The organism is Streptomyces roseirectus (genome assembly GCF_014489635.1).
Lineage (GTDB): Bacteria > Actinomycetota > Actinomycetes > Streptomycetales > Streptomycetaceae > Streptomyces > Streptomyces roseirectus.
On the sequence record NZ_CP060828.1, the window covers coordinates 7,606,478 to 7,795,000 of the forward strand.

The following is a 188,523-nucleotide window of genomic DNA, read 5'->3' on the forward strand; positions in this document are numbered from 1 at the left end:
CGGCCTCATCTCGGTCCTCAACGCCTACGCCACCACCCCCGAGTTGATGATCGCCGCCCGCGCCCTCCTCGGCGTCGCGGGTGCCACCCTCATGCCGGCCACCCTCGCGTTGATCCGTAACCTCTTCCCCGACCCCCGCGAACGCAGCCTCGCCGTCGGCCTCTGGGGCGCCACCGCCTCCGCCGGTACAGCCGTCGGGCCCATCGTCGGCGGCTTCCTCCTGGAACACTTCTGGTGGGGCTCGGTCTTCCTCATCAACCTCCCGGTGATGGCGATCCTGGTCCTGATCGGCGCCAAACTCCTCCCAGAATCCCGCAACCCCGCCCCGGGCCCCTGGGACCTCCCCAGCGTCCTCCTCTCCCTGGTCGGCATGATCGCGGTCGTCTACGCGATCAAAGAAGCGGCAACCCACGGCATAACCCCGACCACCGCCACCGCGGCCCTCCTCGGCGCGCTGGCCCTCTACATCTTCGTCCGCCGCCAACTCGCCCTGCCGACCCCGCTGTTGGACATGCACCTGTTCCGCAACCGAGCCTTCAGCGGCGCGGTACTGGCCGACCTCCTGACCATCCTCGGCCTCTCGGGCTTGGTCTTCTTCCTCTCCCAATACCTCCAACTGGTCCAGGACCGCCGCCCGTTGGAAGCGGGCCTGGCCGAACTCCCAGCAGCAATAGGCGCCATAGCCGCAGGCTTGCTGGCGGGCAAGGCGGCCCGCCGCTTCTCGGTGAGAGCAGTGGTCTCCGGCGGCCTGGCAGCCATAGGCACAGCCCTGGCGGCATTGACCCAACTCCACACCACCACGGGCTACCCCCTACTAGGCACCGCCCTCTTGATAGTCGGCCTAGGCGCAGGCTTCTCCTTCACGGTGACAGCCGACGTAATCCTCTCCTCAGTCCCCAAGGAACGAGCAGGCTCAGCGTCAGCGGTATCGGAAACGGCCTACGAGCTAGGCGCAGCCCTGGGCATCGCGGCTCTAGGCTCCATAGTCACCGGCGTCTACAGAGGCTTCGAAGGCCCCCCAGGCACCCCCCAGTCCGCCCACGAATCCCTGGGCGGCGCAGTAGAAGCAGCAGCGGGCCTCCCCACCACCACAGCAGAACCCCTCCTGGCCTCCGCAAGGGAAGCCTTCATAGACGGCCTCTCCACAGCCGCAGGAGTAGGCGCAGCAGTACTCCTAGCAGCATCGGTGGCGTCCTGGTTCCTACTAAAGGGCCGCAACTTGGAAGAAGGATGAGCCGACGCCACTAGGGGCGCGGGGCTGTATCTGATATGCGGCTACCGCCGCGCGAGCGCGACAAGCCACACCGGACCCGCACCCGCCCACAAGCCCCCCGCGTCCCACAACCTTCAGTGGCTGACGGCGCTCAGCCACGTCTTTCAGGGGCGCGGGGAACTGCGCGAACAACCACAACGGACCCGCACCGGCCCTCAAAGCTCTCCGCGCCTCAATGACCCTCAGTGGCCGAACGGCGTTCAGTCGTGATCGCCAGGGGCGCGGGGAACTGCGCGAACGGCCACAGCGGACCCGCACCCGGCGGACAACCCTTACGCGGCCTTCGCCTTGGTCGCGTAGATGTCCACGTACTCCTGCCCGGACAACCGCATGACCTCGGCCATGACGGAGTCGGTCACGGCACGCAGGACGTACCGGTCGCGGTCCATGCCGTCGTAGCGGGAGAACTCCATGGGCTCGCCGAAACGGACGGTCACCTTGCCGGGCCGGGGAATCCCCGCACCGCCCGGCTGCAACTTGTCCGTGCCGATCATGGCGAAGGGAACGACGGGCGCCCCGGTCATGAGGGTGAGCCGGGCGATACCGGTGCGCCCCCGGTACAGGCGGCCGTCGGGGGAGCGGGTCCCCTCGGGGTAGATCCCGAACACCTTGCCCTCTTCGAGCACACGCCGCCCGGTCATGAGCGCGGCAACCCCACCCCGCCCCCCGTCCCGATCGACGGGAATCATGCCGACCCCGGTGAAGAACCAGGCCATGAGCCGCCCCTTGAGCGACGTCCCGGTCACGTACTCGTCCTTGCCGATGAAGAACACCTGCCGGTCGCACACCAGCGGAAGGATCATCGAGTCGATGAACGTGAGGTGATTCCCCGCGAGGATCACCGGCCCGTCCCCGGGAATGTTCTCGACTCCCTCGACCTGAGGCCGGAACCACAGGCGCATGACCGGTCCGAGGACTGCCTTAAGGAGCGCGAAGCGGGACAACGGGCCCTCCGATGTCAAGGGAATGTGGATAAGTCCGTGCAGGTAGGCACGTTACTCTCGGCTACCCGGGTGACGCACATCGGGACACCGAGCCCTTACGTACTGTTGACACGGGTTTACCTGCGCCCCCGCCCCGAAACCTCCCGCGCGGCCCCCGCTCTCCTGTGATCGACGCCTCAACTCCCGTTCTCCGCAAGCCATCACGCGTTCTTCTGGCGTCCATGTCCAGGCCCCTACGATCAGCCCGCACACACGAGCCGACCACATAGAGGAGAGTCCATGGCGACGCAGGAGCAGGGGACGGCCCGCAGAGCACTGCTGGGCGCGGCGGTACTGGGCGCGACGGCCACGGCGGTGGGACTGCCGGCCACGGCCCACGCGGCGACGGGCCCCCGCACCCACACCGGCGGCCTGAAGTCCCTCCCGGTCCCCACGATCATCGGCCACCGCGGCGCCAGCGGCTACCGCCCCGAACACACCCTCGGCTCCTACCAGCTCGCCCTCGACATGGGCGCCGACATCGTCGAGGCCGGCGACCTCGTCCCCACCAAGGACGGCCACATCGTCTGCCGCCACGAACCGGAGATCGGCGGCACCACGGACGTCGCCCAGCACCCGGAGTTCAAGGACCGCAAGCGCACCAAGGTCCTCGACGGCGTCACCGTCACCGGCTGGTTCACCGAGGACTTCACGCTCGCGGAGCTGAAGCGGCTGCGCGCCGTCGAACGCATCCCCGCGAACCGCCCGCACAACACCCTCTACGACGGCCGCTGGGAGATCCCCACCTTCGAGGAGGTCCTGAAGTGGCAGGACGAGCAGACCCGTAAGCGCGGCAAGCAGGTGTGGATCTACCCGGAGACCAAGCACCCCACCTACTTCCGCAAGCTGGGCCTCGGCCTGGAGGAACGCGTCGCGAAGCTCCTGCGCAAGCACGGCAAGGACCGCAAGGACTCCCCGGTCATCCTCCAGTCCTTCGAGCCGAGCAGCATCCAGCGCCTGGACAAGCTCGTCGGCAACCCCCTCGTCGTCCTCCTGGACGCCGCCGACTCCCGCCCCTGGGACTTCGTCGAGTCCGGCGACCCGCGCACCGTCGCCGACCTGATCACCCCCAAGGGCCTCAAGGAGATCGCCGGCTACGCGCAGGGCATCGGCCCGACCCTCAACCTGATCATCCCGAGGGACGCGGACGGCAGGCTCACCAAGCCGACGACCCTCGTCCGCGACGCCCACAAGGCCGGCCTGATCCTGCACCCCTACACGATGCGCAACGAGAACCCCTTCCTCCCGGCCGACTACCGCAAGGGCACGGACGCGGACGGCTACGGCGACGTCTTCGGCGCCTACCGCACGTACTTCGCGACCGGCATCGACGGCGTCTTCACCGACAACCCCGACACCGGCGTCCTGGCCCGCGAGGACTTCCGCCGAAACCGGTGACGTCGGGTATGTCACAGGACCACTGGGTGTCCGGGAGGTTGCGACCCGGCGAGTACGGGGATAGGAGTGGAGAACCACCGACGATCAGATGAGCGGGAGGCGTGCGCACATGGGCATGAGCGTGACCATCTCGGGCGCGACCGAGCAGGATGCCGAGCAGATCTTCAGGCTTCAGTACCTGTGTTTCCAGAGTGAGGCCGCCCTGTACGGCAACTACCGGATCGACCCGCTCGTCCAGTCCCTGGACTCCGTCCGCGAGGAGCTGACCACCGACTGCGTCTTCGTCGCCCGCCTGGGCGAAGAGGTGGTCGGCTCCGTCCGCGGCCACATCACCGACGACGGCGCCGCCTCCATCGGCAAACTCTGCGTCCACCCCCGCCTCCAGGGCCACGGCATCGGCGCGAGGCTCCTACGAGCAGCAGAAGCGGCCCTGGCAGAAGAGCGAGGCGCCAAGCGCTTCCGCCTCCACACAGGCCACCGCAGCGAGGGCCGCCTCTACAAGAAGGTCGGCTACGAAACGGTAGGCACGTCGGAGGGAGCGGACGGCGTCCCGATGATCGTCCTGGAAAAACAGGCGGGGGAATACGCGACTACTGCTTGACAGCAGGCGCTTTCCTCAACCAATACAGCGCCGACAACGGCAACAGCACCGGGATGAACACGTACCCCATCCCGTAGTCCGACCACACGGTCGAGTCGGGGAACGCCGACGGCTCCACCAGCGTCCACGTCCCCACGATCAGCACGCCCGCAAGCTCCGCGGCGCAGCACACCTGCGCCGCCTTGCGCGCCGTCTCCCCACCCCGCACGAGCGAGTACGTGATGAACCCGTACACGACCCCGGCGAGCGCGGACAACGAGTACGCCAGTGGCGCCCGGTCGAACTCGGTGGCGATCTGGTAGACGGACCGCGACACGGCCCCCACGACCATCACCCCGTAGAACCAGACGAGCAGCATCCCCGGCCCACTGATGAGCCGCCGCCCGGCACGCGCGGAGCCCACCTCAGCCTCCCCAGATGTCATAGAGCCGCACCTCCAGCACCGCCAGCACGACGCCACTCGCCGCGACCGTCACCGACCCCCACCGCGTCCGCTCGGCCAGCGACATGAACGCCGCGGCCGGCACACACGCGAAGGCCCCCAGCAGATAGGCGACGAAGATCGTCGTCCCCTGATCCGGCTTCTCGCCCCGCGCGAGCTGGACGATCCCGACGACGAGCTGGACCAGCGCCAGCCCCGTCACCACGGCCATCCCGATGAAGTGCCAGTCCTTGGTCGACTGGTCACGGTAGGCCGCCCAGCCGCACCACGCGGCGAGCAGCAGCGCGGTGACAGACGTCACCACGGTGAGGGCAACAAGCATGGGCCGACCTTATTACGCCGGTATAGGCCCCCAGCGGCCGGGCTCACCCCCGAGGTGTCCACGCCTGTCCAGCATACGGACACCGCACTCCCGGCCGACCGTATACGTCTGCTTTACTGACCACATGACCACGACGAGCAGCCGCACCCTTGCGACCGAGGCGACCATGACGCCCGGTGCTCGTTGTCTGTGTCGAATGTGCGCCTTCTAGAGGGCCCCCGCACCACCCCCTGCGCTCGCGCCCCCGAAGCGAGCCGCGCCGCCGCGCCCCCCACCCGTACGGAAACAGCCGTACACAACCGGTCGAGCGCGCCCCGCCCCCCTCTCGTACCAGGGCACACCCACGCCCCGTACTCGACAGTGACGGAACCCCAGAGTGATCACCACAACGGGCCTGACCAAGGTCTACCGCACCCGCGGCCGCGAGGTCACCGCCCTCGACGGCGTCGATCTCCACGTCCGCGAAGGCGAGGTGTACGGCGTCATCGGCCAGTCCGGCGCCGGCAAGTCCTCCCTGATCCGCTGCGTCAACCTCCTGGAGCGCCCCACCGCCGGGACGGTCACCGTCGACGGCCAGGACCTCACCGCCCTCGCAGGACGCGGCCCCCGCGCCGGCAAGGAACTGCGCCGGGCCCGCAGCCGCATCGGCATGGTGTTCCAGCACTTCAACCTCCTCTCCTCCCGGACCGTCCAGGACAACGTCGAACTCCCCCTGGAGATCCTGGGCGTGAACGGCAAGGCCCGTGAGGCCAAGGCCCTCGAACTCCTCGACCTCGTCGGCCTCGCCGACAAGGCGAAGGCGTACCCCGCCCAGCTCTCCGGCGGCCAGAAGCAGCGCGTCGGCATCGCCCGCGCCCTCGCCGGCGACCCCAAGGTCCTCCTCTCCGACGAGGCCACCAGCGCCCTCGACCCCGAGACGACCCGCTCGATCCTCCAGCTCCTGCGCGACCTCAACCGCCAGCTCGGCCTGACGGTCCTGCTCATCACGCACGAGATGGACGTCGTCAAGTCGGTCTGCGACTCCGCCGCGCTCATGGAGAGGGGCCGCATCGTCGAGTCCGGCACGGTCGGCGAACTCCTCGCCACCCCGGGCTCCCAGCTCGCCGCCGCGCTCTTCCCGGTCAGCGGCGAACGGACCGGCGCCGAGCGGACCGTCGTCGACGTCACCTTCCACGGCGAGGCCGCGACGCAGCCCGTCATCTCGCAGCTCTCGCGGACCTACAACATCGACATCTCGATCCTCGGCGCGGCCATCGACACCGTCGGCGGCCTCCAGGTCGGCCGGATGCGCATCGAACTGCCCGGCCGCTACGAGGACAACGTGGTGCCCATCGGGTTCCTGCGCGAGCAGGGCCTCCAGATCGACGTAGTGGGCCAGGAGCCCGTGCTGGTGAAGGACGGTGCCCAGTGACCTGGTCCGAGATGCAGCCCCTGCTGTCCCAGGCGTGTTGGGACACCCTCTACATGGTCGGCTGGTCCACCCTCATCGCCGTCGTCGGCGGCCTCCCGCTCGGCATCCTCCTCGTCCTCACCGACCGGGGCGGGCTCCTCCAGAACGTCGTCGCGAACAAAGTCATCGGCCAGGTCGTGAACATCGCACGCTCGATGCCGTTCATCATCCTGATGGTCGCGCTGATGAACTTCACCCGCACCATCACCGGCACGACCATCGGCCGCGAGGCCGCCATCGTCCCCCTCGCGATCGGCGCGATCCCGTTCTTCGCCCGCCTCGTCGAGACGGCCGTCCGCGAGGTGGACGGCGGGCTCGTGGAGGCCGTCCAGTCGATGGGCGGCAACACCTGGACGATCGTCCGCAAGGTCCTCGTCCCCGAGTCGCTGCCCTCGCTCATCGCGTCGACGACGACCACGATCGTCGCCCTCATCGGGTACTCGGCGATGGCCGGGACGGTCGGCGCGGGCGGGCTCGGCGACATCGCCATCCGCTACGGCTACCAGCGGTTCGAGACCGAGCTGATGTGGATCACCGTCCTCGTCCTCGCCGTCGTCATCTCCGTCATCCAGTTCGCCGGCGACTACGCGGCCCGCTCGCTGCACCGCCGGGGCGGACGCTCCGGCCCGGCGCCGAAGCTGCGGCTGCTGAAGGCGAAGGAGACGGGCGCGGCGGAGGTCGGCAAGGCCGCGTAACACCCCCCTCGGCATCCCCGGGGCACCCCCCCCAGTTTTTCCCGCACCACCCTCGCGGGTTCGTCACACCCTCAGGAAAGGCACTTTTCGTGCGTAACACCGCCAAACTCACCACCGCTGTCCTCACCGCCGGAGCGCTCACCCTCGCGCTCAGCGCCTGCGGTTCGGACAAGAGCGACGCCGCCGCCGACTACAGCGGCCCCCTCGTCGTCGCCGCGAGCCCCGTCCCGCACGCCGAGATCCTGAACTTCGTCAAGGACAACCTCGCGAAGAAGGCCGGACTCGACCTGGAGGTCAAGGAGTTCCAGGACTACATCGTCCCGAACACCGCGACCGAGGACGGCTCGGTGGGTGCCAACTACTTCCAGAACCAGCCCTACCTCGACGACTTCAACAAGAAGCGCGGCACCCACATCGTGCCCGTCGTCACGGTCCACCTGGAACCGCTCGGCCTCTACTCCAAGAAGGCCAAGAAGGTTGACGAGTTGAAGAGCGGTGCGACGATCGCCGTCCCCAACGACGCGGTCAACGAGGCGCGTTCCCTGAAGCTCCTCGCCGCCAACGGCCTCATCACCCTCAAGGACGGCGCCGGCAGCGAGGCGACCCCGCAGGACATCACCAAGAACCCCAAGAACCTCAAGTTCAAGGAGGTCGAGGCCGCCCAGACCGCCCGCTCCCTGGACGACGTCGACGCCGCCGTCATCAACGGCAACTACGCCATCGCCGCCGACCTGAAGCCCGCCACGCAGGCGATCGTCCTGGAGTCCGCCAAGGACAGCCCCTACGGCAACTTCCTCGCGGTGAAGGAAGGCAACGAGAAGGACCCGCGCGTGGTGAAGCTCGCCAAGCTGCTGACCTCGCCCGAGGTGAAGAAGTTCATCCAGGACAAGTACCAGGGCTCGGTCATCCCGTCCTTCTGAGCCGCCCGAGCGGGGGAGAACAGACATGCTGCGCAAGGCAGTTGTGACGGCGGCGGTGCTGGCCCTGGGACTGACGGCGTGCGGGTCCGGTGGCGGCGCGAAGAAGGACGACGGCACCCTCGTCGTCGGCGCCACCGCCGTCCCCGCCGGGGAAGTCCTCACCTACATCAAGGACAACCTCGCCGCGAAGGCCGGACTCAAGCTGGAGATAAGGGAGTTCACAGACTACGTCCTGCCGAACACCGCGCTCCAGGAAGGCTCGCTGGACGCCAACCTGTACCAGAACCAGCCGTTCCTCGACGAGTTCAACAAGACCAAGGGCACCGACCTCGTCTCCGTGGTCAAGGCGTACCTGCCACCCATGGGCGTCTACTCGAAGAAGCTCAAGGACCTCGCCAAGCTCGCCGACGGCGCCACCGTCGCCGTCCCCAACGAGACCACCAACGAGGGCCGCGCCCTCAAACTCCTCGCCTCGGCGGGGCTGATCACCCTCAAGCCCGGAGCGGGGACGACGGCCTCCCCGGCCGACATCACCGCCAACCCGAGGAAACTCGTCATCAAGGAACTGGAGCCCGCCCAACTGCCCCGCTCCCTCGACGACGTCACCATCGCCGTCATCAACAACAACTACGCCCAGGACGCGGGCCTCAGCCCCACGAAGAACGCGATCTACCTGGAGAGCGCGCGCAACAACCCGTACGCCAACCTCCTCGCGGTGAAGAAGGGCAACGAGAAGGACCCCCGGGTCGTCAAGCTCGCCAAGCTCCTCACCTCACCCGAGGTGCACACGTTCATCGAGGACAAGTACCAGGGCTCCGTCCTGCCGGTGACCTCCGGCTGACCCCCTGCTGTGCCGCCCGGCCCGCATACTGCATGCTGGGCAGTTCAGCAGGGAGCCCACAAGGCTTTCGACGAAGGTTACGGAGCGGCGCAATGACGAGCACCTTCCCCAACATCTCCATCAGCACGGAGCGGTTGGTGCTGCGCCCCCTCGACGAGGACGACGTCCCGGCGCTGACCGAGATGGCCGGCGACGAACAGGTCACCGCCTGGACGTCCGTCCCCCACCCCTTCACCGAGGCCGACGCCCTCCACTGGATCACGGACCACGCCCCCGCCGAACGCGCCGCCGGCCGCGGCCTGAACCTCGCGATCACGGAATTCCTCACCCAACGCCTGGTGGGCGTCCTCCAGTTGACCAAAACCAACTGGCACGTCCGCTCCACCGAGATGTCCTACATCATCGCCCCCTGGGCCCGCGGCGAGGGTTACGCCTCCGAAGCCGCCCTCGCCACCGCCCAGTGGCTCTTCACCGCCCAGCACCTCGAACGCATCGAACTCCGCACCGCCGCCGACAACACCGCCTCCCAACAAGTCGCCCAGAAAATCGGCTGCATCAGCGAAGGCGTCCTCCGCAACGCCTCCATAGTCAGAGTCCGCGCCGAATCCGGCACCTGGACCGAGGCCCGCACCGACTACATCATCTGGAGCCTCCTCCCCGAAGACCTCGACACCCCGGACACCCCCCTGACCGAAACCGGCGACTACCCGTCCTACGCAGACTGGAACTGACCTTCGCTGGAGGCGGGGAGGCGGGGAGGCGGGGAGGGCGGGGAGGCGGGGAGGCGGGGAGGCGGGGAGGGCGGGGAGGCGGGGAGGCGAGGAGGGCGGGAGGCGAGGAGGCGGGGAGGCGGGGAGGCGGGGAGGCGGGGAGGCCGGGAGGCGGGGAGGCGGGGAGGCCGGGAGGCGAGGAGGGCGGGAGGCGAGGAGGCGGGGAGGCCGGGAGGCGAGGAGGGCGGGAGGTGGGAAGGCGAGGAGGCCGGGGAGGTGGAGAGGCCGGGAGCCGGGGAGGCGGGGAGGCCGGGAGGCGAGGAGGGCGGGAGGCGAGGAGGCGGGGAGGCCGGGAGGCGAGGAGGGCGGGAGGTGGGAAGGCGAGGAGGCCGGGGAGGTGGAGAGGCAGGGAGCCGGGGAGGCGGGGAGGCCGGGGAGGTGGAGAGGCCGGGAGGCGGGAAGGCGAGGGAGAGCGGGGGAGCCCGGGTAGCGGCGGCGTCCCGGAGGCACCCCGGCGGCGTCCGCCGAGCGATCGGCCGACGACCGGACACCACGACCCCGCACGCTCACCGCCGGGCCCCGCACAACCGACACCCCGCCTCGCGTGGCCTGTCCCGCGCGTCCGGCGCTCCGCCTTGCACGGCGTGCGACAAGCCCCGCGAGGCCGACGCCCTGCCCCGCTCAGCCGGACGCCGCCGTAGCCCGCGCGCCCCACACCACCGGCCGACGGCTTCGCACCGTCCCTGCCCGCGCTCTCGTCTCGGTCCGCCCCTGTGGCTGGCGGCCGTCATGCCCCGCGCCCCGCAGGTCGCTTCACACTGTCCCTGCCCGCGCTCTCGTCTCGGTCCGCCCCTGTGGCTGGCGGCCGTCATGCCCCGCGCCCCGCAGGTCGCTTCGCGTCGTCCCGTCCGGAACGTCCTCCCTGCGGGCGTCCCCGGCAGGGGGACCAGGTAGTCTCACGGAGCCCGCTGCCTGCGTGAATTCCCGGGAGACTGACGACGATGGCCGACCGCGTGACGGTGATCGGCTGGGACGGTTCGCCGTTGAACGCCGCCGCGCGCTCAGCGCTAGGCGCGGCCACGCTGGTCGCCGGCGCCGCACACCACCTGGCGCTCCCCGAGGTGCCGCCCGGCGCCGAACGCATCCGCCTGGGCAGCGTCGCCCTCGCCGCGAGGCGGATCGCCGGCCACCACCGGGGCACGGCCGTCGTCCTGGCGGACGGCGACCCCGGCTTCTTCGGCGTCGTCCGCACCCTGCGCGCCCCGGAGTTCGGCCTGGAGGTCGAGGTCGTACCGGCGGTCTCCTCGGTCGCCGCCGCGTTCGCACGGGCGGGCATGCCGTGGGACGACGCACAGGTGGTCGTCGCCCACCGCCGCACACTGCGCCGGGCGGTGAACGTCTGCCGGGCCCACACCAAGGTCGCCGTCCTCACCTCCCCGGGCGCGGGCCCCGCCGAACTCGGCCTGCTCCTGGAGGGCGTGCACCGCACGTTCGTCGTCTGCGAAGAACTCGGCACCGAACGGGAGCGCGTGAGCGTCCTGTCGTCCGACAAGGCCGCCGACCGCACCTGGCGGGACCCCAACGTCGTCATCGCCATCGGCGGCCCGGCCACGACCGGCGCACAGGGCGAGTGGACGATGGGCCGCGACCCGTCGACCGGCCCACGGGGCCACGCGTACGGCGACGGCAGGGGCGAGGGCGAGTCCCAGCTCCTGCGCACGGCCCAACTCGCCCGCCTGGGCCCGCGCCTGGGCGACCTCGTGTGGGACATCGGCTGCGGCACCGGCGCCTTCGCGACGGAAGCCGCCCGCACCGGCGCCGCCGTCCTCGCCGTCGACCGGGACATCGACGCCTGCGCCCGCACCGACGCGACGGCCCGTCAACTCGGCGTCCAGCTCCAGATCGTGCGCGGCACCGCCCCCCACGTCCTGGAGAACCTGCCCGAACCGGACGTCGTCCGCGTCGGCGGGGGAGGGCCGGCCGTCGTCACCGCCGTCGCCGACCGCCGCCCCGAACGCATCGTCACCCACGCCCTCACCCGCGACGCCGCCGAACGCGTCGGCCGCGACCTCACCGAGCACGGCTACCACGTCGAGTGCTCCCTCCTCCAGTCCGTCCAACTCGACACCCGCGCCTGGACGGAGCGCCGCCGCAGCGTCGCCTTCCTGCTCAGCGGGGTCCTGCCGGATCGCGGGCAGTGATCCTGTTGTCGTACTGCGCGCGGTAGGCTGGCCGATCGTCGTACCGCTTTCCGGCACCCGGCGGTTCATCAGCCAATGTCCGGAAAGCGGGTCCGCTTTGGGCACGTGCGGTACGACACGAACCGGAGGGCCGCGCAACGTGGCGCAGTCCACAGCGGGGCGTCGCGGGGCTACCTGTCGCGGCACGGCCATGACCGGGACAATGCCACTGAATGGCTTTGTCGCTTTTTCGGGCGGGCCGTTCGTGCCGCTGGGCGGGCAGGCTCGTTCTCCATGCGGAGCGGTCGGTGCGCCGCTCCGGGTGAGCTGGTCGTAGGAGCACTAACCGATGGGCGAGGGGTACGCATGACCGACACCGGCCAGGTCCCGGGCGAGGGGCTGCCGGAGAACGCAGGCACGGTGCAGCAGCCGGGCGTCCCCACGCCCCCCGCGTACCCCTACCTCTCCGAGACCCCCACCGAGGACGAAGACCTCCTCCTGCTCCCCGGCGCCCAGAGCGCCTGGGGCAACGAGCTCGCCCCCCCGACCCCGGAACCGGTCGTCGAAGCCCTCCACGAAAACGGCGCGTACGCAGCGAGTGCACAAGGAGCGGGTGTTCAGGACGTGGTCGCACAGGGAGAGGGCGTGCCAGGGGGCGGGGAGTTCGGTGCGAACGCTGCTGAGGGCACCGGTGTGCCGGGCGTGGATGCGCAGGGTGTAGGAGTGCAGGGTGCCGAGAGCTTGGGTGCGGACACGCAGGGCGTGAGCGTGCAGGGTGGCGAGGGCCTGGCCGTGGGTGTGCCGGGCGTGGAGGCGCAGGGTGCGGGGGTGCGGGGCGTGAGCGTGCAGGGTGGCGAGAGCCTGGCCGCGGGTGTTCAGGGGGCTGAGGGCATGGGCGCGGGGATGCCGGGCGCCGGGGTTCCGGTCGCGGGTACGCCGGGTGCCGAGAACTTGGGTGTGGACGCGCAGGGTGCAGGTGTGCGGGGCGTGCACACGCCGGGTGCTGACGGCTTGGCCGCAGGCGTCCCCGGCGTCGAGGGCATGAACGCCGGGATCCCCGGCACGGACCTCCCGATCGCCGACGGCGTGCACGCGCCGGGCGCGGGGGAGCAGGCAGCCGACGCGCAGACCGCCCCGGACGGGTACGGAGCCGTCGCCCCCGAAGCCACGGCCACCGAGGACACGGCGACGGGGAACACCGGCGAGCAGCCGGCCGTCCACGAACCCGGCCCCCACGAGACCTCCGGACGGGACACCGGCTCCGTCGACCTCGGTGCCGTCCGCATGCCGGACATCATGAGCAACCGCCCCCGCCCGACGGCCCCCACGACCCCGATCCCCCCGATCACCCCCCGTCGCCCCCTCCACCTGGGCCCCCCGATCCCGGACGCCTCCGCCAGCCCGGTCCGCTCCCTGGCCGACCGAGGCCCCGCCGACGCCCCCCTCCGCACCCCCACCCCCACCGGCCCCGAATACCTGGACGTCCACTCCCTCCACGAGACATCCCCCCAAACCGCGACCCCCTGGGGAGCAGCCACCCCCCAAGGCACCCTCCAGACCCAGGTAATGCCGGAAACAGCAACAACCCCCGAGCCGGACACGACCCCCGAGCCCCAGCCCGAACCGACGCCCCAGCCCGAAGCACAGCCCGAGGCCGCACCGCAGCCCGAAACAGCACCCGAGGCCGAGGCCGCGCCTGAGGCGGAGACCGCGCCCCAGCCCGAGCCGTCGCCCCAGACGGAGGCCGTGCCCCAGACCGAAGCACAACCGCAGCCGGACGCCGTTCAGCCGGATACCCAGGCCCAGTTGGAGCCGCAGCCCGAGTCCCTGGCCCCCTCGGACGAGCCGCAGCCCGTCGAGCAGCCGCACCTGGACGCCGTTGAGCCGGATGCGCAGGCGCAGTTGGAGCCCCAGCCCGAGACCCCGGCCCACCCGGGCGAGCCCGAGCCCGCCGAGCAGCCGCACCCGGACGCGGTCCAGCCCGACGCGCAGGCCCAGTCGGAGCCGCAGCCCGAGTCCCCGGCCCACCCGGGCGAGCCCGAGCCCGCCGAACAGCCGCACCCGGACGCGGTCCAGCCGGACGCCCAGGCCCAGTTGGAGCCCCAGCCCGAGTCCCCGGCCCAGCTCGCCGAGCAGCCGGACGCCGTTCAGCCTGACGTGCAGGCGCAGTTGGAGGCGCACCCCGAGTCCCTGGCCCCCTCGGACGAGTCTCAGCTTGCCGAGCAGCCGCACCCGGAGGCGGTCCAGCCGGACGTGCAGGCCCAGTCGGAGCCCCAGCCCGAGCCCCCGGCTCACGTGGACGAGTCTCAGCTTGCCGAGCAGCCGCACCCGGAGGCGGTCCAGCCGGACGTGCAGGCCCAGTCGGAGCCCCAGCCCGAGCCCCCGGCCCCCTCGGACGAGCCCCAGCCCGCCGAGCAGCCGCACCCGGACGCCGTCCAGCCCGACGCCCAGGCCCAGCCGGAGGACCAGCCCGAGCCGTCGGCCCAGCCCGCCCCGACCGAGCCCCAGGCCCAGCCCGAACTCGTGCCCCAGGAACACCTGGAAACGCAGGGACAGCCGGAAGCACAGGCCCAGCCCGAGGCCGCGCCCCAGCCCGAAGCACAACCACAGCCGGACGCCGTTCAGCCGGACGCGCAGGCGCAGCCGGAGGAGCAGCAGCCCGAGCCCCCGCAGGCCGCGCAGCCGGAGCCCGAGGCATCCCCCCAGCCGACCGAGCCCCAGGCCGCCGAGCAGCACCCGGACGCGCAGCCCCAGCCGGACCCCGAGCCCCAGCCCGAGGCATCGGCCCAGCCCGAGAACGCGCCCCAGGAGCACCCGGAGCCCCCGGCCCAGCCAGTAGAGCCCCCGTCCGCCGAGCAGCCGCACCCGGACACACCCACCCCCGACGCATCCCCCGAACCGGACCCCACCGAGGCCACCGCGCAGCCGACCGAGCCCCAGGCAGCCACCGCACAGCCCGACGCGCAGCCCCAGCCGGAGCCCGAGGCGTCCCCCCGGCCGACCGAGCCCCCGTCCGCCGAGCAGCACCCGGACACGGTCCACCCCGAACCCCTCGCCGCCGACGCACACCCCGACACCCCCACCCCCCCTGCCGAAACGGTTGTCCCCCCGACGCTCCCCACCCAACGGGAAGCCGACGAGAACGACATCACCCAGAACCCGGACGACCTGCCGACCACGGACGAACCGGCGCCCACGGCCCCCGCGGCCCCCGCGTACGACGACGTGGAACGCGAGGCCGTCCTGAAGGTGATGAGGGAACGCCGGGACATCCGCAACGGCTTCCGCCCGGACCCCATCCCGCACGAGGTCCTGCTGAGAGTGCTGGAGGCCGCCCACACGGCCCCCTCGGTGGGCCACTCCCAGCCGTGGGACTTCGTCGTCATCAGGTCCCAGGAGACCCGCCAGACGATGCACGACCTGGCGATGCGCCAGCGCGACGCGTACGCGCAGTCCCTCCCGAAGGGCCGCGCGAAGCAGTTCAAGGAACTGAAGATCGAGGCGATCCTCGAAACCCCCGTGAACATCGTCGTCACGGCCGACCCCACCCGAGGCGGCAGGCACACCCTCGGCAGGCACACGCAGCCGCAGATGGCCCCGTACTCCTCCGCGCTGGCGGTCGAGAACCTGTGGCTGGCGGCCCGCGCGGAGGGCCTGGGCGTCGGCTGGGTCAGCTTCTTCGACGAGCGCGAGATGGTCCGGGCCCTGGGCCTGCCCGAACACCTGGAGGTCGTCGCCTACCTGTGCGTCGGCTACGTCGACGAGTTCCCGCCCGAGCCCGAGCTGATGCAGGCGGGCTGGGCCAAGCGCCGCCCGCTGTCGTGGGTCGTCCACGAGGAGACGTACGGCCGCCGCGCCCTCCCCGGCGAGGACCCGCACGACCTCCTCGCGGAGACGGTCGCGAGCATCCGCCCGCTGGACGCGAAGGCGCTCGGCGAGGCGTGGGAACGCCAGAAGCGGATGACGAAACCGGCGGGCGCCCTCGGCATGCTGGAGATCATCTCCGCCCAGCTCGCCGGCCTGTCCCGCCAGTGCCCGCCGCCGATCCCGGAGCCCGCCGCCGTCGCCGTCTTCGCGGGCGACCACGGCGTCCACGCGCAGGGCGTCACCCCGTGGCCCCAGGAGGTGACGGCCCAGATGGTCGCCAACTTCCTCGGCGGCGGCGCGGTCTGCAACGCCTTCGCGAACCAGGTCGGCGCCGAGGTCTGCGTCGTCGACGTCGGCGTGGCCACCGACCTCCCCGCGACCCCCGGCCTGCTGCCCCGCAAGATCCGCGCGGGCACCTCCGACATGACCACCGGCCCCGCGATGACCCGCGAGGAGGCCAAGCAGGCCATCGAGGTCGGCATCGAGACGGCCCGCGACCTGGTCGCCGCCGGCAACAAGGCCCTCCTGACGGGCGAGATGGGCATCGCCAACACCACGGCGTCCGCCGCCCTGATCTCCGTCTTCACCGGCGCCGACCCCGCCGAGGTCACAGGCCGGGGCACCGGCATCAACGACGAAACCCTGGCTCGCAAAACAGAGGTCGTCCGCCGAGCCCTGGACTTCCACCAGCCCGACCCCGCCGACCCCATCGGCGTCCTCGCGGCCCTCGGCGGCTTCGAACACGCGGCCATGGTCGGCCTCCTCCTCGGCGGCGCCTCCCTCCGCACCCCGGTCATCCTCGACGGCGTCAGCGCCGGCGCGGCGGCCCTGGTCGCCCGAGCCATCGCCCCCGAGGTCCTGGCCGCCTGCATCGCCGGCCACCGAAGCGCCGAACCGGGCCACGTAGCAGCCCTCAACAAACTGGGCCTCCGCCCCCTGGTCGACCTCGACCTGAGGCTGGGCGAAGGCACCGGAGCCCTCCTGGCCCTCCCACTGGTCCAGAGCACAGCCAGGGCCATGCACGAGGTAGCAACGTTCGACTCAGCGGGCGTGACAGAGAAGTAGTGGGAACAGAGGAACGGGGGGCTTGCTAAAAACGCAGGCCCCCTTTCCGCACCTCAGGGGCGCGGGGCTGTATCAATTTGCGGCTACCGCCGCGTGGGCGCGATCAACCACACTCAACCCGCACCAGCCCACCAGTTGAACCTCCCACCCCCCAAAACCACCCACCCCGTAAAATCCGCACGTCAGAGCCCCACCACCCACCCAGGAGCCCACCCATGGCCGAACACCCCGCCTACCCCGTGGGCCTCCGCCTCACCGGCCGCCGTGTGGTGGTCCTCGGCGGTGGCCAGGTAGCCCAACGCCGCCTCCCGGCCCTGATCGCGGCCGGCGCGGACATCACGCTGATCTCCCCGACCGCAACCCCGTCCGTAGAGGCGATGGAATCGGCGGGCGAGATCACCTGGGAACGCCGCCCCTACGAACCCGGCGACCTGACCACCGCCTGGTACGCCCTGATCGCCACGAACGACGACGCGGCCAACACCCGAGCCTCCGCCGAAGCGGAAGCGAACCGCGTCTGGTGCGTCCGCTCCGACGACGCCGACCAGGCCACCGCCTGGACCCCGGCGACCGGCACGAGCGAGGGCGTCACGATCGCCGTCCTGACGACGGACGCGAAGAACAGGGACCCCCGCCACACGGCGAGGATCAGGGACGCGGTCCTGGCGGGCCTGCGCGACGGCACCCTCGTCGCCCCCCACCACCGCACCCGCACCCCCGGCGTCTCCCTGGTCGGCGGCGGCCCCGGCGACCCGGACCTGATCACGGTGCGGGGCCGCCGCCTCCTCGCCGAGGCGGACGTCGTCATCGCCGACCACCTCGGCCCGAGGGACCTCCTCGCGGAACTCCCCCCGCACGTGGAGGTCATCGACGCCGCGAAGCTCCCGTACGGCCGTTACATGGCCCAGGAGGCCATCAACAACGCGCTGATCGAACACGCGAAGGCGGGCAGGTCGGTCGTCCGGCTCAAGGGCGGCGACCCCTTCGTGTACGGCCGGGGCATGGAGGAGGTCCAGGCACTCGCGGAGGCCGGCATCCCCTGCACGGTCGTCCCCGGCATCTCCAGCTCCATCTCGGTCCCCGGCGCGGCGGGCATCCCCGTCACGCACCGGGGTGTGGCCCAGGAGTTCACGGTCGTCAGCGGCCACGTCGCCCCCGACGACGACCGCTCCCGCATCGACTGGTCCGCCCTCGCGAAGCTCACCGGCACCCTCGTCGTCCTCATGGGCGTCGACAAGATCGGCAAGATCGCCGAGACCCTGATCGCCCACGGCAAGTCCCCGGACACCCCGGTCGCCCTGGTCCAGGAGGGCACGACGGCCGCTCAGCGCAGGGTCGACGCCACCCTCGCGACGGTCGGCGAGACGGCCCGCACGCAGGAGGTCCGTCCCCCGGCGGTGATCGTCATCGGCGAGGTCGTCACCGTCGGCCCCCGTACCGTGGCGTAACCCCCGGTAACACAACCCGTTCCGCGCCGTTGGCACCGCACCCAGGACAAGGCAGTATCACCTCTGTGGCCGATCTCATCACCGTCGAGGACCCCGACGACCCCCGCCTGCGCGACTACACCGGCCTGACCGATGTGGAACTGCGCCGCAGACGCGAGCCCGCCGAGGGCCTGTTCATCGCCGAGGGCGAGAAGGTCATCCGGCGCGCGAAGGAGGCGGGCTACGAGATGCGCTCCATGCTCCTGTCCGCCAAGTGGATCGACGTCATGCGCGACGTCATCGACGAACTCCCCGCCCCCGTCTACGCGGTCAGCCCCGAACTCGCCGAACGCGTGACGGGCTACCACGTCCACCGAGGCGCCCTCGCCTCCATGCAACGCAAGCCCCTCCCGACGGCGGAGGACCTACTCCGCACAACCCGCCGAGTGGTCATCATGGAAGCCGTAAACGACCACACAAACATCGGCGCAATTTTCAGATCCGCAGCAGCCCTGGGCATGGACGCGGTCCTCCTGTCCCCCGACTGCGCGGACCCCCTCTACCGCCGCAGCGTCAAGGTCTCCATGGGCGCCGTCTTCTCCGTCCCCTACGCCCGCCTCGACTCCTGGCCAAGGGACTTGGACACGGTGAGGGAGGCCGGCTTCACCCTCCTAGCCCTGACCCCGGACGAAAAAGCCCGCCCCCTGGACGAAGCAGCCCCCCACAAAATGGACCGCGTATCCCTGATGCTCGGCGCCGAGGGCGACGGCCTCTCCACCCAGGCCCTGATGGCAGCCGACGAATGGGTCCGCATCCCCATGTCCCACGGCGTGGACTCCCTGAACGTAGGAGCAGCGGCAGCAGTGGCGTTCTACGCGGTAGCAACGGGCCGCCCGCAAAACTGACCGGACCCGGGGCGACGGGCGGCGGGCGGCGGGCGGCGGAAAAGCCTGACGGGCGGCGGTGAGATGCGGGGACGGCTGACGGGCGGCGGTGAGTTGCGGGGACGGCTGACGGGCGGCGATGGGGCGGGGGAAAGCTGATCCGGTGGCGATGGAGCGGGGGAAGGCCGACGGTGGCGGCGGGGCGCTGATCGGCGTCTCTGGAAAACGCGGGGGAACCGCATCGCCGATAGGGGCGCGGGGCTGTGTCTGATATGCGGCTACCGCCGCGTGGGCGCGAACAACCACAACGAACCCGCACCCGCCCCACAACCCTCAGTCCCCCGACGAAGCCCCCCGCCCCCGCTCCTGCTGCACAACACTCTCCCCGCCGCCCCCCAGCCCCCGAGCCGGCCCCTGACAAGCCTGAACCAGCCCGATCCCCAGCGCCACCAACAACGTCACCACCACGAACACGAACAACCGCTGCCGAAGCAACCGGGGATTGGCGGGCCGCCGCCCGGTCCCGGTCGGCCGAGGCCGAGTCCCCGGCGCCCCCGCCCGCCCGGCCCCACTACGCGGCGCGGGCCGACTCCCACTGGGCCGGGGCCCCCGCCCGGACGGCACCCCACCGGAAGCCCGGGAAGACACCCCCCGCCCACCCCGAGGCGGCGGCGTCACCCCGGAGGGCCGAGCACTCCGCTCGGTATAACTCGCGGTATCGGCAACCCGCCCACTGACCCGATCCCCCTCAGCGGACCGCGCAGCGGGAGGCCGCCCCTCGACGACAACCCCCTGAGCCTCCCGCGCGGCGATCTCCTTGAGCCGCAGGGACAACTCCAGCGTGCTGGGCCGTTCCTCGGGATCCTTGGCGAGACAGGCCCGGATCAGCGGAGCCAACGCGTCCGGCACCCCGTGCAACTGAGGCTCCTCGTGCACGACCCGGTACAGCATCACCTCCGAACTCCCGTGCCCGAAGGGCGAGTCCGCGGTGGACGCGTACGCCAGCGTCGCCCCGAGCGAGAACACGTCCGTGGCCGGCGTGACAGCGGCCCCCCGCACCTGCTCCGGCGCGAGAAACCCCGGCGACCCCACGGCCGTCCCGACATGCGTGAGCGTGGACGCACCGGTCGCCCAGGCGATCCCGAAGTCGATGATCCTCGGGCCCTTGGGCGACAGGAGAATGTTGGACGGCTTGAGGTCCCGGTGGACGACCCCGGCCTCGTGGACCGCGACGAGCCCTTCCGACAGCGCCGCGCCGATCGAGGCCAGCTCGGCGGCCCCTATCGGACCCTCGTCGTTGACCTTGTCGTGCAGCGAGGGACCGGGCACGTACTGCGTGGCGAACCAGGGCCGGTCGGCGTCGAGATCCGCCGCGACGAGCCGCGCCGTGCACCCGCCCCGGATCCGCCGCGCCGCGGACACCTCACGCGCGAACCGCGAACGGAACTCCTGGTCCTCGGCCAGATCGGGCCGGATCACCTTCAGCGCGACGCGCTGCCCCTTCTTGTCGGAGCCCAGATAGACGACGCCCATCCCGCCCGCGCCGAGCCGTCTGTGAAGCCTGAACGAGCCGACGACGCGCGGGTCCTCGCGCCTCAGGCGCATCATCGCCATGTTCATCCCCGCTGCCGGTCCGTGTGACGTGCCACAGCTTACGTTTCCACGGCCGCCCGCGTGCAGGAGCCGCGCCCTCTCGCGCCGATCGATTGTCAGTGCCGGGTGGGAGACTTGAGAGGTGGTCAGGAAGGCGGCCCGGCAGTCGATTTCGGCCGTGGCCGGTCTTCAACCAGCCGTCACAGAAGGGGGATTGGCACGGTGAAGGGTGACCGAGTGGAGATAGTCGTGGACGCGGGGGACACGACGCGGACGTACGAGGTGGTGGCCAGCAGGGCGGGCCGCAGGGTGGAGACGGCGGTCCGCAGGGGGGTGGTCGAAGTGAGCGAAGTCACGCGCAGCGGGACGGTCGTCAGGACGGCCCGCTTCATGGCGACGAGGGTCCTCGCGCTCGTCGAACAGCCGGTACCCCGGGAAGCGGAATCGGAGAAAACGGCCCGTAGTGGACACCCCTTCCGGGAAGACCCTGAGACCTAGGACCGCGTCTCCACCCAGGGGAGTACACCGCAGGTCGAGGCTCATCCTCCGGGAGGCCCGGCAATCGGTACGAGGGCATGACGCCCGGAAGCCACCGCCCGCCTAAGTTAGAGGTCAAGCGGCGGGTGCAGCACTCGTCCCCCGAGGTCAGACACCCGCCGCTGCCAACGACACCGATCGGCCAGGAAGGAGGAAACCATGGCCTACACGGCACCGCGGAGCACCTACCGCGACAAGTCCGAGCCCGGCCGTCGCCACCCCCTCACGGCGACCTTGATGGTCCTCCCCCTGGCGGCCCTGCTCTTCGTCGTCTTCGGCGGCTGGGAGACGGTGGCCACACAGGCGTCGTCCGTGGGCGTGATGCTGGGGCGCTGAGCGGCGACCCCAGGCCCGGAAGAGCGGTCCGGGCGGGGACATCCCACCCATGAAACCCCGTGGGGACGGGGGTGCGGCGGACGGCAACAATGCCGGCGCAGCTGGGGAGCTGCGCCGGCATTACCTTTGTCCGGCCCCGGTCCGCACGCGACGAAGGAACCCCGTGACGCTCCTCGCCGACCTCACCTTCAGCGTCCGCACCCGCGCCCACACCGGCGCCCCCGTCTGCGCCTGCCCCACGGGCACCCTCGCCGACCGCCCCGACGCCACCGTCGTCCGGCACGCGGACACGGTCGCCAAGGCCCACGCCCCCGGCACACCCCCCGAAACCCTCACCCCCCGCCTGGAGACGGCCGCCCGCCTGCCCGGCGTCCTCCTCGCCCCCCTCACCCGCACCCCCGTCCCGCTGCGCGGCCGCCTCGTCACCTACTGGCCCTACGGCACCCCCGTGGACCCGGATGCCCCCGACGAGGCCCCCTGGGAGGCCGCCGGCACCCTCCTGGCCCGCCTCCACCGCAGCACCCCGCCGCCCGGCCTCCCCCCGATGCGCGGCCCCGCGAAGGCCGCCCGCGCCGTCGCCCGCCTCGCCGCCCACACGCACCCCGCGATCACCTCCGTCCGCCGCGCCTGGCACCTCCTGCCCGCCTGGGCGCGCGACGAGGCCCCCATGCCGGACGGCGGCCTGTGTCACGGCGACCTCCACCTCGGCCAGCTCGTCCGCGCCCCCGATGGCGACTGGCGCCTCATCGACGTCGACGACCTCGGCACCGGCGTCCAGACCTGGGACCTCGCCCGCCCCGCAGCCTGGTACGCCTGCGGCCTCCTCCCGCCCGACGAGTGGCACCGCTTCCTCACCGCCTACCGCACCGCGGGCGGCCCCGCCCTCGACGCCTCAGCCGACCCCTGGCCCGCCCTCGACGTCGCCGCCCGCGCCCTCACCGTCCAGACCGCCGCCCGCGCGATCACCAAAGCGGCGGCCGGACAGCGGCCGTTGGACGAGGTCGAGACGGCGGTGGTCGACGCCTGCGCGCGCATGTCCACGCCGTAGGGTGCAACCGACCGGGCGCGGACGGAGTCTGTGCTGGGGAAACCCGAAACAGGAACGAACAGTGAGGAGTTGGGGCCGATGATGCAGTGTCCGAAATGTCACGCGGCGATGCACACCTACAACCGCAACGGCGTCCAGATCGAGCAGTGCGGCAACTGCCGGGGGATCTTCCTGGACTACGGCGAACTGGAAGCCCTGACCCGCCTCGAGGGCCAGTGGGGGCAGCCCGGCCCGCAGGCGTACCCGCCGGTGCCGCCGGTTCCTCCGCCGGGCCCGGCCTGGGGCGCCCCGCAGCACCACGGCGGTCATCACGGGGGTCACCACGGCGGACACCACCGTCACCGGAGCTTCGGCCACATGCTGTTCTCCAGCTAGCACGCCACGAAGCCCCCGGTCGAGACCGGGGGCTTCGGCATGTGTGGACGATACTGGGATTGAACCAGTGACCTCTTCCGTGTCAGGGAAGCGCTCTCCCGCTGAGCTAATCGTCCGGGAGAAACCACGATCCGAGGATCATGGCCAGTGCGCGATACTGGGATTGAACCAGTGACCTCTTCCGTGTCAGGGAAGCGCTCTCCCGCTGAGCTAATCGCGCGGGGAAGCCTTGCGGCTTCAGTGGACGATACTGGGATTGAACCAGTGACCTCTTCCGTGTCAGGGAAGCGCTCTCCCGCTGAGCTAATCGTCCTTGGAGGTGGAGACGGGATTTGAACCCGTGTAGACGGCTTTGCAGGCCGTTGCCTCGCCTCTCGGCCACTCCACCAGGAGTGCAGGGGTTCGGGAAGATCCCCTGACTTTCCTGAGCGGACGACGAGGCTCGAACTCGCGACCTCAACCTTGGCAAGGTTGCGCTCTACCAACTGAGCTACGTCCGCTTGTCTTTCCCGGCCCGCTTGCGCGTCCCGGCGACGTGTTGAACTCTAGCGGATTCCCGGGCCAGCACAAAAACGCGTTTGCGCAGCGTGCTGCCGCCCGTAGCCGAACCGCCCAGCTCAGGCCCCCTTGCGGCCACCCGACCTAGACTCGACGCGTGTCCCACCTGCCTCCCCTCGCCCGCTTCGGCACCCGAGTCGCGACCGGGCTCCTGGACGTCACGAGCGACCCCGCCGCCCTGGAGTCCACCGGCTTCTGGGCCGTCGTCGCCGACTTCGAGGGCCGTCTGACCTGCGCCCGCTTCGCCGACGTCCGCCGCGCCCCGGTGCCCGCCCCGGTGTCGGGTGCCTGGCACGGCCCCGCCGAGGGCGACTGGACGTCGTCCCTCGACCGCGCCGCGTACACGGCGGGCGTCCGGCGCATCCGCGAGCACATCGCCGCCGGGGAGGTCTACCAGGCCAACCTCTGCCGGGTCCTGTCCGCGACGGTCCCCGACGGCGCCGACGTCGACGCCCTCACCGCGCTGCTCGCGCGCGGCAACCCGGCGCCCTACGCGGGCACGGTCCGCCTGCCCGAGCACGGCGTCCAGATAGCCACCGCGTCCCCGGAACTCTTCCTGCGGCGCGACGGCCGCACGGTCCTCTCCGGCCCCATCAAGGGCACCGGCCGCACCGAGGCGGACCTCCTGGAGAAGGACTACGCCGAGAACGTCATGATCGTGGACCTCGTCCGCAACGACATCGGCCAGGTCTGCGCGACGGGCAGCGTCACCGTCCCCGACCTGTGCGCCGTCGAGAAGCACCCCGGCCTCGTGCACCTCGTCTCGACCGTCAGCGGCGAACTGCGCCCCGACGCCGGCTGGCCCGAACTCCTCACGGCCGCCTTCCCGCCCGGCTCCGTCACCGGCGCCCCCAAATCCAGCGCGCTCAGGATCATCGACGCCCTGGAGACCTCACCCCGCGGCCCCTACTGCGGCGGCGTCGGCTGGGTCGACGCCGACCGGGGGACCGGTGAACTCGCCGTCGGCATACGGACGTTCTGGATCGACGGCGGCCACCTCAAGTTCGGCACCGGCGCCGGCATCACCTGGGGCTCCGACCCCGAGGGGGAGTGGCGGGAGACCGAACTGAAGGCGTCCCGGCTGCTCGCGGTAGCGTCGGGGGAGTACCACGACTGACGATCCCGCGAGGTGGGCACCAGTGAAGCTTTGGCTCGACGGCGGACTGAAGGACATCGACGACGCGCGCGTCTCCGTCCTCGACCACGGACTGACCGTGGGCGACGGCATCTTCGAGACGGTCAAGGCGACCGACGGACGGCCCTTCGCCCTCACCCGCCACCTCGACCGCCTCACCCGCTCCGCCCGCGGCCTCGGCCTCCCCGACCCCGACCACGACGAGATCCGCGCCGCCTGCGCCGCCGTCCTCGCCGCGAACCCCATGCCGCTGGGCCGCCTGCGCATCACCTACACCGGCGGCCAGGGCCCCCTCGGCTCCGACCGCGGCGCCCACGGCACGACGCTCGTCGTGGCCCTCGGCGAGACGGCCCGCCGCGCCGACACGACGGTCGCGGTCACGGTCCCCTGGACCCGCAACGAGCGAGGCGCCCTGACCGGCCTGAAGACCACCTCGTACGCCGAGAACGTCGTAGCCCTCGCCCGCGCGCACGAACACGGCGCCACGGAAGCCCTGTTCGCCAACACGGTCGGCGCCCTCTGCGAAGGCACCGGCTCCAACGTCTTCGTCGTCCTCGACGGCGAGATCCACACCCCGCCCCTCGCCTCCGGCTGCCTCGCGGGCATCACCCGCGACCTGACGATCGAGTGGACCGGCGCCCACGAAACCGACCTCCCCCTCGACGTCCTGCTCCGCGCCGACGAGATCTTCCTGACCTCCACCCTCCGCGACGTCCAGGCCGTCCACCGCGTGGACGCCCGCGAGCTGCCCGGGACGCCGGGGCCGGTGACGGCGAAGGCGATGCGGGTGTTCGCGGAGCGCGCGGGGGATGACCTGGACCCGTGAGGACGGGGTCCTGTGAGAGGACGGGGTCCTGTGAGACGGGGCGAGGGTAGACCGGGCGTGGGCTTTATTGGGCTGACCGCGTCGGCCGCAGCGGGTAGAAAACCGGCATGACCACGACCTTGCGGCCCACCGAGCCGCTTCAGCGGGAAGCCGGCCCCGCCGGGCGGATGTCGCGCCGCTACCAGGTGTGCGTGAACAGCCGCCCCGTCGGCACGCTCCACCTCGGCACGCACCCCGGGTTCGGCCCGACGATCGCCCGCATCGAGGACCTTCGCATCGACGAGGCCGACCGCCGCAGAGGCCGCGCGACGGTCGCCGCGCTCGCGGCGGAGGAGGTGGCGCGGGGCTGGGGCTGCCGGATGATCGAGGTCTACGTCCCCGTCGAACGCGGCACCGCCCCCGAGACGGTCCCCGGCATCCGCCTCGCCACCGCCCTCGGGTACGTCCTGCGCAACCGGGGCATGGAGAAAACCCTGGGCACGACCCCGCACCCCCTCCCACCCGGCCTCGTCGCCCGCCCCCTCACGGACGCCGAGTACCGCCCCTTCCTGGAGCGCAGCTACCGCGCCTTCGCGCAGGACTGCGTCGACCGCGGCATCACCCAGGCCGAGGCCGACGCCCGCATAGCCCGCGAACTCCCCGCCCACCTCGCGGCGAACCCCACCCCCGGCCACTACACCGTCCTCGAACAGGACGGCCACCAACTGGGCATCCTCTGGCTGGCCTTCGACGCCACCAAGTCCTACGTCTACGACATCGAGGTCGCCGAACCCTTCCGAGGCCGCGGCCACGGCCGCACCCTCATGCTCCTCGCCGAATCCCAGTCGATCACCGCCTCCAAGCCCACCCTCGCCCTCAACGTCTTCGCGAACAACACCCCAGCGGAACGCCTCTACGAGTCCCTGGGCTACGAGGTCGTAGGACACGGGATGTATAAGAACCTGCTCTGACCTGGGGGAGTGGGGGCACCGGTGGACAGGGTGGGGCCGCCGATGACGGGGGCGAGGGCGCCGAGGGTCGCGGGCCGGCGGGGCAGGGGCTGCCGGACGGCCGGGGTGCCGGGGCGGGGCCGTCGGGAGTGGGGAGGCTGGAGACGCCGGTCCCTGGGTTGCTGGGGCGGGGGTAGGAGTCGGGCCAGGGCGCCGGGGCGAGGGTACAGAGGGCTGCAGGCCGTCGGGGGCAGGGCTGCCGGACGGCTGGGATGCCGGGCGGGCCCGTCGGGAGTGGGGAGGCCGGAGATGCCGTTCCCTGCGGGTCGTTGGGGCGCGGGTGCCGAGGGCAGGAGGTGGGTCTAGGGTCGGGCCGGTGCCAGTGGCCCGAGGGCCTGAGCGGGAGCCGGAGGCCCTGGGGCCGGTGTCGCCGGGGGTGGGGATGCCGATGGCAGTGGATCGTCGAAGGTGGGGAGGCCGGAGACGTCGCTTCTTGCGGGGCCGTTGGGGGACGGGGTGTTGGGGCGCGGGTGCTGAGGGGGAATCGGGTGCGAGGGCGGGGCCAGGGGCACCCGAGGGGAGGGGTGTCGGGGTTCTCGGAGGGGCGGAGCCTCTGGGGGGCAGGGACGCCGAGGGCTGCGGGCCGTCGGAGAGGGGAACCTGCGAGGCTCGGGGCGGGGCTATGCCTACGGGGTCGTCAGGAGTCCGTCGATGATGGCTTCGATTCGCTCGCGGAGTCCTTCCTGGCTCTTGCCGCCGTCGAGGCGTTCGTCGGCGATGACGTAGGTCGGGGTTCCGGTGACGCCGATGGCCTTGCCTTCGGCCTGGTCCGCGTCGACGATGAGGATGTGCCGGCCGTCGATGAGGGCCGTGTCGAACTCCTCGGCGTCCAGGGAGAGTTCACGGGCGACGTCGATGAGGAACGCCTCTCCGCGCCGGTCCAGTTCCTCGACCCGGCCGAGGACCGCCTCGACGTAGGCCCAGCCCTGCCCCTGCTCCAACGCCTCCTCCGCGGCCTGCGCGGCGGCGAACGCGTGCTTGTGCTTCTCCAGCGGGAAGTGCCGAAGCCGCACGTCCAGCCGGTCCCCGTACCGCTCCCGCAGCAGCCGCAGATCGTCCAGCGCGGACCGGCAGTCGGGACACTGCAACTCGCACCAGACGTCGAGGACGACGGGGAGGGCGGGGACGGAAGAGGAGTCACTCATGGGGGCAGTCTCCCAGGCCGGGGTGGGGGAGCCCAATCGACCTTCCTCCCCGGCCCCCCGCCTCCGGATCCCGGGGCATCTCGGGGTGCTCGTCAGGGGTGACCCGGAGATGTCCCTGATGTCCGGGGCAGGGCATGGCCGGAGAGGGTGGGGGAGGTGCACGATGGAGGGGAGGACGGGCGAGCGACCCGGGAGGCCGGGGCGCACCGGCCCGTGCGCGTACCGCACAGCACCGCTCAGCGAGCCTGGAGGCCCGGATGATTGCCGAGACCGTCTGTTCCGCCGTAGCCGCGGCCGGCCTGGGCATCGCGGCGGTCACGGCATACCGCAGACGTTTCCTGTCGGCGGCCCGCATAGCGGCGTACGCGCTCGTGCCCCTCGGCCTGGTGATGACGGGCGTCGTCGAGTGGGCGGCGGACACGGCGTTCAGCCCCGTCGCCTGGGCCGGCTTCGGCGTGCTCGGCGGCGCGTGGGGGCTGTTCACGCTGACCCGCTCGGTGGAGCGCCGCAGGGGCGGCACCCGCAAGCAGCGCAGGGCCACCGGTTCCGCGAGCCGCGAGGCCGTCGCGCCGGGCGCCTCGACCCCGACGCTCGGCGCGGGAGCACGCCAGTCCAGGCCGACGGCACCGCGCCGCGCCGAACCGGCGTCCTCCGGCGAGGACTTCAGTGACATCGAGGCGATCCTGAAGAAGCACGGCATATGAGACACCCGACCCACCTCGCCTGAAACGACACAAGTGGCATCTCCGGCGCGCGGAAATGATCACGCCCTGAAACCGACTTCAACGGTTTCGGCGAACTCCCGCTCAATCCGCGCGTATTGATCGCAACAGGGGTCCCACCTGCGCCATCATCGCCCGCGAGATGCTGGACACGACACAGAGCGATGCCGCGCCCCCTCAGGACGAGCCGCGCGGATGCCTCTTCGCCCTATCCCAGCCACCGCTCATGATCTTCCTAGCGGTGATCGGGTCCCTCCTCCTCATGGCAGCGCTGCACGACCTGCTGCTGCTGTGACCGTCCCGCGAACCCCGGCGCCACCCGCCGGGGGCCGCGCAGAACCACGAAACGAAGGACCGGTTCGAAACCGAGGGCAAGCACGGACGGCCGACATCACGTCACCCACTCCGACCGGACCGCAGCCACCCAAACCCACACCACCCGACAAGACACCGCCCCCGGCGCCCCGCCTCACCCCGCACCCCTCCCGCCCTCCACCCCGCCACGCGGCGGCCCTCACGCCCGCGAAACCCCCGCCCTCGCTCTCCCGTCTCGACCCTCGGCACGCGGCGAGCCGCGAGAGACGAACCACCGACCCACCCCGCCACGCGGCGGCCCTCACACCCCCAACACCCTCGCCCCCGCTCAGCCGCGAGCCCGAGCCGGCAGGCCAACCCAGAATCCCCGCCGAGAAGCCCCGCCCCTTACCCCCGTCCACCCGGCATCCCCACCCCTTCCCCCGTCCACCCGGCACCCCGCCCCTCACCCGGCAGCCCCCGCCCCCTCCCCCTTCCTCCGTGCCCGGTACGCCGCCACGTGCAGCCGGTTGCCGCAGGTCCGGCTGTCGCAGTAGCGGCGGGAACGATTGCGGGAGAGGTCGACGAAAGCACGACGGCAGTCGGGCGCCTCGCAGCGCCGCAGCCGTTCCTGCTCCCCGGCGACGACGAAGAAGGCGAGGGCCATGCCGCAGTCGGCGGCGAGATGGTCCGCGAGAGAGGCCCCGGGCGCGAAGTAGTGGACGTGCCAGTCGTACCCGTCGTGATCGGTCAGCTGCGGAGTGGTCCCCGCGCCTGCGACGAGCTTGTTGATCAGCCCCGCCGCCACCCGCGGATCCCGCGCCGCGAAGATCTCGGCGAACCGCCCCCGCAGCGCCCGCACGGCCGCGAGATCGAACTCCGTGAGCGCCCCGACTCCGCTGACCTTGTACGTTCGCACGAACTCGGCGAGCGTCCCGACGTCCGGCAGCCCGTCGGCGTCCGCCTCGTCCTCCGGCGCGGTGTTGACCAGGCCCACCACCGTGTCCAGCGCGCACCGGGTGTCGTGGGGGATCAGCACGTTTCGCTCCCTGCCCTGAGGACGGGCCCCACGCCCGCCGATGCTGGCCGATGGTAGCGGCCCGCCGTGCAAAAGCACGGCCCTCGGTCCCGGCGGCACACAACACCGACGCCACCCCCGGAAACCCGGTGGGTGGCGTCGGTGACAGCCGTGACGCGGCTGGGGCCGTGCTGGTCCGAGCCGTCTCCCCGAGTCGGACGGCGTCGGGTGGAGGTGGCGCGCTAGCTCTCCGCCAGGATGTGCGACAGCTCCTGATCGAGGTCGAAGTGCCGATGCTCCGTGCCCGGGGGCACGGCCGCGTCGGTGCGCTTCAGGAAGGATTCCAGTGCCCGCGCGGGCGCCTCCAGGAGGGCTTCGCCCTCGGGGGAGCTGAGGGCGATGCAGACGACCCCCTGACCGTGGCTGCGCGACGGCCATACGCGGACGTCACCGGTGCCGGTGGGCCGGTGGAGGCCCTCCGCGAGGAGGTCGCGGGCGAACACCCACTCGACGGTCTCCTCGGCTCCGGTGTGGAAGGTGGCGTGCACGGCGTAGGGATCGGCCGTGTCGTACCGCAGACCTGCGGGAACAGGCAGGGAGGACTCGCTCGACACAACGAGGCGCAGGTGCAGCTCGCAGCTGACCGTGGTGTTCATAAGCGCCAGGGCCTTTCGCTCAGTGTGCGCTCGGGGATTCGCACGTCGGCGAAATCGACATGCCACCTACGGTGCCGTTGTAAACCCCTCTGAGGGTTTTGTGCGTGTTTACGTAACTCTTCCGGCCGAGACCCCCTTCGTCCGGTACCACCATTCCGGTGATCGGATTCTCTCCGGTAAGGTTCAGTTATGAATACGGGGAGTGACGAGCCCGGCGAGGCGACCGTGACGACGGACGACAGACAAGCGGACGGGGACCGTCCCGGCAAGGGGGACGCGGGCCTCGGTTCGAAGGCGCCGGCGTTCATCAAGAAGAGCAGAACCCTCCACCTGAGCTGGCAGGTCGGCGTCTTCGTCGTCGGCCTCGCGGTGGTCGTGCTCGGCATCATCATGCTGCCGCTGCCCGGCCCCGGCTGGGTCGTGATCTTCGCCGGCATGGCGATCTGGGCCACCGAGTTCGTCTGGGCCCAGCTGGTCCTGCGCTGGACGAAACGCAAGGTCACCGAGGCCGCTCAGCGAGCCCTCGATCCGAAGGCGCGCCGCCGCAACATCATCCTGACGTCGGTCGCGCTGGTGATCATCGGCGTCCTCGCGGGCGTCTACCTGTGGAAGTACGGCCTGGAGATGCCCTGGAACATCAAGAACCAGTGATCCGAACCGCTCGCCGTACCCGCTGACCGGCAGCCCCACCGGTCAGGCGCCGACCGGACTCCCCGCCGGTCACAGCCACCCTCTGACATGCGGTAATGTTCTCCGTGCTCGGGCGATTAGCTCAGTGGGAGAGCGCTTCGTTCACACCGAAGAGGTCACTGGTTCGAACCCAGTATCGCCCACCTGATTCAGGGGCCGTTCCGGCAGTCGGAACGGCCCCTGACGCATGTCGAGGGGGCACCCGTGAGCAGCCTGATATCGATCATCACGCCGGTCTACGACCCGCGCCCCGCGTTCCTCTCCGCCGCCTATGACTCCCTCGCGGAACAAGTCCTTCCGCCCGGTTGGGCCTGGGAGTGGATCGTCCAGGAGGACGGCGAGAGCGGCATCGCCGAGCGTCTGCTCCCCGGCGACGATCCCCGGATCCGCTTCGCCCGGGGCCGTCGGGGCGGCGTCGCCATCACCCGCAACCTCGGCCTCTCCCGTGCCGCGGGCGCGCTGGTCAAGAACCTCGACCAGGACGACGTCCTCACCCCTGGCGTCCTGGCCAGGGACGTCGAGGCGCTGGCCGACCCGGCGATCGGCTGGGTCACCTCCCGGGCCCTGGACCTCCTGCCCGACGGCACCACGGCCGGCGTCGGCGGCGAGCCCGGACCCGGGCCGATCCCGAGGCGCACGGTCGTCGAGCGGTGGCGGGCGAACGGCCACCACCTGCCCGTGCACCCCGCGACCCTCTGCCTCAGGCGCTCCCTCGCCGTCGCGCTCGGCGGCTGGATGGCCGTCCCCGGCTCCGACGACACCGGCCTGCTCATCGCCGCGAGCACCGTCGTGACCGGCTGGTTCACCGGCGAGCCGGGGCTGCTGTACCGCAGGTGGCCGGGGCAGGTCTCGGCGGGCGAGGCCCACAGTGAGCCCGTCGAACGCGCCCTGCGCATGCGCCTGATCAGCGAACGGGCCGACGAACTCGCCGCGCTGTTCGACTAGGCCGGCGACGGACAAAGGCCGCCCCGCCGCCGTACCCGTACCAGATCCCCGCAACTCCCCTTTCAAACCCGCGCGGCGAATTTCGGCCCATGTCCGTCGGCGCGCGACGGCGGAACCGGTGTTCGACCTCTCGAACCGTCGGCGCTCACCTGCGGATATGTCAGCCTCTTTGGCGTGAAGGGGACTTGGGGGGAGGGGTTGCCCCCAAGCCGTCCCGGAAGAAAATCCTGTCCGAATCATTGACGGTCTCTCACCCCCCTCGTACCTTGTGCCAGCAAGCGCTTTCTTGAAACGATTCATGCAAGCGGCAACGACGCTGCGGGGAGGGCCCGACTGTGGGAACCACCAGGAATGTTGAGAGGCGAACGATCCTGAAGGCGGCTGGGGCGACGGCTGCCACGCTCGGGCTGGCGGCCACGACCGGGTGCGGCGGGGACAGCGGTTCGTCCTCCGACGGTACGGTGACGATCCGTTACGCCTGGTGGGGTGCGGACGACCGCGCGAAGAGAATCAACCAGACCATCGCGCTCTTCGAGAAGAAGTACCCGAAGATCAAGGTGAAAACGGACTTCCAGCCGTACACCGACTTCTGGAAGAAGTTCAATACGCAGGCCTCGGGCGGAAATCCGCCGGACGTCTTCCAGAACGCCATCGGATTCCTGCGGAAATACGACTCGAAGAACGTTCTCCTCGACCTCAGCGCCCAGGTCAAGGCCGGAAACCTCTCCATGGACGGATTCCGCGCCGGACTCGACAAGTTCGGTGAGGTCGACGGCAAGCTCCTCGGCGTCCCCGTCGGCTCCAACTCGATGGCCCTCGTCATCGACCAGCCCGTCTACACCCGCTCCGGCGTCACCCCCAAGCAGGGCTGGACCTGGAACGACTTCCACGCCGCGATGCTGAAGATCCACCAGAAGACCGGCCGCGCGGGCGACTCCGGCATGTACGGCGTCATGTACCTGTACGACCTCTACCTGCGTCAGAACGGCAAGGCGTTCTTCACCACCGACGGACTCGGATTCACCGAGGCCGACCTCAAGGACTGGTGGACCAAGGCCGAACAGGGCCTGGAACAGGGCGAGTTCGCCGACGCCAAGAAGGTCGCCCAGGTCAAGCCGAAGTCCGCCGTCGCCGCCGAACTCGCCGCCGGTGAATTCACCTGGGACAACTTCACCATCCGCTACACCTCCGAGGGCAAGAGCCAGTACCGCCTCGCTCCCATCCCCACCACCGACGGCAAGAAGACCGGCCAGTACCTCGGCTCCCTGATGCTCAGCGCCTCCAAGCGGACCAAGCACCCCAAGGAAGTCGCCCAGTTCATCAACTTCATGGTCCACGACCCCGAGGTCGCCAAGATCATGGGCTACGACCGCGGCATCCCCGCCACCCAGGCCCAGTACGACGCGTTCAAGCCGACCGACGAGGTCAACAAGTCGATCGCCGCCTACGAGGAGTCCCTGGTCGCCTCCGGCGTCCTGGAGCCCATCACCCCGCACCCCAGCGGCGCCGACATCTGCGAGTCCGCGTTCCTGCGCATCGCCGAAGAACTCGCCCTCGGCACCCGGTCGGTCGACGACGCCGTCAAGCAGTTCTTCACCGAGTCGAAGACGGCCCTGACGGCCTGATGGGAACCACCGTGACACACGCCCCCGCGCTGGAGGGCCTGACCGAGGACTCCGGGCCGCCCAGCGGCCCGGCCCGGCTGGTCAAACCCCCCGAGCTCAAGCGCCGCCTGCGCCGGGAGAACCTGGCCGGCTACCTCTTCATGTCGCCGTGGATCGCCGGGTTCCTGCTGCTCACCGCGGGCCCGATGGTCGCCTCGCTCTACTTCGCCTTCACCGACTACAACCTCTTCGACCCGCCCAAGTGGATCGGCCTCGACAACTTCTCCGAGATGTTCGGTGACCCCCGCTGGCGCCACTCGGTCAAGGTCACCCTCTGGTACGTCGTCGTCGGCACCCCCCTCAAGCTGCTCGCCGCCCTCGGCGTCGCCCTGCTCCTCGCCCAGAAGCGGCGCGGCCAGGCGTTCTACCGGGCCGCGTTCTACGCGCCCTCCCTGATCGGCGCCAGCGTCTCCATCGCGATCGTCTGGAAGGCGATCTTCTCGGACGACGCCGTCGTCGACCAGACACAGCAGTTCTTCGGCATCGACGCCGGCGGCTGGACCGGCGACCCGGAGCTGATCATCTACAGCCTCGTCGCCCTCACCGTCTGGCAGTTCGGCGCCCCGATGGTCATCTTCCTCGCCGGCCTCAAGCAGGTCCCGCGCGAGCTGTACGAGGCCGCCGAGATGGACGGCGCCGGAACCTGGCGCAGGTTCTGGAACATCACCCTGCCGATGATCTCCCCCGTCCTCTTCTTCAACGTCCTGCTGGAGACCATCCACTCCTTCCAGATCTTCAGCTCGGCGTACATCGTCGGCGGCGGCGCGGGCGGCAACGCCTGCGGACCGGCCGACGGATCGATGGTCTACACCTGCTATCTGTACGTCCAGGGCTTCGAGAACAGCCGGATGGGCCTCGCCTCCGCCATGGCCTGGCTGCTGCTCATCGCCGTCGCGCTGGTCACGGCGGTCCTCTTCTGGTCGCAGAAGAAGTGGGTGCACTACGAGGAGGGCGCCCGATGAGCACCACCAGCGTTCACCAGGCCGGTACCGGCACCGGCCGCAGACGGGCCGGCTCCCTCGCCTGGCACCTCGGCTCCCTCGCGATCCTCGCCGTCATCCTCTACCCGGTCATCTGGGTCATCGGCGGCTCGTTCAAGAAGAGCGAGGACATCGTCGGCAGCCTCGACCTCTTCCCCAGCGACCCCATCGTCAGCAACTACCAGCGGCTCAGCGACGGCATCGCGGACATCTCCATCTCCACGTTCTTCGTCAACTCCCTGACGCTGGCGATCGGTTCGGTCGTCGGGATCCTGATCTCGTGCTCGCTGACCGCGTACGCGTTCGCGCGGATCAGGTTCGCCGGGCGCAACCTGCTCTTCACGCTGATGATCGGCACCCTCCTGCTGCCGTACCACGTCCTGCTCATCCCGCAGTACGTGCTCTTCCGCAACATGGACATGATCAACACGTACACCCCACTGCTGCTGGGCAAGTACCTCGCCACGGAAGCCTTCTTCGTCTTCCTCATGGTCCAGTTCATGCGCAACCTGCCCAAGGAACTCGACGAGGCCGCCCGCCTCGACGGCTGCGGACACCTGCGCATCTACTGGTCGATCGTGCTCCCGCTGTGCCGCCCCGCCCTCATCACCAGCGCCATCTTCACGTTCATCAACTCGTGGAACGACTTCATGGGCCCGCTGATCTACCTCAACGAACCCGACAAGTACACCGTCTCCCTGGGCCTGAAGATGTTCGTCGACCAGGAGGGCGTGGCCGACTACGGCGGCATGATCGCCATGTCGCTCGTCGCCCTGCTCCCCGTCCTCGCCTTCTTCCTCGCCTTCCAGCGCTACCTCATCGACGGTATGGCGACCTCCGGACTCAAGGGCTGACACCATGACCGCCGAGGCACGCGTCAAGACACGCAAGGAGTCCGTGTTCGCGGAGAGGTTCGCCGTCTTCGCCGAATGCCTGCTGACCGGGGTGTGGATCGCCGTCGCCTGCCTCGGCGTCGTCACCTACCCCGCCGCGCTCGCCGCCGGCAGCCGCCACCTCGGCCGCCGCACCGCCCATGTCGACGGCGGGATACGGGAGTTCGTCGCCGACTTCCGCAGCGCGCTGCGCGGCGGGTGGGCCGTCGGGGTCGCCGGGTGGGCGGTGCTCGCGGCCGTCTGGATCGACGTCTGGGCCGTCCGCGCCGGTCTCCCCGGTGGGCCACTCATCGGCGCGATCGGTGTGTTCGCGCTGATCGGGGCGGCCGTCGCCCTGCTGCGGGCGGCGGCAGTGTGGAGCCCCGGCGACTCCTGGCGGACGCTGCTCGCCGACGCCGGACGCCGTACCGTCCTCGACCCCGCCGGGTCCTTCCTCGTCGTCGCCGGGCTCGCCGTCGTCGTCATGTCGGCCTGGTTCATCGCACCCCTCGGCGCCCCCGTCCTGGGCGCCGTCACCGCGGCGGCACTCGCGGTGGAAGAGCGTTACCGGCGCCGCTGAGCCGCACCCCTCCTCAAGGCCGGCCCCGCCGCGCCTCCCTCTGTCATGCCCGAAGCTTCCCCGCACGGAAAGGAACGGCCATGTCCCCCCTTCCCCGCAGATCCCTCCTCAAGGCCGCCGCGGTCGCCGGCGCCGCCGCCCAGTTCAGCTGGGCCCTCGGCGCCACCAACGCCTCCGCCGCCCCCCGCGCCGAGAGCGGCCCCGCCGACCCGGTCACCCTGGACTGGCTGGAGGACGGCGGCCTCGGTGCCGCCCCCGGCTCCACGCTCGGCGTGCCCTGGCCCATGGGCGCGCTCCAGGAGGACCAGACCTTCGCGCTCACCGACGCCGCCGGCAAGGACGTCCCCGTCCAGTCCTGGCCCCTCGCCTACTGGCCCGACGGCTCCCTCAAGTGGACCGCGCACGCGGTGAGTTCGGGCGACGGCAAGCTGACCCTGGCCCCCGGCACCCCCGCCGCGCCGGGCAAGAAGGTCACCGTCGACAAGAGCGGCGGCACCATCGACGTCTCCACCGGCGTCGTCGACGTCAAGATCGGCAAGTCCGGCGCCACCCTCATCAAGTCCGTCCGGCGCGGCTCCACCGAGATCGCCAAGAACGGGCGCCTCGTCCTCATCCGGCAGCCCGAGATCGAGGACGAGGACCAGGGCACCGTCAAGACCGAACGCTTCGAGGGCGCCGTCTCCGAGGTGACCGTCGAACAGGAGGGCCCCGTCCGCGCGGTGGTCCGCATCGACGGCAAGCACCGCAAGGGCAACCGGAGTTGGATCCCCTTCTCGATCCGCCTGTACTTCTACGCCGGCGCCGACTCCTTCCGCATGGTCCACACCATCACCTACGACGGCACCCAGGAACCCGGCAAGGCCAGCGGCGACTTCATCCGCGGCCTCGGCGTCCGCTTCACCGTGCCCATGCGCGACCAGTCCTACGACCGGCACATCCGCATCGGCGGCGAGGGCACCGGCCTGCTCCGCGAAGCCGTCAAGGGCATCACCGGACTGCGCCGCGACCCCGGAATCGCCGTCCAGGAAGCCCAGTTCGCCGGCAAGAAGCTGCCCGACCCCGCCACCTGGGACCAGCGTGTCACCACCCGGCTCCAGTACATCCCCGAGTGGGGCGACTACACCCTCTCCCAGCTCTCCGCCGACGGCTTCACCGTCCGCAAGCGCACCAAGAAGGGCCACGGCTGGATCGGCGCCGGCGGCGGCAGGCGGGCCTCCGGCTTCGGGTACGTCGGCGGCGCGAGCGGCGGATTCTCCTTCGGCCTGCGGGACTTCTGGGAACGCCACCCCTGCCAGCTCGACATCCGCGACGCCCAGACCGACGAGGCCGAGGTCACCCTCTGGCTCTGGTCGCCCGAGGCCCAGCCCATGGACCTGCGCTTCTACCACGACGGCATGGGCCAGGACACCTTCCCCGAACAGCTCGAAGGCCTCAACATCACCTACGAGGACTACGAGCCCGAGTTCGGCACCCCCTACGGCATCGCCCGCACCTCCGAACTCGTCTTCTGGGCCAACGAGTCCACACCGACGCCGGAAGCCCTCGCCCAACAGGTCGACGCCGTCCGGGTGTTGCCGCAACTCGCCGCCCCGCCCAAGCAGTTGATCAAGGCAGGCGTCTTCGGACCCGGCCTCTACTCCGAGCCCGACCGCTCCACCCCCGCCAAGGCGAAGATCGAGGACCACCTCGACTTCCTCTTCACCTACTACAAGGACCAGGTGGAGCAACGCCGTTGGTACGGCTTCTGGGACTACGGCGACATCATGCACACCTACGACACCGTCCGCCACCAGTGGCGGTACGACATCGGCGGGTACGCCTGGGACAACTCCGAACTCTCGCCGGACCTCTGGCTCTGGTACGCGTACCTGCGCTCCGGCCGCTCCGACATCTTCCGCTTCGCCGAGGCCATGACCCGGCACACCGGCGAGGTCGACGTCTACCACCTCGGCAAGTGGGCCGGCCTCGGCACCCGCCACGGCGTCCAGCACTACGCCGACAGCGCCAAACAGCAGCGCATCGCCAACACCACCTACCGGCGCTACTACTACTTCCTCACCGCCGACGAACGCGTCGGCGACCTCATGCACGCCAACGTCGACTCCGACGAGACGTTCCTCGTCCTCGACCCCATCCGCAAGATCCGCACCGAGCCCTACACCCCCGACCGCCACGCCCTCTCCATCGGCTTCGGCACCGACTGGAGCGGGCTCGTCTCAGCCTGGCTCACCGAGTGGGAACGGCGCGGACCCAAGTGGGAGAAGGCCAAGGCGCGCGTCCTGTCCACCATGGAGACCATCGCCGCCCAGCCCAACGGATTCGTCCAGGGCAGCGGGCTCTACGACCTCGACACGGGCAAGTTCGCGGTCGCGCCCGCGCCGGTCGTCGGCGTCTCGCACCTCTCCGCCGTCTTCGGACTCAACGAACTGTGCGCCGAACTCATCCACCTCGTCGACATGCCGCGCTTCAACGAGGCGTACTTCGACTACTGCCGCTACTTCAACGCCACCAAGGCCGAACAAGCGGCCCGCTACGGATCCAACTTCGGGACGCTGCTCCTCTTCCAGGGGCACTCCCGGCTCGACGCCTACGCCGCGGTGAAGACCGGCGACGAGAAACTGGCCAAGCGCGCCTGGGACAAGTTCTACAACTCCGACGGCTACAAGGAGTCGGCGCCGTGGCGGACGGAGAAGGTGACCGGACCGACCGCACTGGTCGCCGGTAGCGAGGCCACGTGGGTGTCCACCAACGACACCGCGCTCTACGGACTCGCCGCGATCGAGAACCTGGCACTGCTGGGGAACAAGATGCCGTAACACCGGTCAACACTGGTCCCATGAACTGGACGCACTACCGCTTCCACACCCTGTGGCACCTGCCCGCTCCGGTCGCCGCCGTCTACACGGCACTGGAGCGGGCCGAGGAGTACCCCCGCTGGTGGCCGCAGGTCCGCTCCGTCACCCGGACCGACGACACCAGCGGGGTCGTCCGCATCCGCGCCACCCTGCCCTACGGGCTCACCTTCACCGCGCGCGAAGTGCGGCGGGACCCGGCGGCGAGGGTGCTGGAGATCGCCATGAGCGGGGATCTCGACGGCTGGGCGCGGTGGACCCTGGAGGCCCGCGGCAGCGGCACGCTCGCCCGGTACGAGCAAGTCGTCGACGTGCACAAGCCGTTGCTGCGGGCGCTCGCCGTCCCCGGCAGACCCCTGTTCCGGGCCAACCACCGGCTGATGATGCGGGCCGGGCGGCGCGGACTGGCCGGGTATCTGGGAACGGTTTGAAGGAAAGGCGCGCGGGCCTGTATTGTTCAGTGCGTTCCCGGGCGATTAGCTCAGTGGGAGAGCGCTTCGTTCACACCGAAGAGGTCACTGGTTCGAACCCAGTATCGCCCACCGGGAAAAGGCCGGTCAGCCTTCAGCTGACCGGCCTTTCACATGCCCTCACGCCGCCGCCGGCAGACTCGGCGGACGCACCGGCCACGCCGGATCCACCGTCTCCTCCTGACCGCTGCGCGCGAACCACGCCTGCAACCCGCGCGCCTGCGCCGCGTGCCAGCCCGTCTGGAGGCCGTGCAGCTCACCGGGCGACAGCCGCTCAAGCCGCGCCGAGAAACGCCGCCCGACCGCCCGGACGACCTCCAGCGCGGCCAGCGCGTCCGACCCCGCGTCGTGCGCCTCCGCCAGCGTCACCTCGTAGTGCGCGCACAGGTCCGTCAACGTGCGACGGCCCTTGCGGTAGCGGTCCAGGTGCTTGTCCAGCACCCGCGGGTCCAGCACCCGCAACGGCGTCTGCTCCAGCCACTCGTCCAGCGACGACGCCCGGTGCCGGCGCAGCTCGCGATCCAGCAGCGTCAGGTCGAACGGCGCGTTCATCACCACCAACGGCCGCCCCACCGCCGCCTGTTCGGCCAGCAGCTCGGCTATCTCGTACATCACCGGCGCCGGCCAGCGGCCGTTGCGCTGCAAGTGCTCCTCCGTCAGCCCGTGCACCGCCGTCGCCGAACTCGGCACCGGCACGCCCGGGTTGACCAGCCAGCGGGTCACCCGAGGCCGGGTACCGGTGGCGTCCTGCACGACGAGCGCCGCCGACACGATCCGGTCGGTCTCGACGTCCACTCCTGTCGTCTCCGTGTCGAAGGCCGCGAGAGGGCCCTCGTACCAGCACGTCATAAATCCACAACCCCTCGTTCACGCACGGCCGATGACATGCCGTCTTCTGCCTGTTTGGTGATACCCGGGCTGTTTGCGCCGTACGCCGGAAGGACACAACAGGAGTGCGGGACCAGGGAATTCACCGGCCCGCATCAAGAACTCACAAAACGGGGAAGGCTGTTGGCCATGGCGATAGCGCGGCCCGAACGGGGCGGGCTGCTGCCCGAACGCACGGGCCCCCATCGCGGCACACTCGCCACCACCGCCTGCATGGAGACCCTGCAGGTCGGCTACCTGCACGCCGTCGCCGCCGCGGCCGGCTGCTCCCTCTCCCAGCCCTTCCCCGACAACGGCATCGACTGGCACGTCAGCCACGGCTCACCCGGCCACACCGTCGACGACGAGGTCACCATCAAGGTCCAGCTCAAGGCGACCTACCAGCTCCCGCCCCACCCGCCCGGCCGCACCTTCCCCTTCACCCTCGAAAACGACCACCTGCGCAAACTCGCCCGCACCCCCGTCTCGGTGCACAAGATCCTCGTCGTCATGATCGTCCCCCGCGCCCAGGACGACTGGCTGCGCGCCGGCCACGACCGCCTCGACCTGCGCCACTGCTGCTACTGGACCAACCTCGCCGGCCACCCCGTCACCGGCCGCACCCGCACCACCGTACGCATACCGACCGCACGCATCTTCGACGACCGGGCGCTGTGCGAGATCATGACGCGGGTCGGGACGGGAGGACGACCATGAGCCACTTCGGGGACCCGCACCCCACCCCCCACCCCACCGACGTCGACCCCGCCGTCCTCGCCGCCCTCCTGCGCCGGCACGGCTGGCAGCGACGCGGCGGCGCACCCGGCCGCTACGGACGCTGGACCCCGCCGGGCCCCGGCGCCACCGCCACCAGCCTCCTCGTCCCCGAGAGCCGCGCCTACCCCGACAGCGACGACCTCCTCACCGAAGCCGTCACCGCCCTCACCCGCGCCGCCACCCCCGCCGCCCGCGAGGTCCTGCTCGGCCTCGCCGTCCCCAGCGACGAGATCCGCTGGACCCGCGACACCCCCGAGGGCCCCGCTTCCTTCAACGCCGACGACGCACTGCGCGCCGCCGCCCGCCGCACCCTCCTCGCCGGCGCCCTCGCCACCCGCGCCCGCACCGGCTACCACGGCGCCCGCCACCGCCGCGCCGCCGCCGCCCTCCTCGACGACGTCCTCGTCGGCACCACCGAAGGCGGCCGGCACCTCACCGCGTTCCTCCCCGTCGCCACCGCCCGCCCCCTCGCCGTCCGCCTCCACCAAGCCCTCTACGCCGCCCGCGAGGCCGTCGACTACCAGCGCGCCACCGGCGGCATGGACGCCTTCGACGGCGCCGTCGAGGCCGGCGTCAGCCGGGAGCTGACCGAGGCCCTGATCGCCCTCGTGCGCGGGACGGAAGGGGCGCGGATCGGCGTCGCCTGGGCACCGGGCGCCGGGGTGCCCGAAGGGTGCGCCACCGCCGTCGAACCCGTCGAGTTCTCGGCCGGCGACATCCCCGTCCTGCGGGAGGCGGGCGCCCGCTACCTGCGCGAGGAACCCTCCGTGGCCGTCACCGTCACCGCCGCCGTCGTCCGGCTGCGGCGGTCGGGGCCGCGCGGGGAGGGCAGCGTGCGGCTGCGGGTGCTGGGCGGCGCCGAGGTCACCCAGGTACGGACCCGGCTCGACGAGGAGGACTACCGCATCGCCGGACAGGCCCACCTGCTGGGGCTGCCGGTACGGGTGCGCGGACGGCTGGAGAGCAGGGGCGGCTTCCGCAGGCTCGCCGGCGCCTACGGCGTCGTCCCCGTCGAGGTCGAAGAGGTCGAGCGGGACCGGCTGCTCAAGGCGCTCCAGGAGAATCTGGACTTCTTCGAGGAGGCGTGCGGAGGAGACCTCGACGGGGAGTGACGTCACCCGGGGCCGGTACGATCGGCTTTTGCGCGCGCTCCTCGTATGGCGCCGCATTTCACCTTCAGGCAGGAGAGACCGGTGTCAGACGTCCGTGTGACCATCCAACGCGATTCCGAGCGGGAAGAGCGCGTGGTGACGACGGGGACCACTGCCGCCGACCTCTTCGCCGGCGAGCGCACGATCATCGCCGCGCGCGTGGGCGGCGAGCTGAAGGACCTGACGTACGTGGTGTCCGACGGCGAGACCGTCGAAGGCGTCGAGATCTCGTCCGAGGACGGGCTGAACATCCTGCGGCACTCCACCGCCCACGTCATGGCGCAGGCCGTCCAGGAGATCTTCCCCGAGGCCAAGCTCGGCATCGGACCGCCGGTCAAGGACGGCTTCTACTACGACTTCGACGTCGAGAAGCCGTTCACGCCCGAGGATCTCAAGGCCATCGAGAAGAAGATGCAGGAGATCCAGCGCAGGGGGCAGAAGTTCGCCCGGCGCGTGGTGACCGACGAGGCCGCCCGCGAGGAGCTGGCGGACGAGCCGTACAAGCTGGAGCTGATCGGGCTCAAGGGGTCGGCGTCCTCGGACGACGGCGCGGACGTCGAGGTCGGCGCCGGTGAGCTGACGATCTACGACAACCTGGACGCCAAGACCGGCGAGCTGTGCTGGAAGGACCTCTGCCGGGGCCCGCACCTGCCGTCGACCCGGCTCATCCCGGCGTTCAAGCTGATGCGCAACGCCGCCGCGTACTGGCGGGGCAGCGAGCGCAACCCGATGCTCCAGCGCATCTACGGGACCGCCTGGCCGTCCAAGGACGAGCTGAAGGCGTACCTCGACTTCCTCGCCGAGGCCGAGAAGCGCGACCACCGCAAGCTCGGCAACGAGCTGGACCTCTTCTCCATCCCCGAGCAGATCGGCTCCGGGCTCGCCGTCTTCCACCCCAAGGGCGGCATCATCCGCCGGGTCATGGAGGACTACTCGCGGCGCCGCCACGAGGAGGAGGGCTACGAGTTCGTCTACACGCCCCACGCGACCAAGGGCCGCCTTTTCGAGCAGTCCGGACACCTCGACTGGTACGCCGACGGCATGTACCCGCCCATGCAGCTCGACGAGGGCGTGGACTACTACCTCAAGCCGATGAACTGCCCGATGCACAACCTGATCTTCGACGCGCGGGGGCGGTCTTACCGCGAGTTGCCTTTGAGGTTGTTTGAGTTCGGGACCGTGTACCGGTACGAGAAGTCCGGTGTCGTGCACGGGCTCACCCGCGCGCGGGGGTTCACGCAGGACGACGCGCACATCTACTGCACGCGCGAGCAGATGGCCGAGGAGCTGGACCGGACGCTGACGTTCGTGCTGGGGCTGCTGCGGGACTACGGGCTGGATGACTTCTACCTGGAGCTGTCGACCAAGGACGAGGAGAAGTTCGTCGGGTCGGACGAGGTCTGGGAAGAGGCCACGGAGACGCTGCGTCAGGTCGCCGAGAAGCAGGGGCTGCCGCTCGTGCCGGACCCCGGTGGCGCCGCGTTCTACGGGCCGAAGATCTCCGTCCAGGCGCGCGACGCGATCGGGCGGACCTGGCAGATGTCGACCGTGCAGCTCGACTTCAACCTGCCGGAGCGGTTCAACCTGGAGTACACGTCGGCGGACGGTACGAAGCAGCGGCCGGTGATGATCCACCGGGCGTTGTTCGGCAGCATCGAGAGGTTCTTCGCCGTGCTGCTTGAGCACTACGCGGGGGCGTTCCCGGCGTGGCTGGCGCCGGTGCAGGCCGTGGGTATCCCGATCGGGGACGCGCACATCGACTACCTGACGGAGTTCGCGGCGGAGGCGAAGCGCAAGGGGCTGCGGGTCGAGGTGGACTCGTCGTCGGACCGGATGCAGAAGAAGATCCGGAACGCGCAGCGCTCCAAGGTGCCGTTCATGATCATCGTCGGGGACGAGGACATGAACGCCGGGACGGTCTCCTTCCGCTACCGGGACGGGTCGCAGGAGAACGGCATCCCGCGCGAGGAAGCCCTCGCGAAGCTCGTCGACGTCGTGGAGCGTCGCGTCCAGGTGTGACGTACGGCGGTGAGGGCCCCCGGAGTTCGCTCCGGGGGCCTTTCCCCTGCCCCCGGCCGTACGCCATATGCTGCTCACCATGACGAGTGAGCCGGAGCAGCAGATCGGAGTGGGCGTGCCGGACGCGTTCCAGCGCCTGTGGACGCCTCATCGGATGGCCTACATCCAGGGCGAGAGCAAGCCGACCGGCCCGGGGGCCGACGACGGCTGCCCGTTCTGCTCGATCCCGGCGAAGTCCGACGAGGACGGCCTGATCGTCAAGCGGGGTGAGCTGGCGTACGTCGTGCTGAACCTGTACCCGTACACCGGCGGCCACGCGATGGCCGTGCCCTACCGGCACGTCGCCGACTACACGGACCTCACGGAGCCGGAGACGGCGGAGGTCGCCAAGCTGACCAAGCAGGCGATGACCGCGCTGCGGCGGGCCTCCGGCGCGCACGGCTTCAACCTCGGCATGAACCAGGGGACGGTCGCGGGCGCCGGCATCGCGGCCCACCTCCACCAGCACATCGTGCCCCGGTGGGGCGGGGACACGAACTTCATGCCGGTGGTGGGGCACACGCGGGTGCTGCCGCAACTGCTGGCGGACACACGGAAGATGCTGGCGGAGGCGTGGCCGGAGGAGGGCTGACGCCGGTCTCCCGGGCGGCTCACGCGTTGTAGGTGTCCGCCTTCCCGGGGCTGGGGTCCTGGACGCCGCCGCTGAGGACTCCGGCGCGGGCCGTGAACTTGTCGACGTTGACGTCGTGTTCCTTGAGGACCTTGATCGTCGCGGCGTGGACGACGCGCAGGACGGGGGCGGCGGCGCGCAGGGCGTCGTCGGCCATGAAGCGGTGTTTCCAGGGCTGGTCGGCCCAGGCGTGGCGCAGGCCGAAGGGCTCGGGGAGACCTATGGAGCCGCCGAGCCACTGCAGGAGCGGGGGGTACCAGCTGATCGTCGCGCGGGCGGCGAGGCGTACGACCTCGTCGGTGGTGACGAGCGGCAGGTTTATCTTGCGGGTCTCCCAGAAGCGGACGGTCTTGGCGACCTCCTTCGTGGGGGCCTCCGGCTTGGACAGGAACAGGCCGTTGACGGGGCCGAGGGCGTGGCCGGTGACTTCTATGCGCAGCGTCTCGTGCAGGACCGTGACGGTGATCATCATGGTGATGATGAGCTGGCCGTCCCAGGTGGTCCACTGGACGCCGAGGTAGTGCCGGTTGCCGCTGCCGAACTGCTGGTTGTTGCAGATGTCCTCGATGGCCTTGGGCTTGAACTGGTACGCCTCGACGTCGGTGCCCTCGGGGCGGGAGACGGCCTTGGCGCCCTCGCCGACGTGGGTGACGACCCAGTGCCGTACGGACGGGGCGGGGAAGCCGCCGGTCTTGAGGCTCTGGCGTTGCAGGAGGTTCAGCTGGTCGCTGATCGCGCGGGCGACGGTCCAGCTGCGGAACTCGTGGACGCCCTTGACCGGGTCGAGGGGGACGAGTTCTTCGGCGAGGTGCCAGGAGCCCCAGCGGGTGCCCATGCCGAGGATCCCCTTGGGGCCCGCGTAGAAGACGCCGTTGGACTGCTGTTCGGCGGAGAGGCGGGCCAGGGACTGGCGGAGCTGTTCGGCGGCGGCCTGGTCGGGGCTGGTGGGGACGGCCTCGGGGATCTTGGCGCCGACGCTGCCGCCGGACAGGAGGCTGCTCCAGCGCTCGCGCAGGTCCTTCGCGGTGGACTCGCACAGGCGGCGGGCGAGGAACCAGCCGGCGACGGGGGCGACGACCGCCCCGCGCGCGTACCAGCCGGCGAGGCCGCCGAAGGGCATCCGGATCAGGAAGATCACGGCGAGCACGCCGACGCCGACGAGGAGGGCGGTGGCCAGGCCCGAGGCGCGTTTGTTGGTGCTCTTGCCCGTCATCGCGCGCAGTTGGAACACCAGCAGCCACACCAGGAGGCCGGGCAGGAAGAGGACGCCGCACAGGAGCATCACGGCGGCGAGCTTACGGTCGCGGTCGCGGCGGATGTTGTTCGCGGCGAGGCAGTGCTCGACGACGACGGCGGGTTCCGCGCCGAACGACTGGATCAGGGGCTTGCGGCCGACGCCGAGCATGCGGTCGATGACAGCCTGCGAGAACGCCTCGCCGAGGTTGGGCCGAAAGATCTTCGCCCAGGGGCGGCCCTTGCTGACCGACGACTGGTGCCACTCGTTGTCGGCCTTCTTTATCTCCTCCACCGGGCTGTCCCGGTACGCGGCCGAGGCCAGCGCGAACGTCGCCGTCTGCCCTCCGTCGCCCATCAGCGGCACCTGTGGGCCGAAGATGTCACCGTACGCACTGTCAACGGTCATGTAACCGCCCCCATCGCCGCCCGGACCCGCTCCTGCGGCTTTCCCGACTTCCGTGCTCCGCACACCTGTTGATCAGGTCATCAGCGTATCCGCCTCCACTGACATCCGGACCCGTTGCGGGGGAGCGGACCGGCGGAACGGAGGGGGAGATTCAGTGAACTCGCCGCCCCTGGGCGCATGTTCGGCTCGCGGGGGCGCGTGGAGGCGCACGGGGAAGGTGAGCCGGGGGCGAGTGCCGCGCCCGCCCCCGCCTGTGCCGCTTACGCCTTCTCCTCCTGCGCCCTCACCTTCTCCGCCACATGCGCCGGCATCGCCTCGTGCCGTGCGTACACGCGGTTGAATCGGGCCGTGCCGTGGGACAGGGAGCGCAGGTCGACCGCGTACCGGCCGATCTCGATCTCGGGCACCTCGGCGCGCACCAGCGTGCGGCCGGAGCTGGCCTGCTCCGTGCCGAGGACGCGGCCCCGGCGGCCGGAGAGGTCGCTCATGACGGCGCCCACGTAGTCGTCGCCGACCAGGACGGACACCTCGGCCACCGGTTCCAGCAGGTGGATCGTGGCGTCGGCGGCGGCCTCGCGCAGGGCCAGCGCGCCGGCCGTCTGGAACGCGGCGTCGGAGGAATCGACGGAGTGGGCCTTGCCGTCGAGGAGGGTGACGCGGACGTCGACCAGGGGGTACCCGGCGGCCACCCCGCGCGCGGCCTGCGCGCGGACGCCCTTCTCGACGGACGGGATGAACTGGCGGGGTACGGCCCCGCCGACGACCTTGTCGACGAACTCGATGCCCGAGCCCCCGGGCAGCGGCTCGACCTCGATCTCGCAGATGGCGTACTGCCCGTGCCCCCCGGACTGCTTGACGTGCCGCCCGCGCCCGCCGGAGCGCCCGGCGAACGTCTCCCGCAGCGACACCTTGTGCGGCACGACGTCCACCTGCACCCCGTACCGGCTGCGCAGCCGCTCCAGCGCGACGGCCGCGTGGGCCTCGCCGAGCGTCCACAGGACGACCTGGTGGGTGTGCGGGTTGTGTTCCAGCCGCATGGTCGGGTCCTCGGCGACGAGGCGCGCGAGCCCCTGGGAGAGCTTGTCCTCGTCGGCCTTGCTGTGCGCCTCGATGGCGAGCGGCAGCAGCGGGTCCGGCATCTGCCAGGCGGCCATCAGCAGCGGATCGTCCTTCGCGGACAGCGTGTCCCCGGTCTCGGCCCGCCCGAGCTTCGCCACGCACGCGAGGTCCCCGGCGATGCAGTGGGTGAGCGCTCGCTGCTGCTTCCCGAACGGCGCCGACAGCGCGCCCACGCGCTCGTCGACGTCATGATCCTCGTGTCCCCGGTCCGCGAGCCCGTGCCCGGACACGTGGACGGTCTCGTCGGGGCGCAGGGTGCCGGAGAAGACGCGGACGAGGGAGACGCGGCCGACGTACGGGTCGGAGGACGTCTTGACGACCTCGGCGACGAGCGGCCCGTCCGGATCGCAGGGCTTCAGTACGCGCGCGTGCCCGTCGACCGTCGTCACCCGTGGCGCCTCGCGCTCCAGGGGCGTCGGGAAGCCCCGGGTGACCAGTTCGAGGAGTTCGACGGTGCCGATGCCCTGCCGGGCGCCGTCGGCGGCGGGCGCGGCGGCGAGGACGGGGAAGAACGTCCCGCGCGCGACGGCCCGCTCCAGGTCCTCGATCAGGGTCGGGACGTCGATCGGTTCGCCGTCCAGATAGCGGTCCATCAGGGTCTCGTCCTCGCTCTCCGAGATGATCCCCTCGATGAGCCGGTTGCGGGCCTCCTCGATCGCCGGGAGCTGTGCCTCGTCCGGATCGGACTCCTTGCGCTCGCCGGACGCGTAGTCGAACAGCGTGCGCGTCAGGAGGCCGGTGAGGCCGGTCACGGGCGCGTGTCCGTCCGCGCCCGCGGGCCCGTGCAGCGGCAGGTACAGCGGGAGCACCGCGTCGGGGTCGTCGCCGCCGAACGTCTCCGCGCACGTGCGGACCATCTCCGCGAAGTCCGCGCGCGCCGCCTCCAGGTGCGTGACGACGATCGCGCGCGGCATGCCGACGGCCGCGCACTCGTCCCACACCATGCGCGTCGCGCCGTCCACGCCGTCCGCCGCCGAGACGACGAAGAGGGCCGCGTCCGCAGCCCGCAGACCGGCCCTCAGCTCCCCGACGAAGTCGGCGTACCCGGGGGTGTCGAGGAGGTTGACCTTGACCCCGCCCCATTCGACGGGGACCAGCGACAGCTGTACGGAACGCTGCTGCCGGTGTTCGATCTCGTCGTAGTCGGAGACGGTCGCGCCGTCCTCGACCCGGCCCGCCCTGTTCACCGCGCCCGCGGTCAGTGCGAGCGCTTCCACCAGCGTCGTCTTGCCCGCCCCGCAGTGGCCGACCAGCACCACATTCCGTACGGACGAGGGATGGTCGGCCGCCGTGGCCCTGCCGGCGGCTCCGAGGTGTGCGTGTGCCTTGTCGCCCATGTCCTTGCCTCCCGAGCAACGGTGAGGTCCCTGGGACGCGAGCACACGCGAGATCCGCGACCAGCGGCGGCTGCGATGGCGCCCGCGGTGCTTCGAGCTTTCCACTCCCGTCACGGGGCGTCCATACGGCGGACGCGAACCCTTCGTACGCGCGCGGGTACGGCTGATTCGCGACCGCCTCGTGACCCGGGGGCGCGGGTGCCCGACCGTCGTACACGCGCGCGCGTGGCTACGATGGGCCAGCCGGTGGCCAGCAAGGGCCCCCGGCGCCTTCGACTGTCGGGAAAGCCATGCTGAACAAGTACGCGCGTGCGTTCTTCACGCGTGTCCTCACACCGTTCGCCGCGTTTCTGATCAGGCGGGGCGTCAGCCCCGACACGGTCACGCTGATCGGCACGGCGGGTGTGATCGCGGGCGCGCTGGTCTTCTTCCCCCGTGGCGAGTTCTTCTGGGGCACGATCGTCATCACCCTGTTCGTGTTCTCCGACCTGGTCGACGGGAACATGGCCCGCCAGCTCGGCCGCTCCAGCCGCTGGGGCGCCTTCCTGGACTCCACGCTCGACCGCGTCGCCGACGGCGCGATCTTCGGCGGGTTCGCCCTCTGGTACGCGGGCAACGGCGACGACAACGTCCTGTGCGCGGTGTCGATCTTCTGCCTGGCGAGCGGCCAGGTCGTGTCGTACACGAAGGCGCGGGGCGAGTCCATCGGCCTCCCGGTGGCCGTCAACGGCCTCGTGGAGCGCGCGGAGCGCCTGGTGGTCTCCCTGGTCGCCGCCGGCCTTGCCGGGCTCCACGCGTTCGGCGTGCCCGGCATCCAGTACCTGCTGCCGGTCGCCCTGTGGATCGTCGCCGTCGGCAGCCTCGTCACCCTCGTCCAGCGGGTCGTCACGGTCCGCCGCGAGTCCGCCGAGGCGGACGCCGCCGCCCAGCACGCGGGCGCCGGGGAGACGCAGGGGACCGAGGCCGCGAAGTGAGCGCCCGCGACAGGCTCACCGACGCGCTGTACGGCGCCGGCTGGGCCGGCGTCAGGAAACTCCCCGAGCCCGTCGCCGTCCGGCTGGGGCAGGCCATCGCCGACCTCGCCTGGCGCAGGCGCGGCAAGGGCGTCCTGCGGCTGGAGAGCAACTACGCGCGCGTGGTGCCAGACGCGAGCCCCGAGCGGCTTCGGGAGCTGTCGCGCGCGGGCATGCGCTCGTACCTGCGCTACTGGATGGAGTCCTTCCGTCTGCCCGCGTGGAGCGAGGAGCGCGTCAAGGGCGGCTTCGACCCCAAGGACCTCCACCACCTCACCGACGGCCTCGCCTCCGGCAAGGGCGTCGTCCTCGCGCTGCCCCACATGGCGAACTGGGACCTCGCGGGCGCCTGGGTCACCACGAAACTCGGGACCCGGTTCACCACGGTGGCCGAACGCCTCAAGCCCGAGACCCTGTACGACCGGTTCGTCGTCTACCGCGAAGGGCTCGGCATGGAGGTCCTGCCGCACAGCGGCGGCACCGCCTTCGGCACCCTCGCCCGGCGCCTGCGCGACGGCGGCCTCGTCTGCCTCGTCGCCGAACGCGACCTGTCCAAGTCCGGCGTCGAGGTGACGTTCTTCGGCGAGCGGACCCGCATCCCGGCCGGGCCCGCGCTGCTCGCCCAGCAGACCGGCGCGCTGCTGCTGCCGGTGACGCTCTGGTACGACGACACGGCCGTCATGCGAGGACAGGTACATCCCCCGATCGAGGTACCCGAGTCAGGTACGCGGGACGAGAAGACGTCTGTCATGGCACAGGCGCTGGCAGACGTCTTCGCCTCGGGTATCGCCGACCATCCGGAGGACTGGCACATGCTGCAACGGCTGTGGCTCACCGACCTGGACCCCGCGAGGGGGCCCGCGTGAGGATCGGGATCGTCTGCCCGTACTCCTGGGACGTGCCGGGCGGCGTCCAGTTCCACATCCGCGACCTCGCGGAGTACTTCATCCGCCAGGGACACGAGGTCTCCGTACTGGCCCCGGCCGACGACGACACCCCCCTCCCGCCGTACGTCGTCTCCGCCGGCCGCGCGGTGCCCGTCCCGTACAACGGCTCGGTGGCCCGCCTCAACTTCGGCTTCCTGAGCGCCGCGCGCGTACGCCGCTGGCTGCACGACGGCGCGTTCGACGTCGTCCACATCCACGAGCCGACGTCCCCGTCGCTGGGGCTGCTGACGTGCTGGGCGGCGCAGGGGCCGATGGTCGCCACGTTCCACACGTCCAACCCGCGCTCGCGCGCCATGATCGCCGCGTACTCGATCCTCCAGGCCGCGCTGGAGAAGATCAGCGCGCGGATCGCCGTCAGCGAGTACGCGCGGCGCACGCTGGTGGAACACCTCGGCGGTGACGCGGTCGTCATCCCCAACGGGGTCGACGTCGACTTCTTCGCCCGTGCCGAGCCGCGGGCCGAGTGGCAGGGGGAGACGCTGGGCTTCATCGGCCGCATCGACGAACCCCGCAAGGGGCTGCCGGTGCTGGTGAAGGCGCTCCCGCGGATCTTCGCTGAGCGGCCCGGCGCGCGCCTGCTGATCGCTGGGCGCGGTGACGAGGAGGAGGCCGTCGCCGACCTCCCCGCCGAGCTGCGATCCCGGGTCGAATTCCTCGGCATGGTCTCCGACGAGGACAAGGCACGCCTGCTGCGCAGCATCGACCTCTACATCGCGCCCAACACCGGCGGCGAGAGCTTCGGCATCATCCTCGTCGAGGCGATGTCCGCCGGCGCGCCCGTCCTCGCCTCCGACCTCGACGCGTTCGCGCAGGTGCTGGACCAGGGCGGCGCCGGGGAGCTGTTCACCAACGAGAACCCCGACGCCCTCGCCGACGCCGCGATCCGCCTCCTCGGCGACCCCGACAGACGCGCCGAACTCCGCGAACGGGGCAGCACCCACGTCCGCCGCTTCGACTGGTCCACGGTCGGCGCGGACATCCTGTCGGTCTACGAGACGGTGACCGCGGGAGCGGCGGCTGTGGCGGCGGACGAGAGAACGGGGGGCGGGCTGAGGGCACGGTTGGGGTTGGCGCGGGACTGAGGGGGCGGGGGCTTGGCCGGTGTGTGGGCGGGGGCGCGCGCCGGGTGAGTTGCGGGGCTGGCCGGCACGGGGGCGAGCCGGGTGAGGTTGCGGGGCTGGCCGGAGCGGGGGCGAAGGCCGGGTGGGGGATTGGGGGCGATCGTTGGGCGGGTTGTGAGTGCGGCCGTACAGGGCCGGGGAGGGGGCGCGGTTGTGGGCGGGCTGGCCTGGCGAGGGGGTGAGGTGCGGGCGTGACCGGTGCTGGGCTGAGCGGCGAGGAGAGGGGGCGGGACTGCGGGAACCGGAGCTGATGGCCCGGCGATGTTCTCCCGGCGCGCGACCCTGCGGCTGACCCACGTCCGCCCCCGCGCCCCCACGCCCAGCCCTCACGCCTCCGTCACCAGCTCTTGAGCCTCCGCGACCAACTACCGCGCCTCCGTGGCCAACCACCACGCCCCCGCGACCCGCCTCCGCACCGGCCCCACGCCCCCCGGCCCGCTACCCTTGCCGCCCGTGACCGCAACCCTGATCTGGACCCTCGCGATCCTCGCGGCGATCGGCCTCTACCTGAGCTGGACGGCGGGCAGACTCGACCGCCTCCACGCCCGTATCGACGCGGCCCGCGCCGCCCTCGACGCCCAGTTGCTGCGCCGGGCCTCGGTCACCCAGGAACTGGCCACCTCCGGCGTCCTGGACCCGGCGGCCTCGATCGTCCTGTACGAGGCCGCGCACGCGGCGAGGCAGGCGGAGGAAGAGCAGCGCGAGGTGGCCGAGAGCGAACTCACCCAGGCCCTGCGCGCGGTCTTCGCGGACCCCGACCAACTGGACGAGGTCAAGGACGCCCCCGGCGGCGAGGCAGCCGCCCACGAACTCACCGAAGCCGTCCGCCGAGTCCCCCTGGCCCGCCGCTTCCACAACGACGCCGTAGGCGCCGCCCGCCGCCTCCGCCAACACCGCAAGGTCCGCTGGTTCCACCTCGCCGGCCACGCCCCCTTCCCGATGGCCTTCGAAATGGACGACGAGCCCCCGGCGGTCCTGGCAGAACGGTGACGGACACACGCCACCGCATCCCCCTGGACCCCGAGGGCTCCGACACCGGCTGGGTCTGCGTGATCGTCGCGGCCCCCACCGGCGTCGTCTACGAAGCACAGGGCGGCGGCCACGCGTGCGTGCCGTACGAGCAGGAGGGCTACTTGATCCCCCTGTTCGTCTCCGACGCCGACAGCGACCTGAGGACCCTCTTCGCCCGCGCCCCGAAGGGCCGGGGAGCGCCCGGCCGGATCTGGCAGCCCGCCCTCCTGGACCGCCTGAGGACGGCTGTGTCCGACCTGTACCTCTACGCCTCGGCGAACCGCGACGACACCTGGCCCGCGCAGCTGGTCCTGGACGAGGCCAGGCTGGCGGAAGCGGACGAGGCATGGGTCCCCGTCCTCACCCCGGACGGCCCCGGCACCCTTGTGTGGGCCAACTCCGACTGACCCGAAAAGATCCACCGCGTCACTATTGGCCCTTGCTGTGGACCGGTCGGTGGGAGTTTCCTCGTGGCTGAAGAACCACCCTCTGAGAACCCCCTTTCACTTCAGTGAGGTCCCCGTGTCCAGCAGTGAGAAGCAGGCCCCCGAGATCGGCACCGCGCGCGTGAAGCGCGGGATGGCTGAGCAGCTCAAGGGCGGCGTGATCATGGACGTCGTGACGCCGGAGCAGGCGAAGATCGCGGAGGACGCGGGGGCCGTCGCCGTGATGGCGTTGGAGAGGGTGCCGGCTGACATCCGCAAGGACGGCGGTGTGGCTCGGATGTCCGATCCGGACATGATCGAGGGCATCATCGAGGCCGTGTCGATCCCGGTCATGGCGAAGTCGCGGATCGGGCACTTCGTCGAGGCCCAGGTGCTCCAGTCCCTCGGCGTCGACTACATCGACGAGTCCGAGGTCCTGACCCCGGCCGACGAGGTCAACCACAGCGACAAGTGGGCGTTCACGACCCCCTTCGTCTGCGGCGCCACCAACCTCGGCGAGGCCCTGCGCCGCATCGCCGAGGGCGCCGCGATGATCCGATCGAAGGGCGAGGCCGGCACCGGCAACGTCGTCGAGGCGGTCCGCCACCTGCGTCAGATCAAGAACGAGATAGCCCGCCTGCGCGGCTACGACAACAACGAGCTGTACGCCGCCGCGAAGGACCTGCGCGCCCCCTACGAGCTGGTCAAGGAGGTCGCCGAACTCGGCAAGCTCCCGGTCGTCCTGTTCTCCGCGGGCGGCGTCGCCACCCCCGCCGACGCCGCGCTCATGCGCCAGCTCGGCGCCGAGGGCGTCTTCGTCGGCTCCGGCATCTTCAAGTCCGGCGACCCCGCCAAGCGCGCCGCCGCCATCGTCAAGGCGACCACCTTCTACGACGACCCGAAGATCGTCGCGGACGCCTCCCGCAACCTCGGCGAGGCCATGGTCGGCATCAACTGCGACACCCTCCCCGAGACCGAGCGCTACGCCAACCGCGGCTGGTAACCACCGATGACCACTCCCGTGATCGGGGTCCTCGCGCTCCAGGGCGACGTACGGGAACACCTCGTCGCCCTGGCCGCGGCCGACGCCGTGGCCAGACCGGTCCGCCGCCCGGACGAACTCGCCGGGGTCGACGGCCTCGTCCTGCCCGGCGGCGAGTCCACGACCATCTCGAAACTCGCCGTCCTGTTCGGCCTGATGGAGCCCCTGCGCGCACGCGTACGCGCGGGGATGCCGGTCTACGGCACCTGCGCGGGCCTCATCCTCCTCGCCGACAAGATCCTCGACCCGCGCTCGGGCCAGGAGACCGTCGGCGGCATCGACATGATCGTCCGCCGTAACGCCTTCGGCCGGCAGAACGAGTCCTTCGAGGCGTCCGTCGACGTCAAGGGCGTGGCCGGCGGCCCCGTGGACGGCGTCTTCATCCGCGCCCCCTGGGTCGAGTCCGTCGGCGCCCGCGCGGAAGTCCTCGCCGGGCACGACGGCCACATCGTCGCCGTCCGCCAGGACAACGCGCTCGCCACGTCCTTCCACCCGGAGCTGACCGGCGACCACCGCGTGCACGCGCTCTTTGTCGACATGGTGCGCGTGAACGGGGTGACGGAGTCCTTGTAGGATCGCTGGCGATCGTTGTTCGGATGGGTTACGCGAAGGAGACAGGCAGATGTCCGGCCACTCTAAATGGGCTACGACGAAGCACAAGAAGGCCGTGATCGACGCCAAGCGCGGCAAGCTCTTCGCGAAGCTGATCAAGAACATCGAGGTCGCGGCGCGCATGGGCGGCGTCGACATCGAGGGCAACCCGACGCTCTACGACGCCATCCAGAAGGCGAAGAAGCAGTCGGTCCCGAACAAGAACATCGACTCCGCGGTCAAGCGCGGCGGCGGCCTCGAGGCCGGCGGCGCCGATTACGAGACGATCATGTACGAGGGTTACGGCCCCAACGGTGTCGCGGTGCTCATCGAGTGCCTGACCGACAACCGCAACCGCGCCGCCTCCGACGTCCGCGTCGCCATGACCCGCAACGGCGGCAGCATGGCCGACCCCGGTTCGGTGTCGTACCTCTTCAACCGCAAGGGCGTCATCATCGTCCCCAAGGGGGAGCTGACCGAGGACGACGTCCTCGGGGCCGTCCTCGACGCCGGTGCCGAAGAAGTCAACGACCTGGGCGAGTCCTTCGAGGTCCTCAGCGAGGCCACCGACCTGGTCGCCGTCCGCACGGCCCTCCAGGACGCCGGCATCGACTACGACTCCGCCGACTCCAACTTCGTCCCGACCATGCAGGTCGAACTCGACGAAGAGGGCGCCCGCAAGATCTTCAAGCTGATCGACGCGCTGGAGGACAGCGACGACGTGCAGAACGTCTTCGCGAATTTTGATGTGAGCGACGAGGTCATGGAGAAGGTCGACGCCTGAGCCGACCCCGGTACGTGAACGGGCCGACGGGACACACCCCGTCGGCCCGTCGTCATGTCGGCCGTTGTCAGTGGCAGCGGATAGCCTGCACAAACAGGTGAGCGAAGGGAGGGCGTGGTGAGGGTACTTGGGGTCGACCCCGGGCTCACGCGATGCGGCGTCGGCGTCGTCGAGGGCGTCGCCGGGCGGCCGTTGACCATGGTCGGGGTCGGTGTCGTCCGTACGCCCGCCGACGCCGAGCTGAGCCACCGCCTGCTCGCCGTCGAGGAGGGCATCGAGCAGTGGCTCGACGAGCACCGCCCCGAATTCGTCGCCGTGGAGCGCGTGTTCAGCCAGCACAACGTCCGTACGGTGATGGGCACGGCCCAGGCCAGCGCCGTCGCGATGCTGTGCGCGGCCCGCCGGGGCATCCCCGTCGCCCTGCACACGCCGAGCGAGGTCAAGGCCGCCGTCACCGGCAGCGGGCGCGCGGACAAGGCGCAGGTCGGCGCGATGGTGACCCGCCTGCTGAGGCTCGCCGCACCCCCCAAGCCCGCCGACGCGGCCGACGCCCTCGCCCTCGCCATCTGCCACATCTGGCGTGCCCCCGCGCAGAACCGCCTGCGACAGGCCGTCGCCCAGAACCGTCTCCAGCAGGCCGTCGCCCTGCACGCCTCGAAAGGCCGTACGACATGATCGCCTTCGTCACCGGCACGGTGGCCGCCCTCGCTCCCGACGCGGCCGTGGTCGAGGTCGGCGGCGTCGGCATGGCCGTCCAGTGCGCCCCTAACACCCTCGCGGGCCTGCGCGTCGGCCAGCAGGCCCGACTCGCGACCTCCCTGGTCGTGCGCGAGGACTCCCTCACGCTCTACGGCTTCGCGGACGACGACGAGCGCCAGGTCTTCGAACTCCTCCAGACCGCCAGCGGCGTAGGCCCGCGCCTCGCCCAGTCGATGCTGGCCGTCCACACCCCCGACGCCCTGCGCCGGGCGGTCGCCACCGCCGACGAGAAGGCCCTCGTCGCCGTCCCCGGCATCGGCAAGAAGGGCGCCCAGAAACTCCTGATCGAGCTGAAGGACCGCCTGGGCGAACCGGTGGGCTCCCCGGCGATCGGCGCCCCGGTCAGCCAGAGCTGGCGCGACCAACTCCACGCCGCCCTCCTGGGCCTGGGCTACGCGACGAGGGAGGCGGACGAGGCGGTGGCCGCGGTCACGCCGCAGGCGGAGGCGGCAGAGGGTACCCCGCAGGTAGGACAGTTGCTGAAGGCGGCGCTGCAATCTCTGAACAGGGCCAGGTAGTGGTCTTTTAGGGGCGCGGGGAACTGCGCGATCAACCACGACGAACCCGCACTCGCCACCGAACACCAACCCCCCAACCCCTGAGGCGCACCAATGAACTGGGACGAAACGACCGACGAGGACCGACTGGTCGCCGCGTCGGCGGACCGCGAGGACCAAGCCGTCGAAGCCGCCCTCCGCCCCAAGGACCTGGGCGAGTTCATCGGCCAGGAGAAGGTCAGGGAACAGCTCGACCTCGTCCTCAAGGCAGCCCGCGCCCGGGGCGCGACCGCCGACCACGTCCTCCTCTCCGGCGCACCCGGCCTCGGCAAGACCACCCTCTCGATGATCATCGCCGCCGAGATGGGCGCCCCGATCCGCATCACCAGCGGCCCGGCGATCCAGCACGCGGGCGACCTGGCCGCGATCCTCTCCTCGCTCCAGGAGGGCGAGGTCCTGTTCCTCGACGAGATCCACCGCATGTCGAGGCCGGCCGAGGAGATGCTGTACATGGCGATGGAGGACTTCCGGGTCGACGTGATCGTCGGCAAGGGCCCCGGCGCGACCGCGATCCCGCTGGAACTCCCCCCGTTCACCCTGGTCGGCGCGACGACGAGGGCCGGCCTGCTCCCGCCGCCCCTCAGGGACCGCTTCGGCTTCACCGCGCACATGGAGTTCTACGAACCGGCCGAACTCCAGCGGGTGGTGCACCGTTCGGCCAACCTCCTGGACGTCGAGATCGACGCGGCCGGCGCCGCGGAGATCGCCGGCCGCTCCCGCGGCACCCCGCGCATCGCGAACCGCCTGCTGCGCCGCGTCCGCGACTACGCGCAGGTCAAGGCGGACGGCGTGATCACGAGGGACATCGCGGGCGCGGCCCTGAAGGTGTACGAGGTGGACGGCCGGGGCCTGGACCGGCTGGACCGCGCGGTCCTGGAGGCGTTGCTGAAACTGTTCGGCGGCGGACCGGTGGGCCTGTCGACGCTGGCGGTCGCGGTGGGGGAGGAGCGGGAGACGGTGGAGGAGGTCGCCGAGCCGTTCCTGGTGCGGGAGGGCCTGCTGGCCCGCACCCCCAGGGGCCGGGTCGCGACGCCGGCGGCCTGGGTGCACCTGGGTCTGACCCCGCCCCGGCAGGCGGCGGGCGGCGGCCAGCAGGAGATGTTCGGCGCATGACAATATCCTGACCGTTCCTCACCGCCGCATCACAGCCGAGACACGGCTCGATCACCGGCGAAGGTATTGGCCGGGTAAGGAACCCAGGTGCCATGCTGAACGTTGTTCCCTGTACGCGGACTCGCTTAGACTCCGCCGATGCCGCCCTCGTCGGCGGCATCCGAAATCCCCCATCCATCAGGCCGCTCACCAACGCGGTCGTGTGAAGGAAGTTCCGACCCGTGAGTCTCGTGACCCTCCTCCCGTTCATCGTGCTCATCGGGGCCATGTTCCTGATGACCCGGTCGGCCAAGAAGAAGCAGCAGCAGGCAGCCGACATGCGGAACCAGATGCAGCCCGGCAGTGGCGTCCGCACGATCGGGGGGATGTACGCGACGGTCAAGGAGGCCAACGAGGACACGGTCCTCCTGGACGCCGGCCCGGGTGTCGAACTGCTCTTCGCGAAGAACGCCATCGGCGCGGTGCTGTCGGACGAGGAGTACAACCGCATCGTCCACGGCATCGAGGCCGACCTGAAGTCCGACTCCGACATCGTTCCGGACGACGCCTCCTCCCTCACCGAGACCGCCGAGGCCGACGAGCCTTCCGACGCTGCCGCCGCCTCCGACGACAAGCCCGTCGACCTCGGCAAGAAGGACGAGACCGAGACCGGCGAGGAGCCGAAGAAGACCGACGACGGCGAGTCCGACGCGAAGAAGTAGTCACACCCCCGGCGCGCGCGGGCCCGACCCGCGTGTCCCGGGGTGTGCGCATCTCGCGGGGGATTCCCGACACCATGTCAGTGGCAGCCGCCCCGCGCCGACCAGGGCGCGCGGCGGCCCGAGAGGGAGTACGAGAAGGTGGCAGCACCTAAAAAGGGCAGGAGCGCGAGTGCCCAGAGCAAGCCGGGGCGCTCGCTGGCCCTGATCCTGATCGCCATCGTGGGGCTCACGGCGGGCATGTTCGCCACCGGAGACACCACGCCGCGCCTCGGTATCGACCTGGCCGGCGGCACGAGCATCACGCTCGAGGCCAAGGCGGACCAGGGTTCGGCGATCAACAAGTCGAACATGGACACCGCGGTCGAGATCATGAACCGCCGTGTCAACGGCCTGGGCGTGTCCGAGGCGGAGGTGCAGACTCAGGGCGAGACGAACATCATCGTCAACATCCCCAAGGGCACCAACTCCGAGGAGGCCCGGGCCCAGGTCGGTACGACCGCCAAGCTGTACTTCCGTCCGGTCCTCGCCCAGGAGGCCACCGGCGTCGCGGCGACCAGCCCGTCCCCGTCCCCCTCGGGCTCGCCCAGCGGCAGCCCGAGCCCGTCGGCGTCCCCCTCCGGCTCGTCCGGGTCGTCCGAGTCCGCCGGCACCGGCGAGAAGGCCAGCTCCTCGGCCTCCCCCTCCGCCACGACCCAGGGCCGCGCGGTCACCGACTCCCTGCGCGCCGACGGCACCCCGTCGCCGTCCCCCTCCGCGAGCGAGCCCGCGGCCCCTGCGGCCACCCCGAGCCCCGCCCCCGCGACCGGCGGCGACGCCAAGCTCCAGGCCGAGTACGCCGCGCTCGACTGCTCCAAGCCCGAGCAGCGCGCCAAGGCCGGCGAGGGCGCCAAGCCCACCGACTCGATCGTGGCCTGCGGCGAGATCAACAAGGTCTGGTACAAGTACCTGCTCGGCCCGGCCGGCGTCGACGGCACCGAGGTGAAGAAGGCCGACGCGGTCTTCGACACCCAGACCGCCGCCGGCTGGCAGGTCACCATGAACTTCACCAGCAAGGGCGCCAAGAAGTTCGCGGACATCACCGGCAAGCTCGCGCAGAACCAGCAGCCGCAGAACGAGTTCGGCATCGTCCTCGACGGCCAGGTCGTCTCCAGCCCGTACGTCCAGTCCGCCATCACCGGCGGCCAGGCCCAGATCTCCGGGTCCTTCACGGCGGACGAGGCACAGGGCCTCGCCAACATGCTGTCGTACGGCGCGCTCCCGCTCTCCTTCAAGGAGCAGAGCGTGACGACCGTGACCGCCGCGCTCGGCGGTGAGCAGCTGCACGCCGGTCTGCTCGCCGGCGCGATCGGCCTCGCGCTCGTCGTGATCTACCTGATCGCCTTCTACCGGGGCCTCTCCCTCATCGCGATCGCCTCGCTGCTGGTCTCGGCGGCGCTGACGTACCTGCTGATGTCGCTGCTCGGCCCGGCCATCGGCTTCGCGCTGAACCTGCCGGCCGTCTGCGGCGCGATCGTCGCCATCGGTATCACCGCCGACTCGTTCATCGTGTACTTCGAACGCATCCGGGACGAGGTCCGTGAGGGCCGCTCGCTGCGTCCCGCCGTCGAGCGGGCCTGGCCGCGCGCCCGGCGCACCATCCTGGTCTCCGACTTCGTGTCGTTCCTCGCCGCCGCGGTGCTGTTCGTCGTCACCGTCGGCAAGGTCCAGGGCTTCGCGTTCACGCTGGGCCTGACCACCGTCCTCGACGTCGTCGTGGTGTTCTTCTTCACCAAGCCGCTGATGACGCTGGTCGCGCGCACCAAGTTCTACGGCGGCGGCCACAAGTGGTCCGGCCTCGACCCGAAGGGGCTCGGTGCGAAGGCGCCGCTGCGCCGCACCCGCCGTCCCGCCGGCCCGCTCGCCGGCCCCGTCGACCCGAAGGAGGCGTGAGATGTCGAAACTCGGGAACATCGGCGCCCGGCTGCACCGAGGCGAGATCTCCTACGACTTCATCGGCCACCGCAAGCTCTGGTACGGCATCTCGATCCTGATCACCATCACGGCGATCGTCGGCCTCGCGGTGCGCGGGCTGAACATGGGCATCGACTTCCAGGGCGGCGCCGTCTTCACCACCCCGAAGACGAGCGTGTCCGTCTCCCAGGCGGAGGACTACGCCAAGGAGGCGTCCGGCCACGAGGCGGTCGTGCAGAAGCTCGGCAACGGCTCGCTGCGCATCCAGATCGCCGGCATGGACACCAAGCAGTCCGACCAGATCAAGAACAAGCTGGCCGAGGACTTCAAGGTCGACACCGAGAAGATCGCCGCGGACCTGGTCGGCCCGAGCTGGGGTGACCAGATCGCCAACAAGGCGTGGCAGGGCCTCGCGATCTTCATGGTGCTCGTCGTGATCTACCTGGCGATCGCCTTCGAGTGGCGGATGGCCATCGCGGCGCTCGTCGCGCTGATCCACGACATCACCATCACCGTCGGTGTGTACGCGCTCGTCGGGTTCGAGGTCACGCCCGGTACGGTCATCGGTCTGCTGACGATCCTCGGGTACTCGCTGTACGACACGGTCGTCGTCTTCGACTCGCTCAAGGAGCAGACGAAGGACATCACCAAGCAGACCAGGTCGACGTACAGCGACATCGCGAACCACTCCATCAACGGCACGCTGGTCCGCTCGGTCAACACGACCGTCGTGGCGCTGCTGCCGGTCGCCGGTCTGCTGTTCATCGGCGGCGGCTTCCTCGGGGCGGGCACGCTCAACGACATCTCCCTGTCGCTGTTCGTCGGCCTCGCGGCCGGCGCGTACTCGTCGATCTTCATCGCGACGCCGCTCGTCGCCGACCTCAAGGAGCGCGAGCCGCAGATCAAGGCACTGCGCAAGCGGGTCCTCGCGAAGCGGGCACAGGCGGGCACGGAGACCGAGCCGAGGCCCGAGCCGCTGGACGAGCCCGAGGACGACGACGCCGCCCACGCGGTCGTCGGTCCGCGCAGCCAGCCCGCCGCCCGTAACCGGGGCCGCGGCCGACCCTCGGGGAAGCGCCGGTGACCGACATCAAGGAACTGCTGCTCAGCCGGATCCGTGACGTCGCGGACTACCCCGAGCCCGGGGTGATGTTCAAGGACATCACGCCGCTGCTCGCGGACCCGGCGGCGTTCACCGCGCTCACCGACGCGTTCGCCGAGATCGCCGAGCGGACCGGGGCCACGAAGGTCGTCGGCCTCGAAGCGCGCGGCTTCATCCTCGGCGCCCCCGTCGCCGTCCGTGCGGGCCTCGGCTTCATCCCCGTCCGCAAGGCCGGCAAGCTTCCCGGCGCCACCCTCTCCCAGTCCTACGACCTGGAGTACGGCTCGGCGGAGATCGAGATCCACGCGGAAGACCTCTCGGCCGACGACCGCGTCCTCATCGTCGACGACGTCCTCGCGACCGGCGGCACGGCGGAGGCGGCGATCCAGCTGATCCACCGCGCCGGAGCGGAGGTCTCCGGCGTCGCGATCCTCATGGAACTGACCTTCCTGAGCGGCCGCCCCCGCCTGGACTCCGCCCTCCGCGGCGCCCCGGTGGAATCCCTGCTGACGATCTGACCACACCCCCGAAAGGCGGGCCCCGGACCCTTCCGGCGCCCGCCTTTCGGCATGCCGGGCGCCATCGAGAAGCGACGGAACACGGAGGCCGGTGAGGCCGAGGGGCGGCGAAGCAGGGGGCCGACGAGGCAGCGGGGTCGCCTGGGCACGTACGCCGGTGAACTGAGCGGCGTGCCGGTGGACCGGGCAGCACACCGAGCACCGTCTGCCGCGACCAGCTCGCGGGCCGGCCCCGCCGCCTTGCCCGCCCGCCGGTTCCTTCTCGTCCCGGCGGCGTCTCACCACCGTCCCGCCGGTCGGCACCCCGCCCGGTCGACGCGTCGTCCCCACCCGCCGTTCCTCGTCCGTACCCCCGGAGGGAATCTCCCCGTCCACCCCCGGTGTTTCGGGGGTGGACGGGGTTCGGTGGCGGCTGGAGGGGATGCGGGGGCGTGGGATCGCTACGATGGGGGCTCCGGAGCCTGACCGGGGACCCGGATCGCGCACGAGGAGTCCTCTTGCCAGACGAGGCCCAGCACCTGACCGCCGCCAAGCCCGAGAGCGAATCGGCGCAGGCGGCGCGCCCCGCGTCGCGTGGACACGGGGTCGGCGGACCGGTGGAGCACGACCGCACCGCTCCCGCCGACCGCCAGCCCGAAGAGCCGCGCCCCAAGCCGGCCCCGCCCGAGCGCCCGGCGTCCACACCCTCCTCGCCGACGCCCGCGTCCGGTGCCTCCGCGCCCGAGCGCCCGGCGTCCGCGCCCTCCTCGCCGGCGTCCACGTCCGGTGCCTCCGTGGCCCGCTCCGTGACCCCCGCCGGCGCCTCCGCCTCGCGTCCCGCGCCCGCGCCCCAGCCCGCCCGTACCGGTTCCTCGAACCGGGTCCGCGCGCGGCTGGCCAGGCTCGGTGTTCAGCGGGCGAACCCGTACAACCCGGTCCTTGAGCCGCTGCTGCGGATCGTGCGGAGCAACGACCCGAAGATCGAGACGGCGACGCTGCGCCAGATCGAGCGGGCGTACCAGGTGGCCGAGCGCTGGCACCGGGGCCAGAAGCGCAAGAGCGGCGACCCGTACATCACGCACCCCCTCGCCGTCACGACGATCCTCGCCGAACTCGGCATGGATCCGGCCACGCTGATGGCGGGCCTGCTGCACGACACCGTCGAGGACACCGAGTACGGCCTCGACGACCTGCGCCGCGACTTCGGCGACGTCGTGGCGCTGCTGGTCGACGGCGTGACCAAGCTGGACAAGGTCAAGTTCGGCGAGGCGGCGCAGGCCGAGACCGTGCGCAAGATGGTCGTCGCGATGGCCAAGGACCCCCGCGTCCTGGTCATCAAGCTCGCCGACCGCCTGCACAACATGCGCACGATGCGCTATCTCAAGCGCGAGAAGCAGGAGAAGAAGGCGCGCGAGACGCTGGAGATCTACGCGCCGCTCGCCCATCGCCTGGGCATGAACACCATCAAGTGGGAACTGGAGGATCTGGCGTTCGCGATCCTCTACCCCAAGATGTACGACGAGATCGTCCGCCTGGTCGCCGAGCGCGCGCCGAAGCGTGACGAGTACCTGGCCATAGTGACCGACGAGGTCCAGTCCGACCTGCGCGCCGCCCGCATCAAGGCGACGGTCACCGGCCGCCCCAAGCACTACTACTCCGTCTACCAGAAGATGATCGTCCGAGGCCGCGACTTCGCGGAGATCTACGACCTGGTGGGCATCCGCGTCCTCGTGGACACCGTCCGCGACTGCTACGCCGCCCTCGGCACCGTCCACGCGCGATGGAACCCGGTCCCCGGCCGGTTCAAGGACTACATCGCGATGCCCAAGTTCAACATGTACCAGTCGCTGCACACGACGGTCATCGGCCCCAACGGCAAGCCGGTCGAACTCCAGATCCGCACGTTCGACATGCACCGCCGCGCCGAGTACGGCATCGCCGCGCACTGGAAGTACAAGCAGGAGGCGGTGGCGGGCGCCTCCAAGGTCCGCACGGACGTCCCCAAGGCCGGCAAGGGCAAGGACGACCACCTCAACGACATGGCGTGGCTGCGCCAGCTCCTCGACTGGCAGAAGGAGACCGAGGACCCCAGCGAGTTCCTGGAGTCCCTGCGCTTCGACCTGTCCCGCAACGAGGTCTTCGTCTTCACCCCCAAGGGCGACGTCATAGCGCTCCCGGCCGGCGCGACCCCCGTCGACTTCTCCTACGCCGTGCACACCGAGGTCGGCCACCGCACGATAGGGGCCCGCGTCAACGGCCGGCTCGTCCCGCTGGAGTCGACCCTCGACAACGGCGACCTCGTCGAGGTCTTCACCTCCAAGGCGGCCGGCGCCGGCCCCTCCCGGGACTGGCTGAACTTCGTCAAGTCGCCCCGCGCCCGCAACAAGATCCGCGCCTGGTTCTCCAAGGAGCGCCGCGACGAGGCGATCGAGCAGGGCAAGGACGCCATCGCCCGCGCGATGCGCAAGCAGAACCTGCCGATCCAGCGCATCCTCACCGGCGACTCCCTGGTCACCCTGGCGCACGAGATGCGCTACCCCGACATCTCCTCCCTGTACGCGGCGATCGGCGAGGGCCATGTCGCGGCGCAGGGCGTCGTCCAGAAGCTCGTCCAGGCGCTCGGCGGCGAGGAGGCGGCCACCGAGGAGATCGACGAGGCCGTACCGCCGTCCCGGACGCGCGGGCGCAAGCGGCGCAGCAACAACGACCCCGGTGTGGTCGTCAAGGGCGTCGACGACGTGTGGGTCAAGCTGGCCCGCTGCTGCACGCCCGTGCCCGGCGATCCGATCATCGGGTTCGTCACCCGGGGTAGTGGCGTATCGGTTCACCGCAGCGACTGCGTCAACGTGGAGTCACTGTCCCGCGAGCCCGAGCGCATCCTGGACGTCGAGTGGGCGCCCACCCAGTCCTCGGTGTTCCTGGTCGCGATCCAGGTCGAGGCGCTGGACCGCTCCCGGCTGCTGTCGGACGTCACCCGCGTCCTGTCCGACCAGCACGTCAACATCCTCTCGGCGGCCGTCCAGACCTCCCGCGACCGCGTCGCCACCTCCCGCTTCACCTTCGAGATGGGCGACCCGAAACACCTCGGGCACGTCCTGAAGGCGGTGCGGGGCGTGGAGGGCGTGTACGACGTGTACCGGGTGACGTCGGCGCGACGGCCGTAGACGTCAGACGACAACGAGAAGGGGCCGGGCTGAATGCCCGGCCCCTTCTCACATACAGCTGACTCAGCCGCCGAACTCCTGCAGCCCCTTCAGCGCCTGGTCCAGCAGCGCCTGACGCCCCTCCAGCTCACGCTCCAGCTTGTCCGCGCGGGAGTTGTTGCCCTGCGCGCGAGCCGTCTCGATCTGGCCCTTCAGCTTGTCGACGGCGGCCTGGAGCTGACCCGTCAGACCGGCCGCGCGGGCACGCGCCTCGGGGTTGGTGCGCCGCCACTCGGTCTCCTCGGCGTCCTGGAGGGCCCGCTCGACCGCGTGCATCCGGCCCTCGACCTTCGGCCGGGCGTCACGCGGGACGTGCCCGATGGCCTCCCAGCGCTCGTTGATCGAGCGGAAGGCCGCGCGCGCCGACTTCAGATCGCCGATCGGCAGCAGCTTCTCGGCCTCCCCGGCCAGCTCCTCCTTCAGCTTCAGGTTCTCCGTCTGCTCCGCGTCCCGCTCGGCGAAGACCCCGCTGCGGGCCGCGAAGAACACGTCCTGCGCGCCCCGGAAGCGGTTCCACAGGTCGTCCTCGTGCTCGCGCTGGGCGCGGCCCGCGGCCTTCCAGTCCGCCATCAGCTCGCGGTAACGGGCCGCCGTCGGACCCCAGTCCTGGGACGACGACAGCGACTCGGCCTCCGCGACCAGCCGCTCCTTGATCCGGCGGGCGTCCTCGCGCTGCGCGTCGAGCTGCGCGAAGTGCGCCTTGCGCCGCTTGGAGAACGCCGAGCGGGCGTGCGAGAAGCGGTGCCACAGCTCGTCGTCCGACTTGCGGTCCAGGCGCGGCAGGCCCTTCCAGGTGTCCACCAGGGCCCGCAGCCGTTCGCCGGCCGCCCGCCACTGGTCGGACTGGGCCAGCTGCTCGGCCTCCGCGACCAGCTCCTCCTTGGCCTTGCGGGCCTCCTCGGACTGCTTGGCCCGCTGCTGCTTGCGCTCCTCGCGCCGGGACTCGACCGTCGCCACCAGCGCGTCCAGCCGCTCCTTCAGCGACGCCAGGTCACCGACCGCGTGGTGCGCGTCGACCTGCTCGCGGAGGTGGTCGATCGCCACCTGCGCGTCCTTGGCGGACAGGTCGGTCGTGCGCACGCGCTTCTCCAGGAGGCCGATCTCGACCACCAGGCCCTCGTACTTGCGCTCGAAGTAGGCCAGCGCCTCCTCGGGAGAGCCGGCCTGCCAGGAACCGACGACCTGCTCGCCGTCGGCCGTACGCACGTACACGGTCCCCGTCTCGTCGACGCGGCCCCACGGGTCGCTGCTCACAGCGCCTCCTCCACATGATGCCTGCGCGAGGTTTTCGCACCCCCGGGCATCGTCCACAGTTTCGTCTTGGCCAACATAGGCGAACGGCGGCGTGCCTGTCCGCATCCAGCGCGACCGAAATTACGCCGCCCGCCGCCGGGGATTCGTCAGGACTTCGCGACCGTCGCCTTGTCGATCACGACCGTCGCGTTCGGGGCGGTGTTGCCGGTCGTCGGGTCGGCGGGCTGCGCGCCCGCGTCCGCGATCTTCTTGAGGACCTTCATGCCCTCGGCCGACACCGTGCCGAACGGGGTGTACTGGGGCGGCAGTTGGCTGTCCTGGTAGACCAGGAAGAACTGGCTGCCGCCGGTGTGCGGCTGGCCGGTGTTGGCCATCGCGACCGTGCCCGCTGGGTAGATGTTGTTCTTGAGGGAGGCGTCCTTCAGGTTCTCGTCCGGGATCGTGTAGCCGGGACCGCCGGTGCCCTTGCCGGTCGGGTCGCCGCACTGCAGGACGTAGATGCCCTCGGTGGTGAGCCGGTGGCACTTCGAGTGGTCGAAGTAGCCCTTGCCGGCCAGGAAGTCGAACGAGTTGACCGTCTGCGGGGCGGCCGACGCCTTCAGCGCGATGCCGATCTCGCCGCACGTCGTGTCCAGCGTCATCGTGTACTTCGCCGACTTGTCGATCGCGAGCTTCGGCGCGGTCTTCCACGTCTCGGTCTTCACCGCGCCCGCGGCCGGCTTCGCGCACGGGTCGGGACCCTTGCTCGGCCCGGCCGACGGGGACGCCGCGACGTCGTCCGACTTCTTCTTGCCGTCGTCCTTGAAGGCGCCCGTCGCGTACAGCGTCACCCCGCCGACGACGGCCACCGCGAGCACCGACGCGATCACCGAGTTGCGCACACGGGCCTTGCGCCGGGCGGCGGTGCGCCGTTGCTGCTGCCGCAAGAACTTCTCCCGCGCGAGCTGCCGCTTCCGCTGTTCCTGGGTGACCACCGGTCTTCTCCTCGTGCGTCTCGTGCGTCGGTTCGCTCCTGTGTGTGCCCCGTACCGTATATGGGTTCGCTGAGGAAACGGCAGCGCCGGTAGGCTCTGACGTGGGTCGCGCTGTGCGCAAGCCCCCCGTATCGAGACAAACGAAGGACGATCGTGCTCATTGCCGGGTTCCCCGCCGGGGCCTGGGGGACGAACTGTTATCTCGTCGCCCCGGCCGCCGGTGAGGAGTGCGTGATCATCGACCCGGGCCACGAGGCGGCCCCCGGAGTCGAGGAAGCGCTCGCGAAACATCGGCTCAAGCCCGTCGCCGTCGTCCTCACCCACGGCCACCTCGACCACGTGGCCTCGGTCGTCCCGGTGTGCGGCGCGCACGACGTGCCCGCCTGGATCCACCCCGAGGACCGCTACATGATGAGCGACCCCGAGAAGGCCCTCGGCCGGTCCATCGGGATGCCACTGCTCGGCGAACTCACCATCGGGGAGCCGGACGACGTCCGCGAACTCACCGACGGCGCCCGCCTCGAACTGGCCGGTCTGGAACTCACCGTCGCGCACGCGCCGGGCCATACGCGGGGGTCGGTGACGTTCCGGCTGCCCGAGTCCGCCGACATCCCGTCGGTGTTCTTCTCCGGGGACCTGCTCTTCGCCGGCTCCATCGGCCGCACCGACCTGCCGGGCGGCTCCATGGACGACATGCTCGCCTCCCTGGCCCGTGTCTGCCTGCCGCTCGACGATTCCACCGTGGTCCTCTCCGGACACGGCCCCCAGACCACCATCGGCCGCGAACGCGCCACCAACGCCTATCTGCGACAGGTGGCCGACGGCCGGGGAGCGTCCGACGCTCCCCGCCGAGGAATATGACGAGAGATCTTCCGTGAGCACCTTCCAGGCCCCCAAGGGCACCTACGACCTCCTGCCGCCCGAATCCGCCGCATTCCTGGCGGTCCGTGACGCGCTCGCCGCACCCCTGCGCACCTCCGGCTACGGCTACATCGAGACGCCCGGCTTCGAGAACGTCGAACTCTTCGCGCGCGGCGTCGGCGAGTCCACCGACATCGTCACCAAGGAGATGTACGCCTTCGAGACCAAGGGCGGCGACCGGATCGCCCTGCGCCCCGAAGGCACCGCCGGCACCCTGCGCGCCACGCTGGAGGCGAACCTGCACCGGCAGGGCAACCTCCCCGTCAAGCTCTGGTACTCCGGCTCCTACTACCGCTACGAAGCCCCCCAGAAGGGCCGCTACCGCCACTTCTCCCAGATCGGCGCCGAGGCCATCGGCACCGAGGACCCCGCCCTCGACGCCGAGCTGATCCTCCTCGCCGACCGGGCGTACCGCTCACTCGGCCTGCGCGGCTTCCGCATCCTCCTCAACAGCCTCGGCGACCAGGAGTGCCGCCCCCTCTACCGCGAGGCCCTGCAGACCTTCCTGCGCGGCCTCGACCTCGACGAGGAGACCCTGCGCCGCGCCGAGATCAACCCCCTGCGCGTCCTCGACGACAAGCGCGCCGACGTCCGCAGGCAGCTCACCGGCGCCCCCCTGCTCCAGGACTACCTCTGCGCCGCCTGCAAGACGTACCACGAGGAGGTCCGCGCCCTCCTGACCGCCGAGGACGTCGCCTTCGAGGACGACCCCAAGCTGGTCCGCGGCCTCGACTACTACACCCGCACGACCTTCGAGTTCGTCCACGACGGCCTCGGCGCCCAGTCCGCCGTCGGCGGCGGCGGACGCTACGACGGCCTCTCCGAGATGATCGGCGGCCCATCCCTCCCGTCCGTCGGCTGGGCCCTCGGCGTCGACCGCACGGTCCTCGCCCTGGAGGCGGAGGGCATCACCCTCGACCTCCCGCCGGCCACCTCCGTCTTCGCCGTCCCCCTCGGCGACGAGGCCCGCCGCGTCCTGTTCACCAAGGTCAACGAGTTGCGCCGGGCCGGCGTCGCCGCCGACTTCTCCTACGGCGGCAAGGGACTCAAGGGCGCCATGAAGAACGCCCACCGCTCGGGCGCCCGCTACGCGCTCGTCGCCGGCGAGCGGGACCTCGTCGAGGGCGTCGTCCAGCTCAAGGACATGGAGTCGGGCGAGCAGACGGCCGTCGCGCTCGACCGGATCACGGCGGAAGTGACGTCCCGGCTGTAGTTCACACCGTCTTCTCAACCGTCAACGCGACGAGGCGGAAATCCTCCGCGCGGGCGATTCCCGACCGCGTTCTCCCGGGCCGGAAGCCTGTCCTGAACAGGCTTCCGGCCGCCCGTCCTTATGTCCATCGAACGGTGGGCGCAAGCCCGGGTGCGGCACAATGAGCGCTGCCAGAAGCAGGCCCCTCTCGATTTGACGGATCGGCGTGATGAGCAAGACGACAGTCAAAGAGGTCTCCATGGACCGCGACCCGGAGCACGCCACCGCCGACGTGCCCGGCGCGGCGGGCGGCAGCCGGGCGTTCGCGCTGATGCTGGTGATCACCGGCGCGGCGGGGCTGCTCGCCGCCTGGGTGATCACGATCGACAAGTTCAAGCTGCTCGAAGCCAAGGTCGAGGGCAAGACCTTCGTCCCCGGCTGCAGCCTCAACCCGGTCGTCTCCTGCGGCAGCGTCATGGAGTCCAAGCAGGCCGCCGTCTTCGGGTTCCCCAACCCCATGCTCGGCCTCGTCTGCTACGGCATCGTCATCGCCGTCGGCATGACCCTGCTGGGCCGCGCCCGCTTCCCCCGCTGGTACTGGCTCACCTTCAACTTCGGCACGCTGTTCGGGGTCGGGTTCTGCACGTGGCTCCAGTTCCAGTCCCTGTACCGGATCAACGCGCTGTGCCTGTGGTGCTCGCTGGCCTGGGTCGCGACGATCATCATGTTCTGGTACGTGACCTCGTTCAACGTCCGGCACGGCTTCCTGCCCGCGCCGGGCTGGCTGAAGAGCTTCTTCGGCGAGTTCACGTGGGTGCTGCCGGCCGTGCACATCGGGATCATCGGCATGCTGATCCTGACGCGCTGGTGGGACTTCTGGACGAGCTGACACCCTGAGGGGATTGTCAGTGGCGTCGCTTAGGGTTTCCGTGTGGAGCCCGACCTGTTCACCGCAGCCGCCGAAGACCGCCAGGAGAAGGACCCGACCAAAAGCCCCCTGGCGGTCCGGATGCGCCCGCGCACGCTCGACGAGGTCGCGGGCCAGCAGCATCTCCTGAAACCCGGCTCGCCCCTGCGCCGCCTGGTCGGCGAGGGCGCGGGCGGGCCCGCCGGAGCCTCCTCGGTGATCCTCTGGGGCCCGCCGGGCACGGGCAAGACCACCCTCGCGTACGTCGTCTCCAAGGCCACCAACAAGCGGTTCGTGGAGCTGTCCGCGATCACCGCGGGCGTCAAGGAGGTCCGCGCGGTCATCGACGGCGCGCGCCGGGCCAGCGGCGGCTACGGCAAGGAGACCGTCCTCTTCCTCGACGAGATCCACCGCTTCAGCAAGGCCCAGCAGGACTCCCTCCTCCCGGCCGTCGAGAACCGCTGGGTCACCCTCATCGCCGCGACCACCGAGAACCCCTACTTCTCGGTCATCTCCCCCCTCCTGTCCCGCTCCCTCCTCCTCACCCTCGAACCCCTCACGGACGACGACCTGCGCGGCCTGCTCCGCAGGGCCGTCACCGACGACCGCGGCCTCAAGAACGCCGTCACCCTCCCCGAGGACACCGAGGACCACCTCCTGCGCATCGCCGGCGGCGACGCCCGCCGCGCCCTCACCGCCCTCGAAGCCGCCGCCGGCGCCGCCCTCGACCAGGGCGAGACCGAGATCACCCTCGCCACCCTGGAACAGACCGTCGACCGCGCGGCCGTCAAGTACGACCGCGACGGCGACCAGCACTACGACGTCGCCAGCGCCCTCATCAAGTCCATCCGGGGCTCCGACGTCGACGCCGCCCTGCACTACCTCGCCCGCATGATCGAGGCCGGCGAGGACCCCCGCTTCATCGCCCGCCGTCTGATGATCTCCGCCAGCGAGGACATCGGCCTCGCGGACCCGGGCGCCCTGCCCATAGCCGTCGCCGCCGCGCAGGCCGTCGCCATGATCGGCTTCCCCGAGGCCGCCCTCACCCTCAGCCACGCCACCATCGCCCTCGCGCTCGCCCCCAAGTCCAACGCGGCGACGACCGCGATCGGCGCCGCCCTGGAGGACGTCCGCAAGGGCCTGGCCGGACCGGTGCCGACGCATCTGCGCGACGGGCACTACAAGGGCGCCGCCAAGCTGGGGCACGCGCAGGGGTACGTCTACCCGCACGACCTCCCCGAGGGCATCGCCGAGCAGCAGTACGCCCCGGACCAGATCAAGGACCGCGAGTACTACACCCCGACGAGACACGGCGCGGAGGCGCGGTACGCGGACGCCGTCGAGTGGACCAGGAAGCACCTCGGTCGCAAGCGGTCCTGAGCGCCCTGTAGACTCGCCCGAAGTGCCGTGTCCCGCGCTGTCAGAGCGGGACGACCGGCCGGAACCCCCGCGAGGGGGATCCAGGAGCGTCGCGCACCGTCGAACGGTGTCGCGGGCAGCCCACCACCATCCGCCCCAGGGCGGGAACCGGTCGGTGGGCCACTCGCGTGCTGCACGTATGTGCCCAGATCAGGGGAGCGGCTGCCCGAACCGCCTCGGCGGAGAGGGTTTCCCCGGCTGCGGATTGCGACCTCCCGTTGCTGCTGACAAGCCGAAGAAACATTACGGAGAGAACGAAGTGGCGAACCAGTCCCGCCCCAAGGTCAAGAAGTCGCGTGCCCTCGGCATCGCGCTGACGCCGAAGGCCGTCAAGTACTTCGAGGCCCGCCCCTACCCGCCGGGCGAGCACGGCCGTGGCCGCAAGCAGAACTCGGACTACAAGGTCCGTCTGCTCGAGAAGCAGCGGCTGCGCGCGCAGTACGACATCTCCGAGCGTCAGCTCGTCCGCGCCTACGAGCGCGCCTCCAAGGTCCAGGGCAAGACCGGTGAGGCCCTGATCGTGGAGCTGGAGCGCCGTCTCGACGCCCTGGTCCTGCGTTCGGGCATCGCCCGCACGATCTACCAGGCCCGCCAGATGGTCGTCCACGGCCACATCGAGGTCAACGGTCAGAAGACCGACAAGCCCTCGTTCCGTGTCCGTCCCGACGACGTCGTCCAGGTGCGCGAGCGCTCCAAGGAGAAGACGCTCTTCACGATCGCCCGTGAGGGTGGCTTCGCCGCGGACGGCGAGACCCCGCGCTACCTCCAGGTGAACCTCAAGGCCCTGGCGTTCCGCCTGGACCGCGAGCCGAACCGCAAGGAAGTTCCGGTCATCTGCGACGAGCAGCTGGTCGTCGAGTACTACGCCCGCTGATTTTTCGGCGGTTGTAGTACCACTCGGAGCCCGCTGTCCCCTTGGGGGCGGCGGGCTTTCGCGTGCCCGTAATGCGGTACAGAGCGCTGCGCTGGGCGCGATAGGCTCCCGGGAGGCAAGTTTTACGCGTCAGGGAGTGGGTGCGGCGGTGTCCGGAGGAGAGGTAGCCGGGATCATCGTGGCCGTCTTCTGGGCGATCCTGGTCTCCTTCCTCGCCGTCGCGCTGGTGAGGCTGGCCCAGACGCTCAGGGCGACCACGAAGCTCGTGGCGGACGTGACCGACCAGGCCGTCCCGCTGCTCGCGGACGCCTCAACGGCCGTGCGTTCCGCGCAGACGCAGATCGAGCGGGTCGACGCGATCGCGTCGGACGTCCAGGAGGTCACCTCCAACGCCTCCGCGCTGTCGACGACGGTCGCCTCGACGTTCGGCGGCCCCCTGGTGAAGGTGGCCGCGTTCGGGTACGGCGTACGCCGCGCGCTCGGCGGCCGTAAAGAGGACGACCCCCGCCGTACCGTGATCGTGGGCCGGACGGTCTCCCGGCGGGAGAAGCGCGCCCGTGGGAAGAGGGACTGAGAGCAGCGATGTTCCGCCGTACGTTCTGGTTCACGACTGGCGTCGCAGCCGGTGTCTGGGCCACCACCAAGGTCAACCGCAAGCTGAGGCAGCTCACCCCCGAGAGCCTGGCCGCCACCGCGGCGAACAAGGCGATCGAGACGGGCGCCCGCCTCAAGGACCGCGCGATCGACTTCGCGCACGACGTCCGCGAGGGCATGGCCCAGCGGGAGGCCGAGCTGGAGGACGCGCTCGGCATCGAGTCGGCACCCGGACTTCCCGCACCCCGGCGCATCGTCGCCATCGAGAACAAGACCCACCCCCACACGACGTATACGTACAACCGGAATGAGGACCACTGATGGAGTCGGCTGAAATCCGCCGCCGCTGGCTGAGCTTCTACGAGGAGCGCGGGCACACCGTCGTGCCTTCGGCGTCGCTCATCGCGGACGACCCGACTCTGCTCCTCGTTCCGGCCGGCATGGTCCCCTTCAAGCCGTACTTCCTCGGTGAGGTCAAGCCGCCGTGGGCGCGCGCCACCAGCGTGCAGAAGTGCGTGCGCACCCCCGACATCGAAGAGGTCGGCAAGACCACCCGCCACGGCACGTTCTTCCAGATGTGCGGCAACTTCTCCTTCGGCGACTACTTCAAGGAAGGCGCCATCAAGTACGCCTGGGAGCTGCTGACCAGCCCCCAGGACAAGGGCGGTTACGGCCTCGACCCCGAGCGTCTGTGGATCACCGTCTACCTGGAGGACGACGAGGCCGAGCGCATCTGGCACGAGGTCGTCGGCGTGCCGAAGGAGCGCATCCAGCGCCTGGGCATGAAGGACAACTACTGGTCGATGGGCGTCCCCGGACCCTGCGGCCCGTGTTCCGAGATCAACTACGACCGCGGCCCGGAGTTCGGCGTCGAGGGCGGCCCGGCCGTCAACGACGAGCGGTACGTCGAGATCTGGAACCTCGTCTTCATGCAGTACGAGCGCGGCCAGGGCATCGGCAAGGACAACTTCGAGATCCTGGGCGAACTCCCCAGCAAGAACATCGACACCGGCCTCGGCCTGGAACGCCTCGCCATGATTCTGCAGGGCGTGCAGAACATGTACGAGATCGACACCTCCATGGCCGTCATCAAGAAGGCGACCGAGCTGACCGGCGTGGCCTACGGCGACGCCCACGACTCGGACGTCTCCCTGCGCGTGGTCACCGACCACATGCGGACGTCCGTGATGCTGATCGGCGACGGCGTGACCCCCGGCAACGAGGGGCGCGGCTACGTCCTGCGCCGGATCATGCGCCGCGCCATCCGCAACATGCGCCTCCTCGGTGCCACCGGCCCGGTCGTCCTGGACCTCGTCGACACCGTGATCGGCATGATGGGCCAGCAGTACCCGGAGCTGGTCACCGACCGCGAGCGGATCGAGAAGGTCGCCCTCGCCGAGGAGAACGCCTTCCTCAAGACGCTGAAGGCCGGCACGAACATCCTCGACACGGCCGTCACCGAGACCAAGCAGGCCGGCGGCACCGTCCTCGCCGGCGACAAGGCGTTCCTGCTCCACGACACCTGGGGCTTCCCGATCGACCTCACCCTGGAGATGGCCGCCGAACAGGGCCTGACCGTGGACGAGGACGGCTTCCGGCGCCTGATGAAGGAGCAGCGGGAGCGCGCCAAGGCCGACGCCCAGGCCAAGAAGACCGGCCACGCTGGCGCCGGCGCCTACCGGGAGATCGCCGACCGGACCGGTGAGACCGACTTCATCGGCTACACCGACACCGAGGGCGAGACCACGGTCGTCGGCATCCTCGTCGACGGCGTCTCCTCGCCGGCCGCCACCGAGGGCGACGAGGTCGAGATCGTCCTCGACCGCACCCCCTTCTACGCCGAGGGCGGTGGCCAGATCGGCGACACCGGGCGGATCCGCGTCGACACGGGTGCCGTGATCGAGGTCCGCGACTGCCAGAAGCCGGTGCCGGGCGTGTACGTCCACAAGGGCGTCGTCCAGGTCGGCGAGGTGACCGTCGGGGCCAAGGCCCACGCCTCGATCGACGCCCGCCGTCGCACGGCGATCGCCCGCGCCCACTCGGCCACCCACCTCACGCACCAGGCCCTGCGCGACGCGCTCGGCCCGACGGCCGCCCAGGCCGGTTCCGAGAACCAGCCGGGCCGCTTCCGCTTCGACTTCGGCTCGCCGTCCGCCGTCCCGACGGCCGTGATGACCGACGTCGAGCAGAAGATCAACGAGGTGCTGTCCCACGACCTCGACGTGCGCGCCGAGGTCATGGGCATCGACGAGGCCAAGAAGCAGGGCGCCATCGCCGAGTTCGGCGAGAAGTACGGCGAGCGGGTGCGCGTCGTGACCATCGGCGACTTCTCGAAGGAGCTGTGCGGCGGCACGCACGTCCACAACACCTCGCAGCTCGGCCTGGTCAAGCTGCTCGGCGAGTCGTCGATCGGCTCGGGCGTGCGCCGGATCGAGGCCCTGGTCGGCGTCGACGCCTACAGCTTCCTGGCCCGTGAGCACACGGTCGTCAACCAGCTCACCGAGCTGCTGAAGGGGCGTCCGGAGGAACTGCCGGAGAAGGTCTCGACGATGCTCGGCAAGCTGAAGGACGCCGAGAAGGAGATCGAGAAGTTCCGCGCGGAGAAGGTCCTCCAGGCCGCCGCCGGGCTCGCCGAGTCCGCCAAGGACGTCCGTGGCGTCGCCCTGGTCACCGGCCAGGTCCCGGACGGCACGACGCCGGACGACCTGCGCAAGCTGGTCCTCGACGTGCGCGGGCGCATCCAGGGCGGGCGCGCCGCCGTCGTCGCCCTGTTCACCGTCAACAACGGCAAGCCGCTCACCGTGATCGCCACCAACGAGGCCGCCCGCGAGCGCGGGCTGAAGGCCGGTGACCTGGTGCGGACGGCCGCCAAGACGCTCGGCGGCGGTGGCGGCGGCAAGCCGGACGTCGCCCAGGGCGGCGGCCAGAACCCGGCCGCGGTCGGCGAGGCCGTGGACGCGGTCGAGCGCCTGGTCGGGGAGACGGCGAAGTAATGCGACGTGGACGTCGGCTCGCGATCGACGTCGGGGACGCCCGGATCGGGGTCGCCTCGTGCGACCCCGACGGGATCCTCGCGACCCCGGTCGAGACCGTTCCCGGCAGGGACGTGCCCGCGGCACAGCGCCGGCTCAGGCAGCTCGTCGAGGAGTACGAGCCGATCGAGATCGTGGTCGGGCTCCCGCGTTCCCTCAAGGGGGGCGAGGGCCCGGCGGCGGTGAAGGTGCGGGGCTTCGCCGAGGCGTTGGCCAAGGCGGTAGACCCGATTCCGGTTCGGCTCGTGGACGAACGGATGACGACCGTGACGGCGAGTCAGGGGCTGCGCGCCTCGGGCGTGAAGTCGAAGAAGGGACGCTCCGTCATCGACCAGGCCGCCGCTGTGATCATCCTTCAGCAGGCCCTGGAATCCGAACGGGTGTCAGGGAAAGCACCCGGAGAGGGCGTCTAAGTGGTCATCTGATCGCGATACGGTAACGTTCCGCGCGATGCGGAGGTGTTCGAACAGCCTCCGCACAGCAAGAGGCGGAACCGCAGCCGGACCCCCCAGCCGCGACCGCCGCCTCGCGGCTCTAGGGGATCGATGACTGAGTATGGCCGGGGCCCAGGCCCCGCACCGTGGCATCCGGAGGACCCGTTGTACGGGGACGGCGGATGGGAAGGGCAGCAGGCGCCCATGGGGCACCAGCCTGCCTACGGGGGCCAGCAGCAGTACCCGCAGGAGCCGCAGCACCAGCAGGCGGCCTACCACGGCTGGTCGGACGGCGGCCAGCAGGCCGGCTACGGCCAGCAGCCCTCGTACGGTCAACAGCCGTCGTACGACCAGCAGTTCGACCAGTACGGGAACCCCGTCCACCCCCAGTACGACCAGCAGCAGTACGCCCACCACAACCAGCCGCAGGGCTACCACCAGGGCGGCTGGGACGGCAGCGGCAGCGCCGCGCAGATGCCCTACGCGGCCGACCCCGGCGACCCCTACGGCCAGCAGCCCGCCGCGTACGGCGCCGAACAGCCCGACTTCTACGGCACCCAGGACGCCTACCCGCCCCCGGAGCCCCCGGCCCGCCGCCGCGAACCCGACCCGGAACCGGAGTACGAGCCCGAACCGGAGCCGGCCGGCGGGGTACTGCCCGAGCCGGACGCCGAGGAAGCCGTCGCCGCGACCGCCGCCGAGGAGCGCGGGCGGCGCGGCGGCAAAGGGGACTCCGGCAAGAAGAAGCGGCGCAACGGCTTCGCCTGCCTCGTCGTCGTCCTCGTCTTCGGCGGCGGTCTCGCCGGGGTCACCTACTTCGGCATGCAGTTCTACGAGGACCGCTACGGCTCGGCCCCCGACTACGCGGGCGACGGCACGAGCGAGACCGTGTCCATCACCGTTCCCAAAGGGGCGGGCGGCGCGCAGATCGGGCGGCTGCTCAAGGCCGAGGGCGTGGTCAAGAGCGTCGACGCGTTCGTCTCCGCGTTCACGCAGAACGCCAAGTCGGGCACCATCCAGGCCGGTTCGTACGTGCTCAACAAGGAGATGTCCGCCAAGGCGGCCGTCGCGATGATGCTCGACCCCAAGAGCCAGAACAACCTGATCATCGCCGAGGGCACCCGCAACGTCGCGGTCTACGCGCAGATCGACAAGCGGCTCGACCTCTCCGCGGGCACCACCGCGAACGTCGCCAAGGAGAAGTACAAGGACCTCGGGCTGCCCGACTGGGCGCTCGACCACCCCGAGGTCAAGGACCCGCTCGAAGGGTTCCTCTACCCCTCCCGGTACGCGATCGCCAAGAACGACAAGCCCGAGACGCTGCTCAAGGAGATGGTCACCCGGGCCTCGCAGAAGTACGCGCAGCTCGGCCTGGAGAAGGAGGCCGACCGGCTCGGCCTCGACGGGCCCTGGCAGTTGCTGACCGTCGCGAGCCTCGTGCAGGCCGAGGGCATCAGCCACGACGACTTCCGCAAGATGGCCGAGGTCGTCTACAACCGCCTCAAGCCCGGCAACCCCCAGACGTACGGCTCGGTGGAGTTCGACTCCAGCTACAACTACATCAAGAACCAGAGCAAGATCGACCTCACGATCGCCGAGCTCAAGCGGTTCAAGAACCCGTACAACACGTACTACGTCAAGGGCCTGCCGCCCGGCCCCATCGACAACCCGGGCGACGATGCACTGCGCGGCGCGCTCAACCCGACCAAGGACGGCTGGTACTACTTCATCTCGATGGACGGCAAGACCAGCCAGTTCACCAAGACGCTCGCCGAACACGAGGAACTGGTCCGGGAGTTCAACAAGACGCGGCAGGGCTGACCTGACGGAGTGCGGGCCCTGGGGACACACCGGTCACGGTGTGGAGGACAATACGGTTCACAGAGCCCGTCCGACAACGGGTCCGACAGGTTTCAAGGACAGGTGCCATGACAGCTCGGGCCGCCGCAGCCCGCCGGGCCGCCGTGCTCGGTTCCCCCATCGAGCACTCCCTCTCCCCGGTGCTGCACCGCGCCGCGTACGACGCGCTGGGGCTCACGGAGTGGTCCTACGACCGGTTCGACGTCGACGAGGAGGCCCTGGCGGGCTTCGTCGCCGGGCTCGACGGGACGTGGGCGGGGCTGTCGCTGACGATGCCGCTGAAACGCGCCGTCATCCCGCTGCTGGACGAGATCAGCGAGGCGGCGGCGTCCGTGGAGGCCGTCAACACGGTGGTCTTCCACGAGGACGGGCGGAAAGTCGGCGACAACACCGACATCCCCGGCATGGTCGCGGCGCTGCGCGAGTGCGGGGTCGAGCAGGTCGAGTCCGCGGCGATCCTCGGCGCCGGCGCCACCGCGTCCTCCGCCCTCGCCGCGCTCTCCCGCGTCTGCTCCGGTGAGGTCGTCGCCTACGTCCGCAGCGAGGCACGGGCCGCCGAGATGAGGCAGTGGGGGGAACGCCTCGACGTCGACGTCCGCACGGCCGACTGGAGCGACGCCGCCGAGGCGCTGCGGGCGCCGCTCGTCATCGCGACGACGCCGGCCGGGACGACGGACGCGCTGGCCCACGCCGTCCCGGAACGCCCGGCGACCCTCTTCGACGTCCTCTACGACCCCTGGCCCACCGAACTCGCCGCGCGCTGGTCGATGTACGGGGGCGCGGTCGTCAGCGGGCTCGACCTCCTCGTCCACCAGGCGGTCCTCCAGGTCGAGCAGATGACCGGCGTGCACCCCGCGCCGCTCACCGTCATGCGAAAAGCGGGCGAACACGCGCTCGCCGCCCGCTAGGGTTCGCGGGGGCGCTGCGCAGGGGGCGGGGCGCGTTCGGGGGGAGAGCATCACCATGTTTCTGGCGTCCGGTTCCTTGGCGTCTGGCAAGAGCGAGATCTTCGAGTTCGTTCTCCAGTTCCTGCCCGACTGGATCCAGATGCCGGCCCTGGGCCTGTTCGTCCTCGTCGTCCTCGTCTCCTGGGGGATCAAACTGCGCCGCGAGCGGATACTCCGCCGGGCGGTCCGCGGGGCGGTGGCGGCGCACGGGGAGCTGCGGCAGCAGGGCGACGGCACCCGGGGCGCGGACTTCCTGGGCTCCTACGCCCCGCAGAACCAGCCCGAGCGGCGCTGACGCGGTTCCGGGCCACTCCGTGAGTCCGGTTGGTGGACCGGAGGGTGGGTTTGGTGAGGGGACGTGGGAGGATCGGGGTGGCGGGCCAGGGACGCGCCTCTGGGGCCGCCGAGGCCGTCCGCGTGGATGCGCGGACGGTGAGCGGTACCAGGCGCGAGCACCGAGGAGCATCGTTGAGCAGGCTGCGTTGGCTGACCGCGGGGGAGTCCCACGGCCCCGCACTCGTCGCCACGCTGGAGGGTCTTCCCGCCGGCGTGCCGATCACCACGGAGATGGTCGCCGACCATCTCGCGCGGCGTCGGCTCGGCTATGGCCGGGGTGCGCGGATGAAGTTCGAGCAGGACGAGGTCACCTTCCTGGGCGGCGTCCGGCACGGCCTGACGATGGGCTCGCCGGTCGCGGTCATGGTGGGCAACACCGAGTGGCCGAAGTGGGAGAAGGTCATGGCGGCCGACCCCGTCGACCCCGCCGAGCTGGCCGACTCCGCCCGCAACGCCCCGCTGACCCGCCCCCGCCCCGGCCACGCCGACCTCGCCGGCATGCAGAAGTACGGCTTCGACGAGGCCCGCCCGATCCTGGAGCGCGCCTCCGCCCGCGAGACCGCCGCCCGCGTCGCGCTCGGCGCCGTCGCCCGCTCCTACCTCAAGGAGACGGCCGGCATCGAGATCGTCAGCCACGTCGTCGAACTGGCCGCCGCGAAGGCCCCCTACGGCGTCTACCCGACCCCGGCGGACGTCGAGAAGCTGGACGCCGACCCGGTGCGCTGCCTGGACGCCGACGCGTCGAAGGCGATGGTCGCCGAGATCGACCAGGCCCACAAGGACGGCGACACCCTCGGCGGCGTCGTCGAGGTCCTGGCGTACGACGTCCCGGTCGGCCTCGGCTCGCACGTCCACTGGGACCGCCGGCTCGACGCGCGCCTCGCCGCCGCGCTCATGGGCATCCAGGCCATCAAGGGCGTCGAGGTCGGCGACGGCTTCGACCTCGCCCGCGTCCCGGGCTCGAAGGCCCACGACGAGATCGTCTCCACCCCCGAGGGCATCCGCCGCGTCACCGGCCGCTCCGGCGGCACCGAGGGCGGTCTGACGACCGGCGAACTGCTGCGCGTCCGCGCCGCGATGAAGCCGATCGCGACCGTGCCCCGGGCCCTGCGTACCGTCGACGTCGTGACCGGCGAGGCCACGCAGGCCCACCACCAGCGCTCCGACGTCTGTGCCGTCCCGGCCGCCGGGATCGTCGCCGAGGCGATGGTCGCGCTGGTTCTCGCGGACGCGGTCGCGGAGAAGTTCGGCGGGGACAACGTCGTCGAGACGCGTCGCAACGTCCGCTCGTACCTCGACAGCCTGACGATCCGATGAGCGGACCGCTGGTCGTCCTGGTCGGCCCGATGGGCGTCGGCAAGTCGACCGTCGGACAGCTCCTGGCCGCCCACCTGGGCGTGCCGTACCGGGACACCGACGACGACATCGTCGCCGCCCAGGGCCGGACCATCGCCGACATCTTCGTCGAGGAGGGCGAGGCCGCCTTCCGCGCGATCGAGAAGGCGGCCGTCGAGACCGCGCTCGCCGGGCACGAGGGCGTCCTCGCGCTCGGCGGCGGCTCGATCCTGGACGCCGGCACCCGCGCGCTGCTCGCCGGGCGCCGGGTCGTGTACCTGTCGATGGACGTCGAGGAGGCCGTCAAGCGCACCGGCCTCAACACCGCCCGCCCCCTCCTCGCGGTCAACCCCCGCAAGCAGTGGCGCGAGTTGATGGAGTCCCGGCGCGCGCTGTACGAGTCCGTTGCGACGACCGTCGTCGCGACCGACAATCGGACGCCGGAAGAAGTCGCCCGAGTCGCCCTGGATTCACTGGAGTTGAAGGACGTATGACGACACGGATCCACGTCGGCGGCGAGACCCCCTACGACGTGCTGGTGGGCCACCAGCTCCTCGGTGAACTCGCCGGGCTGATCGGCACCAGGGCCAAGCGGGTCGCCGTCATCCACCCCGAGGCGCTGGCCGAGACCGGGGACGCGCTGCGCGCCGACCTCGCCGGGCAGGGGTACGAGGCGGTCGCCATCCAGGTGCCGAACGCCGAGGAGGCCAAGACCGCCGAGGTCGCCGCGTACTGCTGGAAGGCGCTCGGCCAGTCCGGGTTCACGCGGACCGACGTCGTCGTCGGCGTCGGCGGCGGGGCCACCACCGACCTCGCCGGGTTCGTCGCGGCGACCTGGCTGCGCGGGGTGCGCTGGATCGCGATCCCGACGACCGTGCTGGCCATGGTCGACGCGGCCGTCGGCGGCAAGACCGGCATCAACACCGCCGAGGGCAAGAACCTGGTGGGCGCGTTCCATCCGCCGGCCGGGGTGCTCTGCGACCTCGCCGCGCTGGAGTCGCTGCCGGTCAACGACTACGTGTCGGGGCTCGCGGAGATCATCAAGGCCGGGTTCATCGCGGACCCGGTGATCCTCGACCTGATCGAGTCCGACCCCGAGGCCGCGCGCACGCCCGCCGGGCCGCACACCGCCGAGCTGATCGAGCGGTCCATCCGGGTCAAGGCGGACGTCGTGTCGTCCGACCTCAAGGAGTCGGGCCTGCGCGAGATCCTGAACTACGGCCACACCCTCGCGCACGCCATCGAGAAGAACGAGCGCTACAAGTGGCGGCACGGCGCCGCCGTCGCCGTCGGCATGCACTTCGCGGCCGAACTCGGGCGCCTCGCGGGCCGGCTGGACGACGCGACCGCCGACCGGCACCGGACGGTCCTGGAGGCCGTCGGGCTGCCCCTGCACTACCGCTACGACCAGTGGCCCAAGCTGCTGGAGACGATGAAGGTCGACAAGAAGTCGCGCGGCGACCTGTTGCGGTTCATCGTCCTGGACGGGCTCGCCAAGCCGACGGTCATGGAGGGCCCCGACCCGGCGGTTCTGCTGGCCGCGTACGGCGAGGTGGGGCAGTAGGCCCCGAGGATCACCTTCGCCCGATTCGCTTCGCACGACGGGCACTTCGGACCGCCCCCGGTCGTTCACCAAACGACGGCCGGGGGCGGTACCGTTCGGTGGGGGAGCGGGGTCGGCCCGATCACCCGCACGCCCTGGAGGCGGCCCGAGCCCGCACAGAACGAGACGGAGTGGCACCGGATGCAGCACGCAGTGGGTTCTCCGCTGCCGCAGCCCCCTCAGTGGGGGCACGGTCCGGCCGGCGGGGCGCCGGCCGCACAGCATTCGGGGGCGCCGCAGCCGCAGCATCATCCGGGGCAGGGGTTCGGGGTGCCGGTGCCTCAGCCGGGGATGCCGGGGGCGCCGGGGGTGCCTCAGCCGCAGGTTCCGCAGCCCCAGGTGCACCAAGTGCCCCAGCAGGCGCCTCAGGTACCCCAGCAGGTGTCCCAGCCTCAGGTCCCGCCGATCCCCCCGGCGCCGCCGGTCTCCCCGCCTCCGGCGCAGCCCGTCGCGCACCCCGCGGCCCAGCCGCCGGTGCCGCCGTTCACCCCGCCGCCTGCTGACGTCACCGGGCATGTCCCGCTGCCGTCCGGTGAGCCCGTCGTGGCCCCGGTTCCGGCCGCCCCGGATCCGGCGACCACCATGCTCGCGGTGCTGCTCATCGGCCCGGCGGGCGCGGGGAAGACCAGCGTGGCCAAGTACTGGGCGGACCACCGCCGGGTCCCCACGGCCCACATCAGCCTCGACGACGTCCGCGAATGGGTCCGCTCCGGCTTCGCCGACCCGCAGCGCGGCTGGAACGACAACTCCGAGGCCCAGTACCGCCTGGCCCGCCGCACCTGCGGCTTCGCCGCGCGCAACTACCTCGCCAACGGCATCTCCTGCATCCTCGACGACGCGATCTTCCCGGACCGCCCGGCGGTGGGCCTGGGCGGCTGGAAGCGGCACGTGGGCCCCGGCCTGCTGCCGGTCGTCCTCCTGCCCGGCCTCGAAGTCGTCCTGGAGCGCAACGCGGAACGCTCCGGCAACCGCCGCCTCACGGACGAGGAGGTCGCCCGCATCCACGGCCGCATGGCCGGCTGGTACGGCTCGGGCCTGCCGATCATCGACAACTCCCAGATGGACGTCCCCCAGACGGCGAGGGTCCTGGACGAGGTCCTGGCGAGGGCGATCGCCAGCCCGCCCAAATGGTGAGAGGTTTCGAACCGGCGTAGAGGGCAACCGACGTAGGGGCGCGGGGAACTGCGCGAAGCACCACGACGAGCCAGCACCCGGCAACGGTCTGGAGCCCCCCTTGGTCCCCCGAACGGCACTCTCCCAACCGGCACATTCCGGCACGAACTCCTACGCTCGACACATGTCAGACGCTCACGCGATCCGCCGGGCCCGCCTCAAAGATCGTTGCACCGCAGCGGGCAGCGCCACCGCGCTCGTCACCCGCCCGGCCAACGTGAGATACCTCTCCGGCGCGGCCCCCGCGAACGCCGTCCTCCTGGTCGGCACGGACGAGGACGTCCTCATCTGCCCCCACCCCCCGGAGGACCGCCCGGACGACACCCTGCGCGTCCACGTCCTCCCGACCGAGGCCGGGGACCCGGCCGTCGCGGCGGCGGACTTCCTGCTGGCCCAGGGCATCGACACCCTGGCCGTCGAGGAGCACCACCTCACGGTCGCCCGCCACCGGGCGATCCACTCGGTCGCCCCCCACCTCTACCTCAACGACCTGGCCTGCACGGTCGAGCAGCTGAGGATCGTCAAGGACGAGGAGGAGATCGCCGCCCTGCGGACCGCCGCCGAGATCGCCGACCAGGCGCTGGGCGAACTCCTGGAGTCGATCCTGGTCGGCCGCACGGAACGCCACCTCGCCCTGGAACTGGAACGCCGTCTGGTGGACCACGGCGCGGACGGCGCCGCCTTCCCGACGTCCGTCGCGACGGGCCCGCACGCGGGCGCGCGGGGCCACCGCCCCACCGACCGGCGCGTGGAGGAGGGCGACTTCCTCTCCGTCTGCCTCGGCGCGACCTACCGCGGCTACCGCTGCGAGATCGGCCGCACCTTCGTCATCGGGACGGCGCCGGCGGACTGGCAGATCGACCTGTACGACGCCGTCTTCGCCGCTCAGCGGGCCGGCCGGGAGGCCCTGGCGCCCGGCGTCGCCTACCGCGACGTCGACCGCGCGGCACGGCAGGCGCTGGAGGCCGCGGGGTGGTCCGAGGGGCTGCCGGCGCTCATGGGGCACGGGGTCGGACTGGAAATCGAAGAGGACCCGCAGCTCGCCCCCGCGGCCATGGGTAAACTGGACGCTTGCGTGCCGGTCACCGTCGAACCCGGGGTACACCTCCCGGGCCGGGGCGGCGTCCGGATCGATGACACGCTCGTCGTGCGCCCCGAGGCGGACGGCGGACCCGAGCTACTCACCATCACGACCAAGGAACTGCTCGCCCTGTAGGCAGGCGCCGGGGTCGTCCACGTCAGTCCAGGAGATTCCGCAACCGTGGCTTCCACGAACGACCTCAAGAACGGCCTGGTGCTCAAGCTCGACGGCGGCCAGCTGTGGTCCGTCGTCGAGTTCCAGCACGTCAAGCCCGGCAAGGGCCCGGCTTTTGTGCGCACCAAGCTCAAGAACGTGCTGTCCGGCAAGGTGGTCGACAAGACCTTCAACGCCGGCGTCAAGGTCGAGACGGCCACTGTCGACAAGAGCGACATGCAGTTCTCGTACATGGACGGCGACTACTTCGTCTTCATGGACATGGAGACCTACGACCAGCTGCACATCGACCGCAAGACCGTCGGTGACGCCGCGAACTTCCTCATCGAGGGCTTCGAGGCGACCGTCGCGCGGCACGAGGGCGAGGTGCTGTTCGTCGAGCTGCCCGCGGCCGTCGAGCTGACCGTCGCCGAGACGGAGCCGGGGCTCCAGGGTGACCGCTCCACCGGTGGCACCAAGCCGGCGAAGCTGGAGACCGGGCACCAGATCCAGGTCCCGCTCTTCATCACCACCGGCGAGAAGATCAAGGTCGACACCCGTACGAGCGACTACCTCGGCCGGGTGAACAGCTAACCGTGGCTGCTCGCAACACGGCCCGCAAGCGCGCCTTCCAGATCCTCTTCGAGGGTGACCAGCGTGGTGCCGATGTCCTGACGGTTCTCGCGGACTGGGTGCGGTTGTCCCGGTCCGACGACCGGCAGCCGCCGGTCAGCGAGTACACGATGCAGTTGGTCGAGGGGTATGCGGAGCATGCCGCCCGGATCGACTCGCTGATCTCCCAGTACTCGGTCGGGTGGACGCTCGACCGGATGCCGGTGGTGGACCGGAACATCCTGCGGCTCGGCGCGTATGAGCTGATCTGGGTCGACGGGACGCCGGACGCGGTCGTGCTGGACGAGATGGTCCAGCTCGCGAAGGAGTTCTCCACGGATGAGTCTCCGGCGTTCGTGAACGGGCTTCTGGGGCGGTTCAAGGAGCTGAAGGGTTCGTTGCGCCGGTAGTCGTGGGGGGTTTCGCTGCGCGGGCGGCTGCGGCTGCGTCGTGGCTTGTCGCGCAGTTCCCCGCGCCCCTAGGGGGTTGCTGAGCCCTGCGTTTCCCAGCGCCGTAGCTTCATAAAAACGTGCCGCCGGGTGGCTGGAACCGAATCGTTCGGTTCTGGCCAACCCGGCGGCACGTTTCTGCTTGGGCGGGGCAAGCGTGGTGGCCTGCTCAGCCTTCCTCGTGCGCGACCGCTCTGCGCGCGTCCGCGTCCAGGACGCCCCAGCTGATCAGCTGTTCGGTGAGGACCGAGGGGGACTGGTCGTAGATGACGGCGAGGGTGCGCAGGTCGTCCTGGCGGATCGAGAGGACCTTGCCGTTGTAGTCGCCGCGCTGGGACTGGATCGTCGCCGCGTAGCGCTGGAGGGGGCCCGCCTTCTCGACCGGGACGTGGGCGAGGCGCTCCAGGTCCAGGACCAGCTTCGGCGGGGGTTCGGCGGCGCCGCCCGGCGTCGTGCCCGGCAGCAGCTCCTGCACCGGGACGCCGTAGAAGTCCGCCAGTTCGGCGAGGCGCTGCACGGTGACGGCGCGGTCCCCGCGCTCGTACGACCCGACGACGACCGCCTTCCAACGGCCCTGGGACTTCTCCTCGACACCGTGGAGGGAAAGGCCCTGCTGGGTGCGGATCGCGCGGAGCTTGGCCCCGAGCTGTTTGGCGTATTCGCTGGACATATAGCTCCCGGCGCTGTGTCGACGCGGACGGCTGTGTTGCCGTGCCGCTCGGCTGGTAACTCATTGTGAGGTTACGCAGCGTGATTCTCCTGCGTCAAGCCGAATGGTCCACACCGACCCTTCCGTGGTATCGATGGCCGATTACTCCAGGGGGGTGATCAGGGGCGCTGTCCCGGCCTGCTACGGTTGATGGCGCAAACCCGACGTCCTTTAAGGTCCGTCCCGTGAGGCGGAGAAGGAGGTCCCTTCCGTATGGACATCCGATCGTCCGATGCGCGGCCCGTTCTCGAAGGCCCCGACATCGCGCGGGTACTGACCCGCATCGCCCACGAGATCGTCGAGCGCGCCAAGGGCGCCGACGACGTGGTGCTCCTCGGCATCCCGACCCGCGGCGTCTTCCTCGCCCGTCGGCTCGCCGCGAAACTCGAAGAGATCACCGAACGCGCGATCCCCGTCGGCTCGCTGGACATCACGATGTACCGCGACGACCTGCGCATGCACCCCCCGCGCGCACTGGCCCGCACCGAGATCCCCGGCGACGGCATCGACGGCCGCCTCGTGGTCCTCGTCGACGACGTGCTCTTCTCCGGCCGCACCATCCGCGCCGCCCTCGACGCCCTGAACGACATCGGGCGCCCGCGCGCGGTGCAGCTCGCGGTGCTGGTCGACCGGGGGCACCGGGAACTGCCCATCCGCGCCGACTATGTCGGCAAGAACCTCCCCACGTCGTTGCGGGAGACGGTCAAGGTCCAGCTCGCCGAGGAGGACGGCCGCGACACCGTGCTGCTCGGTGCGAAGCCGGACCAGTAGCAGGCGCTCACGGCACGCCGGTTGGTTCGGCGTGCGCGCGCATGCCCCGAATCTCCCGAAATAGACCCTCTTACGGAGCCTGACAGATGCAGCGTCATCTCATCTCGGCCGCCGACCTCACCCGCGACGACGCCGTCCTGATCCTCGACACCGCGGAGGAGATGGCCCGGGTCGCCGACCGGCCCATCAAGAAACTGCCCACCCTGCGCGGGCGCACGGTCGTGAACCTCTTCTTCGAGGACTCCACGCGCACGCGCATCTCCTTCGAGGCCGCCGAGAAACGTCTTTCGGCCGACGTCATCAACTTCACCGCCAAGGGCTCCTCGGTCTCCAAGGGCGAGTCCCTGAAGGACACCGCGCAGACCCTGGAGGCGATGGGCGTCGACGCCGTCGTCATCCGGCACGGCGCCTCCGGTGCCCCGTACCGGCTCGCCACCTCCGGGTGGATCGACGCGGCCGTCATCAACGCCGGGGACGGCACCCACCAGCACCCCACGCAGGCCCTCCTGGACGCGTTCACGATGCGCCGCCGGCTGATCGGGCGGGACGCCGGGCTCGGCGAGGACCTGAGCGGGAAGCGGATCACCCTGGTGGGCGACGTCCTGCACAGCCGCGTCGCCCGGTCCAACGTCGACCTGCTGCACACCCTCGGCGCCCACGTCACCCTGGTCGCCCCGCCCACCCTGGTGCCGGTCGGTGTGGAGAGCTGGCCCTGCGAGGTGTCGTACGACCTCGACGCCGTGCTGCCCAAGTCGGACGCCGTGATGATGCTGCGCGTCCAGCGCGAGCGCATGAACGCCGCGTTCTTCCCGACCGAGCGGGAGTACTCGCGCCGCTACGGCCTCGACGGGGACCGGATGGCGCGGATGCCGGAGCACGCGATCGTCATGCACCCCGGCCCGATGGTGCGCGGCATGGAGATCACCGCCGAGGTCGCCGACTCCCCGCGCTGCACCGTCGTCGAACAGGTCGCCAACGGCGTCTCGATCCGGATGGCCGTCCTGTACCTGCTCCTGGGCGGCAACGAACCCGCCGTCAGCCACGCCCGCGCCAACGCATCCGAGGAGAAGTAAGTCCATGAGCAAGATCCTGATCCGTGGTGCGAAGGTGCTCGGCGGCGAGCCGCAGGACGTCCTGATCGAGGGCTCTCAGATCGCTTCTGTGGGCGTTGGCCTGTCCGCCGACGGCGCCGAGGTCGTCGAGGCGGCCGGCAAGGTGCTGCTGCCCGGCCTCGTCGACCTGCACACCCACCTGCGCGAGCCCGGCCGCGAGGACTCCGAGACCGTGCTGACCGGCACGCGCGCGGCGGCCTCCGGCGGCTACACGGCCGTCTTCGCCATGGCCAACACCTTCCCCGTCGCCGACACCGCCGGCGTCGTCGAGCAGGTCTACCGGCTCGGCCAGGAGCACGGCTACTGCGACGTCCAGCCCATCGGCGCCGTCACCGTCGGCCTGGAGGGCAAGAAGCTCGCCGAGCTGGGCGCGATGCACGAGTCGGCCGCCGGGGTCACCGTCTTCTCGGACGACGGCAAGTGCGTCGACGACGCGGTCATCATGCGCCGCGCGCTGGAGTACGTGAAGGCGTTCGGCGGGGTCGTCGCGCAGCACGCGCAGGAGCCCCGGCTCACCGAGGGCGCCCAGATGAACGAGGGCGTCGTCTCCGCCGAACTCGGGCTCGGGGGCTGGCCGGCGGTCGCCGAGGAGTCGATCATCGCGCGGGACGTCCTGCTCGCCGAGCACGTCGGATCGCGCGTCCACATCTGCCACCTCTCGACCGCCGGGTCCGTCGAGATCGTCCGCTGGGCCAAGTCCCGGGGCATCGACGTCACCGCCGAGGTCACCCCGCACCACCTGCTGCTCACCGACGAGCTGGTCCGCTCGTACAACCCGGTCTACAAGGTCAACCCGCCGCTGCGCACCGAGCGGGACGTCCTCGCGCTGCGCGCGGCGCTCGCCGACGGCACGATCGACATCGTCGCCACCGACCACGCCCCCCACCCGCACGAGGACAAGGACTGCGAGTGGGCCGCCGCCGCCATGGGGATGGTCGGCCTGGAGACCGCGTTGTCAGTGGTGCAGGAGACCATGGTGGAGACGGGCCTGCTGGACTGGGCCGGGGTCGCCGAGCGGATGTCCTTCAAGCCGGCCGAGATCGGGCGGGCGAAGGGCCACGGGCGTCCCGTCTCGGCTGGTGAGCCCGCCAACCTCACGCTCGTCGACACGGCATACCGTGGGTCGGTGGACCCCGCGGGCTTCGCCTCGCGCAGCCGGAACACCCCGTACGAGGGGCGTGAGCTGCCGGGCCGTGTGACACACACCTGGCTGCGGGGGAAGGCCACGCTCGTCGACGGGAAGCTCACGTGACATCTGCACTACTGATCGCGGCCGGCAAGGAGTCGGCGCCGGTGACGGACTGGGCCGCGCGGATCGGCTGGGTCGTCGGACTCGCCCTGTTCGTCGCGCTCGTCTACTGGCTGATGCGCGAGGGCTGGAAGTGGCGCGGCACCCTCCAGAGCGACCTGCCCGAGCTGCCCGGCGCGCCCGAATCGCCGGGCGAGGCGAAACTGACGATGACCGGCCGCTACCACGGCTCCACCACCGCCGGGCAGTGGCTCGACCGGATCGTCGCCCACGGCCTCGGCACCCGCAGCCGCGTCGAGCTGACCCTGACGGACGCCGGCCTGGACGTCGTCCGGCCGGGCGCCGCCGACTTCTTCATTCCGGCCGGCGCGCTGCGTGAGGCGCTGCTCGGCAAGGGCATCGCAGGGAAGGTCCTCAGCGAGGGCGGCCTCCTCGTGGTGACCTGGGCGCACGGCGACAAGCTGATCGACTCGGGCTTCCGCTCCGACCACGCGGCCGAGCACACCGAGTGGGTCAAGGCCATCAACTCCATGATCAAGAACAACCAGACGGAAGGCGCCGAACGATGACGACCTCCACCAGGGGAACCAGCAAGGTTCCCGCCGTACTCGTCCTGGAGGACGGCCGGGTCTTCCGCGGCCGTGCCTACGGGGCCGTGGGGGAGACCTTCGGCGAGGCGGTCTTCTCTACGGGCATGACCGGCTATCAGGAGACCCTGACCGATCCGTCGTACGACCGTCAGATCGTGGTGGCGACCGCGCCGCAGATCGGCAACACGGGCTGGAACGACGAGGACGACGAGTCCTCGCGGATCTGGGTCGCCGGGTACGTCGTGCGCGACCCCGCGCGCGTGCCCTCCAACTGGCGCGCCAAGCGTTCGCTGGACGCTGAACTGGTGGCGCAGAGCGTCGTGGGGATCTCCGGCATCGACACCCGCGCCCTCACCCGGCACCTGCGCGAACGCGGCTCCATGCGCGCCGGCATCTTCTCCGGCTCTTTCGGCTCCGACGCCGAGCTCCTGGCGCGCGTACAGGCGCAGCCCCCGATGAAGGGCGCGTCGCTGTACGAGGAGGTCGCCACCAAGGAGGCGTACGTCGTCCCCGCGATCGGCGAGAAGCGGTTCACCGTCGCCGCGATCGACCTCGGCATCAAGGGCATGACCCCGCACCGGATGGCCGAGCGGGGCATCGAGGTGCACGTCCTGCCCGCGACGGCCACTGCGGAGGACGTCTACGCGCTCTCGCCCGACGGCGTCTTCTTCTCCAACGGCCCCGGTGACCCGGCGACGGCCGAGGGCCCGGTCGCGCTCATGACCGAGGTCCTGCGCCGCAAGACCCCGCTGTTCGGCATCTGCTTCGGCAACCAGATCCTGGGCCGCGCCCTGGGCTTCGGGACGTACAAGCTCAAGTACGGGCACCGGGGCATCAACCAGCCCGTCCAGGACCGCACGACCGGCAAGGTCGAGATCACCGCGCACAACCACGGCTTCGCCGTCGACGCGCCGCTCGACAAGGTCAGCGACACCCCCTTCGGGCGCGCCGAGGTCTCCCACGTCTGCCTGAACGACGACGTGGTGGAGGGCCTGCGCCTGCTCGACCAGCCGGCGTTCTCCGTCCAGTACCACCCCGAAGCGGCAGCGGGCCCCCACGACGCCGCCTACCTGTTCGACCGCTTCGTCTCCCTGTTGGAGGGCCAGCGTGCCTAAGCGCACCGATATCCAGTCCGTCCTGGTCATCGGCTCCGGCCCGATCGTCATCGGCCAGGCCGCCGAGTTCGACTACTCCGGCACCCAGGCGTGCCGGGTCCTGAAGTCCGAGGGCCTGCGGGTCATCCTCGTCAACTCGAACCCGGCGACGATCATGACCGACCCGGAGATCGCCGACGCGACCTACGTCGAGCCGATCACCCCCGAGTTCGTCGAGAAGATCATCGCCAAGGAGCGCCCCGACGCCCTCCTGCCCACCCTGGGCGGCCAGACCGCCCTGAACACCGCGATCTCCATGCACGAGCAGGGTGTGCTGGAGAAGTACGGGGTCGAGCTGATCGGCGCCAACGTCGAGGCCATCAACAAGGGCGAGGACCGCGACCTCTTCAAGGCGGTCGTCGAGGCGGTCCGCGCCAAGATCGGGCACGGCGAGTCCGCCCGCTCGGTCATCTGCCACTCCATGGACGATGTCCTCGCGGGCGTGGACACCCTCGGCGGCTACCCCGTCGTCGTCCGCCCCTCCTTCACCATGGGCGGCGCCGGCTCCGGGTTCGCCCACGACGAGGCCGAGTTGAGGCGTATCGCGGGGCAGGGGTTGACGCTGTCGCCGACGACCGAGGTGCTGCTGGAGGAGTCGATCCTGGGGTGGAAGGAGTACGAGCTGGAGCTGATGCGCGACAAGCACGACAACGTCGTGGTCGTGTGCTCCATCGAGAACTTCGACCCGATGGGCGTGCACACCGGTGACTCGATCACCGTCGCGCCGTCGATGACCCTCACCGACCGCGAGTACCAGCGTCTGCGGGACATCGGCATCGCGATCATCCGCGAGGTCGGCGTCGACACGGGCGGCTGCAACATCCAGTTCGCGGTCAACCCGGACGACGGCCGCATCATCGTGATCGAGATGAACCCGCGTGTGTCGCGGTCGTCGGCGCTGGCCTCGAAGGCGACGGGGTTCCCGATCGCGAAGATCGCGGCGAAGCTGGCCGTCGGGTACACGCTGGACGAGATCCCGAACGACATCACGGAGAAGACGCCCGCGTCGTTCGAGCCGACCCTCGACTACGTCGTCGTCAAGGCGCCCCGGTTCGCGTTCGAGAAGTTCCCGCAGGCGGACTCGACGCTGACGACGACCATGAAGTCCGTCGGCGAGGCGATGGCCATCGGCCGCAACTTCACGGAGGCGTTGCAGAAGGCGCTGCGCTCGCTGGAGAAGAAGGGCAGCCAGTTCACGTTCGTCGGCCCGGTCGGTGACAAGGACGAGCTGCTGGCCGCGTCCGTGCGGCCGACGGACGGGCGCATCAACACGGTCATGCAGGCGATCCGCGCGGGCGCCACGCCGGAGGAGGTCTTCGCGTACACGAAGATCGACCCCTGGTTCGTGGACCAGCTCTTCCTGATCAAGGAGACGGCCGACGAGCTGGCCGCCGCCGAGGAGCTGTATCCGCAACTGCTGGCCGACGCGAAGCGGCACGGTTTCTCCGACGCGCAGATCGGTGAGATCCAGGGGCTGCGTGAGGACGTCGTGCGCGAGGTGCGGCACGCGCTGGGAGTGCGGCCGGTCTACAAGACGGTCGACACGTGTGCGGCGGAGTTCGCGGCGAAGACGCCGTACTTCTACTCGTCCTACGACGAGGAGAGCGAGGTCGCGCCGCGCGAGAAGCCGGCCGTCATCATCCTGGGTTCCGGGCCCAACCGCATCGGTCAGGGCATCGAGTTCGACTACTCGTGTGTGCACGCGTCCTTCGCGCTGTCGGAGGCCGGGTACGAGACGGTGATGGTCAACTGCAACCCGGAGACGGTGTCGACGGACTACGACACCTCCGACCGGCTGTACTTCGAGCCGCTGACGCTGGAGGACGTGCTGGAGATCGTCCACGCGGAGACGCTGGCGGGTCCGGTCGCGGGCGTGGTCGTGCAGCTCGGCGGACAGACCCCGCTCGGGCTCGCGCAGGCGCTGAAGGACAACGGGGTGCCGGTGGTGGGCACGCCGCCGGAGGCGATCCACGCGGCCGAGGACCGGGGCGCGTTCGGGCGGGTGCTGGCCGAAGCGGGCCTGCCCGCGCCGAAGCACGGCACGGCGACGACGTTCGCGGGGGCGAAGGCGATCGCGGACGAGATCGGCTACCCCGTCCTCGTCCGCCCCTCCTATGTGCTGGGCGGGCGTGGGATGGAGATCGTGTACGACGAGGCGCGGCTGGAGTCGTACATCGCGGAGTCGACGGAGATCAGTCCGTCGCGTCCGGTGCTGGTGGACCGGTTCCTGGACGACGCGATCGAGATCGACGTGGATGCCCTCTACGACGGGCGGGAGCTGTATCTGGGCGGGGTGATGGAGCACATCGAGGAGGCCGGGATCCATTCCGGGGACTCGGCGTGCGCGCTGCCGCCGATCACGCTGGGCGGGCACGACGTGAAGCGTCTGCGTGCCTCGACCGAGGCCATCGCGCGGGGGGTGGGGGTGCGGGGTCTGATCAACATCCAGTTCGCGATGGCCGGGGACATCCTCTACGTCCTGGAGGCCAACCCGCGTGCCTCGCGCACCGTCCCCTTCACCTCGAAGGCGACGGCGGTGCCGCTGGCGAAGGCCGCCGCCCGGATCTCGCTCGGCGCGACCATCGCGGAGCTGCGGGCGGAGGGTCTGCTGCCGGCGCGCGGGGACGGGGGTGAACTGCCCATGGACGCGCCGATCTCGGTGAAGGAGGCGGTGATGCCGTGGTCGCGGTTCCGTGACATCCACGGGCGCGGTGTCGACACCGTCCTGGGCCCGGAGATGCGCTCGACGGGCGAGGTCATGGGCATCGACTCCGTCTTCGGCACCGCCTACGCCAAATCCCAGGCCGGGGCTTATGGGCCGTTGCCGACGAAGGGGCGGGCGTTCATCTCGGTCGCCAACCGCGACAAGCGCTCGATGATCTTCCCGGCGCGTGAGCTGGTCGCGCACGGCTTCGAACTCCTCGCGACCTCCGGCACCGCCGAAGTCCTCAAGCGCAACGGCCTGAACGCGACCGTGGTGCGCAAGCAGTCCGAGGGCACCGGCCCGGCCGGGGAGAAGACGATCGTCCAGCTCATCCACGACGGTGAGGTCGACCTGATCGTCAACACCCCCTACGGGACCGGAGGCCGCCTGGACGGCTACGAGATCCGTACCGCGGCCGTGGCGCGCAGTGTGCCGTGCCTGACCACCGTCCAGGCCCTCGCCGCCGCCGTCCAGGGCATCGACGCACTCAACCACGGCGGCGTCGGCGTGCGCTCACTCCAGGAACACGCGGAACACCTGACCGCGGCCAGGGACTAGCCAGCAGCCACTGAAGGGGGACACCGGGGACGGTGTCCCCCTCTTTATGGGGAGCCATGTACAACCTGTTCTTCCGTCTGTTCTTCCAGCGCATGGATGCCGAGAAGGCGCATCACCTGGCCTTCCGGTGGATCCGGCTCGTCGCGCGCGTCCCGGTGCTGCGCACCTTCGTCGCCGCCGCGCTCGCGCCCCGCTACAAGGAGCTGCGCACCGAAGCCTTCGGGCTGCGGATGCACGGGCCGTTCGGTCTGGCCGCCGGGTTCGACAAGAACGCCGTCGCGGTCGACGGGATGGCGATGCTGGGGTTCGACCACGTCGAGATCGGCACGGTGACCGGGGAGGCGCAGCCCGGGAATCCCAAGAAGCGGCTGTTCCGGCTGGTGGCCGACCGCGCGCTGATCAACCGGATGGGGTTCAACAACGAGGGTTCGCTGGTGGTCGCGGCGCGGCTCGCGTCCCGGGAGCCGGTGTTCAGGACGGTCGTCGGCGTCAACATCGGCAAGACCAAGACCGTGCCGGAGGAGGAGGCCGCCGGGGACTACGTGAAGTCCGCCGAGCGCCTCGCGCCCTACGCCGACTACCTGGTCGTCAACGTGTCGTCGCCGAACACGCCGGGCTTGCGGAATCTGCAAGCCGTTGATCACTTGCGACCGCTTCTGGGCGCCGTGCGCGAGGCCGCCGACCGGGTCGTGCCGGGCCGGCACGTGCCGCTCCTGGTGAAGATCGCGCCGGACCTCGCGGACGAGGACGTCGACGCCGTCGCCGACCTCGCCGTGGAGCTGGGGCTGGACGGGATCATCGCGACGAACACGACCATCGCGCGCGAGGGGCTGACGTCCGAGGCGTCCCTCACCGAGGAGACCGGCGGGCTGTCCGGGGCGCCCCTGAAGGCGCGCTCCCTTGAGGTGCTGCGGCGCCTCTACGCGCGCGTGGGCGACCGGATCACCCTGGTGGGCGTCGGCGGCGTCGAGAGCGCCGAGGACGTCTGGGAGCGGATCCTCGCGGGGGCGACGCTCGTCCAGGGGTACAGCGCGTTCATCTACGAGGGGCCGTTCTGGAACCGCGCCCTGCACAAGGGGCTCGCCGCGCGCCTGCGCACGAGCCCGTACGCCAGCCTCGCCGACGCGGTCGGCGCCGATGTGAGGAGGACGACGGTATGAGCGGGTTCGGTGCGCGGCTGCGCCGTGCGATGGACGAGCGCGGGCCGCTGTGCGTGGGGATCGACCCGCACGCCTCGCTGCTCGCCGAGTGGGGGCTCGACGACGACGTCAAGGGGCTCGAACGGTTCAGCCGGACCGTCGTCGAGGCGGTCGCCGACCGGGTCGCCGTCCTCAAGCCGCAGAGCGCGTTCTTCGAGCGGTTCGGGTCGCGCGGGGTCGCCGTCCTGGAGACGACCGTGGCGCAGGCGCGCGAGGCCGGGGCGCTGGTGCTCATGGACGCGAAGCGGGGGGACATCGGCTCGACGATGGCCGCCTACGCGGAGGCGTTCCTCGCGCCGGGCTCGCCGCTGTTCTCCGACGCGCTGACCGTGTCGCCGTACCTCGGGTACGGGTCGCTGGCGCCGGCCGTCTCGCTGGCGCGCGAGAGCGGCTGCGGGCTGTTCGTGCTCGCGCTGACGTCCAACCCCGAGGGCGGCGAGGTGCAGCACGCGGTCCGTTCCGACGGGCGGAACGTGGCGGCGACGGTGCTGGCCCACCTCGCGGCCGAGAACGCCGGGGAGGAGCCCCTGGGGTCCTTCGGGGCGGTCGTCGGGGCGACGCTGGGCGACCTCTCGTCGTACGACCTCGACATGGGCGGCGCGCTGCTCGCGCCGGGCGTGGGGGCGCAGGGGGCGACGGCCGCCGATCTGCCCCGGGTGTTCGGGGCGGCGCTGCCCCGGGTGGTGCCGAACGTCAGCCGGGGGGTGCTGCGGTTCGGGCCCGACGTGAAGGCGCTGCGGGAGGCGGCGGAGCGGATCGCCGGTGAGGTACGGGACGTGGTGGCGGGGTGACTCTTCGTGCGGGGACGGCCGTCGGCGGGCTCGGCGGCCGTGCGCGGAAACGGGCCCGACCGGCGGGTTCTCGCCTGCTTGAGGATGGATACATTCTCAAATCCGGGGAGTTTTGCGGCATATGTCCGGCCCCGTAGAGGCTGACCAGGACTTTTCCGCTGTTCTCGCTGACTCAGGCGGAGTTGGCCGCTAGTCTCCGACGGAGAGTGAACGGGCAAGCGTGTTGCTCGTGGCTCGCCAGGTGTGGGGCGACTAGGTTCCTCACCGGTCCGTATCCGACAGTTCGACATCCGAGGTGACGTAGGCGTGGCTCTTCCGCCCCTTACCCCCGAACAGCGCGCAGCCGCGCTCGAAAAGGCCGCCGCGGCTCGCCGGGAGCGGGCCGAGGTCAAGAATCGACTCAAGCACTCCGGCGCCTCCCTGCACGAGGTCATCAAGCAGGGCCAGGAGAACGACGTCATCGGCAAGATGAAGGTCTCGGCGCTTCTGGAGTCCCTGCCGGGCGTGGGCAAGGTCCGCGCCAAGCAGATCATGGAGCGACTCGGCATCTCCGAGAGCCGTCGCGTGCGCGGCCTCGGTTCCAACCAGATCGCTTCCCTGGAGCGTGAGTTCGGCAGCACCGGTTCCTGATCCCGGCACCGCCGGACAGGGCGTCCCGGGCACGCCGGGATTGCTGGAATAATCGCTGCATGGCTGCAACATTCCGGGGGACGACCCCCGAGCCCCCGGGCGTACGTCCGCGGCTGACCGTGCTCTCCGGCCCCTCGGGGGTCGGCAAGAGCACGGTCGTCGCCCATATGCGCAAGGCTCATCCCGAGGTGTGGCTCTCGGTGTCGGCGACGACCCGCAAGCCCCGCCCCGGTGAGAAGGACGGGGTCCACTACTTCTTCGTCAGCGACGACGAGATGGACAAGCTCATCGCCAACGGCGAGCTGCTGGAGTGGGCCGAGTTCGCCGGCAACCGCTACGGCACGCCCCGCGCGGCCGTGCTGGAGCGGCTGGAGAACGGCGAACCGGTGCTCCTGGAGATCGACCTCCAGGGCGCGCGGCAGGTCCGCGAGTCCATGGCCGACGCGCAACTGGTGTTCCTCGCGCCGCCCTCCTGGGAGGAGCTGGTGCGCAGGCTCACCGGGCGCGGGACCGAGGCGCCCGACGTGATCGAGCGTCGGCTCGACGCCGCCAAGGTCGAACTCGCGGCCGAGCCCGAGTTCGACGAGACGCTGGTCAACACCTCTGTCGAGGATGTGGCGCGTGAGCTGCTAGCCTTGATGGATGTGGTGTGACCGTTACGGTCACCAACATCTTTGAGCAACACAGTCTGAGATTCTTTCCCATCCACGGAAGGTAGAGCGTGTCCTCTTCCATCTCCGCGCCCGAGGGCATCATCAACCCTCCGATCGACGAGCTCCTCGAAGCCACGGACTCGAAGTACAGCCTCGTGATCTACGCGGCCAAGCGCGCCCGCCAGATCAACGCGTACTACTCGCAGCTCGGTGAGGGCCTTCTGGAGTACGTCGGTCCCCTCGTCGACACGCACGTCCACGAGAAGCCGCTGTCGATCGCGCTGCGCGAGATCAACGCCGGTCTGCTGACGTCCGAGGCCGTTCCGGACCCGGCGTAGCGGTAGACCTCGTAAGTACTACTGTCGGTTCGCGACCGACTTATCCACAGGCCCGGCAAGCACCTTGCCGGGCCTGTGGTGTGTCATGGGGGTACGGATTTCCGAGATCGCATCGGGGAGTGGGGAGTGACGGTGGACAAGCCCAAGGTCGTCCTGGGGGTCAGCGGTGGCATCGCCGCGTACAAGGCGTGCGAGCTGCTGCGCCGACTGACCGAATCGGGGCACGACGTCCGTGTCGTCCCCACCGCCTCCGCGCTGCACTTCGTCGGCGCCGCGACCTGGTCCGCGCTCTCCGGCCACCCGGTCTCGACGGAGGTCTGGGACGACGTCCACGAGGTGCCGCATGTCCGCATCGGCCAGGGCGCCGCCCTCGTCGTCGTCGCCCCGGCCACCGCCGACATGCTCGCCAAGGCCGCGCACGGCCTCGCGGACGACCTCCTCACCAACACGCTCCTGACCGCCCGCTGCCCCGTCGTCTTCGCCCCCGCCATGCACACGGAGATGTGGGAGCACCCGGCGACGCGGGAGAACGTGGCGACGCTGCGCCGCCGCGGAGCCGTCGTCATCGAACCGGCCGTCGGGCGCCTGACCGGCGTCGACACAGGCAAGGGCCGCCTGCCCGACCCGGCGGAGATCTTCGAGGTCTGCCGCAGGATCCTCGCGCGCGGGGTGCGCGAACCCGACCTCGCCGGGCGGCACGTCGTCGTCAGCGCGGGCGGCACCCGTGAACCCCTCGACCCCGTGCGCTTCCTCGGCAACCGCTCCTCCGGCAAGCAGGGCTACGCCCTCGCGCGGACGGCGGCGGCGCGCGGCGCTCGGGTCACGCTGATCGCGGCCAACACGACCCTGCCCGACCCGGCCGGCGTCGACGTCGTCCCGGTCGGCACGGCCGTCCAGATGCGGGAGGCGGTGCTGAAACACGCAGCGGACGCCGACGCGGTCGTGATGGCGGCGGCCGTCGCCGATTTCCGGCCCGAGACCTATGCGGCCGGGAAAATCAAGAAGCAGGACGGCCAGGAGCCGGCGCCCATCGTTCTCGTACGGAATCCGGACATTCTCGCGGAGATCTCGCAGAGCCGTTCGCACCCCGCACAGGTGGTCGTCGGGTTCGCCGCCGAGACCGACGACGTGCTCGCCAACGGGCGGGCCAAACTCGCCCGCAAAGGGTGCGATCTGCTGGTGGTGAACGAGGTGGGGGAGCGCCGCACGTTCGGCTCGGAGGAGAACGAGGCGGTCGTCCTGGGCGCCGACGGCAGCGAGACCGCCGTACCGCACGGGCCCAAGGAGAACCTGGCCGAAACCGTATGGGACCTGGTGACGCGGAGACTCGAATGACGGTTGGATCCGCACCCCGGACCCACTGGAGACTCGCTCTCTTCGGGCACGGCGGCTCTTTCCAAGGCCGCCGGGCATTGGGCAGAATGCCTGTGCCGCAGCTCATCGCGCTCCCGAGAGGCGAGACAGGTGGGCCGGTGGCGGAGGACGACCGATAAGCTGTTCCCGGACCGCACCGGGCGCAGCTCCCGGCGTCGTCCGCCAATGATCAGCCAGCAGCCGCTGCAACCACAGGGAGCGTTGTGTCCCGTCGCCTGTTCACCTCGGAGTCCGTGACCGAAGGTCACCCCGACAAGATCGCTGACCAGATCAGCGACACGATTCTCGACGCGCTGCTGCGCGAGGACCCCACGTCCCGGGTCGCCGTCGAGACGCTGATCACGACGGGCCTCGTGCACGTCGCCGGTGAGGTCACCACCCAGGCGTACGCGCCGATCCCGCAGCTGGTGCGGGAGAAGATCCTGGAGATCGGCTACGACTCCTCGAAGAAGGGCTTCGACGGCGCGTCCTGCGGCGTCTCCGTGTCCATCGGCGCGCAGTCCCCCGACATCGCGCAGGGTGTCGACACCGCGTACGAGTCCCGGGTCGAGGGCGACGAGGACGAGCTGGACAAGCAGGGCGCCGGCGACCAGGGCCTGATGTTCGGCTACGCGTCCGACGAGACGCCGACTCTCATGCCGCTGCCGATCTTCCTCGCGCACCGCCTCTCCAAGCGCCTCTCGGACGTCCGCAAGAACGGGACCATCCCCTACCTGCGCCCCGACGGCAAGACGCAGGTCACCATCGAGTACGACGGCGACAAGGCCGTCCGCCTCGACACGGTCGTCGTCTCCTCGCAGCACGCCTCCGACATCGACCTTGAGTCGCTGCTCGCGCCCGACATCCGCGAGTTCGTCGTCGAGCCCGAGCTGAAGGCGCTGCTGGACGACGGGATCAAGCTCGACACCGAGAACTACCGCCTCCTGGTCAACCCGACCGGCCGCTTCGAGATCGGCGGCCCGATGGGCGACGCCGGCCTCACCGGCCGCAAGATCATCATCGACACGTACGGCGGCTTCGCCCGCCACGGCGGCGGTGCCTTCTCCGGCAAGGACCCGTCCAAGGTCGACCGCTCCGCCGCGTACGCGATGCGCTGGGTCGCCAAGAACGTCGTCGCCGCGGGCCTCGCCTCCCGCTGCGAGGTCCAGGTCGCCTACGCCATCGGCAAGGCCGAGCCCGTCGGCCTCTTCGTCGAGACCTTCGGCACCCACAAGGTCGACGTCGACAAGATCGAGAAGGCCATCGACGAGGTCTTCGACCTCCGTCCCGCCGCGATCATCCGCGACCTCGACCTCCTGCGGCCGATCTACGCCCAGACCGCCGCCTACGGCCACTTCGGCCGTGAGCTGCCCGACTTCACCTGGGAGAAGACGGACCGGGTGGACGCGCTGCGCAAGGCCGCGGGCCTGTAGGCCCCCGTTTTTCCCGCAAGGCCCGGCGCTCCTCTCCAGGAACGCCGGGCCTTCGGCGTGTCTCAGGCCCGCGGGTAACCGGCCTTGGCCAGCTCCTTGGCCAGACCGGCGAGGTCGGCCTCGGAGTTCAGCCGGGCGACGACGTCCTCGGTCAGGGGGCGTGAGGCGAGGACGTGGCGTATCGCGTCCAGGTCCACCTCGGTCTCGTAGTAGTCCTCCGCCCACTCCTGGAACGCCTCCGGAGAGCGGTCCACCAGCAGGGCGAACAGGTACCGGGCGCCGTCGGGGTCCCCGTCGAAAGGCAGACGGTGACGACCGGCATGCCGTCCTCGTCGGTGAACGAGGGCTCCCCGAGGTACGGCGCGAACGCCTCGGGGACCTGGTCGAGGACGCCCGGCCACGGGCCGTCGTTCTGGTACGGGCTCATGGGGGATTCGTGGGCGAAGCCGCGCACGTAGGCGCCGGCCCGGGAGAACACGATGGAGTACTCGTCCCCCGAGCCGTTGCGCATCGACGCCGTCTCCTCGCTCTCCGACCAGTTCGTGTCGAACGAGTGGCAGCGATCGGCCCACTCGGGACTCAGGATCGCCTCCAGGACAGCCAGCGAGCGGCAGTGGTCACGCAGCGCGGTGATATCGGGCAGTCGGCGGACTCCTTCTGGGAGCGCGGGGGCGTTGTCAGTGGGGTTTGGTATGTATGGGGGTGTGAGCAGTGTGAACGGGTCGGGGAGTGGGGGCGGGGTGGGGGCTGAGCAGTTGGCCTTGATGCGGGAGGGGGTGCGGAAGGCGAAGGGGGAGAGGGCGAAGCCGGGGACGTGGCGGGGGGCCGCGTTGGCGGGGGAGTTGCCGGTGGCGCGGGTGTTGGTGGACAAGGGGGTGTTGCATCTGGATCGGTTGTTTGATTACGCGGTGCCGGCCGAGTTGGACGCGGTGGCGCAGCCGGGGGTGCGGGTGCGGGTGCGGTTCGGGGCGGGGCGGGGGAAGGTGCGGGGCGGGCGGCGTGAGGGGGGTGGGCTCGTCGACGGGTTTGTGGTCGAGCGGGTGGCTCGGTCCGATTACTCCGGGCCGTTGGCCGCGTTGGCTCAGGTGGTGTCGTCCGAGGTGGTGCTGGGGCCCGAGTTGCTGGCGCTTGCGCGGGGGGTGGCCGATCGGTACGCCGGGAGTCTGGCCGATGTGGTGCAGTTGGCCGTGCCGCCGCGCAGTGCGCGGGCCGAGCGGAAGGCTTCGCCCGCGCCGCTGCCGCCGCCCGCCGTGCCGTCGGCGGGGGGCTGGGAGCGGTACGAGAACGGGGCCGCGTTCGTCGAGGCGCTGGCGCGCGGCGGGGCGCCCCGGGCCGTGTGGAACGCGTTGCCGGGGAGCGGGTGGGGCGAGGAGGTGGCGCGAGCCGTGGGGGCCACGCTCGCGTCGGGGCGCGGCGCCCTGGTCGTCGTCCCCGACGGGCGGGACGTCGGGCGGGTGGACGCCGCGCTGCGGGACGTCCTCGGCGCGGGGCGGCACGCCGTGCTGACCGCCGACGCCGGGCCCGAGAAGCGGTACCGGGAGTGGCTTGCCGTGCTGCGGGGCTCCGTGCGGGCGGTCGTCGGGACCCGGGCCGCGATGTTCGCGCCCGTGCGGGACCTGGGGCTGGTCGTGGTGTGGGACGACGGGGACGGCAGCCACAGCGAGCCGCACGCCCCTCAGCCGCATGTGCGGGACGTGCTGCTGCTGCGGGCCGCGCAGTCGAAGTGCGGGTTCCTGCTGGGGAGTTGGAGCTGCACCGTGGAGGCCGCGCAGCTCGTCGAGAGCGGGTGGGCGCGGCCGGTCGTCGCGCGGCGGGAGCAGGTGCGGTCGGCCGCGCCGCTGGTGCGGACCGTGGGGGACCAGGATCTCGCGCGCGACGAGGCGGCGCGGGCGGCCCGGCTGCCCACGCTCGCCTGGCAGGCCGTGCGGGACGGGCTGCGGGACGGGCCGGTGCTGGTACAGGTGCCCCGTCGGGGGTACGTGCCCCGGATGGCCTGCGCGCAGTGCCGTGAGGCCGCGCGGTGCCGGCACTGCGCCGGGCCGCTGGAGGGGAAGGACGGGGGCGGGCTCGCGTGCGGGTGGTGCGGGCGGGGGGAGATGGCCTGGCGGTGTCCCGAGTGCGGGGGCGTGCGCCTGCGGGCCCAGGTCGTGGGGGCCCGGCGGACGGCCGAGGAGCTGGGACGGGCGTTTCCCACCGTGCCGGTGCGGACGTCCGGACGGGAGCAGGTGCTCGACACCGTGCCGGGGGTGCCGGCGCTCGTCGTGAGCACGCCCGGGGCCGAGCCCGTCGCCGAGGGGGGATACGCCGCGGCCCTGCTGCTCGACGGGTGGGCCATGCTCGGACGGCCCGATCTGCGCGCCGGTGAGGAGGCGCTGCGGCGGTGGATCGCGGCGGCCTCGCTGGTGCGGGGGCAGGAGGAGGGGGGGACCGTCGTCGTGGTCGCCGAGCCGACACTCCGGGCCGTGCAGGCGCTGGTGCGGTGGGATCCCGTGGGGCATGCCGTGCGGGAGCTGGCCGAACGCGCCGAGTTGGGGTTTCCGCCGGTCTCCCGGATGGCCTCCGTGTCCGGGCGGGCGGAGGCGGTGGCCGCGTTCCTCGCCGTCGCCGAACTGCCCCCGGAGGCCGAGGTGTTGGGGCCCGTTCCCGTGCCGGTGACTCCCGCCGGGCGGCCTCGGCGGGTGGGTGGGCCGCCGCCGGGGGAGCGGTGGGAGCGGGCGCTGGTCCGGGTGCCGCCGGGGCGGGGCGGGGCGCTGGCCTCCGCGTTGAAGGCGGCGCAGGTCGCGAGGATGGGGCGGGGGAGCGGGGGGGAGGAAGGGAGAGTTTGGGTTCGGGTGGATCCGGCGGATATCGGGTGAGGGGTGGGGGATGCCGGTGGTGGCGCGGCCGGTTGTGGGTGGGGGCGGTGCGCGGGGCGGGTGCGGGTGCGTCGTGGTTGTTCGCGCAGTTCCCCGCGCCCCTGAGGTGGGTGGGTGTGCGTGGGTCGGTGGCTGCGGGTGCGTTGTGGCTGGTCGCGCCTGCGCGGCGGTAGCCGCATTGATACGGCCCCGCGCCCCTGAGGTGGGTGGGGGTGTGCGTGGGTCGGTGGCTGCGGGTGCGTTGTGGCTGGTCGCGCCTGCGCGGCGGTAGCCGCATTGATACGGCCCCGCGCCCCTGAGGTGCGTGGAGGTGTGCGTGGATCAGTGGCTGCGGGTTCGTCGTGGCTGGGCACGCCTTGCGGTGGGTCCGCGAATCGATACAGCCCCGCGCCTCTCGGGTGCAGGCGCGTACGGAGCTTGGTGGGCGCGTTGCGGCCGGCCGGGCATGCCCCGCGATGGAGCCGTCGGCCGGTGTTGTCCCGCGCCGCTGAGATCTCGCGCCTCTCCGGCTCCGCGCCGCTGGGGTCTCGCCCCAGCCGGTATGCCGCTGCCCCCTCGGGATCGGCGAGAGGGCAGAGGGGGGTGGGGTGGGAGGTCAGCCGTTGCGGGGGCTGGGGAAGGTGGGGGTGCGCGGGTCCTCGCGGAGGGAAGGGCTGCCCGCCGTCGGCTGGGTGGGCATGGAGCGGGCCGCGGGGACCGTGGGGACGGTGGTGATGCCGCCGCCCACGTTGAGGGTGCGGGCGGGAGCCGGTTCCGGGGCGAGGTCCGTCGCGTCCTGTGCCGAGGCGGGGGTCGTGCGGCGGGCGCCGTAGCGACGGTGGACCGCCTGCTTCGTGACGCCGAGCGCGGAGCCGACGGCGTCCCACGAGAAGCCGAGGGAGCGGTCGAACTCGACCGCCGCCGTCACCAGCGTCTCCACGCTGTCCCGGAGTTCCTGGGCGAGGCGGACGGTGGGGGCGGGGGCGCGGCCGTAGACGACGAAGCCCGTGGAGGGGCCGGAGCGGCGGGGGCGGTAGACGTTGCCGAGCTGGGCGGTGAGCGTGCGCAGTGCGTCCACCTGGCGGCGGACCCGCTCGATGTCCCGCACCAGCAAGTGCAGGCTGGCCCGAGCCTGGGCGTCGTGGGTTGCGTGGTCGGCCATGAACAAGCCTCTCGAACCGGCGTGAAGAGATAGGGGTCAACTCTTTCTTGACCAACGCGGATTCGCTCCCCGGGTCACGGGGTGGGGGCGTATGGGCATATGCGTACGCCCCCCGGCTCGCTTTCCCGTGCCGCGAGCCCGGCTCTTAGACTGATGTGCTGGCCGTGTCCGTTCGTCTCGTCCGAGAGGTTCCGCCGTTCCATGAGGCTTGTCTTCGCAGGTACCCCAGAGGTCGCCGTTCCCGCTCTGGACGCGCTCATCGACTCCGGGCGGCACGAGGTCGTCGCGGTCGTGACGCGGCCGGACGCGCCGGCGGGGCGGGGGCGCAGGCTGGTCGCCTCGCCGGTGGCCGAGCGGGCCATGGAGGCCGGGATCGAGGTGCTGAAGCCGGCGCGCCCGCGTGAACCCGAGTTCCTGGACCGGCTCCGGGAGATCGGCCCCGACTGCTGCCCTGTCGTCGCGTACGGGGCGCTGCTGCCCAAGGTCGCGCTCGACGTGCCCGCCCGGGGCTGGGTGAACCTGCACTTCTCGCTGCTGCCCGCCTGGCGGGGTGCCGCGCCCGTGCAGCACTCGATCATGGCCGGGGACGAGATCACCGGGGCGTCCACGTTCCTCATCGAGGAAGGGCTCGACTCCGGGCCCGTGTACGGCACCGTGACGGAGGAGGTCCGGGCCACCGACACCAGCGGGGATCTCCTCACGCGCCTCGCCTTCGCCGGCGCCGGCCTGCTCGCGGCGACCATGGACGGCATCGAGGACGGGACGCTGGACGCCGTGCCGCAGCCCGCCGAGGGCATCTCCCTCGCGCCGAAGATCACCGTCGAGGACGCCCGCGTCGAGTGGCGGGCCCCGGCGCTGCGCGTCGACCGGGTCGTCCGGGGCTGCACCCCCGCGCCCGGCGCCTGGACCACGTTCCGCGGCGAGCGCCTGAAGCTGATCCAGGTGACCCCGCTGCCCGACCGCAACGGGCTCGCCCCCGGGCAGTTGGCCGTCGGGAAGAACAACGTGTACGTCGGGACCGGCTCGTACGCCGTCGAGTTGCTGTGGGTGCAGGCCCAGGGCAAGAAGCCGATGCGGGCCGCGGACTGGGCCCGGGGCGTCCGGGGGGCGGACGGGGAGACGCTGGGGCTGTAGCGCGGGTCCGGTGGGCGGCCGGGCGTCGGGTACGGGGTGGCTGGACGGGGGCCTCGTCGCCTGCCCGCGCCGACGGGGTGCCGCCGCGCCTGCCCGTGCCGCCTGGGGGGTGATGTCTCGCTGGGTGGTGTGCCGGCGCGGAGCCGGCGGATCGCATCGGCGCGTCGGCGCCTGTGGACGGCACGCGTCGCGGCCGGGCAGGCGGGCCCGCGGCAGCCGCCTCGGCTCCGGGGCGAGACCGACGGCCCCGCACGGTCACACCACCCGACGGGGCATCACCGCCTGGGGGTGCTCCCTGCTCGAAGAGCCCGAAGGAGCACGACACGGTCGCCCGCGGTCGCGGAGGGGTGTGGGTGGGTCCGGGTCGGCGGGGTCCGGTCGCGGCTGTGGGCGGGGCGCGTCGGCGGCGTAGGCTTGGCGCATCCCCCGTCCTGAAAACCGGAGCACCTTTTTCGTGAGTGAGACCTCTGCGCGCCCGCACAAGACCGGCAAGCCGTACCGGCGGCCCAAGAAGGACCCCGTCCGGATGCTGGCGTTCGAGGTGTTGCGGGCGGTGGACGAGCGGGACGCGTACGCGAATCTGGTGCTGCCCCCGCTGCTCAGGAAGGCCCGGGAGAAGGGCGACTTCGACGGGCGTGACGCCGCCCTCGCGACGGAGCTGGTGTACGGCACGCTCCGCCGACAGGGCACCTACGACTCGGTCATCGCCGCCTGTATCGACCGCCCGCTGCGCGAGGTCGACCCCCCTGTCCTCGACGTCCTAAGCCTGGGCGCCCATCAGCTGCTGGGCACCCGGATCCCCACCCACGCCGCGGTCTCCGCGTCCGTCGAGCTGGCGCGTGTCGTGCTCGGCGACGGCCGCGCCAAGTTCGTCAACGCGGTGCTGCGGAAGATCGCGCAGGACGACCTGGACGGCTGGGTGGAGAAGGTCGCCCCGCCCTACGACGACGACCCCGAGGACCACCTGGCCGTCGTCCACTCGCACCCCAGGTGGGTCGTGTCGGCGCTGTGGGACTCGCTGGGCGGCGGCAGGGCCGGCATCGAGGAGCTGCTGGCGGCGGACAACGAGCGTCCCGAGGTGACCCTCGTCGCGCGGCCCGGCAGGTCGGACGTCCGGGAGCTGCTGGCGGAGGACGCCGCCGTCCCCGGCCGCTGGTCGCCGTACGCCGCGCGGCTGACGGAGGGCGGGGAGCCCGGAGCCGTCGACGCCGTGCGCGAGGGGCGGGCCGGGGTGCAGGACGAGGGCAGTCAGCTGGTCGCGCTGGCCCTGGCGAACGCCCCCCTGGACGGCCCCGACGCACGCTGGCTCGACGGCTGCGCCGGACCCGGCGGAAAGGCCGCGCTGCTCGCCGCCCTCGCCGCCGAGCGGGGCGCGACCCTGCTGGCGTCGGAGAAGCAGCCGCACCGCGCCGGCCTGGTCGCGAAGGCGTTGGCCGGCAACCCGGGCCCGTACCAGGTCATCACGGCCGACGGCACTCGTCCGCCGTGGCGCCCCGGCGTCTTCGACCGCGTGCTGATGGACGTCCCCTGCACCGGCCTCGGCGCCCTGCGCCGCCGTCCGGAGGCCCGCTGGCGGCGTCGTCCGGAGGATCTTGAGGGGTTCGGGCCGTTGCAGCGGGGGCTGCTGCGGACGGCGCTGGAGGCGGTGCGCGTCGGCGGGGTCGTCGGGTACGCGACCTGTTCGCCGCACCTCGCGGAGACGCGGGCGGTCGTCGCGGACGTGCTCAAGCAGGTCCCGGGGGCCGACCTGATCGATGCGCGCCCCCTGCTGCCGGGTGTGCCGGGGCTGGGGGAGGGGCCGGACGTCCAGCTGTGGCCGCATGTGCACGGCACGGACGCGATGTACCTGGCCCTGATCCGCCGCACCGGCTGACCCGATCCGCCGCACCGGCTGAGCGCACCGGCCGAGTGGATCATCGTACGAAAGAGTAAAGGCGAGGCAAATGAGATCATCGCACTAAAGTCTCCCCACCTCCCCCACCGGTGCTCCCCGCCCGGCCCGGACGTGGGAGGCTAGCCCCATGGCCGTGCAGATCAACCCCAGCATCCTCTCCGCCGACTTCGCCCGCCTCGCCGACGAGGCCAAGGCCGTCGAAGGCGCCGACTGGCTCCACGTCGACGTCATGGACAACCACTTCGTCCCGAACCTCACGCTCGGCGTCCCGATCGTGGAGTCGCTGGCGAAGGCGACGGACACCCCGCTGGACTGCCACCTGATGATCGAGGACCCGGACCGCTGGGCCCCGCAGTACATCGAGGCCGGCGCCTCCTCGGTCACCTTCCACGTGGAGGCCGCCGCCGCCCCCGTCCGCCTGGCCCGCGAGATCCGCGCCAAGGGCGGCCGGGCGTCGATGGCCCTGAAGCCGGCGACGCCGATCGAGCCGTACGAGGACCTGCTCCCCGAGCTGGACATGCTGCTGATCATGACCGTCGAGCCGGGCTTCGGCGGCCAGGCGTTCCTGGACATCATGCTGCCGAAGATCCGCCGCACCCGGCAGCTCATCGACAAGCACGGCCTCGACCTCTGGCTCCAGGTCGACGGCGGTGTCTCGGCGGGCACCATCGAACGGTGCGCGGAGGCCGGCGCGGACGTCTTCGTCGCCGGTTCGGCCGTGTACGGCGCCGAGGACCCGGCCGCCGCGGTGCGCGGTCTGCGCGCCCAGGCCGAGGCCGCGTGCGACCACCGGGCCACGGGCAGGTGAACGAACCCCGTAGTGCAGCCCTTCCGGGCTGATCAAGACCGCCGGATCTGCGAGGATGAACGGCGAATCCAGAGTGTGAAACAGCAGTGAGGAGATCGCCGTGTCGGGTATGTCGGCGGGCCGTTCGGCCATGCGGATGGGACCCGCGGAGCTGGTGCAGGCGGCGGCCATGGCCCGCCGCTTCTACCTGGAGGGCAAGTCCAAGATCCAGATCGCGGAGGAGTTCGGCGTCAGCCGCTTCAAGGTGGCCCGGGTCCTGGAGACCGCGCTCGAACGGGATCTCGTCCGCATCGAGATCCGGGTACCGGCCGAGCTGGACGCCGAGCGGTCCGACGCGCTGCGCGCCCGCTACGGTCTGCGGCACGCCGTCGTGGTCGAGTCACCGGCCGAGGCGGAGGAGACCCCCGACCCCGAGAACCTGGGGGAGGTGGCCGCCGACCTGCTCGGCGAACTCGTCGACGAGGGCGACGTCCTGGGCCTGGCCTGGGGCCGCTCCACCATCCACATGGCGGCGGCCCTCGACCGGCTGCCCCCGTGCACGGTGGTGCAGCTGACGGGCGTGTACGACGCGGGCACCGCCGAGCGCGGCTCCGTGGAGGCGGTGCGCCGGGCGGCCCAGGTGTCCGGCGGCGACGCCCACCCCATCTACGCGCCCATGCTGCTGCCGGACGCGGCCACGGCCTCCGCCCTGCGCAGCCAGACGGGGATCTCCCGGGCCTTCGAGTACTTCGACAAGGTCACGGTCGCCTGCGTCTCCATCGGCTCCTGGGAGCCGGGCATCTCCACGGTCCACGACATGCTGACGGACGAGGAGCGGGCCCACTACTCCTCGCTCGGCGTCGCGGCCGAGATGTCCGCGCACCTCTTCGACTCCGACGGACGCCGGGTCGGCCGCGACCTCGGCGAGCGGTGCATCACCGTCAAGGCCGACCAGCTCCGCCGGATCCCCGAGGTCGTCGCGATCGCGGGCGGGCAGCGCAAGGCGGCGGCGATCGACGCGGTGCTCAGGTCGGGGCTGGTCACCAGCCTCGTCACGGACACCTCGGCGGCGGACTACCTGATGGCGGCGGGGCCCACCCCCAAGCCGGCGCTGAACCGCGCCGACCCGGACGGACCCTGACAGAAGGTCACCCGGTGACGGCCGTGGCAGCATCGGCGTCATGCTGCTGCGGTTCGTCTCCCGGGTGTTGCTGTGTCTGCTGGTCCTGGTCGGAGGTGTCGCCGGATGTTCGTCGGAACACCGCGCCCAGGATGCGACCGGCCTCGCCACCGTCAAGGCCGCCGACCTCCCCGCCGAGGCGCGCAGGACCCTCGCCCTCATCGACAAGGGCGGGCCCTATCCCTACTCCCGCGACGGCGTCGTCTTCGGGAACTTCGAGGGGCGGCTGCCGAAGCGGAAGCGCGGCTACTACCACGAGTACACGGTGAAGACCCCGGGTTCGCGCGACCGGGGCGCCCGGCGCATTGTCACGGGACAGGGCGGCGAGATCTACTACACCGATGATCACTACGACTCGTTCCGGACGGTACTGAGATGACCGACATCGTGATCGACCTCGACGGCGTCACCGACAGGCCCGGCCTGATGGACCGTTTCGCCGACGGCCTGAACCTGCCCGACTGGTTCGGCCGCAACTGGGACGCGCTGGCCGACGTCCTGCGTGATGTCCCCGAGGGGCGGCGGGTCGTCGTCCGGGACTGGCGGGCGTACGCCAAGGCGCGGCCCGAGGAGTGGGAGATCGCGCTCGACGTCCTCCAGGAGGCCGACCTGCCGGTCGTCCTCGCCCTGTAGGAAGCTCCAGACGCCGCCCCCGCAGCCTGGACGTTTCTCCCGGAGTCCGATTCGGACCCTTCGTGGGAGAATCAAGTACGTGCGTTTTCTCAATGACATCAAGCCCGCGTACGACCTCACCTACGACGACGTCTTCATGGTGCCCAGCCGCAGCGCGGTCGGCTCGCGCCAGGCCGTGGACCTCCGCTCGCCGGACGGCACGGGGACGACGATCCCGCTGGTCGTCGCCAACATGACCGCGATCGCGGGGCGCCGGATGGCCGAGACGGTCGCCCGGCGCGGCGGGCTCGTCGTCATTCCGCAGGACATCCCCATCGACGTCGTCACGGACGTCGTCGGCTGGGTCAAGAGCCGGCACCTCGTCCTCGACACCCCCATCGTGCTCTCGCCCCAGCAGACCGTCGCCGACGCGCTCGCGCTGCTGCCGAAGCGGGCGCACAACGCCGGGGTCGTCGTCGACGGGGAGCGCCGGCCCGTCGGCGTCGTCACCGACCAGGACCTCACCGGCGTCGACCGGTTCACGCAGCTCGGCGAGGTCATGTCGCGTGACCTGCTGCTGCTCGACGCGGACATCGACCCCCGCGAGGCGTTCAACACGCTCGACGGCGCGAACCGCCGGTACGCGCCCGCCGTCGACGCGGACGGCAGGCTCGCGGGCATCCTCACCCGCAAGGGCGCGCTGCGGGCCACGCTCTACAGCCCCGCCGTCGACGGCGAGGGGCGGCTGCGGATCGCCGCCGCCGTCGGGATCAACGGGGACGTCGCGGGCAAGGCCAAGCAGCTCCTCGACGCCGGGGTGGACACGCTCGTCATCGACACGGCGCACGGGCACCAGGAGTCGATGATCAGCGCGATCCGTACCGTGCGGGCGCTGGACCCCAGGGTGCCGATCGTCGCCGGGAACATCGTCTCCGCCGAGGGCGTGCGGGACCTCATCGAGGCCGGCGCCGACATCATCAAGGTCGGGGTGGGCCCCGGCGCGATGTGCACGACCCGCATGATGACCGGCGTCGGCCGGCCGCAGTTCTCCGCCGTCCTCGAATGCGCCGCCGAGGCCCGCAAGCACGGCAAGCACGTCTGGGCCGACGGCGGTGTCCGCCACCCCCGCGACGTCGCGATGGCGCTGGCCGCCGGGGCGTCCAACGTGATGATCGGCTCCTGGTTCGCCGGCACGTACGAGTCGCCGGGCGACCTCCAGCAGGACGCGAACGGGCGCCTCTACAAGGAGTCCTTCGGCATGGCCTCCGCGCGCGCCGTGCGCAACCGCACCTCCGACGAGTCCGCCTACGACCGCGCCCGCAAGGCCCTGTTCGAGGAGGGCATCTCCACGTCCCGCATGTTCCTCGACCCGGCCCGCCCCGGCGTGGAGGACCTGATCGACTCCGTCATCGCCGGCGTCCGCTCCTCCTGCACCTACGCGGGCGCCGGCTCCCTCGCCGAGTTCGAGGAGAAGGCCGTCGTCGGCATCCAGAGCGCGGCGGGCTACGCGGAGGGCAAGCCGCTGCACGCGAGCTGGAGTTGACGGCTGGCGGACCGGGGTGGGCGCGTTCTGGCGCCGTGCGCATGGAGATCATGGCCTGCCGCTTCCGCGACCTCTTCACGCTGGAGGAGGTGATGCCGTCGAACAGTGTCGACGGCAGTCACCCCGCCCGCTTCGCCCGGCAGCGGGGCGGGCGCGGCACCTACCTGATCCCCTGGCTGGACGGCCGGCCCGTCGGGCACGCGGAGGTCCGCTGGACCGGCTGCGAGGCGCCCGAGGTGCAGGCCGCCCACCCCGGCTGCCCCGAGATCAACGGCCTGTTCGTCTGGCCCGAGGAACTGCGCTCGCAGGGCATCGGGACGGCGCTGATCCGGGCCGCCGAGGAACCGGCGCTCACGCGGGCGCGGCTCGGGTACCGGCCCGGTGTGCGGTACGTCGACCGGTGGTCCTACCGCGACCCGGCCGGCGGCCTCCAGGAGCACGCCGACCGTGCCGGTTCCTCACCAGAGGGCTGAGCTGCTGAGATCGGCTCGGGGCGTGGTCTACTGCGGTATGTGTTGAACGACCTGGACGAACGTATCGTGCACGCTCTCGCCGAGGACGCCCGGCGGTCCTACGCGGACATCGGGCAGCTCGTCGGGCTGTCGGCGCCGGCTGTGAAGCGGCGGGTGGACCGGTTGCGGGAGAGCGGGGCGATCACCGGGTTCACCGTCCGGGTCGACCCGGTGGCGTTGGGGTGGCAGACCGAGGGGTTCGTCGAGATCTACTGCCGGCGCAACACCACGCCGGACACGATCCGACGGGGGCTCGAGCGGTACCAGGAGGTGGTGGCCGCGTCGACCGTCACCGGGGACGCCGACGCCGTCGCGCAGGTCTTCGCCTCCGACATGCGGCACTTCGAGCGGGTGCTCGAGCGGATCGCGGGGGAGCCGTTCGTGGAGCGGACGAAGTCGGTGCTGGTGCTGTCGCCGCTGCTGAGGCGGTTCTCGCCCCGTTGAGGGGCCTGCGCTCGCCCCGTCGAGGGGCCCGCGCAACGAATCGCCGCCCCGGCCTCCCCTTGCGCAACGAATCGCTCAGCGGTGTGCAATGGGTGCCTATTGTCCGCCCGGCCCGGCCGACCGTACGGTCTTATCTGGCCCCCGACACCCCTTCCGCCCCAGGTGAGGACACGTATGCGCATCGCCCTGCTCCAGAGTTCCGGACGTCCGGGCTCGGTCGGCGAGAACCTGAAGGTGCTCGGCGAGGCGGCCGGGCGGGCGGCGCGGGCGGGGGCGGAGCTGCTGGTGGCGCCGGAGCTGTTCCTGACGGGATACGCGATCGGCGACGGCGTCGGACGCCTTGCGGAACCGGCCGACGGCGACTCGGCGGACGCGGTCGCGGACCTTGCCGCGCGGCACGGCCTGGCGATCGCGTACGGGTACCCCGAGCGGGCCGGGGACGACGTCTTCAACGCCGCCCAGGTGATCTCGGCGACCGGCGACCGGCTCGCGGGCTACCGCAAGACCCACCTCTTCGGCTGCTTCGAGCGCGACCACTTCACCCCCGGCGAGCAGCCCGTCGTCCAGGCGGAACTGGGCGGGCTGAGGGTCGGCCTGATGATCTGCTACGACGTCGAGTTCCCGGAGAACGTCCGGGCGCACGCCCTCGCCGGCACCGACCTCCTGATCGTCCCGACGGCCCAGATGAGCCCCTTCCAGTTCGTCGCCGAGTCGATGATCCCGGTGCGCGCGTTCGAGAGCCAGCTGTACCTCGCGTACGTCAACCGGGTCGGTGAGGAAGGGGAGTTCGACTTCGTCGGCCTGTCCGTGCTGGCCGGGCCCGACGGTATCGCCCGCGCCCGCGCCGGGAAGGACGAGGAACTGCTGCTCGCCGATATCGACCCCGTCCTCCTCGCCGCCTCCCGCGAGGCCAACCCCTATCTCGCCGACCGCCGTCCGGACCTGTACCGGTCCCTGACCCGCTAGGAACTCGAACCCCGATGACGTCCATGGTGCCCAACGCGGTGGAGCACACCGACGCGCAGCAGCCGCCGATCACGATGTTCGGGCCGGACTTCCCCTACGCCTACGACGACTACCTCGCCCACCCGGCCGGGCTCGGGCAGATCCCCGCGACCGAGCACGGCGCCGAGGTCGCGATCATCGGCGGCGGCCTGTCGGGGATCGTCGCCGCGTACGAACTGATGCGGATGGGCCTCAAGCCGGTCGTGTACGAGGCCGATCAGATCGGCGGGCGGCTGCGGACGGTCGGCTTCGAGGGCTGCGACCCCTCGCTGACCGCCGAGATGGGCGCGATGCGCTTCCCGCCGTCCTCCACGGCGCTCCAGCACTACATCGACCTCGTCGGCCTTGAGACCCGCCCGTTCCCCAACCCCCTCGCGGAGACGACGCCTTCGACGGTCGTCGACCTCAAGGGCGAGTCCCACTACGCCGAGACGATCGACGACCTCCCGCAGGTGTACCGGGACGTCGCCGAGGCGTGGGCCAAGTGCCTTGAGGAAGGCGCCGAGTTCAGCGAGATGAACCGGGCGCTGCGCGAGCGGGACGTCCCCCGGATCCGGGAGATCTGGGCGCGGCTCGTCGAACAGCTCGACAACCAGACGTTCTACGGGTTCCTGTGCGCCTCCGAGGCGTTCAGGTCGTTCAGGCACCGCGAGATCTTCGGCCAGGTCGGCTTCGGCACCGGCGGCTGGGACACCGACTTCCCCAACTCGATCCTGGAGATCCTGCGCGTCGTCTACACCGAGGCCGACGACCACCACCGGGGCATCGTCGGCGGCTCGCAGCAACTCCCCCTGCGGCTCTGGGAGTCGGCGCCCGAGAAGCTGGTCCACTGGCCCTACGGGACGTCCCTCAAGACCCTGCACGCCGGCGGTGAACCCCGGCCCGCCGTCACCCGCCTGCACCGCACCGCCGGGAACCGGATCACCGTCACCGACGCGGACGGCGAGATCCGCACGTACCGGGCGGCCGTGTTCACCGCGCAGTCCTGGATGCTGCTGTCCAAGATCGTGTGCGACGACGACCTCTTCCCGGTCGACCACTGGACGGCCATCGAGCGCACCCACTACATGGAGAGCTCCAAGCTGTTCGTCCCCGTCGACCGCCCGTTCTGGCTCGACAAGGACCCGGTGACCGGGCGCGACGTCATGTCGATGACCCTCACCGACCGGATGACGCGCGGGACCTACCTCCTCGACGACGGCCCCGACAAGCCGGCGGTGATCTGCCTCTCGTACACCTGGTGCGACGACAGCCTCAAGTGGCTGCCGCTGTCGGCGAACGAGCGGATGGAGGTCATGCTGAAGTCGCTCGGCGAGATCTATCCGGACGTCGACATCAGGCGGCACGTCATCGGCAGCCCGGTGACCGTGTCCTGGGAGAACGAGCCTTATTTCATGGGCGCGTTCAAGGCCAACCTGCCCGGTCACTACCGCTACCAGCGGCGCCTGTTCACCCACTTCATGCAGGACCGGCTGCCGGCCGACAGCCGGGGGCTGTTCCTCGCCGGTGACGACATCTCCTGGACCGCCGGATGGGCCGAGGGGGCCGTGCAGACCGCGTTGAACGCCGTGTGGGGCGTCATGCACCACTTCGGCGGCGAGACCGACGCGAGCAACCCGGGTCCTGGGGACGTGTACGACGAGATCGCGCCGGTCGAACTTCCCGAAGACTGAGGCCGGTTGGTCAACTCTCGTCGCGGGAGCGTCAGTCGGGCAGCGGGGTGAGCAGCATGCGCCCCGCGAAGCCGACCGCCGCGTCCAGCCGTTCCCCGAACTCCTCGGTGAGATCGGGGAACCGGCGCAGCGCCCACAGCGCACGCGCCGCCGACCAGGTCGCCGACCGCGCCCGCTCCAGACTCCAGGAACCCAGCAGATGGGTGAGCGGATCGGCGAGCTGGAGCAGGTCGGGGCCCGGCATCAACTCCTCCCGGATCCGCTCCTCCAGCGTCACGAGGAGATCGCCGACCTGGTCGAACTCGTCCTCCAGCTCGGCCGGTTCACACCCCAGCTCGTGGCAGGCGTCCACGACGGCGAGCGCCAGGTCGTGCCCGATGTGCGCGTTGATCCCGGCCAGCGCGAACTGCAGCGGACGCACGCCCGGATGGCGGCGCATCTGGAACAGGGGGCGCCAACAGGCGGGCGTCCGGCGGTCGTTCACCATCGCGTCGACGGCGTCCAGGTACCGCTCGGCGAACCGCACGTCCAGGGCCGCCGCCGCACGCGGGTCCGCGAAACCGCCCCGGTCGATCCGCCGGTCCACCTCCTCGGTGACGGCCAGATAGACCCGGTTGAACACCGCGACGCCGTCCCGCGCGGGCAGCCCCGACTCCAGGGCCCGCATCCGGGCGATCACCGCATCGACGGCGGACGACGTGAACTGCTGCGACTCCGGCATGGGGGAAGGGTGCCAGGGGCGGGGCCGGTTGGGGAGGGAGAGCGCCGGGCTTCGCCGGAACGAGGGACACCGCGCCTCAGTCGCGGGACGCCGCCGCCTCCGGCGTCCGCACCCGCTCCGCGCCCCGCAGCACCCCCGCGAACAGCAGCAGCCCGCACGACAGGGCCGTCACCACCCCGAACGACACGGTCAGGTTTGTCGCGTGGGCCACCCCGCCGATCAGGCTCGGCGCGATCAGCCCGGACGTGTAGGTGATCGTCGCGACGCCCGCGATCGCCTGGCTCGGGTTCGGCCCCGCGTGCCCGGCCGCCGCGAAGCACAGCGGGACGACGACGGCGATCCCGAGCCCCGTCAGCCCGAACCCGGCCATCGCGACGGCCGGTTGCTCCGCGACGACGACGAGGAGGCCGCCCGCGACCGCCAGCACGCCGCCCGCGCGGACGCCGCGCACGACGCCGTACCGGTTGACGACGGCGTCCCCGGCCAGCCTCGCGATCGCCATCGTCAGCATGAAGCCGGTCGCGCAGGCCGCCGCGAGCCCCGCCGACGCCGCGAGGCGGTCCTTCAGGTACACCGCCGCCCAGTCCATGCTGGCGCCCTCCGCGAACACCGCGCAGAAGCCGACGGCGCCGATCAGCAGGGCCGAGCGGGGCGGCAGCGTGAAACGCGGGGGCGCCTCCTCTTCCTCGGCCGGACGCAGGTCCAGGACCCAGCGGCAGACGAGCACGCCGAGGAGGGTCAGGACCAGCGACGCGATGCCGTGGTGCACGCGCGCGTCCACGTCCAGGTGGGCGGCCAGGGTGCCGGCGCCCGAGCCGATCAGGGTGCCCACGCTCCACATGCCGTGCAGGCCCGACATGATCGACTTGCCGAGGCGGTGCTCGATCTCGACGCCCATCGCGTTCATCGCGACGTCCGCCATGCCCGCCGTCGCGCCGTACACGAACATCGCGAGGCACGCGGTCAGGAGGTTCGTGGCGAGGGAGGGGAGGACCAGGGAGAGGGTCCACAGGGCGAGCAGCAGGCGCAGCGCCGTGCGGCTGCCCAGGTGGTGGGTGATCCAGCCCGCCAGCGGCATCGCGCAGGCCGCGCCGAACGCGGTGAACGCCAGCGCGAAGCCGAGCTGTCCCGCGCCGAGGCCCGCGTGGTCCTGGATCCACGGGACGCGGGTCGCGAACGAGCCCGTCACGCCGCCGTGCACGGCGAACACCGCCGCTATGGCGTACCGGCCCCGCTGTACCTCGGCGCCCATGCGCTGCCCTCCCCTGTCGTGTCCAGGCCCTTGCCGTGTCCGGGCCCTTGCCGTGCCCGGCTCGGAAACTATCAGGGACCCTTCCTGATAAAAAGAGGGGAACTACGGTTCGATACGGCTCGGGCCATGGGAGGATCCCGGCATGCCCGCATCACCGAGCACGGCCCGCGCCATCAACGACCGGCTCGCGCTGCGCCTGCTCCAGCGGGAGGGCCCGCTGACGGCCGGGCGCCTGAAGCAGCTCACGGGGCTCTCCCGGCCCACGGTCGCCGACCTCGTCGAACGGCTCACCGCCGCCGGGCTCGTCGAGGTCGTCGGGGAGTCCGGCGCGCACCGCCGGGGGCCCAACGCGAAGCTCTACGGCATCGTCGCCTCGCGCGCCCACCTCGCCGCGCTCGACGTCCGCACCGACAGCGTCACCGTCCTCGTCGCCGACCTCGTCGGGCGGGTCCTGTCCGAGGCGTCCGCCCCGATCGGCGGCGACACCGGGACCGGGCCCGCGCTGGAACAGACGGTCGCCCTCGTGGAACGCGCCGCGAAAGAGGCCGGCGCCGACTCCCTCCACACCCTCTGCATCGGCGCCCCCGGCCTCATCGACCCCGCCACCGGCGACCTCCGCGACTCCAACGGCCTCCCCCTCTGGCACCGCCGCCTCGTCACCACCCTCCAGGGCCACTTCCCCGCCGCCCGCGTCCTCGTCGAGAACGAGACCAACCTCGCCGCCCTCGCCGAACGCGACGAAGGCGTGGCCCAGGATCGCGACACCTTCGTCCTCCTGTGGCTCGGCCAGGGCATCGGCGCCGCCGTGGTCCTCGACGGCACCCTGCGCCGGGGCGCCTCCGGCGGCACCGGCGAGATCGGCTTCCTCCCCGTTCCCGGCGCGGTCCTGCCCTCGGCCCTCGACTGCCAGGGCGGCTTCCACTCCATGGCCGGCGGCTGGGCCGTCGAACGGCTCGCCGGAGAGTTCGGGCTGACGGGGGAGGGGGCGGCCGCGCTGGTGCGGAGGGCTGTGGAGGCGGAGGTGAGCGGAGGCGGCTTCGCGCCCGGGGGCGGACCTGACCCGGCACACGGTGCCGGGCCGGGGAGCGCGGCTGTCCTCACGCCGGACGGCGGAACCGCCGGGGTGCCGGGGGCCGGCCCGGTGCCGGGCGCTGCGACCGCCTCTGTTCCGGGTGGCCGAACTGGTCGGGTGTCGGGTGCTGGGGCTGATTTCGGGCGGAGTGGCGGAAATGTCTCCGGGGTGAGTGTCGGTGCCGGTGGCCCTGCGGCGGGTGCTGCAACCCCTTCCGTGTCGGGCGGCGGGACCGCCGGGGTGCGGGGGGCCGGCCCGGTGTCGGGTGCTGCGACTGCCTCTGTTCCGGGTGGCCGAACTGGTCGGGTGTTGGGTGCTGGGGCTGATTTCGGGCGGAGTGGCGGAAATGTCTCCGGGGTGAGTGTTGGTGCCGGTGGCCCTGCGGCGGGTGCCGCAACCCCTTCCGTGTCGGGCGGCGGGACCGCCGGGGTGCCGGGGGCCGGCCCGGTGTCGGGCGCTGCGACCGCCTCTGTTCCGGGTGGCCGAACTGGTCGGGTGTTGGGTGCTGGGGCTGATTTCGGGCGGAGTGGCGGAAATGTCTCCGGGGTGAGTGTCGGTGCTGGCGGCCCTGCGGCGGGTGCCGCAACCCCTTCCGCGTCGGGCGGCGGGACCGCCGGGGTGCCGGGGGCCGGCTCCGTGCCAGGGGCTGCGACTGCCTCCGCGCCGGGTTCCGAAAGCCCCCCCGTCCCAGGTGCTGGGGACGGCTCCGCGCTCGATCCTGTGCCGGGCGGTGCGGTCGGATCCGGCCCGACGCCGGTCGGTCTTGATGCCGGTCGTTTTCTCGACGCGCTCGCCGACCGGATCGCGCTGGGCGTCGCCTCTGTCGTCGCGGTGCTCGATCCTGGGTGTGTGGTGCTCGGTGGGGAGGTCGGGCGGGCGGGTGGGGGTGTGCTGGCGAGGAAGGTCGAGGGGCGGATTCGGGGGATGGCGCCGCTGGTGACGGAGGTGAGGGCGAGCGGGCTGGGGGGCGGGGCTGTGCTGCGGGGGGCGTTGTCGACGGCGCGGGAGGCCGCGCAGGACGAGGTGTTCGGGGGAGGTTAGGGCTGGCGGGTGCGTAGGTAGGACTCGAACGTGCCCTTCCCTACTGCGTGTTCGGGAGCCAGGTGGCCCCCTGCGCGGAACGCCCGGTAGGCGGCGCCCCCCAGGCGGACCGGGACCAGGAGACGCCGCTTGCCCCGCGCCCGCAGGTACGCGCGGGCCAGCGACTCGAACGTCCGCACCTCGGGGCCGCCCATGTCGGCGACCCGGCCCGAAGGCTCGCCCGAGGCCAACTCGGCGAGGCGCGCGGCGACTTCGGTGACCTCGACGGGCTGGTCACGGACGCCGGAGAGGACCGGCATCAGGGGCGACTTGGCCAGCGTCGCCATGAACTGCGCGACCAGTTCGTGGAATTGGGTGGCCCGCAGGACCGTCCAGCCCAACCCCGAGTCCTCCAGCATGCGTTCGACGGCGAGCTTGGACCGGTAGTAGCCGTAGGGCACCCGGTCCACCCCCACGATCGAGATGTAGACGACGTGCCCGACCCCCGCCGCCCGCGCCGCGTCGAACAGATGCCGGGCCGCCGTCTCGTCACCCCCGCGCGGCGAACTCGCGCAGTGCACGACGGTGTCGACGCCCGTCAGCGCGGCGCCCAGCGCGGGCCCCCCGACGGACAGATCGACGGCGTGCTCAGGCCCGCGCCGGCTGAGCACCCGCACCTCGTGCCCGTCCGCGCGCAGCAGCCCGACGACGGGCCGCCCGAGCGTCCCCGTCCCTCCGGTCACCAGAATCGTCGCCATGCCGAACCCCTTTCAGCGGTGAGACGTCCGCCTGACACCACTGAGACAACGCGACCCCGCGAAATGTGACACCCGCCGCTCAGTCCGCGAGTTGCCGCCGCACGAACCCCAGCTTCTCGGGGTTCAACACGGCCCGCACCTCCGTGACGACCCCGTCCCGGCACACGACGTCCGCCGTGCCGATGAGGAGGGCGCCGTCCCAGATCAACACCGCCGGTGCGCCGTTGAGTTCGGCGACGGTGAACGTCATGCCGGCGAGGTGATGCCGGAAGATCCCCGCCGTGAAACGGGCCACCTTCGCCCGCCCGAGGACCGGCCGCACCGCCGACGACGCCTTGCCGCCCCCGTCGCCCCACCAGGTGACATCGGCGGCGAGGAGCTTTTCGAGCCCCGCGAGGTCACCGTCCTGCGCGGCCGCGAGGAAGGAGGCCACCAACGAGGCCCGCTGCCCGGCGTCCGGCTCGAACCGCGCCCGCTCCTCGGCGATCCGCCGCTCCGCCCGCCGGTACAGCTGACGGCAGTTGGCCTCCGTCAGATCGAGCACCCCCGCGATCTCCGCGTGCCCGTAGGCGAACGCCTCGCGCAGTACGTACACCGCGCGCTCGGTCGGTGTCAGCCGCTCCAGCAGGACGAGGAGCGCGAGCGAGACCGCGTCGCGCTGTTCGGCCGTCTCCAGGGGCCCGAGCGCGCCCCCGGACGTGACGACCGGCTCCGGCAGCCACGTCCCGACGTACCGCTCCCGGCGCGCCCGCGCCGAGGTCAGCCGGTTGAGGCACAGGTTCGTCGCGACCTTCGCCAGCCACGCGCCGACGTTCCCGATGGCCGCCCGGTCCGCGCCGGCGAACCGCAGGTAGACGTCCTGGACGGTGTCCTCCGCCTCCTCGGCGGACCCCAGCATCCGGTAGGCCAGCCCGAACAGGCGGGGGCGGTGGGTCTCGAACTCCTCGGCGAGCGCGGTCGTCATGAGGACACTGTGCCCCAACCCCCGTACGCAGCGTGCCGGACCGCTCCCTGTGAGCCACCCCACACACTTCACCCGTATGGACCACGGTCCGTCGTGGCACACTGGCCGTGTACCAATAGCAGCGCACTCCGGGGTCGGTGAAAGTCCGAACCGGCGGTTACAGTCCGCGACCCGATCGCTTCCAGCGATCGGTTGACCAGGTGGAATTCCTGGACCGACGGTTAAAGTCCGGATGGGAGGCAGTGCGCGGCGGGCAGGCCCTTCGAGGTGTGCCGCCGTATGTGTGCTCGTCCGTGGACGAGTGCGTCCGGCGACCCTCCCCGAGTGTGCTCCTGTCCGTGTTTCTGTCGTTTCTCGACAGGCCCCGGAGTCCGTGCCCGACTGTGGCAGGAGGACCCGGGAAGTGTTCACCGGAATCGTTGAAGAACTGGGTGAGATCACGGCCGTCGAGAACCTCGGCGACGCCTCCCGGTTCCGGCTGCGCGGCCCCGTCGTCACCGACGGCGCGAAGCACGGCGACTCCATCGCCGTGAACGGGGTCTGTCTCACGGTCGTAGAACACGAGGGTGACGAGTTCACCGCCGACGTCATGGCCGAGACCCTGGACCGCTCCAGCCTCGGCGCCCTCGCCGTCGGCTCCCGCGTCAACCTGGAACGCCCGATGGCCGTCGGCGCGCGGCTCGGCGGGCACATCGTGCAGGGGCACGTGGACGGCACCGGCCAGGTCCTCGCCCGGACGCCGTCCGAGCACTGGGAGATCGTCAAGGTCTCCCTGCCGGCCGACCTCGCGCGGTACGTCGTCGAGAAGGGCTCGATCACCGTCGACGGCATCAGCCTCACGGTCGTCGAAGCCGCCGCCGACTATTTCACCGTCAGCCTCATTCCGACGACCCTCGCGCTGACCACGCTCGGCCTCAAGCAGCCCGGTGACCCGGTCAACCTGGAGGTCGACGTCGTCGCGAAGTACGTCGAGCGCCTGATGGGCGACCGGGTTCCCGGAGCGGCCCAGTGAACTGGCTGAACTCCGAGGCGTTCGTGCTGTTCGACCAGCACATCCTGTGGTCGGACATGATCGGCAACGTCCTCGGCCTCGTCGGGCTCGCCCTCGGCTGGCGCCGCCACCTGCTGACCTGGCCCGTCCAGTTCGCCTCCGGGCTGATCCTGTTCGGCGCGTTCTACGGGCATCTCGCGGGCAGCGCCGGCAAGCAGGTCATCGTCATGCTGGTCGCGGTGTACGGCTGGTGGCAGTGGAGCCGCAACCGGGGCCGGGACGGCATCACCCCCCGCTTCGCCACCTGGCAGGAACGCGGCGCGATGATCGCGGCGGGCGCCGCCGGCACCGTCGCCGTCGCCCTGCTCTTCAAGGCGTACCCCAGCCTGTCCTGGGACCCCTGGCCCGACGCGTACATCTTCGTCGGCACGCTCGTCGCGATGTACGCGCAGGCCAAGGGCATGGTCGAGTTCTGGTTCGCCTGGCTCCTCGTCGACGCCGTCGGCGTCCCCCTCAACTTCGCCAACGGCTACGCCTTCTCCGGCTTCGTCTACGTCATCTACGGCGCGCTCGTCCTGTGGGGCATGCGCGACTGGTGGCTGCGCTCACGCCGGACCGTCCTGGAAGGGGCCCCCGCATGAGCACGGCAACCGTCCTGTACGACGCCCACGACACCGACGCCGACCTGACCCTCGACCCCGTCGAGCAGGCCATCGCCGACATCGCCGCCGGGCGCCCGGTCGTGGTCGTCGACGACGAGGACCGCGAGAACGAGGGCGACCTCGTCGTCGCCGCCGAGAAGGTCACCCCCGAGATCATCGCGTTCATGATGAGCGAGTGCCGGGGTTTGGTCTGCGTCCCCATGGAGAGCGCCGAACTGGACCGGCTCGCCCTGCCGCAGATGGTCGACGACAACACCGAGTCGATGAAGACCGCGTTCACCGTCTCCGTCGACGCGTCCGGCGCCCACGGCGTCACCACCGGCATCTCGGCGGCCGACCGCGCGACCACGATCCGCCTCCTCGCCGACCCCGCCGCCACCGCCGGCGACTTCGTCCGCCCCGGCCACGTCTTCCCCCTGCGCGCCCGCGCCGGCGGCGTCCTCGTCCGCGACGGCCACACCGAGGCCGCCGTCGACCTCGCCCGCCTCGCGGGCCTGCGCCCGGCCGGCACGATCGTCGAGATCGCCGGCGAGGACGGCACGATGCTCCGCCTCCCCGAACTGGTCCCCTTCGCCCGCAAACACGGCCTGACGATCATCTCCATCGCGGACCTGATCACCTACCGCCGCACCAGGGAACCCGCCGGGGGCGAGGACCTGACCACGGATGCCGCCCCCCGCACCCTCGTCCACTGCGAGGCCCGCACCCCCCTGCCCACCGCGCACGGCCCCTTCACCGCCTACGGCTACCGCGCCGGCGACGGCGTCGAGCACGTCGCGCTCGTCCACGGGGAGATCGGCGACGGGACGGACGTCGTCGTGCGGCTGCACTCCGAGTGCCTGACCGGGGACGTCTTCGGATCGGCGCGCTGCGACTGCGGGCCCCAGCTGGACGCCGCGCTGGAGCGGATCCAGCGGGAGGGCCGGGGAGTCGTCGTGTACCTGCGCGGACACGAGGGCCGCGGGATCGGACTGCTGTCCAAACTGCGGGCGTACGAGCTCCAGGAGCAGGGCCACGACACCCTGGACGCCAACCTGGAGCTGGGGCTGCCCGCCGACGCCCGGGACTACGGGGTGGGCGCGCGCATCCTCGCCGACCTGGGCGTGCGCAGCGTCCGCCTGCTGACCAACAACCCCGAGAAGACCGCCGCGCTCGCCCGGCACGGCCTGACGGTGACGGCACGCGAGCCGATGCCCGTCACGGCAGGCGAGCACAACATCCGCTACCTGCGCGCCAAGCGGGACCGGATGGGACACGACCTGCCCTGGCTCGACGCGGCCAGTGGCGACCAGTGAGAGAACGTGAGGAAGAAACGTGAGCGGCAAGGGCGCACCGGAACTGTCCGTACGCAATGTGGGTGACCTCCGGGTCGCCGTCATCGCGGCCCAGTGGCACGAGAAGGTGATGGACGGCCTGGTGGACGGCGCCCTGCGCGCCCTGCGCGACCTGGGCATCGACGAGCCGACCCTCCTGCGGGTCCCCGGCACCTGGGAACTCCCGGTCGCCGCGAAGGTCCTCACCGGCCGCGGGTACGACGCGATCGTCGCCCTCGGCGTCGTCGTCCGGGGCGGCACCCCCCACTTCGAGTACGTCTGCCAGGGCGTCACCCAGGGCCTCACCCAGGTCTCGGTGGAGACCGGCGTCCCCGTCGGCTTCGGCGTCCTCACCTGCGACACCGAGGAACAGGCCCTGGACCGCGCGGGGCTGCCCGGCTCGAACGAGGACAAGGGCCACGAGGCGGTGACGGCGGCGGTGGCGACGGCGGCCACCCTGCGTTCAGTATCCGAACCTTGGCACTGAGCGAAAACAGTATCGGGCTAGAGTTAATCCACCATGTCCAAGAAGACGTTCGAGGAGCTGTTCACCGAGCTCCAGCAGAAGGCCGCCACCGGCGACCCCACCACCTCCCGCACCGCCGAACTCGTCGGCAAGGGCGTCCACGCCATCGGCAAGAAGGTCGTCGAAGAGGCCGCCGAGGTCTGGATGGCCGCCGAGTACGAGGGCAAGGAGGCCGCGGCGGAGGAGATCTCGCAGCTCCTCTACCACGTCCAGGTGATGATGGTCGCCCGCGGGATCTCGCTGGACGACGTCTACGCCCACCTGTGAACACCGCTCTCAGCCAACCCCTCTCGACAGAAGGAAGCCGACCTCATGCTGCGCATCGCCGTCCCCAACAAGGGTTCCCTCTCCGGCCCTGCGGCGGACATGCTGCATGAGGCCGGCTACCAGCAGCGCCGCGAGTCCAAGGAACTGCGGGTCGTCGACCCCGTCAACGAGGTGGAGCTGTTCTACCTCCGCCCCCGCGACATCGCGATCTACGTCTCCTCCGGCCGCCTCGACATCGGCCTGACCGGCGAGGACCTGCTCGTCGACTCGGGCGCGAGCGCGGAGGTCATCCTCCCGCTGGGCTTCGCCCGCTCCACGTTCCGCTTCGCCGCCAAGCCCGGCACCGCCACGAGCATCGCCGACCTCGCCGGCAAGACGGTCGCCACCTCCTACGAGGGCATCGTCGCCAAGTACTTCGCCGACCACGGCATCGACGCCTCCGTCGTCCACCTCGACGGCGCCGTCGAGACGGCCATCGAGCTGGGCGTCGCCGAGGTCATCGCCGACGTCGTCGAGACCGGAACCTCCCTGCGCAACGCGGGACTCGAGGTGTTCGGCGAGCCGATCATGAAGTCCGAGGCCGTCGTCATCCGGCGCACGGGCGCGGACACCGAGGACCCCAAGGTGCAGCAGTTCCTGCGCCGCCTCCAGGGCGTCCTGGTCGCCCGGACGTACGTGATGATGGACTACGACTGCCGTGTCGAGCAGTTGGAGAAGGCCGTCGCCCTCACGCCCGGTCTGGAGTCGCCGACCGTCTCCCCGCTGCACAACGAGGGCTGGGTCGCCGTCCGCGCGATGGTCCCCGCCAAGGAGGCGCAGCGGATCATGGACGACCTGTACGACCTCGGCGCGCGCGCGATCCTGACGACGGCCATCCACGCCTGCCGGCTCTGACGGGGCCGAGAGGTCTGAGAGGTCTGAGGGGGCCAGCCATGCCTGAACTTCCCGTCACGTTCCGTCCCGGCCGTACCCGCGCGGTACTGCTCGGGGCCGGAGTGATGATCTTCGTCACCATCACCGCCATCGCCCTGCTGCTCGAACGGCTCGGCCCGGGGGAGCGGCTGAGTTTCGTCGTCACCGGCGGCCTGATCTGCTGGGTGCTGGCGATGCTCGCCCGCGTCCGGGTGATCGCCGACGAGGACGGTGTCACCGTCGTGAACATCGCGAGCCGACGGCGCCTGGAGTGGGCCGAGATCCTTCAGGTCAACCTGCGTCCGGGCGATCCCTGGGTGTTCCTGAACCTCAGCGACGGCACCAGCCTGCCCGCGCTCGGCATCCAGCCGGGCATCGACAAGAAGCAGGCCATCACCGACGCCCAGGCCCTGCGCGCACTGACCGAGGCACGCTCGATCGGCGACCCCGAGACGGCCTAGGGTCGACATTCAGGGCTGACTCGGGGCCGCCGGGCCTGCCGCGAAAGCCCTTGTCTTGATTAATCTGGTGGCGAAGACCCGTCCCTCGGGTCTTCGCCCCTGCCGTACCGCGCCCCGGCGGGCAGAGGGCCACCTGCTATCCGAGGAGTGACTCCCTCCGGCAATGGACGGATCGTCCTGTAGTACCTGCGCCGCCCCCTCTCCCCTCACCCCGGAGGCGGCGGCATCATGACCACCCCCCTGCTGCTCCTGACGGCCGCGTTCGTCCTGATCCTGGCCAACGGCTTCTTCGTGGCCGCGGAGTTCGGGCTCGTCACCGTGGAGCGCCCCGACGCCGAGAAGGCCGCCGCCGAGGGCGACAGACGCGCCCGTACGGTCGTGGAGTCGCTGAAGGAACTCTCCTTCCAGCTCTCCGGCACCCAGCTCGGCATCACCATCACATCCCTCGTCGTCGGCATGCTCGCCGAACCGGCGCTCGCCGGGCTGCTCGACGGCCCGTTCACCGCGATCGGCGTCCCCGAGGGCGCCGTCTCCGGTGTCGCCGTGGTCGTCGGCATGCTGCTGGCCTCCGCGGTCCAGATGGTCATCGGCGAACTCGTGCCGAAGAACTGGGCGGTCTCCAAGCCGCTCCAGGTCGCGCGGTTCGTCGCCGGGCCGCAGCACGCGTTCTCCCGGCTCTTCCGCCCGGTGATCGCCGCCCTGAACACCGTCGCCAACCGCCTCGTGCGCGCGCTCGGCGTCGAGCCCACCGACGAGCTGGCCTCGGCCCGCACGCCCGGTGAGCTGGTCTCCCTGGCCCGGCACTCCGCGCAGGCGGGCGCGCTGGAACAGGACACGGCCGACCTGTTCGTCCGCACCCTCTCCCTCGCCGAGCTGACCGCGCAGCACGTGATGACGCCGCGCGTGAAGGTCAGCGCCCTCCAGGCGTCGGCCACCGCCGAGGACGTCGTCAACCTGACCAGGGCGACCGGCCTGTCCCGGTTCCCCGTCTACCGCGAGAAGATCGACGAGATCGTCGGCATGGTCCACCTGAAGGACGCCCTGGCGGTGCCGGTCCACGACCGGCTGCGCACCCCGGCGAGCCGGATCGCCCGCCCGCCCCTGCTGGTCCCCGAGACCCTGTCCGTCCAGCCCCTGCTGGCCCGGCTGCGCAGCGAGCAGCCCATCGCCGTCGTCGTCGACGAGTACGGCGGCACGGCCGGCGTGGTCACCCTGGAGGACATCGTCGAGGAGATCGTCGGCGAGGTCCGCGACGAGCACGACGGGCAGGACACGCCCGAACTCGCCGCCGCCCCGCCGGAGGACGGCCGCCCCGCGTGGGACGTCGACGGCAGTTGCCGCGTCGACACCCTCCAGCGCATAGGTCTGGAGGTCCCCGAGGGGCCGTACGAGACGGTCGCCGGCCTGGTCGCCGACCTCCTCGGCCGGATCCCCGCCGTCGGGGACCGCACGGAACTGCCCGGCTGGCGGCTGTCGGTGCGCCGCGTCGGGCACTACCGCGCCGAGCGCGTGCGCCTCGTGCGGACCGGCACGGTCGTGGAGGCCGCCCGATGAGCCTCCTCCAGCTCCTGTTCGCCGCGCTCCTCGTCCTCGCCAACGGCTTCTTCGTCGGCGCCGAGTTCGCGCTCGTGTCCGTGCGCCGCTCCCAGATCGAACCGCTGGGCACGGCACGGGCCCGCCAGGTCCTGTACGGCCTGGAGCGGCTGCCCCAGATGATGGCGGCGGCCCAGTTCGGGATCACCGTCTGCTCGCTGACCCTGGGCGCGGTCGCCGAACCGACCGTCGCACACCTCCTGGAGCCGGTCTTCGAGTGGATCCGCCTCCCGCACGGCATGATCCACCCCCTCGGGTACGTCATCGCCCTCGCGGCGGTGGTCTTCTTCCACCTCGTGATCGGCGAGATGGTCCCGAAGAACCTCGCGATGGCGGCCCCCGAGAAGGCGGCGCTGTGGCTCAGCCCCGGCCTCGTCTGGTTCGCGCGCCTGTGCAAGCCGGTCACGATCGCCCTCGGCGCGGTCGCGCAGGGCATCCTGCGCCTCTTCCACGTCGAGCCCAAGGACGAGGTCGAGGCGGTCGTCACCAGTGAACAGCTCAACCGCCTCCTGGAGGACTCCGGCCAGGCGGGCCTCCTCGGCCCCGAGGAACGCGAACGCCTCGAAGACGCCCTGGAGCTGGGCTCCCGCCCGGTCACGGACGTCCTCCTCAAGCGCGAGGCACTGGTGACGGTGACCCCGGCGGTCACCCCGGGCGAGATCGTCGCCCTCACGGCCCGCACCGGGTTCTCCCGGTTCCCGATAGCCGCGGAGAACGGCGCCTTCATGGGCTACCTCCACGTCAAGGACGTCCTGGACCTGGAGGACTCGGAGAGGGCCGTCCCGCAGCACCTGTGGCGCCCGATGACGACCCTGCGCTCGGAACTCCCCCTGGACGACGCCCTGACGGTCATGCGCCGCGCGGCGACCCACCTCGCCCAGGTGGCGGACGGCTCGGGGAAGGTGCTGGGTCTGGTGGCGCTGGAGGACGTCCTGGAGCTGCTGGTCGGGGAGGTGACGGACCCGGCGCACCGGGAGGCTCCGGAGGGGGCGTTGGCGGTCTGACGCGGGGCGCGGGCCTCACATGGCCGACGGGTCCTGGGGCCCGCGCCCCGACAGCACCTCCCCGTACGCCTGCATCAGATCCGCCAGCCGCAGCGTCGACAGGTCGTCCCGCGACAGCGCCCCCGTATACATCGACAGCCGCAGATCCCGGTACGCGCAGCTCTTCTCGTACAGCGTCCGCAGGAACCGCCCGTTGCCCAGCTCGTCGATCCACCCCTGCTCGACCACGTGCCCGGCGATGGACCGCAGCTCCTCCAGCGCCTCCTCGTCCCAGACGTCCCCGTTCTCCGCCGCCAGCACCTCACCGATGGAGGTGAGTTCGAGGGGCCGGTACGACGGGAAGTCGACGCGGCTGGTGAACCGCGAGGACAGCCCGGGGTTGGCGGCGAGCAGCCGGTCCATCCCCTCGGGGTACCCCGCGAGGATGACGACGAGGTGGTCCCGGTTGTCCTCGGCCCGCTTGAGCAGCACCTGAAGCGCCTCGTCCCCGTACGCGTCCCCCTTCCCGTACCCGGAGTTGGAGAGCGAGTACGCCTCGTCGACGAAGAGCACGCCCCCGAGCGCGGAGTCGATCAGCTCGTTCGCCTTGACGGCGGTCTGCCCCAGGTACTCCCCGACGAGGTCGGCCCGCTGCGCCTCGACAAGGTGGTCCCCGCCGAGCAGCCCGAGCGCGTAGAAGACCCGGCCGAGGATGCGGGCGACGGTCGTCTTGCCGGTGCCGGAGGGCCCGGAGAAGACGAAGTGTCGTTTCGGCGGCTGGACCGGCAGCCCCTGCCCGGCCCGCAGCCGGGCCATGTTGAGCTGCGCGGAGAGCGCCTTGACCTGGCGTTTCACCGGTTCGAGCCCGACCATGCGCTCCAGTTCGGCGAGGGCTTCCTCCAGGAGCACCGGATCGGCGGGGCCGGGCGGCAGCGTGGTCGCGGCGATTTGGGACTTCTCGCGGACGGCGGGGTCGGGCACCGGCGGCAGCGGCACGACCGGCGGCAGCTCACCGGGGTCGGTGAGCTTGAGGTCGCGCCCCTCGGTGCCGAACAGCGGGTCGAACCCGTCGCCCCCGTCGACGCTGTCCTGCCCGAACCCGGTGAGGGCGAGGGCCGCGAGGTCGGAGGAGTCGTCGTACCCGTCGGCCTCGGCGATCGCGGCGAGCCGGGCGGAGGTGTCCATGAACGCGGCGTCGACGCGGTGCACGGCACGGTAGAGGGGGAGCGCGGCGGCGGAGCGCCCGGTGCCCTCGTGCGCGCGGGCCAGCCAGTAGCGCAGCTCCTTGCGCTGCGGCTGTTCGCTGCGGCAGCGCATGAGCGCGGTGGACAGCAACGGCTCGGCCTGGCCGTACATTTCGAGCCGGACGCGGGCCATCCCGCCGAACAGTCCGGCCTCGATGCCGAGCAGCGGATCGTCGAGCAGCGGGTCGGTGTGCCGGGTCAACTGCTCCCAGTCCTTGACCAGATAGGCCCGGCAGGCGTGCAGGAACCGCACCTGGTGATCGGTGTCGACGGGCGGCAGCCCGGCCAACGCCCGGTCCAGTTCGGGGACATGGCGGCCGTCGAGCCAGTGCGAGGCGTGCGCGAGCAGCAGATCGCGCGGGCTCTCCAGCACGGGCTGCACCCACCAGCCCAGCCAGTACCAGGAGTTGAGGGTGCGGCGGTGGCGGGTGCGCTGTTCGCCGAAGCGGTCGCGGTGGCGGAACATCCGCAGCAGCGCGGTCGTCGTGTCGACGCGCAGCGCGTGCAGCCCGAGCCAGCCGTCGGCCATGCCGGGGTCGATCCGCACCGCGGTGCGGAACTCCTCCTCCGCCTGCGGATAGGCGCCCATCGTGTAGGCGTCCACGCCTCGCAGCCAGGCGAGGTCGGCCGGGGCGTCGGGGCCCCGGGTGCCGAAATCCATCACGTCCCCCACAAACCGTGCCCCCGTCGGATGGCCGCCGGGTCGTCGCCCGCCGGCCGTCAGAGCCGAACCGCTGTGCCACGGACCGGAGTTGAGCAGCCGTCCGGTAGGTCGCACCGAGGGCATCGTACCCGCGCGGGAGGGGTCGGCCGTAGGGTGCCGCACCGGACGTTCGACGAGGTGGGAGCAGATGGGGCGCATCCACGACGGTGACCGAGGGTGAGCGCGAGGGGCCCGCCGGAGCTGTCACGGACGGGAAGAGGACAGAACGAAGCCCCCGATCACGGGGGAACAACCGGGGGCTTCGCGTCTTCGGGCGGCTTCGAATGCCGCACATTGAGAACGTAAGTCCTGTACGGCCCCTCGGTCAAGCCGAGTTGAGGCACTGCGGCACTTTCGTCCGCAAGACCCTTCACCGTTTCACCACATCGCAGATGTTTGGTCACCGTGTGCGACATCCTGGTCCGGACCAAGTAGTCCCACGGGCCCGGGAAGCACCTCGTACCCCTCGGACGCCTGCCGTATCAGCAGATTCGCGAAGGGTTGTGTGGGGTCTTCGGCGAAATGCGCCCGCTCCGCCCCGATCCAGCCGTCCCAGAACTCCCGCTGCTCCGCCCCGTCCCGCGCCCGCCCCCGCGCCCACGCCGCCTCGCGGCCCAGATCCATCCACAGCACCGCCGCGAGATACGGCCGCAGCGCCCGCCGCCCGGCCCCGACCCCCTCGACCAGGACCACGGGAGCGGCCGGCAGCACCCGGGGCGCCCCGAACGCGCGGGCGCGCCAGTCGTAGACGGCGTACGCGGCGCTCTCTCCCCGGCTCAGCGGCCCGACGACCTGCGCCAGCACCCGCTCCGTCCACCCGAACAGCTCGGCATGGCTCGCCACGTCGTCGATCCGCAGCACCGGTGCCCCGCCCAGCTCCGCCGCCAGCCGCCCCGCGAACGTCGACTTCCCCGACCCGGCGTGCCCGTCCACGGCGACCAGCCGGACCGGCCCGCAGGAGGGACGGAGACGGCGCAGACGGGCGGCGAGCTGCTGGATGGCGGGTCCTGTACGTCGCGGGAAACGGGGAGGCCAGTCTAGGCAGGCGCCCATGTCGGTGCCGGACGAGGCGGCCGCGCGGGGTCATAGTGGGCGCACTGTCCGCCGATCCCCGGGGGTGCGTCCATGAGCAGAGCCGAGCAACCGTCCCGTCGGGCCGTCCTCGCGGCGGCCGTCGCGACCGCCGCCACCGTCACCGGCGCGGCGGCGCCCCCGGCCCGCACCGCCGACTTCCGCAGCTGGGCCTCCCGCGCCGACTGGTGCGCGGGAGACGCCGACGGGACGGCCCCCGTCGCGGGGGAGCGGCCCGGCGTGATGATCGCGGAGCCGGCCGGGACGACCCGGTACGCCGACCCGCACACCGGCACCGCCGCCGACTGGGACCACGCGACCTGGACGTCCCCGGCGCACCGCCTCGCCGTCCCCGCCACCGAGATCGTCGCCCACTGGAACGCCGACACCCCGCCCGGCACCTGGCTCCAGACCGAGCTGAGCGCCACCTGCTCCGACGGCACCGCCACCCCCTGGTACGTCATGGCCCGCTGGGCCTCCGGCGACCAGGACGTCCGGCGCACCTCCGTCGACGGCCAGGGCGACGGCAGGAGCAGCGTCTGGACGGACACCCTGACCGTCGACGACCCCGCGACGGGGCTGCGCTTCACCTCTTTCCGTCTCCGCCTCACCCTCCACCGCCGCCCCGGCACCCGCCTCACCCCGACCGTCTGGCGCGCCGGCGCGATGGGCTCCGACGTCCCCGACCGCTTCACCGTCCCGGCCTCGACGCCCGCCCTGGCCCGGGAGCTGATCGTCCCGCGCTACTCCCAGGAGATCCACCGGGGCCGGTACCCGCAGTACGACGGCGGCGGCGAGGCGTGGTGCAGCCCCACCTCCTCGCAGATGGTCGTCGAGTACTGGGGCGGGCGCCCCACCGCCGAGCAACTGGCCTGGGTGGACCCGGCGTTCACCGACCCCCAGGTCTGCCACGCGGCCCGCCACACCTACGACTTCCAGTACGGGGGCTGCGGCAACTGGTCCTTCAACGCCGCCTACGCGGCCACCTACGGCGGACTCCAGGGCGTCGTGACCCGGCTGGCCTCGCTCACCGACCTGGAGACCCTGATCGCGGCCGGGATCCCGGCGATCACCTCGCAGTCCTTCCGCGAGGAGGAGCTGACCGGCGCGGGGTACGGGACCGCCGGGCACCTCATGACCGTGATCGGCTTCACCTCCGACGGCGACGTCATCGCGGGCGACCCCTACTCACCCACGGACCAGGCCGTCCGGCGCGTGTACCGGCGGCGGGAGTGGGAGAACGTGTGGCTGCGGACCCGACGGCACGATGCCACGGGCAAGACCGTGTCGGGCAGCGGGGGCGTGTGCTACCTGTACTTCCCGGTGCGGCTCAGCGGGGTGCAACGGGGGGCTCTGGCGGGGGTGGGGGTGGAGGTGTGAGGGGCGGCGGGGGCGCGTGTGAGCAAGCTCTCGGCCGCAAATGCCTCAGGCGATGGCAAGGTGGACGAATGACAGCTCACTCTGCCACCGCCACCCGCGTCCGTACCGGCGGCCCGAAGGACGACGGCCCCAAGGTCGCCGAACATGTCCTGGGCTGGGTCCTCGTCGTGGTCGTCGCGATGCTCGTGACCCAGCTCGGTCTGCTCTAGGTCGCTCCGGGCCGGAGTCGGCAACTGCCCCTGGCCTATGCCTTGTCCACTTGCCGGTGTGACCTGACCCACGCTTGACCTGACATACTGCGGTTGTCCTGCCGACCGCCCGAGATCCAGGGTCGAGTATTGAACATCAGTGCACAGCGCGACGCCGCCCGCCCCAAGGCGCGCGGCACCGAGCGCTCGTTGGCTCGCCGTGCCGAACTCATCTCCATCGGGCGGAAGTTGTTCGCCGACACCTCCTACGACGCGCTGTCCATGGACGACATCGCGCGTCAGGCGCACGTCGCCAAGGGGCTGATCTACTACTACTTCCAGTCCAAGCGCGGCTACTACCTGGCGATCATCCAGGACTCCGTCGCCGACCTGGTCACCTTCGCCGCGAGCGGCCTCGAACTGGCCCAGGTCGACCGCGTCCACCGCACGATCGACAGCTACCTGCGCTACGCCGAGCACAACCAGGCCGCGTACCGCACGATCGTCAGCGGCGGCGTCGGCTTCGACGCCGAGGTGCACGGCATCCGGGACGGGGTGCGCGAGGCGATCGTCGCGACGATCGCCGAAGGGGCGTACGGCCGCACCGACATCACCCCGCTCGCCCGGATGGGCCTGCTCTCCTGGGTCTGCGGCGTCGAGGGCGCCGCCCTCGACTGGATCGACCGCGCCGACCCCATCTCCCGTGACGCCATGCGGGAGTTGCTGGTGAAGACCCTCGGCGGCGTCTTCCGCGCGATCGAGGAACTGGACCCGGCGTACCCGACCCCCAAGGAAGCCCGCCGGGAGGGGTGAGGGGGTTCGGGGCGCGAGCGGGCTCGGGTCGTGCAGGGGGCGCGGGCTCGGGACGTGGCGGGACTGCTGGGGCTCCGGCCGGGGCCGGACCGCGAGGGTGTGGAGCGGGGCGCGGGCGGGTGCTCGGTCGGTGGGCTCGCGGGCTGGTCGTGTCCTCCGTCGTGGTGTAGCCGATCACGGTCCGTCGCTTCCGCTTCGGAGCCGGCCGGTACGTGCCGCTGCGGTCCGTCGTGCGATCACCACTGGTCCCGGCTCGGTGAGCCCTCAACAGGGCCGCCGGCGAGGGCGATTCGGGCCGCGACCTGCGGATTCCGCCAGCTTGATCGGCTGCACCACTCGGCGGGACGCCATCCGCGGGCTCCGTGCTCGTCGGCAGTGTCGGCGCCCTCGCTCGGCAGGTGCACCGCTGACGGGAAGGGGCCGCGCATGTCGCCAACACCCTTGCCCGGCAGGGTCGTTCACCGAGGTGTCCGCGCATCCGTCGTCAATGCCGACGCCCTTGTCCGGCCGGCGCGTTCACGGAAGGTGTCCCCGGTGCGGTGCCCGTGTCCGGTGAGCGCGCTCGCAGAGGCCCCTGTGCCCGCCGGCGACACTCCGCCCGGCCGGACACGCTCGCAGGCGTCAACCCCCGCCGTTCAAAGGCCCGTTGGGGGTCGCGTGGCCGCCGGTCGGGGCGTCGCCTCAGTCAACGCCCCTTCCCCCGCGCCCTCGTGACTCCTACAGCCCCGTCGGGAAGTCGCCCCTCGGGGTGCCGCCGAACTGGCCCGGCCGCACCTGCGGCGCCGCCAGTCGGCTCCACTCCGGGTCGTGGTAGCCCGGCAGAGTCCGTCCCCGGTCGGCCCAAGTCCGCATCAGCGCAAGGTAGATGGGCGGGTCCGGCGGTGACTCCAGAGCGGCCGGCAATAACTCGAAGGGCGCGGGGACGAACCGCTGGCGGTGCCGGCCCGGTGTCGAATATGTGGGAGTCATACTTTGGCAACGCCGAGCCCGCGAAGAGGTCACCGGCCGATCCGATCGGGCGTCAGTTCGTGCGGTGCCCCGGTCCGGGTACCCGGGGTTCGGCTCCGGGAACCGGGGTGACGAACCGTCAACTCCCTTATGGGCAGGTCGCGTTGACTCAGGCAGCCTGACGGATCGGCGCCGGCGTCCACACGGGACGGATCGGCCGCGAGCCGGGACCGCCGACGTGCGAGAACGGCTGCGTACGCCAGTCGAGCCCCTGAGGCAGCGTCAACACCGGGGCGATGTCCTGCTCCTGACGCTGGAACGCCTCGTCGGCCGAACGGGCGTCCGCCGCCGAACGGCCGGTACCGGCGCAGACCGTGAGCCCGAACGGGTTCCACGGCGACGCGCACAGCGCGTGCTCCGGCAGGACCCGCTCGTCCGCCAGCAACGCGATCGGCCGCGCGCAGTCCGGGCAGACCACCCGGAGCGTGTCGGCGGTGTCGTACGCGTCGAACTCGTCGTCGGCGTAACCGTCTTCGTCGGGTTCGACGCCCTCCGGGGCGAGTTCGACGGAACGGAGCCGCTTGGGCGCGGTACGACCAGGGCGGTTGGCACTCTGCATGGGATTCTCCCCCTCGGGCTGGGGCCGTGAAGGCGCTGCGGCCTCGACCACAGCAAGCACTTCCCACCCGGTCTCGGCGGTAATCACGGGAGCATCACGGAGCACGCTCGAGTGCTGTGGCGTTCGTCACATGCCAGCGGGAGTTGTCAGGTCGCCCCCGCACCGCCCCGGCCGCCCCTCCCGCCCCACCCGTACATCACGAACAGGCTATGACCTGCGCTGTATAGGTATACGAAGAGTTCAAGCGCACTGTAGGTTCTGCGCCATGGAGGAGCTGGACCGACAGATCGTGCAGCTGCTCGTCAAGGACGGGCGGATGAGCTACACCGACCTGGGCAAGGCCACGGGCCTGTCCACGTCGGCCGTGCACCAACGGGTGCGCCGGCTGGAGCAGCGGGGAGTCATCCGCGGCTACGCGGCCGTCGTCGACCCCGAGGCCGTCGGCCTGCCCATGACCGCGTTCATCTCGGTCAAACCGTTCGACCCCAGCGCCCCCGACGACATCGCCGACCGCCTCTCCGGCGTCCCCGAGATCGAGGCGTGCCACAGCGTCGCCGGCGACGAGAACTACATCCTCAAGGTCCGCGTGGCGACCCCGCACGAACTGGAGGAGCTGCTGGGCCGTCTGCGCGCGCTCGCGGGCGTGTCGACCCGGACGACGGTCGTGCTCTCCACCCCGTACGAGGCACGCCCGCCGAGGATCTGAACGGGACGGCCTCAAGGCGCGGCCGGATCCATGGGGCGCCGTCCGAGGATGTCAGTGGCACGCGCGACACTGTCCCCCATGAGTGAGCGCACCCCCGACCCCCAGACCGTCCTGCTCCGCAGAGGAGAGGTCCACAGCCCCGCCGACCCCTTCGCGACCGCGATGGTCGTCGAGCGCGGCCAAGTCGCCTGGGTGGGCTCCGAGGGCGCGGCGGACGCGTTCGCGGACGGCGTCGACGCCGTCATCGACCTGGACGGCGCCCTCGTCACCCCCGCGTTCACCGACGCCCACGTCCACACCACCTCCACCGGCCTCGCCCTGACCGGCCTCGACCTCTCGGACGCGCCCTCCCTGGCCGACGCCCTCGCACGCGTACGCGCGTTCGCCGAGGCCCGCCCCGCCGACAAGGTCCTCCTCGGACACGGCTGGGACGCCTCCCGCTGGCCCGGCGGCCGCCCGCCCACGCGCGCGGAGCTGGACGAGGCGACCGGCGGGCGCCCGCTGTACCTGTCCCGTATCGACGTCCACTCGGCCGTCGTCACCACCGCCCTCCTCGACCTCACGACGCTGGGCCGCCCCGAGGGCCCGCTCACCGCCGACGCCCACCACGCCGTGCGCGCGGCGGCGTTCGCGGCCGTGACGCCGGCCCAGCGCACCGAGGCCCAGCGCGCCGCCCTCGCGCGCGCGGCCTCCCTCGGTATCGGCTCGGTCCACGAGTGCGCCGGCCCCGAGATCTCCTCCGAGGACGACTTCACCGGCCTCCTGAACCTCGCCGCCGAGCAGACCGGCCCGCGCGTCGTCGGCTACTGGGCCGAGCGGGACGTCGCCAAGGCGCGCGAACTCGGCGCGGTGGGCGCGGCGGGCGACCTCTTCGTCGACGGCGCCCTCGGCTCCCACACGGCCTGCCTGCACGCCCCCTACGCCGACGACCCCGGCACCGGCCTCGCCCACCTGGACGCCGACGCCGTCGCCGCCCACGTCGTCGCCTGCACCGAGGCGGGCCTCCAGGCGGGGTTCCACGCGATCGGCGACGCCGCCGTCACCACCGTCGTCCAGGGCTTCCGCGCCGCCGCCGAGAAGGCCGGCCTCGCCCGCGTCCGCGCCGCCCGCCACCGCGTCGAGCACGCCGAGATGCTGGACGCCGACTCCATCGCCGCCTTCGCCGACCTGGGCCTCACCGCGTCCGTGCAGCCCGCCTTCGACGCGCTGTGGGGCGGCGCGGACGGCATGTACGCGCAGCGGCTCGGCGCGGACCGCGCGCGGGGGCTCAACCCCTTCGCGGCCCTCCTGCGCGCGGGCGTGCCCCTCGCCTTCGGCTCCGACAGCCCCGTCACCCCGCTCGACCCCTGGGGCACCGTCCGCGCCGCCGCCTTCCACCACACCCCCGAGCACCGCGTCTCCGTCCGCGCCGCCTTCACCGCCCACACGCGCGGCGGCTGGCGCGCGATCGGCCGCGACGACGCGGGCGTCCTCGTCCCCGGCGCCCCCGCCGACTACGCCGTCTGGCACACCGACGAACTCATCGTCCAGGCCCCCGACGACCGCGTTGCCCGCTGGTCCACCGACCCCCGCTCCGGCACCCCGGGCCTCCCGGACCTGACCCCGGGCCGAGACCTGCCGGTGTGCCTGCGGACGGTGGTCGGGGGGCGGACGGTGTTCGAGCGGTAGGGAGAGATAGGGGGCAGTAGGGAGAGGTAGAGAGCGGCAGAGAAGGGGTAGCGCGGGCGCGCCGGGGAAGCGAGGGGAGTACACCCCGGCGGTGCGGCGTGAGGCGTTCGGTCGGCTGTGTGGCCGGCCCGGCAGCGGCGAGCCCGTCCGGCTGGGCGCCCCCGCAGCGGCGAGCCCGTCCGGTTGGGTGCCCCGCGGCGCCGAGCCCCCACCCCGGCACCCTGCGCCGAGCCCCCACCCCGGCCTCGCCCCCGCGCGGAGCCCTCCGTAAACCTCCCCTACGCCCGCCCGGGTGACCCCCACCCCCCTCCGGCCCGAGGATCACCCGTCTGCGCGGGCTCGCCCGGCGGTGGTCGTCTCCCCTCTGACCAGGGCGTTGAGGAGAGAAGCGCAGGTCGAACGGCTGTTGACAGCGTGCGGCGGGGGGCGGGTAGGTTCGGCGGAGTCCACTGCCGGACGCCCCGCCGGAGAACCTCCACGGCTCGCCGCGGCGCCACTGGGTCAGGGACGGTGCACCGGCCGGGGCACCGCCACTGGGAGCCAGGCCCAGCGCTCGCAAAGCGGCGACGGAACGTTCCGCCGAACGGGGAGGTGCGACCCGGGTGAGGCCCGGCGTTCAGTAGACAACGGCTTTCGGTCGACCCGCAGCCAGCGGGCCCCAGGTCGGCCCGAAGGGCGCCGGGCCTCCACCCGCAGAGTTAACCTCGCGCACGACCCCCGTCCACCCCGATGTCAGGGAACCGGACGGGCGGGCGCGCACTCTTACCCCACTCTTGGGGTTTCGACACCACTGTGTACGCCATCCGGCATGTCGCCGCAGGCGGCGCGCACTATGGTGGTCCCCTGCGTTCGACTTGAAGGGGTAGTGGTGAACGACGGCGACGGGACCCTCTCGGCACCGGACCGCGAGCGGCGGTTCGGCCCCCTGGGCACGGCCTTGGTGATCATTCCGACCTACAACGAGGCGGAGAACATCAAGCGCATCGTCGGCCGGGTGCGCAAGGCGGTCCCCGAGGCCCACATCCTCGTGGCGGACGACAACAGCCCCGACGGCACCGGCAAGCTCGCGGACGAGCTGGCCGCCGAGGACGACCACGTCCACGTCATGCATCGCAAGGGCAAGGAGGGCCTGGGCGCCGCCTACCTCGCCGGTTTCCGCTGGGGCCTGGAGCATGACTACGGCGTCCTGGTCGAGATGGACGCCGACGGCTCCCACCAGCCCGAGGAACTGCCCCGCCTGCTGACCGCCCTCAAGAGCGCCGACCTGGTCCTCGGCTCCCGCTGGGTCCCCGGCGGCCGGGTGGTCAACTGGCCCAAGACCCGCGAGTTCATCTCCCGGGGCGGCAGCTTCTACTCCCGCCTCGCGCTCGACCTGTCCCTGCGCGACATCACCGGCGGCTACCGCGCCTTCCGCCGCGAGACCCTGGAAGGGCTCGGCCTCGAAGAGGTCGCCTCGCAGGGCTACTGCTTCCAGGTCGACCTGGCCCGCCGCGCGGTGAAGGCCGGGTTCCACGTCGTCGAGGTCCCCATCACCTTCGTCGAGCGCGAACTCGGCGACTCGAAGATGAGCCGGGACATCATGGTCGAGGCCCTGTGGCGGGTCACCGCGTGGGGCGCCTCGGAGCGCGTCGGCAAGATCACCGGCAAGGGCGCCAAGCCGGCCCAGGCCCGGCGTACGGAGGGGCGGCAGCCGTAGCCCTCGGGGCGATACGGGTGTTTATGCCGCTCTGAGCCGCCGCCAGGCACACTGGAGGCATGACTGGCGCATCGACCCCCGTGTCCTCCGTCCGGCCCCCGCGCTCCCGGCTGCGGACGTTCCTGCCGCTCGGGATCGCGGCCTGGCTGGTGCTGGAGATCTGGCTGCTGACCGTGGTGGCGAAGGCGGCGAGCGGTTTCGTCGTCTTCCTGCTGCTGGCCGCCGGGATCGTGCTGGGCTCGGTGGTCATCAAGCGCGCGGGCCGCAGGGCCTTCGGGGCGCTGAACGAGGCGCTGCAGCGCGGCGGCGCCCCTGCGGAGAGCAGCGGCGGCAACGGCTTCATGATGCTCGGCGGCCTCTTCCTGATGCTGCCGGGCCTGATCTCCGACGCCCTGGGCCTCGTCCTGCTGATCCCCCCGGTCCAGAAGGCCCTCTCCGCCTACGCGGAGCGCACGGTGGAGCGCAAGCTCCGCGCGGCCGCCCCCGGCACCCTGGGCGACGCCTTCCAGCAGGCCCGTATGCACCGCCCCGACGGCAAGGTTGTCCAGGGCGAGGTCATCAGGGAGGACGGCACCAGGGCGGACGGGCCGCAGGACCAGCGCCCGCCGCTGACGTACTGATCCGGGCAGCCCTCCGGGCAGCCGAAAGACCGCGGGCGCCGTACGTGAAACTCACGTACGGCGCCCGCGGTCATCTCAGCTGATGTGCGCCGAACCCCGGCCCGGAGGGGCTAGGCCGACTTGCGGCTGTCCCGAGGATGCACCGCGAGGTTCATCGCCCCGGACCGCAGCACGGCAAGACGCTCCTCAAGGACCTCTTCGAGCTCCTCGCGGGTGCGCCGCTCCATCAACATGTCCCAATGCGTACGCGCGGGCTTGGCCTTCTTCTCCTCCGGGCCGTCGCCGTCCACGAGGAGTGCCTGCGCACCGCAGACCTTGCACTCCCACTCCGGCGGGATCTCCGCCTCGACCGAGAAGGGCATCTCGAATCGATGCCCCTTCTCGCATGCGTACTCCACGGCCTGGCGCGGGGCCAGGTCGATGCCGCGGTCCGTCTCGTAGCTGGTCACCACGAGGCGCGTGCCGCGAAGAGCTCGCTCACTCATGAATCGTGCCTCCCGGGCTTGTCGCCCACAGGACAGGTGTCGCTGTCGTCGTCATCCGGTCAACGTCCGGGCGGCGGTAAAGATTCCCGTCCCGAGTCCCGTTCCGGGTCGTGCGTCGCCGTCGTAGCCGCAGCCTTGTCAACCAGTGCAGTACCCACAGGCGCCCGCTTTGTCACATCTGATCGGAGATGTAACCCAGCGTTTCGGCATCTTTGACGCGCAGTAACGGTACGCCTGGCAGGCCAAACGCGTACACTACCGCCCTTTCGCGCTGAGCGCTAAATCTTCTCGGGTACGGGATTTCCCGCGTCGCCGATCGCCCGCCGCACCGGCACCCGCGCGAGCAGCACGAACCCGACGACGAAGAAGACCACCAGGGAGATGATCGCGTCCCGGTAACTACCGGTCAGTTGGTAGGTGACCCCGAACAGCAGCGGGCCCAGCCAGCTCATGCCCCGGTCGCTCATCTCGTACGCCGAGAAGTACTCGGCCTCCTTCCCGGGCGGTACCAGGTGTGAGAACAGCGACCGGGACAGGGCCTGGCTGCCGCCGAGAACCATCCCGATGGCCGCGGCGAGCAGGAAGAAGCCGACCGGGTTCCCGGCGGGCAGGAAGTAGCCCGCGCCCAGCGTGAGCGTCCAGGCCGCCAGGGACCCCAGAATCGTCCGCTTGGCCCCGTACGTCCGGGCGAGCCGCCCCATCCCCAGCGCGCCCGCGACCGCCAGCACCTGCACCAGCAGGACGGCCGTGATCAACGTGGACTGGCTCAGGCCCAGTTCCTCGGAGCCGTACACGGACGCCTGCGAGATCACCGTCTGGATGCCGTCGTTGTAGATCAGATAAGCCAGCAGGAAGGCGAGGGTCAGCCGGTGGCGGCGCATGTCCCGGATCGTCGCCGCGAACTGCCGCAGCCCCGGCGCGGACGCCCGCGCGTGAGGAGCCGGGGGCCGGTCGCGCAGCCGCAGCAGCGGGATCAGCGTGAAACCGCCCCACCACAGGCCCGCCGACGCCAGACAGATCCGCACGGCCGTCGACTCGGACACCCCGAACGAGTCGTGCGCCAGGTACAGCACCAGATCGACGACCAGGACGATCGAACCGGCCGCGTACCCGAACGCCCACCCGCGCGAGGAGACCGCGTCCCGCTCCTCGGGGCCCGCGATCTGGGGCAGGTAGGCGTTGTAGAGCATCATCGACACGGCCTGGGAGGCGTTCGCGACGATCAGCAGGGCCCCGCCCAGCAGATACCGGTCGCCGCCCAGGAAGAACATCCCCAGCGTCGCCGCCGCCCCCGTGTACGCCGTCACCGCCAGGAGCGGCTTCTTGCGTCCCTTGCGGTCCGCCGCGGCCCCCACCAGGGGCATCAGGACGACGGCCACGATCACCGACAGGGACACCGAGTACGCGAAGAACGACCCCGCGCGCACCGGGATCCCGAGGGGGTGCACATAGCCGTCGGCGTCGGCGGCCTCCTCGGCGACCGACGTCAGATAGGGGCCCAGGAACACGGTGAGGACGCTCGTCGAGTAGACGGAGCACGCCCAGTCGTAGAAGTACCAGCCGCGCTGCTCGCGCCGGCGGTCCGTGGCGTCCGCCACCAGGGTGTCGCTCCCCACCCGTGCCTCGCTTCCCCGTGGAACCGCCGCGCGAGGCGCCTCAGGCCCAGACGCCCCGCTCCTGCATGACCTCGCGCAGCGTGCCGATGTGATCGGTCATGATGCCATCCACGCCGAGGTCCAGGAGCCGGTGCATGCGCGCCGGTTCGTTGACGGTCCACACGTGCACCTGGAGTCCGCGCGCGTGGGCCGCGCGCACGAAGCGCCGGTCCACCACCGGGATGCCCGACTGGGCCACCGGCACCTGCGCGGCCACCGCCGACCGCCGCACCGTCGCGGGCACGCCCCAGGAGCGCAGCCGCAGGTTCAGCACGCCCCGCGTCCCGTACGACGTCGCCAGGCGCGGCCCCGCCAGCCGCTGGGCGCGCAGCACCCGCGCCTCCGAGAAGGAGCCCACGCAGACGCGGTCCCAGGAGTTCGTGCGGGCGATCAGGTTGAGCAGCGGGTGCAGCGCCGGCTCGGCCTTCATGTCGACGTTCCAGTGGACCTCAGGGAACGTCTCCAGCAGCTCCTCGAACAGCGGCACGGGTTCCTTGCCGCCCACGCGCGCGCGTGCGACGTCCGCCCACGGCAGGTCGGCGATGCGGCCCGCGCCGTCGGTGACCCGGTCCAGGGTGGCGTCGTGGAAGGCGGCCAGCTTGCCGTCGCGCGTGGCGTGGACGTCCGTCTCGATGTACCGGTAGCCCGCCGCGACCGCGCGCTGGAACTGCGCCACGGTGTTCTCCAGGCCGTCCGCCGCCCCGCCGCGGTGCGCGAACGGGATGGGGCCCGGGTGGTCGAGGTAGGGGTGGCGTATCAGCGTGGTCACCGCGGAAGTATGGCCTCCCGGGGTGTCCCGGTGGCAACGGCCGTCTCGCCGTCCGGTGCCGGGCCGACGGCGAACACCCTCAGGAACACCTGCGCCAGCGGCCCGATCGACAGCGCGTACAGCACCGTCCCGGCCCCGAGGGTGCCGCCCAGCGCGAACCCGGTCGCCACCACCGCCACCTCGATCGCCGTCCGCATCAGCCGGATCGAGCGCCCGGTGCGCCGGTGCAGCCCCGTCATCAGCCCGTCCCGGGGGCCGGGGCCGAACGCCGCCGCGATGTAGAGCCCGGTCGCCACGCCGTTCAGGACGATGGCCGCGAGCATCAGGGGGATCCGGACGGCCAGGCCGTGGACGTCAGGGGCCAGGGCGAGCGTGGCGTCCATCGCGAGGCCGACGGCGAAGACGTTGGAGACCGTGCCGAGTCCCGGGCGCTGGCGCAGCGGGATCCACAGGAGCAGGACCAGCGCGCCCACGGCGATCGCCACCTCGCCGATCGTCAGCCCGGTCAGCTCGGCGAGCCCCTGGTGCAGCACGCCCCAGGGCTCCAGACCGAGCCCCGCCCGCACCAGGAGGGCCGCGCTGGCGCCGTACAGCGCGAGACCGGCGTAGAGCTGGACGAGCCGCCGTCCGAGGCGGTTGCGGGTGGACAAGGGGACCCCCTGCTGGTCGAAGTGGACTGGTGCGTGTCACTCTGTGGGGGAGGAAGACGGGTCTTCCATGGCCAATTCGGGGAAGGTGGACTGATCTCCATGACGCAGTGGACCTCGGCGGTGGGGCCGGCGCAACTCGCGCGGCTGCTGACGTCCCAGCAGGACCGCCCGGCCGGTCCTGGCACCCGCCGCCCGCCCGCCTACCGGGCCCTCGCCGACGGCGTCCGCGTGCTCGTCCTGGAGGGCCGCGTCCCGGTCGCCGCCCGGCTGCCCGCCGAACGGGAACTGGCCGTGGCGCTGTCGGTGAGCCGGACGACCGTGGCGGCGGCCTACGAGGCGCTGCGCGCGGAGGGGTTCCTGGAGTCGCGGCGCGGCGCCGGGAGCTGGACCGTCGTGCCCGCCGGAAACCCCCTGCCCGCGCGCGGGCTCGAACCGCTGCCCCCCGAAGCCCTCGGCTCGGTGATCGACCTCGGCTGCGCGGCGCTGCCCGCCCCCGAGCCCTGGCTCACCCGCGCCGTCCAGGGCGCCCTGGAGGAGCTGCCGCCCTACGCGCACACGCACGGCGACTACCCGGCCGGACTGCCCGCCCTGCGCGCGATGATCGCCGAGCGCTACACCGCGCGCGGGATCCCCACCATGCCCGAACAGATCATGGTGACGACCGGCGCGATGGGCGCGATCGACGCGATCTGCCACCTCTTCGGCGGACGCGGCGAACGCATCGCCGTCGAGTCGCCCTCGTACGCCAACATCCTCCAGCTCATGCGGGAGGCGGGCGCGCGCCTGGTGCCCGTCGCCATGGCCGAGGGCCTGTCCGGCTGGGACATGGACCGCTGGCGCCAGATCCTCCGAGAGGCCGCGCCGCGCATCGCCTACGTGGTCGCCGACTTCCACAACCCCACCGGCGCCCTCGCGGACGACGACCAGCGGCGCGGCCTCGTGGAGGCGGCCCGGTCCGCCGGGACGGTCCTGGTGGCCGACGAGACCATGACCGAGCTGTGGCTCGACGAGGACGTCTCGATGCCCCGGCCCGTGTGCGGGTTCGACCCCGCCGGATCGACCGTGATCACCGTTGGATCGGCCAGCAAGGCGTTCTGGGCCGGGATGCGCATCGGCTGGGTGCGGGCCGCCCCCGACGTCATCCGCAGCCTCGTCGCCGCGCGCGCGTACGCCGACCTCGGCACGCCCGTCCTGGAGCAGCTGGCCGTCAACTGGCTGTTCTCCACCGGGGGCTGGTCGCAGGCCGTCGAGCTGCGCCGGGTCCAGGCCCGCGAGAACCGGGACGCGCTCGTCGCCGCCCTGCGCGCTCAGCTGCCCACGTGGGAATACGAGGTGCCCCGGGGCGGGCTCACGCTGTGGGTGCGCGCCGGGGGGCTCTCCGGGTCGCGGCTCGCCGAGGCGGGGGAGCGGGTCGGCGTACGGGTGCCGTCCGGGCCCCGGTTCGGGGTGGACGGGGCGTTCGAGGGGTACGTGCGGCTGCCGTTCACCGTGGGGGGCGCGGTGGCGGAGGAGGCCGCCGCGCGGCTCGCCGCCGCGTCCCGGCTGGTGGAGAGCGGGCGGTCGGGAGGCGGGGAGACGCCTCGGACGTTCGTGGCGTGAGATCCGGCGTGTCGAGGAAACGGTAAGGGGCGCCCTCCATGGAGGACGCCCCTTACCTGTGTGGCCTAGCGGCTCACGACCTGTGCGGCCTGGCGGCTCACGCCTTCTCCAGGGACACCGTCTCCACCGACACCGTGTCGTCGTCGGCCGGGGCGGTGCGCGGCGGCAGGAGGTCGAGCACCGCCTGCCGGTCGGCGTCGCTGGTGGCGTCGTCGTACGGGTCCGGGGTCGCCGGGACCTGGAGGCGGTGGACGGGGCCGGTGCCGAGGCGCGCGTAGCCGCGGCCCGGGGGCATGTGGTCGACGGGGGTGGTGTGCGGGGGCGCGCCCAGGACCGCCGTCAGCTGGTGCGGGGACGCCGGGCCGAGCACCACGCGTGCGCGTGTGTGCTGGCGTACGGCGTCGGAGAGGGCGTCCAGGGCGTCGAACTGCTCCGCCACGACGACCGTCACCTGGGCGGCCCGGCCGTGCCGCAGAGGCGTCTGGAGGTGGGTCTGGGGGTCCTTCTGGCCGTCGGCGGACGCCAGGTGGGTGAAGGCGCTCGGACGGTCCAGGAGGATCCACAGGGGGCGCTTGGTGTCCTCGGGCGGGGGGTGACCCGCCTGCCGGGCACGGTTGGCGGCGATCAGCCGCCGTTCCGTCTCCTGCGCCGCCCACTCCAGTCCGGTCAGCGCCCCGGCGAGCCCGACCTCGACGCCCAGGACGCCGTCCCGGCCGGTCAGGCACGCGTACTCGCCGGTGCCGCCGCCGTCGACGACCAGGACGTCGCCGTGCTGGAGTGCCTGGAGCGCGATCGAGCGCAGGAGGGTCGAGGTGCCCGTGCCGGGCTGGCCGACGGCCAGGAGGTGGGGCTCGGTGGAGCGGATGCCGGTGCGCCAGACGACCGGCGGGACGTCGCGCAGCTCCTCGCCGTGGGTGAGCGGGAGCGTGCGCTGGGTGTGGGAGGGGTCGGTGAGGCCCAGCACCGTCTCGCCGGGGGCGGTGACGAAGCGCTGGGCGGCGATGTCGGCGGGCAGCGGGGCGAGGACGTCGACGGTGAGTTCGTTGCCCTCCTCGTCCCAGGCGAACAGGTACTCGCGGCCCCGGCCGGCCTTGGCGGCGAGCAGTTGCTCCACGCGTGCGCGCGCCTCTGCCTCGCCGTCCGGGAAGTACGCCGGATAGCGGATGCGCAGCCGGGCGACGCGGCCCGAGTCGTCGAAGTCGTACGCCGGGAACGCCTTCTCCCAGTCGCCGCCGTGGGCGTACAGGGGGGAGGGGTCCTCGGCGGTCGAGAAGTACGGGACCAGGGCCTCGTACAGCGCGCCGAGACGCGCCGTCTGGGCCTCGTCGGGGCCTTCCGGGGCCGGCGGGGTGCGGTCCCGGCCGTGCCAGGCCGCCGCAGCCATCAGCGTGACGACGGCGAGCAGCGGCCCGTACGGCACGAGCGCCACCACCAGGACCACCGAGGCCACCAGGAACAGCAGCGGCCCGCGCTTGTCCTTGGGGGTCTCGGCCCACCTGCGCCGCCCGGCCGAGGCCAGCCGGCGCAGCCCGCGGGAGACCGTGATCAGCGGGTGCAGGACGTCGGTGGCGCTGTCGGCCGCCGTCCGGGCCAGTTCCCGGCTCCGGGCGATCTGCGCGCTGCCTGTGCTCAGAATGCGGGGGAGGGGGCGCCGGGCCACTGGTGTCTCCTGGAGGTGCGTACGGGAGGTGGGGTCAGAACTTGATGCCGCCGAGCAGGCTCGCCAGGCTCTCGCCGCCCGCCTTGATGCTCGGGGCGATCGCCGTGCTCGCCATGTAGAAGCCGAAGAGCGCGGCCACCAGCGCGTGGGACGCCTTGAGGCCGTCCTTCTTGAAGAAGAGGAAGACGATGATGCCGAGCAGGACCACACCTGAGATGGACAGGATCATTTGAGTTCTCCTGGCTAGGGGGGACAGTCACCATGAGTACTTCCAGGCTCACAGGATGTATCTATACGATAAAAGGTGTAAAAGGGTGAATTGCCGCGAATTTCGCCCGTTCGGGGTAACCCGGCTTGCGCCGTCCGAAGGGGAGGATTGCCTCGAACGGGGCTGTTCGTGATCTTTGCCGCAGCAGGCTCCACCCATGTGCGCGACGAGCCAGTACCCTGTCGATTCACCCGTACGGCACACAGCGACGGCATCCGAGAGGCGGTCCGAACCGATGGCTGAAGCCCCCGACCCCGAGGTCGTGGAGCTGGCGACCAAGATCTTCGATCTGGCCCGGCAGGGGCGGACCGAGGCGCTGGTGGCGTACGTGGACGCCGGCGTTCCGGCCGACCTCACCAACGACCGCGGCGACTCCCTCGTGATGCTCGCCGCCTACCACGGCCACGCCGACGCCGTCCGGGCGCTCCTCGACCGCGGCGCGCCCGCGGGCGACGTCAACGACCGGGGTCAGACCCCGCTCGCCGGGGCCGCCTTCAAGGGCGAGACGGAGGTCGTCCGGATCCTCCTGGCGGCCGGCGCCGACCCCGCCGAGGGCACCCCCTCGGCCGTCGACACGGCCCGGATGTTCGGCCGGACAGAGCTTCTGGAGCTGTTCGCCACACGGTGAACCGCGGGCTAGGATGCGGCGGCCACCAGGCGATAAACAGATTTTCACCAGGTAAATCGACCACAACGGGGGAGGCGGTACGAAGCCGCCGGAAATTTCGGTCGCGGCAGGCAGAACGGCCGGGTCATCATGACGACGTGATTCACGGACACGATGGCTGGGCAGGTGTTGCCGCACCGCGTGGGCCGTGACGCGGTCCGCATGGGCCACCGACGAGAGGCAGAGGAAGATGGTCTACAGCAAGCAAGAGACGGCGGGCGCCCCGACGTGTTGTCACGCGGCCAGGTAGTGCACGATCCCCGGTTGCGTCGACGCTTGATGTGAGGCTGTTTCCCATGTTCGATCCGGTCATAGCGCCCAGTGGAACCCTGCTCGGCCTCCTCCAGAGGGGCCGCGGCGACGGCACGCTGCACGCGCTCACCGCACCGCGAGCCGAAGCGCTCGCGGCCCTGAACCACTGTGTGCTGCGCGATCCCCGTCACGACTGGCAGGTGGAGAACCGCTCCCTCTACTACGCCCGGCTCTACCTCGACCTGAACGGCGAGCTGGACGAGATCGAGGCCCACCTCTTCGACGCCGAGGACGCCTTCGACACCGAGGAGTCCCGCACGGGCCTCGCCCTCGCCGTCCTCGGCCACCTCGCCTCCTACGGCAGGCGCGACGCCCTGTGGCTGCTGCGCCGGTACGCCACCTCGGGCACCAACTGGGCCTGGGCCCTGGACGAACTCGCCCTGCGCGACGACGACGCGGGCCTGCGCGCCCTCGCCGCCCCCGTGCTCGCCCGGTTCGCCACCGACGCCGAGGGCGAGGCCGAACTCGCCGCGACCGTCCGCGACGCCTTCGAACCACGGCCGTGGCGGCTGTGGGCCGAGGATCCGCGCGAGTACGTCTCCGCACGCGTGCGTGCCGCCCAGGAGACCGGCTGTTTCGACCGCTGGCAACGCCAGCTGAGCCCCACCGGACCCCGGCCCGGCTGGAGCGTCGCCGCCGTCTTCGAATGGGCCCAGCAGGGCGTCGAACGCGGCGCCGCGCTCCATGTGCCCGCCGCCCGCTGCCTCGCCGCCGTCGCGGCCCCCGAGGACCGGCCCGAGATCGTCCGCGCCGCCCAGGACGGCACCGAGGGCGCCCGCTGCACCGCCCTGCGCTATCTCGCCGACAGCCACGACCCCGGCGTCCTCGACCTGATCGAACAGGCCGTCGCCACCGGCACGACGCCCGTCGTCGAAGCCGCCGTCGACGCCTTCGAACGGATGCGGTCCGTCGCCGCCGTCGACCGCGCGCGCGGCTGGGTCCACCGGCCCGACGCGCTCGGCGCCGCCGCCGGACGCGTCCTCGCCTGCCGGGGCGCCACCCGCGACAGCGACCTCGTCCTCGGCGCCCTGCGCGAGGCCGTACGGGGCGAGGGCTGCGACGCGACGACCCTGTGGCCCCTCGTCGACGGCGCGGGCCGCCTCGGCATCGTCTGCGCGGCCCCCGTCCTGCGCCACATCTACCGCGAGACGGCCTCCTCCCATCTGCGCGGCCACTGCGCGCGGGCGCTCGCCGCCACCGACCCCTCCTTCGCCACCGGCTTCGCCGTCGAATGCCTCTGGGACTGCGAGGAGACCACCCGGGAGGTCGCCGCACGGCACGCCGAGACCGGCGACACGCGCGTGGTGGAACGACTGCGCCGGCTCGCCGCCGATCCCGCCGAGGAGGCGGAGGTCCAGACGGCCGTACGGAGCCGGATCGGACCGGACACGGCCGCCATGTGACCGCCACCGCCGCGTGATCGTTTCTGACCGGAACGGCTCCCCGCCGTGACCGGAACGGGCTCCCTGCCGTGACCGGGTCGGGGCTCCGTCGTGAACGGAACGGGCTCCCTCACGCCCGCCGGGTGAACGCCCGACGACCCCCGGGTCAGACGGACATGGACACCGTCTGACCTGCTCGGGCGTGCGATACAACGCTCACGCGACGTTTGTCGTTCGGAAAGATCCACTTTGACGCGTTCACGTCCGGCGCGGAGACAACACCCGTATGCGTGTCGTCATCGTGACCGAATCCTTTCCCCCCGACGTGAACGGCGTGGCCCACTGCGCGCTTCAGACCGCCCGGCACCTCGTAGATCGCGGTCACGCCCCCGTCGTCGTCGCCCCGGCCCCCGCGCCGGGACACCGGCCGGACGCCTCGGCGCCCTGCCCTGTCGTCCATGTCCCCTCGCTTCCGCTCCCCGGCTACCCCCAGGTCCGCGTCGCTCTCCCCAGCCGACGCCTCGCCGCGACGATCGTCGAGCACGAGCCCGACGTCGTCCACCTGGCCAGCCCCTTCGTCCTCGGCGTGCGCGGCATGGCCGCCGCCGCCAAGTTCGGCGTCCCCGCCGTCGCCGTCTACCAGACCGACCTCGCCGGATACGCCCGCACCTACATGGGCGCTGGAGAGGCCGCCGCCTGGCGCCGCATCCGCTCCGTCCACTCCGCCGCCGACCTCACCCTCGCGCCCTCCAGTGCCTCCCTGCACGACCTCGCCGCCCACGGAGTGCCCCGCGTGAAGCTCTGGCCGCGCGGCGTCGATACGGTACGGTTCCGTCCCGACCTCCGGGACGACGCGATACGCCGCGAGATCGCGCCCGACGGCGAGACGATCGTCGGCTACGTCGGCCGACTCGCCCCCGAGAAGCAGATCGAACTCCTCTCCGGCGTCTGCGCGCTGCCCGGCGTCAAGGTCGCCGTCGTGGGCGACGGGCCCAGCCGGCCCGCGCTCGCCGAACAACTCCCCGGCGCTGTCTTCCTGGGCCGCCGCACCGGCGGCGAACTCGCCCGGATCTTCGCCTCCCTGGACGTCTTCGCGCACACCGGCCCCTTCGAGACGTTCTGCCAGACCGTCCAGGAGGCCATGGCCAGCGGCGTCCCGGTCGTCGCGCCCGCCGCCGGCGGCCCGCTCGACCTGGTCGTCGACGGGCGCACCGGCCTCCTGTTCCCCGCGGGCGACCGTGACGCCGTCCGCGACGCCGTCGCCGCCCTCGTCGCCGACCCCGCCCGCCGCGCGTCCTACGGCGCCGCCGCGCGCGCGATGGTCGAGGGGCGCACCTGGGCCGCTGTCGGCGACCAGCTCATCGGGCACTACGCGGACGTCCTGGCCGCACGGCGCCGGCAGGCGGTGGCGGCATGAGCGGCATGAACGGGACGCCGAAGGCGCCCGCGGGTGAGGGCGGACGCAGGGCCATGGCGACGCGGTTCGCCGCGAAGGAACCCCGGACCGTCCGCAACGGCGAGGGGCTGCGGATCGTACGGCTCGCGAACTTCGTCGCCCCCTCCTCGGGCGGCCTGCGCACCGCCCTGCGCGAGCTGGGCAAGGGGTTCCGCGAGGCCGGCCACGAACCCGTGCTGATCGTCCCCGGGCCCCGGTACACCGACCAGGACACCGAACAGGGCCGCCTCATCACCCTGCCCGGACCCCTCGTCCCCGGCACCGGCGGGTACCGCGTCCTCACCGACAAACAGCGCGTCGCCCGCCTCCTGGAAGAACTCGGCCCCGACCGCCTGGAGGTCTCCGACCGGACGACCCTCCGGTGGACCGGACGATGGGCCCGCCGCGCGCGCGTGCCCGCCGTGATGGTCTCCCACGAGACCGCCGACGGCGTCCTGCGCACCTGGGGCCTGCCCGAAGGCGCCGCCCGGCGCGCCGCCGACGCCCTCAACGTCCGCACGGCACACACCTACGCGCGCGTCGTGTGCACCACCGAGTTCGCCGAGCGGGAGTTCGTCCGCATCGGCGCCCGCAACGTCGTCCGCGCCCCGCTCGGCGTCGACCTCGCGCAACGCCACCCCTCCCTCCGCGACGCCGGGCTGCGCGAGCGGTACGCGCGCCCGGACGAGGTGCTGATCGTCACCTGCACCCGGCTCTCCGTGGAGAAACGTCCCGGCACCGCCCTCGACGCCCTGGCCGCACTCCGTGCACGCGGCGTACCGGCCCGGCTCGTCGTCGCCGGAGACGGCCCGCTGCGCGCCCGGCTCGAACAGCGGGCCCAGGGGCTGCCGGTGACCTTCCTCGGCCACGTCGGCGACCGGCACCTCCTCGGGGCGCTCCAGGCGTCCGCCGACGTCTGCCTCGCCCCCGGGCCCGCCGAGACCTTCGGGCTCGCCGCACTGGAGGCCATGGCCTGCGGGACGCCGGTCGTCGTCAGCGCCTCGTCGGCGCTGCCCGAGGTGATCGGGGGTGCGGGGGCTGTCGCCGCCGATCGGGGGGAGGCGTTCGCGAACGCCGTCGAGTCGCTGCTCGCCCGGCCGGAGGGGGAGCGGCGGGGGGAGGCGCGGGAGCGGGCGGAGTGCTTCGGGTGGGAGGGGGCGGTGGATGCGTTTCTGGCGGCGCACGATGCGACGGTGCCGGTGCGTTCTGGCGTTGGTGTGAGCGGCGGGACGGTACCGGTTCGTTCTGGTGGTGACGGTGCGACGGGGCTGTGCTGTTCCGGCGGTGGGGAGGCGACGGTACCGGATCGTTCTGACGCTTGCGGTGTGACGCTACCGGTCCGTTCCGACGTGTGCGATGGAACGCTATCGTCCCGTTCTGACGCTCGCGATGCGACGCTACCGACCCGTTCCGACCCCCAGGACACGACGGCACCGTCCCGTCCCGGCGTCTCCCGGAGCCTCGCGTGACCCCCGTCCGTTTCGTCGCCCTCGGGGACTCGCTGACCGAAGGGATCGGCGACCCCGTGGGCGACGGGTGGCGCGGCTGGGCGGCGCTCCTGGCGGGCGGGCTGAGCGGTGAGCCGGTGACGTTCACCAACCTCGCGGTCAGCGGGGCGCAGACCCGGGACGTGGTGGAGCGCCAGCTCCCGACGGCCCTGGCGCTGCGGCCGGACGTCGTCTCGGTCGTCGTCGGCGTCAACGACACCCTGCGCTGCACGTTCGACATCCACGCCGTCGCCGCCCGCCTGGACACGGTGTACGGCGCGTTCGCGGGCCGGGGCGTGACCCTGCTGACCGCGTGCCTGCCGGACCCGGGGACGATGCTCGGCCTGCCGGGAGCGCTCGCGCGCCCGCTGGCCCGGCGGCAACGGGCCGTCAACACGGTCGTGCACGCCCTCTCCGAGCGCCACGGCGCGGTGCACCTGCACGCCGCCGAGGGCGCCTGGACCAGCGACAGGGCGATGTGGAGCGCGGACCGGCTGCACCCGGGCGAACGCGGCCACCGGCAGCTCGCGGCACGGTTCCACGCGCTGCTCGCGGAGACCGGGCGGGCGACCGGGCCCGCACCCTCGCCGGAACCCGAGTTCCCGGCGCCCACCCGCTCGGCGAGCCTGTGGTGGCTGGCCACCCAGGGCAGCGCCTGGGTGGCCCGGCGCTGCACCGACCTGCTGCCTCAGCTGCTGACCCTGGCCGCCGACGAACTGCGGCACCGCGCGCGGGGGACCAGCGCACGGCTGGACCTCAGGACGGCGGCGGCGGTCTCGGCGGCGTTGGGGGCGGTGTCGGTGGGGGAGCGGGGGGTGGACGCGGCCTGAGCGGGGGCGAGGGGCGCGCGGGCGGGACGGAGGCTCGGTGCCGCCCAGGGCCGGCCAAGGGCGCTCACGAAGCGGCCCCGCCACGCCTGCCACGCCTGCTCACGTTGCCGAGGGTCCGGGGCGCTGCACACGCCCACGACTCGCGCGCGCTCGCCCAAGCGCTTGCGTTCGCCCATAGCTCACGCGCGCCCGCCCTTGAGAGACGAGGGCGAAGCGGCCCTCAGGGCCCACGACCCTCACTCGCCCGCCGAGCGCTCCTTCCCCGGCCCGGCACCCCTGACCCGACACCCCTCGCGCACGCCCGCCTGGGCTGGGTGCCCCCTCACCGCCGCCGTACCCCCACGAACCTCACCGGCGTTCCCGGTACGGCCTGCGCCGCCGCCGCGAGGTCGCCCGCGCGGACGACCGCGATGACCGGATACCCTCCGGTCGTCGGATGATCGGCGAGGAACACGACGGGATGCCCGTCGGGCGGTACTTGGACGGCGCCCAGCACCATCCCCTCGCTGGCGAGTTCCCCGGCGCGCGCCCGCTCCAGGACCGGCCCCTCGGTGCGCAGCCCGATGCGGTTGCTGGCCGGGGAGACGCGGTACGCGCGTGTGGTGAACGTGCGCAGCGCCTCCGGGGTGAACCAGTCGGCACGGGGCCCCGGGGTCACGCGCAGGATCAGCTCGGTGGGAGGTGCCGGCAGGGGAACGGCGTCCACGCGCGCGGAGGGCGTCGACGGGCACCCCAGCGGAAGGACCGCGCCGTCCGCCAGGGGAGCCGGCCCCAGACCCGACAGGAGGTCCGTCGACCGGCTGCCGAGGACCGGCTCGGCCAGGAACCCGCCCGAGACGGCGACGTAGGAGCGGACGCCGGCCGTCGCCGCGCCGACCTCCAGGAGAGCGCCCGCCGGAACGTGGACCGGGGCGCCCCAGGGCGCCGGCCGGCCGTCCACGGTCACCGCGCACGGCGCGCCCGCGACGGCCGCGGTGACCGTGCAGCGGGTCCGCAGGGCGCAGCCGTCGAGCGTGGTCTCCAGGACGGCCGCCGAGGCCGGGTTGCCGACGAGCCGGTTGACCAGCGCCGCCGTCCCGGGGTCCAGGGCGCCGGAATGCGGCACGCCCAGGTGCGCGTGACCAGGGCGGCCCTGGTCCTGGAGGGTCGTGAGGGCGCCGGCGCGGACGACGGCGAGGGCGCGGTCGGTCACGTGCGGACCCCCGGAGAGGCCGGGACGAACCGTACGCGTGTGCCCGGCGACAGCAGCGCGGCGGGCTCGCGCGTGTGGTCCCACAGCACGGCGTCCGTCGTGCCGATCAACTGCCAGCCGCCCGGCGAGGAGCGCGGGTACACGCCCGTGTACAGGCCCGCGAGGGCGACCGAGCCCGCCGGGACGGCGGTCCGGGGAGTCCCCCTGCGCGGCACGTCGTAGCGCGCGGGCAGGCCGGTGAGGTAGCCGAAGCCGGGGGCGAAGCCGCAGAAGGCGACGCGGAACTCAGTGCCCGCGTGGATGCGGGCGACCTCCTCTTCGGCGACCCCCCAGTGCGCGGCGACCTCGGCGAGGTCCGGGCCGTCGTAGCGCACCGGGATCTCCACGGCCGTCTCCGTCCGCGCGGCGACCGGCGGGATCTCGGCGGACGCCAGCTCGGCGGCGAGCCTCACGGGGTCCGTGAGGCCGTCCAGGAGGACCGTACGGGCCGCGGGGACGAGTTCACGGACCGTGAGCAGTCCGGCCGACCGGCGGCGGCTCAGCTCGGCGTGCAGCGCCTCCGCCTCGGCACCGGAGGACACCTCGACGAGGAGCGCGTCGTCGCCGACGGGGAGAATCCGCAGGTTCGCGCTCATGCGCCCACTTCCTGCCCGTGCCGAGCCCGCCCGGCACCCGGAGTCCGGGACCGGGGCTGGAACCGGGACCGCGCGGCACCGGACGACGGCCACACGCGGTGACCTCGCCCCTGATCCCCGCGCGCCCCCCGTACCTCGACCGTAACCCCCCTCACGCGAACGCCCCCACCCGCACCCCGGCCTCCTCCAGCCGCCGCCGCACCCGGCGCGCGAGGTCCACCGCGCCCGGAGTGTCACCGTGCAGGCAGAGGGAACGCGCGCGGACGGCGACGGAGGCGCCCGTGCGCGAAACGACGTGGCCGGACGAGGCCAGGGCGAGGGAGCGTTCGACGACCGCCTCCGGGTCGTGGACGACCGCGCCCTCCTCCCCGCGCGGGACGAGCGTGCCCTGATCGGTGTACGCGCGGTCCGCGAACGCCTCCGGGACACCGGTCAGGCCCGCCTGCCCGGCCAGCTCCAGGAAGCGGGAGTCCGGCAGGCCGAGCACCGGGAGAGCGGGGCCGACCAGCAGGACGCCGTCGACGACCGCGCGGGCCTGCTCCTCGTCGTGGACGATCCGGTTGTAGAGCGCGCCGTGCGGCTTGACGTACGCCACGCGCGCGCCCGCCGCACGCGCGAAGACCTCCAGGGCGCCGATCTGGTAGGCGACCTCGGCGGCGAGTTCCGCGGGCGGCACGTCCATCGCGCGCCGCCCGAATCCGGCGAGGTCCCGGTAGGAGACCTGCGCCCCGATCGTCACGCCCTTCTCGGCCGCCATCGCGCACACGCGCCGCATGGTGACCGGATCCCCGGCGTGGAAGCCGCAGGCCACGTTGGCGCTGGTGACGACGGACAGGAGCTGTTCGTCGTCGGTGAGCCGCCAGCGGCCGAAGCCCTCGCCGAGGTCGGCGTTCAGATCGATCATGCTGTCTCCTGTCGGAAGGCCGGGGCGCCCACGCGGTACTGCTCGTCGCGGGCGTCGGTGAGGAACATGTGCCCCGGCGCGTGCGTGAGGGCGAACGGCGGGCGCGAGGCCATGACCGCCGCCTGCGGGGTGACGCCGCAGGCCCAGAACACCGGGATGTCGTCCGGCCCGGCGTCCACCGGGTCGCCGAAGTCGGGCCGTGAGAGGTCGGCGATGCCGAGCCCTGCCGGATCGCCCAGGTGCACGGGGTCGCCGTGCACCGCGGGGAGCAGCGCGGTCTCCCGCACGGCTGTCTCCAGGTGCCGGGCGGGCACCGGGCGCATGGACACCACCAGCGGGCCCGACAGGCGCCCGGCGGGCCGGCAGAGGCGGTCGGTGACGTACATCGGGACGTTGCGGCCCTGTTCGACGTGGCGCATCGGCACGCCCGCGCGCGTCAGCGCCGACTCGAACGTGAAGCTGCACCCGATGAGGAACGCCACGAGGTCGTCGCGCCAGTACGCGCGCGCGTCCGTCGGCTCGTCCACCAGCTCGCCGTCCCGCCACACCCGATAGCGTGGCAGATCGGTCCGCAGGTCGGCGCCCTCGGCCAGCGGCGTCGTCCAGGAGCCCGCGTCCGTCACGTCGAGCACCGGGCAGGGCTTCGGGTTGCGCTGGCAGAACAGCAGCACGTCGTACGCCCAGTCGGCGGGGACGGCGATCAGGTTGGCCTGGGTGCGGCCGGGCGCGAGGCCGGCCGTGGGCCCCGAAAGGCCCTCCCGGAAGCGGGCGCGGGCGGTTTCCGGGCTCCACGCGTGAGCGCGCGGATCGACGGCGATGACGGGACGGTCGTGCGCGACGGCCCTCGGGCCGGGCGGGGTCGTTTGCACGTCAGTGACCTCCCTTTGGTCTCCGGCAGGCCCAGGAGGGCCAGCGCCGCGATGCCGTAGCCGATCGCGCCGAACACCAGGGCGCCGCCGACGCCCCAGCTGTCGGCCAGGAACCCGACGGTGGTCGGGAAGACGGCGCCGACCGCGCGGCCGGTGTTGTAGGTGAAGCCCTGGCCGGTGCCGCGCACGTGCGTGGGGTACAGCTCGGCCAGGTAGGAGCCGAAGCCGCTGAAGATCGCCGACATGCAGAACCCGAGCGGGAAACCGAGCACCAGCAGGAGCGTGTTCGCGCCGTGCGGGATGTTCGCGTACGCCAGGATGCACACCGCCGACAGCAGGGCGAACAGCCAGATGTTGCGGCGCCGGCCCAGCCGGTCGGTGAGGTGCCCGCCGGTCAGGTAGCCCAGGAAGGCGCCCGAGATCAGGAACGTCAGATAGCCGCCCGTACCGACCACCGACAGCCCCCGGTCGCCCTTGAGGTAGGTCGGCACCCAGGTGGCCAGCGTGTAGTAGCCGCCCTGGACGCCCGTCGAGAGCAGCCCGGCGAACAGGGTCGTGCGCAGCAGCGGGCCGGTGAAGATCTCCTTGAACGAGCCCTTGCGGACACTGCGCTCGCGCACGGCGGTCGCCTTCGGGGCGTCCTGGACGCGGCGGCGCATCCACAGCACCAGGAGGGCCGGCAGGGCGCCCGTCCAGAACATCACACGCCACGCCAGGTCGTGGTCGACGAGCGAGAAGACCAGCGTGTAGACCAGCGCGGCCAGCCCCCAGCCGACCGCCCAGGACGACTGGACCGCGCCCAGGGTGCGCCCGCGATGGCGGTCGCTCGCGTACTCGGCGACCAGGATCGCGCCGACCGCCCACTCACCGCCGAAACCGAGCCCCTGGAGCGCGCGGAAGACCAGCAACGTCTCGTAGGTGGGCGCGAAGCCGCAGGCGACGGTGAAGACGGCGTACGTGACCACCGTGATGATCAGCGCGCGCACCCGGCCGATCCGGTCGGCCAGGACGCCGGCGACCGCGCCGCCGACCGCCGAGACGACCAGGGTGACGGTCGTGAACAGGCCGGTCTGGCCGCTGTCCAGGCCGAAGTACGCGGCCAGGGCGACCATGCTCAGCGGCAGCGTGAAGTAGTCGTACGAATCGAGGGCGTAGCCGCCGAAGGCGCCCGCGAAGGCACGCCGGCCGCGCGGTCCGAGGGCGCGCAGCCAGCCCAGAGGGCCGTCGTCGGCGCGGGTCGTGGGGGAGGAGTGGGTGTCGGTCGTGCTCATGGGCACCTCGCAGAGCAGACGGAGAGTGCGTGGGAATGAGCCGTGCGGGACCTGGCCAGGATGTGCAGCAAGGTAGAGGATCGTTGAACGATCCTTCAATACCCATGTTGTTTCGTTGAGATGCCTGCGGTTGAATTCCGGGCATGACGGAGCGGGCGGGGCACCTGACGGGACTGGCGGACGATCGCGCTCTCCTGGGGCGCACCAGCACGGCCGAGCGGGTCGCGGACATCCTCAGGAGCCGCATCGCCGAGGGCTACTTCCCGCCCGGCACCCGGCTCTCCGAGGACAGCATCGGCGGAGCCCTCGGCGTCTCCCGCAACACCCTGCGCGAGGCGTTCCGGCTGCTCACCCATGAGCGGCTGCTCGTCCACGAACTCAACCGGGGCGTCTTCGTGCGCGTCCTGACCGTCGAGGACGTCGAGGACATCTATCGCACGCGCGCGCTGGTCGAGTGCGCCGTCGTCCGCGGTCTCGGTGAACCCCCGTACGCGCTCGACGGGCTCGCGGAAGCGGTCGAGGAAGGGCGCTCGGCGCTGCGCGAAGGTGACTGGAAATCGCTGGGCACCGCCAACATCCACTTCCACCGCGCCCTCGTCGCCCTCGCCGGCAGCGCCCGCACCGACGAACTGATGCGCAGCGTCTTCGCCGAACTCCGCCTCGCCTTCCACCTCGTGGACGACCCGCGCCGGCTGCACGAGCCGTATCTCGCGCGCAACCACCAGATCCACCAGGCCCTGCGGGAGGGGCGGCGCGAGGAGGCGGAGCGGCTGCTCGCGGTCTACCTCCGCGATTCACGCGAACGAGTGACGGAGGCGTACGGACACCGCGTGTCTGACATGCCCTAGTACGCCCCCTGAGGTCCTGGTCCACCCCGGCGTTTGGGTCGTTGTCAGACCGAGGACCTAGGCTGTGCACCGTGACTTCGCCTGCATCGACGGACCGCGTTCCGCCCCAGCTCAGCGCGGCGCCGCGCCCCGCACCGGGGCCCGCCGCCGACGAGGGGCTGGCGCGTCGGCTGCGCGCGCTCGCCTGCACGGCCCCGCTGCACGACCTCGACGCCCGCAAGGCCAACCTCGCGGGCGAGTACTCGGTCTACGGCATGGCGGAGGTCGCCCTCGCGGCGATCGATCTGGTCACCCTGAACATGGACTTCGACACCGGCGCCGACCACGAGCAGATCGTCGCCCGCCTCCTGCCCCGCATCGCCGCCCAGGCCCCCCAGCGGCCCGCCGCCGAGCACGAGCGCGTGGCCCGCTGGGTCCTGGAGAACCTGATCAACGTCGGCAGCGTCGACCGCGGCTTCCGCGCGGTGTACGGCACCTTCGCGGCCGACGGCAGCTACGTGCGCCGCGACTACGACTTCAAGCTCGTCGAGGAGGTCCCCGGGTACGACGGCGCCGTCTACCTGCGCACGACCGACGAGGCCGTCAACGTCCTCGTCGGCGCCCTCGACACCGACGTCACCAGCGCCCAGATCGCCGCCGAGGTCAAGCTGGAGGTCCTGATCCGGCGCGGCCGGCTCGCCGACGCCCAGCTCGCCGCCGAACAGGCCCGCTACCGGACCGTCCAGTACTCCGAGACCCTGCGCCGCGCCCTGGAGGCCACCCGGCGCAACGTGCGCGCGGTGGACTGGCTCAACGCCGTGCCCGACATGATCGCCGAAGCGCTCGACCACGTCGCCGACCGCTACCGGCACGAGAACGCGATCCTCACCAACATCCGCAAGGCGCGCGACGAGATCGAGGACGCCGAGAACAAGCGCCGGGCCGCCGAACTCGTCGACATCGTCAAGGACTGCATCCGCCGCCACACCCAGCTGCAGTCCCGCCTCCTGGAGGCCGGCCCCCTGTTCCGCGCGGAACAGGACCGCCAGGCGTTCTCGACGCCCATGACGTCCTCCGGGATAGACCTCTACGGCCACCTCGTCGCGCCCGTGCTGCCGCTGCCGCTGGAAGAGGCGACCCGGGTCACCGGGGCGTTCTTCGCCAAGGGCGCGGGCATGCGCACGCCCGTCTCCGTGCGCGTCGCCGACCTCGTCGAGATCCTGCTCACGCCCCCCGTCGAGCGCGAACACCTCGGCGCGGAGATGCCCGAGCCGGACCTGATCGCCACGCCGGACGACAGCCGCTTCAGCGAGGAACAGCTGGCCGCCGCCAAGGAACTGCTGGACCTCCCCGCGGACGCGCCCCGCAGGCTGTCCGGCCTGCTCGCCGAGGCCCGCCGCGCCGACCCCGAACTGCCCTACCTGGTCGCCCTGCTGGCCGTGCACGCCGCCAGCCCCGCCGTAGGCACCGCCTACCGGCAGGGCGAGGAGAAACTGCTGTTCGCCGTCGACGACGGGACCGAACTGGACGACCCCGAGTTCGGCGGCGCCGACCTGATCGTGGGGACCGCTTTGTTGGACGCCGTCGCAATGGCCGCTGACCGGACCGAGGCGGCTTGATGTTTCTGGAGTACTTGTGGTGAGTGAGCACGTCGAACGGAGCGAGCCGGAGACCCCCGCACCGCCGACCCCCGCCGCCCTGACCCCGGCGGACGCCGCCGACGCCGCCCGGCTCGTCGCCTTCGGCCTCCAGCCGAAACTGCAGCCCGCGCGGGACCAGGAGTACACCGAACTGCTGCGCCGCTACCGGGAGGACCCGGCGTTCGCGCGCCTCGCGGACGCCGTCGCCACCGGCCTCGGCCTCGTCGTCCTGGAGGTGTCCCCGCGCGCGGGGATGGCCGTCACCGCCGGGGAGGACTCCGTGTTCGCCGTCCGGATGGGCGACTACGCGCGCCGGACGTCCGCCGACGGCAGCGACCGCTTCCTGCACGGCCTCGCGCACCTCGCCGTCGCCGCCATGGCCTTCCCCCGCCCGGAAGACCTCGCCGACGACGGCTACATCGGCCGGGTCAGCGTCCACGGCGTCGACGCGTTCGTACGCCAGGCGTGCCGGCGCCTGGAGGAACGGGCCGCCGAGACGGGCGAGAACACCGACCCGGCGTCCGACGCACCCGGCCTGGAGGCCGCCTGGCGGGTCTGGACGCGGCGCAGCGCGACCGGCGCGACCAAGGACGCCCGGCGGCTCGCCGGGTCCACCACCGGCATCGTCGGCAAGGCCGTCGCCTTCCTCACCGACTCCGGGTTCCTCCAGCGCACGGGCGACGACAACGGCGGCACCTACCGCACGACCGCCCGCTACCAGCTCCAGGTGCGGGACATGGCCGGCAGCGCCGCCCTGGCCGAACTGCTGGAACTCGGCGTGGTGCCGGTGACCGACGGGACACCGACGCTGATGCCCGCCGAGGAGACCGAGGACCTGGAACTCGTCGCCGACGCCGGGCTGCCGTTCCACGCGTGAACCGTTTCCACCCCTGACAACGATCCACAGACAAACCCTCCAGACGATCCACCGCCGAAGATTCAACGACGAGAGCCGCCATGTACGAGCTGTCCCGGGTCCGCCTCTACTCCATCGGTCCTGCCGGTGCGCGCTACGCCGACACCGTGCTCGACCTGCGAGGAGTGGGCGACGTGGTGCCCGACCCCGCGCCCACGCAGGCGGAGTTCTTCCAGGACGAGCCCGTCGGCCCTCCGCGCCGCCCCGCGCCCGCCGGGGTGCTCTTCCTGGAGAACGGCGGCGGTAAGTCCGTCCTCCTCAAGCTGATCTTCTCGGTGATGCTCCCCGGCCACCGCAACACCCTCGGCGGCGCCTCCTCCGGCGTGCTGCGCAAGTTCCTCCTCGCCGACGACTGCGGCCACGTCGCCCTGGAGTGGCAGCACGTCCTGACCGGCGAGTGCGTCGTCGTCGGCAAGGTCAGCGAGTGGCGCGGCCGGCAGGTCTCCAACGACCCCCGCAAGTTCGCCGAGGCGTGGTACTCCTTCCGGCCCGGCCCCGGCCTCTCCCTGGACAGCCTCCCCGTCGCCGAGTCCACCGCCGTGCGCGCGCCCGTGGAGGGCGCCTCCGGCGCGCAGGGACGCCGGCGCACCATGAAGGGCTTCCGGGACGCCATCACCGACGCCGACAAGGCGTACCCGCACCTGGAGGTGCACTGGGAGGAGATCCACGACCGGTGGGTCGAGCACCTGACCGAACTCGGCCTCGACCCCGAACTCTTCCGCTACCAGCGCGAGATGAACGCCGACGAGGGCGAGGCCGCCGGCCTCTTCGCCGTCAAGAAGGACGCCGACTTCACCGACCTGCTGCTGCGCGCCGTCACCGACACCCGGGACACCGACGGACTCGCCGACCTGATCAGCGGATTCGGCAACAAGCTCGGCCGACGCGCCGAACTGATCGCCGAACGCGACTTCACCGCGGGCTCCGTGGACCTCCTGGGCCGCATCGTCGAAGCCGCCGACGCCCGCGCGCGTGCACGCGACATCCACACCGCCGCGGAACGCCGCACCCGCACGCTGGTACGCCGGCTGTCCGCACGCGGCGTCCAGGAGCGCACGCGCGCCGCCGACCTCGCCCAGCGGGTGACGGCCGCCGCCTACGCCGTCACGCACTCCGAGGGCGCCCGCGAGCGCAGCGCGCTCATCGCCGCCGAACTCGCCTTCCAACACGCCTCCCTGGCCCTCGCCGCCGCCGAGAAGACCGCCGCCGCACAGAAACGCGAACTGGCCGACGCGCGCACCCTGCACGCCGCCTGGCAGGCCGCCGAGGCCGCCCTGCGCCACCGCGCGGCCTCCGACCGCGTCGCGCGCGTGTCCGCCGCGATCCAGGAGGCCGAACGGGACGCCGCCCCCGCGCTCGCCGCGCGCGCCAAGGCCGCCGTGGACCTCGTCCGCGCCCTGCACGCCGCCGCCGAGAGCGCCGAGACCCTGGCCAACGAGGGCGAGGAGCGCTCCGCCGCGCTCCAGGAGATCAGCGAGAGCGCCTACCGGGACAACACCACCGCCGCGACCGAGGCCCAGCGCGCCCGCAGCGAGGCCCAGCACCTGCGCCAGCGCCTCACCGAGGTCGAGCAGGAGATCACCGAGGCCGTCCGCGCCGGCTGGCTCGACGACAGCTCCCCCGACGCCGACCCCGCACGCGCCGCCCTCGCCGCCAGCGACGCCGAGAAGACCGCCGTCGCCGCCTGGGACACCGCCCGTGAGGCCGCCCGCCGGGCCACCGAGACGGCGCGTGAGGCCGCCGCCGCCGAGTCCCGCGCCGAACTGACCGCCGCCCGCGCGGCCGACGCCGCGACCGCCGCCGCCCGCTCCTATGAGGCCGAACAGCGCATCGCCGAGGCCCTTGCCGCCGAGGAACGCCTCACCGAACTCCTCAGCAGCGACCCCCTGACGGCCACCGACCTCGACCGGTACGCCGACGAACTGCGCGGCCTCCTCGACGACGCCGTCTCCTCCGCCGAACGCCAGCTCTTCGACCTGCGCACGGCCGCGGCCGACGACTCCCGCATCCTCGGCGCCCTCGGCGACGGCGGCCTCCTGCCGCCCAGCCCCGACGTCCTGGCCACCGTCGAGTTCCTGGGCGAACACGGCATCCCCGCGCTGCCCGGCTGGCGCTACCTCGCCCAGTCCGTCGACCCCGCCGACCACGCGCGCGTGCTCGGCGCCCGCCCCGAACTCGTCGACGGCGTCATCATCACCGACCCCGACTCCCACGTACGCGCGCGCGAAGCGCTCTCCGAGGCCGCCCTGCTGCCCCGCTCCACCGTGGCCGTCGGCACCGCCGCCGCCCTGCTGGCACCGACCCCCTCCGGCCAGGACGACAGCGTCTTCCTCGTCCCGCCGAACCCCGCCATGCACGACGAGCACGCCGCCGACGAGGAACGGCAGGCCCTGCGCGCGCGGGCGACCGCACGCGACGAGGAGATCCGCTCGCTGGCCGCCCGGCTCGGCAAGGACCGGGAACTCGCCGCCCGCCTCGCCTCCTGGCGCACCGGCTGCCCCGCCGGACGGCTCGTCGAGATGGCCCAGGCCGCCGAGGAGGCCCGCGCCTTCGCCGAGGAGGCCGAGGCCGAACTCACCGAGGCACGCACCACCCGCGCGGAGACTGAAGAAGCCGCCGCCGAGGCCGCCCTGGTGCGCGACGAGAAGCAGGAGGCAGCCCAGAAGGCCCGCCGCGCCGCCGACGCCCTCGCCGGACTCGCCTTCCGCCTGCGCGAGCGCGCTGGCTGGCAGGTCAGCCTCCGCGAACTCGCCGACGAAGCGGCCGAGTCCGAGGCCCGCGCCCAGGCGTGCTTGGAACGCGCCCGCGCCGCCGACGAGGACCGCCGCGCCGCCCAGCGCGCCGCAGACGACGCCCGCCGCACCGCCCGCGCCCTGCGCGCCGAACGCTCCGAGATCGCGGGCGCCCCCGACGACGTCCCCGTCGACGGCACCCAGGCCCCCGAGGCGTCCCTGCCGGCCCTCAGGGAGGCGTACCGGGCCGCCTCGCAGGTCTACGAGAAGGTCGGCGTCGGCGCCGACCTCAGGGCCGAGCAGGCGCGTGCGGAGAGCGACGAGAGCGCCGCCCGCGCGGAACTCGACCGGCTCAGCAACAAGGTCCGCACGCGCGCGGAACAGCTCCTCCAGTCGCCCGACGGCTCCGACGGACCGTCCCGGCAGGCCGCCGCCGCCCGCGCGGAGGAGCTGGTGCAGCTCCTGGAGACCCGCATGTCCACCGCCAGCGAACAGCTCGGCCGGCTGCGCGGCGAACACGAACGCCTCGCCCCCGAGGACGGCGAGTCCCACACCGAGCTGTCCGACGAACTCCTCCCGCGCGACGCCGAGCACGCGCAGGCGCTCCTGCGCACCGCCACCGCCGAACTCGCCTCCCGCACCGAGGCGCTGGCGCAGGCCCGCGAGGCCCACGCCGAACTCCTTGACGCCCACCGCTCCGCCGAGGACGGCGCGAGCGGCTTCGACGAGGTCGCCGCGATGCTCCGCGACCTGCTGCGCGAACACGCCTCCGACGACGACCAGGACAGCCCCGAGCCCTACCCCGGGTCCCTGGAGGACGCCCGCAGGTCCGCCGCCGAGACCCGGCGCGCGCTGCGCGGCTGCGCCGGCGACCTGTCCGCCGCCGACGCGGCCGTACGCGAAGCCGGCGACGTCCTCGTCCGGCACGCCAACTCCACGCGCTACGAGCAGGTACGCACGCCCGCGCGCCAGCAGATCCGGGAGCTGCCCGCCGCCTCGCTGCCCGAGCACGCGCAGAAGTGGGCCGACGCGTTCGCGCCCCGGCTGCGGGTGCTGACCGACGAACTGGCCCAGCTGGAGCGCAACCGCGACTCGATCGTGGACCGGCTGCGCGGGCTCGTGGAGTCGGCGCTGGCGACCCTCAGGTCCGCCCAGCGGCTCTCCCGGCTGCCCGAGGGGCTGGGCGAGTGGTCCGGGCAGGAATTCCTGCGGATCCGGTTCGAGGAGCCCGACCAGGCGACGCTCACCGAACGCCTCGGCGAGGTCGTGGACGAAGCGACGCGCGCCGCCGTCAAGAAGAACTCCGACCTCAGGCGGGACGGCATGTCGCTGCTCCTGCGGGGCGTCGCCGCCGCCCTCCAGCCCAAGGGCGTCGCCGTCGAGATCCTGAAGCCCGACGCCGTCCTGCGGGCCGAGCGCGTGCCTGTCGGGCAGATGGGCGACGTCTTCTCCGGCGGGCAGCTCCTGACGGCCGCCATCGCGCTGTACTGCACCATGGCCGCGCTGCGCTCCAACGACCGGGGCCGTGACAAGCACCGGCACGCCGGGACGCTGTTCCTCGACAACCCGATCGGACGGGCCAACGCGACGTACCTGCTGGAACTCCAGCGGGCCGTCTCGGACGCGCTCGGCGTCCAGCTCCTCTACACGACGGGCCTGTTCGACACGACCGCCCTCGCAGAGTTCCCCCTGGTGATCCGCCTGCGCAACGACGCCGACCTGCGCGCCGGGCTGAAGTACATCACCGTCGAGGAACACCTCAGGCCGGGCCTGCCCCGCGAGATCCCCGCCGGCGAGGCCGTACACACGGAGATCACGGCGACACGGATGTTCAAGAGGCCGGTACCCAGCGCGTCGTAGGGGCGCCGGACGGGCTTTCCACGCGCGGGCGGTTCAGGCGGCGCCGGCCGGGCCTTCTGAAGCACTGGAGGCGCGGCAGGCGCCGGCAAGGGCCCGGCTCCCGTCCGGGAGGGCGCGCCGCCGAGAGGACGAACGCGCCGGGGGCGTCACCGGGCCCTCACTTCAGCCCTCCCGCCCCCCGAACGCCCGCGAGCCCCACCCGCCCCGTACGGGTACCGGTGTCCGGATCGAGTCGTCCCCGGACACCCCGCCCGCTCACCTCAGGAGTGCGAGAGCTGCCCCGCCCCGCCCTGACGGCGTATTCGTTCCTGGGCGCGTTCCGCCGCGCGCGCCTGACGGCGGGCCTGGCGGCGTTCGCGGCGCAGGGCGCGCGCCGTGCTGTTGGGGGCCGAGACGACGCCGTAGCGCTGGCTCCAGACCTGCCGGGTCACCCAGACGTCGAGGGCGGCCCAGGTCGCGACCACCGTGCTCGCCACACTGCCGATCACCATCGGGAAGGCCAGCCAGGACTCGGCCATGGTGCAGAAGAACGCCACCATCGCCTGGAGCAGCGTCACGGCGATGATCAGGAACGCCCGCACCGCCGCCGTCCGCACCGGGTCAGGCATCCGGCGCCGCCGTGCCGGCTCTTCCACCCACAACGGGCGCGCTCTAGGCTGCCGTTGCCCGGTCTGACCGCTCTGCGCCGTGCCCATCACGTGTCAACTCCCCACCGCCGGCCGACCCCCTTGCCCGGTCCGAAGACCCGGCTCCCCAGTGGTTGCCCGGCTTGCGCTCATTTACGCCGCCGAGGTGCGGCATGCGGCCCATGTGGCCGGTTCCGCTCCCAATTCCCGATGAGTAGGACGAACGAGACGCCCGGAAGATTCCCAAGCGCCGACAAATTCTCGCCAACCCCGGCAGGAAACAGTTTGGCCACGGTCGCGCCGCCTCCGCCCGATTCCTGGCGGCAATCTCCCGCAATGCCCGGACAACTCCCCATGCTCCGGCCGCGGAGCGGAAGTTCGGGTTCCGGACTGGTCTTCGAGTTAGCTGTGGGTCGGTAGTAGGCTCGCGGCGTTTGTTGACGCACATCCGTACCCCGCCTGGACGGGGTCCGAGCAGGGGGAGGCCATGCGCTTTCGCGGGAGGTCGATCCGCCGGAAGATCGTGGCGCTTCTCCTCGTGCCGCTGGTGTCGCTGACCGCGGTATGGGGTTTCGCCACGATACTCACCGGCCGCGAGGCGAGCCGCCTCTACACCGTCTCCTCGCTGATGGAGAAGGTCGGTTACCCCCTGGAGGACACCGTCCGGGTCATCCAGCAGGAACGCCGCCAGACGCTCGTCTACCTCGCCGACCCCGACGCCGAGAACGCGCTCGCGGCCCTGCGCCGTACGCGTTCCGCGACGGACGAGGCGTTCACCGAGATCCGGGACAACACCAAGGACCCGGACCTGCGCGACAGCCTCGACCGGGACGACGTCGAGGGCCTGACGACCGTCCTGGACGCCTTCGACGGCATCGGCTCGCTGCGCCGCGGCGTGGAGGACGGCACCGTCAAGCGCGGCCAGGCCCTCGACCAGTACAACCGCCTGATCGACCCCTGCTACACGCTGCTGGCCAAACTGGACGTCGTCGACAGCGTCGAGATGGACAAGCAGTACCGGGCCCTCGTCGCGGTCGCACGCGCGCGTGAACTGCTCTCCCGCGAGGACGCCCTGCTGGGCTCAGCCCTCGTCGCCGGCCGGATCGGCCACGAGGAGAGCCGGATCGTCTCAGACCTCCAGGCCCAGCGCGAGGTCATCTACGAGATCAGCCTGCCCCAGCTGCCCGACGCCGAGCGGGAGCGCTACGAGAGCTTCTGGACCGGCCCCGGCACCGCGCCCCTGCGCATGGCCGAACACGCCGCCGTCAACGCGATGGAGAACGACGGCGCCGCCAAGGGCGTCACCGCGCGCAGCTGGGACACCGCCGCAGGCAGCGTGCTGGAACAGCTCGGCACGCTCGACGAACAGGCCAACGACCGCTACCAGGACCGCGTCCGCCCGGTCGCCGTCGAGGTCATCGTCAAGGCCGTCGTCGCCGGCGTCTTCGGCCTGATCGCGCTGCTCCTGTCGCTCTTCCTGTCCGTCCGCATCGGCCGCGCCCTCATCCGGGACCTGCGCCAGCTGCGCCTGGAGGCCCACGAGGCGTCCGCCGTGCGGCTGCCCAGCGTCATGCGGCGCCTCTCGGTGGGCGAACAGGTCGACGTGGAGACCGAGGTCCCGCGCCTGGAGTACGACAAGAACGAGATCGGCGAGGTCGGCCAGGCCCTCAACACCCTCCAGCGGGCCGCCGTCGAGGCCGCCGTCAAGCAGGCCGAACTGCGCTCCGGCGTCTCCGAGGTGTTCGTCAACCTCGCGCGCCGCAGCCAGGTCCTGCTGCACAAGCAGCTCACCCTGCTCGACACGATGGAACGCCGGACCGAGGACACCGAGGAACTGGCCGACCTGTTCCGCCTCGACCACCTCACCACGCGCATGCGCAGGCACGCCGAGGGCCTGGTCATCCTCTCCGGCGCCGCGCCGTCCAGGCAGTGGCGCAAGCCCATCCAGCTCATGGACATCGTGCGCGCGGCCGTCGCCGAGGTCGAGGACTACGAGCGCATCGAGGTGCGCCGCCTGCCCCGGATCGCCGTCACCGGCCCCGCCGTCGCCGACCTCACCCACCTCGTCGCCGAGCTCCTGGAGAACGCCACGGTGTTCTCCCCGCCGCACACCGCCGTCCAGGTGCTCGGTGAGCGCGTCGCCAACGGCTTCACCCTGGAGATCCACGACCGGGGCCTCGGCATGGCGCCCGAGGCGCTGCTGGACGCCAACCTGAGGCTCGCCGAGACCCCCGAGTTCGAACTGTCCGACACCGACCGGCTCGGCCTGTTCGTGGTCAGCCGGCTCGCCCAGCGCCAGAACGTCCGCGTCTCCCTCCAGCCGTCGCCCTACGGGGGCACGACAGCCGTCGTGTTCATCCCGGAGACCCTGCTCACGGACGACGTCCCGGACACCAACGGCATCGGCTTCCGCCTCGACCGCCCGCGCACGCCGAAGGACAAGAAGGAACTCCCGGTCCAGCTCCCGGGCATGCCCGCGCCCGTCCTGGACGGCCCCGTCGAACTGGAGGCCCCGGTCGGCCTGGACGCCCGCGGCTTCCCCCTCGACGACGACGCCCTCTTCCGCCGCCGGCGCGCCGGGATCGAGCCCGTGACGGAACTGCCGTCGCGCCGCACGCCCAAGCTCGTCAGCTCGCACGGCCGCCCCGTCGGCGACGACCCCCGCGCGCGTGAGGACGACGACGGCTACCCGGCGTCCCACACGTCGCCCTGGGACCGGGACGACGACTCCCTCGCCCCGCTGCCCTCGCGCCGCAGGGGCGCCTCCAGCCACCTGCCCCGCCCCGAGGAGCCCCCGCGGGCCGTACCGCAGCCGCTGCGCCCCGAGGGCGTCACCGCGCTGCCCGGCGCGGGCCCGCTCCCGCGCCGCGTCCGCCAGGCCAACCTGGCCCCGCAGCTCCGCGAGGGGCCCGAGCGCCGCACCGAGGACCGGACCGACCTCACGGACCGCGACGCCGACCAGGTACGCAACCGCATGGCCTCGCTCCAGCGCGGCTGGCAGCGCGGGCGCGAGGAGAACGCCGAGGGCGACGACGCCCACGGCACAGCACCACGAGGAACGAAGGGGGACGGTCGATGACCGCACCGAAGACGACCGGCCACACGACGAGCGAGCAGCGCGAGCTGAACTGGCTCCTCGACGAGCTCGTCGGCCGCGTCGCCAGCATCCGCAAGGCCGTCGTGCTCTCCGGCGACGGCCTGCCCACCGGGGTCTCCCAGGACCTCACGCGCGAGGACAGCGAGCACCTGGCCGCCGTCGCCTCGGGCTTCCACAGCCTCGCCAAGGGTGTCGGCCGGCACTTCGACGCGGGCAGCGTCCGCCAGACCCTCGTCGAGCTGGACGACGCCTTCCTGTTCGTCACCGCCGCGGGCGACGGCAGCTGCCTCGCCGTCCTCGCCGACGCCGACTCCGACGTCGGCCAGGTCGCCTACGAGATGACCCTGCTGGTCAAGCGGGTCGGCGTGCACCTGGGGACCGCGCCACGCACCGACCTGCCGTCCGGCGGGCCAGTGGGATGACATGAGCACAGACGGTCAGGGAACGAAGCACTGGTTCGACGACGAGGCCGGCCCCGTCGTCCGCCCGTACGCCATGACGCGCGGGCGCACCACCGGCCCGGGGCAGCACCGCCTCGACCTCATCGCCGTGGTCGTCGCCGAACCCGACGCGGGCGACCCGGAGGACGACCACACGCTCTCCCCGGAGCACGTGGACATCGTCGGCCTGTGCCGCGTGGCCCCGCAGTCGGTCGCGGAACTCGCCGCGGAACTCGACCTGCCCATCGGCGTGGTCCGGGTGCTCATCGGGGACCTCGTGGACAAGAAGTTCGTCCACGTGAACCGTCCGGTGCCGCCCGCCGAGCTGCCGGACGAGAGCATCCTGCGCGACGTGATCACCGGCCTCCGGGCGCTGTGACCGGTGCGGGAACGACGGGGTGAGCACGTGAGCAGGCAGCCGCGGACGGACCGGGGGGCCACCGTGCCCGCCCTGGCGCCGCGCCGCCCGCACGACCGGCCACCGCCCCGTGAGCCGCTGCCGGAGACCCCTCAGAGTCCTCCGGCGCGGCCCTGGGCCCACGAGGGCCCCAGACGGCCGTACACGGCCTTCTCGACCCCCTCCGGCGACTCCCGCCGGTTACCGGTCCACGCACCCTCACCACTCCTGTACGGTTCCGGAACCGCCGTCCCGTGCGCGCGCGTCGTACAGACGCGGCACCGGCCGCGCGACGCAGCCTCCGCCCGATCCCCGCGACGGCCCGCCGCCCGCGCACACCCACCTTCGGCACCGTCGTCGGACCCGGCGGCGACACACCCGGCGGCGCGGGCCACGGCCGACCGCCTCCCCATCCCAGCAAGCAGGAGAAGTGAGAACGATGATCTTCGGGCGTTCTGAGCGCGGGAAGCCTCCGGTCGAGCCCGTCACGCTCAAGATCCTGGTCGCCGGCGGCTTCGGCGTCGGCAAGACCACCCTGGTGGGCTCGGTCAGCGAGATCAGGCCGCTGCGCACCGAGGAGATCCTCACCGAGGCCGGCCGCCCGGTCGACGACACCACCGGTGTGGAGAGCAAGAACACCACCACCGTCGCGATGGACTTCGGGCGCATCACCCTGCGCGAGGACCTGACCCTGTACCTGTTCGGGACGCCGGGACAGGAGCGGTTCTGGTTCATGTGGGACGAGCTGACCGAGGGCGCCCTGGGCGCCGTGATCCTCGCCGACACCCGCCGCCTGGAGGACTGCTTCGCCGCCGTCGACTACTTCGAACGGCGCTCCATACCGTTCATCATCGGCGTCAACTGCTTCGACGGCGCGGCCCGTTACCCGGCCGACGCCGTCCGCCAGGCGCTCGACCTGGACGACGACATCCCGGTGCTCCTGTGCGACGCGCGCGACCGGCGCTCCGTCAAGGACATCCTCGTCGGCGTCGTCCAGCATGCCATGGACCACGGCACCCGGCGCCGCCACACCGTCGGTACCTGACGCGCGCGCGTGAGCGGCCCGTACCCCCGCCGACCGGGGTACGGGCCGCGGCTCAGGCGGGCGTCACTCCTGGAGCCAGCCCAGGCTCCTGTCCACCGCCCGGCGCCAGTTGCCGTACTCGCGCTCCCGCACGGCCGCGTCCATGGACGGCGTCCAGCGCGCGTCCTCGCGCCAGTGCGCCCGCAGCTCGTCGAGGTCGTTCCAGAACCCGGTGGCGATACCGGCCGCGTACGCCGCCCCCAGACACGTCGTCTCGGCCACCCGGGGCCGGATCACCGGGACGTCCAGGACGTCGGCCTGGTGCTGCATCAGGAGGCCGTTGCGGGTCATTCCGCCGTCGACCTTCAGGGACGTGATCGGCACGCCGGAGTCCTGGTGCATGGCGTCCACGACCTCGCGGGTCTGCCAGCTCGTCGCCTCCAGCACCGCGCGCGCGAGGTGGGCCTTCGTGACGTACCGGGTGAGCCCGGTGACGACCCCGCGCGCGTCCGCGCGCCAGTAGGGCGCGAACAGCCCCGAGAACGCGGGGACGACGTAGGCGCCCCCGTTGTCCTCGACGCTCGCCGCCAGGGGCTCGATCTCGTCGGCGCTGCGGATGATGCCGAGCTGGTCGCGGAACCACTGGACCAGCGCGCCCGTGATGGCGATCGAGCCCTCCAGGCAGTAGACGGGCGCCTCGCCGCCGATCCGGTAGCCCAGCGTCGTCAGCAGCCCGTGCTTGGACGGCACGGGCCGGCCGCCGGTGTTGAGCAGCAGGAAGCTGCCCGTGCCGTAGGTGTTCTTCGCCTCGCCCGGCGCGTAGCACGCCTGCCCGAACACGGCCGCGTGCTGGTCGCCGAGGGCCGAGGCGACCGGGACGCCCGCGAGCTGCCCGACGGCGGTGCCGTAGACCTCGGCCGAGGAGCGGATCTCCGGGAGCACCGCCTCGGGCACGCCCATCGCGGCCAGCACCTCGGGGTCCCACCGCAGGGTCTCCAGATTCATCAGCATGGTCCGTCCGGCGTTGGTGACGTCGGTGACGTGCCGGCCGCCGTCGACGCCGCCGGTGAGGTTCCAGATCAGCCAGGAGTCGATCGTCCCGAAGGCGATCTCGCCGCGTTCCGCGCGGTCGCGCAGCCCGGGGACGTGCTCCAGGAGCCAGGCGACCTTGGGGCCCGAGAAGTAGCTCGCGAGCGGCAACCCGGTCCGGTCACGGAAACGATCCTGCCCGTCCGCGCCGCCGAGTTCAGCGCACAGCTCCGCGGTGCGGGTGTCCTGCCAGACGATCGCGTTGTGCACGGGTTTGCCCGTACCTCGGTCCCACAGGACCGTCGTCTCGCGCTGATTGGTGATCCCCAGTGCCACGATCCGGTCGTTTCCGATCCCCGCCTTGGCGAGCGCCCCGGCGACCACCGCCTGCGTCCGCGCCCAGATCTCGGTCGCGTCGTGCTCCACCCAGCCGGGCTTCGGGAAGATCTGCCGGTGCTCGCGCTGGTCGACGGCGACGATCTTGCCGCCGTGGTCGAAGACGATGCAGCGGCTGGAGGTGGTGCCCTGGTCGATCGCGGCGACGTACCGGTCGGCGGTGTCCGTCATGGCTGCCCCCTCGGGCTCGGGATCTCGGGCTCTCAGGACCTCGGTCTCAGGCCGGCGCACCGTCCGGCGGGCGGACGGCACGCGCGTGTGCCGACGGTCTCGCCGGCGAAGGTGTCTCCGTTGCTCATGGCCTCTCCCGGGCCCGGCCGGGACGAAACGGTCCCGGTGCTCCGTGCGTGGCTTCGCCGCGGCAGGGGTCCCGCTCCCTGCCGGACGTCCGTGACGACCGTGCCGTCGTCGCCGCATCGCACAGGTGGGGGAGTGCACAGGGTGCCCACGCGGCGGCATGCCTGAATACGCCGAGAATGTACGGCGTTGTCGGCCGACACCGGGAAGTTTTCACCGCGTCCCAGAGGGCGTCAAGAAGGCCGGCAGCACGGGATCCGCCGGGGCGGGGTTCGCCAACGGGGCGGACGGGGGCCCGGGTTCGGGGTGTGGGGCGCGCAGGAGTGCGGCGCGACGGCCGCCCCCGCACCTCAGAGCGCCGAGGCCGGACGAAGGCAGCGGGGCCCCCGGCGCCGGCCCGTGCCGTCACGCCGATCGCCTCACACCCCCCGGCGCCTTCCTCACCGCACCACGACCACCGCCGACCCGTGCCCGAACAGCCCCTGGTTCGCGGCGATCCCCACGCGCGCACCCGCCACCTGCCGCTCACCGGCCTCCCCCCTCAACTGCCGGGTCAGCTCGCACACCTGGGCGATCGCCTGGGCCGGCACCGCCTCGCCGAAGGACGCCAGCCCGCCGCTGACGTTGACCGGCGTACGGCCGCCGAGTGCCGTCGCCCCCTCCCGCAGCAGCTTGGCGCCCTCGCCCGCGCCGCACAGCCCGAGGTCCTCGTACCACTGGAGCTCCAGGGCCGTGGACAGGTCGTACACCTCGGCCAGCGACAGGTCCTCGGGCCCGATCCCGGCCTCCTCGTAGGCGGCCCGCACGATGGCCGTCCGCAGAGGCTCCCCGGACGGCTCGACGCCCGCTGCGGAGTCGGTGGCGATGTCCGGGAGGTCGAGCACCTGGGTGGGATAACGGGGCGTCAACGTCGACACCGCGCGGATGCGCACCGGGCGGCTCTCCGCGTGCGCGCGCGTGAAGTCCGCTCCGGCCAGCACCAGGGCCGCCCCGCCGTCCGAGGTCGCGCAGATGTCCAGCAGGCGCAGCGGGTCGGCGACCACGGGGGAGGCCGCGACCTCCTCGGGCGTCACGCGTGCGCGGTAGCGGGCGTGGGGATTCAGCGCCCCCAGGGCCGCGTTCTTCACCTTGACGGCGGCGAAATCCTCCAGGGTGTCGCCGTACAGCGCCATACGCCGGCGCGCGTACAGCCCGAAGTACACCGGGTTCGTCGCCCCCAGGAGACGGAAGCGCAGCCAGTCCGGGTCGTCCGGGCGCTCGCCTCCCGCCGGGCGGAAGAACCCCTTGGGCGCGGCGTCGGCGCCCACGACCAGCACCACCCGGGAGAGCCCCGCGAGGATCCTCGCCCGCGCCACGTCGATCGCCTGCGCCCCGGACGCGCACGCCGCGTACACGCTCGTCACGCGCGCGCCCTGCCAGCCCAGCGCCCGCGCGAACGTCGCCCCCGCCACGTACCCCGGGTAGCCGCCCCGCACGGTGTCCGCGCCGACCACCGCGTCCACGTCCCGCCAGTCGAGGCCCGCGTCGTCGAGCGCCGCCCGCGCGGCCGTCACGCCGTACTCGGTGAAGCCGCGCCCCCACTTGCCCCAGGGGTGCATGCCCGCGCCGAGCACCGCCACCTCCGTCGTCACGCGCTCACCTCCACCGGCCGCCAGTTCCACGTCGTCCACACCGTCCCCGCGTCCCCGGGGTCCTCGCCCAGCACTCCCGGCACCGCCTCCACCTCCATCCCCACCGCCAGCTCACCGACCCCCACACCGGGCGCCGCCTGCCCCAGCACCACCATCCGCTCCGCCTCCAGCTCTACCGCGACCAACGCGTACGGCTCCCACGGAAGTTCCCGGTCGCTCACGTAGGGTGACGGCGGCCGGTAGCGGCAGTCGGTGTACGACCACACGCGCCCGCGCCGTGACAGCGCCACCTCGGCCAGCTCGCCGCCCTCGCAGCCGGGGTTGCGGCAGTGGACGTCCTCCCGGGGGAAGAACACCGACGCGCACGCCGCGCAGCGCGTCCCGAGCAGTCTGAAGTCGTCCCCGTCCCCGGTGAACCAGCCGTCCACCACGGGCCTGCGCACGCGTGCCACGCGACCTCCCCGCGCCGAGATCTGACGGAACGTCAGGAGTCTGTCACGGCCGTCCGCAAATGGGCAGGGCCCGGCCGGGGAAGTGTGCACCGCATGAAACGACCGCTCCGCGGCGCCCTCACCGCACTCGCCGCCCTGCTCGCCGTGACCCTCGCGCCCGCGCCCGCCACGGCCAGCGCCGAACCGAAGGCCCCCGCCGGCTTCGTCGCCCTGCGCGCGGTGGACCCCACGATCCTCCAGGACATGCGCTACACCACCCCGCACAACTTCGTCGGCCAGCCCGTCGACGGCTACCGCGAACCCCTGTGCATCCTCACCCGCCCCGCCGCCGAAGCCCTCCACCGCGCGCAGGCGAAGCTCCTGCGCAAGGGCTACACCCTCAAGGTCTACGACTGCTACCGCCCCCAGCGCGCGGTGGACCACTTCGTGCGCTGGGCCGAGGACCTGGACGACCAGGCGATGAAGGGCGAGTTCTACCCGGACGTCGACAAGACCCGCCTCTTCGCGGACGGCTACATCGCCGCGAAATCGGGCCACAGCCGCGGCTCCACCCTGGACGTCACCCTCGTCCGCCTCCCCGCCCTCCCGACCCGCCCCTACGTCCCCGGCGAACCCCTGGTGCCCTGCCACGCGCCCCGCCGGGAGCGCTTTCCCGACAACTCCGTCGACATGGGGACCGGATTCGACTGTTTCGACACGCTCTCGCACACCCTCGACCCACGCGTGCGTGGCGCCCAGCGCGCCAACCGGCTGCTCCTGAAGAACACCCTGGAGAGCCAGGGTTTCGTGAACCTCGCCGAGGAATGGTGGCACTACACCTTCAAGCCGGAGCCCTACCCGGACACCTACTTCGACTTCCCGGTGGCCACCGGATCGCTCACCAGGGGGGATTGAAACCGGTCGGTGAGACGCCCTCCCTCCGATCGGATACAGTCCGCCGCGTGTCACAAACTCAGCACACCACTTCGAACTCCGCACGGGACAGCCACTGTTCGAGCTGCGGAGCCCCCTACGGGGAGGGCGTCACCGGCTGGCCCCGCATCTGCCCGGCCTGCTCCACCGTGCACTACCGCAACCCCCTGCCGGTCGGCGTCGCCCTCCAGCCCGTGTACGACACGAAGGGCACCGCCCTGATCGTCATCCGCCGGACCGTCGAACCCGCGCGCGGGGGCATCGCCCTGCCCGGCGGCTACATCGACGACCAGGAGGACTGGAAGCACGCCGTCGTGCGCGAACTCAAGGAGGAGACGGGCATCGAGGCCGCGAGCCGCGACGTCCGCCTCGCCGACGCCATGAGCGCCCCGGACGGCCACCTGCTGCTGTTCGGCCTGCTCCCGGAGCGCCCCGCCGACCGCCTGCCGACGCCCGCCGCCACGGACGAGACGGACGGCTGGCAGCTCCTGCGGCGCCCCGAGGAGCTGGCCTTCCCGCTGCACACGCTCGCCGTACGCGCGTTCTTCGAGGGCCGCTACATCTGAGCCGGCGGCTCGCCCAGTCTCCGCAGCCGCACCGGGTGGGACGGTGCGAGCCCGCCGTCCTCACCCTCCCGCTCGACGACGACCCGCGCCCCCTCCCAGCGGGTGACGTACCGCTCGATCTCCGACTCGTCCCAGCCGTCGCCCGCGTCCCGCACCACCAGGCCGCCGCCCGTCCGCCCCCGGGCGGGCGCCCACACCTCCAGTTCGAGCCCGCCGTCCGCGCCCCGCACCGGAATCACCGCACCCGCGCGCGCGAGGACCGGGATCCGCCCCGCCGGAGCCTCCAGCACCACCTGCCCCGGCCCCTCGTACGCGCGCCCCGTCGCCGTGTCGTACCAGCGCCCCTTCGGCAACTGCACCGCACGCCGCTCCACGGCCGCCTCCAGCACCGGAGCGACCAACAGGCAGTCGCCCAGCAGGAACGCGTCCTCGCAGTCCCTCAGCGCGCGATCCTCCGGCGCCCCCCACCACAGCGGCCGCACATAGGGCGCCCCGGTCCGCCGCGCCAACTGGGCCAGCGTCACGAAGTACGGCGCCAGCCGCCGCCGCTCCAGCAACGCCGTACGCGCGTGCGCCAGCACCTCGGGCCCGAACTCCCACGGCTCCCTGCGTCCCGCCCGGATCGCCGCGTGCGTACGGAACAGCGGCAGATACGCGCCGAGCTGGAACCAGCGCAGGTACAGCTCGGGCGACGGGCTCCCGTCGAACCCGCCGACATCGGGCCCCGAGTACGGGATCCCGCACAGCCCGAGACCCAGCACCAGCGCCAGCGACGCCCGCAGCCCCGGCCAGCTCGTGCCGACGTCCCCCGACCACGTCCCGCCGTAGCGCTGCAGGCCCGCCCAGCCGGACCGGGAGAAGACGAACGGCCGCTCCTCGGGCACCAGCGCCCGCAGCCCCTCGTAGCCCGCCCTGGCCATGCACAGCGCGTACACGTTGTGCGCCTCGCGATGGTCGCCGCCGCGCCCCTCCAGGGCGTGCCGCGCCGAACGGGGCAGCGTCGTGTCCCCGAACGCCGCGAACGACGTCGGCTCGTTCATGTCGTGCCAGAAACCCGAGAACCCCTGCGCCAGCCGCTCCGCGTACAGCCCACCCCACCACTCACGCACACGCGCGTGCGTGAAGTCCGGGAACACCGACTCCCCGGGCCACACCACACCCCGCACGACCCGCCCGGAGGCGTCCCGCACGAACGCGTCCAGAGCCGTGCCCGCGTCGTACACCTCGTTCCCGGGCGCCGCGCGCACCGCGGGGTCGACGATCGACACCAGCCGCACACCGTCGCGGCGCAGCTCCTGCGCGAACTGCGCCAGCTTCGGGAACCGGTCCTGGTCGACCGTGAACACCTGATGACCGTCGTAGTGGTCGATGTCCAGGTGGACGGCGTCCAGCGGCAGACCGTGCTCCCGGTAGCCCGCGACGATCCGGCGCACCTCCTGCTCGCTGCCGAAGCCCCAGCGCGCGTGGTGATAACCGAGCGCCCAGGACGGCGGCAGCGCGGGCGCCCCGGTCAGCGACGCCCAGCCGAGCAGCACGCGCGCGGGAGTGCCGACGACGACCCAGCAGCGCAGCGGCCCGCCCTCGACCCGAACCTCGCACGCCCCGCCGCGGTCGTGCCCGGAGCCGGCGCCCTCCTCGCCCTCCCGGAGCGTCACCGTGCCGTCCCAGGACGTGTCGTGGAACACCAGGTGCGTGCCCGCGTCCGCGACGACCACCTGCACCGGCATCGTCAGGTACAGCGGATCGTCCCCGGGGCCGAACGAGCCGCCCGGGTCCGTGTTCCACAGCCGGTAGGTCCCCGCGCGCAGGCGCGGGCCGTCCGCGCGCCCGCCCAGCCCGAAGAACCGCGCGTCCGCCGCCACCTCCGAACGCTGCATCCACCGCGCGGGACCCCCGTCGACCGGCTCCCACCAGCGCGGCGGCAGATCGCGCCGCAGGACCACGCCACCGGGCGTGCACACCTCGATCGCGCCGTGCCGGGACACCGAGACCGTCACCCGCTCGGCCACCACCCGCCAGCCGCCGTCCTTGTCCGGTTCGAGCACCACGCGCGGGTCGGGCTCGGGACTGCCCGCGAGCGCGTACGACGGCTCCGGCTCGGCGCCGTCCCAGCCCCAGAACACCGCCCCGTTGACCGCGACCAGGATCCGCAGCTCGGACCGCTCGAACCGCACGAGGCCCCCGCCGGGGCCCGGCTCGGCCTCCCGTACCGCCCCGGGCACTCTGGCCCGCTCGGCGCCCCGAGAGGGCAGCCCGGAGGCGTCCGCGCGCCGGTGGCGCCACGCCGCCCGTACGGTGCGCAGTCTCTGGGCCGCCCCCACGGAACCGACCACTTTCATCGAACGCACCAGGTCACGACCGTTCATGCTGTTCACCCTGCCATTGACCGCTCCACACGTGCGTGCCGTTCAACTTCCGTTCACCCACGACGGGATCACGGCGTCACGACACCGCCGAGGCGGAGCGCACCCTGGTGCAGAAGTCGATCACATGGCATCGTCCGTGTCAGCCGCCGCCCTCACGCGCACAGCCCGGGAGCCGCCCCATGTCGACCCTGAACCCTCGGCCGCTCTGGCAGCCGGACGCCGAGCGTATCGCCCGCGCCAAGGTGACGAAGTTCCAGGTCTGGGCGGCCGACCGGCACGGCGCCCCCGCCGACGGCGGCTACCCGGCCCTGCACGCCTGGTCCATCGCCGAACCCGAGGCGTTCTGGGCAGCCGTCGCCGAGTGGTTCGACGTCCGCTTCTCGACGCCCTACACGCGCGTGCTCGGCGACAGATCGATGCCCGGCGCCCAGTGGTTCCCCGGCGCCACCCTCAACTACGCGGAGCACGCCCTGCGCGCTGCCGCCACCCGCGCGGACGAACCGGCCCTCCTGCACGTCGACGAGACCCACGAACCCCGCCCGGTCACCTGGGCCGAGCTGCGCCGCCAGGTCGGCTCCCTGGCCGCGTCCCTGCGCCGCCTCGGAGTGCGCCCGGGAGACCGCGTGAGCGGCTATCTCCCGAACGTTCCGCAGGCGGTGGCCGCCCTGCTCGCCACGGCCGCCGTAGGCGCTGTATGGACCTCCTGCGCCCCCGACTTCGGCGCCCGCAGCGTCCTCGACCGGTTCCAGCAGATCGAACCGGTCGTCCTGTTCGCCGTCGACGGCTACCGCTACGGCGGCAAGGAGCACGACCGCCGCGAGACCGTCGCCGAACTCCGCCGCGAACTGCCCACCCTGCGCGCGGTCGTGCACATCCCCCTCCTGGGCACCGAGACCCCCGAGGGAGCCCTCGACTGGGCCTTGGTCACGGACGGCGACGAGGAACCCGTCTTCGAACAGGTCCCCTTCGAGCACCCCCTGTGGGTCCTGTACTCCTCCGGCACGACCGGCCTGCCCAAGGCCATCGTCCAGTCCCAGGGCGGCATCCTGGTCGAACACCTCAAACAGCTCGGCCTGCACTGCGACCTGGGCCCCGAGGACGTCCTGTTCTGGTTCACGTCGACCGGCTGGATGATGTGGAACTTCCTCGTCTCCGGCCTCCTCACGGGCACCACGGTCGTCCTGTACGACGGCAGCCCCGGCCACCCCGACACGGGCGCCCAGTGGCGCGTCGCCGAACGCACGGGCGCCACCCTCTTCGGCACGTCGGCCGCCTACGTCATGGCGTGCCGCAAGGCCGGCGTGCACCCGGCGCGGGACTACGACCTCGCGCGCGTGCAGTGCGTCGCCACCACCGGCTCTCCGCTGCCCCCGGACGGCTTCCGGTGGCTCCACGACGAGGTCGGCGCCGACACCTGGATCGCGTCCGTCAGCGGCGGCACCGACGTCTGCTCCTGCTTCGCGGGCGCCGTCCCCACACTGCCCGTCCACACCGGCGAACTCCAGGCGCCCGGCCTCGGCACCGACCTCCAGGCGTGGGACCCGCAGGGGCGCCCGGTGACCGACGAGGTCGGCGAACTCGTCGTCACCAACCCCATGCCGTCCATGCCGGTGTACTTCTGGAACGACCCCGACGGCAGCCGCTACCACGACAGCTACTTCGACACCTACCCCGGCGTGTGGCGGCACGGCGACTGGATCACCGTCACCGCGCGCGGGTCGGTGATCATCCACGGCCGCTCCGACTCCACGCTCAACCGCCAGGGCGTGCGGATGGGCTCCGCCGACATCTACGAGGTCGTCGAACGCCTCCCCGAGATCAAGGAATCCCTGGTCATCGGCGTCGAACAGGCCGACGGCGGCTACTGGATGCCGCTCTTCGTGCACCTGACACCCGGCTCCGTCCTCGACGACGCCCTCCTGGACCGCATCAAGCGCGCCATCCGCGAACAGCTCTCCCCGCGCCACGTCCCGGACGAGGTCGTCGAGGTCCCCGGCATCCCGCACACCCTCACCGGCAAGCGCATCGAGGTCCCCGTCAAGCGCCTCCTCCAGGGCACCCCGCTGGAGAAGGCCGTCAACCCGGGCTCCGTCGACGACCTGGACCTCCTGCACTTCTACGAGGACCTGGCCCGCACGCGTGCCTGAGGGGCCCTGTCAGCCTCCGTAGGTGGCCTGGGACTCGCCCAGCACGGCGGCGAAGTCCCCGGCCAGCAGCGCCCCGTCCGAGGGCTCCAGCTCGGCCACGGAGATCCGCACGCCCGGCGCCGAGGCCAGCCGGAACCGGGCCCCGGCCGCGACCCACCAGCCACGCGACCTGAGCCCGTTGACGACCGCCGACTCGTCGCGCACCGGCACCCACAGGTTCATCCCGCTCGCGCCGTGCGCGGCGATCCCGCGCGCGGACAGCTCGCCCAGCAACGCCGTCCTGCGCAGCGCGTACGCGTCCCGCGCGCGGGCGACGAGCGCGCGCGTGGAGTCGTCCGTCATCAGACCGTGCACGGTCTCCTGGAGCAGGTGACTCACCCACCCGGAGGTCAGCAGCAGCCGCCCGTCGTGCCGGGCCAGTGTCGTCGCGTCGCAGGCCGCCGCCGCCCATCTGAGGTCGGTGCCCAGGAACTTGCTGACCGTCCGCACGTGCACCCAGCGCGCGTGCCCGCCGGACGTGAGCGTCCACAGGGGCGCGCCCGCCACCTCCGAGGCGTGGTCGTTCTCCACGACCAGCACGTCCGGCGCCGTCCGCAGCACCTCGACGAGCGCGTCCCGGCGCGCACGCGTGAAGGACCCGCCGTACGGGTTCTGCGCGCGCGGGCTGCACACCACCGCCCGCACACCCGCGCGCAACGCAGCCTCCAGCGCCTCGGGCCGCATCCCCTCGTCGTCCACGGCGACGGGCACGGCCCGCAGCCCCAGTGCGGCGACGAGGTCCAGAAGGTGGTGGTACCCCGGGTCCTCCATCGCGACGGCGTCCCCGGGGCGCAGCTCCACGGAGAACAGCCGGGCCAGCAGATCGAGCGCCCCGTGCGCGAACGTCACGTGGTCCACCGGCACGCCGTCGCGCGCGAGCCGGTCCCGCACGGCCTCCTCCAGGCGGGCCAGCTTCGGCATCGATCGGTGGGAGCGGGCGCCGGGGGAGAGACGCGAGGGCGGCACCAGGGCGGGCAGCAGCGCGGGGTCGGGATGCCCGCCGGCCAGGTCCCGCAGGCCCTCCGGGACCTTGGGCGGGCGGCGCGGCGCCACCGACGGGACCTCCGCCACCACCGTCCCGCCGCGCCCCCGGGTCACGACGATGCCCCGCACGCGTAGCTCCTTGTAAGCGGTGGCGACGGTTCCGGGGCTGACCCCGAGGTCGTCGGCGAGCCGCCGTACCGGAGGCAGCGCGGCCCCCGGCCCCAAGGAGCCGTCGGACACGCCCCGTTCGACGGACGCGGCAATCTCCTTGGCCGTCGTCCCTGTGATCGCATATTGTGTTGCCACATTCAAGATTATGTATCAATGCAAAGTTCGACGCAAGGGGGAACCATGAAGCCGACCCGCCGAAAAACCACCGGAGAACCCCGCATACCCGGCGGACGCGACGGCCGCCGCATGGTCGTCGTCGCCCTCGTCGACCGCATCGGCAGCGGCTTGTGGGCCTCCGTCTCCGTCCTGTACTTCACCTACGTCGCCCACCTCTCCCTCGCCGAGGTCGGCACCCTCGCCGCCGTCGCCGGAGCCCTCGGCATCGCCGGCGCCCCCTGCGGCGGCCTGCTCGCCGACCGCCTCCCGCTCACCCGCGTCCTCGTCGCCGTCCAACTCCTGCGCGCCATCGGCTCCTTCGGCCTCCTCACCACCGACCGCTTCAGCCTCCTCCTGATCCTCACCGCCCTCGGCGGCTTCGGCGACCGCGCGAGCAGCGTCCTCACCAAGCTCTACGCCACCCGCGTCGCCGGCCCCGACCGCGTCCGCTACCAGGCCGTCCAGCGCACCGTCGCCAACGCCGGCTGGGCCATCGGCGGCCTCGCCGCGGCCGCGGCCCTCGCCCTCGGCAGCACCGCCGCCTACCGCTGGCTCCTCCTCGGCGACGCCCTCTCCTTCGCCGTAGTCGCCCTGCTCACCCTCCGCTGCGGCGAACCCGCCTCACCCGCCCGCACCGTCGCCGGCTCCAAGACCCCGGCACCCCGCACCCGCCCCACCGGCCCCTGGCGCGACCGCACCTACCTCGCCTACGTCGCCACCGAAGCGGTCCTCTTCCTCGACGACGCTGTCTTCAAGGTCGGCCTCCCCCTGTGGATCGTCCACCTCGACAGCGCCCCGCACGGCCTCGCACCCCTGCTCATGGTTCTCAACAACATCCTCGTCGTAGCCCTCCAGGTCCCCATGGCCCGCTTCGGCGCCACCACCGCCGCCGCCCGCACTCTCCTGCTCCCGCTCTCCGCCGCCTTCGCCGCAGGAGGCGCCGCCATGGCCCTCGCCGCGGACGGCGGCCCCGTCACCGCCACCCTGCTTCTCACCGCCGGCGCCACCGCCTTCACCCTCGCCGAGATCCTGCACGCCACCGTCTCCTGGGAACTCTCCGTAGCCCTCGCCCCCGACACCGCCCAGGGCGCCTACCTCGGCGTCCACGGACTCGCCCAGTCCGCCCAGCGCACCATCGGCCCCCTCGCCGTCACCGCCGCCATCGCCACCGGCCCCCTCGGCTGGGCCGCATTCGGCACCACCATCGCCCTGACCTGCGCAATCCAGCACCGACTGATCCGAGACCGGCTCACCCGGACCCCGTTGTCAGTGCCGCCGGTTACTGTGAGTGAGCATTGACCGAACGCTCTGCACACAGGGGGAAACCATGAACCACACCGACCAGCGGACCATGCGCCGAGCACTGCGCCGCGAGATCGCCGGCACCATCGGCCTCCTCACCGACGAACACGACTTCCGCGCCATGAGCCGCTACCGCACCTTCACCTTCGACGACCACACCACCTACCTCCGCCAGGTGGAAGCCGTCCTCAAGGCCCGCGCCGCCGAAGGCACCCACACCAGCGTCGCCCTCTTCGACCCCCACGACTACGCCCAGTTCTGCACCGACCACAACCTCGACCCCGACACCCCCGAGAACCGCACCCGCTACACGGCGGAACTCGCCACCACCGGCCTCACCATCCCCTACGACGGCACCCCCCTCACCGACCTCGTCCCCACCCTCGTCGACGAAGCCGTCCGCCGCGCCACCTGGGAATACGCCGCCACCCTCCTCGCCCGCCTCGGCACCTGCGCCTCCTGCGGCGAGGACATCGGACGCGCCGCCTTCACCCACGCCTCCGCCCTCCTCACCCGCATCCTCGACTCCGCCCCACCCGGCCACCGCCACCTCGTCTGCAGCATCTCCGCCACCCCCGAAACCCTCGTCGCCGTCCTCCACACCGACACCAACCCGGACGGCACCATGAGGCTCGACGAGACCGAAGCCCTGGAGTTCACCACCGTCCTCGCCCTCGGCATCGCCACCCACAGCCCCGGCGGCCTCGTCCTGCGCGTCACCGCCCCCGGCACCCGCGACCGCGTCCACGGCTGGCGCCTGCACGGCGAACACCTCCACCCCCTCACCGCCGCCGAAGTCTTCGACGCCTACTGCACCGACGCCGAATCCGGCGACCTCATCGCCCCCGAACCCGACGTCGACTACTGCGCCCCACCCGACCTCGGCGACGACCTCCCCCCGACCGGCCACCACCACTGACCCGCACCCGGACGACACCAGGGGCGCCCCACCCGAAGGTAGGGACGCCCCTGAACCCGAAAAGACAGCCGGCGGGCCCGGCTACTCGCCCGACAGCACCGCCTGAGCCGCGGCCCGTGCCTCCTCGGCACTGTCCGTCGCCCGCGCCGCCGCAGCGGCCCGCTCGCACTGCGCCAGCGTGTGCTTCGCCAGCGCCGCCCGCACGTAAGGAATCGAAGCCGCCCCCATCGAAAGGGAGGTGACCCCAAGACCGGTCAGCACACACGCCAGCAACGGGTCCGACGCGGCCTCACCGCAGACACCGCAGCTCTTCCCCTCCGCCTTCGCCGCCTCCGCCGACAACGCCACCAGATCCAGCAGCGCCGGCTGCCACGGATCCTGGAGCCGGGAGACCGCGCCCACCTGACGGTCGGCGGCAAACGTGTACTGAGCCAGGTCGTTCGTGCCCAGCGACAGGAACTCGACCTCCTGAAGGATCGACCGCGCCCGCAGCGCAGCCGAAGGGATCTCTACCATCGCCCCGAACTTCGCCCGCAGCCCCGCCGCACGACACGCGTCCGCGAACGCCCTCGCGTCCGCCCGGTCCGCCACCATCGGCGCCATCACCTCAAGATGGACAGGCAGCCCCTCCGCCGCCTTCGCCAACGCCGTCAACTGCGTACGCAGCACCTCCGGATGGTCCAGCAGCGACCGCAGCCCCCGCACCCCCAGCGCCGGGTTCGGCTCGTCGGCCGGCGTCAGGAAGTCCAGCGGCTTGTCCGCCCCCGCGTCCAGCACCCGCACCACGACCCGGCCCTCGGGAAACGCCTCCAGCACCTGCCGGTACGCCCCGACCTGCTTCTCCTCGGACGGCGCCTTCTCACTGTCGTCCAGGAACAGGAACTCCGTCCGGAACAGCCCGACGCCCTCCGCACCCGCCTCGACCGCCGCCGGCACATCCGCAGGCCCGCCGACGTTCGCCAGCAACGGCACCTTGTGCCCGTCGGCCGTCAGCCCCGGCCCCGTCGACGCGGCCAGCGCGGCCTTCCGCTCGGCAGCGGCGGCCGTCAGCCGCTCCCGCGTCGCGTCGTCCGGCGCCACGAAGACCTCACCGGTGCTGCCGTCCACCGCGACGACCGTGCCCTCGGCCAGCTCCCCGGCCCCGGGCAGCGCCACCACGGCCGGCACCCCGAGCGCCCGCGCCAGGATCGCGCTGTGGCTGGTCGGCCCGCCCTCCTCGGTCACGAACCCGAGCACCAGCGCCGGATCCAGCAACGCCGTGTCGGCCGGCGCCAGATCCCGCGCGACCAGCACGTACGGCTCGTCGCTGTCCGGCACACCGGGCATCGGCACCCCCAGCAGCCGGGCGACGATACGGTTGCGCACGTCGTCGAGGTCCGCCACCCGCCCCGCGAGGTACTCACCGGCGTTCGCCAGCAGCTCGCGGTACGCGGCGAAGGCGTCGTACACGGCACGCTCGGC

At 71.9% G+C, this 188,523-nt stretch carries 166 protein-coding genes, 7 tRNA genes, 4 pseudogenes and 1 riboswitch (2 of these 178 only partly in view); of the genes and pseudogenes, 131 read left to right on the forward strand and 46 right to left on the reverse strand.

Annotated features, from left to right (window positions below; genetic code table 11):
• Positions 1-1,234, forward strand: partial view of an MFS transporter gene (locus IAG44_RS32730; protein ID WP_187750694.1) — the 3' portion only. The gene continues 287 nt to the left of window position 1, outside the view; 1,234 of the gene's 1,521 nt are visible here — the last part of the coding sequence; the start codon falls outside the window, past its left edge; it ends in the stop codon at positions 1,232-1,234.
• 311 nt (positions 1,235-1,545) lie between these two features.
• On the opposite strand, the gene IAG44_RS32735 is transcribed toward IAG44_RS32730, so the two are convergent.
• A complete protein-coding gene (locus IAG44_RS32735; protein WP_246562215.1) occupies positions 1,546-2,175 on the reverse strand; it encodes a lysophospholipid acyltransferase family protein in 630 nt (209 codons plus the stop codon).
• A 321-nt stretch (positions 2,176-2,496) separates the two neighbouring features.
• Between IAG44_RS32735 and IAG44_RS32740 the strand changes: the two genes are divergently transcribed.
• Together IAG44_RS32740 and IAG44_RS32745 are read left to right on the forward strand one after the other, a co-directional pair.
• Positions 2,497-3,654, forward strand: a complete 1,158-nt coding sequence (locus tag IAG44_RS32740; RefSeq protein WP_187750696.1) for a glycerophosphodiester phosphodiesterase — start codon at positions 2,497-2,499, stop codon at positions 3,652-3,654.
• Between the two features lie 109 nt (positions 3,655-3,763).
• Positions 3,764-4,255, forward strand: coding sequence for a GNAT family N-acetyltransferase (locus IAG44_RS32745; RefSeq protein WP_187752942.1), 492 nt, complete (start codon positions 3,764-3,766; stop codon positions 4,253-4,255).
• On the opposite strand, the gene IAG44_RS32750 is transcribed toward IAG44_RS32745, so the two are convergent.
• Together IAG44_RS32750 and IAG44_RS32755 are read right to left on the reverse strand one after the other, a co-directional pair.
• Positions 4,245-4,679, reverse strand: coding sequence for a hypothetical protein (locus IAG44_RS32750; RefSeq protein WP_187750697.1), 435 nt, complete (start codon positions 4,677-4,679; stop codon positions 4,245-4,247). The two genes, IAG44_RS32745 and IAG44_RS32750, sit on opposite strands and share 11 nt — an antisense overlap.
• Positions 4,660-5,019: a hypothetical protein gene (locus tag IAG44_RS32755; RefSeq protein WP_187750698.1), complete on the reverse strand. Its 360-nt coding sequence runs from the start codon at positions 5,017-5,019 to the stop codon at positions 4,660-4,662. Before IAG44_RS32755 ends, IAG44_RS32750 begins: the two co-directional genes overlap by 20 nt.
• 376 nt (positions 5,020-5,395) lie before the next feature.
• Here IAG44_RS32755 and IAG44_RS32760 point away from each other — a divergent pair, with 376 nt between their 5' ends.
• The 9 genes from IAG44_RS32760 (at position 5,396) to IAG44_RS32800 (ending at position 19,079) form a co-directional block, all read left to right on the forward strand.
• A complete protein-coding gene (locus tag IAG44_RS32760; RefSeq protein WP_187750699.1) occupies positions 5,396-6,430 on the forward strand; it encodes a methionine ABC transporter ATP-binding protein in 1,035 nt (344 codons plus the stop codon).
• Positions 6,427-7,164 carry a methionine ABC transporter permease gene (locus IAG44_RS32765; RefSeq protein ID WP_187750700.1) on the forward strand — a complete coding sequence of 246 codons (738 nt, stop codon included), beginning with the start codon at positions 6,427-6,429 and terminating at the stop codon, positions 7,162-7,164. The genes IAG44_RS32760 and IAG44_RS32765 overlap by 4 nt, the downstream gene beginning before the upstream one ends.
• 89 nt (positions 7,165-7,253) lie before the next feature.
• Positions 7,254-8,084 (forward strand): MetQ/NlpA family ABC transporter substrate-binding protein, encoded by an 831-nt coding sequence (locus IAG44_RS32770; protein WP_187750701.1) that lies wholly within the window; start codon positions 7,254-7,256, stop codon positions 8,082-8,084.
• A 25-nt stretch (positions 8,085-8,109) separates the two neighbouring features.
• Entirely contained in the window at positions 8,110-8,925 is an 816-nt protein-coding gene (locus IAG44_RS32775) for a MetQ/NlpA family ABC transporter substrate-binding protein (RefSeq protein WP_425508483.1), read from the forward strand.
• Between the two features lie 92 nt (positions 8,926-9,017).
• The gene (locus IAG44_RS32780; protein WP_187750702.1) at positions 9,018-9,656 is read left to right on the forward strand and encodes a GNAT family N-acetyltransferase; all 639 of its coding nucleotides are present in this window, start codon (positions 9,018-9,020) and stop codon (positions 9,654-9,656) included.
• A 980-nt stretch (positions 9,657-10,636) separates the two neighbouring features.
• Positions 10,637-11,836, forward strand: coding sequence for a precorrin-6y C5,15-methyltransferase (decarboxylating) subunit CbiE (gene cbiE / locus IAG44_RS32785; RefSeq protein ID WP_187750703.1), 1,200 nt, complete (start codon positions 10,637-10,639; stop codon positions 11,834-11,836).
• 345 nt (positions 11,837-12,181) lie between these two features.
• Positions 12,182-16,747, forward strand: coding sequence for a nicotinate-nucleotide--dimethylbenzimidazole phosphoribosyltransferase (gene cobT / locus IAG44_RS32790; protein ID WP_187750704.1), 4,566 nt, complete (start codon positions 12,182-12,184; stop codon positions 16,745-16,747).
• Between the two features lie 215 nt (positions 16,748-16,962).
• Positions 16,963-18,195, forward strand: coding sequence for a uroporphyrinogen-III C-methyltransferase (cobA, locus tag IAG44_RS32795; protein ID WP_187750705.1), 1,233 nt, complete (start codon positions 16,963-16,965; stop codon positions 18,193-18,195).
• A gap of 65 nt (positions 18,196-18,260) precedes the next feature.
• Complete coding sequence (locus tag IAG44_RS32800) at positions 18,261-19,079, forward strand: TrmH family RNA methyltransferase (RefSeq protein ID WP_187750706.1); 819 nt, start codon at positions 18,261-18,263, stop codon at positions 19,077-19,079.
• 312 nt (positions 19,080-19,391) lie between these two features.
• Here the strand turns inward: IAG44_RS32800 and IAG44_RS32805 are convergent, their stop codons facing one another.
• The gene (locus tag IAG44_RS32805; protein ID WP_187750707.1) at positions 19,392-20,678 is read right to left on the reverse strand and encodes a serine/threonine-protein kinase; all 1,287 of its coding nucleotides are present in this window, start codon (positions 20,676-20,678) and stop codon (positions 19,392-19,394) included.
• A 195-nt stretch (positions 20,679-20,873) separates the two neighbouring features.
• Between IAG44_RS32805 and IAG44_RS32810 the strand changes: the two genes are divergently transcribed.
• The 4 genes from IAG44_RS32810 to IAG44_RS32825 all read left to right on the forward strand — a co-directional run bounded on the left by IAG44_RS32810 (position 20,874) and on the right by IAG44_RS32825 (position 22,947).
• A complete protein-coding gene (locus IAG44_RS32810; RefSeq protein ID WP_187750708.1) occupies positions 20,874-21,149 on the forward strand; it encodes a hypothetical protein in 276 nt (91 codons plus the stop codon).
• A gap of 198 nt (positions 21,150-21,347) precedes the next feature.
• Positions 21,348-21,524 (forward strand): hypothetical protein, encoded by a 177-nt coding sequence (locus IAG44_RS32815; RefSeq protein ID WP_187750709.1) that lies wholly within the window; start codon positions 21,348-21,350, stop codon positions 21,522-21,524.
• Between the two features lie 163 nt (positions 21,525-21,687).
• Positions 21,688-22,572: an aminoglycoside phosphotransferase/kinase family protein gene (locus IAG44_RS32820; RefSeq protein WP_187750710.1), complete on the forward strand. Its 885-nt coding sequence runs from the start codon at positions 21,688-21,690 to the stop codon at positions 22,570-22,572.
• A gap of 81 nt (positions 22,573-22,653) precedes the next feature.
• Positions 22,654-22,947 (forward strand): TFIIB-type zinc ribbon-containing protein, encoded by a 294-nt coding sequence (locus tag IAG44_RS32825; RefSeq protein WP_187750711.1) that lies wholly within the window; start codon positions 22,654-22,656, stop codon positions 22,945-22,947.
• 44 nt (positions 22,948-22,991) lie between these two features.
• Here the strand turns inward: IAG44_RS32825 and IAG44_RS32830 are convergent.
• The 5 genes from IAG44_RS32830 to IAG44_RS32850 form a co-directional block, all read right to left on the reverse strand.
• Positions 22,992-23,063: transfer RNA gene (locus IAG44_RS32830), tRNA-Val, on the reverse strand.
• A gap of 32 nt (positions 23,064-23,095) precedes the next feature.
• A tRNA-Val gene (locus IAG44_RS32835) sits at positions 23,096-23,167 on the reverse strand.
• A 21-nt stretch (positions 23,168-23,188) separates the two neighbouring features.
• Positions 23,189-23,260 (reverse strand) — tRNA-Val (locus IAG44_RS32840).
• A gap of 1 nt (position 23,261) precedes the next feature.
• Positions 23,262-23,335, reverse strand: a tRNA-Cys gene (locus IAG44_RS32845).
• A gap of 39 nt (positions 23,336-23,374) precedes the next feature.
• A tRNA-Gly gene (locus IAG44_RS32850) sits at positions 23,375-23,447 on the reverse strand.
• 155 nt (positions 23,448-23,602) lie between these two features.
• Between IAG44_RS32850 and IAG44_RS32855 the strand changes: the two genes are divergently transcribed.
• From IAG44_RS32855 to IAG44_RS32865, 3 genes are all read left to right on the forward strand, one after another.
• On the forward strand, positions 23,603-24,622 hold the full coding sequence (locus IAG44_RS32855; RefSeq protein WP_187750712.1) for a chorismate-binding protein: 1,020 nt from the start codon (positions 23,603-23,605) through the stop codon (positions 24,620-24,622).
• Between the two features lie 22 nt (positions 24,623-24,644).
• Positions 24,645-25,466, forward strand: coding sequence for an aminotransferase class IV (locus IAG44_RS32860; RefSeq protein WP_187750713.1), 822 nt, complete (start codon positions 24,645-24,647; stop codon positions 25,464-25,466).
• 107 nt (positions 25,467-25,573) lie between these two features.
• Positions 25,574-26,416, forward strand: coding sequence for a GNAT family N-acetyltransferase (locus IAG44_RS32865; RefSeq protein WP_187750714.1), 843 nt, complete (start codon positions 25,574-25,576; stop codon positions 26,414-26,416).
• 665 nt (positions 26,417-27,081) lie between these two features.
• Here IAG44_RS32865 and IAG44_RS32870 read toward each other — a convergent pair.
• Entirely contained in the window at positions 27,082-27,600 is a 519-nt protein-coding gene (locus IAG44_RS32870; RefSeq protein WP_187750715.1) for a DsbA family protein, read from the reverse strand.
• A 257-nt stretch (positions 27,601-27,857) separates the two neighbouring features.
• On the opposite strand from IAG44_RS32870, the gene IAG44_RS32875 reads away from it, so the two are divergent.
• Positions 27,858-28,304, forward strand: a complete 447-nt coding sequence (locus IAG44_RS32875; RefSeq protein ID WP_187750716.1) for a hypothetical protein — start codon at positions 27,858-27,860, stop codon at positions 28,302-28,304.
• A gap of 160 nt (positions 28,305-28,464) precedes the next feature.
• The gene (locus IAG44_RS32880) at positions 28,465-28,617 is read left to right on the forward strand and encodes a hypothetical protein (protein ID WP_187750717.1); all 153 of its coding nucleotides are present in this window, start codon (positions 28,465-28,467) and stop codon (positions 28,615-28,617) included.
• Between the two features lie 465 nt (positions 28,618-29,082).
• Here IAG44_RS32880 and IAG44_RS32885 read toward each other — a convergent pair whose 3' ends face one another.
• Positions 29,083-29,655, reverse strand: a complete 573-nt coding sequence (locus IAG44_RS32885; protein ID WP_187750718.1) for a CGNR zinc finger domain-containing protein — start codon at positions 29,653-29,655, stop codon at positions 29,083-29,085.
• Between the two features lie 221 nt (positions 29,656-29,876).
• Positions 29,877-30,290, reverse strand: coding sequence for an SsgA family sporulation/cell division regulator (locus IAG44_RS32890; RefSeq protein WP_004002642.1), 414 nt, complete (start codon positions 30,288-30,290; stop codon positions 29,877-29,879).
• 189 nt (positions 30,291-30,479) lie between these two features.
• Between IAG44_RS32890 and IAG44_RS32895 the strand changes: the two genes are divergently transcribed.
• From IAG44_RS32895 to IAG44_RS32940, 10 genes are all read left to right on the forward strand, one after another.
• Entirely contained in the window at positions 30,480-30,941 is a 462-nt protein-coding gene (locus IAG44_RS32895; RefSeq protein ID WP_187750719.1) for a TIGR02611 family protein, read from the forward strand.
• Between the two features lie 110 nt (positions 30,942-31,051).
• A tRNA-Val gene (locus IAG44_RS32900) sits at positions 31,052-31,123 on the forward strand.
• Between the two features lie 61 nt (positions 31,124-31,184).
• The gene (locus IAG44_RS32905) at positions 31,185-31,925 is read left to right on the forward strand and encodes a glycosyltransferase (RefSeq protein WP_187750720.1); all 741 of its coding nucleotides are present in this window, start codon (positions 31,185-31,187) and stop codon (positions 31,923-31,925) included.
• A 335-nt stretch (positions 31,926-32,260) separates the two neighbouring features.
• Positions 32,261-33,550 carry an ABC transporter substrate-binding protein gene (locus IAG44_RS32910; RefSeq protein WP_187750721.1) on the forward strand — a complete coding sequence of 430 codons (1,290 nt, stop codon included), beginning with the start codon at positions 32,261-32,263 and terminating at the stop codon, positions 33,548-33,550.
• A complete protein-coding gene (locus tag IAG44_RS32915; protein ID WP_187750722.1) occupies positions 33,550-34,551 on the forward strand; it encodes a carbohydrate ABC transporter permease in 1,002 nt (333 codons plus the stop codon). Before IAG44_RS32910 ends, IAG44_RS32915 begins: the two co-directional genes overlap by 1 nt.
• Complete coding sequence (locus IAG44_RS32920; protein ID WP_187750723.1) at positions 34,548-35,423, forward strand: carbohydrate ABC transporter permease; 876 nt, start codon at positions 34,548-34,550, stop codon at positions 35,421-35,423. The genes IAG44_RS32915 and IAG44_RS32920 overlap by 4 nt, the downstream gene beginning before the upstream one ends.
• Positions 35,424-35,427: 4 nt before the next feature.
• Positions 35,428-36,021 (forward strand): hypothetical protein, encoded by a 594-nt coding sequence (locus tag IAG44_RS32925; RefSeq protein WP_187750724.1) that lies wholly within the window; start codon positions 35,428-35,430, stop codon positions 36,019-36,021.
• Between the two features lie 80 nt (positions 36,022-36,101).
• Positions 36,102-38,837 carry an exo-rhamnogalacturonan lyase family protein gene (locus tag IAG44_RS32930; protein WP_187750725.1) on the forward strand — a complete coding sequence of 912 codons (2,736 nt, stop codon included), beginning with the start codon at positions 36,102-36,104 and terminating at the stop codon, positions 38,835-38,837.
• A 20-nt stretch (positions 38,838-38,857) separates the two neighbouring features.
• Positions 38,858-39,304 carry an SRPBCC family protein gene (locus IAG44_RS32935; protein WP_187750726.1) on the forward strand — a complete coding sequence of 149 codons (447 nt, stop codon included), beginning with the start codon at positions 38,858-38,860 and terminating at the stop codon, positions 39,302-39,304.
• A 39-nt stretch (positions 39,305-39,343) separates the two neighbouring features.
• Positions 39,344-39,415: transfer RNA gene (locus IAG44_RS32940), tRNA-Val, on the forward strand.
• Between the two features lie 48 nt (positions 39,416-39,463).
• Here IAG44_RS32940 and IAG44_RS32945 read toward each other — a convergent pair.
• On the reverse strand, positions 39,464-40,192 hold the full coding sequence (locus tag IAG44_RS32945) for a 3'-5' exonuclease (RefSeq protein WP_187750727.1): 729 nt from the start codon (positions 40,190-40,192) through the stop codon (positions 39,464-39,466).
• A 168-nt stretch (positions 40,193-40,360) separates the two neighbouring features.
• Here IAG44_RS32945 and IAG44_RS32950 point away from each other — a divergent pair, with 168 nt between their 5' ends.
• The 4 genes from IAG44_RS32950 to IAG44_RS32965 all read left to right on the forward strand — a co-directional run bounded on the left by IAG44_RS32950 (position 40,361) and on the right by IAG44_RS32965 (position 44,788).
• The gene (locus IAG44_RS32950) at positions 40,361-40,927 is read left to right on the forward strand and encodes a DUF4365 domain-containing protein (RefSeq protein WP_187750728.1); all 567 of its coding nucleotides are present in this window, start codon (positions 40,361-40,363) and stop codon (positions 40,925-40,927) included.
• Complete coding sequence (locus IAG44_RS32955; protein WP_246562218.1) at positions 40,924-42,099, forward strand: hypothetical protein; 1,176 nt, start codon at positions 40,924-40,926, stop codon at positions 42,097-42,099. Before IAG44_RS32950 ends, IAG44_RS32955 begins: the two co-directional genes overlap by 4 nt.
• 81 nt (positions 42,100-42,180) lie before the next feature.
• Entirely contained in the window at positions 42,181-44,157 is a 1,977-nt protein-coding gene (thrS, locus tag IAG44_RS32960; RefSeq protein ID WP_187750730.1) for a threonine--tRNA ligase, read from the forward strand.
• 79 nt (positions 44,158-44,236) lie between these two features.
• Positions 44,237-44,788, forward strand: a complete 552-nt coding sequence (locus tag IAG44_RS32965) for an HIT family protein (RefSeq protein ID WP_187750731.1) — start codon at positions 44,237-44,239, stop codon at positions 44,786-44,788.
• A gap of 19 nt (positions 44,789-44,807) precedes the next feature.
• Here the strand turns inward: IAG44_RS32965 and IAG44_RS32970 are convergent, their stop codons facing one another.
• A complete protein-coding gene (locus tag IAG44_RS32970; RefSeq protein ID WP_187750732.1) occupies positions 44,808-46,469 on the reverse strand; it encodes a hypothetical protein in 1,662 nt (553 codons plus the stop codon).
• 260 nt (positions 46,470-46,729) lie between these two features.
• Positions 46,730-48,925 (reverse strand): elongation factor G-like protein EF-G2, encoded by a 2,196-nt coding sequence (locus IAG44_RS32975; protein ID WP_187750733.1) that lies wholly within the window; start codon positions 48,923-48,925, stop codon positions 46,730-46,732.
• 290 nt (positions 48,926-49,215) lie between these two features.
• Here IAG44_RS32975 and pgsA point away from each other — a divergent pair, with 290 nt between their 5' ends.
• From pgsA to IAG44_RS33055, 16 genes are all read left to right on the forward strand, one after another.
• Positions 49,216-49,899: a phosphatidylinositol phosphate synthase gene (pgsA, locus tag IAG44_RS32980; protein ID WP_187750734.1), complete on the forward strand. Its 684-nt coding sequence runs from the start codon at positions 49,216-49,218 to the stop codon at positions 49,897-49,899.
• A complete protein-coding gene (locus IAG44_RS32985; RefSeq protein WP_187750735.1) occupies positions 49,896-50,804 on the forward strand; it encodes a phosphatidylinositol mannoside acyltransferase in 909 nt (302 codons plus the stop codon). Before pgsA ends, IAG44_RS32985 begins: the two co-directional genes overlap by 4 nt.
• Entirely contained in the window at positions 50,801-51,967 is a 1,167-nt protein-coding gene (locus tag IAG44_RS32990) for a glycosyltransferase family 4 protein (RefSeq protein WP_187750736.1), read from the forward strand. The genes IAG44_RS32985 and IAG44_RS32990 overlap by 4 nt, the downstream gene beginning before the upstream one ends.
• Positions 51,968-52,459: 492 nt before the next feature.
• Positions 52,460-52,996 carry a hypothetical protein gene (locus IAG44_RS32995; RefSeq protein WP_187750737.1) on the forward strand — a complete coding sequence of 179 codons (537 nt, stop codon included), beginning with the start codon at positions 52,460-52,462 and terminating at the stop codon, positions 52,994-52,996.
• Positions 52,993-53,424, forward strand: a complete 432-nt coding sequence (locus IAG44_RS33000) for a DUF6210 family protein (protein WP_187750738.1) — start codon at positions 52,993-52,995, stop codon at positions 53,422-53,424. Before IAG44_RS32995 ends, IAG44_RS33000 begins: the two co-directional genes overlap by 4 nt.
• A gap of 115 nt (positions 53,425-53,539) precedes the next feature.
• Positions 53,540-54,445 carry a pyridoxal 5'-phosphate synthase lyase subunit PdxS gene (gene pdxS, locus IAG44_RS33005; RefSeq protein WP_187750739.1) on the forward strand — a complete coding sequence of 302 codons (906 nt, stop codon included), beginning with the start codon at positions 53,540-53,542 and terminating at the stop codon, positions 54,443-54,445.
• 6 nt (positions 54,446-54,451) lie between these two features.
• On the forward strand, positions 54,452-55,057 hold the full coding sequence (gene pdxT, locus IAG44_RS33010; RefSeq protein ID WP_187750740.1) for a pyridoxal 5'-phosphate synthase glutaminase subunit PdxT: 606 nt from the start codon (positions 54,452-54,454) through the stop codon (positions 55,055-55,057).
• 49 nt (positions 55,058-55,106) lie between these two features.
• Positions 55,107-55,859 carry a YebC/PmpR family DNA-binding transcriptional regulator gene (locus IAG44_RS33015; protein ID WP_187750741.1) on the forward strand — a complete coding sequence of 251 codons (753 nt, stop codon included), beginning with the start codon at positions 55,107-55,109 and terminating at the stop codon, positions 55,857-55,859.
• A gap of 117 nt (positions 55,860-55,976) precedes the next feature.
• Positions 55,977-56,534 (forward strand): crossover junction endodeoxyribonuclease RuvC, encoded by a 558-nt coding sequence (gene ruvC, locus IAG44_RS33020; protein WP_187750742.1) that lies wholly within the window; start codon positions 55,977-55,979, stop codon positions 56,532-56,534.
• The gene (gene ruvA, locus IAG44_RS33025) at positions 56,531-57,136 is read left to right on the forward strand and encodes a Holliday junction branch migration protein RuvA (RefSeq protein WP_187750743.1); all 606 of its coding nucleotides are present in this window, start codon (positions 56,531-56,533) and stop codon (positions 57,134-57,136) included. Before ruvC ends, ruvA begins: the two co-directional genes overlap by 4 nt.
• 93 nt (positions 57,137-57,229) lie before the next feature.
• Positions 57,230-58,288, forward strand: coding sequence for a Holliday junction branch migration DNA helicase RuvB (ruvB, locus tag IAG44_RS33030; protein ID WP_187750744.1), 1,059 nt, complete (start codon positions 57,230-57,232; stop codon positions 58,286-58,288).
• Between the two features lie 221 nt (positions 58,289-58,509).
• The gene (gene yajC, locus IAG44_RS33035) at positions 58,510-58,989 is read left to right on the forward strand and encodes a preprotein translocase subunit YajC (RefSeq protein ID WP_187750745.1); all 480 of its coding nucleotides are present in this window, start codon (positions 58,510-58,512) and stop codon (positions 58,987-58,989) included.
• Between the two features lie 138 nt (positions 58,990-59,127).
• On the forward strand, positions 59,128-60,918 hold the full coding sequence (secD, locus tag IAG44_RS33040; RefSeq protein WP_187750746.1) for a protein translocase subunit SecD: 1,791 nt from the start codon (positions 59,128-59,130) through the stop codon (positions 60,916-60,918).
• Position 60,919: 1 nt separating this feature from the next.
• Positions 60,920-62,023 carry a protein translocase subunit SecF gene (secF, locus tag IAG44_RS33045; protein WP_187750747.1) on the forward strand — a complete coding sequence of 368 codons (1,104 nt, stop codon included), beginning with the start codon at positions 60,920-60,922 and terminating at the stop codon, positions 62,021-62,023.
• Entirely contained in the window at positions 62,020-62,559 is a 540-nt protein-coding gene (locus IAG44_RS33050) for an adenine phosphoribosyltransferase (protein WP_187750748.1), read from the forward strand. The genes secF and IAG44_RS33050 overlap by 4 nt, the downstream gene beginning before the upstream one ends.
• Before the next feature lie 497 nt (positions 62,560-63,056).
• Positions 63,057-65,702 carry a RelA/SpoT family protein gene (locus IAG44_RS33055; protein ID WP_187750749.1) on the forward strand — a complete coding sequence of 882 codons (2,646 nt, stop codon included), beginning with the start codon at positions 63,057-63,059 and terminating at the stop codon, positions 65,700-65,702.
• Positions 65,703-65,765: 63 nt separating this feature from the next.
• Here IAG44_RS33055 and IAG44_RS33060 read toward each other — a convergent pair whose 3' ends face one another.
• Entirely contained in the window at positions 65,766-66,995 is a 1,230-nt protein-coding gene (locus IAG44_RS33060; RefSeq protein ID WP_187750750.1) for a DUF349 domain-containing protein, read from the reverse strand.
• 146 nt (positions 66,996-67,141) lie between these two features.
• The gene (locus IAG44_RS33065) at positions 67,142-67,969 is read right to left on the reverse strand and encodes a peptidylprolyl isomerase (protein ID WP_187750751.1); all 828 of its coding nucleotides are present in this window, start codon (positions 67,967-67,969) and stop codon (positions 67,142-67,144) included.
• A 153-nt stretch (positions 67,970-68,122) separates the two neighbouring features.
• Here IAG44_RS33065 and IAG44_RS33070 point away from each other — a divergent pair, with 153 nt between their 5' ends.
• The 19 genes from IAG44_RS33070 to nusB all read left to right on the forward strand — a co-directional run bounded on the left by IAG44_RS33070 (position 68,123) and on the right by nusB (position 86,852).
• On the forward strand, positions 68,123-68,830 hold the full coding sequence (locus IAG44_RS33070; protein ID WP_187750752.1) for an MBL fold metallo-hydrolase: 708 nt from the start codon (positions 68,123-68,125) through the stop codon (positions 68,828-68,830).
• Positions 68,831-68,843: 13 nt separating this feature from the next.
• Positions 68,844-70,103, forward strand: a complete 1,260-nt coding sequence (gene hisS / locus IAG44_RS33075; RefSeq protein ID WP_187750753.1) for a histidine--tRNA ligase — start codon at positions 68,844-68,846, stop codon at positions 70,101-70,103.
• Positions 70,104-70,311: 208 nt separating this feature from the next.
• Positions 70,312-70,971 (forward strand): vitamin K epoxide reductase family protein, encoded by a 660-nt coding sequence (locus tag IAG44_RS33080; protein ID WP_187750754.1) that lies wholly within the window; start codon positions 70,312-70,314, stop codon positions 70,969-70,971.
• Positions 70,972-71,013: 42 nt separating this feature from the next.
• Complete coding sequence (locus IAG44_RS33085) at positions 71,014-72,369, forward strand: replication-associated recombination protein A (protein ID WP_187750755.1); 1,356 nt, start codon at positions 71,014-71,016, stop codon at positions 72,367-72,369.
• A 298-nt stretch (positions 72,370-72,667) separates the two neighbouring features.
• Positions 72,668-73,282 (forward strand): 30S ribosomal protein S4, encoded by a 615-nt coding sequence (gene rpsD, locus IAG44_RS33090; RefSeq protein ID WP_187750756.1) that lies wholly within the window; start codon positions 72,668-72,670, stop codon positions 73,280-73,282.
• 148 nt (positions 73,283-73,430) lie between these two features.
• Positions 73,431-73,856 (forward strand): DUF948 domain-containing protein, encoded by a 426-nt coding sequence (locus IAG44_RS33095; RefSeq protein ID WP_187750757.1) that lies wholly within the window; start codon positions 73,431-73,433, stop codon positions 73,854-73,856.
• Positions 73,857-73,864: 8 nt separating this feature from the next.
• Positions 73,865-74,197, forward strand: a complete 333-nt coding sequence (locus IAG44_RS33100) for a hypothetical protein (RefSeq protein WP_187750758.1) — start codon at positions 73,865-73,867, stop codon at positions 74,195-74,197.
• Positions 74,197-76,869, forward strand: coding sequence for an alanine--tRNA ligase (gene alaS / locus IAG44_RS33105; RefSeq protein ID WP_187750759.1), 2,673 nt, complete (start codon positions 74,197-74,199; stop codon positions 76,867-76,869). The genes IAG44_RS33100 and alaS overlap by 1 nt, the downstream gene beginning before the upstream one ends.
• A complete protein-coding gene (gene ruvX, locus IAG44_RS33110; RefSeq protein WP_187750760.1) occupies positions 76,869-77,321 on the forward strand; it encodes a Holliday junction resolvase RuvX in 453 nt (150 codons plus the stop codon). Before alaS ends, ruvX begins: the two co-directional genes overlap by 1 nt.
• A gap of 132 nt (positions 77,322-77,453) precedes the next feature.
• Positions 77,454-79,163 (forward strand): endolytic transglycosylase MltG, encoded by a 1,710-nt coding sequence (gene mltG / locus IAG44_RS33115; protein ID WP_187750761.1) that lies wholly within the window; start codon positions 77,454-77,456, stop codon positions 79,161-79,163.
• Between the two features lie 107 nt (positions 79,164-79,270).
• A complete protein-coding gene (locus IAG44_RS33120; protein WP_187750762.1) occupies positions 79,271-80,110 on the forward strand; it encodes a shikimate dehydrogenase in 840 nt (279 codons plus the stop codon).
• 76 nt (positions 80,111-80,186) lie between these two features.
• The gene (locus IAG44_RS33125) at positions 80,187-80,444 is read left to right on the forward strand and encodes a hypothetical protein (protein ID WP_187750763.1); all 258 of its coding nucleotides are present in this window, start codon (positions 80,187-80,189) and stop codon (positions 80,442-80,444) included.
• A gap of 173 nt (positions 80,445-80,617) precedes the next feature.
• Positions 80,618-81,802: a chorismate synthase gene (gene aroC / locus IAG44_RS33130; protein ID WP_187750764.1), complete on the forward strand. Its 1,185-nt coding sequence runs from the start codon at positions 80,618-80,620 to the stop codon at positions 81,800-81,802.
• Positions 81,799-82,314, forward strand: a complete 516-nt coding sequence (locus IAG44_RS33135) for a shikimate kinase (protein ID WP_187750765.1) — start codon at positions 81,799-81,801, stop codon at positions 82,312-82,314. Before aroC ends, IAG44_RS33135 begins: the two co-directional genes overlap by 4 nt.
• Positions 82,311-83,384: a 3-dehydroquinate synthase gene (aroB, locus tag IAG44_RS33140; RefSeq protein ID WP_187750766.1), complete on the forward strand. Its 1,074-nt coding sequence runs from the start codon at positions 82,311-82,313 to the stop codon at positions 83,382-83,384. Before IAG44_RS33135 ends, aroB begins: the two co-directional genes overlap by 4 nt.
• Before the next feature lie 180 nt (positions 83,385-83,564).
• Positions 83,565-84,557, forward strand: coding sequence for an AAA family ATPase (locus IAG44_RS33145; protein WP_187750767.1), 993 nt, complete (start codon positions 83,565-83,567; stop codon positions 84,555-84,557).
• Positions 84,558-84,720: 163 nt separating this feature from the next.
• Positions 84,721-85,812 (forward strand): aminopeptidase P family protein, encoded by a 1,092-nt coding sequence (locus IAG44_RS33150; RefSeq protein WP_187750768.1) that lies wholly within the window; start codon positions 84,721-84,723, stop codon positions 85,810-85,812.
• Positions 85,813-85,857: 45 nt separating this feature from the next.
• Positions 85,858-86,424: an elongation factor P gene (gene efp / locus IAG44_RS33155; protein ID WP_187750769.1), complete on the forward strand. Its 567-nt coding sequence runs from the start codon at positions 85,858-85,860 to the stop codon at positions 86,422-86,424.
• Between the two features lie 2 nt (positions 86,425-86,426).
• On the forward strand, positions 86,427-86,852 hold the full coding sequence (gene nusB / locus IAG44_RS33160; protein ID WP_187750770.1) for a transcription antitermination factor NusB: 426 nt from the start codon (positions 86,427-86,429) through the stop codon (positions 86,850-86,852).
• Between the two features lie 208 nt (positions 86,853-87,060).
• On the opposite strand, the gene bldD is transcribed toward nusB, so the two are convergent.
• Complete coding sequence (gene bldD, locus IAG44_RS33165; RefSeq protein WP_187750771.1) at positions 87,061-87,561, reverse strand: transcriptional regulator BldD; 501 nt, start codon at positions 87,559-87,561, stop codon at positions 87,061-87,063.
• 252 nt (positions 87,562-87,813) lie between these two features.
• On the opposite strand from bldD, the gene pyrR reads away from it, so the two are divergent.
• The 13 genes from pyrR (at position 87,814) to metK (ending at position 102,135) form a co-directional block, all read left to right on the forward strand.
• Positions 87,814-88,371 carry a bifunctional pyr operon transcriptional regulator/uracil phosphoribosyltransferase PyrR gene (gene pyrR, locus IAG44_RS33170; RefSeq protein WP_187750772.1) on the forward strand — a complete coding sequence of 186 codons (558 nt, stop codon included), beginning with the start codon at positions 87,814-87,816 and terminating at the stop codon, positions 88,369-88,371.
• Between the two features lie 86 nt (positions 88,372-88,457).
• Entirely contained in the window at positions 88,458-89,444 is a 987-nt protein-coding gene (locus IAG44_RS33175; RefSeq protein WP_187750773.1) for an aspartate carbamoyltransferase catalytic subunit, read from the forward strand.
• A 4-nt stretch (positions 89,445-89,448) separates the two neighbouring features.
• Positions 89,449-90,735, forward strand: coding sequence for a dihydroorotase (locus IAG44_RS33180; protein WP_187750774.1), 1,287 nt, complete (start codon positions 89,449-89,451; stop codon positions 90,733-90,735).
• Positions 90,732-91,301: a PH-like domain-containing protein gene (locus IAG44_RS33185; protein ID WP_187750775.1), complete on the forward strand. Its 570-nt coding sequence runs from the start codon at positions 90,732-90,734 to the stop codon at positions 91,299-91,301. The genes IAG44_RS33180 and IAG44_RS33185 overlap by 4 nt, the downstream gene beginning before the upstream one ends.
• Positions 91,298-92,437 (forward strand): glutamine-hydrolyzing carbamoyl-phosphate synthase small subunit, encoded by a 1,140-nt coding sequence (carA, locus tag IAG44_RS33190; RefSeq protein ID WP_187750776.1) that lies wholly within the window; start codon positions 91,298-91,300, stop codon positions 92,435-92,437. Before IAG44_RS33185 ends, carA begins: the two co-directional genes overlap by 4 nt.
• Complete coding sequence (carB, locus tag IAG44_RS33195) at positions 92,430-95,738, forward strand: carbamoyl-phosphate synthase large subunit (RefSeq protein ID WP_187750777.1); 3,309 nt, start codon at positions 92,430-92,432, stop codon at positions 95,736-95,738. Before carA ends, carB begins: the two co-directional genes overlap by 8 nt.
• Before the next feature lie 56 nt (positions 95,739-95,794).
• Positions 95,795-96,898, forward strand: coding sequence for a quinone-dependent dihydroorotate dehydrogenase (locus IAG44_RS33200; RefSeq protein ID WP_187750778.1), 1,104 nt, complete (start codon positions 95,795-95,797; stop codon positions 96,896-96,898).
• Positions 96,895-97,728, forward strand: coding sequence for an orotidine-5'-phosphate decarboxylase (gene pyrF, locus IAG44_RS33205; protein ID WP_187750779.1), 834 nt, complete (start codon positions 96,895-96,897; stop codon positions 97,726-97,728). The genes IAG44_RS33200 and pyrF overlap by 4 nt, the downstream gene beginning before the upstream one ends.
• A 306-nt stretch (positions 97,729-98,034) precedes the next feature.
• Positions 98,035-98,358, forward strand: coding sequence for an integration host factor (locus IAG44_RS33210; protein ID WP_003977346.1), 324 nt, complete (start codon positions 98,035-98,037; stop codon positions 98,356-98,358).
• A gap of 59 nt (positions 98,359-98,417) precedes the next feature.
• Complete coding sequence (gmk, locus tag IAG44_RS33215; protein WP_187750780.1) at positions 98,418-99,011, forward strand: guanylate kinase; 594 nt, start codon at positions 98,418-98,420, stop codon at positions 99,009-99,011.
• A 68-nt stretch (positions 99,012-99,079) separates the two neighbouring features.
• Positions 99,080-99,349 carry a DNA-directed RNA polymerase subunit omega gene (rpoZ, locus tag IAG44_RS33220; protein ID WP_010357929.1) on the forward strand — a complete coding sequence of 90 codons (270 nt, stop codon included), beginning with the start codon at positions 99,080-99,082 and terminating at the stop codon, positions 99,347-99,349.
• A gap of 132 nt (positions 99,350-99,481) precedes the next feature.
• On the forward strand, positions 99,482-100,684 hold the full coding sequence (gene coaBC / locus IAG44_RS33225) for a bifunctional phosphopantothenoylcysteine decarboxylase/phosphopantothenate--cysteine ligase CoaBC (protein WP_187750781.1): 1,203 nt from the start codon (positions 99,482-99,484) through the stop codon (positions 100,682-100,684).
• Positions 100,685-100,926: 242 nt separating this feature from the next.
• A complete protein-coding gene (metK, locus tag IAG44_RS33230) occupies positions 100,927-102,135 on the forward strand; it encodes a methionine adenosyltransferase (protein ID WP_187750782.1) in 1,209 nt (402 codons plus the stop codon).
• 62 nt (positions 102,136-102,197) lie between these two features.
• Here metK and IAG44_RS33235 read toward each other — a convergent pair.
• A pseudogene (locus IAG44_RS33235) lies at positions 102,198-102,778 on the reverse strand (hypothetical protein).
• 61 nt (positions 102,779-102,839) lie between these two features.
• Between IAG44_RS33235 and IAG44_RS33240 the strand changes: the two are divergent.
• Positions 102,840-104,990 (forward strand): primosomal protein N', encoded by a 2,151-nt coding sequence (locus IAG44_RS33240; RefSeq protein ID WP_187750783.1) that lies wholly within the window; start codon positions 102,840-102,842, stop codon positions 104,988-104,990.
• A 595-nt stretch (positions 104,991-105,585) separates the two neighbouring features.
• Here IAG44_RS33240 and IAG44_RS33245 read toward each other — a convergent pair.
• On the reverse strand, positions 105,586-106,131 hold the full coding sequence (locus tag IAG44_RS33245) for a hypothetical protein (protein ID WP_187750784.1): 546 nt from the start codon (positions 106,129-106,131) through the stop codon (positions 105,586-105,588).
• A 201-nt stretch (positions 106,132-106,332) separates the two neighbouring features.
• Here IAG44_RS33245 and fmt point away from each other — a divergent pair, with 201 nt between their 5' ends.
• The 11 genes from fmt (at position 106,333) to IAG44_RS33300 (ending at position 116,915) form a co-directional block, all read left to right on the forward strand.
• Positions 106,333-107,265 carry a methionyl-tRNA formyltransferase gene (fmt, locus tag IAG44_RS33250; RefSeq protein WP_187750785.1) on the forward strand — a complete coding sequence of 311 codons (933 nt, stop codon included), beginning with the start codon at positions 106,333-106,335 and terminating at the stop codon, positions 107,263-107,265.
• A gap of 454 nt (positions 107,266-107,719) precedes the next feature.
• Entirely contained in the window at positions 107,720-109,138 is a 1,419-nt protein-coding gene (locus IAG44_RS33255; RefSeq protein WP_187750786.1) for an RsmB/NOP family class I SAM-dependent RNA methyltransferase, read from the forward strand.
• 148 nt (positions 109,139-109,286) lie between these two features.
• The gene (rpe, locus tag IAG44_RS33260) at positions 109,287-109,967 is read left to right on the forward strand and encodes a ribulose-phosphate 3-epimerase (RefSeq protein WP_187750787.1); all 681 of its coding nucleotides are present in this window, start codon (positions 109,287-109,289) and stop codon (positions 109,965-109,967) included.
• A gap of 109 nt (positions 109,968-110,076) precedes the next feature.
• On the forward strand, positions 110,077-111,087 hold the full coding sequence (locus IAG44_RS33265) for a sugar-binding transcriptional regulator (protein ID WP_187752944.1): 1,011 nt from the start codon (positions 110,077-110,079) through the stop codon (positions 111,085-111,087).
• A gap of 40 nt (positions 111,088-111,127) precedes the next feature.
• Positions 111,128-111,505: a guanyl-specific ribonuclease gene (locus IAG44_RS33270; protein ID WP_187750788.1), complete on the forward strand. Its 378-nt coding sequence runs from the start codon at positions 111,128-111,130 to the stop codon at positions 111,503-111,505.
• Positions 111,502-111,759, forward strand: coding sequence for a barstar family protein (locus tag IAG44_RS33275; RefSeq protein ID WP_187750789.1), 258 nt, complete (start codon positions 111,502-111,504; stop codon positions 111,757-111,759). The genes IAG44_RS33270 and IAG44_RS33275 overlap by 4 nt, the downstream gene beginning before the upstream one ends.
• A 79-nt stretch (positions 111,760-111,838) precedes the next feature.
• Positions 111,839-113,281: a GuaB1 family IMP dehydrogenase-related protein gene (locus tag IAG44_RS33280; RefSeq protein WP_187750790.1), complete on the forward strand. Its 1,443-nt coding sequence runs from the start codon at positions 111,839-111,841 to the stop codon at positions 113,279-113,281.
• Positions 113,282-113,322: 41 nt separating this feature from the next.
• Positions 113,323-113,754: a GNAT family N-acetyltransferase gene (locus tag IAG44_RS33285; protein ID WP_187752945.1), complete on the forward strand. Its 432-nt coding sequence runs from the start codon at positions 113,323-113,325 to the stop codon at positions 113,752-113,754.
• A gap of 39 nt (positions 113,755-113,793) precedes the next feature.
• Complete coding sequence (locus tag IAG44_RS33290) at positions 113,794-114,237, forward strand: Lrp/AsnC family transcriptional regulator (protein WP_187750791.1); 444 nt, start codon at positions 113,794-113,796, stop codon at positions 114,235-114,237.
• Positions 114,238-114,411: 174 nt separating this feature from the next.
• Positions 114,412-115,203 (forward strand): carbon-nitrogen hydrolase family protein, encoded by a 792-nt coding sequence (locus IAG44_RS33295; protein ID WP_187750792.1) that lies wholly within the window; start codon positions 114,412-114,414, stop codon positions 115,201-115,203.
• A gap of 14 nt (positions 115,204-115,217) precedes the next feature.
• Entirely contained in the window at positions 115,218-116,915 is a 1,698-nt protein-coding gene (locus tag IAG44_RS33300; protein WP_187750793.1) for a flavin monoamine oxidase family protein, read from the forward strand.
• 31 nt (positions 116,916-116,946) lie between these two features.
• On the opposite strand, the gene IAG44_RS33305 is transcribed toward IAG44_RS33300, so the two are convergent.
• A complete protein-coding gene (locus IAG44_RS33305) occupies positions 116,947-117,636 on the reverse strand; it encodes a DUF5995 family protein (protein WP_187750794.1) in 690 nt (229 codons plus the stop codon).
• A 76-nt stretch (positions 117,637-117,712) separates the two neighbouring features.
• The gene (locus tag IAG44_RS33310; RefSeq protein ID WP_187750795.1) at positions 117,713-118,888 is read right to left on the reverse strand and encodes an MFS transporter; all 1,176 of its coding nucleotides are present in this window, start codon (positions 118,886-118,888) and stop codon (positions 117,713-117,715) included.
• Positions 118,889-119,030: 142 nt separating this feature from the next.
• Here IAG44_RS33310 and IAG44_RS33315 point away from each other — a divergent pair.
• A pseudogene (locus IAG44_RS33315) lies at positions 119,031-119,924 on the forward strand (ROK family transcriptional regulator); the annotation flags it as partial.
• A 1,073-nt stretch (positions 119,925-120,997) separates the two neighbouring features.
• Here IAG44_RS33315 and IAG44_RS33325 read toward each other — a convergent pair.
• Together IAG44_RS33325 and IAG44_RS33330 are read right to left on the reverse strand one after the other, a co-directional pair.
• On the reverse strand, positions 120,998-121,738 hold the full coding sequence (locus IAG44_RS33325; protein ID WP_187750796.1) for an SDR family oxidoreductase: 741 nt from the start codon (positions 121,736-121,738) through the stop codon (positions 120,998-121,000).
• Positions 121,739-121,817: 79 nt separating this feature from the next.
• Entirely contained in the window at positions 121,818-122,702 is an 885-nt protein-coding gene (locus IAG44_RS33330) for an RNA polymerase sigma-70 factor (RefSeq protein ID WP_187750797.1), read from the reverse strand.
• Positions 122,703-122,821: 119 nt separating this feature from the next.
• A riboswitch (FMN riboswitch) is annotated at positions 122,822-122,952 on the forward strand.
• A gap of 153 nt (positions 122,953-123,105) precedes the next feature.
• Between IAG44_RS33330 and IAG44_RS33335 the strand changes: the two genes are divergently transcribed.
• The 9 genes from IAG44_RS33335 to IAG44_RS33375 all read left to right on the forward strand — a co-directional run bounded on the left by IAG44_RS33335 (position 123,106) and on the right by IAG44_RS33375 (position 130,431).
• Positions 123,106-123,714, forward strand: a complete 609-nt coding sequence (locus IAG44_RS33335) for a riboflavin synthase (protein WP_187750798.1) — start codon at positions 123,106-123,108, stop codon at positions 123,712-123,714.
• Positions 123,711-124,334, forward strand: coding sequence for a nicotinamide mononucleotide transporter family protein (locus IAG44_RS33340; RefSeq protein ID WP_187750799.1), 624 nt, complete (start codon positions 123,711-123,713; stop codon positions 124,332-124,334). Before IAG44_RS33335 ends, IAG44_RS33340 begins: the two co-directional genes overlap by 4 nt.
• Positions 124,331-125,650, forward strand: coding sequence for a bifunctional 3,4-dihydroxy-2-butanone-4-phosphate synthase/GTP cyclohydrolase II (locus tag IAG44_RS33345; RefSeq protein ID WP_187750800.1), 1,320 nt, complete (start codon positions 124,331-124,333; stop codon positions 125,648-125,650). The genes IAG44_RS33340 and IAG44_RS33345 overlap by 4 nt, the downstream gene beginning before the upstream one ends.
• Before the next feature lie 19 nt (positions 125,651-125,669).
• On the forward strand, positions 125,670-126,155 hold the full coding sequence (gene ribH / locus IAG44_RS33350; protein ID WP_187750801.1) for a 6,7-dimethyl-8-ribityllumazine synthase: 486 nt from the start codon (positions 125,670-125,672) through the stop codon (positions 126,153-126,155).
• Positions 126,156-126,188: 33 nt separating this feature from the next.
• Entirely contained in the window at positions 126,189-126,461 is a 273-nt protein-coding gene (locus IAG44_RS33355) for a phosphoribosyl-ATP diphosphatase (protein ID WP_187750802.1), read from the forward strand.
• Positions 126,462-126,506: 45 nt separating this feature from the next.
• Complete coding sequence (gene hisG, locus IAG44_RS33360) at positions 126,507-127,355, forward strand: ATP phosphoribosyltransferase (protein ID WP_187750803.1); 849 nt, start codon at positions 126,507-126,509, stop codon at positions 127,353-127,355.
• A 38-nt stretch (positions 127,356-127,393) separates the two neighbouring features.
• A complete protein-coding gene (locus tag IAG44_RS33365) occupies positions 127,394-127,834 on the forward strand; it encodes a PH domain-containing protein (RefSeq protein ID WP_187750804.1) in 441 nt (146 codons plus the stop codon).
• Positions 127,835-128,062: 228 nt separating this feature from the next.
• Positions 128,063-129,388, forward strand: coding sequence for a hemolysin family protein (locus IAG44_RS33370; protein ID WP_187750805.1), 1,326 nt, complete (start codon positions 128,063-128,065; stop codon positions 129,386-129,388).
• Positions 129,385-130,431 carry a hemolysin family protein gene (locus tag IAG44_RS33375; RefSeq protein ID WP_187750806.1) on the forward strand — a complete coding sequence of 349 codons (1,047 nt, stop codon included), beginning with the start codon at positions 129,385-129,387 and terminating at the stop codon, positions 130,429-130,431. Before IAG44_RS33370 ends, IAG44_RS33375 begins: the two co-directional genes overlap by 4 nt.
• Positions 130,432-130,446: 15 nt before the next feature.
• Here IAG44_RS33375 and IAG44_RS33380 read toward each other — a convergent pair whose 3' ends face one another.
• Positions 130,447-132,315, reverse strand: coding sequence for an AAA family ATPase (locus tag IAG44_RS33380; RefSeq protein WP_187750807.1), 1,869 nt, complete (start codon positions 132,313-132,315; stop codon positions 130,447-130,449).
• Positions 132,316-132,735: 420 nt separating this feature from the next.
• On the reverse strand, positions 132,736-133,410 hold the full coding sequence (locus IAG44_RS33385) for a uridine kinase family protein (RefSeq protein WP_187750808.1): 675 nt from the start codon (positions 133,408-133,410) through the stop codon (positions 132,736-132,738).
• Between the two features lie 72 nt (positions 133,411-133,482).
• Here IAG44_RS33385 and IAG44_RS33390 point away from each other — a divergent pair, with 72 nt between their 5' ends.
• The 3 genes from IAG44_RS33390 to IAG44_RS33400 all read left to right on the forward strand — a co-directional run bounded on the left by IAG44_RS33390 (position 133,483) and on the right by IAG44_RS33400 (position 135,809).
• Entirely contained in the window at positions 133,483-134,808 is a 1,326-nt protein-coding gene (locus IAG44_RS33390; protein WP_187750809.1) for a peptidase C39 family protein, read from the forward strand.
• Positions 134,809-134,876: 68 nt separating this feature from the next.
• Entirely contained in the window at positions 134,877-135,017 is a 141-nt protein-coding gene (locus tag IAG44_RS33395; protein WP_187750810.1) for an SCO1431 family membrane protein, read from the forward strand.
• Positions 135,018-135,146: 129 nt separating this feature from the next.
• Positions 135,147-135,809 carry a TetR/AcrR family transcriptional regulator gene (locus IAG44_RS33400; protein ID WP_187750811.1) on the forward strand — a complete coding sequence of 221 codons (663 nt, stop codon included), beginning with the start codon at positions 135,147-135,149 and terminating at the stop codon, positions 135,807-135,809.
• 717 nt (positions 135,810-136,526) lie between these two features.
• On the opposite strand, the gene IAG44_RS44365 is transcribed toward IAG44_RS33400, so the two are convergent.
• Together IAG44_RS44365 and IAG44_RS33410 are read right to left on the reverse strand one after the other, a co-directional pair.
• Positions 136,527-136,661 (reverse strand): hypothetical protein, encoded by a 135-nt coding sequence (locus tag IAG44_RS44365; RefSeq protein WP_281404313.1) that lies wholly within the window; start codon positions 136,659-136,661, stop codon positions 136,527-136,529.
• 265 nt (positions 136,662-136,926) lie between these two features.
• Complete coding sequence (locus tag IAG44_RS33410; protein WP_187750813.1) at positions 136,927-137,376, reverse strand: hypothetical protein; 450 nt, start codon at positions 137,374-137,376, stop codon at positions 136,927-136,929.
• A 265-nt stretch (positions 137,377-137,641) separates the two neighbouring features.
• Between IAG44_RS33410 and IAG44_RS33415 the strand changes: the two genes are divergently transcribed.
• From IAG44_RS33415 to fxsA, 4 genes are all read left to right on the forward strand, one after another.
• Positions 137,642-138,082, forward strand: coding sequence for an Lrp/AsnC family transcriptional regulator (locus tag IAG44_RS33415; RefSeq protein WP_010357977.1), 441 nt, complete (start codon positions 137,642-137,644; stop codon positions 138,080-138,082).
• 78 nt (positions 138,083-138,160) lie between these two features.
• Entirely contained in the window at positions 138,161-139,750 is a 1,590-nt protein-coding gene (locus tag IAG44_RS33420; RefSeq protein WP_187750814.1) for an amidohydrolase, read from the forward strand.
• A gap of 868 nt (positions 139,751-140,618) precedes the next feature.
• The gene (locus IAG44_RS33425; RefSeq protein WP_187750815.1) at positions 140,619-141,446 is read left to right on the forward strand and encodes a polyprenol monophosphomannose synthase; all 828 of its coding nucleotides are present in this window, start codon (positions 140,619-140,621) and stop codon (positions 141,444-141,446) included.
• 59 nt (positions 141,447-141,505) lie between these two features.
• On the forward strand, positions 141,506-142,066 hold the full coding sequence (fxsA, locus tag IAG44_RS33430) for an FxsA family membrane protein (RefSeq protein WP_187750816.1): 561 nt from the start codon (positions 141,506-141,508) through the stop codon (positions 142,064-142,066).
• 110 nt (positions 142,067-142,176) lie between these two features.
• Here fxsA and IAG44_RS33435 read toward each other — a convergent pair whose 3' ends face one another.
• The 4 genes from IAG44_RS33435 to yczE form a co-directional block, all read right to left on the reverse strand.
• Positions 142,177-142,551, reverse strand: coding sequence for an RNA polymerase-binding protein RbpA (locus IAG44_RS33435; RefSeq protein ID WP_010357981.1), 375 nt, complete (start codon positions 142,549-142,551; stop codon positions 142,177-142,179).
• 278 nt (positions 142,552-142,829) lie between these two features.
• Complete coding sequence (locus tag IAG44_RS33440; protein ID WP_187750817.1) at positions 142,830-144,167, reverse strand: MFS transporter; 1,338 nt, start codon at positions 144,165-144,167, stop codon at positions 142,830-142,832.
• 40 nt (positions 144,168-144,207) lie between these two features.
• Complete coding sequence (locus IAG44_RS33445) at positions 144,208-144,975, reverse strand: glycerophosphodiester phosphodiesterase family protein (RefSeq protein WP_187750818.1); 768 nt, start codon at positions 144,973-144,975, stop codon at positions 144,208-144,210.
• Entirely contained in the window at positions 144,972-145,625 is a 654-nt protein-coding gene (gene yczE / locus IAG44_RS33450; RefSeq protein ID WP_187750819.1) for a membrane protein YczE, read from the reverse strand. The genes IAG44_RS33445 and yczE overlap by 4 nt, the downstream gene beginning before the upstream one ends.
• Positions 145,626-145,724: 99 nt before the next feature.
• On the opposite strand from yczE, the gene IAG44_RS33455 reads away from it, so the two are divergent.
• Complete coding sequence (locus tag IAG44_RS33455) at positions 145,725-147,224, forward strand: SCO1417 family PLP biosynthesis transcription factor (protein WP_187750820.1); 1,500 nt, start codon at positions 145,725-145,727, stop codon at positions 147,222-147,224.
• A 97-nt stretch (positions 147,225-147,321) separates the two neighbouring features.
• Here IAG44_RS33455 and IAG44_RS33460 read toward each other — a convergent pair whose 3' ends face one another.
• Together IAG44_RS33460 and IAG44_RS33465 are read right to left on the reverse strand one after the other, a co-directional pair.
• A complete protein-coding gene (locus IAG44_RS33460; protein ID WP_187750821.1) occupies positions 147,322-148,884 on the reverse strand; it encodes a P-loop NTPase family protein in 1,563 nt (520 codons plus the stop codon).
• A gap of 34 nt (positions 148,885-148,918) precedes the next feature.
• Positions 148,919-149,113: a hypothetical protein gene (locus IAG44_RS33465; protein WP_010357990.1), complete on the reverse strand. Its 195-nt coding sequence runs from the start codon at positions 149,111-149,113 to the stop codon at positions 148,919-148,921.
• 274 nt (positions 149,114-149,387) lie between these two features.
• On the opposite strand from IAG44_RS33465, the gene IAG44_RS33470 reads away from it, so the two are divergent.
• From IAG44_RS33470 to IAG44_RS33490, 5 genes and pseudogenes are all read left to right on the forward strand, one after another.
• Positions 149,388-149,780 carry an ankyrin repeat domain-containing protein gene (locus tag IAG44_RS33470; protein ID WP_187750822.1) on the forward strand — a complete coding sequence of 131 codons (393 nt, stop codon included), beginning with the start codon at positions 149,388-149,390 and terminating at the stop codon, positions 149,778-149,780.
• Positions 149,781-150,115: 335 nt separating this feature from the next.
• A complete protein-coding gene (locus IAG44_RS33475) occupies positions 150,116-151,534 on the forward strand; it encodes a HEAT repeat domain-containing protein (RefSeq protein WP_187750823.1) in 1,419 nt (472 codons plus the stop codon).
• A gap of 265 nt (positions 151,535-151,799) precedes the next feature.
• Positions 151,800-152,930 carry a glycosyltransferase family 4 protein gene (locus IAG44_RS33480; RefSeq protein ID WP_187750824.1) on the forward strand — a complete coding sequence of 377 codons (1,131 nt, stop codon included), beginning with the start codon at positions 151,800-151,802 and terminating at the stop codon, positions 152,928-152,930.
• Between the two features lie 53 nt (positions 152,931-152,983).
• A pseudogene (locus IAG44_RS33485) lies at positions 152,984-154,159 on the forward strand (glycosyltransferase); the annotation flags it as partial.
• A gap of 254 nt (positions 154,160-154,413) precedes the next feature.
• Complete coding sequence (locus tag IAG44_RS33490) at positions 154,414-155,265, forward strand: SGNH/GDSL hydrolase family protein (RefSeq protein WP_187750825.1); 852 nt, start codon at positions 154,414-154,416, stop codon at positions 155,263-155,265.
• A 322-nt stretch (positions 155,266-155,587) separates the two neighbouring features.
• On the opposite strand, the gene IAG44_RS33495 is transcribed toward IAG44_RS33490, so the two are convergent.
• The 5 genes from IAG44_RS33495 to IAG44_RS33515 form a co-directional block, all read right to left on the reverse strand.
• Positions 155,588-156,457 (reverse strand): 5-oxoprolinase subunit C family protein, encoded by an 870-nt coding sequence (locus tag IAG44_RS33495; RefSeq protein ID WP_187750826.1) that lies wholly within the window; start codon positions 156,455-156,457, stop codon positions 155,588-155,590.
• A complete protein-coding gene (gene pxpB, locus IAG44_RS33500) occupies positions 156,454-157,092 on the reverse strand; it encodes a 5-oxoprolinase subunit PxpB (protein WP_246562224.1) in 639 nt (212 codons plus the stop codon). Before pxpB ends, IAG44_RS33495 begins: the two co-directional genes overlap by 4 nt.
• Positions 157,093-157,243: 151 nt before the next feature.
• Entirely contained in the window at positions 157,244-157,996 is a 753-nt protein-coding gene (locus tag IAG44_RS33505; protein WP_187750827.1) for a LamB/YcsF family protein, read from the reverse strand.
• Entirely contained in the window at positions 157,993-158,814 is an 822-nt protein-coding gene (locus tag IAG44_RS33510; RefSeq protein WP_246564715.1) for a putative hydro-lyase, read from the reverse strand. Before IAG44_RS33510 ends, IAG44_RS33505 begins: the two co-directional genes overlap by 4 nt.
• Complete coding sequence (locus tag IAG44_RS33515) at positions 158,697-160,136, reverse strand: MFS transporter (protein ID WP_246562225.1); 1,440 nt, start codon at positions 160,134-160,136, stop codon at positions 158,697-158,699. Before IAG44_RS33515 ends, IAG44_RS33510 begins: the two co-directional genes overlap by 118 nt.
• A gap of 143 nt (positions 160,137-160,279) precedes the next feature.
• Here IAG44_RS33515 and IAG44_RS33520 point away from each other — a divergent pair, with 143 nt between their 5' ends.
• The 4 genes from IAG44_RS33520 (at position 160,280) to IAG44_RS33535 (ending at position 168,111) form a co-directional block, all read left to right on the forward strand.
• Complete coding sequence (locus IAG44_RS33520) at positions 160,280-160,984, forward strand: GntR family transcriptional regulator (RefSeq protein WP_187750829.1); 705 nt, start codon at positions 160,280-160,282, stop codon at positions 160,982-160,984.
• Positions 160,985-161,055: 71 nt separating this feature from the next.
• Positions 161,056-162,582, forward strand: a complete 1,527-nt coding sequence (locus IAG44_RS33525; RefSeq protein WP_187750830.1) for a hypothetical protein — start codon at positions 161,056-161,058, stop codon at positions 162,580-162,582.
• A gap of 19 nt (positions 162,583-162,601) precedes the next feature.
• Positions 162,602-163,480 (forward strand): hypothetical protein, encoded by an 879-nt coding sequence (locus tag IAG44_RS33530; protein ID WP_187750831.1) that lies wholly within the window; start codon positions 162,602-162,604, stop codon positions 163,478-163,480.
• An 80-nt stretch (positions 163,481-163,560) separates the two neighbouring features.
• On the forward strand, positions 163,561-168,111 hold the full coding sequence (locus IAG44_RS33535; protein ID WP_187750832.1) for a coiled-coil domain-containing protein: 4,551 nt from the start codon (positions 163,561-163,563) through the stop codon (positions 168,109-168,111).
• Positions 168,112-168,371: 260 nt separating this feature from the next.
• On the opposite strand, the pseudogene IAG44_RS33540 reads toward IAG44_RS33535, so the two are convergent.
• Positions 168,372-168,770, reverse strand: a pseudogene (locus tag IAG44_RS33540) (hypothetical protein); the annotation flags it as partial.
• 454 nt (positions 168,771-169,224) lie between these two features.
• Here IAG44_RS33540 and IAG44_RS33545 point away from each other — a divergent pair.
• From IAG44_RS33545 to IAG44_RS33560, 4 genes are all read left to right on the forward strand, one after another.
• A complete protein-coding gene (locus IAG44_RS33545) occupies positions 169,225-171,816 on the forward strand; it encodes a nitrate- and nitrite sensing domain-containing protein (protein ID WP_187750833.1) in 2,592 nt (863 codons plus the stop codon).
• Entirely contained in the window at positions 171,813-172,256 is a 444-nt protein-coding gene (locus IAG44_RS33550; RefSeq protein WP_187750834.1) for a roadblock/LC7 domain-containing protein, read from the forward strand. The genes IAG44_RS33545 and IAG44_RS33550 overlap by 4 nt, the downstream gene beginning before the upstream one ends.
• Before the next feature lies 1 nt (position 172,257).
• Positions 172,258-172,653, forward strand: a complete 396-nt coding sequence (locus IAG44_RS33555) for a DUF742 domain-containing protein (RefSeq protein WP_187750835.1) — start codon at positions 172,258-172,260, stop codon at positions 172,651-172,653.
• A 457-nt stretch (positions 172,654-173,110) separates the two neighbouring features.
• Positions 173,111-173,716, forward strand: a complete 606-nt coding sequence (locus IAG44_RS33560; RefSeq protein WP_187752947.1) for a GTP-binding protein — start codon at positions 173,111-173,113, stop codon at positions 173,714-173,716.
• Positions 173,717-173,779: 63 nt separating this feature from the next.
• Here IAG44_RS33560 and glpK read toward each other — a convergent pair whose 3' ends face one another.
• From glpK to IAG44_RS33575, 3 genes are all read right to left on the reverse strand, one after another.
• Positions 173,780-175,291, reverse strand: a complete 1,512-nt coding sequence (glpK, locus tag IAG44_RS33565) for a glycerol kinase GlpK (protein ID WP_187750836.1) — start codon at positions 175,289-175,291, stop codon at positions 173,780-173,782.
• 566 nt (positions 175,292-175,857) lie between these two features.
• Complete coding sequence (locus IAG44_RS33570) at positions 175,858-177,048, reverse strand: lipid-transfer protein (protein ID WP_187750837.1); 1,191 nt, start codon at positions 177,046-177,048, stop codon at positions 175,858-175,860.
• Entirely contained in the window at positions 177,045-177,479 is a 435-nt protein-coding gene (locus tag IAG44_RS33575; RefSeq protein WP_187752948.1) for a Zn-ribbon domain-containing OB-fold protein, read from the reverse strand. Before IAG44_RS33575 ends, IAG44_RS33570 begins: the two co-directional genes overlap by 4 nt.
• Before the next feature lie 114 nt (positions 177,480-177,593).
• Here IAG44_RS33575 and IAG44_RS33580 point away from each other — a divergent pair, with 114 nt between their 5' ends.
• Positions 177,594-178,394, forward strand: a complete 801-nt coding sequence (locus IAG44_RS33580; RefSeq protein ID WP_187750838.1) for a M15 family metallopeptidase — start codon at positions 177,594-177,596, stop codon at positions 178,392-178,394.
• A gap of 47 nt (positions 178,395-178,441) precedes the next feature.
• Entirely contained in the window at positions 178,442-178,978 is a 537-nt protein-coding gene (locus IAG44_RS33585) for an NUDIX domain-containing protein (protein ID WP_187750839.1), read from the forward strand.
• On the opposite strand, the gene IAG44_RS33590 is transcribed toward IAG44_RS33585, so the two are convergent.
• The gene (locus tag IAG44_RS33590; RefSeq protein WP_187750840.1) at positions 178,969-181,344 is read right to left on the reverse strand and encodes a glycoside hydrolase family 31 protein; all 2,376 of its coding nucleotides are present in this window, start codon (positions 181,342-181,344) and stop codon (positions 178,969-178,971) included. The genes IAG44_RS33585 and IAG44_RS33590 overlap by 10 nt on opposite strands.
• Positions 181,345-181,523: 179 nt before the next feature.
• Between IAG44_RS33590 and IAG44_RS33595 the strand changes: the two genes are divergently transcribed.
• Positions 181,524-183,491: an acetoacetate--CoA ligase gene (locus IAG44_RS33595; RefSeq protein WP_187750841.1), complete on the forward strand. Its 1,968-nt coding sequence runs from the start codon at positions 181,524-181,526 to the stop codon at positions 183,489-183,491.
• A 9-nt stretch (positions 183,492-183,500) separates the two neighbouring features.
• On the opposite strand, the gene IAG44_RS33600 is transcribed toward IAG44_RS33595, so the two are convergent.
• Complete coding sequence (locus tag IAG44_RS33600) at positions 183,501-184,820, reverse strand: aminotransferase class I/II-fold pyridoxal phosphate-dependent enzyme (RefSeq protein ID WP_187750842.1); 1,320 nt, start codon at positions 184,818-184,820, stop codon at positions 183,501-183,503.
• A gap of 45 nt (positions 184,821-184,865) precedes the next feature.
• On the opposite strand from IAG44_RS33600, the gene IAG44_RS33605 reads away from it, so the two are divergent.
• Together IAG44_RS33605 and IAG44_RS33610 are read left to right on the forward strand one after the other, a co-directional pair.
• The gene (locus IAG44_RS33605) at positions 184,866-186,140 is read left to right on the forward strand and encodes an MFS transporter (RefSeq protein ID WP_281404315.1); all 1,275 of its coding nucleotides are present in this window, start codon (positions 184,866-184,868) and stop codon (positions 186,138-186,140) included.
• A 28-nt stretch (positions 186,141-186,168) separates the two neighbouring features.
• Positions 186,169-187,062, forward strand: a complete 894-nt coding sequence (locus IAG44_RS33610) for a hypothetical protein (protein WP_187750843.1) — start codon at positions 186,169-186,171, stop codon at positions 187,060-187,062.
• An 81-nt stretch (positions 187,063-187,143) separates the two neighbouring features.
• On the opposite strand, the gene ptsP is transcribed toward IAG44_RS33610, so the two are convergent.
• Positions 187,144-188,523 carry the 3' portion of a phosphoenolpyruvate--protein phosphotransferase gene (gene ptsP / locus IAG44_RS33615; RefSeq protein ID WP_187750844.1) on the reverse strand. It continues 291 nt past the right edge of the window, so the window shows 1,380 of its 1,671 coding nt (coding positions 292-1,671); the start codon falls outside the window, past its right edge; the stop codon is at positions 187,144-187,146.

Coding starts and splice junctions, on each gene's coding strand:
- rpe (WP_187750787.1), top strand. CDS start 109,287: ATGGCCGTGCAGATCAACCCCAGCATCCTCTCCGCCGACTTCGCCCGC.
- ruvX (WP_187750760.1), top strand. CDS start 76,869: ATGCGACGTGGACGTCGGCTCGCGATCGACGTCGGGGACGCCCGGATC.
- carA (WP_187750776.1), top strand. CDS start 91,298: ATGACGACCTCCACCAGGGGAACCAGCAAGGTTCCCGCCGTACTCGTC.
- IAG44_RS33550 (WP_187750834.1), top strand. CDS start 171,813: ATGACCGCACCGAAGACGACCGGCCACACGACGAGCGAGCAGCGCGAG.
- IAG44_RS33385 (WP_187750808.1), bottom strand. CDS start 133,410: ATGGGCGCCTGCCTAGACTGGCCTCCCCGTTTCCCGCGACGTACAGGA.
- IAG44_RS33610 (WP_187750843.1), top strand. CDS start 186,169: ATGAACCACACCGACCAGCGGACCATGCGCCGAGCACTGCGCCGCGAG.
- IAG44_RS33175 (WP_187750773.1), top strand. CDS start 88,458: ATGCAGCGTCATCTCATCTCGGCCGCCGACCTCACCCGCGACGACGCC.
- IAG44_RS33135 (WP_187750765.1), top strand. CDS start 81,799: ATGAGCGGACCGCTGGTCGTCCTGGTCGGCCCGATGGGCGTCGGCAAG.
- IAG44_RS32920 (WP_187750723.1), top strand. CDS start 34,548: ATGAGCACCACCAGCGTTCACCAGGCCGGTACCGGCACCGGCCGCAGA.
- IAG44_RS33285 (WP_187752945.1), top strand. CDS start 113,323: ATGGAGATCATGGCCTGCCGCTTCCGCGACCTCTTCACGCTGGAGGAG.
- IAG44_RS33100 (WP_187750758.1), top strand. CDS start 73,865: ATGTTCCGCCGTACGTTCTGGTTCACGACTGGCGTCGCAGCCGGTGTC.
- pdxT (WP_187750740.1), top strand. CDS start 54,452: ATGACCACTCCCGTGATCGGGGTCCTCGCGCTCCAGGGCGACGTACGG.
- IAG44_RS33545 (WP_187750833.1), top strand. CDS start 169,225: ATGCGCTTTCGCGGGAGGTCGATCCGCCGGAAGATCGTGGCGCTTCTC.
- IAG44_RS33355 (WP_187750802.1), top strand. CDS start 126,189: ATGTCCAAGAAGACGTTCGAGGAGCTGTTCACCGAGCTCCAGCAGAAG.
- IAG44_RS33015 (WP_187750741.1), top strand. CDS start 55,107: ATGTCCGGCCACTCTAAATGGGCTACGACGAAGCACAAGAAGGCCGTG.
- hisG (WP_187750803.1), top strand. CDS start 126,507: ATGCTGCGCATCGCCGTCCCCAACAAGGGTTCCCTCTCCGGCCCTGCG.
- IAG44_RS32950 (WP_187750728.1), top strand. CDS start 40,361: ATGGCGATAGCGCGGCCCGAACGGGGCGGGCTGCTGCCCGAACGCACG.
- aroB (WP_187750766.1), top strand. CDS start 82,311: ATGACGACACGGATCCACGTCGGCGGCGAGACCCCCTACGACGTGCTG.
- IAG44_RS33150 (WP_187750768.1), top strand. CDS start 84,721: ATGTCAGACGCTCACGCGATCCGCCGGGCCCGCCTCAAAGATCGTTGC.
- IAG44_RS33200 (WP_187750778.1), top strand. CDS start 95,795: ATGTACAACCTGTTCTTCCGTCTGTTCTTCCAGCGCATGGATGCCGAG.
- IAG44_RS32880 (WP_187750717.1), top strand. CDS start 28,465: ATGCTGGACACGACACAGAGCGATGCCGCGCCCCCTCAGGACGAGCCG.
- IAG44_RS33275 (WP_187750789.1), top strand. CDS start 111,502: ATGACCGACATCGTGATCGACCTCGACGGCGTCACCGACAGGCCCGGC.
- IAG44_RS32970 (WP_187750732.1), bottom strand. CDS start 46,469: ATGACCGTTGACAGTGCGTACGGTGACATCTTCGGCCCACAGGTGCCG.
- cbiE (WP_187750703.1), top strand. CDS start 10,637: ATGGCCGACCGCGTGACGGTGATCGGCTGGGACGGTTCGCCGTTGAAC.
- fxsA (WP_187750816.1), top strand. CDS start 141,506: ATGACTGGCGCATCGACCCCCGTGTCCTCCGTCCGGCCCCCGCGCTCC.
- pyrF (WP_187750779.1), top strand. CDS start 96,895: ATGAGCGGGTTCGGTGCGCGGCTGCGCCGTGCGATGGACGAGCGCGGG.
- IAG44_RS32755 (WP_187750698.1), bottom strand. CDS start 5,019: ATGCTTGTTGCCCTCACCGTGGTGACGTCTGTCACCGCGCTGCTGCTC.
- IAG44_RS33505 (WP_187750827.1), bottom strand. CDS start 157,996: ATGATCGATCTGAACGCCGACCTCGGCGAGGGCTTCGGCCGCTGGCGG.
- IAG44_RS33080 (WP_187750754.1), top strand. CDS start 70,312: ATGAGCAAGACGACAGTCAAAGAGGTCTCCATGGACCGCGACCCGGAG.
- IAG44_RS32825 (WP_187750711.1), top strand. CDS start 22,654: ATGCAGTGTCCGAAATGTCACGCGGCGATGCACACCTACAACCGCAAC.
- secF (WP_187750747.1), top strand. CDS start 60,920: ATGTCGAAACTCGGGAACATCGGCGCCCGGCTGCACCGAGGCGAGATC.
- IAG44_RS33365 (WP_187750804.1), top strand. CDS start 127,394: ATGCCTGAACTTCCCGTCACGTTCCGTCCCGGCCGTACCCGCGCGGTA.
- IAG44_RS33410 (WP_187750813.1), bottom strand. CDS start 137,376: ATGCAGAGTGCCAACCGCCCTGGTCGTACCGCGCCCAAGCGGCTCCGT.
- IAG44_RS33295 (WP_187750792.1), top strand. CDS start 114,412: ATGCGCATCGCCCTGCTCCAGAGTTCCGGACGTCCGGGCTCGGTCGGC.
- IAG44_RS33370 (WP_187750805.1), top strand. CDS start 128,063: ATGACCACCCCCCTGCTGCTCCTGACGGCCGCGTTCGTCCTGATCCTG.
- IAG44_RS32745 (WP_187752942.1), top strand. CDS start 3,764: ATGGGCATGAGCGTGACCATCTCGGGCGCGACCGAGCAGGATGCCGAG.
- fmt (WP_187750785.1), top strand. CDS start 106,333: ATGAGGCTTGTCTTCGCAGGTACCCCAGAGGTCGCCGTTCCCGCTCTG.
- IAG44_RS32875 (WP_187750716.1), top strand. CDS start 27,858: ATGATTGCCGAGACCGTCTGTTCCGCCGTAGCCGCGGCCGGCCTGGGC.
- IAG44_RS33480 (WP_187750824.1), top strand. CDS start 151,800: ATGCGTGTCGTCATCGTGACCGAATCCTTTCCCCCCGACGTGAACGGC.
- IAG44_RS32815 (WP_187750709.1), top strand. CDS start 21,348: ATGGCCTACACGGCACCGCGGAGCACCTACCGCGACAAGTCCGAGCCC.
- pyrR (WP_187750772.1), top strand. CDS start 87,814: ATGGACATCCGATCGTCCGATGCGCGGCCCGTTCTCGAAGGCCCCGAC.
- IAG44_RS33595 (WP_187750841.1), top strand. CDS start 181,524: ATGTCGACCCTGAACCCTCGGCCGCTCTGGCAGCCGGACGCCGAGCGT.
- IAG44_RS33580 (WP_187750838.1), top strand. CDS start 177,594: ATGAAACGACCGCTCCGCGGCGCCCTCACCGCACTCGCCGCCCTGCTC.
- IAG44_RS32865 (WP_187750714.1), top strand. CDS start 25,574: ATGACCACGACCTTGCGGCCCACCGAGCCGCTTCAGCGGGAAGCCGGC.
- IAG44_RS33390 (WP_187750809.1), top strand. CDS start 133,483: ATGAGCAGAGCCGAGCAACCGTCCCGTCGGGCCGTCCTCGCGGCGGCC.
- IAG44_RS33475 (WP_187750823.1), top strand. CDS start 150,116: ATGTTCGATCCGGTCATAGCGCCCAGTGGAACCCTGCTCGGCCTCCTC.
- IAG44_RS32925 (WP_187750724.1), top strand. CDS start 35,428: ATGACCGCCGAGGCACGCGTCAAGACACGCAAGGAGTCCGTGTTCGCG.
- IAG44_RS32750 (WP_187750697.1), bottom strand. CDS start 4,679: ATGACATCTGGGGAGGCTGAGGTGGGCTCCGCGCGTGCCGGGCGGCGG.
- mltG (WP_187750761.1), top strand. CDS start 77,454: ATGACTGAGTATGGCCGGGGCCCAGGCCCCGCACCGTGGCATCCGGAG.
- IAG44_RS33520 (WP_187750829.1), top strand. CDS start 160,280: ATGACGGAGCGGGCGGGGCACCTGACGGGACTGGCGGACGATCGCGCT.
- IAG44_RS33605 (WP_281404315.1), top strand. CDS start 184,866: ATGAAGCCGACCCGCCGAAAAACCACCGGAGAACCCCGCATACCCGGC.
- IAG44_RS33120 (WP_187750762.1), top strand. CDS start 79,271: ATGACAGCTCGGGCCGCCGCAGCCCGCCGGGCCGCCGTGCTCGGTTCC.
- IAG44_RS33380 (WP_187750807.1), bottom strand. CDS start 132,315: ATGGATTTCGGCACCCGGGGCCCCGACGCCCCGGCCGACCTCGCCTGG.
- IAG44_RS32955 (WP_246562218.1), top strand. CDS start 40,924: ATGAGCCACTTCGGGGACCCGCACCCCACCCCCCACCCCACCGACGTC.
- IAG44_RS33265 (WP_187752944.1), top strand. CDS start 110,077: ATGTCGGCGGGCCGTTCGGCCATGCGGATGGGACCCGCGGAGCTGGTG.
- IAG44_RS32975 (WP_187750733.1), bottom strand. CDS start 48,925: ATGGGCGACAAGGCACACGCACACCTCGGAGCCGCCGGCAGGGCCACG.
- IAG44_RS33590 (WP_187750840.1), bottom strand. CDS start 181,344: ATGAACGGTCGTGACCTGGTGCGTTCGATGAAAGTGGTCGGTTCCGTG.
- IAG44_RS33310 (WP_187750795.1), bottom strand. CDS start 118,888: ATGGGCGCCGAGGTACAGCGGGGCCGGTACGCCATAGCGGCGGTGTTC.
- bldD (WP_187750771.1), bottom strand. CDS start 87,561: ATGTCCAGCGAATACGCCAAACAGCTCGGGGCCAAGCTCCGCGCGATC.
- IAG44_RS32895 (WP_187750719.1), top strand. CDS start 30,480: ATGAATACGGGGAGTGACGAGCCCGGCGAGGCGACCGTGACGACGGAC.
- IAG44_RS32870 (WP_187750715.1), bottom strand. CDS start 27,600: ATGAGTGACTCCTCTTCCGTCCCCGCCCTCCCCGTCGTCCTCGACGTC.
- IAG44_RS33305 (WP_187750794.1), bottom strand. CDS start 117,636: ATGCCGGAGTCGCAGCAGTTCACGTCGTCCGCCGTCGATGCGGTGATC.
- IAG44_RS32935 (WP_187750726.1), top strand. CDS start 38,858: ATGAACTGGACGCACTACCGCTTCCACACCCTGTGGCACCTGCCCGCT.
- IAG44_RS33145 (WP_187750767.1), top strand. CDS start 83,565: ATGCAGCACGCAGTGGGTTCTCCGCTGCCGCAGCCCCCTCAGTGGGGG.
- IAG44_RS32945 (WP_187750727.1), bottom strand. CDS start 40,192: ATGACGTGCTGGTACGAGGGCCCTCTCGCGGCCTTCGACACGGAGACG.
- IAG44_RS33555 (WP_187750835.1), top strand. CDS start 172,258: ATGAGCACAGACGGTCAGGGAACGAAGCACTGGTTCGACGACGAGGCC.
- IAG44_RS33535 (WP_187750832.1), top strand. CDS start 163,561: ATGTACGAGCTGTCCCGGGTCCGCCTCTACTCCATCGGTCCTGCCGGT.
- IAG44_RS32930 (WP_187750725.1), top strand. CDS start 36,102: ATGTCCCCCCTTCCCCGCAGATCCCTCCTCAAGGCCGCCGCGGTCGCC.
- IAG44_RS33415 (WP_010357977.1), top strand. CDS start 137,642: ATGGAGGAGCTGGACCGACAGATCGTGCAGCTGCTCGTCAAGGACGGG.
- IAG44_RS33420 (WP_187750814.1), top strand. CDS start 138,161: ATGAGTGAGCGCACCCCCGACCCCCAGACCGTCCTGCTCCGCAGAGGA.
- IAG44_RS33395 (WP_187750810.1), top strand. CDS start 134,877: ATGACAGCTCACTCTGCCACCGCCACCCGCGTCCGTACCGGCGGCCCG.
- IAG44_RS33375 (WP_187750806.1), top strand. CDS start 129,385: ATGAGCCTCCTCCAGCTCCTGTTCGCCGCGCTCCTCGTCCTCGCCAAC.
- IAG44_RS44365 (WP_281404313.1), bottom strand. CDS start 136,661: ATGCGGACTTGGGCCGACCGGGGACGGACTCTGCCGGGCTACCACGAC.
- glpK (WP_187750836.1), bottom strand. CDS start 175,291: ATGACGGACACCGCCGACCGGTACGTCGCCGCGATCGACCAGGGCACC.
- IAG44_RS32915 (WP_187750722.1), top strand. CDS start 33,550: ATGGGAACCACCGTGACACACGCCCCCGCGCTGGAGGGCCTGACCGAG.
- IAG44_RS32965 (WP_187750731.1), top strand. CDS start 44,237: ATGACGAGTGAGCCGGAGCAGCAGATCGGAGTGGGCGTGCCGGACGCG.
- IAG44_RS33435 (WP_010357981.1), bottom strand. CDS start 142,551: ATGAGTGAGCGAGCTCTTCGCGGCACGCGCCTCGTGGTGACCAGCTAC.
- IAG44_RS33270 (WP_187750788.1), top strand. CDS start 111,128: ATGCTGCTGCGGTTCGTCTCCCGGGTGTTGCTGTGTCTGCTGGTCCTG.
- IAG44_RS32805 (WP_187750707.1), bottom strand. CDS start 20,678: ATGAACATGGCGATGATGCGCCTGAGGCGCGAGGACCCGCGCGTCGTC.
- pxpB (WP_246562224.1), bottom strand. CDS start 157,092: ATGAGCGCGAACCTGCGGATTCTCCCCGTCGGCGACGACGCGCTCCTC.
- IAG44_RS33470 (WP_187750822.1), top strand. CDS start 149,388: ATGGCTGAAGCCCCCGACCCCGAGGTCGTGGAGCTGGCGACCAAGATC.
- IAG44_RS32890 (WP_004002642.1), bottom strand. CDS start 30,290: ATGAACACCACGGTCAGCTGCGAGCTGCACCTGCGCCTCGTTGTGTCG.
- IAG44_RS32775 (WP_425508483.1), top strand. CDS start 8,110: ATGCTGCGCAAGGCAGTTGTGACGGCGGCGGTGCTGGCCCTGGGACTG.
- pgsA (WP_187750734.1), top strand. CDS start 49,216: ATGCTGAACAAGTACGCGCGTGCGTTCTTCACGCGTGTCCTCACACCG.
- ruvA (WP_187750743.1), top strand. CDS start 56,531: ATGATCGCCTTCGTCACCGGCACGGTGGCCGCCCTCGCTCCCGACGCG.
- IAG44_RS33325 (WP_187750796.1), bottom strand. CDS start 121,738: ATGGCGACGATTCTGGTGACCGGAGGGACGGGGACGCTCGGGCGGCCC.
- cobA (WP_187750705.1), top strand. CDS start 16,963: ATGGCCGAACACCCCGCCTACCCCGTGGGCCTCCGCCTCACCGGCCGC.
- IAG44_RS33515 (WP_246562225.1), bottom strand. CDS start 160,136: ATGAGCACGACCGACACCCACTCCTCCCCCACGACCCGCGCCGACGAC.
- IAG44_RS33330 (WP_187750797.1), bottom strand. CDS start 122,702: ATGACGACCGCGCTCGCCGAGGAGTTCGAGACCCACCGCCCCCGCCTG.
- gmk (WP_187750780.1), top strand. CDS start 98,418: ATGGCTGCAACATTCCGGGGGACGACCCCCGAGCCCCCGGGCGTACGT.
- IAG44_RS32735 (WP_246562215.1), bottom strand. CDS start 2,175: ATGCGCCTGTGGTTCCGGCCTCAGGTCGAGGGAGTCGAGAACATTCCC.
- IAG44_RS32740 (WP_187750696.1), top strand. CDS start 2,497: ATGGCGACGCAGGAGCAGGGGACGGCCCGCAGAGCACTGCTGGGCGCG.
- alaS (WP_187750759.1), top strand. CDS start 74,197: ATGGAGTCGGCTGAAATCCGCCGCCGCTGGCTGAGCTTCTACGAGGAG.
- cobT (WP_187750704.1), top strand. CDS start 12,182: ATGACCGACACCGGCCAGGTCCCGGGCGAGGGGCTGCCGGAGAACGCA.
- IAG44_RS33180 (WP_187750774.1), top strand. CDS start 89,449: ATGAGCAAGATCCTGATCCGTGGTGCGAAGGTGCTCGGCGGCGAGCCG.
- IAG44_RS33300 (WP_187750793.1), top strand. CDS start 115,218: ATGACGTCCATGGTGCCCAACGCGGTGGAGCACACCGACGCGCAGCAG.
- IAG44_RS32780 (WP_187750702.1), top strand. CDS start 9,018: ATGACGAGCACCTTCCCCAACATCTCCATCAGCACGGAGCGGTTGGTG.
- IAG44_RS33345 (WP_187750800.1), top strand. CDS start 124,331: ATGAGCACGGCAACCGTCCTGTACGACGCCCACGACACCGACGCCGAC.
- IAG44_RS33455 (WP_187750820.1), top strand. CDS start 145,725: ATGACGCAGTGGACCTCGGCGGTGGGGCCGGCGCAACTCGCGCGGCTG.
- IAG44_RS33245 (WP_187750784.1), bottom strand. CDS start 106,131: ATGGCCGACCACGCAACCCACGACGCCCAGGCTCGGGCCAGCCTGCAC.
- IAG44_RS33560 (WP_187752947.1), top strand. CDS start 173,111: ATGATCTTCGGGCGTTCTGAGCGCGGGAAGCCTCCGGTCGAGCCCGTC.
- ruvB (WP_187750744.1), top strand. CDS start 57,230: ATGAACTGGGACGAAACGACCGACGAGGACCGACTGGTCGCCGCGTCG.
- IAG44_RS33465 (WP_010357990.1), bottom strand. CDS start 149,113: ATGATCCTGTCCATCTCAGGTGTGGTCCTGCTCGGCATCATCGTCTTC.